The organism is Wolbachia endosymbiont (group A) of Volucella bombylans, assembly GCF_964026965.1.
GTDB classification, from domain to species: domain Bacteria; phylum Pseudomonadota; class Alphaproteobacteria; order Rickettsiales; family Anaplasmataceae; genus Wolbachia; species Wolbachia pipientis.
Genome location: NZ_OZ034717.1, coordinates 864,739 through 1,095,424, shown reverse-complemented (window position 1 = coordinate 1,095,424; position 230,686 = coordinate 864,739). Strand labels below are relative to the sequence as shown.

At 35.2% G+C, this 230,686-nt stretch carries 223 protein-coding genes, 1 tRNA gene, 19 pseudogenes and 1 riboswitch (2 of these 244 running past the window's edge); of the genes and pseudogenes, 144 read left to right on the top strand and 99 right to left on the bottom strand.

Annotated features, from left to right (window positions below; translation table 11 throughout):
- From AAGD51_RS05515 to AAGD51_RS05450, 14 genes are all read left to right on the top strand, one after another.
- Positions 1-775, top strand: the 3' portion of a protein-coding gene (locus AAGD51_RS05515; protein ID WP_174515984.1) for a hypothetical protein. It extends 647 nt beyond the left edge of the window; only the last 775 of its 1,422 coding nucleotides appear in the window; its start codon lies beyond the left edge, outside the window; the stop codon is at positions 773-775.
- 6 nt (positions 776-781) lie between these two features.
- A complete protein-coding gene (locus AAGD51_RS05510) occupies positions 782-1,342 on the top strand; it encodes a hypothetical protein (protein ID WP_155968663.1) in 561 nt (186 codons plus the stop codon).
- On the top strand, positions 1,335-2,522 hold the full coding sequence (locus AAGD51_RS05505; protein ID WP_174515985.1) for a phage tail sheath subtilisin-like domain-containing protein: 1,188 nt from the start codon (positions 1,335-1,337) through the stop codon (positions 2,520-2,522). Before AAGD51_RS05510 ends, AAGD51_RS05505 begins: the two co-directional genes overlap by 8 nt.
- Positions 2,523-2,533: 11 nt before the next feature.
- Positions 2,534-3,031: a phage major tail tube protein gene (locus AAGD51_RS05500; protein ID WP_010082216.1), complete on the top strand. Its 498-nt coding sequence runs from the start codon at positions 2,534-2,536 to the stop codon at positions 3,029-3,031.
- Positions 3,032-3,092: 61 nt separating this feature from the next.
- Entirely contained in the window at positions 3,093-3,293 is a 201-nt protein-coding gene (locus AAGD51_RS05495) for a hypothetical protein (protein ID WP_007303020.1), read from the top strand.
- Entirely contained in the window at positions 3,277-3,558 is a 282-nt protein-coding gene (locus tag AAGD51_RS05490; protein ID WP_010082215.1) for a type II toxin-antitoxin system RelE family toxin, read from the top strand. The genes AAGD51_RS05495 and AAGD51_RS05490 overlap by 17 nt, the downstream gene beginning before the upstream one ends.
- An 83-nt stretch (positions 3,559-3,641) precedes the next feature.
- Positions 3,642-3,899, top strand: a complete 258-nt coding sequence (locus tag AAGD51_RS05485; RefSeq protein WP_010405430.1) for a phage tail assembly protein — start codon at positions 3,642-3,644, stop codon at positions 3,897-3,899.
- A 109-nt stretch (positions 3,900-4,008) separates the two neighbouring features.
- The gene (locus AAGD51_RS05480) at positions 4,009-6,291 is read left to right on the top strand and encodes a phage tail tape measure protein (RefSeq protein WP_341810401.1); all 2,283 of its coding nucleotides are present in this window, start codon (positions 4,009-4,011) and stop codon (positions 6,289-6,291) included.
- Positions 6,291-6,638, top strand: coding sequence for a phage tail protein (locus AAGD51_RS05475; RefSeq protein ID WP_015589018.1), 348 nt, complete (start codon positions 6,291-6,293; stop codon positions 6,636-6,638). The genes AAGD51_RS05480 and AAGD51_RS05475 overlap by 1 nt, the downstream gene beginning before the upstream one ends.
- Positions 6,635-6,844 (top strand): tail protein X, encoded by a 210-nt coding sequence (locus AAGD51_RS05470; protein ID WP_253309012.1) that lies wholly within the window; start codon positions 6,635-6,637, stop codon positions 6,842-6,844. Before AAGD51_RS05475 ends, AAGD51_RS05470 begins: the two co-directional genes overlap by 4 nt.
- Positions 6,845-7,789, top strand: coding sequence for a phage tail protein (locus AAGD51_RS05465; RefSeq protein ID WP_341810400.1), 945 nt, complete (start codon positions 6,845-6,847; stop codon positions 7,787-7,789).
- 52 nt (positions 7,790-7,841) lie between these two features.
- Positions 7,842-8,375, top strand: coding sequence for an ankyrin repeat domain-containing protein (locus AAGD51_RS05460; protein WP_341810399.1), 534 nt, complete (start codon positions 7,842-7,844; stop codon positions 8,373-8,375).
- A gap of 67 nt (positions 8,376-8,442) precedes the next feature.
- Positions 8,443-8,664, top strand: coding sequence for a hypothetical protein (locus AAGD51_RS05455; protein WP_253309009.1), 222 nt, complete (start codon positions 8,443-8,445; stop codon positions 8,662-8,664).
- Between the two features lie 8 nt (positions 8,665-8,672).
- A complete protein-coding gene (locus AAGD51_RS05450; RefSeq protein WP_019236454.1) occupies positions 8,673-9,587 on the top strand; it encodes a patatin-like phospholipase family protein in 915 nt (304 codons plus the stop codon).
- A gap of 95 nt (positions 9,588-9,682) precedes the next feature.
- Here the strand turns inward: AAGD51_RS05450 and AAGD51_RS05445 are convergent, their stop codons facing one another.
- From AAGD51_RS05445 to AAGD51_RS05415, 7 genes and pseudogenes are all read right to left on the bottom strand, one after another.
- Positions 9,683-10,669 carry a helix-turn-helix domain-containing protein gene (locus AAGD51_RS05445; protein ID WP_264339508.1) on the bottom strand — a complete coding sequence of 329 codons (987 nt, stop codon included), beginning with the start codon at positions 10,667-10,669 and terminating at the stop codon, positions 9,683-9,685.
- 46 nt (positions 10,670-10,715) lie between these two features.
- Entirely contained in the window at positions 10,716-11,624 is a 909-nt protein-coding gene (locus AAGD51_RS05440) for a helix-turn-helix domain-containing protein (RefSeq protein ID WP_264339509.1), read from the bottom strand.
- Between the two features lie 86 nt (positions 11,625-11,710).
- Positions 11,711-12,907 carry a hypothetical protein gene (locus tag AAGD51_RS05435; protein WP_341810398.1) on the bottom strand — a complete coding sequence of 399 codons (1,197 nt, stop codon included), beginning with the start codon at positions 12,905-12,907 and terminating at the stop codon, positions 11,711-11,713.
- A 103-nt stretch (positions 12,908-13,010) separates the two neighbouring features.
- A complete protein-coding gene (locus AAGD51_RS05430; protein ID WP_341810397.1) occupies positions 13,011-13,667 on the bottom strand; it encodes a RadC family protein in 657 nt (218 codons plus the stop codon).
- Positions 13,668-13,838: 171 nt separating this feature from the next.
- A pseudogene (locus AAGD51_RS05425) lies at positions 13,839-14,066 on the bottom strand (transcriptional regulator); the annotation flags it as partial.
- 195 nt (positions 14,067-14,261) lie between these two features.
- Complete coding sequence (locus AAGD51_RS05420) at positions 14,262-15,215, bottom strand: IS110 family transposase (protein WP_341810396.1); 954 nt, start codon at positions 15,213-15,215, stop codon at positions 14,262-14,264.
- A 211-nt stretch (positions 15,216-15,426) separates the two neighbouring features.
- Positions 15,427-16,108: pseudogene (locus AAGD51_RS05415) on the bottom strand (helix-turn-helix domain-containing protein); the annotation flags it as partial.
- A gap of 120 nt (positions 16,109-16,228) precedes the next feature.
- Between AAGD51_RS05415 and AAGD51_RS05410 the strand changes: the two are divergent.
- The 4 genes and pseudogenes from AAGD51_RS05410 to AAGD51_RS05395 form a co-directional block, all read left to right on the top strand.
- Positions 16,229-16,474, top strand: a pseudogene (locus AAGD51_RS05410) (PD-(D/E)XK nuclease family transposase); the annotation flags it as partial.
- Between the two features lie 454 nt (positions 16,475-16,928).
- Positions 16,929-17,072, top strand: coding sequence for a hypothetical protein (locus tag AAGD51_RS05405; RefSeq protein WP_173862902.1), 144 nt, complete (start codon positions 16,929-16,931; stop codon positions 17,070-17,072).
- Positions 17,073-17,109: 37 nt separating this feature from the next.
- On the top strand, positions 17,110-18,657 hold the full coding sequence (ltrA, locus tag AAGD51_RS05400; RefSeq protein WP_006280223.1) for a group II intron reverse transcriptase/maturase: 1,548 nt from the start codon (positions 17,110-17,112) through the stop codon (positions 18,655-18,657).
- Positions 18,654-19,451 (top strand): Rpn family recombination-promoting nuclease/putative transposase, encoded by a 798-nt coding sequence (locus AAGD51_RS05395; protein ID WP_341810395.1) that lies wholly within the window; start codon positions 18,654-18,656, stop codon positions 19,449-19,451. Before ltrA ends, AAGD51_RS05395 begins: the two co-directional genes overlap by 4 nt.
- A 114-nt stretch (positions 19,452-19,565) precedes the next feature.
- Here AAGD51_RS05395 and AAGD51_RS05390 read toward each other — a convergent pair whose 3' ends face one another.
- From AAGD51_RS05390 to hemC, 3 genes are all read right to left on the bottom strand, one after another.
- Positions 19,566-19,757, bottom strand: coding sequence for a hypothetical protein (locus AAGD51_RS05390; RefSeq protein ID WP_006279936.1), 192 nt, complete (start codon positions 19,755-19,757; stop codon positions 19,566-19,568).
- A 96-nt stretch (positions 19,758-19,853) separates the two neighbouring features.
- On the bottom strand, positions 19,854-20,741 hold the full coding sequence (gene murB / locus AAGD51_RS05385) for a UDP-N-acetylmuramate dehydrogenase (RefSeq protein WP_236515092.1): 888 nt from the start codon (positions 20,739-20,741) through the stop codon (positions 19,854-19,856).
- Entirely contained in the window at positions 20,732-21,610 is an 879-nt protein-coding gene (gene hemC, locus AAGD51_RS05380) for a hydroxymethylbilane synthase (RefSeq protein WP_265013873.1), read from the bottom strand. Before hemC ends, murB begins: the two co-directional genes overlap by 10 nt.
- Positions 21,611-22,577: 967 nt before the next feature.
- Here hemC and odhB point away from each other — a divergent pair.
- Positions 22,578-23,750, top strand: coding sequence for a 2-oxoglutarate dehydrogenase complex dihydrolipoyllysine-residue succinyltransferase (gene odhB, locus AAGD51_RS05375; RefSeq protein WP_077188159.1), 1,173 nt, complete (start codon positions 22,578-22,580; stop codon positions 23,748-23,750).
- A gap of 38 nt (positions 23,751-23,788) precedes the next feature.
- Here odhB and AAGD51_RS05370 read toward each other — a convergent pair whose 3' ends face one another.
- Positions 23,789-24,253 carry a tetratricopeptide repeat protein gene (locus tag AAGD51_RS05370; protein ID WP_236515094.1) on the bottom strand — a complete coding sequence of 155 codons (465 nt, stop codon included), beginning with the start codon at positions 24,251-24,253 and terminating at the stop codon, positions 23,789-23,791.
- Positions 24,241-26,910, bottom strand: a complete 2,670-nt coding sequence (locus AAGD51_RS05365; RefSeq protein WP_236515095.1) for a tetratricopeptide repeat protein — start codon at positions 26,908-26,910, stop codon at positions 24,241-24,243. The genes AAGD51_RS05370 and AAGD51_RS05365 overlap by 13 nt, the downstream gene beginning before the upstream one ends.
- 219 nt (positions 26,911-27,129) lie before the next feature.
- Here AAGD51_RS05365 and secA point away from each other — a divergent pair, with 219 nt between their 5' ends.
- Together secA and AAGD51_RS05355 are read left to right on the top strand one after the other, a co-directional pair.
- Positions 27,130-29,790, top strand: coding sequence for a preprotein translocase subunit SecA (gene secA / locus AAGD51_RS05360; RefSeq protein ID WP_006280033.1), 2,661 nt, complete (start codon positions 27,130-27,132; stop codon positions 29,788-29,790).
- A 104-nt stretch (positions 29,791-29,894) separates the two neighbouring features.
- Complete coding sequence (locus AAGD51_RS05355) at positions 29,895-31,277, top strand: IS66-like element ISWen3 family transposase (protein ID WP_007548562.1); 1,383 nt, start codon at positions 29,895-29,897, stop codon at positions 31,275-31,277.
- A gap of 38 nt (positions 31,278-31,315) precedes the next feature.
- On the opposite strand, the gene AAGD51_RS05350 is transcribed toward AAGD51_RS05355, so the two are convergent.
- Positions 31,316-31,654, bottom strand: coding sequence for an outer membrane protein assembly factor BamE (locus tag AAGD51_RS05350; protein ID WP_006279908.1), 339 nt, complete (start codon positions 31,652-31,654; stop codon positions 31,316-31,318).
- Positions 31,655-31,785: 131 nt separating this feature from the next.
- Between AAGD51_RS05350 and AAGD51_RS05345 the strand changes: the two genes are divergently transcribed.
- The 3 genes from AAGD51_RS05345 (at position 31,786) to tsaB (ending at position 34,628) form a co-directional block, all read left to right on the top strand.
- The gene (locus AAGD51_RS05345) at positions 31,786-32,775 is read left to right on the top strand and encodes a ribonucleotide-diphosphate reductase subunit beta (protein ID WP_341810394.1); all 990 of its coding nucleotides are present in this window, start codon (positions 31,786-31,788) and stop codon (positions 32,773-32,775) included.
- Between the two features lie 138 nt (positions 32,776-32,913).
- A complete protein-coding gene (locus AAGD51_RS05340; RefSeq protein ID WP_049973631.1) occupies positions 32,914-34,044 on the top strand; it encodes a cation:dicarboxylate symporter family transporter in 1,131 nt (376 codons plus the stop codon).
- Positions 34,044-34,628 carry a tRNA (adenosine(37)-N6)-threonylcarbamoyltransferase complex dimerization subunit type 1 TsaB gene (gene tsaB / locus AAGD51_RS05335; protein ID WP_077188562.1) on the top strand — a complete coding sequence of 195 codons (585 nt, stop codon included), beginning with the start codon at positions 34,044-34,046 and terminating at the stop codon, positions 34,626-34,628. Before AAGD51_RS05340 ends, tsaB begins: the two co-directional genes overlap by 1 nt.
- Here tsaB and AAGD51_RS05330 read toward each other — a convergent pair.
- Positions 34,623-35,144 carry a hypothetical protein gene (locus AAGD51_RS05330; RefSeq protein ID WP_410542057.1) on the bottom strand — a complete coding sequence of 174 codons (522 nt, stop codon included), beginning with the start codon at positions 35,142-35,144 and terminating at the stop codon, positions 34,623-34,625. The genes tsaB and AAGD51_RS05330 overlap by 6 nt on opposite strands.
- Positions 35,145-35,267: 123 nt before the next feature.
- On the opposite strand from AAGD51_RS05330, the gene AAGD51_RS05325 reads away from it, so the two are divergent.
- From AAGD51_RS05325 to AAGD51_RS05295, 8 genes and pseudogenes are all read left to right on the top strand, one after another.
- Positions 35,268-36,650, top strand: a complete 1,383-nt coding sequence (locus AAGD51_RS05325) for an IS66-like element ISWen3 family transposase (protein ID WP_007548562.1) — start codon at positions 35,268-35,270, stop codon at positions 36,648-36,650.
- Between the two features lie 366 nt (positions 36,651-37,016).
- Positions 37,017-37,727, top strand: coding sequence for a class II aldolase/adducin family protein (locus AAGD51_RS05320; protein WP_077188560.1), 711 nt, complete (start codon positions 37,017-37,019; stop codon positions 37,725-37,727).
- Positions 37,728-37,832: 105 nt separating this feature from the next.
- The gene (locus tag AAGD51_RS05315) at positions 37,833-37,967 is read left to right on the top strand and encodes an IS3 family transposase (RefSeq protein ID WP_007548354.1); all 135 of its coding nucleotides are present in this window, start codon (positions 37,833-37,835) and stop codon (positions 37,965-37,967) included.
- Positions 37,964-38,098: a hypothetical protein gene (locus tag AAGD51_RS05310; RefSeq protein ID WP_007548509.1), complete on the top strand. Its 135-nt coding sequence runs from the start codon at positions 37,964-37,966 to the stop codon at positions 38,096-38,098. The genes AAGD51_RS05315 and AAGD51_RS05310 overlap by 4 nt, the downstream gene beginning before the upstream one ends.
- A gap of 462 nt (positions 38,099-38,560) precedes the next feature.
- Positions 38,561-38,731, top strand: a complete 171-nt coding sequence (locus AAGD51_RS07300; RefSeq protein WP_080717647.1) for a DDE-type integrase/transposase/recombinase — start codon at positions 38,561-38,563, stop codon at positions 38,729-38,731.
- Positions 38,732-38,987: 256 nt separating this feature from the next.
- Positions 38,988-40,319, top strand: a complete 1,332-nt coding sequence (gene rmuC / locus AAGD51_RS05305) for a DNA recombination protein RmuC (RefSeq protein ID WP_077188164.1) — start codon at positions 38,988-38,990, stop codon at positions 40,317-40,319.
- Between the two features lie 84 nt (positions 40,320-40,403).
- Positions 40,404-40,598, top strand: a pseudogene (locus tag AAGD51_RS05300) (IS256 family transposase); the annotation flags it as partial.
- A gap of 589 nt (positions 40,599-41,187) precedes the next feature.
- Entirely contained in the window at positions 41,188-41,331 is a 144-nt protein-coding gene (locus AAGD51_RS05295; protein ID WP_153296793.1) for a hypothetical protein, read from the top strand.
- A 27-nt stretch (positions 41,332-41,358) separates the two neighbouring features.
- On the opposite strand, the gene AAGD51_RS05290 is transcribed toward AAGD51_RS05295, so the two are convergent.
- A complete protein-coding gene (locus tag AAGD51_RS05290; protein WP_077188163.1) occupies positions 41,359-42,531 on the bottom strand; it encodes an NADH-quinone oxidoreductase subunit D in 1,173 nt (390 codons plus the stop codon).
- Positions 42,532-42,806: 275 nt separating this feature from the next.
- On the opposite strand from AAGD51_RS05290, the gene AAGD51_RS05285 reads away from it, so the two are divergent.
- The 5 genes from AAGD51_RS05285 to folD all read left to right on the top strand — a co-directional run bounded on the left by AAGD51_RS05285 (position 42,807) and on the right by folD (position 47,067).
- Positions 42,807-43,985, top strand: a complete 1,179-nt coding sequence (locus AAGD51_RS05285) for an aspartate aminotransferase family protein (protein WP_038249924.1) — start codon at positions 42,807-42,809, stop codon at positions 43,983-43,985.
- A gap of 88 nt (positions 43,986-44,073) precedes the next feature.
- Complete coding sequence (locus tag AAGD51_RS05280) at positions 44,074-45,357, top strand: HlyC/CorC family transporter (RefSeq protein WP_236515104.1); 1,284 nt, start codon at positions 44,074-44,076, stop codon at positions 45,355-45,357.
- 13 nt (positions 45,358-45,370) lie between these two features.
- Positions 45,371-45,637: a DUF2312 domain-containing protein gene (locus AAGD51_RS05275; RefSeq protein ID WP_010082293.1), complete on the top strand. Its 267-nt coding sequence runs from the start codon at positions 45,371-45,373 to the stop codon at positions 45,635-45,637.
- Positions 45,630-46,205, top strand: a complete 576-nt coding sequence (locus tag AAGD51_RS05270) for a UbiX family flavin prenyltransferase (protein WP_006280027.1) — start codon at positions 45,630-45,632, stop codon at positions 46,203-46,205. Before AAGD51_RS05275 ends, AAGD51_RS05270 begins: the two co-directional genes overlap by 8 nt.
- Positions 46,189-47,067, top strand: coding sequence for a bifunctional methylenetetrahydrofolate dehydrogenase/methenyltetrahydrofolate cyclohydrolase FolD (gene folD / locus AAGD51_RS05265; protein ID WP_155968464.1), 879 nt, complete (start codon positions 46,189-46,191; stop codon positions 47,065-47,067). The genes AAGD51_RS05270 and folD overlap by 17 nt, the downstream gene beginning before the upstream one ends.
- Positions 47,068-47,590: 523 nt before the next feature.
- Here the strand turns inward: folD and AAGD51_RS05260 are convergent.
- The 4 genes from AAGD51_RS05260 to AAGD51_RS05250 all read right to left on the bottom strand — a co-directional run bounded on the left by AAGD51_RS05260 (position 47,591) and on the right by AAGD51_RS05250 (position 48,650).
- On the bottom strand, positions 47,591-47,755 hold the full coding sequence (locus AAGD51_RS05260; protein WP_010082072.1) for an IS3 family transposase: 165 nt from the start codon (positions 47,753-47,755) through the stop codon (positions 47,591-47,593).
- A complete protein-coding gene (locus AAGD51_RS07295; RefSeq protein WP_406722028.1) occupies positions 47,748-47,864 on the bottom strand; it encodes a hypothetical protein in 117 nt (38 codons plus the stop codon). The genes AAGD51_RS05260 and AAGD51_RS07295 overlap by 8 nt, the downstream gene beginning before the upstream one ends.
- Positions 47,865-47,912: 48 nt before the next feature.
- Positions 47,913-48,209: an IS3 family transposase gene (locus AAGD51_RS05255; protein ID WP_094189604.1), complete on the bottom strand. Its 297-nt coding sequence runs from the start codon at positions 48,207-48,209 to the stop codon at positions 47,913-47,915.
- Between the two features lie 177 nt (positions 48,210-48,386).
- The gene (locus AAGD51_RS05250; RefSeq protein ID WP_341810385.1) at positions 48,387-48,650 is read right to left on the bottom strand and encodes a transposase; all 264 of its coding nucleotides are present in this window, start codon (positions 48,648-48,650) and stop codon (positions 48,387-48,389) included.
- A 104-nt stretch (positions 48,651-48,754) separates the two neighbouring features.
- Between AAGD51_RS05250 and AAGD51_RS05245 the strand changes: the two genes are divergently transcribed.
- The 4 genes from AAGD51_RS05245 to AAGD51_RS05230 all read left to right on the top strand — a co-directional run bounded on the left by AAGD51_RS05245 (position 48,755) and on the right by AAGD51_RS05230 (position 51,035).
- Positions 48,755-48,940: a hypothetical protein gene (locus AAGD51_RS05245; RefSeq protein WP_182319079.1), complete on the top strand. Its 186-nt coding sequence runs from the start codon at positions 48,755-48,757 to the stop codon at positions 48,938-48,940.
- A complete protein-coding gene (locus AAGD51_RS05240; RefSeq protein ID WP_065095098.1) occupies positions 48,921-49,262 on the top strand; it encodes a hypothetical protein in 342 nt (113 codons plus the stop codon). The genes AAGD51_RS05245 and AAGD51_RS05240 overlap by 20 nt, the downstream gene beginning before the upstream one ends.
- 39 nt (positions 49,263-49,301) lie before the next feature.
- The gene (fsa, locus tag AAGD51_RS05235) at positions 49,302-49,943 is read left to right on the top strand and encodes a fructose-6-phosphate aldolase (protein WP_236515101.1); all 642 of its coding nucleotides are present in this window, start codon (positions 49,302-49,304) and stop codon (positions 49,941-49,943) included.
- A gap of 336 nt (positions 49,944-50,279) precedes the next feature.
- A complete protein-coding gene (locus tag AAGD51_RS05230) occupies positions 50,280-51,035 on the top strand; it encodes an ankyrin repeat domain-containing protein (RefSeq protein WP_341810393.1) in 756 nt (251 codons plus the stop codon).
- Here AAGD51_RS05230 and AAGD51_RS05225 read toward each other — a convergent pair.
- Both AAGD51_RS05225 and AAGD51_RS05220 read right to left on the bottom strand, forming a co-directional pair.
- Complete coding sequence (locus AAGD51_RS05225; protein WP_007548562.1) at positions 51,018-52,400, bottom strand: IS66-like element ISWen3 family transposase; 1,383 nt, start codon at positions 52,398-52,400, stop codon at positions 51,018-51,020. The two genes, AAGD51_RS05230 and AAGD51_RS05225, sit on opposite strands and share 18 nt — an antisense overlap.
- Before the next feature lie 253 nt (positions 52,401-52,653).
- Complete coding sequence (locus AAGD51_RS05220; protein ID WP_006279909.1) at positions 52,654-53,274, bottom strand: hypothetical protein; 621 nt, start codon at positions 53,272-53,274, stop codon at positions 52,654-52,656.
- A gap of 171 nt (positions 53,275-53,445) precedes the next feature.
- On the opposite strand from AAGD51_RS05220, the gene AAGD51_RS05215 reads away from it, so the two are divergent.
- Together AAGD51_RS05215 and recO are read left to right on the top strand one after the other, a co-directional pair.
- The gene (locus AAGD51_RS05215; protein ID WP_077188564.1) at positions 53,446-54,477 is read left to right on the top strand and encodes a YhcG family protein; all 1,032 of its coding nucleotides are present in this window, start codon (positions 53,446-53,448) and stop codon (positions 54,475-54,477) included.
- A gap of 207 nt (positions 54,478-54,684) precedes the next feature.
- A complete protein-coding gene (gene recO / locus AAGD51_RS05210; protein WP_065094880.1) occupies positions 54,685-55,407 on the top strand; it encodes a DNA repair protein RecO in 723 nt (240 codons plus the stop codon).
- A 144-nt stretch (positions 55,408-55,551) separates the two neighbouring features.
- On the opposite strand, the gene AAGD51_RS05205 is transcribed toward recO, so the two are convergent.
- The 11 genes and pseudogenes from AAGD51_RS05205 to AAGD51_RS05155 form a co-directional block, all read right to left on the bottom strand.
- A complete protein-coding gene (locus AAGD51_RS05205; protein ID WP_077188565.1) occupies positions 55,552-56,934 on the bottom strand; it encodes a PleD family two-component system response regulator in 1,383 nt (460 codons plus the stop codon).
- Entirely contained in the window at positions 56,906-57,202 is a 297-nt protein-coding gene (locus AAGD51_RS05200) for a hypothetical protein (RefSeq protein WP_038250226.1), read from the bottom strand. Before AAGD51_RS05200 ends, AAGD51_RS05205 begins: the two co-directional genes overlap by 29 nt.
- A 4-nt stretch (positions 57,203-57,206) precedes the next feature.
- The gene (locus tag AAGD51_RS05195; protein ID WP_341810392.1) at positions 57,207-61,958 is read right to left on the bottom strand and encodes an NAD-glutamate dehydrogenase; all 4,752 of its coding nucleotides are present in this window, start codon (positions 61,956-61,958) and stop codon (positions 57,207-57,209) included.
- Between the two features lie 26 nt (positions 61,959-61,984).
- On the bottom strand, positions 61,985-64,660 hold the full coding sequence (locus AAGD51_RS05190; RefSeq protein ID WP_082246123.1) for an ATP-dependent Clp protease ATP-binding subunit: 2,676 nt from the start codon (positions 64,658-64,660) through the stop codon (positions 61,985-61,987).
- A gap of 388 nt (positions 64,661-65,048) precedes the next feature.
- Positions 65,049-65,192 (bottom strand): hypothetical protein, encoded by a 144-nt coding sequence (locus AAGD51_RS05185; RefSeq protein ID WP_173862872.1) that lies wholly within the window; start codon positions 65,190-65,192, stop codon positions 65,049-65,051.
- Positions 65,193-65,629: 437 nt separating this feature from the next.
- Positions 65,630-65,875 (bottom strand): annotated as a pseudogene (locus AAGD51_RS05180) (PD-(D/E)XK nuclease family transposase); the annotation flags it as partial.
- A 62-nt stretch (positions 65,876-65,937) separates the two neighbouring features.
- Positions 65,938-67,767 carry a translational GTPase TypA gene (typA, locus tag AAGD51_RS05175; protein WP_065094924.1) on the bottom strand — a complete coding sequence of 610 codons (1,830 nt, stop codon included), beginning with the start codon at positions 67,765-67,767 and terminating at the stop codon, positions 65,938-65,940.
- A 105-nt stretch (positions 67,768-67,872) separates the two neighbouring features.
- Positions 67,873-68,469 carry an orotate phosphoribosyltransferase gene (pyrE, locus tag AAGD51_RS05170; RefSeq protein ID WP_006279657.1) on the bottom strand — a complete coding sequence of 199 codons (597 nt, stop codon included), beginning with the start codon at positions 68,467-68,469 and terminating at the stop codon, positions 67,873-67,875.
- 3 nt (positions 68,470-68,472) lie between these two features.
- The gene (locus tag AAGD51_RS05165; RefSeq protein ID WP_341810391.1) at positions 68,473-69,657 is read right to left on the bottom strand and encodes a dicarboxylate/amino acid:cation symporter; all 1,185 of its coding nucleotides are present in this window, start codon (positions 69,655-69,657) and stop codon (positions 68,473-68,475) included.
- 198 nt (positions 69,658-69,855) lie between these two features.
- Entirely contained in the window at positions 69,856-71,181 is a 1,326-nt protein-coding gene (locus AAGD51_RS05160; protein ID WP_077188568.1) for a dihydroorotase, read from the bottom strand.
- A 122-nt stretch (positions 71,182-71,303) separates the two neighbouring features.
- Entirely contained in the window at positions 71,304-72,545 is a 1,242-nt protein-coding gene (locus AAGD51_RS05155; protein ID WP_236515001.1) for a hypothetical protein, read from the bottom strand.
- A 168-nt stretch (positions 72,546-72,713) separates the two neighbouring features.
- Here AAGD51_RS05155 and AAGD51_RS05150 point away from each other — a divergent pair, with 168 nt between their 5' ends.
- From AAGD51_RS05150 to secF, 3 genes are all read left to right on the top strand, one after another.
- A complete protein-coding gene (locus tag AAGD51_RS05150) occupies positions 72,714-74,675 on the top strand; it encodes a heme lyase CcmF/NrfE family subunit (RefSeq protein ID WP_006279652.1) in 1,962 nt (653 codons plus the stop codon).
- A gap of 173 nt (positions 74,676-74,848) precedes the next feature.
- Positions 74,849-76,831, top strand: coding sequence for a hypothetical protein (locus AAGD51_RS05145; RefSeq protein WP_341810390.1), 1,983 nt, complete (start codon positions 74,849-74,851; stop codon positions 76,829-76,831).
- Positions 76,832-77,031: 200 nt separating this feature from the next.
- Positions 77,032-77,907 (top strand): protein translocase subunit SecF, encoded by an 876-nt coding sequence (gene secF / locus AAGD51_RS05140; protein WP_006279649.1) that lies wholly within the window; start codon positions 77,032-77,034, stop codon positions 77,905-77,907.
- 6 nt (positions 77,908-77,913) lie between these two features.
- On the opposite strand, the gene AAGD51_RS05135 is transcribed toward secF, so the two are convergent.
- Positions 77,914-78,429 carry a TIGR02281 family clan AA aspartic protease gene (locus tag AAGD51_RS05135; RefSeq protein ID WP_006279648.1) on the bottom strand — a complete coding sequence of 172 codons (516 nt, stop codon included), beginning with the start codon at positions 78,427-78,429 and terminating at the stop codon, positions 77,914-77,916.
- 134 nt (positions 78,430-78,563) lie between these two features.
- Here AAGD51_RS05135 and yidC point away from each other — a divergent pair, with 134 nt between their 5' ends.
- Genes yidC through nusB form a run of 3 tightly spaced genes read left to right on the top strand, consistent with a single transcriptional unit; the run spans position 78,564 to position 81,152 of the window.
- Entirely contained in the window at positions 78,564-80,264 is a 1,701-nt protein-coding gene (yidC, locus tag AAGD51_RS05130) for a membrane protein insertase YidC (RefSeq protein WP_253303451.1), read from the top strand.
- On the top strand, positions 80,242-80,670 hold the full coding sequence (locus tag AAGD51_RS05125) for a 6,7-dimethyl-8-ribityllumazine synthase (RefSeq protein ID WP_006279647.1): 429 nt from the start codon (positions 80,242-80,244) through the stop codon (positions 80,668-80,670). The genes yidC and AAGD51_RS05125 overlap by 23 nt, the downstream gene beginning before the upstream one ends.
- Positions 80,670-81,152, top strand: coding sequence for a transcription antitermination factor NusB (nusB, locus tag AAGD51_RS05120; RefSeq protein WP_007549265.1), 483 nt, complete (start codon positions 80,670-80,672; stop codon positions 81,150-81,152). Before AAGD51_RS05125 ends, nusB begins: the two co-directional genes overlap by 1 nt.
- 339 nt (positions 81,153-81,491) lie before the next feature.
- On the opposite strand, the gene AAGD51_RS05115 is transcribed toward nusB, so the two are convergent.
- The 6 genes from AAGD51_RS05115 to yihA all read right to left on the bottom strand — a co-directional run bounded on the left by AAGD51_RS05115 (position 81,492) and on the right by yihA (position 86,007).
- Positions 81,492-81,614, bottom strand: coding sequence for a hypothetical protein (locus AAGD51_RS05115; RefSeq protein WP_255324039.1), 123 nt, complete (start codon positions 81,612-81,614; stop codon positions 81,492-81,494).
- Positions 81,615-81,619: 5 nt separating this feature from the next.
- On the bottom strand, positions 81,620-82,948 hold the full coding sequence (locus AAGD51_RS05110) for an IS4-like element ISWosp9 family transposase (protein WP_041573564.1): 1,329 nt from the start codon (positions 82,946-82,948) through the stop codon (positions 81,620-81,622).
- 33 nt (positions 82,949-82,981) lie between these two features.
- A complete protein-coding gene (locus AAGD51_RS05105; RefSeq protein WP_236514537.1) occupies positions 82,982-83,557 on the bottom strand; it encodes a hypothetical protein in 576 nt (191 codons plus the stop codon).
- A 78-nt stretch (positions 83,558-83,635) separates the two neighbouring features.
- Positions 83,636-84,097 carry a dUTP diphosphatase gene (dut, locus tag AAGD51_RS05100; RefSeq protein ID WP_006279458.1) on the bottom strand — a complete coding sequence of 154 codons (462 nt, stop codon included), beginning with the start codon at positions 84,095-84,097 and terminating at the stop codon, positions 83,636-83,638.
- Between the two features lie 400 nt (positions 84,098-84,497).
- Positions 84,498-85,409: an acetylglutamate kinase gene (argB, locus tag AAGD51_RS05090; protein ID WP_006279509.1), complete on the bottom strand. Its 912-nt coding sequence runs from the start codon at positions 85,407-85,409 to the stop codon at positions 84,498-84,500.
- Between the two features lie 4 nt (positions 85,410-85,413).
- Complete coding sequence (gene yihA / locus AAGD51_RS05085) at positions 85,414-86,007, bottom strand: ribosome biogenesis GTP-binding protein YihA/YsxC (RefSeq protein ID WP_015588868.1); 594 nt, start codon at positions 86,005-86,007, stop codon at positions 85,414-85,416.
- A 98-nt stretch (positions 86,008-86,105) separates the two neighbouring features.
- Here yihA and prfA point away from each other — a divergent pair, with 98 nt between their 5' ends.
- Entirely contained in the window at positions 86,106-87,185 is a 1,080-nt protein-coding gene (gene prfA / locus AAGD51_RS05080; protein ID WP_007548640.1) for a peptide chain release factor 1, read from the top strand.
- 27 nt (positions 87,186-87,212) lie between these two features.
- On the opposite strand, the pseudogene AAGD51_RS07290 reads toward prfA, so the two are convergent.
- The 3 genes and pseudogenes from AAGD51_RS07290 to AAGD51_RS05065 form a co-directional block, all read right to left on the bottom strand.
- Positions 87,213-87,485: pseudogene (locus AAGD51_RS07290) on the bottom strand (MFS transporter); the annotation flags it as partial.
- A gap of 9 nt (positions 87,486-87,494) precedes the next feature.
- A protein-coding gene (locus AAGD51_RS05070; RefSeq protein ID WP_236514338.1) for an IS630 family transposase occupies positions 87,495-88,506 on the bottom strand; the annotation gives its coding sequence in 2 pieces (ribosomal slippage) (positions 87,495-88,043 and positions 88,045-88,506; 1,011 coding nt in all).
- Between the two features lie 109 nt (positions 88,507-88,615).
- A pseudogene (locus tag AAGD51_RS05065) lies at positions 88,616-89,448 on the bottom strand (IS5 family transposase).
- A gap of 212 nt (positions 89,449-89,660) precedes the next feature.
- Here AAGD51_RS05065 and mtaB point away from each other — a divergent pair.
- Both mtaB and AAGD51_RS05055 read left to right on the top strand, forming a co-directional pair.
- Entirely contained in the window at positions 89,661-90,887 is a 1,227-nt protein-coding gene (mtaB, locus tag AAGD51_RS05060; protein WP_077188084.1) for a tRNA (N(6)-L-threonylcarbamoyladenosine(37)-C(2))-methylthiotransferase MtaB, read from the top strand.
- A 66-nt stretch (positions 90,888-90,953) separates the two neighbouring features.
- Positions 90,954-91,892 carry a P44/Msp2 family outer membrane protein gene (locus tag AAGD51_RS05055; RefSeq protein WP_049973647.1) on the top strand — a complete coding sequence of 313 codons (939 nt, stop codon included), beginning with the start codon at positions 90,954-90,956 and terminating at the stop codon, positions 91,890-91,892.
- A 7-nt stretch (positions 91,893-91,899) separates the two neighbouring features.
- Here the strand turns inward: AAGD51_RS05055 and AAGD51_RS05050 are convergent, their stop codons facing one another.
- The 3 genes from AAGD51_RS05050 to AAGD51_RS05040 form a co-directional block, all read right to left on the bottom strand.
- A complete protein-coding gene (locus AAGD51_RS05050) occupies positions 91,900-93,387 on the bottom strand; it encodes a type II secretion system protein GspD (RefSeq protein ID WP_077188083.1) in 1,488 nt (495 codons plus the stop codon).
- A gap of 134 nt (positions 93,388-93,521) precedes the next feature.
- Positions 93,522-94,886, bottom strand: a complete 1,365-nt coding sequence (locus tag AAGD51_RS05045; protein ID WP_006280021.1) for an ankyrin repeat domain-containing protein — start codon at positions 94,884-94,886, stop codon at positions 93,522-93,524.
- A 766-nt stretch (positions 94,887-95,652) separates the two neighbouring features.
- Complete coding sequence (locus tag AAGD51_RS05040) at positions 95,653-96,327, bottom strand: septal ring lytic transglycosylase RlpA family protein (RefSeq protein WP_006280020.1); 675 nt, start codon at positions 96,325-96,327, stop codon at positions 95,653-95,655.
- Between the two features lie 26 nt (positions 96,328-96,353).
- Between AAGD51_RS05040 and murC the strand changes: the two genes are divergently transcribed.
- The 5 genes and pseudogenes from murC (at position 96,354) to fumC (ending at position 102,378) form a co-directional block, all read left to right on the top strand.
- A complete protein-coding gene (gene murC, locus AAGD51_RS05035) occupies positions 96,354-97,868 on the top strand; it encodes a UDP-N-acetylmuramate--L-alanine ligase (RefSeq protein ID WP_236514979.1) in 1,515 nt (504 codons plus the stop codon).
- A gap of 193 nt (positions 97,869-98,061) precedes the next feature.
- Positions 98,062-98,178, top strand: a pseudogene (locus AAGD51_RS07285) (WPE palindromic element domain-containing protein); the annotation flags it as partial.
- A 128-nt stretch (positions 98,179-98,306) separates the two neighbouring features.
- Positions 98,307-99,581 (top strand): phosphopyruvate hydratase, encoded by a 1,275-nt coding sequence (gene eno / locus AAGD51_RS05025; protein ID WP_006280017.1) that lies wholly within the window; start codon positions 98,307-98,309, stop codon positions 99,579-99,581.
- Positions 99,569-100,591, top strand: coding sequence for an Obg family GTPase CgtA (gene cgtA, locus AAGD51_RS05020; protein ID WP_006280016.1), 1,023 nt, complete (start codon positions 99,569-99,571; stop codon positions 100,589-100,591). Before eno ends, cgtA begins: the two co-directional genes overlap by 13 nt.
- Before the next feature lie 392 nt (positions 100,592-100,983).
- Positions 100,984-102,378 carry a class II fumarate hydratase gene (gene fumC / locus AAGD51_RS05015; RefSeq protein WP_077188081.1) on the top strand — a complete coding sequence of 465 codons (1,395 nt, stop codon included), beginning with the start codon at positions 100,984-100,986 and terminating at the stop codon, positions 102,376-102,378.
- A 194-nt stretch (positions 102,379-102,572) separates the two neighbouring features.
- Here the strand turns inward: fumC and grxD are convergent, their stop codons facing one another.
- Both grxD and AAGD51_RS05005 read right to left on the bottom strand, forming a co-directional pair.
- On the bottom strand, positions 102,573-102,896 hold the full coding sequence (grxD, locus tag AAGD51_RS05010) for a Grx4 family monothiol glutaredoxin (RefSeq protein ID WP_006280013.1): 324 nt from the start codon (positions 102,894-102,896) through the stop codon (positions 102,573-102,575).
- Between the two features lie 15 nt (positions 102,897-102,911).
- The gene (locus AAGD51_RS05005) at positions 102,912-103,130 is read right to left on the bottom strand and encodes a BolA/IbaG family iron-sulfur metabolism protein (protein WP_006280012.1); all 219 of its coding nucleotides are present in this window, start codon (positions 103,128-103,130) and stop codon (positions 102,912-102,914) included.
- Between the two features lie 129 nt (positions 103,131-103,259).
- On the opposite strand from AAGD51_RS05005, the gene AAGD51_RS05000 reads away from it, so the two are divergent.
- Positions 103,260-104,141 (top strand): P44/Msp2 family outer membrane protein, encoded by an 882-nt coding sequence (locus tag AAGD51_RS05000; protein WP_236514976.1) that lies wholly within the window; start codon positions 103,260-103,262, stop codon positions 104,139-104,141.
- Here the strand turns inward: AAGD51_RS05000 and AAGD51_RS04995 are convergent.
- Together AAGD51_RS04995 and AAGD51_RS04990 are read right to left on the bottom strand one after the other, a co-directional pair.
- Entirely contained in the window at positions 104,138-105,520 is a 1,383-nt protein-coding gene (locus AAGD51_RS04995; RefSeq protein ID WP_341810389.1) for an IS66-like element ISWen3 family transposase, read from the bottom strand. The genes AAGD51_RS05000 and AAGD51_RS04995 overlap by 4 nt on opposite strands.
- A gap of 152 nt (positions 105,521-105,672) precedes the next feature.
- Complete coding sequence (locus AAGD51_RS04990) at positions 105,673-106,995, bottom strand: malic enzyme-like NAD(P)-binding protein (RefSeq protein WP_077188090.1); 1,323 nt, start codon at positions 106,993-106,995, stop codon at positions 105,673-105,675.
- Positions 106,996-107,129: 134 nt separating this feature from the next.
- Here AAGD51_RS04990 and pgsA point away from each other — a divergent pair, with 134 nt between their 5' ends.
- From pgsA to AAGD51_RS04950, 8 genes are all read left to right on the top strand, one after another.
- A complete protein-coding gene (gene pgsA, locus AAGD51_RS04985) occupies positions 107,130-107,672 on the top strand; it encodes a CDP-diacylglycerol--glycerol-3-phosphate 3-phosphatidyltransferase (protein ID WP_077188089.1) in 543 nt (180 codons plus the stop codon).
- A 111-nt stretch (positions 107,673-107,783) separates the two neighbouring features.
- Positions 107,784-108,725, top strand: a complete 942-nt coding sequence (locus tag AAGD51_RS04980) for a hypothetical protein (protein ID WP_236514974.1) — start codon at positions 107,784-107,786, stop codon at positions 108,723-108,725.
- A gap of 60 nt (positions 108,726-108,785) precedes the next feature.
- Positions 108,786-109,493 (top strand): outer membrane protein assembly factor BamD, encoded by a 708-nt coding sequence (locus AAGD51_RS04975; RefSeq protein ID WP_236514973.1) that lies wholly within the window; start codon positions 108,786-108,788, stop codon positions 109,491-109,493.
- A 59-nt stretch (positions 109,494-109,552) separates the two neighbouring features.
- Positions 109,553-110,287: a YebC/PmpR family DNA-binding transcriptional regulator gene (locus AAGD51_RS04970; protein WP_006280005.1), complete on the top strand. Its 735-nt coding sequence runs from the start codon at positions 109,553-109,555 to the stop codon at positions 110,285-110,287.
- A gap of 3 nt (positions 110,288-110,290) precedes the next feature.
- Positions 110,291-111,187, top strand: a complete 897-nt coding sequence (locus AAGD51_RS04965; RefSeq protein ID WP_006280004.1) for a M23 family metallopeptidase — start codon at positions 110,291-110,293, stop codon at positions 111,185-111,187.
- Between the two features lie 7 nt (positions 111,188-111,194).
- Entirely contained in the window at positions 111,195-112,040 is an 846-nt protein-coding gene (locus tag AAGD51_RS04960; protein ID WP_077188091.1) for an SPFH domain-containing protein, read from the top strand.
- 76 nt (positions 112,041-112,116) lie between these two features.
- Positions 112,117-112,219, top strand: a riboswitch (TPP riboswitch).
- Positions 112,208-112,483 (top strand): SemiSWEET family sugar transporter, encoded by a 276-nt coding sequence (locus AAGD51_RS04955; protein WP_006280002.1) that lies wholly within the window; start codon positions 112,208-112,210, stop codon positions 112,481-112,483. Its footprint overlaps the riboswitch before it by 12 nt.
- Positions 112,464-113,156 carry a thiamine diphosphokinase gene (locus tag AAGD51_RS04950; RefSeq protein ID WP_006280001.1) on the top strand — a complete coding sequence of 231 codons (693 nt, stop codon included), beginning with the start codon at positions 112,464-112,466 and terminating at the stop codon, positions 113,154-113,156. Before AAGD51_RS04955 ends, AAGD51_RS04950 begins: the two co-directional genes overlap by 20 nt.
- Positions 113,157-113,192: 36 nt before the next feature.
- On the opposite strand, the gene AAGD51_RS04945 is transcribed toward AAGD51_RS04950, so the two are convergent.
- A protein-coding gene (locus AAGD51_RS04945; protein ID WP_236514338.1) for an IS630 family transposase occupies positions 113,193-114,204 on the bottom strand; the annotation gives its coding sequence in 2 pieces (ribosomal slippage) (positions 113,193-113,741 and positions 113,743-114,204; 1,011 coding nt in all).
- Between the two features lie 144 nt (positions 114,205-114,348).
- On the opposite strand from AAGD51_RS04945, the gene AAGD51_RS04940 reads away from it, so the two are divergent.
- The 6 genes from AAGD51_RS04940 (at position 114,349) to AAGD51_RS04915 (ending at position 121,693) form a co-directional block, all read left to right on the top strand.
- Positions 114,349-115,181 (top strand): IS5-like element ISWpi1 family transposase gene (locus AAGD51_RS04940; protein ID WP_236514306.1). Its coding sequence is split into 2 segments (ribosomal slippage): positions 114,349-114,718 and positions 114,718-115,181, totalling 834 coding nucleotides; the frame shifts between segments, so codons are not numbered across the junction.
- Between the two features lie 917 nt (positions 115,182-116,098).
- On the top strand, positions 116,099-117,502 hold the full coding sequence (locus AAGD51_RS04935) for a malonyl-CoA decarboxylase (protein WP_236514865.1): 1,404 nt from the start codon (positions 116,099-116,101) through the stop codon (positions 117,500-117,502).
- Between the two features lie 75 nt (positions 117,503-117,577).
- Positions 117,578-119,374, top strand: coding sequence for a translation elongation factor 4 (gene lepA, locus AAGD51_RS04930; RefSeq protein ID WP_236514878.1), 1,797 nt, complete (start codon positions 117,578-117,580; stop codon positions 119,372-119,374).
- 683 nt (positions 119,375-120,057) lie between these two features.
- Positions 120,058-120,606 (top strand): transposase, encoded by a 549-nt coding sequence (locus AAGD51_RS04925; protein WP_341810376.1) that lies wholly within the window; start codon positions 120,058-120,060, stop codon positions 120,604-120,606.
- Complete coding sequence (locus AAGD51_RS04920; protein ID WP_049973602.1) at positions 120,600-121,007, top strand: transposase; 408 nt, start codon at positions 120,600-120,602, stop codon at positions 121,005-121,007. Before AAGD51_RS04925 ends, AAGD51_RS04920 begins: the two co-directional genes overlap by 7 nt.
- A gap of 311 nt (positions 121,008-121,318) precedes the next feature.
- Entirely contained in the window at positions 121,319-121,693 is a 375-nt protein-coding gene (locus AAGD51_RS04915; protein WP_006279664.1) for a TrbC/VirB2 family protein, read from the top strand.
- On the opposite strand, the gene AAGD51_RS04910 is transcribed toward AAGD51_RS04915, so the two are convergent.
- Together AAGD51_RS04910 and AAGD51_RS04905 are read right to left on the bottom strand one after the other, a co-directional pair.
- Positions 121,669-122,667 carry a pyruvate dehydrogenase complex E1 component subunit beta gene (locus AAGD51_RS04910; RefSeq protein WP_006279663.1) on the bottom strand — a complete coding sequence of 333 codons (999 nt, stop codon included), beginning with the start codon at positions 122,665-122,667 and terminating at the stop codon, positions 121,669-121,671. The two genes, AAGD51_RS04915 and AAGD51_RS04910, sit on opposite strands and share 25 nt — an antisense overlap.
- Positions 122,668-122,907: 240 nt before the next feature.
- The gene (locus AAGD51_RS04905) at positions 122,908-124,005 is read right to left on the bottom strand and encodes an ATP-binding protein (protein ID WP_341810387.1); all 1,098 of its coding nucleotides are present in this window, start codon (positions 124,003-124,005) and stop codon (positions 122,908-122,910) included.
- Positions 124,006-125,196: 1,191 nt separating this feature from the next.
- Between AAGD51_RS04905 and AAGD51_RS04900 the strand changes: the two genes are divergently transcribed.
- The 3 genes from AAGD51_RS04900 (at position 125,197) to AAGD51_RS04890 (ending at position 127,647) form a co-directional block, all read left to right on the top strand.
- A complete protein-coding gene (locus AAGD51_RS04900; RefSeq protein WP_244663081.1) occupies positions 125,197-126,402 on the top strand; it encodes an MFS transporter in 1,206 nt (401 codons plus the stop codon).
- A 295-nt stretch (positions 126,403-126,697) separates the two neighbouring features.
- Positions 126,698-127,246, top strand: coding sequence for a transposase (locus tag AAGD51_RS04895; protein ID WP_236514710.1), 549 nt, complete (start codon positions 126,698-126,700; stop codon positions 127,244-127,246).
- Positions 127,240-127,647 (top strand): transposase, encoded by a 408-nt coding sequence (locus AAGD51_RS04890; RefSeq protein ID WP_049973602.1) that lies wholly within the window; start codon positions 127,240-127,242, stop codon positions 127,645-127,647. Before AAGD51_RS04895 ends, AAGD51_RS04890 begins: the two co-directional genes overlap by 7 nt.
- Before the next feature lie 130 nt (positions 127,648-127,777).
- Here AAGD51_RS04890 and AAGD51_RS04885 read toward each other — a convergent pair whose 3' ends face one another.
- The 4 genes from AAGD51_RS04885 to secG all read right to left on the bottom strand — a co-directional run bounded on the left by AAGD51_RS04885 (position 127,778) and on the right by secG (position 131,601).
- Positions 127,778-128,746, bottom strand: a complete 969-nt coding sequence (locus AAGD51_RS04885; protein ID WP_341810386.1) for an IS110 family transposase — start codon at positions 128,744-128,746, stop codon at positions 127,778-127,780.
- A gap of 494 nt (positions 128,747-129,240) precedes the next feature.
- A complete protein-coding gene (locus tag AAGD51_RS04880) occupies positions 129,241-129,651 on the bottom strand; it encodes a nucleoside deaminase (RefSeq protein WP_077188051.1) in 411 nt (136 codons plus the stop codon).
- A gap of 25 nt (positions 129,652-129,676) precedes the next feature.
- Positions 129,677-131,281, bottom strand: coding sequence for a CTP synthase (locus tag AAGD51_RS04875; protein ID WP_077188050.1), 1,605 nt, complete (start codon positions 131,279-131,281; stop codon positions 129,677-129,679).
- Entirely contained in the window at positions 131,281-131,601 is a 321-nt protein-coding gene (gene secG / locus AAGD51_RS04870; protein ID WP_010962615.1) for a preprotein translocase subunit SecG, read from the bottom strand. Before secG ends, AAGD51_RS04875 begins: the two co-directional genes overlap by 1 nt.
- A gap of 144 nt (positions 131,602-131,745) precedes the next feature.
- On the opposite strand from secG, the gene AAGD51_RS04865 reads away from it, so the two are divergent.
- Positions 131,746-132,578, top strand: a protein-coding gene (locus AAGD51_RS04865; RefSeq protein ID WP_236514306.1) for an IS5-like element ISWpi1 family transposase whose coding sequence is annotated in 2 segments (ribosomal slippage) — positions 131,746-132,115 and positions 132,115-132,578 — 834 coding nt in all. Because the reading frame shifts where the segments join, the coding sequence is not laid out codon by codon here.
- A gap of 109 nt (positions 132,579-132,687) precedes the next feature.
- A protein-coding gene (locus AAGD51_RS04860; protein WP_236514338.1) for an IS630 family transposase occupies positions 132,688-133,699 on the top strand; the annotation gives its coding sequence in 2 pieces (ribosomal slippage) (positions 132,688-133,149 and positions 133,151-133,699; 1,011 coding nt in all).
- A gap of 101 nt (positions 133,700-133,800) precedes the next feature.
- Here AAGD51_RS04860 and AAGD51_RS04855 read toward each other — a convergent pair.
- Positions 133,801-134,529: pseudogene (locus tag AAGD51_RS04855) on the bottom strand (IS5 family transposase).
- 103 nt (positions 134,530-134,632) lie between these two features.
- Positions 134,633-135,910 (bottom strand): adenylosuccinate synthase, encoded by a 1,278-nt coding sequence (locus AAGD51_RS04850; protein ID WP_077188589.1) that lies wholly within the window; start codon positions 135,908-135,910, stop codon positions 134,633-134,635.
- A gap of 180 nt (positions 135,911-136,090) precedes the next feature.
- On the opposite strand from AAGD51_RS04850, the gene AAGD51_RS04845 reads away from it, so the two are divergent.
- Positions 136,091-137,695 (top strand): hypothetical protein, encoded by a 1,605-nt coding sequence (locus AAGD51_RS04845; protein ID WP_006279635.1) that lies wholly within the window; start codon positions 136,091-136,093, stop codon positions 137,693-137,695.
- 51 nt (positions 137,696-137,746) lie between these two features.
- Here the strand turns inward: AAGD51_RS04845 and AAGD51_RS04840 are convergent, their stop codons facing one another.
- Positions 137,747-138,163, bottom strand: coding sequence for a GNAT family N-acetyltransferase (locus AAGD51_RS04840; protein WP_006279634.1), 417 nt, complete (start codon positions 138,161-138,163; stop codon positions 137,747-137,749).
- Between the two features lie 8 nt (positions 138,164-138,171).
- Positions 138,172-138,882: a heme ABC transporter permease CcmC gene (gene ccmC, locus AAGD51_RS04835; RefSeq protein ID WP_006279633.1), complete on the bottom strand. Its 711-nt coding sequence runs from the start codon at positions 138,880-138,882 to the stop codon at positions 138,172-138,174.
- A gap of 150 nt (positions 138,883-139,032) precedes the next feature.
- Here ccmC and AAGD51_RS04830 point away from each other — a divergent pair, with 150 nt between their 5' ends.
- The 7 genes from AAGD51_RS04830 (at position 139,033) to AAGD51_RS04805 (ending at position 141,544) form a co-directional block, all read left to right on the top strand.
- Positions 139,033-139,863: a pyruvate, water dikinase regulatory protein gene (locus AAGD51_RS04830; RefSeq protein ID WP_236514863.1), complete on the top strand. Its 831-nt coding sequence runs from the start codon at positions 139,033-139,035 to the stop codon at positions 139,861-139,863.
- A 49-nt stretch (positions 139,864-139,912) separates the two neighbouring features.
- Entirely contained in the window at positions 139,913-140,041 is a 129-nt protein-coding gene (ykgO, locus tag AAGD51_RS04825) for a type B 50S ribosomal protein L36 (protein WP_006279631.1), read from the top strand.
- 49 nt (positions 140,042-140,090) lie between these two features.
- A complete protein-coding gene (locus AAGD51_RS04820) occupies positions 140,091-140,405 on the top strand; it encodes an FtsB family cell division protein (protein WP_006279630.1) in 315 nt (104 codons plus the stop codon).
- A gap of 79 nt (positions 140,406-140,484) precedes the next feature.
- Positions 140,485-140,748 carry a transposase gene (locus tag AAGD51_RS04815; protein WP_341810385.1) on the top strand — a complete coding sequence of 88 codons (264 nt, stop codon included), beginning with the start codon at positions 140,485-140,487 and terminating at the stop codon, positions 140,746-140,748.
- 51 nt (positions 140,749-140,799) lie between these two features.
- Positions 140,800-141,222 carry an IS3 family transposase gene (locus AAGD51_RS07280; protein WP_182282499.1) on the top strand — a complete coding sequence of 141 codons (423 nt, stop codon included), beginning with the start codon at positions 140,800-140,802 and terminating at the stop codon, positions 141,220-141,222.
- A 3-nt stretch (positions 141,223-141,225) separates the two neighbouring features.
- Positions 141,226-141,387, top strand: a complete 162-nt coding sequence (locus AAGD51_RS07275; protein WP_010082071.1) for a DDE-type integrase/transposase/recombinase — start codon at positions 141,226-141,228, stop codon at positions 141,385-141,387.
- Positions 141,380-141,544, top strand: coding sequence for an IS3 family transposase (locus tag AAGD51_RS04805; protein WP_010082072.1), 165 nt, complete (start codon positions 141,380-141,382; stop codon positions 141,542-141,544). The genes AAGD51_RS07275 and AAGD51_RS04805 overlap by 8 nt, the downstream gene beginning before the upstream one ends.
- 100 nt (positions 141,545-141,644) lie before the next feature.
- On the opposite strand, the gene AAGD51_RS04800 is transcribed toward AAGD51_RS04805, so the two are convergent.
- The 4 genes and pseudogenes from AAGD51_RS04800 to AAGD51_RS07270 all read right to left on the bottom strand — a co-directional run.
- Positions 141,645-142,727 carry an efflux RND transporter periplasmic adaptor subunit gene (locus AAGD51_RS04800; protein WP_236514883.1) on the bottom strand — a complete coding sequence of 361 codons (1,083 nt, stop codon included), beginning with the start codon at positions 142,725-142,727 and terminating at the stop codon, positions 141,645-141,647.
- 209 nt (positions 142,728-142,936) lie between these two features.
- Positions 142,937-144,019 carry a Fic family protein gene (locus AAGD51_RS04795; protein ID WP_077188585.1) on the bottom strand — a complete coding sequence of 361 codons (1,083 nt, stop codon included), beginning with the start codon at positions 144,017-144,019 and terminating at the stop codon, positions 142,937-142,939.
- 237 nt (positions 144,020-144,256) lie between these two features.
- Entirely contained in the window at positions 144,257-146,005 is a 1,749-nt protein-coding gene (gene dnaG / locus AAGD51_RS04790; protein ID WP_236514882.1) for a DNA primase, read from the bottom strand.
- A 618-nt stretch (positions 146,006-146,623) separates the two neighbouring features.
- Positions 146,624-146,710: pseudogene (locus AAGD51_RS07270) on the bottom strand (WPE palindromic element domain-containing protein); the annotation flags it as partial.
- Between the two features lie 195 nt (positions 146,711-146,905).
- On the opposite strand from AAGD51_RS07270, the gene ubiG reads away from it, so the two are divergent.
- Positions 146,906-148,081: a bifunctional 2-polyprenyl-6-hydroxyphenol methylase/3-demethylubiquinol 3-O-methyltransferase UbiG gene (gene ubiG / locus AAGD51_RS04785; protein ID WP_077188583.1), complete on the top strand. Its 1,176-nt coding sequence runs from the start codon at positions 146,906-146,908 to the stop codon at positions 148,079-148,081.
- 167 nt (positions 148,082-148,248) lie between these two features.
- Here the strand turns inward: ubiG and AAGD51_RS04780 are convergent.
- A pseudogene (locus tag AAGD51_RS04780) lies at positions 148,249-148,368 on the bottom strand (type IV secretion system protein VirB2); the annotation flags it as partial.
- Between the two features lie 9 nt (positions 148,369-148,377).
- Positions 148,378-149,389, bottom strand: a protein-coding gene (locus AAGD51_RS04775; protein ID WP_236514338.1) for an IS630 family transposase whose coding sequence is annotated in 2 segments (ribosomal slippage) — positions 148,378-148,926 and positions 148,928-149,389 — 1,011 coding nt in all. Because the reading frame shifts where the segments join, the coding sequence is not laid out codon by codon here.
- 144 nt (positions 149,390-149,533) lie between these two features.
- On the opposite strand from AAGD51_RS04775, the gene AAGD51_RS04770 reads away from it, so the two are divergent.
- A protein-coding gene (locus tag AAGD51_RS04770; protein WP_236514306.1) for an IS5-like element ISWpi1 family transposase occupies positions 149,534-150,366 on the top strand; the annotation gives its coding sequence in 2 pieces (ribosomal slippage) (positions 149,534-149,903 and positions 149,903-150,366; 834 coding nt in all).
- A gap of 24 nt (positions 150,367-150,390) precedes the next feature.
- On the opposite strand, the pseudogene AAGD51_RS04765 reads toward AAGD51_RS04770, so the two are convergent.
- Positions 150,391-150,529 (bottom strand): annotated as a pseudogene (locus AAGD51_RS04765) (IS4 family transposase); the annotation flags it as partial.
- A gap of 296 nt (positions 150,530-150,825) precedes the next feature.
- A complete protein-coding gene (locus tag AAGD51_RS04760; RefSeq protein WP_064124828.1) occupies positions 150,826-151,218 on the bottom strand; it encodes a TraR/DksA family transcriptional regulator in 393 nt (130 codons plus the stop codon).
- A 106-nt stretch (positions 151,219-151,324) separates the two neighbouring features.
- Between AAGD51_RS04760 and AAGD51_RS04755 the strand changes: the two genes are divergently transcribed.
- Complete coding sequence (locus AAGD51_RS04755; RefSeq protein WP_077188200.1) at positions 151,325-151,972, top strand: heme exporter protein CcmB; 648 nt, start codon at positions 151,325-151,327, stop codon at positions 151,970-151,972.
- A gap of 476 nt (positions 151,973-152,448) precedes the next feature.
- Here the strand turns inward: AAGD51_RS04755 and trmB are convergent, their stop codons facing one another.
- Positions 152,449-153,114: a tRNA (guanosine(46)-N7)-methyltransferase TrmB gene (gene trmB, locus AAGD51_RS04750; RefSeq protein WP_012673367.1), complete on the bottom strand. Its 666-nt coding sequence runs from the start codon at positions 153,112-153,114 to the stop codon at positions 152,449-152,451.
- A 139-nt stretch (positions 153,115-153,253) separates the two neighbouring features.
- Here trmB and AAGD51_RS04745 point away from each other — a divergent pair, with 139 nt between their 5' ends.
- The 3 genes from AAGD51_RS04745 (at position 153,254) to AAGD51_RS04735 (ending at position 155,613) form a co-directional block, all read left to right on the top strand.
- The gene (locus AAGD51_RS04745; RefSeq protein ID WP_012673366.1) at positions 153,254-154,906 is read left to right on the top strand and encodes a 30S ribosomal protein S1; all 1,653 of its coding nucleotides are present in this window, start codon (positions 153,254-153,256) and stop codon (positions 154,904-154,906) included.
- A gap of 29 nt (positions 154,907-154,935) precedes the next feature.
- Positions 154,936-155,214 carry an HU family DNA-binding protein gene (locus AAGD51_RS04740; protein WP_236514998.1) on the top strand — a complete coding sequence of 93 codons (279 nt, stop codon included), beginning with the start codon at positions 154,936-154,938 and terminating at the stop codon, positions 155,212-155,214.
- Positions 155,215-155,286: 72 nt separating this feature from the next.
- Entirely contained in the window at positions 155,287-155,613 is a 327-nt protein-coding gene (locus AAGD51_RS04735; protein WP_010082086.1) for a cell division protein ZapA, read from the top strand.
- Here AAGD51_RS04735 and AAGD51_RS04730 read toward each other — a convergent pair.
- Complete coding sequence (locus AAGD51_RS04730; protein ID WP_006279484.1) at positions 155,588-155,866, bottom strand: succinate dehydrogenase assembly factor 2; 279 nt, start codon at positions 155,864-155,866, stop codon at positions 155,588-155,590. The two genes, AAGD51_RS04735 and AAGD51_RS04730, sit on opposite strands and share 26 nt — an antisense overlap.
- A gap of 99 nt (positions 155,867-155,965) precedes the next feature.
- Between AAGD51_RS04730 and rseP the strand changes: the two genes are divergently transcribed.
- From rseP to ffh, 7 genes are all read left to right on the top strand, one after another.
- Positions 155,966-157,084, top strand: a complete 1,119-nt coding sequence (gene rseP / locus AAGD51_RS04725; protein ID WP_341810384.1) for an RIP metalloprotease RseP — start codon at positions 155,966-155,968, stop codon at positions 157,082-157,084.
- Positions 157,085-157,092: 8 nt separating this feature from the next.
- Positions 157,093-159,429 carry an outer membrane protein assembly factor BamA gene (gene bamA, locus AAGD51_RS04720; protein WP_077188198.1) on the top strand — a complete coding sequence of 779 codons (2,337 nt, stop codon included), beginning with the start codon at positions 157,093-157,095 and terminating at the stop codon, positions 159,427-159,429.
- Complete coding sequence (locus AAGD51_RS04715) at positions 159,430-159,981, top strand: OmpH family outer membrane protein (protein WP_077188197.1); 552 nt, start codon at positions 159,430-159,432, stop codon at positions 159,979-159,981. It abuts the gene before it with no gap.
- 4 nt (positions 159,982-159,985) lie between these two features.
- Positions 159,986-160,417 carry a 3-hydroxyacyl-ACP dehydratase FabZ gene (gene fabZ, locus AAGD51_RS04710; RefSeq protein ID WP_006279640.1) on the top strand — a complete coding sequence of 144 codons (432 nt, stop codon included), beginning with the start codon at positions 159,986-159,988 and terminating at the stop codon, positions 160,415-160,417.
- 45 nt (positions 160,418-160,462) lie between these two features.
- A complete protein-coding gene (locus AAGD51_RS04705; protein ID WP_341810383.1) occupies positions 160,463-163,387 on the top strand; it encodes an FAD-dependent oxidoreductase in 2,925 nt (974 codons plus the stop codon).
- 303 nt (positions 163,388-163,690) lie between these two features.
- A complete protein-coding gene (locus AAGD51_RS04700) occupies positions 163,691-165,250 on the top strand; it encodes a proton-conducting transporter membrane subunit (protein WP_236514983.1) in 1,560 nt (519 codons plus the stop codon).
- Positions 165,235-166,578 carry a signal recognition particle protein gene (gene ffh, locus AAGD51_RS04695; protein ID WP_095742798.1) on the top strand — a complete coding sequence of 448 codons (1,344 nt, stop codon included), beginning with the start codon at positions 165,235-165,237 and terminating at the stop codon, positions 166,576-166,578. Before AAGD51_RS04700 ends, ffh begins: the two co-directional genes overlap by 16 nt.
- Before the next feature lie 200 nt (positions 166,579-166,778).
- Here ffh and AAGD51_RS04690 read toward each other — a convergent pair whose 3' ends face one another.
- The gene (locus tag AAGD51_RS04690; RefSeq protein WP_255703202.1) at positions 166,779-166,901 is read right to left on the bottom strand and encodes a hypothetical protein; all 123 of its coding nucleotides are present in this window, start codon (positions 166,899-166,901) and stop codon (positions 166,779-166,781) included.
- 933 nt (positions 166,902-167,834) lie between these two features.
- On the opposite strand from AAGD51_RS04690, the gene surE reads away from it, so the two are divergent.
- Positions 167,835-168,587 (top strand): 5'/3'-nucleotidase SurE, encoded by a 753-nt coding sequence (surE, locus tag AAGD51_RS04685; protein WP_077190543.1) that lies wholly within the window; start codon positions 167,835-167,837, stop codon positions 168,585-168,587.
- A gap of 24 nt (positions 168,588-168,611) precedes the next feature.
- Here the strand turns inward: surE and hisS are convergent, their stop codons facing one another.
- Together hisS and AAGD51_RS04675 are read right to left on the bottom strand one after the other, a co-directional pair.
- Positions 168,612-169,835 carry a histidine--tRNA ligase gene (gene hisS, locus AAGD51_RS04680; protein ID WP_077188193.1) on the bottom strand — a complete coding sequence of 408 codons (1,224 nt, stop codon included), beginning with the start codon at positions 169,833-169,835 and terminating at the stop codon, positions 168,612-168,614.
- Positions 169,832-170,404 (bottom strand): NifU family protein, encoded by a 573-nt coding sequence (locus AAGD51_RS04675; protein WP_049973585.1) that lies wholly within the window; start codon positions 170,402-170,404, stop codon positions 169,832-169,834. Before AAGD51_RS04675 ends, hisS begins: the two co-directional genes overlap by 4 nt.
- Before the next feature lie 169 nt (positions 170,405-170,573).
- Between AAGD51_RS04675 and AAGD51_RS04670 the strand changes: the two genes are divergently transcribed.
- The 3 genes from AAGD51_RS04670 (at position 170,574) to AAGD51_RS04660 (ending at position 173,270) form a co-directional block, all read left to right on the top strand.
- Positions 170,574-170,825 carry a J domain-containing protein gene (locus tag AAGD51_RS04670; protein ID WP_236514981.1) on the top strand — a complete coding sequence of 84 codons (252 nt, stop codon included), beginning with the start codon at positions 170,574-170,576 and terminating at the stop codon, positions 170,823-170,825.
- Positions 170,826-170,910: 85 nt separating this feature from the next.
- Positions 170,911-172,143 (top strand): cytochrome b, encoded by a 1,233-nt coding sequence (locus AAGD51_RS04665; RefSeq protein WP_264337924.1) that lies wholly within the window; start codon positions 170,911-170,913, stop codon positions 172,141-172,143.
- Between the two features lie 368 nt (positions 172,144-172,511).
- Positions 172,512-173,270: a cytochrome c1 gene (locus AAGD51_RS04660; RefSeq protein WP_077188190.1), complete on the top strand. Its 759-nt coding sequence runs from the start codon at positions 172,512-172,514 to the stop codon at positions 173,268-173,270.
- A 250-nt stretch (positions 173,271-173,520) separates the two neighbouring features.
- Here the strand turns inward: AAGD51_RS04660 and AAGD51_RS04655 are convergent.
- From AAGD51_RS04655 to AAGD51_RS04645, 3 genes and pseudogenes are all read right to left on the bottom strand, one after another.
- Positions 173,521-173,682 (bottom strand): annotated as a pseudogene (locus AAGD51_RS04655) (transposase); the annotation flags it as partial.
- 338 nt (positions 173,683-174,020) lie between these two features.
- A pseudogene (locus tag AAGD51_RS04650) lies at positions 174,021-174,513 on the bottom strand (transposase); the annotation flags it as partial.
- Positions 174,514-174,522: 9 nt separating this feature from the next.
- Positions 174,523-175,534, bottom strand: a protein-coding gene (locus AAGD51_RS04645) for an IS630 family transposase (protein WP_236514338.1) whose coding sequence is annotated in 2 segments (ribosomal slippage) — positions 174,523-175,071 and positions 175,073-175,534 — 1,011 coding nt in all. Because the reading frame shifts where the segments join, the coding sequence is not laid out codon by codon here.
- A gap of 144 nt (positions 175,535-175,678) precedes the next feature.
- Here AAGD51_RS04645 and AAGD51_RS04640 point away from each other — a divergent pair.
- Positions 175,679-176,500 (top strand): annotated as a pseudogene (locus AAGD51_RS04640) (IS5 family transposase).
- Positions 176,501-176,520: 20 nt separating this feature from the next.
- Positions 176,521-177,045: pseudogene (gene terL / locus AAGD51_RS04635) on the top strand (phage terminase large subunit); the annotation flags it as partial.
- 373 nt (positions 177,046-177,418) lie between these two features.
- On the opposite strand, the gene AAGD51_RS04630 reads toward terL, so the two are convergent.
- Entirely contained in the window at positions 177,419-178,468 is a 1,050-nt protein-coding gene (locus tag AAGD51_RS04630; RefSeq protein WP_007549412.1) for a class I SAM-dependent methyltransferase, read from the bottom strand.
- A gap of 101 nt (positions 178,469-178,569) precedes the next feature.
- On the opposite strand from AAGD51_RS04630, the gene AAGD51_RS04625 reads away from it, so the two are divergent.
- Both AAGD51_RS04625 and AAGD51_RS04620 read left to right on the top strand, forming a co-directional pair.
- Positions 178,570-178,941 carry a hypothetical protein gene (locus tag AAGD51_RS04625; RefSeq protein ID WP_077188297.1) on the top strand — a complete coding sequence of 124 codons (372 nt, stop codon included), beginning with the start codon at positions 178,570-178,572 and terminating at the stop codon, positions 178,939-178,941.
- On the top strand, positions 178,942-179,226 hold the full coding sequence (locus AAGD51_RS04620; RefSeq protein ID WP_010962783.1) for a DUF2610 domain-containing protein: 285 nt from the start codon (positions 178,942-178,944) through the stop codon (positions 179,224-179,226).
- Positions 179,227-179,232: 6 nt separating this feature from the next.
- Here the strand turns inward: AAGD51_RS04620 and dapD are convergent, their stop codons facing one another.
- A complete protein-coding gene (gene dapD, locus AAGD51_RS04615) occupies positions 179,233-180,063 on the bottom strand; it encodes a 2,3,4,5-tetrahydropyridine-2,6-dicarboxylate N-succinyltransferase (protein ID WP_077188288.1) in 831 nt (276 codons plus the stop codon).
- A 75-nt stretch (positions 180,064-180,138) separates the two neighbouring features.
- Here dapD and AAGD51_RS04610 point away from each other — a divergent pair, with 75 nt between their 5' ends.
- Entirely contained in the window at positions 180,139-180,567 is a 429-nt protein-coding gene (locus AAGD51_RS04610; protein WP_236515113.1) for a zinc-ribbon domain-containing protein, read from the top strand.
- 102 nt (positions 180,568-180,669) lie between these two features.
- Positions 180,670-181,350, top strand: a complete 681-nt coding sequence (rpe, locus tag AAGD51_RS04605; protein ID WP_077188290.1) for a ribulose-phosphate 3-epimerase — start codon at positions 180,670-180,672, stop codon at positions 181,348-181,350.
- Positions 181,351-181,493: 143 nt separating this feature from the next.
- On the opposite strand, the pseudogene tnpC reads toward rpe, so the two are convergent.
- The 3 genes and pseudogenes from tnpC to AAGD51_RS04590 form a co-directional block, all read right to left on the bottom strand.
- Positions 181,494-182,865, bottom strand: a pseudogene (tnpC, locus tag AAGD51_RS04600) (IS66 family transposase).
- A gap of 112 nt (positions 182,866-182,977) precedes the next feature.
- Positions 182,978-184,060, bottom strand: a complete 1,083-nt coding sequence (gene ribD, locus AAGD51_RS04595) for a bifunctional diaminohydroxyphosphoribosylaminopyrimidine deaminase/5-amino-6-(5-phosphoribosylamino)uracil reductase RibD (RefSeq protein WP_015589162.1) — start codon at positions 184,058-184,060, stop codon at positions 182,978-182,980.
- Positions 184,060-185,259: a deoxyguanosinetriphosphate triphosphohydrolase gene (locus AAGD51_RS04590; protein WP_065106726.1), complete on the bottom strand. Its 1,200-nt coding sequence runs from the start codon at positions 185,257-185,259 to the stop codon at positions 184,060-184,062. Before AAGD51_RS04590 ends, ribD begins: the two co-directional genes overlap by 1 nt.
- 47 nt (positions 185,260-185,306) lie before the next feature.
- Here AAGD51_RS04590 and AAGD51_RS04585 point away from each other — a divergent pair, with 47 nt between their 5' ends.
- Both AAGD51_RS04585 and AAGD51_RS04580 read left to right on the top strand, forming a co-directional pair.
- Positions 185,307-185,762, top strand: coding sequence for a HesB/IscA family protein (locus AAGD51_RS04585; protein WP_265040754.1), 456 nt, complete (start codon positions 185,307-185,309; stop codon positions 185,760-185,762).
- A gap of 194 nt (positions 185,763-185,956) precedes the next feature.
- Positions 185,957-186,631: an ABC transporter ATP-binding protein gene (locus AAGD51_RS04580; protein WP_077188294.1), complete on the top strand. Its 675-nt coding sequence runs from the start codon at positions 185,957-185,959 to the stop codon at positions 186,629-186,631.
- A gap of 238 nt (positions 186,632-186,869) precedes the next feature.
- On the opposite strand, the gene AAGD51_RS04570 is transcribed toward AAGD51_RS04580, so the two are convergent.
- Positions 186,870-187,568, bottom strand: a complete 699-nt coding sequence (locus AAGD51_RS04570) for an alpha/beta hydrolase (RefSeq protein ID WP_236515110.1) — start codon at positions 187,566-187,568, stop codon at positions 186,870-186,872.
- Positions 187,569-187,723: 155 nt separating this feature from the next.
- Here AAGD51_RS04570 and AAGD51_RS04565 point away from each other — a divergent pair, with 155 nt between their 5' ends.
- The 7 genes from AAGD51_RS04565 to gpmI all read left to right on the top strand — a co-directional run bounded on the left by AAGD51_RS04565 (position 187,724) and on the right by gpmI (position 194,388).
- Complete coding sequence (locus AAGD51_RS04565; protein WP_077188296.1) at positions 187,724-188,860, top strand: cysteine desulfurase family protein; 1,137 nt, start codon at positions 187,724-187,726, stop codon at positions 188,858-188,860.
- 935 nt (positions 188,861-189,795) lie between these two features.
- On the top strand, positions 189,796-190,533 hold the full coding sequence (locus AAGD51_RS04560; protein ID WP_012673220.1) for a hypothetical protein: 738 nt from the start codon (positions 189,796-189,798) through the stop codon (positions 190,531-190,533).
- A 191-nt stretch (positions 190,534-190,724) separates the two neighbouring features.
- Positions 190,725-191,273 (top strand): transposase, encoded by a 549-nt coding sequence (locus tag AAGD51_RS04555; RefSeq protein WP_341810376.1) that lies wholly within the window; start codon positions 190,725-190,727, stop codon positions 191,271-191,273.
- Positions 191,267-191,674, top strand: a complete 408-nt coding sequence (locus AAGD51_RS04550; protein WP_049973602.1) for a transposase — start codon at positions 191,267-191,269, stop codon at positions 191,672-191,674. Before AAGD51_RS04555 ends, AAGD51_RS04550 begins: the two co-directional genes overlap by 7 nt.
- Positions 191,671-191,892, top strand: a complete 222-nt coding sequence (locus AAGD51_RS04545) for a hypothetical protein (protein ID WP_236514706.1) — start codon at positions 191,671-191,673, stop codon at positions 191,890-191,892. Before AAGD51_RS04550 ends, AAGD51_RS04545 begins: the two co-directional genes overlap by 4 nt.
- Before the next feature lie 870 nt (positions 191,893-192,762).
- Positions 192,763-192,834: transfer RNA gene (locus AAGD51_RS04540), tRNA-Asn, on the top strand.
- Between the two features lie 33 nt (positions 192,835-192,867).
- Positions 192,868-194,388 (top strand): 2,3-bisphosphoglycerate-independent phosphoglycerate mutase, encoded by a 1,521-nt coding sequence (gpmI, locus tag AAGD51_RS04535; protein ID WP_236514705.1) that lies wholly within the window; start codon positions 192,868-192,870, stop codon positions 194,386-194,388.
- A gap of 39 nt (positions 194,389-194,427) precedes the next feature.
- On the opposite strand, the gene fabD is transcribed toward gpmI, so the two are convergent.
- Positions 194,428-195,408, bottom strand: coding sequence for an ACP S-malonyltransferase (fabD, locus tag AAGD51_RS04530; protein WP_236514704.1), 981 nt, complete (start codon positions 195,406-195,408; stop codon positions 194,428-194,430).
- A gap of 128 nt (positions 195,409-195,536) precedes the next feature.
- On the opposite strand from fabD, the gene rpmE reads away from it, so the two are divergent.
- From rpmE to AAGD51_RS04515, 3 genes are all read left to right on the top strand, one after another.
- Positions 195,537-195,740, top strand: a complete 204-nt coding sequence (gene rpmE, locus AAGD51_RS04525) for a 50S ribosomal protein L31 (protein WP_007548602.1) — start codon at positions 195,537-195,539, stop codon at positions 195,738-195,740.
- Between the two features lie 38 nt (positions 195,741-195,778).
- The gene (locus tag AAGD51_RS04520) at positions 195,779-196,573 is read left to right on the top strand and encodes an NAD kinase (protein WP_077188301.1); all 795 of its coding nucleotides are present in this window, start codon (positions 195,779-195,781) and stop codon (positions 196,571-196,573) included.
- An 83-nt stretch (positions 196,574-196,656) separates the two neighbouring features.
- Entirely contained in the window at positions 196,657-198,120 is a 1,464-nt protein-coding gene (locus AAGD51_RS04515; protein ID WP_186809127.1) for a hypothetical protein, read from the top strand.
- Positions 198,121-198,360: 240 nt separating this feature from the next.
- Here AAGD51_RS04515 and AAGD51_RS07265 read toward each other — a convergent pair whose 3' ends face one another.
- The 6 genes and pseudogenes from AAGD51_RS07265 to AAGD51_RS04495 all read right to left on the bottom strand — a co-directional run bounded on the left by AAGD51_RS07265 (position 198,361) and on the right by AAGD51_RS04495 (position 200,696).
- Positions 198,361-198,525, bottom strand: coding sequence for an IS3 family transposase (locus AAGD51_RS07265; RefSeq protein ID WP_081600772.1), 165 nt, complete (start codon positions 198,523-198,525; stop codon positions 198,361-198,363).
- Positions 198,526-198,763: 238 nt separating this feature from the next.
- Positions 198,764-198,979, bottom strand: coding sequence for an IS3 family transposase (locus tag AAGD51_RS07260; protein WP_245836010.1), 216 nt, complete (start codon positions 198,977-198,979; stop codon positions 198,764-198,766).
- A gap of 147 nt (positions 198,980-199,126) precedes the next feature.
- Positions 199,127-199,411 (bottom strand): transposase, encoded by a 285-nt coding sequence (locus tag AAGD51_RS04510; protein WP_038198869.1) that lies wholly within the window; start codon positions 199,409-199,411, stop codon positions 199,127-199,129.
- 72 nt (positions 199,412-199,483) lie between these two features.
- Positions 199,484-200,136 (bottom strand): annotated as a pseudogene (locus AAGD51_RS04505) (IS630 family transposase); the annotation flags it as partial.
- A gap of 33 nt (positions 200,137-200,169) precedes the next feature.
- Positions 200,170-200,535: a transposase gene (locus tag AAGD51_RS04500; protein WP_155969141.1), complete on the bottom strand. Its 366-nt coding sequence runs from the start codon at positions 200,533-200,535 to the stop codon at positions 200,170-200,172.
- Positions 200,520-200,696 (bottom strand): hypothetical protein, encoded by a 177-nt coding sequence (locus tag AAGD51_RS04495; protein ID WP_236514703.1) that lies wholly within the window; start codon positions 200,694-200,696, stop codon positions 200,520-200,522. Before AAGD51_RS04495 ends, AAGD51_RS04500 begins: the two co-directional genes overlap by 16 nt.
- A gap of 287 nt (positions 200,697-200,983) precedes the next feature.
- On the opposite strand from AAGD51_RS04495, the gene AAGD51_RS04490 reads away from it, so the two are divergent.
- From AAGD51_RS04490 to dnaN, 4 genes are all read left to right on the top strand, one after another.
- The gene (locus AAGD51_RS04490; protein WP_236514701.1) at positions 200,984-201,667 is read left to right on the top strand and encodes a P44/Msp2 family outer membrane protein; all 684 of its coding nucleotides are present in this window, start codon (positions 200,984-200,986) and stop codon (positions 201,665-201,667) included.
- A gap of 318 nt (positions 201,668-201,985) precedes the next feature.
- Positions 201,986-202,879: an RNA polymerase factor sigma-32 gene (locus AAGD51_RS04485; RefSeq protein ID WP_010963019.1), complete on the top strand. Its 894-nt coding sequence runs from the start codon at positions 201,986-201,988 to the stop codon at positions 202,877-202,879.
- Entirely contained in the window at positions 202,872-203,369 is a 498-nt protein-coding gene (locus AAGD51_RS04480; RefSeq protein WP_006279310.1) for an invasion associated locus B family protein, read from the top strand. The genes AAGD51_RS04485 and AAGD51_RS04480 overlap by 8 nt, the downstream gene beginning before the upstream one ends.
- A 123-nt stretch (positions 203,370-203,492) precedes the next feature.
- Positions 203,493-204,650, top strand: coding sequence for a DNA polymerase III subunit beta (dnaN, locus tag AAGD51_RS04475; RefSeq protein WP_236514700.1), 1,158 nt, complete (start codon positions 203,493-203,495; stop codon positions 204,648-204,650).
- 79 nt (positions 204,651-204,729) lie between these two features.
- On the opposite strand, the gene truA is transcribed toward dnaN, so the two are convergent.
- On the bottom strand, positions 204,730-205,467 hold the full coding sequence (truA, locus tag AAGD51_RS04470) for a tRNA pseudouridine(38-40) synthase TruA (protein WP_010963021.1): 738 nt from the start codon (positions 205,465-205,467) through the stop codon (positions 204,730-204,732).
- Positions 205,468-205,538: 71 nt separating this feature from the next.
- Positions 205,539-205,661 (bottom strand): annotated as a pseudogene (locus AAGD51_RS04465) (IS630 transposase-related protein); the annotation flags it as partial.
- Between the two features lie 119 nt (positions 205,662-205,780).
- Between AAGD51_RS04465 and AAGD51_RS04460 the strand changes: the two are divergent.
- Both AAGD51_RS04460 and AAGD51_RS04455 read left to right on the top strand, forming a co-directional pair.
- Positions 205,781-206,613, top strand: a protein-coding gene (locus AAGD51_RS04460; RefSeq protein ID WP_236514306.1) for an IS5-like element ISWpi1 family transposase whose coding sequence is annotated in 2 segments (ribosomal slippage) — positions 205,781-206,150 and positions 206,150-206,613 — 834 coding nt in all. Because the reading frame shifts where the segments join, the coding sequence is not laid out codon by codon here.
- Between the two features lie 109 nt (positions 206,614-206,722).
- Positions 206,723-207,734 (top strand): IS630 family transposase gene (locus tag AAGD51_RS04455; RefSeq protein ID WP_236514338.1). Its coding sequence is split into 2 segments (ribosomal slippage): positions 206,723-207,184 and positions 207,186-207,734, totalling 1,011 coding nucleotides; the frame shifts between segments, so codons are not numbered across the junction.
- Between the two features lie 67 nt (positions 207,735-207,801).
- Here the strand turns inward: AAGD51_RS04455 and AAGD51_RS04450 are convergent.
- Positions 207,802-208,065, bottom strand: a complete 264-nt coding sequence (locus AAGD51_RS04450) for a transposase (protein ID WP_236515149.1) — start codon at positions 208,063-208,065, stop codon at positions 207,802-207,804.
- Positions 208,066-208,219: 154 nt separating this feature from the next.
- Here AAGD51_RS04450 and AAGD51_RS04445 point away from each other — a divergent pair, with 154 nt between their 5' ends.
- From AAGD51_RS04445 to AAGD51_RS04435, 3 genes are read left to right on the top strand one after another with little or no spacing between them, the layout of a single operon-like run.
- A complete protein-coding gene (locus AAGD51_RS04445) occupies positions 208,220-208,543 on the top strand; it encodes an HNH endonuclease (RefSeq protein ID WP_065095496.1) in 324 nt (107 codons plus the stop codon).
- Positions 208,540-208,938 carry a hypothetical protein gene (locus tag AAGD51_RS04440; RefSeq protein WP_077188486.1) on the top strand — a complete coding sequence of 133 codons (399 nt, stop codon included), beginning with the start codon at positions 208,540-208,542 and terminating at the stop codon, positions 208,936-208,938. Before AAGD51_RS04445 ends, AAGD51_RS04440 begins: the two co-directional genes overlap by 4 nt.
- A gap of 7 nt (positions 208,939-208,945) precedes the next feature.
- On the top strand, positions 208,946-209,950 hold the full coding sequence (locus tag AAGD51_RS04435; protein ID WP_236515147.1) for an Mrp/NBP35 family ATP-binding protein: 1,005 nt from the start codon (positions 208,946-208,948) through the stop codon (positions 209,948-209,950).
- Positions 209,951-210,346: 396 nt separating this feature from the next.
- Here the strand turns inward: AAGD51_RS04435 and AAGD51_RS04430 are convergent, their stop codons facing one another.
- Positions 210,347-210,496, bottom strand: a complete 150-nt coding sequence (locus tag AAGD51_RS04430; protein ID WP_236515145.1) for a hypothetical protein — start codon at positions 210,494-210,496, stop codon at positions 210,347-210,349.
- A 180-nt stretch (positions 210,497-210,676) separates the two neighbouring features.
- Here AAGD51_RS04430 and ubiH point away from each other — a divergent pair, with 180 nt between their 5' ends.
- The 3 genes from ubiH to AAGD51_RS04415 all read left to right on the top strand — a co-directional run bounded on the left by ubiH (position 210,677) and on the right by AAGD51_RS04415 (position 214,716).
- Positions 210,677-211,825 (top strand): 2-octaprenyl-6-methoxyphenyl hydroxylase, encoded by a 1,149-nt coding sequence (gene ubiH, locus AAGD51_RS04425; RefSeq protein WP_077188488.1) that lies wholly within the window; start codon positions 210,677-210,679, stop codon positions 211,823-211,825.
- A gap of 442 nt (positions 211,826-212,267) precedes the next feature.
- Entirely contained in the window at positions 212,268-213,230 is a 963-nt protein-coding gene (locus AAGD51_RS04420; RefSeq protein ID WP_236515143.1) for an IS481-like element ISWpi4 family transposase, read from the top strand.
- 103 nt (positions 213,231-213,333) lie between these two features.
- On the top strand, positions 213,334-214,716 hold the full coding sequence (locus tag AAGD51_RS04415) for an IS66-like element ISWen3 family transposase (protein WP_007548562.1): 1,383 nt from the start codon (positions 213,334-213,336) through the stop codon (positions 214,714-214,716).
- Here the strand turns inward: AAGD51_RS04415 and pth are convergent.
- Together pth and AAGD51_RS04405 are read right to left on the bottom strand one after the other, a co-directional pair.
- A complete protein-coding gene (gene pth / locus AAGD51_RS04410) occupies positions 214,699-215,271 on the bottom strand; it encodes an aminoacyl-tRNA hydrolase (protein WP_341810382.1) in 573 nt (190 codons plus the stop codon). The genes AAGD51_RS04415 and pth overlap by 18 nt on opposite strands.
- Complete coding sequence (locus AAGD51_RS04405; RefSeq protein WP_006279687.1) at positions 215,271-215,882, bottom strand: 50S ribosomal protein L25/general stress protein Ctc; 612 nt, start codon at positions 215,880-215,882, stop codon at positions 215,271-215,273. The genes pth and AAGD51_RS04405 overlap by 1 nt, the downstream gene beginning before the upstream one ends.
- Positions 215,883-216,027: 145 nt before the next feature.
- On the opposite strand from AAGD51_RS04405, the gene AAGD51_RS04400 reads away from it, so the two are divergent.
- Together AAGD51_RS04400 and AAGD51_RS04395 are read left to right on the top strand one after the other, a co-directional pair.
- The gene (locus AAGD51_RS04400; RefSeq protein WP_006279686.1) at positions 216,028-216,327 is read left to right on the top strand and encodes an NADH dehydrogenase ubiquinone Fe-S protein 4; all 300 of its coding nucleotides are present in this window, start codon (positions 216,028-216,030) and stop codon (positions 216,325-216,327) included.
- 119 nt (positions 216,328-216,446) lie between these two features.
- Positions 216,447-217,829, top strand: a complete 1,383-nt coding sequence (locus AAGD51_RS04395) for an IS66-like element ISWen3 family transposase (RefSeq protein ID WP_007548562.1) — start codon at positions 216,447-216,449, stop codon at positions 217,827-217,829.
- A 39-nt stretch (positions 217,830-217,868) separates the two neighbouring features.
- Here AAGD51_RS04395 and AAGD51_RS04390 read toward each other — a convergent pair whose 3' ends face one another.
- Positions 217,869-218,174 (bottom strand): hypothetical protein, encoded by a 306-nt coding sequence (locus AAGD51_RS04390; RefSeq protein ID WP_006279685.1) that lies wholly within the window; start codon positions 218,172-218,174, stop codon positions 217,869-217,871.
- Positions 218,171-219,115: a 16S rRNA (cytosine(1402)-N(4))-methyltransferase RsmH gene (rsmH, locus tag AAGD51_RS04385; protein ID WP_006279684.1), complete on the bottom strand. Its 945-nt coding sequence runs from the start codon at positions 219,113-219,115 to the stop codon at positions 218,171-218,173. Before rsmH ends, AAGD51_RS04390 begins: the two co-directional genes overlap by 4 nt.
- A 220-nt stretch (positions 219,116-219,335) precedes the next feature.
- Here rsmH and AAGD51_RS04380 point away from each other — a divergent pair, with 220 nt between their 5' ends.
- Complete coding sequence (locus AAGD51_RS04380) at positions 219,336-220,583, top strand: MFS transporter (protein ID WP_236515141.1); 1,248 nt, start codon at positions 219,336-219,338, stop codon at positions 220,581-220,583.
- A gap of 27 nt (positions 220,584-220,610) precedes the next feature.
- Here the strand turns inward: AAGD51_RS04380 and map are convergent, their stop codons facing one another.
- The gene (gene map / locus AAGD51_RS04375; protein WP_006279681.1) at positions 220,611-221,393 is read right to left on the bottom strand and encodes a type I methionyl aminopeptidase; all 783 of its coding nucleotides are present in this window, start codon (positions 221,391-221,393) and stop codon (positions 220,611-220,613) included.
- 132 nt (positions 221,394-221,525) lie between these two features.
- The gene (gene ftsA, locus AAGD51_RS04370; protein ID WP_006279680.1) at positions 221,526-222,764 is read right to left on the bottom strand and encodes a cell division protein FtsA; all 1,239 of its coding nucleotides are present in this window, start codon (positions 222,762-222,764) and stop codon (positions 221,526-221,528) included.
- 138 nt (positions 222,765-222,902) lie between these two features.
- On the opposite strand from ftsA, the gene def reads away from it, so the two are divergent.
- The 9 genes from def to AAGD51_RS04325 form a co-directional block, all read left to right on the top strand.
- Positions 222,903-223,442, top strand: coding sequence for a peptide deformylase (def, locus tag AAGD51_RS04365; RefSeq protein WP_236515139.1), 540 nt, complete (start codon positions 222,903-222,905; stop codon positions 223,440-223,442).
- On the top strand, positions 223,432-224,253 hold the full coding sequence (locus AAGD51_RS04360) for a uracil-DNA glycosylase family protein (protein WP_236515138.1): 822 nt from the start codon (positions 223,432-223,434) through the stop codon (positions 224,251-224,253). Before def ends, AAGD51_RS04360 begins: the two co-directional genes overlap by 11 nt.
- Positions 224,254-224,937: 684 nt before the next feature.
- Positions 224,938-225,129 carry a hypothetical protein gene (locus AAGD51_RS04355; RefSeq protein WP_236515137.1) on the top strand — a complete coding sequence of 64 codons (192 nt, stop codon included), beginning with the start codon at positions 224,938-224,940 and terminating at the stop codon, positions 225,127-225,129.
- Positions 225,130-225,195: 66 nt separating this feature from the next.
- Positions 225,196-225,408: a hypothetical protein gene (locus tag AAGD51_RS04350; protein ID WP_006279675.1), complete on the top strand. Its 213-nt coding sequence runs from the start codon at positions 225,196-225,198 to the stop codon at positions 225,406-225,408.
- A gap of 5 nt (positions 225,409-225,413) precedes the next feature.
- Complete coding sequence (gene nuoG / locus AAGD51_RS04345; RefSeq protein WP_236515136.1) at positions 225,414-227,462, top strand: NADH-quinone oxidoreductase subunit NuoG; 2,049 nt, start codon at positions 225,414-225,416, stop codon at positions 227,460-227,462.
- Entirely contained in the window at positions 227,446-228,471 is a 1,026-nt protein-coding gene (gene nuoH / locus AAGD51_RS04340; protein ID WP_236515135.1) for an NADH-quinone oxidoreductase subunit NuoH, read from the top strand. Before nuoG ends, nuoH begins: the two co-directional genes overlap by 17 nt.
- Positions 228,464-229,459, top strand: a complete 996-nt coding sequence (hemB, locus tag AAGD51_RS04335; RefSeq protein ID WP_151807767.1) for a porphobilinogen synthase — start codon at positions 228,464-228,466, stop codon at positions 229,457-229,459. Before nuoH ends, hemB begins: the two co-directional genes overlap by 8 nt.
- A 146-nt stretch (positions 229,460-229,605) precedes the next feature.
- On the top strand, positions 229,606-230,364 hold the full coding sequence (locus tag AAGD51_RS04330) for a hypothetical protein (protein WP_006279670.1): 759 nt from the start codon (positions 229,606-229,608) through the stop codon (positions 230,362-230,364).
- Positions 230,365-230,408: 44 nt separating this feature from the next.
- Positions 230,409-230,686, top strand: partial view of a glycine--tRNA ligase subunit alpha gene (locus tag AAGD51_RS04325; RefSeq protein ID WP_077188493.1) — the start only. The gene runs 562 nt beyond the window's last position; only the first 278 of its 840 coding nucleotides appear in the window; the start codon lies at positions 230,409-230,411; its stop codon lies beyond the right edge, outside the window.

The window sequence follows — 230,686 nt, the reverse complement described above, 5'->3', positions numbered from 1 at the left end:
GCGCAACATGGTTGAACCAGGGTCATTACCTTTCTTATTTGGTGTACTTGGCAGAAAAAATAATTATTTTGGCCACGGAACTTTTACGACAGAGCTTGGAAAGTGGAGTAGTGATATAACAAAAACTGACTATATGTTACAACTACTAGCAGGTAGCCATACGTACAATACAGATTACGTTAGTTTTTATCGGCCAAGACAACTAAGTTTTATAGAGGGAAGTAAAGGAACATTTATTTACGGAGAGTTATGCACAAAAAGTTTTTCGGGTAGTTATGATGAGATATACTATTACCCGTATGCTGCACTTGGAGTAGTATTTGTAAAAAATACAACCAATGTGAACATAAATAAGACAATGGAATTTGTTGGATCATCGTATTCGAGTACGGAGTATGGGGGAGCAGGATTATTTGTGGGAACACCAGATAATACCAATTCTAATAAATCAAGTATTTCAAAAATAGTATGGAAAAATGTTTACCAATACACGAGTTCTGATAGCAAGTTAGCCGGATCTGGTAATGTGGAGATTCCAGCAGGAAAAACAGTTGCAATATTACTTTACACATCATCTTATCTGTATTCCAGAACACAAGTTAGTCAAGGTATGCTTGCATCAAATTATGTACACAACTATGGTCAATTTATTCAGTGGGGGATTTATAACATACGTAGCAATTTTCTCACCACAGGGCTTGAGGTAGATGTGGAAAGGACGCTCAGGGGTTGGCAATGTCCAGGATTATCTAACACGTATGAGATTTGGAGGTAACAAACAATGTCTATCTACATTAGATTTGAAAATGATAAACAAGTAGAAACAACAACACTTGAAAGCAAGCCAACTGAAAATGATTGGTATGAAGCACCAGAAGATTTTGATTGGCAAAAAAGCTATTGTTTAACAGAAGGAGGAAAAATTGCTCAGCGTACTAAAGAAGATATACAAAAGGAGTTACTGGATAATGCGAAGCTTTGTGCATTTGATAGTATGCGTTTCTATTATGATAATCATACTCACCAATATGCAGGTCATTCTCACCAAAAAGCTAAATCTTATGAGATTCAAGCGGAAGCCGCAAAAAGCATTCTAGCAGCACCAGAATCTATAGATGAAAAGGATAAAGAAATTATAGAACCTTTAGCAAAAGTCCGTGGTATTACGGTTATTGAAATGGCAAGAATAATTGAGGAAAAAGTGAAAAAAGCAGTAAAAGCAATAATTAAATGTGAAGAGCTTGAAGATTTAGCCAAAAGAAAGATTGAAGAAGCCAAAAGTGAAAATGAGCTACAGACTTTGCTAGATGATTTCAGGAAAAAAATACAAAGAAATGGCTGAAGAATTTTTACATGGCGTAAATGTTATTGAGGTAACCTCAGGAGCAAAGACAGTACGTACAGCTAAATCATCAGTGATAGGTGTAATTGGTACTGCACCTGAAGCTGATGAGCAAAAATTTCCGCTAAATAAACCAGTGTTAGTTGCAGGAAGCTTAAAGGAAGCAGCAAAGCTCGGAAAGAGTGGCAGTTTACCTTCTGCAATAAATGGAATATTTTCCCAGATTGGTGCAACAGTAGTAGTTATTCGAGTTAAAGAAAGTGAAAACAGCGATCCAAAGCTCAAAGAAAGTGAAACTATTCAAAGTATAATCGGTGGAGTTGATAAAGAGACTGGAGAATATCAAGGGATAGAGGCATTCCTCAGTAGTGAAAGTATAGTTCATGTTGCTCCAAGAATATTAATTGCACCTCAGTTTACTCATCAGTTACCTGAAATAGATGGAGTAAATCCAGTAGTGAGTGCTTTAATTTCCATAGCAGAAAAATTAAGAGCAATTATTGTTGCAGACGGACCAAATACTAATGATGAAGAAGCAATAAAATGGAGAAAAAGTGTAGGCAGCTCAAGAGTTTACGTAGTTGACCCATGGATTAAGTTATTTATTGAAGGAAAAGAAAAAATCTTGCCATCGAGTCCATTTGTAGCTGGTTTAATAGCTAAAATAGACAGCGAACAAGGCTTCTGGCATTCACCTTCAAATAAAGAGATAAATGGTATTGTTGGCACAAGCAGGCCTATTGATTTTAGCTTAGGTTATGCAAATTGCAGAGCAAACCACTTAAATGAAAATGAAGTAACAACGATAATTCATCAAAACGGCTATAGGCTTTGGGGAAATAGAACATGTTCAAATGACTCAAAATGGGCTTTTCTGTCAGTGAGAAGGACTGCAGATTTAATCAATGATAGTCTACTTCGAGCTCATTTATGGGCAGTTGATCGCAATATCACCAAAACTTATATAGATGATGTGATTGAGGGGGTGAATTCTTATTTGGCCAATTTAAAAGTACAAGGAGCGATTATTAGCGGAAAATGTTATGCAACTCCAGAGCTCAATACACCAACAAATATTGCAAGCGGGAAAGTATATTTTGATTTCGAATTTACACTACCATATCCGGCTGAGCAAATAACATTCAAATCTCATCTCGTAAATAATAGTGTAATAAGTTAGGAGAAAGCAAAGTGTTACCGAAAATACTGAGAAATTTTAACGTATTTGTAGATGGTCGTGGTTATGCAGGAAAAATAGATGAAATAACCTTGCCGAAGCTTACCATAAAAACCGAAGAGTACAGAGCTGGTGGTATGGATATTCCAATAAATATTGACATGGGCATGGAAAAGCTTGAAGCAGACTTTACTTTTGCTGAGTATGATTCAGAACTATTTAGACTTTTTGGCTTGATAGATGGAAACTCAGTATCTTTAACGCTCCGTGGAGGAATGCAAGGTAATGATATTGAAGCAGTAATAATCAATTTAAGAGGCATTTTTAAAGAGTTTGACTTTGGCAACTGGAAACCTGCTGAGAAAGCAACGCTGAAGTGTACTGTAGCTGCCCATTATTATAAACTTACTATAGGTGGTAATGAATTAATAGAGATCGATGCTGAAAATATGATTAGAAAGATAAATGGCGTTGATCAAATGGCCTTGCTACAAACGATTCTAGGGATCTAATATGGTTGACAAAATTACATAAAAATGTTAAAATATAAGAAGTTGTAGGTATATAGTTAATATGGATTCTAAAGCTCATACAAATTCCATAGAGCAGCTAACTGGTTTACTTGTTAGTGTAGCACAATCTCAAGACAAGTCCGTTTTAAAGTTATTAACTGAATTAATGGAAGAAGAAATTGAAGATATGGAATTATCTAAGATTGCTGACGAACGCTATAAAGAAAAGAGGGTTAAACATCAAGATGCCTTCTGGGATTAAGCCTTACAATATAGACTATTCAGAATCTGTTATAAAGAAAGACATTCCGGCTCTTCCAGCAAAAGTAAAGTTAATGATTAAGAAGGCAATAATGGAGCGTCTAACAGTTGATCCAATTGGACTTGGAAAGCCATTAAAGCATAACTTAAGTGGACAACGTAGTCTACGGGTGAGTACCTATCGTATACTTTATTATATAGATGTACCAGAACATACAGTAGTTATTACTTCAATTGAACACAGAAAAGATTCTTATCAAAGCTAATCCTATTTATAGCACCATACAAAGAAATTAGTTATGTAAAAGCCGATATAGACTTTTATTTAATTAACTTTTTAAGGAGGAACATGCAAGCTATAACACTTAATAACCCAATAACAGTTGATGGAATTTCTGTCTCAGAACTTACTGTTAGACGTCCAAAAGTTAGAGACTATCTTGCAATTGAACGCTTAAATGGTAGTGACCTTAGTAAAGAAGTAACTTTGACTGCCAATTTGACATCAGTTGCAAAAGAAGCAATTGAAGAGTTAGATATTGCTGATTATGTGAAAATTCAAGAGGTATTAAAGGATTTTTTTTCACCGATTATCCAAAAAACTTGAGATTAGAAATACTAGTGCTTGGCTCTATCATAGGTGGTGGAGTTAAGCACATTCTTGATATGGAGATTAGTGAGTTTATTTTATGGAGCAAATTAGCTAGGGAGTTCAAATGTCAGTATTATCGATAAAAATAGGTGCGGTACTTGATGGCAGTTTCAGTACTGTAATAAAAGGAAGTAGTAGTCAACTCTCTAATCTTGGTGAGAATATAAGAAAGCTTGATTCATCTTTAAAATCAGTATCAAAGTTTAAGCAGTTGGGTAGTGATGTTTTGACTAGCAGGAGGTCGTGGAAGGGCTTTGAAGATCAAGTAAAATCTTTAGCTAAACAAATGAAAGCGGTGGAGAAACCAAGCAAAACTTTAAAAGCAGAGTTTGACAAGGCCAAAACCTCCGCAACAAAAGCAAAAGAAGCATACTTAAAAAAGAGAGATGCTTTGCATTCATTTAATGAAGAAGTAAGAAAAAGTGGAAGAAATATTAAGTCATTAGTAAGTGATCAATATAAACTTGGTTCTTCTATTGAAGTGCTAAAAGGTAAGTATGGTAAGCTTGGGTCTGCAATACGTAGTCACCAAAGTTTTTTAGCAAGCAAAGCACATTTTAAGTCACAAATTATAGAGACTATTGGGCTAGGGCTAACGCTTGCAGCTCCAGTTAAAGTTGCGATTGACTTTGAAAGTGCTATGGCTGATGTTACAAAAGTGGTAGATTTTAAAAAAGGAACGGATGAAGCAACTAAATTTGCAAAGAAGTTAAAAGAGATGTCACGTACTATACCATTATCAGCCGCAGAACTGGCACAAATAGCTGCAAGTGGTGGTCAACTTGGTATCAAGAAAGAAGATCTTTTTATGTTTACAGAAACAGTGGCAAAAATGTCTACAGCATTTGATATGTCTGCAGAGCAAGCAGGTGATTCTATAGCTAAACTCTCTAACGTTTATGGAATTGATGTTAGTAAAATGGAACATGTTGGTAATGTGATCAACCACTTATCAGATAACACTGCTGCTAAAGCAAGAGATATGGTTGAAGCTCTAGCAATAGTTGGTGGTACTGCAAAGCAGTTTGGTTTGGATATCGAGAAAACAAGTAGTTTAGCAAATGCTTTCATTAGCTTAGGTAAAACACCTGAAAAAGCTGCAACTGCTATAAATGCTCTACTTAGTAAACTTCAGACTGCTGAAGAACAAGGAGGGGATTTTAAAGCAGCACTAGAGCAAATGGGCATAACTGCAGAAGAAATAGTACAAAGAATAAGCGAAAACGGCGAAGAAGCATTACTCTACTTTTTTCAAACTCTAAAGAAAATGGATAACCAGGAACGTTCTACAATCCTTATGAAACTTTTCGGTCAGGAATATCAAGATGATATTGCATTATTAGCTGGAAGTTTTAACAAATATGAAGATGCTATAAGGTTACTAGCTGACACAGAAGAGTACAAGAGCTCGTTGCAGAAAGAATTTCAAAACCGTGTAGACACCACAGCCAGTAAATTACGACTTCTTCGAAACGCAATAGCTGAAGTTGGTATGAACCTGGGTTCAGTGATGCTGCCTACTTTAAAATCTATAGCTGAATTTTTACAAGAAAAAACTAGAAGCATAGCGTTATTTGCAGAAAAATATCCAACTTTAACCAAAGCAATCATGGGAACTATAGCAGCTTTAATAAGTTTAAAAATCTTAGTAGTGGGCTTAGGTTATGGATTTACTTTTTTAGCGAGTACAGTTCTTGGTTTAAGAGCAAAAATACTTGCAACATTTTCATTTTTATTAGCTACAGTTTTTCCTGCAGTTATAACAGGGCTAAGAGCAATAACACTCGCTGTAATGAGTAACCCTATAGGACTTTTAATTACTGGACTTGTCACTGGCGCAGCACTTGTTATAACTAACTGGCAAAAGGTAAAAGACTTTTTCTCTAGCTTTTGGAAATCACTTATTAAACCTATAGGAGAAGCTTTTTCATGGATAGGGGAAAGTGTATTTGGAAAAGTACTGGGGCATAGCACATTGAAAGAGTTTGAAAAAAGAAAAACTGAAGTAAAAGCAGTGCACACTCCCCTAAAAAGTAATATTCTCAACAGTGGAAATCCTTTGTTAGGTAACAGTATAATTAAAGAATTTTCCAAGAGAAATAAGAATATCTTTAGAGTCAAAAGCCTTATTGAGGAGAAAAAGTTTACAGAGAGCGATAAGATATTTGCAAGGAGTAAGTTTGAAAATAAAGAACAAAATAAAACTCAGAACATCACTAATAATTACACTATCAGCATTAAAGCAGAACCTAACCAAGATGTTCGTAGTCTTGCAGATGAAGTAATAAAAAGGATAAGAGAAAAGTCACGTGATGTTTTATTTGATACGGTAGAGACATTTTATTGATGCTATCTCTTGGTCCGTATAAGTTTGCTCCCACAAGTTTAAAGTATAGCAGAGAAAATCGTTGGAGCACGATTGAGTGTATTGAAAATATGCCACTATTACAAAATATCGGTCAAGGTGTAGAAAATATAGATTTAGAAGGAATGATTTATCTGCATAATCTCAACGGGCTAAATCAATTAAAGAGTGTGAAAGAAGCTGAAAAACCACATATTTTAGTAGATAGTTTAGGTAATATTTTAGGACAATTCGTAATTACTAGGTTAGAAGAAAAGCAGATGTATTTTTTACCTAATGGACTACCAAGAAAAGTTGAATTTAGTTTGAGTTTAAAAAGCTATAGATGACTGTATACTATGTGAGTAAAGAAAATGAGATGTTAGATCTGATTTGCTGGAAACATTACGGATTTACTGATGGAGTAGTGGAATTAGTACTAGCAGAGAACTTAGGTTTGGCAGAATACAGAAGCTTTTTGCCTGCAGGATTAAAGATAAAGCTTCCTACTATTAAGAAAATAGTACAAAAGTCAAAATTAAAGGTCTGGGAATAAATGCAGCCAGATTTTATAATAGATAAATGTGAATCAATTAAAGATAGAGTTATATCATTGCACCTTACAGATGAATCAGGAATAATAGATGATGTAGTTGAAGTGTGTGTTGATTACAGGGATGAAGACATAGATATTCCGAATGAATTGAACATAGCACTAGGTTATAAGGAATTTGGAATCTTTCCAATGGGTATATATACAGTCAACGAAGTGACTATACAGGGTCCACCTAAAACTCTACTAATAAAAGCTCATGCAACAAATTTAAGAATATCTTTGAAGGCAAAAGTATCAAAAGAATGGCATCAAATTACCATAGAAAACTTAGTGAAAGAAATAGCTCAAAAACATGGATATGGACATAAAGTTGCTGAGGAATTTAAGAATGTATTGATACCCCATATTAATCAGGCAGATGAAAGTGATATAAGTCTGTTAACAAAGATCGCAACAGAGCGTGAAGCAATGGCAAAATTAGCTGGTGGGTATATATTGTTTATTTCAAAGAATATGGCAAAATCAGCCACAGGAAAAGCTTTAGGAACAACGACTATTAGACCTCAAGATACAATTAACTGGAAAGTGCATTTTACCGTACGTGATAAGTATAATTCAGTAGTGGCAAAGTGGCATAGCTATGAAAAGGGTGAAACTATTAAAGAAACAGTTGGTAGCGGCGAGCCAAGTTATATTATTCTAGAAATGTACTCAAATGCAGAATCAGCACTAAGTGCAGCAAATGCTAAGTTAAAACAACTAAAGCGAAATAATGCAGTATTGGATATCACTATACCTGGTAATCCAGAGTTATTTGCAGAAGCTAAACTTAATCTTATAGCTTTTAATCAAGCGGTAGATGGTGAATGGATAGTTAACAGAGCGGAGCATACTTTAAATAGCTCGGGTTACCTTACTATGTTGTCAGCATCTTTGAGTAAGTAATGTTAATAAAAAATGAGTAAATGATCTATTTAATATTAAAAAGATGTTGAATATGGATAAATTGGGTCAAGATACAAAAAACAAGCTGCATTTTTGGTGGCTTATAACAGTAATAGTATGTATTATTGCTACCTATTCCTACATGAAGGCAAGAGCTGCAGATAATTATAAAACGATATTACGCATTGCTTCTCAAAATTGTAACTTAGAGACTGTAAAATTCTTAGTAGAAAATCTATTAGATATTAATGTGCAGATCCCTAAATTAACAGCACTACATTATGCTGCAGAAGAGGGATGTGCAGAGGTTGTAAAATTCCTAGTAGAAAAAGGAGTTGATATAAATGCTACAAAATATGAAAGATGGACACCTTTACATGCAGCTACATATGAAAGCAAATTGGAGATAATTAGATTTTTATTAGACAAAGGTGCAGACCCTACCATTAGAGACACAGATGGAAAAAATCCAAGAGATGTAGCTGTATTAAGGTCAAGGCACAATAAAGATAAACCTTACAGGGAAATCATAAAGCTACTTGCTAAAGCAGAAGATCAATACGAATCAACAAAAAGTAATCACTAAAGCTGTAAGTTTTCTATAATCTGCATATAAATTTCCAAAACTATCCATAACAAGTTCATATTTTCACATGAAAAAGCAAAAAATCCCAATAGCGGTAATAATAACAATAGTTCTACAGACTATAGGATTCATATGGTGGTTGGCAAAACTTGACTTACGTGTACACATCCATGATAAATTTATAGAAAAAAACCAAGGACTAATCGAAATAGTCTATCGACTTGAAGAGAGAGTGAAAAACCTCACTGAAGAAGTCAACGAACTTGAAGCTATTCACAAACATAAATAAATTTTACAGTGACAAAGTACATTTTATCTGTAGATGGAGGTGGCATTAGAGGGATAATACCTGCCATTATTCTAGCAGAAATTGAATCTAGGACAAAAAAGCCAATTTCCCAGATTTTTGATTTAATGGCAGGAACCTCAACCGGTGGGATTATTGTTGCTGGACTTTGTAAAAGCAATAAACTTCAATACTCTGCCAATGATTTGGTTGAACTTTACCAAGAGTATGGAGCATATATCTTTCAATCATCATTTTGGAGAAAATCAATTGCTTCTTGGCTGAGTGGTTCTCAGTACTCATATAGAAATATGGAATTTATTCTCAACAAATACTTTGGTGAAAGTACTATGGCCGATGTTGCGAGTAATCTACTACTCACCAGTTATGACATTCACAATAGTTGTGAATTTTTCTTCAAAAGTTGGAAAGAAAAAAACATTAAGTTGAAAGATGCACTCAGAGCTACAACAGCTGCTCCAACGTACTTCACACCAAAACGTCTGAAAATTAGCCAAACAGAGAGAGTATTGATAGATGGTGGAGTGTTTGCAAATAATCCAGCGGCTTGTGCATATGCAAGTGGTAAGAGGTTATTTCCAAATGATGAGATTATACTGCTATCAATAGGCACTGGTGGAACAGATAGAAGTATAAAGTATGCTAACTCAAGGAAATTTGGCAAAATAGGGTGGATCAAGCCACTACTGAATGTGATGTTTGCCTCTGGATTGGATTGCGTTGATTATCAACTAGAACAAGTAATAGACGATAAATATATAAGAATACAATCGCAATTGAAAGTAGCATCGACTGAGATGGACAATATTACACTCAAAAATATCAAATCTCTTCAGCAAGAGGCAAATGCAATGATAGAGGACAACCAGAAATTAATAGATAAACTTTGCGATTTCATATCTTAATTTATACCAAGCAAAATTCAACTGAGCCAAAAAAGTTGGTTAGCAAATTCTGCTGGTTAAATCATTAACTAACTTTACTTATATCTTAAACACATTCAATTTTCACACTCACCCAACTCATCAGCAGTTAGGCCACTTGCTCGCACAATAATATCAATAGCAACACCTTCCTTAACTAGATCTTTTGCAATCTTGATTTTCTCTGCTTTTTTAACCTTTTCTTTACCAGTTTGCATTCCTTCAGATAAAGATCTGGCTACCGTATCCAGTAATTCTTGATCCTCAATTTTTTCGCATTTACCTATAAACCCAAAAACTGGCTCATTTTCATATTCTGTTAGTCCAAGAGCTTTAATGTTAACTGATAATGTCTTTGCTATCTTATATAATATTTCAATTGGAATGTCTGTATATCCTCGTTCATAGTCGTGTATTTCTTTAGGTGTTGAACCTATTTTATTTGCCAAGTCCTCCTGAGTGTATTCCCGTATTAATCTCTGCTCTTTTATCCTTTTCCCCACTTTGTAGAGTATAGAATCAGTACAAATTTCTTTCTCTATATCATCATATTCATAAGTAGATAAGCGAGTCACTTGGGAAATAATATCAACTGAAACTCCTTCTTTCACTAGATTCTTTGCTACTTCTATTTTCGCTTCTTCTTGGCTAATTTTCTCGCTAATATATACAAACCTTACTAATGGATACAGCTTCTTGCGTAATTCCTGATCCTTAATTTCTCTATGTATTTTTGTTAGATAGACTATTTCTTTATCCTCATCTTCATACCAACTGTTTTCTCTTAGTACTGTTGGTCCTGGAAGTAGATCTATAACATTGACTGACAATGCTCCTGCTATTATATACGATTCTTTGATTGTAATAGCCTTGCACCCTAGTTCAAAGTTATGTATTTCCTTATGTGTTAAACCAATTTTTCTTGCTAATTTTGCCTGAGTATACCCTTGTACTATCCTACAACCTTCTATTTTTTTCCCTAGCTCGTAGCTTACTGAGCCAATATGCTCTGAATTATCATAGATAAATCCTCTAAAAGCTGTTTTTCCTACAGAAGCAAACATATATTCTATCACAAAAAAATCCACTATTGGCTAAGTTTTTATGAAATCACAAAAATTTCTCAATCATATAATTTGATAAGCCTGTCGTTTGCAAGATAATATCAACAGAAATTCCCTCTTTCACTAAATTCCTTGCAACTTCAATCTTCTTTTCCTCTCTGACCTTTTCTCTACAAACATGTATACCTTCAAATAAAGACTTGATTAGCATATCGCGTAATTCCCGACTCTCAATCTTTTTGTATTCTTCTATCAACTTTGATAGCTTTTCTTCCGCTTCACTATCCTCATCTGATTCGGGAAGTAGATCTATGATACTGATTGATAATACCTTTGCTATTTCATCTAACATTTCAAGTGAGACAGCAGCTCTCCCTTGTTCATACTCGTATATTCCTTGATTTGTTATGCCAACTTTATTCGCTAAATCTTTTTGTGTATATCCTCGTATCAATCTCCACTCTTTTATCCTTTGCCCTACTTTGTATGGAATGGGAATTTTGTTCTCCTCATACTCACCAATAGATAAGTTAGTTGTTCGAGAGATAACATGAGCAGAAACTCCTACTTTCATCAAACCCCTTGCTACTTCTATTTTTACCGCTTTTCTGCTTCTTTCCTCGCTCAAACGAATAAATTTGGTTAATAAATAAAATACCTTGCTTAATTCTTTATCTTTATAACCCTTTACTAAATTTAATATTTCTTCATCTTCAAAATATCTTTTTTCATTTGGTAGCGTCTCTCCACAAACTAGACCTTTAACATTTACTGATAATGCTTCTGCTATAGCATATAATTTCTTAATTGGAATTTTACGACTCCCTTTTTCATATTGCAGTATTGCCCAGTACTTTACACCAACCTTCTCCGCTAAATCCTTCTGAGTATACCCTCGCTCTAACCTCCAACTTTTCACTTTTTGCCCTACCTCACAGTCTAGACTTTTTTCCATACAAAGAACCATACATATAATATTTTCTACTATAGCTCAAAGGCTCCAGATATAATGGTAGACTCTGGAACCTTAAAATAAATGAATTAAAGCCCCCTAAAAGTTTCTTTACTATTTTCACGTACTTTATCTACCCATGAAGACAATTTTTCACTTGGGCTATCAACCTCCTTCATAAGCTGCTTGCTATTCCATATGCCACATCTCATAAAACTTCCCTTTTCTACTGCTTCTTTAAGTTTTACTCCAGCAAAAAGACAATTTTTTCCTATTTCTTCGCCTCTTTCTTGTAATTTAGACCACATTTCCTTATTTTCTACTCTGACTTGTACTTGATCATATTTTTTTACATCGTGGTACAATATAATATCTAGCTTACCAATGCTTGTAGGAAATTCTAATATAATAGAGCTTCCATCTGACATATCGATATAGTTTCTTATACCTCCCTTCTCACTTTTAACCTCAACTGCATCATTGCCAATTTTTAAAATATTACTTCCTAGCTCTCTTTTTGCTTCCAGTATTTTGGCTACCTCTACCTTGCTATCCCCAGAAAATTCTATATACGATGTTGTATTATCTATTTCAACATCTATTAATTCTCCTTCTTGCACAGCACTTTCGCCAGCTTTCTCTAGTTCTTCTAGTCTCTCATCTATATGTGGCTGAACTTCTGGTTGTAGCTCATTATAGATTTCACCTATCAATTTATTCTCCAATAAAGTATCATGAAACTCTGCACCGTTTAGCATTAATTTACGTATTAGCTTTTTACGATCAGCCTTATCAAATTTATGAAAATGTGTGCCCAGTATCACATATTCCGCGAAGCTCCACTCTCCATCATTACATGCATTTAGCCTTGCTCCAGCAGCTAGTGCTTCGTCTACAACCTTGTGCAGTTCATTTGGACTTTTTGCTCTTACCACAGCACTCTTAAACCAGCTCAACTTTTCTGCACTTGGCTTTATTTTTTTCAAAGCTGAAGCAAATGGATTTTTATCTTCTTGATCACTTACAGGTTTTGTGCCATAAACATAGTCAAATCCTTTCCCATAGTTGATTTTGTTTTCGCGAACTTCTCTACCAGGGAAAGGTGCTATTTCTTCAGGCTTTTTAGCCTTATTAATTTTGCTTACAAAGGTGGATTGCTCCTTAGTACGACCAATTCCTACAATAGCATTTAACACCTCACCTTTTGATAATCTATCAAGATCAATGTTTAACTCGTAAGTACCTCCTTCTTGATCATCAAAAGGTACAATTATTTTCTTACCCATATTATCCTCACTATTAAAAATACTTTTTAAGTATATAAACCTTAGTTTATATATTCTATTACTCATTATAAATTATAGTGAGTAGATTTGCAAATACTTTCTACTATAACAATCCGTTTTCTCTAAAGCTAAAATAACCACCACTTGTGATGATAATGTGATCAAATAATCTAACGCTTACAGTACTACACGCTGCTGCTAAGCCCTTTGTTACTGCTTGATCTTCTTCTGACGGCTCTAAGCTTCCTCCAGGATGGTTATGTGACATTATTATTAATGTTGCATTTTTTATTAATGCTTTTTTTATAATCTCCTTTATGTATACCGGTGCTTTTTCCATTTCACCAATATAGGATTCTTCTCCGATTAATTGGCGCCTTTTATTCAAGTACAGTATTTTTACACATTCCCTTTCTGAGTATCCTATACTTACGTTCAAATATTCTACTAGCCCTTGTAAGTCCATTATTGGCTCACTCTTGAGCTTTTCTCTCAGTACCCTTTCTAGCGTTTCCTTAACACACATAATCATTGCTACTGCAGAATCAGTTACTCCTTCTATCACTTTCAGGTCATCCATTTCTCTACCTAAAATCCTTCCTACTCCCGTATAAGTGTTCACCAGATTTTTAGCAATTTCTTGAGCTTGTGACCTTTCATGTACTGCACTTAGAAATGTTTCCATTATTTCACGATCAAGTAGTGCTTTGCCTTTGCTTTCTAATATTCTGAATTCTATTTCTTCTTTACTTTTATTCATATAATTTACCCTTCACTAACAACAAACTTTTTTTAGATATTTACTGCTGTCTTTTTATCAGCATTGGCATAAAGCCATAGCTTTCGAGTGAAGTCAAATCAATTTTTCAATCTTTTTTGCTTATTTTTTCATTAAGAAGTGAATATATTAATATATGATGATTTTTTTATTTTAAACTTGTTGAATTTCGTCTAAAGAGATTCCTACAGTTTGCAAAATAATGTTGATTGGAATTACTCCTTTCACTAAATCTTTTGCAATTTTCATCTTTTCTGCTCTTTTCACTTTCTCTTCGCAAATTTGTATGCTTTCAAACAGAGATTTTATTAGCGCATAGCGTAATTCTTGACTCCCAATTTTTTTGTATTCTTTTATTAAATCAGGTAGCTCATCTTCTACTATCTCATCAACTATGTTTTTTAAAAAATTTTTTATTGTGTAATTTTGCAACTTGATCCAATCATGTAGGTAATAAAAATCCATTCGTCATAGGAATAGAATTTTATGTCAAACAGCTATTGCCTGCTTAAGCCAATGAATATGTGAATAAGTACTTTAAGTTTGTGTGGACGTACTTATTCACAATATTCATTGTCAGTTGCTACTGTGTGAAGTAATTGCTGCTTTAAGTCTTGCATTAGCAATTACTATAATTTTACGCATAAGAGCTGTTATAGCCACCATCTTCTTCTTACCACTTTCAACAAGCTTAGAATAAAAGGCACCAAGTACAGATTTTGACTTTGTAACAGCTATGGCTGATATGAAGAGCTTTGAACGAACATTACTTCTACCGCCCATAATCCTTCGGTAACCAACAGCTTTACCACTTTCCTTAGGATGAGGTGCTACTCCGGCAAGACTTGCTACTTCTTTTCTACTTAAGTAGCCAAGCTCTGGCATTAAACACAAAAAATCTTGTGATAACTTTTTGCCTATTCCAGGAACTGTTTTAAGGATTTTTTGACGTTGTTGTAGCTCATGGCTTTCATCAATAATTTTTTGTATAGTGTCATTGAGTTCGTTTATTTGATTATTGAAAAATTCAATGGTCTTCTGGCAACTTTCCTTTATATGGTCATTTTCAGGAGCTTCCAGTCTACACTTTTCCTGAGTTCTCATTTGCGTAATGTCATCACGACGTTGACACAGTGCAGCTAGAGTTGATTGTTCTTTTGAAGTAGGTACAAATAGAGAGAGAGTTTTATGGCGTTCACATCCGTATTGAGCAAGAGCCATCGCATCTGATTTATCAGACTTTGCTAAAGTTCCGTGAGACAAGATAAAACTTTTTACTTTTCGAGTATTTGCTTGATGTACTGCAATATTATTGCCAACAAGAAAATGTGATAAACCAAGCTCATATTTGCCCGTATTTTCTAAAGTTACCAAAGAATTAGGTAAGATATCTGAAAACTTTTTAAACAACAGTTGCCAACCATCAGCATTATTGTCGAACTTGATAATGTTATTTTGGTTGTAAACTGCAGCAACATTTTTAAATTTTCCGATGTCAATGCCAATAAAATTTTGATAAGATGTAACCATAATAAACCTCGATAGTTTTAGTTAATTTAAGATTGTAAACGGGCGTATATATATTTCCCAAACAACTATTCAAACGTATCGAGAGATAGGGCTAGTGTACCTTGATACAAACGGTTGTAATACCAATTGGTTTTCGGTCGCACACGCCCGTGATAACTCTATTCCTATAGTGAGTAGAGTTATCTTCCCTCTTACTTCATTTATATCATGTTTTTAACTTACAATCTTCCTCTATGAGCAGATCTGTAATGCTAATTGATAATGTTTCTGCTATTGCATATAATTTTTCCAGTGGAATGGCCACACGTCCTTGCTCATAGTTGCTTATTTCGTCACGTGTTGTATCCATTTTCTCAGCCAAATCCTTTTGAGTATACTCTCTTCCATTCTTTTATCTTCTTTCCTATTTGGCAGTAAATAGAACCTCCTTTTTCTTCAACACATTCATCAGCAGAGAGACCAATTGTTTTTGCAACAATATCAACAGAAACTCCTCCTTTAACCAGACCCTTTGCAATTTTTATTTTCTCTGCTTTTTTACTACTTTTCTCACTAATTTGAACAAACTTGGTTAGTAAACAAAATATCTTACGTAACTCTTGATCATTAATCTTTTTATATTCTCTTACTAGATTTAGTATTTCTTCTCCCTCATCTTCAAGACAGATTTTTTCATTTGATACAGGAATTAGGTCTACAATACCAATCGACAATATCTCTGCTATAGCATACAACTTTTCAATCGAAATTTTACGTGTTCCTTTTTCATATTGTAGTACTACTTGATACGTTACACTGACTTTCTTCGCTAAATCTTTTTGAGTATATCCTCGCTTTAACCTCCAGTTCCTTACTTTTTGTGCTATCTGATACCTTATTGAGATGTTTGCCATAAATATTATACATGTTAATACTACCAAACAAAGATATACAAAAACTTCTATGTTTGCATTTTAGTTGAATATTTCTTCACAATTGTGTATAATTATTAATGCTTTTTATCTTACTTTCTCATGGCTCTTTCTAAATTTCTTGATGCTCGCAATGATTATGCCTTTAAAAGAATATTTGGCACCGAGAAGAATAAAGATATCCTCATTCATTTCTTGAACGATATTTTAGGCTTTACTGGCTTAGCTGCTATTCACGATGTTGAATTCTTAGCTACCATTTTGGACCATGAGATTGCCGCTAAAAAGCAAAGTATTGTCGATGTTCTTTGTAAAGACTCTCAAGGTTCAAGATATATTATAGAAATGGTGCGACCTGAAAGCCTTCGGTCATATTGTTTAAAAGGAGAGGAATTCATTCAGAAAGAAACTGAAAGGATTCTAAAGCTTATTGAACCAGATGTTTTGCCATCTGAGTCTACGCATCAGTGCGAATTGGGTAACCAGTTGGTGCCGAGCGACGCGGACAATGAACCTCCTCTTGATAAAGAAGATGCTCAATCGTGAGAGAAAGCATAAACTACAAGCATCATGTGGTTGGAGGGCTAGGCTTAGTGGTATGGTGAACGTAAGTGAAGCTTCATAAGTATCGTAACGATTAAAGAGCTAAAGATGCTGATAAGCTCCGACCAAAAGGTAATGTGGATGAGTTACATTTTTCATTTCTGGATGTACGCAAATAATAATTCCACCGGTATAGAGAAGCCACCTAACCCACTATTGTATGACAAAAGGAACAGGATAAGCCTGTATTTTCGCCTATATGGCAGGCAACCCGCAAGGAATGCTGATGGATGTGCAGGTAAAGGATAATGGAGAAAGCGAATGCCATTTTGTAACGAAATGGATAGAATTTGTAACATTAATTCGCGTGAAAACGAGCAGACTTCCATTTGGTCCCTCATGACAAGAAACTTTGTTAACCACTTAAGGTAGGAAAGCAGATGATTACAAGTACAACTGTAAGTGCACCTACCAATAACTCCGAAGCATGGAACCAGTTACCCTGGAAGAAATGCCAAAAAGTTGTTATGAGGCTACAGAGGCGTATTGTTAAGGCTGTCCAACAAGGCAGATGGGGTAAGGTGAAAACTTTACAACACCTTCTCACACGCTCTTTTAGCGGCAAAGCTTTGGCGGTTAAGAGAGTAACTGAAAACCAAGGAAAAAACACAGCAGGTGTAGATCGTCAAATATGGTCGACTTGCAACACAAAATTTCAAGGAATAAAGCTATTAAAACAAAGAGGATACAAACCTTCTCCGCTAAAACGGATATACATCAGTAAGTCTAATGGCAAAAGAAGACCTCTTGGAATCCCTACGATAAAAGATAGAGCCATGCAAGCATTATACTTGTTTGCTTTGGAACCGATAGCTGAAACGATCAGTGATCGTCACTCTTATGGTTTTAGACCAAAAAGATCCTGCGCAGACGCTACTGTGGCTTGTCACTTGTTACTGGCAAGCCGTAACCAACTACAATGGATACTCGAAGGTGATATTAAAGGGTGTTTTGATAACATTAACCATGAATGGCTCATGAAGCATATTCCTATGGAGAAGAAAATTCTTCATAGCTGGTTAAAAGCTGGCTTCCTAGAATCAAAAACTCTGTATTCCACAACTGCAGGTACCCCACAAGGTAGTATCATCTCTCCAATACTAGCAAATCTAGCCCTAAATGGACTTGAAAAATCATTGGAAAGTCAATTTGGTAAACTTGGCAGTAAAAGAAGAAGCAAAATCAGAAGTGGAGTAAATGTAATCAGGTACGCAGATGACTTTATCATTTCAGGAATCACACGTGAAGTACTGGAAAATGAAGTAAAACCTCTAGTATCGTCCTTTCTTCAGGAGAGAGGTCTTATCCTTTCCGAAGAGAAAACAAAAATTACATCTATTACAACAGGGTTTGACTTTCTTGGTTGTAATGTACGCAGGTATAATAAGAAGTTAATTATAAAACCTTCAAAAGAAAGTATTAAGAAACTTCTTAATAAAGCACGTACATTGATAAAGGCAAACATAGCGAACACTCAGGCCGTACTAATCAAGTTGCTCAATTCCCTATTAAGGGGATGGGGAAATTACTACAGCCATGTGTGTGCGAAAAGAGCTTTTAACAAAATAGACCATGAAATTATGTGTGCTCTATGGAAATGGGCAAAGAAAAGACATCCTCGTAAAGGATTACGTTGGATAAAGAATCGTTACTTCAAGGTAATGAAACAACGCCAATGGGTCTTTGCTGCACCCATATGCAAGAACAAACCGAAAGAGATAAGGTATTTAAGACTGCTTAGGTTGATTGATATACCTATCAGACGACATGTTAAAATCAGGGCGGATGCAAATCCACTTGACTTAAAATGGAAAAAGTATTTTGATGAAAGAGTGAAACAAACAAAAATGTTAGCAAGCTCTTTCTCAAGAGAAGGTTCTCTACTGTTGGTGTCACCATTAAGAATGATGTTTTCTGAGGAATCATGAAGGACAAGCCGGTTCGAGAAAAGAAGGACTTAGATAAGGGGCTCAAGCGTAGTGTGGGGAAACCTGCATGCTGCGTTTCTAAGGGAGGGAGTAGTAGCAATACTACTTCCTTACCTAACCATCTTACTCGCGATAAAGGCTTCGAAAAACGAGCTCAATTATATGCTGCTAAGGCTTACTCAAGGCAAGCTGATAAATCTGGTAAGTACATTGATTTAAAGAAGGTTTTCTTTATTGCTATCTCTAATTGTAATTTATTTCCTGATAAGCTTGATTATATATCCAGCCACACTATAAGAGATGAGAAAACCAATGAGCATGACTTAAAAGATTTTCAATTTGTATTTATTGAACTACCTAAATTTCCTAAGAATAAGGAAGAACAGCTAGAAAGCATAGTGGATCGTTGGTTATTTTTCTTCAAATATGCAGATGAAACTACGGAAGAAGACTTAAGGAAAATAGCAGAAAAAGCACCGATAATAAAGTTAGCCTACGATGAATTAGACAGGTTTAGCTGGAATGAAAAAGATTTAGTAGCTTATGAAGAAAGAATAATGGATCTACGCAAAGAAGAAGCCATTCTTGAATACAGACTTGATCTTGCTACTGAAAAAGGAATCCAAATTGGCGAAGAAAGAGGCATCAAAATCGGTAAAGAGGAAGGCAAAATTGAAGGGAAAATTGAAGTCGCAAAAGCAATGCTGGCTAATAATGTTGATGTTAACACTATTGTCAAATTTACTGGCCTTTCTATTAGTGAGATTGAAGAATTAAGTGTGAACAATTACTAATTAAGAACTTTAATTATCAATCATAAGTCACTGAATTTCGTTAGTAAATTTGTTGCCATTATCCATATTGCACAATTGTATATAAGATATAGTATAACAATAGTGTCCGTTCAGCTAATACCAATTCCCACTGCACAACAAACGGATAGGCAACAATGGAAAAAAAGCCATACTATTGCCTTTCTTTCTCACTCCACAATTAAATAACTCTGCAATATCGCTTATTTGATTCACTAATAATGAGAATTGGTATAACTTTGCTATTTTTCTCTCTAGATTCTTGCAAAGTTCTACAAGATTAACCACATTACCTCACGTTTTCTCTATGATTATTTTTTTAGATTACTTGTCTACCTTATTTGCCGTTCTCCTGAACGAATATACATAAGCTATAAAAACTATCTAATAGCTACCCAAAACCCTTATTTCCCACTCAAGTTCAACATTAAATTTATCCTTTACTGCATCTTTTACTTTGTTGCCAAGGTTTTCCAAGTCAGATGCAGTTGCATTATCGTAATTGAGCAAGAAGTTACAATGTTTCTTAGAGATTCTAGCTCCACCAATATTTAACCCTAGGCAGCCAGATTTATCAATTAACTCCCATGCTCGGTAGTTTTTTGGATTTTTGAATATGCACCCAGCAGTTTTTCCTCTTATTGGCTGGCTTTTATTTTTCCTCTCAATAACTTCCTTTAACCTTTGCAGTATAAGCTCATACTCTGAGTTTACTCCTTTAAACTCAGCTTCAACAAAAATCCAATTTCCTTTTAGGCTATGTCCACGGTAAAAATACCCCATTTCTTCGCTGGAGAACTCATATAGGTTTCCATCCTCTAGATTCACTGCTTTTATGGATTGTACAACGCTTGCGATGTCACTACCATACGCACCTGCATTCATTTCTATTCCGCCACCAACTGTTCCTGGAATTCCAACTAGAAACTCAAGTCCACTAATTTGTTGCTCTCCTGCAAAGTAAGCAAGGTTCCTGAGCAGCGCAGCACCACCTGCAACAATGGAGTTGTTACCTTTACTTTTTATATATGAAAATTCCTTACCCAATTTTACTATTATTCCTCGAATGCCACTATCCCGCACTATTATGTTGGATGTTGCACCGATAACGTTGATTGGCAACTCAGTGTTTTTAATCAAGCATGTTAAATCTTCAATATCACGTGGTTTAAATAATATATCAGCTCGTCCACCGACATTTAACCACGTTGCTTTAGACATTAAGATGTCATAACGATAGACTCCACGTACTTTAGGTAAGCTTATAAGCATTTTGATTTCAACTCTAACCCTGCATCCATACCCATTTTCTCCGCATCTTCTATAAATGAAGTGCGCTCAGTGAAGTATATATTTTTTTCATCTGCCAACATACAACGAAGATGTAGCATATTTTCGCTCACATATTCAGCCAAAGCTGCAAGTGGTGTAAAACATGAACCATTCACTGTCTTCATAAAACTGCGCTCTGATTTCACTCTTATAAAAGACATATTATTATTAATTTTCTCTAAAAGATCGATAATTTTTACATCATTCCTTCTACATTGAATACAAATCGCTCCCTGTCCCACTGCACTTAACATAACTTTTGGTGGCAATACCTCTGTAATTAAGTGATGTTTTTCTAATCTTATGAGCCCTGCTTCAGCTAAAATTATTCCATCAAAACTTTGATTTTGCAATCTAGTTGTTACATTTCCACGTAACGGTACTATATTTAAATCTGGTCTAAAATTTAGTAACTGAACTTTTCTTCTTATTGCAGAAGTGGCAATAATAGCCTGTTGTGGCAAAGACTCAAGGCTATTGTGTTTATGAGAAATAAACGCATCGCATGGACTTAGCCTTTCTAAAACACAAGGAATTGTTAAGCCCCCTGAGAAAAACGCAGGCACATCCTTTAACGAATGAACTGCCATATCTATATTATTTTCGAGCAATTCAGCCTCAATTTCTTTAATGAATAATCCTTTACCTCCTATTTCAGCAAGATTTGCGTTTGCATACTTATCTCCAGAAGTTTTTATCTTAACAATTTCAATAGATAAGTTAGGAAAAGAGTCCAGCAACTTTTGTTTTGCTTCCAAAGCCTGGGCAACTGCAAGCTTGCTTCCTCTGGTACCTATTTTGACTAGCATATGTACGACTGTTTGAATACCAAACCTTAACCTAATTAATTATTTAAACACTTTGGTAACGTGTATCGCATGAACTTCGGTTACCCTCTCTCTGATGTCATCCGAGTAGCTGACTACTTGGATCCAGTTTATATGAGCCTTTGCATTTATTGTACTTTAACTTAAAACCAAAAGCAACTTTGCCTTTACAAAATAATAACCTTTTATATGCATAAATAAGCTTACTGGATTCTAGTGTCAAGCTACTTGCATGACAAGGTATAAACCTTATCGTCATACCACCGCGAACCGTCATACCGTCACGGTATCTCTAGATCCCGCTAACACGTAGCGGGATGACGGTTGTCGTTTAGCTATAAATATTAAAAAATTTACCAAGCGAAAAAAAAGGCAAAAGAAGCCCCGTGGTGGTTGGCTATTTACTATGTACTAAAATATCGGCGTTTTTTTTATTCTAAAACGCTTGATTAAGAGCGATTTAGCTGCTTTTAACTTGCAACTAACCTACACCGCAAGTGTTTAAGAAATTTACTAAGCAGGAAAAAAGGCAAAGAAACCCCGTAGTAGCTAGCATTCAAATTCTCCCTTGTCAATTTGACGTTTTTTGCTGTCTTAAACGCTTTGTAAGCGCGTTTCGGCTTATATAGGTAAAAACCTAAAAATTTTTAAAGACATGCGATGCACGCAGTGCGAAAAATTAAACATGAGACGCCAAATACCCTAAGTTTTTTGTCATTAACCTGCACAGATTGCGAAGATAAATAAATAGCTTCAGTACCATGATAGGGGGGCTGACAAAGCTTGTCAAGGAATTTTTATGGCCTAGCGTCACGTGCTGGAATGACATTTGGGAATATGTTATCCGTTTGTCACTTCTAAATGATAAGAGCCTCAATGAATTTATTAGTTTATTACATGTCTCTTTTCATGTATAAATCTATAGAAAGTTTTATACGGAAGTTGTTTTATGAGCAAAATTATAGAAATCAGAGCACCAAAAACTCTTGGTGGTGAATCAGTTACAGAAGGTATAGTAAAAATAAAGAAGGGTATTGGAGAAGCAGTAAAAGTAGATGACTTGATCTTTGAAATTGAAACTGACAAAACAGCACTCGAATTAACTGCAGAAGCTTCAGGGCAAATAACTGAATTTCTTATAAAAGAAGATGATGTAATAAGTCCTGATCAATTGTTAGCAAAGCTTTCCATGGGAGAAGTAAAAGAGGAAGCGAGAAAAGAAGATAAAAGCGAAAGTGCTGCTAAAAAAGATGCTCCATCAGCTCGTAAAATTATGGAAGAAAATGCAATCAGTGCAGAAAGCGTCAAAGGAACTGGCATGGGAGGCAGAATAACAAAAGCAGATGTGATAGGCCATATGAACAAAGCTGAACAACCTGCAATAAAACAATATGAATTGCCAAAAAGTGTAGTAAATGGAGAGCAAAGAGAGGAACGAGTAAAAATGAGCAAAATAAGGCAAGTAATTGCCGCTCGTTTGAAAGCATCGCAAAATACTGCTGCAATACTGACCACGTTCAATGAAATTGACATGAAAAATGTCATGGATCTAAGAGCAAAATATAAGGACGCCTTTGAAAAAAAATATGGAATAAAACTTGGTTTTATGTCGTTTTTTATAAAGGCAACGGTGCAAGCATTGAAAGAAATTGCTGAAATTAACGCTGAAATCTCAGGCGATGAAATCATATATAAACATTACTATGACGTAGGTGTTGCTGTTGGCACCGATAAAGGTCTTGTTGTACCAGTTATTCGGGGTGCCGATCAGATGTCATTTGCAGAAATTGAGTTGACTTTGGTTGCTCTTGGCAAAAAAGCTCGCGAAGGTAAATTACAAGTATCAGAAATGGAAGGTGCAACATTCACTATCTCAAACGGCGGAGTATACGGTTCGCTTCTTTCTACTCCGATAATAAACCCTCCGCAATCTGGAATACTTGGAATGCATTCAATACAAAACAGGCCAGTTGCTGTTGGTAATGCAGTAGAAATCAGACCTATGATGTACATTGCTCTCTCTTACGATCACAGAATAGTTGACGGCAAAGGAGCAGTAACTTTCCTCGTTAAAATAAAAAATTATATAGAAGATCCAAATAGATTAGTTTTGGAAGTGTAGCTCAAATGAATTGTTGTTAATCCAGTATTGCTAAAAACCTAAATGTCATCTAGTTCTGCCAGCAGTTTAGCAACTTCCGGATGATCAGGGCCATAATGTTTCTCAAAAATAGGCAAGGCCTGTTCAAGCAATTTCTCTTGTTTCTTGTGATCGCCCAAAGCGCCATAGGCAATACCAAGATTTGCCAGTAGTTTGGCAACTTGAACATGACCAGAGCCATAATGTTTCTCAAAAATAGGTAAAGCTCGTTCAAGCAACTCCTTTTTTTTCTTGTGATCACCTAAATCTCCATAAGCATTACCTAGATTTATCAGTGTTTTAACAACTCCAGAATGACCAAAGCTATAATGTTTCTCTTGAATTATTAAAGCTCGTGCAAGCAGCGTTTTTGCTTTCTTGGGATCGCCTAAAACTATGTAAACGCCACCTAAGTTTGTCAGTAGTTTAGCAACTATAAAATGATCAGGGCCATAATGTTTCTCTTGAATTATTAAAGCCCGCACAAGCAACTCCTTTTTTTTTCATGATTACCTGACGCACCATAGGCAATACCAAGATTTGCAAGTGGTATAGCAACTTCAGGATGATCAGGACTGTAGTGTTTCTTAAGGACGGGTAAAGCCCGTTCAAGCAACTCTTTTGCTTTTTGAGGAGTACCTAAAGCCCTATAAGAGTTACCAAGGTTTGCCAGTGTCCTAGCAACTTCGAAATGGTCAGGGCCATAATGTTTCTCTTTAATTGTTAAAGTCCGTTCAAGAAGCTCCTTTTGTTTATCATGATTGCCTAAAGTCCCGTAGGAACTACTTAGGTTTGTCAGTATGGCAGCAACTTCGAAATGGTCAGGGCCATAATGTTTCTCAGAAATAGGTAAAGCCCGTTCAAGCAACGTCTTTTTTTTCTTGTGATCACCTAAATCCCCGCAAGCGATACCGAGGTTTGTCAGTGCCGTGGCGACTATAAAATGATCAGATCCATAATGTTTTCTAAAGATAGGTAAAACCCGTTCAAGCGACTCCTTTTGTCTTCTAGGATTACCCAAGTAATAATATCCATCACTCATTCGTATTAACAAATCCACAAGATAATCCTTCTCTATTGTTTGCTTTTCTAAAGGATTTTTTCCTAGCCAATCATCTATATGTGATAAGAACGTTTCTAAATGTGGTAACAACTGTCGTTTCTTAGCATAATCTTCTAATTTGTCACTGTCGTCAGGGAAGCTTTCTTTTAATAATTGAAAAACGGTTTTTATATCTTTTTTAATTTTTCCACTTTCCTTTGACTTTAGCCTAATTACATCTTGTACTAAACAGTGAATAGAAACACTACTACTCTGCTCATTGGACACTAGCATCGAATATCTCAATAATATACCTAATACTTCTTCAAAAGGTTTTTCTTCAGAATTGTTCTCTACAATCTCAGGAAATATTCTTAACAAATCTTTAGGAATATCATTGTCTAAATATGCACAAGCTACTAACAACTTGCTTGCTAGTTTAGACTCATTACGAATTGCGTCCATTGTAATATCCCAAGTAATAAACACAGGCTCATGGTTAGAATCCTTAGGTAGTGTTTTATGAGATAATAAATAAAGCTTCCTTTCTGCATAAATTTCTAAGTAACGTGAGATAGTCATTTTGTTTTCTTTGATGTAAGCGCAAGCCTGAGCTAATGCCAAAGGTAATCTACCTAACTTTTCTGCCAATATACCTATATTTGGCCTATCGCTTTCTGAAACCTGGCCTAGAATTTTCTTAACATATAATTCTGATTCTGGAGGAGTAAAAACGTCTACACCTATACTCCCTTGTGGCCATTCAGTATTACGAGACGTAACTATTATTTTGCCGCCTTTTGTAGGTCTGAGCTTAGAAATGACTTCATAATTTGATACATTATCATAAATCAACAACCAGCCTTCACGTTTAGAATCTTCTAGCCAGTTTTTCACATAATAAGCTCGCTGTGCAATAGAAATGTTGTCTTCATCGTGAATAATATTTAATTTTCTTCCTAAATTAACATATTCACTGAGTAGTTGATCTTCATCTTTTGCATTAAACCAACATATTGCCTTGTATTCTTTCCCATGTTTTTGAATAAAATCTAGCACTGACTGTGTTTTACCTACTCCACCTAACCCGTACAAAGCAGTTAATATAACTGGCTCATTTTTTGTCTTTAGATGATTTACTATTTCTTCATTGAGATATTCTCGTTCAATGAAATTTCCACTAGCTATTTTAGGTGGAATGTTCCACCGTTCAAATAGATCTTCTCTAGGTTTGAGACTATAAAGATGTTCTATAGCTTCCCTAAAATAATCGTCTTTTCTTGTTAGATAAGAAACTTTGCTACCCTTTTGTGCCCACCATTTCTCTACCTTGTCAAATACACGGACAAAAACCGTATCAATATCTTCTTCCCCTGATATTTTGTATATATTCCCTATTTCTTTCTTAATAATATCATCTAATTTTGAATGATTAGGTTGATCAACTACAAACCTTATTCTAAGTAAAAAATCTTCTATTTCATCGTCACTACCACAACTGAAGTATTTTTTCAGTTCAGTATGATTTTTTATTTTGTAGCACGTTCCTTTTTGACCTTCATAAATATTTAAAGTGTTATCATTTGTTAACTTTGACTCTTCCAGATACTTCTCTAATGTTTCTACGCTTCCTTGCTTCTCTGTACCTTTTTTTAGGTTCACATTGACATTAGTATGAATGACAAGCGTAATATCACTGTTCTTACACTCAGGGTTTTGCTTAATCTCAGGATGAGATTCAAAATATTTGTTTAACCCGAAATCTTCTTTCTGTTGCTTTCTATCATTTCCATCAATAAACAAATCTTCAAAAGTAATATTCTTCGAAGAGCGATGTGTATTGCAGTGCTTAGCTTGAACCAAGATAATTCTCGATTTGTTCTTCTGATCTTTATACTCAAAAAAAATATCATCAAAGGCTCCAAAACCTTCTATGTTTGATGCTAACCAAAAGTCAATTTTACTACTTAACCCATGAAGTAGATACAGCATTAATAATTTTACTTCATACTTGCGACCATGATCACCTGTTGATGTGCCATCTCTCTTCTTAAATGTACGATTACTAAGTACTTCAGACTGTTTGTTTTCTACATTCATACCCTACTAAACCTACGAATAACTTCTTTCTATAAAAAATTAAAGTCACCAAGTGCCTAAGATAATGCAACAGATTCTTTAACATTGTAATAACAGTGCCGAACAGGGTCAATTTTGTTTGCTGTCTTAAGCATAAAGATTCCCCGAATCTAATATGTCATTGCTGTAGGCTGCATTTAGTAATATAATCTCATATTAAATAAGACTTTACTTAAGTTTATGCTAGATTCTCCGCTAATTTTGACAGCCATTCTTATATTTTTTATTTTTACGTTGTCATTCTTTTTTATAAGAAAGATATTTGGATCAACAAACAAGAAGATAATAAAATCCTTTAGGAAAATTGTTCAGCAAATAAATGCATTAGAAACAGAAATGCAGAGCTTATCTGATGAGGAGCTTGCTGGTAAAACTGAAGAATTCAATCGAGAATTGAAAAATGGGAAAACGTTAAATGATCTTCTCGTACCTGCATTTGCAGTTGTGCGTGAAGCCTCTCGAAGGTTTCTTAACATGAGGCACTTTGATGTTCAACTGATTGGTGGAATGGTGCTCCACAATGGCATGATATCAGAAATGAAAACAGGAGAGGGAAAGACACTCGTTGCAACTTTAGCAGCATATCTAAATTCCTTAGAAGGGAAAGGCGTACATGTCGTAACTGTTAACGACTATCTTGCAAAACGAGACACAGAGTGGATGAGCAAATTATATAATTCTCTTGGGGTTTCTGTTGCGTTTATTACGAATAACTTGACAGACGAAGAGAGGAAAGAGGCTTACAGTGCAGATATCGTGTATTCCACAAATAACGAGCTTGCCTTTGATTACCTGCGAGACAATATGAAATTTTCTCAAGAAGACATGGTTCAGAGAGGCTTTCACTACGGAATAGTTGATGAAGTGGACTCAATACTCATTGATGAAGCTCGCACTCCGCTTATTATTTCTGGCCCGGTTGAGGAAAACAATCAGATATATAAGCATATCAATAAAATAGTAACCAAATTAGTTGACTCCGATTATGAAGTAGATGAAAAAGGTAGAACGGTATTCTTGACTGAAGATGGTATTTCACGAGTGGAGGAACTACTAAGGTCATACAATCTCATTCCTGAAAATTCCTCGCTCTATGATACTGACAGCATGATAATGACTCATTATATAGACCAAGCATTACGTGCATATAAGCTGTTTACTGCTGATAAAGATTATATAGTAAAGGATGGCAAGGTAGTGATTATTGATGAATTTACTGGGCGTATGATGGAGGGCAGGAGATATTCCGATGGTCTTCATCAGGCACTTGAAGCGAAGGAGAATCTTGAAATTCAGCATGAAAACCAAACTTTAGCATCGGTCACATTTCAGAATTACTTTCGTATGTACAATAAACTTTCCGGAATGACGGGAACAGCAGCAACAGAGGCAGAAGAGTTTCGTGATATATACAGATTAAATGTAGTAAAAATTCCAACCAATGTACCTGTAAAAAGAGTTGATATTGATGATGAAATTTACGGTACAGAAAAGGAAAAATTTAATGCTGTGTTGAAGTTTATAGAAGAATGCTACAAACGCCTTCAACCGGTCCTTGTTGGCACGGTGAGCATCGAAAACTCTGAGAAGCTTTCTGCGCTTTTGCAAAGCCATTCTCTTAAGCATTCAGTATTAAATGCTCGTTATCATGAACAAGAGGCGTACATAATAGCGCAAGCTGGAGTGCCAGGTAGTATCACTATAGCAACTAACATGGCAGGACGTGGAACTGATATTCAGCTTGGTGGAAATGCTGAAATGATTGCAAAGGTGGAGCTAAAGAAGATAAAAAATGCTGATGAAAGAGAAAAAAAATACCAAGAAATAGTTGAAAGAGTAAAAAAAGATAAGGAAATTGCTATAAAAGCTGGTGGTTTATGTGTGGTTGGAACCGAAAGACATGAAAGCAGGAGAATAGATGATCAATTACGCGGCCGTTCTGGTCGTCAGGGGGATCCTGGACTTTCTAAGTTCTTTTTATCGCTCGAAGATGACCTAATGAGAATATTTGGCTCTGATAGAATGAGAAGTTTTTTACAAAAAGTAGGGCTAAAGAATAACGAAGCTATTCATCATCCATGGATCAATAAGGCACTCGAGAAAGCACAAAAGAAAGTTGAAGCTAGAAACTATGACGTGCGGAAATCTCTACTTAAGTTTGATGACGTAATCAACAACCAACGTAAAGTTATTTTTAAGCAGAGAAACAATATCTTAGGCAACGAAATTAATGATTTACTTGAAGTATATAGCGAAGTAAATGAGAGCGTAATAGAAGGTATAGTCCAAAGTGGCTATTATGAGGATTATATTGAAGATATAGTCAAAGAATTCCATACAAGGTATGGAATAACGCTTGATAAAGAAGATTTAGCAAAGTTTTTAAACAAACAAGAAGCTTTGGATTATATAAATGATAAGATACAAGAATTTTTTACTGAGAAAGAAAAATATTTCAACAGTCAGCACACTACAGATTTGTGGAATACGATCGTGAAGCAAATGATGATAATGACACTTGATCATTTATGGAGGGAACACCTTTCAGTTCTAGAGAGCCTAAGACAAAGCATAAGCCTACGTGCCATGGGGCAGAAAGATCCACTGAATGAATTTAAACGCGAAGCTTTCTTGATGTTTGAGTCAATGCTTGAAAAATGGAAGGAACTCACCATTCACCGCCTAGCGCACTTTAAGTTGGCAGATAACCAAGAGATAGGCAATAGGTTACATTCTGCTAGAAATAGCAGACTTCCCAAAGTCTCAAGAAACGACAAGTGCCCTTGTAATTCTGGAAAGAAGTACAAACACTGCCACGGCGCGGTTACTGTGGTGAATTAATAATTATGGTTGTACAGTTTGTTTATGTATCCGTTCAGCGGAGTGGCAGAATAAGGTAGACAAGGTGATCTAAAAAGATAATCATAGAGCAAAAGTGAAATAATATGGTAAACCTTTTAGAACTTTGCAAAAATTTACAGCAAAAAATAGAAAGGTTAGAAGCAAAAATAGAAAGATTGGAAAAAGAGAATGAAAGTTTAAAAGCAGAAAATAAGGCTTTAAAGATAGAAAATGCTGAGTTAAGAGAAAGACTCGGTTTAAGCTCAAAAAATTCATCAATACCAAGTTCCAAAGAGTTGTATAAAATAAAAAAGAATAAGCCGAAAAGCGAAAGGAATATTGGCGGTCAGGTTGGTCATAAAGGAAGTTTTCGCGCCAACATGGATGCAGATAAAGTAGTAAAGATAGAGTTGCCTAATACTTGCGAATGCGGAGGAGAAATTGCAATATGTGAAAAACCATATATTCATCAGAAAGTTGATCTTCCAGAAATCAAGCCTTATGTAGTGGAATATCAGTTAGAACATGGCCGTTGTCGGAGATGCGGAAAGAGAAGAAGTAGCAAGTTACCGGAAGGTGTTACGCCAGATACATTTGGTCCAAGGGTTAAGTCAATAATTGCAGCGTTCAGCGGATTCTACAAAAATTCAAAACGCGAAATAGCGAGTGTCGTAAATGATATCTTCAATTTGAACATAAGCGTCGGTAGCATATCAAATAGTGAACATAGAGTTGCTTCAAAATGCAAAAAAATGTATGAGCAGATCGAACAAGAGATAAGTAGGAGTAAAGTTCTACATATTGATGAAACGAGCCATTATAACAAAGGTAAACTCGCTTGGTGTTGGATGTTTGCAAGCAATACGGCAAGTTTTGTAAAATTTACAGAGTCAAGAGGAATGAAAGTTTTACAAAATAGTAAATTCTGCAATCGCAATAGCTTGGTAATAACTGACAGGTATGCAGCATACAATTATTTTGCCGATAAAAACAGGCAAATCTGTTGGGCACATTTATCAAGAGATTTTGAAAGATTAGCACATAGTTGGAATATTGAAGTTAAAGTTCTGGGTTGTTACTTGAGAAACGTGGCCACTGAATTATTTGCACTAAAAAAAGCTTTACTAAAAAGTGAGATAGATGTTTTGAGGTTTGTCAGACGTGCCAGAAAATTAAGAAAACGTACAAAGTATTACTTGAAGGAGATATCTCGTTTACCTGAAGCAATTGGAGCCTCTCGAGTTGCAAAAAATGTTCTGAGATCTGAAAGAATGATGTGGAAATTTTTAGATGACCCAGAAAATATTCCGCTGACAAATAACCACGCTGAACGGCAAATTCGGCATTATGTCGTTTATCGCAAAAACTCATATTTTACACAATCAAAGCGGGGAAATACATTCCTTGAGCGGATAATTTCATTATACTTAACTTGGAAACAAAGGGGTCTCAATCCTTTCCAAAATCTCCTATCTATTGTTTCTTAAACCACTCTCCTGAACGGATACCCATAGTTAGCAAACTTTCAATCAGAAACAGCCAAAGATCTCTCTAAGATGTCAGTTTCTTTTGTATCTTCAACTTTACCGTCCTGGTCGAATGAAATTTGCAGAGACTTACTACTATACTTCCTTTTTCCTAAAAAGTTGGCTTGTTTAATTTTATATGAGACATAGTACCAAACATTGTCATCGAACTTTGATACTAATGTTGGTGATCCTAAAGTGTGAACCACTTTTTCTTTATCGTCACCTACTTTTATCTTGCTCCACAATTCAACACTAATGCCAGGAGCTCCGTGATTGTGAATAGTGTGAGTGCAGCTCACTGTAAATAATAAAATAAAAGATATTAATACTCGCATTTCTGTTGATAAATTACTTGAAGCTATAATACACTAATAAATTATCTGCCGTCAAATTTCAAAAAAGTTAAATTGACTGATTCTCAATATCACTTAATATAATATTTACTTTAGAAAATAATAGGTGTCTTATGTCATTGTTAGAAGCAGATCCAATATACAAACCTTTTAATTACCCTTGGGCGTATGATGCGTGGCTGCAGCAACAAAGAATCCATTGGATACCTGAGGAAGTTCCACTTGCTGATGACGTAAAGGATTGGAAAACTAAACTTTCAAGTGTAGAAAAAAATCTACTAACCCAGATCTTTAGATTTTTTACTCAGGCAGACATTGAAGTAAATAACTGCTACATGAGGCATTATTCAAATATATTTAAGCCAACGGAAATATGCATGATGCTTGCAAGCTTTTCCAATATGGAAACTATACACATTGCAGCTTATTCTTATCTTTTAGACACAATTGGCATGCCAGAAAGCGAGTATCAAGCATTCTTAAAGTATGATGCTATGAGAAAGAAGTATGAATACATGTTAGAATTCGAGGAAAGCAAAAAACACGATAAAAAACATGTAGCTAAAACTCTAGCGGTGTTTGGTGCATTTACCGAGGGGTTGCAGTTATTCGCATCATTTGCAATTTTGCTCAATTTTCAACGCTTTGGAAAAATGAAAGGCATGGGACAAATAATTGCCTGGTCAGCCCGTGATGAAACTTTGCACACCAATTCAATTATCATGTTGTTTAATACATTTATTAAAGAAAATAATGAAATTTGGGACGACGAGTTTAAAGAGGAATTATATTCTGCATGTCGCACCATTGTTGAACTTGAGGATGAATTCATAAAGCTTGCTTTTGATTTCGGAGACGTTGAAGGACTATCCGCAGAAGAAGTGCGCAATTACATACGCTACGTAGCAAACAGACGGTTAATGCAATTAGGTCTTGAGTCCATATATGATGTTAATGATAATCCTATTCCGTGGCTTGATGAAATACTAAATGGCGTGGAACATACGAATTTCTTTGAAAATATAGTAACAGAGTATAGCCGTGCAGCAACTCAAGGCACATGGGAGGAGGCTTTTACTGAAAACGACACGAATAATAAGTGAGTGCTAATTTCACTCTTCTTTGTCATTCCAGTGTCAGCTACTTTCATTACACCATTTGCTGTGCAGTTTAGACAGTTTTGCTTTACTTAACAACTAACTTACCATATATATGTCCATAGGACATTGGTATATAAGAACGTGCTACAACTATTAATCTTACTCACGGTCATCACTTCAGTTGCATTCTTTGGTCATTTAGTTCCAATGGAAGCAAAAACCTTCTTGTACTCAACGAGCCTGAGTATAAAAGAGGTTTTGCTATTTATAATGCCTTTTATTATTTTTGCGTTAATCTTTAGCAGTGTTAACAATCTTAAGCAGTCAGCTATAAAGTTCATATTGTTACTTATTATAATGATCTTCTTGTCAAATCTGGCTTCAAGTTTAATAGCTTATTCTGTTGGGCATTTCATCATACAAAACACTCATTCAATACAAGATATAACGTATGAAGAAACAATTGTTCCCTTATGGTCGTTTAGGCTGCCTGCATTGCTTTCTAATTTTTATGCCCTTGCCTGTGGATTTGTGTCCAGCATAGTAGTGTCCACACTGCTACCCAAGAAAAGCAAAGAGCTTTCGAACAAAATGTTAGATTTAACTCTCTTTATTTTGAAGACGTTTTTGACGCCGATTATTCCAATATTTGTACTTGGGCTTGCTTTAAAAATGCAGCATGATCAAGTTTTATCTATAATATTTAAGGATTACTCAATAATTTTCATTATTATAGCATCTGCAACCTACCTTTATGTTTTCCTCTTATATGGAGCAGCAAATTCATTCAAGATCACAAGCTGGATAGCTAGTATAGGCAATATGATACCGGCATTTATTACTGCGATGAGCACAATGTCTAGTAATGCAACTATGCCTCTTAGTCTTGAAGGAAGCAAAAAAAATGTAAAGCAACCTGACATAGCATCGTCTGTTGTGCCAATAACTGCTAGCTTTCATTTAGTAGGTGATTGCTTTTTTATCATAATATTATCAATGATAATTGCCTCCGGTTATTCATTGTGCACAACAGACTATGTAACTTTCCTTCTCTATTTTTTGTTATTTAAGTTTGCTATCGTTGCAGTGCCGGCAGGAGGAATTATGGTAATGCTACCTATTCTTGAGAAATACCTCAAATTTTCTCCAGAAATGCTTTCGTTAATCACAGCATTGTATATAGTGTTTGATCCAATAATCACTTCAGCAAATGTTATGGGTAATGGTGCCTTTACTATGATATTTTCAAAACTCTATGATAAGCTTAAGTAATGTCTATTTTAGCGATTGATACTGTAGGTATTGGTAGTTCAATAGCAATAGTTGATTATGATGGTAACTGTTTTGTAGAGCACAATTCCACCAGCAATAGTCATGCAGAATCATTTTTTCAAATACTAAGTACTTTATTTGATAAGCACAACTATAATTATGATAAAATAGATCATTTGGCGGTAGTAGTTGGACCAGGAAGTTTCACTGGAATTAGAGTTGGTATATCAGCTGCACAAGGTATAAATCTTGCTACAAATAAGCCGTTATACGGGGTTAGTGCGCTGGAAGTTCAAGCCTACGCAATATCTTTGCTTTGTGCAAATAGCAAAAAAAATATCAGAGCTATAATCAAAAATGCTCAAGGGTTTTATACACAGTTATTTGATTTCAATTTATTGCCGCTGTCTGGTCCAACTGCAGCATGTGACCCTGGTCACGCTACAAGCAGTACACATATGGATTGCAATTTAAATGCTAGCCATGCAGGGCTATTAGTTCATTATAGACTAAAGAACAAGCAAAAATTAAATGAAGTTGAAGCTCTATATTTAAATGAGCCTCAGTATATGAAATTGCTATAGACTATTTTTTTGCATACACGCAATTTGGCTAAGCTTGTGCATCTGGTTTACTATCTCTTGAGCTACTTCTTTTATACTCATATTTGAATTTTCTATCTCTATAGCACTCGGTGGTGTAAATAAATTGTTAATCCTACATTGCTCTATCATGCTATTTAGATTAATCACCTTCCTATTTTTTCTTTGCCTTTTTAATGCAATACGCTTTTGTAATGTCGGTAGATCACACCTAAGTACCACAGGAAGGATTTCTGTGTTCATTTTTTTACTAAGCCTTACTATTGAATCATACATCCTCATGTTCTGGTCATTATTTTCCATCAACTCATCAATAAATATGTAATTTTTTGAGTGAATCGGATAATTTTCTATTACCTGAAGCATAATTTGCATAATGCCATATATTCTATCTTGAACTTCTTTAGGTATTTGATCACGTTCAAAGACACCATCGTATATAGAGCAAGCTTGAACATTGTTATAGAACTTACTATTTACAATTAATGCGTTTATCATATTAGATAATTCTATTGCTGTGGAAAGTTTACCACTTCCCGAAAGGTATCCGTTCAGCGGAGTGGCAGAATAAGGTAGACAAGGTGATCTAAAAAGATAATCATAGAGCAAAAGTGAAATAATATGGTAAACCTTTTAGAACTTTGCAAAAATTTACAGCAAAAAATAGAAAGGTTAGAAGCAAAAATAGAAAGATTGGAAAAAGAGAATGAAAGTTTAAAAGCAGAAAATAAGGCTTTAAAGATAGAAAATGCTGAGTTAAGAGAAAGACTCGGTTTAAGCTCAAAAAATTCATCAATACCAAGTTCCAAAGAGTTGTATAAAATAAAAAAGAATAAGCCGAAAAGCGAAAGGAATATTGGCGGTCAGGTTGGTCATAAAGGAAGTTTTCGCGCCAACATGGATGCAGATAAAGTAGTAAAGATAGAGTTGCCTAATACTTGCGAATGCGGAGGAGAAATTGCAATATGTGAAAAACCATATATTCATCAGAAAGTTGATCTTCCAGAAATCAAGCCTTATGTAGTGGAATATCAGTTAGAACATGGCCGTTGTCGGAGATGCGGAAAGAGAAGAAGTAGCAAGTTACCGGAAGGTGTTACGCCAGATACATTTGGTCCAAGGGTTAAGTCAATAATTGCAGCGTTCAGCGGATTCTACAAAAATTCAAAACGCGAAATAGCGAGTGTCGTAAATGATATCTTCAATTTGAACATAAGCGTCGGTAGCATATCAAATAGTGAACATAGAGTTGCTTCAAAATGCAAAAAAATGTATGAGCAGATCGAACAAGAGATAAGTAGGAGTAAAGTTCTACATATTGATGAAACGAGCCATTATAACAAAGGTAAACTCGCTTGGTGTTGGATGTTTGCAAGCAATACGGCAAGTTTTGTAAAATTTACAGAGTCAAGAGGAATGAAAGTTTTACAAAATAGTAAATTCTGCAATCGCAATAGCTTGGTAATAACTGACAGGTATGCAGCATACAATTATTTTGCCGATAAAAACAGGCAAATCTGTTGGGCACATTTATCAAGAGATTTTGAAAGATTAGCACATAGTTGGAATATTGAAGTTAAAGTTCTGGGTTGTTACTTGAGAAACGTGGCCACTGAATTATTTGCACTAAAAAAAGCTTTACTAAAAAGTGAGATAGATGTTTTGAGGTTTGTCAGACGTGCCAGAAAATTAAGAAAACGTACAAAGTATTACTTGAAGGAGATATCTCGTTTACCTGAAGCAATTGGAGCCTCTCGAGTTGCAAAAAATGTTCTGAGATCTGAAAGAATGATGTGGAAATTTTTAGATGACCCAGAAAATATTCCGCTGACAAATAACCACGCTGAACGGCAAATTCGGCATTATGTCGTTTATCGCAAAAACTCATATTTTACACAATCAAAGCGGGGAAATACATTCCTTGAGCGGATAATTTCATTATACTTAACTTGGAAACAAAGGGGTCTCAATCCTTTCCAAAATCTCCTATCTATTGTTTCTTAAACCACTCTCCTGAACGGATACCCCGAAAGACCAGAGAGATATATGAAAAATCCTGCTGGCTGTTTCTTTGTGTTAATATTTACCATATTATTTTCAATCTTGAAACTTACATTTATAATAACATAAAAATGAAGCTTTAAAACATATGAAATATTATATAGAAAATTATTTTTGTAGTTAAGATATTATGTAATTTAAAAACATAAATTCTGTATATAAACTCTATAATAACGATAACTATTTTTAAGCAAGCTACAACACAAAAGTGTTTGGTATTCAGAAAGCAAGACAGAGTGGCATAGACTTATTAGTTTACTACAAGTCTCTTTTCGCGTATAAACCTTCAGAAGATTCTAACAGAGGATTGTGTTGTTAACAAAGAGCAGAGTAAAAAGGGATCTAGTCTATGCCTATCAGATTTTGTCCTACCTTAAGTTCGATGATCATACATATACTCACCTTTCAGTGCGTTCTGAAGATCAAAAGTCGTTTTATATTTATCCGTTTGGTATGCGTTTTGATGAAGTAGATGAACGTTCGTTAATGAAAGTATCATTTGATGGAGATGTAATTGAAGGCAAAGAATATCAATATAATAGAACTGGCTATATAATTCATGGTTTTATTTATCAAGCAAGGAAAGATATTCAAGCAATTTTTCACTTGCATACACCTTCTATTGTAGCGGTTTCTTCTCTCAAAGATGGGCTGCTTCCTATAAGTCAATGGGCACTGCACTTTTACAATAAAATCTCTTACCATAATTATAATTCCCTAGCACTTAGCGATACAGAAGGAAAGAGGTTAATAGCTGATCTGAAAGAAAATTTTGTCATGTTAATGCGTAATCATGGATCTATAACGTGTGGTCGGACTATACAAGAAGCAATGTTTTACACGTATCATTTAGAACAAGCGTGCAAAACTCAATGTTTAACGTTAGCAATGAATAAGGAGTTATCAATTCCAAGTGAAGAAATTTGCTCAAAAGCTGTAAAGGATCTCCTATCTTTTGAAAGCAATCTTGGTGAGAGGGATTGGCACGCATGGGTTAGACTAATTAAAAGTAAGTTGTAAGAGACTTTCGCACTACTATCTGTCATCCAAGTAGTGACCTTACCCAGAAAAAGTAGAGAGAAAGTTAAGACGTTTTTGGAGTAAAATAAAACGTTTTTTCAAAATATGACAAATAGAAGAGAATATACAGCAGAATTCAAATTAGAAGCTGTTAAGCTGGTTAAAGAAACAGGTCAAGCAAGTACAAAAATAGCAAAAGATCTAGGTATAGATGGCAGTATGTTAAGTAAGAAAATATGATGGAAAAATGTCTGGAGCATACGCATTTCCAGGCAAAGGCTCCTTATGACAAAGAAAGATTTGATCTAAAAAAAGAGCTAATAAGAGAAAGAGACATCTTAAAAAAAGCCCTGGGCAAAGAAAAAGAGTAAAGTATTCTTTTATATAGAAATTGCTATAAAACACAGGAACTATGTAGGGTTTTGTACTGGTGGTATGGGTTGCTAAGGAAAAAAGCAGTAAAGAATTAGCAAAAGAAGGGCTTCTAGCAGATATTCAAAAAATACATCAAGCATTCTAAATGCAGATATGGAGCCCCTAAAATTCACGCTGAATTAAAAGCTTTAGGCAAAAATTAAAACAGTACAAAGTGTTATGCAAGAAAATGGCATTAAAACCAAGCTTAGACGAAGGTTCAAAAATAAAAAACAGCAAATAAGCAACCGAGTTGTGGCTCCGAACACATTGGATCAAAATTTTACTACTGATCAGCCAAATAAAGTTTGGGATTACCTACATAAAAACTAAAGAAGGTTGTTGGCGGCAATAATTGACCTATATTCACGCATGGTGGTTAATGAGTAACATGATAATTAGTTATAGATTCTTTATTGATGGCCGTTGATAAACGCAAACCCGATAAAAATCTGCTGTTACATAGCGATCAAGGGTCACAGTATACCTCTCAAAATTACCAATTTCTATTGAATACAAAAAACATCATTTCCAGCATGAGCCATAAGGGCTGTTGTTACGATAACTCTGTTGCAGAAAAGTTCACTTAAAAGGGAGCTGCTTATTGATACTTCTCGCTCAACAAACCAGAACTGCCATATTTGAATACATAGAAATCTTTTATAACAAATAACGTAGACATTCTACTATTAACTATTGCATTCCTGCACAATTTATTCTCATGATAAAAGCGTCTTAACTTTCTCTCTGCTTTTTCTGGGTAAGGTCACCTCTTTAGGTGCTCCTTTTTTCTTTCTTATACACACAAAAATCATATAGAATTGTAAATACAGCTTTTTTATTCTGATGCTTTTCAATTCTATAGCTCTGGTTGTCTCTCTATTACTATTTTTCTACATTATCGTAAAAAAACTGAGCGAAAAGAAAGCAAACCTTGAGGGTAATTTATGTAAATTAGAGCAAGAACTTCAAGAAACAAAGCAAACTTTGCTTACGAAGAATGAAGAAATAGTTGATTTAAGGGTCAAAAGAGCAGAACTTGAAGTAACTCTGCAAAAAGAACGTGAGGAAAAGAAAAAGGAAATAGAATTACTAACAAAAGCAGAGGAGAGATTAACAAACACTTTTAAAGCGCTCTCTCTTGATGCTTTGCAAACAAATAACAATAATTTTCTGAACTTAGCAAAGGAAGTAATCGATAGTAAATTAAAAGAAACGGAAAGCGATTTCAAAAAAAGACAAGCAACGATCAACGAAGTTGTAACTCCAATAAAAGAAAAATTAGAAAAATTCGATAATGAAATACGTGAGCTAGAAAAGGAGAGGGTAGGGGCCTATGAAGGTTTAAAGGAGCAAATTGGAGCGCTGATGAACCAAACTTCCAACCTTGCTAATGCCCTGAGGAAACCTCACATTAGGGGCAAATGGGGTGAAATGCAACTCAAAAGAGTGGTAGAAATGGCAGGAATGATTGAGTATTGCGATTTTTTTACTCAGCCGTCAGTGATTGATAAAAACGAGGATAATTTATTGCGTCCTGATTTAATAATCAAAATGCCATCTGGAAAGCAAATAATAATAGATGCTAAAGTGCCGCTTGATTCTTACATGGATGCTATATCACAAAATGATTTGCAAATACAAAAGGAGAAATTAAAGAACCATTCCCTGGCAATAAAAAAACACATAAATGACTTGGGTAAAAAAGAGTATTGGAATCAATTTGAAAATACGCCAGAACTTGTGGTGCTTTTCTTAACAGGGGAGGGGGTTTTTAGCGCAGCACTGGAATATGAGCCTGCTTTGATAGAGATTGGAGTGGAAAAAAAAGTGATCATTGCAACACCGATCACTCTAATTGCGTTGCTGAGAGCAATAGCGTATGGATGGAAGCAAGAGATGATAGCTGAAAACGCAAAGAAAATCAGTGAACTAGGTCATATTTTATATGAGCGCATTTGCACAATGGGTGAAAACTTTGATAATTTGCGCAGGAGCTTAAAAAGTGCTGTTGATCATTATAATAAAACTGCTGGCTCTCTTGAAGCAAGGGTGTTTCCTGCTGCTCGAGAATTCAATAAGCTTGGTATACATGCAAAAAATAAAAGTTTAAGTGCTGCAAAGGAATTAGAGTCTTTACCACGCAGTTTACATACTGAGGAGCTGAAAGTAGATTAGGCATCTTAACAGGGAATGTTCAAAAAAGTGTGTCAAACCAAAAAAAAAGTAATAAATTGATATAAAAAAAATGGAGGTTTGACAATGAGTCAGAAAGTAGTAAACAGAACTACCGGTTTGGTAGATTACAAAGAACTGGAAGCAAATATACTGTCATCAATAAGGGAAGGCAGACCATTAACAGGAAGGGATGGAGCATTTACACCATTTATAAAAAAGCTGCTGGAGGCAAGTTTGGAAGGTGAAATAGAAAATCACTTATTAGCTGAAAGTGAAGAGAGGGTTTGGTTGGAAGAAGTGGAGTAGCGAATGGATATACAAAACGCTGGGTCTATATTCAGACTACAGAATAAGGTATTACAAACCGAAAGCATCACCAGCACAATATGTTATAAACTTTGGTAAAGAATCTGCTAGGAAAGCGTAGTGCGGATGCTGCGTTTGACGAGGCGGGAGCTGGAAACGTTAACATGGGAATTTGGATTGAGGCCTATTGTGAAAACAATGGATCAGCCACCAAACCCTAAAGTAGGCGCGCCAGTTCTTGACCCTACATATTTTTTTGAAGGTTAAATCCAGCTTAGGGTCGAGAAACTTAGATAAAGCCATAGCCAAAGTGCTTAAAAATATTAATAATTATACACACAATTATTCAACCATATTTTTGAAGATAGCTATGCCGCCGCGGTATCTCTTAGCCGCTAACAAGTAGCGGGATGACGATTGTTGGTAAATCTAAGTCAGTTTAGCTATAGGCAGCAATTTTCTGTATTTATTTTAAATTGAAGAAAGCTCAAATGAAAGATCGTGTTTTGCTAAAAATCACAGAATGCAGTCTAACAGTGAACGGTTACGCTTTTGATCAAAAATGTTGTATAGTACACAATCAATTTTTCTGGATCCAAGTAGTCAAGGCACTGCCTTTGTGTTTGAGGCAAAATCGGCTATAACACTTAACATACTGCCTTTGCAAACAAATGTTCGTACAGTTATGTGTCAGCTACTTGCATGACGCCATTGCCTGAACGGGTACCAATGATTACCTATCAATCTCACCAAAAACTATATCGAGTGAGCCAATAATTGCTGCAACGTCAGCAAGCATGTGTCCTTTTGCCATAAAGTCTAAGGCTTGTAAATGCGCAAAGCCAGGTGCTCTTATTCGGCACCTATAAGGTCTATTGGTACCATCTGAAACTATATACACTCCAAACTCACCTTTTGGTGCCTCAACAACTGCGTAAGCCTCACCTTCTGGTACGTGATATCCTTCTGAATAGAGCTTAAAATGGTGAATCAGAGCTTCCATAGATTTTTTCATCTCTGCTCTTGACGGTGGAGAAATTTTTCTATCTTCAGTTTTTATTTGCCCTTCAGGCATTTTCTCTATGCACTGCTTCACCAAACTGATAGATTGCCTAATCTCTGCCATTCTAACTAGATAACGGTCATAACAGTCGCCATTTTGGCCGATCGGTATATCAAAATCTAGTTGATCATATATCTCATATGGCTGGCTTTTTCGCAAATCCCAAGCAAGCCCAGCAGCGCGCAACATTGGGCCACTAAAGCCCCAATCAAGTGCCTGTTTAATTGATATTGCACTAATTCCTACAGTGCGTTGCTTCCATATCCTATTTTCTGTTAAAAGTTCATCAACATCGTCTATATATTTTGGAAATTGCTCTATAAACTTTGCAATATCCTCAATCAAATCTTCTGGAACATCTGCTGCAATTCCACCTGGCCTGATGTAAGCTGCGTGAAACCTTGCACCTGAAGCTCTTTCGTAAAATTCCAGTATTTTTTCTCTTTCTTCAAAGAGCCATAAAAGAGGGGTCATTGCTCCAACATCAAGTGCTTGAGAAGAAACGTTCAGTAAATGATTTAGTATTCTCGTCAGTTCACAAAACAAGACACGTAAATACTTTGCCCTAATTGGCACTTCACATTGCAACAATTTCTCCACACAAAGTGAATATGCATGCTCTTGTGACATTGGTGATACGTAATCAAGGCGATCAAAATAAGGCAAAGCTTGAAGATACGTTTTATGTTCTATTAATTTTTCAGTACCGCGGTGCAAAAGCCCAATATGGGGATCTGCCCTCTCGATCACTTCACCATCCATCTCTAAAACAAGACGCAACACTCCATGTGCAGCTGGGTGCTGAGGTCCAAAATTTAACATCATTGTCTTTAGATCGGGCATGTCCAGTAGTTTAAGATATTAAAATTGTATAGGCTAAAGTGCGCTCAAAGTCAATAAACTTCTTGCATAGGCTACAACTATCATTCAATAGAAACAAAAACTTTTACAATGGCTAATAAGTGTTGGTAAAACCAAGTCACTTTAGCTATAGAATGACAAAAAAGGTTTGCATTAGCCAAATTTTTAGTTGAAGTAGCATAAGAGGTTAAAGGAAAAGCTTTGTGTTAATGGATTCATTTCAGGTATAGTATAGATAATACCACAATACTTATAAAATGGATCATGTTGTTAATGCGTATAATAGACTTGACACTCCTATAGTCAGGGGAGAAGGGGCATATCTTTTTGATAAAGATGGTAAAAAATATTTAGATTTTGCTGCAGGTATTTCTACAACTTCTTTAGGGCATTGTCATCCATACATTACAGATAAGCTGAAAGAGCAATCGAGCTCATTATGGCACTGCTCTAACATTTTCACTATTCCCGAGCAAGAAAGGCTTGCCGAGCGTTTAACAACCCTTACTTTTGCAGATAAAGTTTTTTTCTGCTCAAGTGGGCTTGAAGCAACAGAAGCTGCAATTAAGTTTATTCGTCGTTACTTTTATTCAAAAGGGCAAGCAAAACGTAATCGTATTATTACAATTGAAGGAGGCTTTCATGGCCGCAGTATTGCTGCAATTTCTGCTGGAGGCAATGAAAAATCACGCGAAGGTTTTGCTCCGCTCCTTTCTGGTTTTGATAAAGTGCCAAGAAATGACATTAAAGCATTAGAAGAAAAAATCAACAATGAAATAGCTGCTGTATTTTTAGAGCCCATACAAAGCGAAGGTGGAGTATATCCACTAGACGTAGAATATCTTCAAAAAGTAAGGGAAATAACAAAAGCTCAAGGAATAATTTTGTGCTTTGATGAAGTGCAGTGCGGATATGGACGCATCGGTTCTTTATTTCATTATCAAAATGTCGGCATTGAACCTGATATGCTAACCTGTGCAAAAGCTATGGGTAACGGTTTTCCTTTAGCTGCATGTTTAGTGAAAGATTATATAGCAGAAGCAATCACTCCAGGAACTCATGGATCAACCTATGGTGGCAATCCACTTGCCATGACTGTTGGTAATGCAGTGCTCGATATAATGCTAAAAGAAGGCTTTTTTGATCATGTTAAAAAAATTAGTAAAGATTTAAAAGAAAAGCTGTTGCTTTTAGCTAAAGAATTTCCTGAGATGATTTTAGAAGTTCGTGGAGAAGGGTTACTAATGGGAATAGAACTAGCAACTCCTGTAGCTGATAAAATTATTAGTCGATCTCTTGATAAAGGTTTAATAATAACTAGGGTTTTAAACAACAAAGTAGTAAGGGTAACCCCACCACTTATCATTGAGGATGAGCATGTGAACGCAGCGTGTAATATGCTTTATGATTTGTTTTTTAAGATTAAAGGTATATAAAATTCGGCAATATAAATTCAGGCTTGCAAATGCCTCTCATAACATGTAAAATTAATTTTATTTTTTATCACAATAACATCGTACTTTAATGGATTGGTTATTGGTCTTAGTATCATCAGCAATTTTTGTTTTGTTAGTTTTATCGTTTTTGTTCTCAGGAGCAGAAATAGGCTTAACCTCAATTAGCCGTTCTCAAGTTAATAAGCTAAAGCTAGACGGTAACAAAAAAGCCAGGGTAATAGATCGCTTATTAAATAGGAAAGAATTGACAATAGGAACGGTATTGCTCGGCAATACAATTATTAATATTACTTGCTCTGCTTTATTTACAGCAATATTTATCAATCTTTTTGGAAATGAGGGCATTCTCCTATCAACAATTATAATGACATTTTGTATTTTATTGTTCTGCGAAGTTCTACCAAAAACTTATGCTATTCAAAATCCTGAAAAATTTGCATCATTTTCTGCTTATTTTGTATTGTTTTTTGTAAAGATTTTTTCTCCATTGACACTAGGTATTCAATTTATTGTTAACCTCATCCTAAAATTATGTGGGCTGCATAAAGATAAGGAAGTGATATCTGCAGCGGATGCAATGCGTAATATGATTACTCTTCACCGCAGTGAAGGAACTATGTTGCAACAGGATTTAGATATGCTAAGCAGCATACTTGATTTGGCTGAGACAGAGATATCACAAATTATGACCCATAGAAGAAACCTATTTTCTCTTGATATAGATCGGAATAAAGAAGAGTTAATAAGAGAGATTTTAACCAGCAGTCACAGTAGAGTACCTTTATGGCAGAAGGAACCAGATAACATTGTAGGTGTAATTCACGTGAAAGCTCTAATAAATGCTTTGCGTGAAAAGAATAATAAAGCGGAAGAAGTTGACATTACCCAAGTTATGTCAAGGCCTTGGTTCATACCAGAAAGTACACCGCTCAGCGTGCAACTTCACAACTTCCGTAAGAACAGGAAACACCTTGCATTTGTTATTGATGAGTATGGAGCACTGCAGGGAATTGTAACTCTTGAGGATATACTGGAAGAAATAGTTGGAGAAATTTCGGATGAACATGATTTGATTACGGAGAATTTTATAAAGAAAATATCTGATAATATGTATCACATAGAAGGAAAATCTACTATTAGGGACATTAACAGGCAGTTATACTGGAATCTCCCTGATGAAGAAGCTACAACTCTAGCAGGTATGATTGTAAATGAAATAGAGCGCATTCCTGACGAAGGCGAGGAGTTTTCCATGTATGGGTTTCGCTTTAAGATTTTAAAAAAAGATAAAAATATTATTACTGTTGTTGAAGTGCAAGTAAAAACTGGTAATACTAGTAGCAGCAATTAATTAGTGGAGTTTCATGGAAGATACAGTAAAAATAACGGCTGAAGAGTTAAAGGGTTACATAGAGAGAATCGAAAAACTTGAACAAGAAAAGAGGGATGTGCAAGATCACATTCGTGATGTATATGCAAAAGCCGCAGATGAAGGTTGGGATATAAAAGTGATGAAACAAATTATTAGGCTGAGGAAGATGGATGATGATGACAGAGAGGAACAAGAAATATTGCTTGATACCTATAAACGTGCATTGGGAATGAGCTACGAAGAAGAGTTAAGTGAATAGCAGAATTGTAATTGGAATAAGTGGAGCATCTGGTTCTATTTACGGTGTGCGTATTTTAGAAGCGTTGAAAGACGTCGATTATGAAACTCATTTAGTGATAAGTCGTGCTGGGAAAATAACTTTAGCTCACGAGATTAAAGAAAAACTTGAAGATATTACATCACTTGCAGATTTTTACTATTCTGAAGAAAAGATTGGAGAAAAAATAGCAAGCGGCTCATTTAAAACCTCAGGGATGATTGTAGCACCATGCTCTATGAAGACAATGTCTGAAATCGCATCAGGTGTTACTTCCAATCTATTGACAAGGGCTGCAGATGTAACGCTAAAAGAAAGAAGAAAGTTAGTTCTTATGGTGCGAGAGTCACCACTGCATCTTGGGCATTTACAAAATATGTTAAAATTAACGGAGATGGGAGCAATTATTGCTCCACCAGTGCCTGCTTTTTATATTAAACCGAAATCGTTGGATGATATTATTAATCATTCTGTTGGCAAAGTATTGGATTTATTTGATATCAAATTACCCGACTTTAAGGAGTGGCAAGGAAGTGACAATTATTATTGATGGTAAAAAAATAGCAAACGACCTATGTGAGAGGCTATCACAAAAAATTGATATTTTAAAGAGAGAGTATAACATTTTTCCTTGCCTGAAAGTAATTCTCGTGGGCAGCAATCCAGCAAGTCAGGTTTATGTTCGCAACAAACAGAAAAAAGCAGAATCAATAGGCATAAGTTCTGAGACCATTGTTTTGCCTGATAATATTTCAGAAGATGAATTAATTGAAAAAATCAATGAATTAAATGAAGATCCATCTGTGCATGGCATTTTAGTGCAATTGCCTTTACCAAATCATATTAGTGCAAGCAGAGTAATTAACACAGTAAGTGTTGAAAAAGATGTAGATGGCTTTCATGATGAAAACGTTGGCAAATTAGTTAAAGGTGAAAAAAACTGCCTTATACCTTGCACTCCTAAAGGTTCTTTGCATTTAATTAAGTCAATTGAAGAGAACCTTTCCGGTAAAAACGCAGTGGTAATTGGTAGGTCAAATATCGTGGGCAAGCCAATGTTTTACCTGCTATTGCAAGAAAACTGCACTGTCACCATCTTGCATTCACAAAGCAAGGATTTAGCTGAATATTGCTCTAAAGCGGATATAGTAGTTGCAGCAGTCGGAAAGCCAAATTTTGTTCAAGCAGACTGGATAAAGAAAGGTGCAATAGTGATCGATGTTGGCATAAATAGCGTTAACGTAGGAAAGCTTGTAGGTGATGTTGACTTTGAAGGAATAAAAGGGAAAGCCAAAGCTATGACCCCAGTACCCGGGGGCGTTGGCCCAATGACCATTGCATTTCTAATGATGAACACTGTTATTGCTGCTTGCTTGCAAAAGGGAGTTGATGCTTCTGATTTCATTAGTTGAGGTATGAAGAGGAAAGCTATATGAAGATAGAATGTACCATATCACAATTAATAAAAAATTGAGATTTTTGAAATTCCTCAGTAGTCAAATTTATTAAATATTTAGGATCATCATCTATTCTTTTTTCTCTACAAGTATAGCTAAAGTGGCTTAGGTTTACCTACAATTTGAAAAACAACAAATTCGTCATTCCGCTACTCGTTAGCGGAATCTATGCTGAGATACCGTGGCGGTATGACGTAGGGAAACCTTTCTTGGGTTAGCTATAGTTAGTGGAATTGCAAAGTTTCTAGGCATAAAAAGCTTTGAACCTAATATATGAGCCAAACTTGATTTTCCAACCGTAGATACACCTGTAATAAAAATAATAGTCTTCATTTTGTGAATTTACTTGCTATATGAACTATCGGAGAAATTTTTTTATAGTTTATAGTATCTGACCTTACCCAGAAAAAGTGGAGAGAAAGTGTGGAATGTTTTTTACAAAAAGAATGATGCATCAAATTGTTCTGGAATGCAATAGTTAATAGTGACGTTGTTTGTTATAAAAAATTTCTATGTATTCAAATATTGCAGTTCTAGTTTGTTGAGCAGAGTGTTGTGAAGTATCAATAAGTATTTCTCTTTTCAATGAGCTAAAGAAGCTTTCTGCAACAGAATTGTCGTAACAACAGCCTTTATTACTCATCTATATTCTTTACAGCTAAGAGATATTGATACCCTTGCGCAGTATATTGTGAACCTTGGTCACTGTGCAGCAGTAGATTTTTAACAGGTTTACGCCTATTAATGGCCATTAATAAAGAGTTCATAACCAATTGTTTATTTATTGCACTACTCATTAACTACCATACGTGAGAATTATTGCTGCCAAATATAGCCATCCCTCCTTGGTTTTGATGTAAGTAATCCCATACTTTATTTGGTTGATCAACAATAAAGTTTTGATCTAGTATATTGGGAGCTACAGCTCTATTATCTGTTTGTTGTTTTTTAATTTTAAACTTTCTTCTCAGTATAGCCCTGATGTCATTTTTCTGCATAATACTTTGCACCGTTTTCAAATTGCAACTTTTACCCAAAGCCTTCAATTCAGCATGAATTTTAGGAGCTCCATATCTACATTTAGAAACTTGATATATTTTTTGAATAGCTTCGAGTAGCTCTTTATTTGCTGATTCTCTACTGCTTATTTTTCTTGTGGTCCACTTATAGTAGCCACTAGCAGAAAATCCTACATAATTCCTGTACTTTATAGCAGTTACTATGCTCTTTTATAAAAAAATATTTTACTCTTTTTGACTGGCCAGGGCTTTTTTTTAAATGTCTCTTTCCCTTGTTACTCTTGCTAACTCTCTTTGTAAATCAAACCTCTCTTTGTCGTAAGGAGCCATGTTACCTCTACCTGGAAATGCATCTGCTGCCGACTTTTTTTCGTTGTGTTTCTTTATCCATTTTCCTAATAAACCACCCTTTATTCCTAAATCCTTTGCTGTTTTTGTAATTGTTTGACCTACCTTTCTTTGTTCATTTGCCAGCTTAACAGCTTCCAATTTGAATTCTGCCGTATATTCTCTTACCATTTCTAATCCTCCAAAATTTTATTTTACCCAAAAAAACTCTTTTCTTTCTCTCCACTTTTTCTGGGTAAGGTCAATATACCAGTGCCGAAAATAGTTGACAAAGATTGTGTATACTTATTACAATTATTTGGGTACCAGAAGTTTTTACGGCAACAAAGTATGCACTAACTATAAGTAAGGAAGACTTTAAGCAGGCAATAAAAAAAATGAAGGAACGTTTAAAAGAGATTAAAGGAGAGAAGAAAAAGGTAAAAGGGAATACGGCAGAAAATGAATCTTATTACAAATAGCATAAAGGGCTTTTATTCTAGTGTTAAATCGGACCTAGATTGGCAAGCCAAACGTAGTCTTATTAGGACATTAGTAAAAGAAGTCAACATTGATCTTGATAAAGTAGATGTAGTATTTAAGATCAAAGAACTTGAAAACCCCGCCCAGAATGGACAAAATCAAAAGATGGTACATTGTCTAAGGGGTCTGGGCACTGGGATGACATCTTTTTTCTTGGTACAAATTACTCTTATGTCTCAATATTTGTACAGTTGTGTTATCGGCCGTTTGATGTTTACAACGCAGGAAGTTCATACGGTTGTAAGTCAAGCGGTAGGATGACAAGATTTTGCAAGGGTATTTTTTTTATAGGAGATTAATATGGAAATTTTTCTTGATAGCGTTGATTTAAATGAAATTAAAGAACTAAAGGAGTTCATTGACGGCATAACAACTAATCCTTCTTTAATAGCAAAGTCCGGGCGTAAAGATAAATACGAGGATTTAGTGCGTGAAATATGCTCTATTATAAAAGGGCCTGTTAGTGTTGAAGTTGTTGCAGATAGCCATGAAGAGATGATCACAGAAGGTCTGAATTTAGCAAAAATTGCTGATAATGTTGTGATCAAATTACCTCTTACACATGAAGGATTAATTTCTTGTAAAAAGTTATGGACAGAGCATAAAATACCTGTTAACATCACATTATGTTTTTCTCCTGGACAAGCACTGCTTGCCGCTAAGGTCGGTGCTTGTTTTATTTCCCCCTTTATTGGTCGCCTTGATGATATAAGCTATGATGGCTTATCGCTAATAGAAGATATATGTACTATATATTCTAATTACGGTTTTGATACTAAAGTTCTTGTTGCATCAGTGAGAAGCCCAGCGCATGTAATAGAAGCTGCAAGGCTTGGTGCTGATTCAATTACTGTGCCAGCAAAAGTACTTAGACAATTAATTAATCACCCACTTACTGACCAAGGACTAGCAATATTTGAAAAAGACTGGGGTGTAAAATAATAAACGGTTACAAATGAACATAAAAATTGGCGTATCCGTTCAGGCAATGGCGTCAACTTAAGAGCCTTCATTAGCAAACTCTCCTAAAGACATGATGGCGTTTGCTACCTTATTGCGGCTGCCCTGGTCGAATTTTAACTTTATAGCTAACCCAAGAAAGGTTTCCCTACATCATACCGCCGAGGCGCTAACGAGTAGCGGAATGACGAATTTGTTGTTTTTCAAATTGTAGGTAAACCTCAAGCTATAGAAAAAAAGAAGAACCAGTTTCTTAGTTTTTCATTGACATAATCCACTCCATATGCCATAATGAAATTTTATATCTTGGAGAAGGAAATGACATTAAGGTTAACACTACAAGAAGTCAACAGTAGTCCAGATCTGAGTAAGGAAAATTTAATTGATAGAATTAAAGATAAGCTGCAGCAGGAAAATCAACTTACATATGATGAGTGGAAAAAAAACGAATTTGATATAAATTACACGTTTATAGTGCTCAAGTGCAATTTATTACTTATAGCAGCTGAAAATGGCTATGAAAAAGTAGTAAGATACTTAACAAAAAACGGAGCTAATGTTAATGTACAAGATGAATGGGAAAAAACCTCCTTACATTATTCTGCTCAGCATGGGCATGCACAAGTAGTAGAAGTTTTGCTAGAAGAAGGAGCAGACGTTAATGCACAAGATAAAGACGGAAGAACTCCTTTATATTATGCTGTTTATTACACTCATGGTGAACATCCAAGACTAAATTATCAACATCCAAAAGTAGCGAAACTTCTGCTAAATTATGGTGCAGATCCATCATTTATTCATAGACCTGAAGCTATAACAGCAGGAATTACTGTAGGTATATTAGCTGCCATTGTTGCTCCATTAGCACTCATTTATGCTACTGCATTACCTGCACTAGCAATAGTTGGAATTACTGTGGCATCTGCACTGATCGTTGGTGGAATTTCCTATGGGGTTGCATATAAGTCATCAGAGCATTCATTAAACAGTAAGCTAAGTGAGGTTAGCTGCAGTAATGTTGATGGAAATAAACAAGTATCCGTTCAGGAGAGTGGTTTAAGAAACAATAGATAGGAGATTTTGGAAAGGATTGAGACCCCTTTGTTTCCAAGTTAAGTATAATGAAATTATCCGCTCAAGGAATGTATTTCCCCGCTTTGATTGTGTAAAATATGAGTTTTTGCGATAAACGACATAATGCCGAATTTGCCGTTCAGCGTGGTTATTTGTCAGCGGAATATTTTCTGGGTCATCTAAAAATTTCCACATCATTCTTTCAGATCTCAGAACATTTTTTGCAACTCGAGAGGCTCCAATTGCTTCAGGTAAACGAGATATCTCCTTCAAGTAATACTTTGTACGTTTTCTTAATTTTCTGGCACGTCTGACAAACCTCAAAACATCTATCTCACTTTTTAGTAAAGCTTTTTTTAGTGCAAATAATTCAGTGGCCACGTTTCTCAAGTAACAACCCAGAACTTTAACTTCAATATTCCAACTATGTGCTAATCTTTCAAAATCTCTTGATAAATGTGCCCAACAGATTTGCCTGTTTTTATCGGCAAAATAATTGTATGCTGCATACCTGTCAGTTATTACCAAGCTATTGCGATTGCAGAATTTACTATTTTGTAAAACTTTCATTCCTCTTGACTCTGTAAATTTTACAAAACTTGCCGTATTGCTTGCAAACATCCAACACCAAGCGAGTTTACCTTTGTTATAATGGCTCGTTTCATCAATATGTAGAACTTTACTCCTACTTATCTCTTGTTCGATCTGCTCATACATTTTTTTGCATTTTGAAGCAACTCTATGTTCACTATTTGATATGCTACCGACGCTTATGTTCAAATTGAAGATATCATTTACGACACTCGCTATTTCGCGTTTTGAATTTTTGTAGAATCCGCTGAACGCTGCAATTATTGACTTAACCCTTGGACCAAATGTATCTGGCGTAACACCTTCCGGTAACTTGCTACTTCTTCTCTTTCCGCATCTCCGACAACGGCCATGTTCTAACTGATATTCCACTACATAAGGCTTGATTTCTGGAAGATCAACTTTCTGATGAATATATGGTTTTTCACATATTGCAATTTCTCCTCCGCATTCGCAAGTATTAGGCAACTCTATCTTTACTACTTTATCTGCATCCATGTTGGCGCGAAAACTTCCTTTATGACCAACCTGACCGCCAATATTCCTTTCGCTTTTCGGCTTATTCTTTTTTATTTTATACAACTCTTTGGAACTTGGTATTGATGAATTTTTTGAGCTTAAACCGAGTCTTTCTCTTAACTCAGCATTTTCTATCTTTAAAGCCTTATTTTCTGCTTTTAAACTTTCATTCTCTTTTTCCAATCTTTCTATTTTTGCTTCTAACCTTTCTATTTTTTGCTGTAAATTTTTGCAAAGTTCTAAAAGGTTTACCATATTATTTCACTTTTGCTCTATGATTATCTTTTTAGATCACCTTGTCTACCTTATTCTGCCACTCCGCTGAACGGATACAACTATGGAGTTTTTCTCACTCTTCTTTGCATCCAAGAACCGTATAACGTCATCCCAGTGTCAAGCACTGGGATGACACCATTTGTTGTAAACTCACTTTTACTCTATGGTTATACTACCTTGCTGCTATCCTGAACGGATACAGTGGGCTTATTAAATTATAGAATTACTTTAGCTATAGAATAAAGTCTAGTGTTACTTCACGCCAAATGTGGTGGTGCTGAGTAGGCAAGCCGGTTAATGGGCTACATTTATATACTGCACGCATTGCGTTATCTGCTATCGACCTGAAAAGTGGATTATTTCGATAGGAATCACTGTCTGCTACATCCGCCATAATTATCTCGCCTTGACTGGATAACAATAAGTTAATTTTTATATTAAAATTTTCTTTGTAAGCTATGCTTTCAGGAATGCTCCAGCATTTTGTGAGCTTGTCTCTTATAGAGTTAATAATTTCTGTTACAACTAATTCATCCTTTTTGCTCTCAACGCTTTTTTCGTTTCCTATTTCATTTTTTGCCCCTCTAACATCCCTTCTTAGTTTTTTCTCTACACTTTTTTTTCTTTTTGGAATTGGAATGAATTCTTTACCCTCGTTAATAATGACTTCTTCTTGCATTTCGATAATTTGCCTCGGTTGTGCTACAACAGTGTGCTCAACCAATTCTTTTTTCCTTTGTGGTATAGGAACAACTGACGTATCATTCGTTTGGGCTTTTGTTGAAGGTAACGAAAAAAGCAGAAAACAACATAAAGACAAAAAAAGAATATAATTAGAATAGAAAAAACGCATATGTTAAGCAGCTTGTTTTACTGGTTTAAAGCTAATATTGCACATAAAGTCAATATATTTTAGTTGATGGACAACTTTGAAGTCAATAAGGAATCCCTTCAAAGTTGCAGGCAAGCGAAAGATTGTCTTCTCGACAGACAAAGAATTGTATAATGGATTAAAAGGGACCGTATGACAAAAATTATAGGAAAAGAATATACAGAACTTTTAGAGCAGTTGAAAGATCGTATTGCAACAAACCGTTATAAGGCAGCACTTGCAGTAAATAGTAAGCTTATTTTGCTTTACCACCATATTGGTACAGAGATCCTAAAACGCCAAAAAGAACATACCTGGGGAGCTAAGGTAATTGATCAATTAAGTAAGGATTTGAGAAGTACATTTCCAGAAATGAAAGGCTTTAGCACGAGAAATCTGAAGTATATGCGTAAGTTTGCCGAAGAATATCCTGATGTTGAATTTGTGCAGGAGCCTCTTGCACAATTAACTTGGTATCACAATATCACTCTTTTGGAAAAAATAGAAAGTCATGAAATAAGATTATTTTATGTAAAAAAAGCTATTGAACATGGCTGGTCACGTAACATTATGGTGATGCAGATAGAACTTGGACTACATAAACGTCAAGGAAAAGCAATAACTAATTTTAAAGAAAAATTACCATCTCCACAATCCGATCTAGCACATTACACATTAAAAGATCCGTATATTTTTGATTTTTTAAGTATAGGTAAGGATGCTCATGAAAGAGAAGTAGAAAAAGGACTCGTAGGGCATATGGAAAAATTTCTGTTAGAACTCGGTGAAGGATTTGCATTTGTTGGTAGACAATTTCATTTAGATGTTGGTAATAAAGACTTTTATATTGATTTATTATTCTATCATTTAAAGTTACGTTGCTTCGTAGTGATTGAACTAAAAGATAAGGATTTTAAGCCGGAATATGCTGGTAAAATGAATTTTTATCTTTCTGCAGTTGATGATTTACTGAAGCACTCGACAGATCAACCTTCTATAGGGTTAATCTTATGTAAATCTAAAGACGATGTACTTGCTAAATATACACTCAAAGACATAAATAAACCAATAGGATTAGCGGAATATCGAATAACTGAAAATCTACCAGAGAACATAAAAACAGCTTTACCGACGATAGAAGAATTAGAAGCTGAATTATCCAAAATTTCAGATAAGGAAAAGTAATGGTTACTAAAATCATTCAAACAATTATTTAGCAAACCAAAAACCAAAAGCTCAGCATGGAGGCTCAGGAAGAAGGGTGGCAGCCAATACCTTACTCTCTCATAGCCTTGAAACTTTGGAAGCAGACAGTAACGGAGTAAGTGATTTTTATGGATTACAAGCTCTAGGTGTACTATCCTATAATATCATACGGTCAATATACTCTAAATGAGATGGAAAGATGAAGGCATCATTATAGCTGCTAAAAAATACGGCGATAAAAACTTAATTCTCTCTCTGTTTACAAAAAATCATGGAAAGCGCAGGGGATTAACTAAGCTAACAAACAATAGCAATTATAAGTTTCAGATAAGTAATCTATTACATGCAGAATGGAGTGCTAAGTTACCTGAAAATCTAGGTTTTTTTAAGTGCGAATTAATCGAATCTCCATTCCATCATTTCTTTCAAGATAGGTTAAAAAGCATTACTATTGTTTCTTTCTCCTCTATTTTAGAAAAAGTGCTTCCAGAAAGTGAACCCTGTGCCATGCTGTATGACAATTTTCGATATTTCATCGATGTAATTAAACACAACAATCAGTCTTGGCAAAGCCATTATCTTAACTTAGAGCTTCTGCTTCTTACGCAATTGGGATTCAAGTTAGACTTATCCAAATGCGCTGTAACAGGTGTTAAGGAAAATCTGCAATTTATTTCTCCAAAAACTGGTAGAGCAGTGTCAAAAAAAGTAGGAGATTATTATGCAGATAAACTCCTACCTTTTCCACAAATGTTGCATGATGTATACAATAATACCCTACAAAACAGCTACTCATTCCAAGAATTTCAGTTAGGACTGAAAGTCACAGGATATTTTTTAAATAAGTATCTATTTTTGCAGTTAAACGTGAAATTTCCAGAGCTGAGAAACCTCATGTTGTCGCTTTAATCTTAGTTATCATTTTTTTGAAATCATTTCAGAAATCTATAGCTAACCCAAGCAACACGTCATACCGCGATTCATTCGCGGTATCTCAGCATAGATTCCGCTCACGAGTAGTGGAATGACGGTTGTCGGTAAACTTAAGCCACTTTAGCTATAGCCAGTAACCACTCTATTTCTACCACTGTTTTTTGCTTTATATAAATATCTGTCAGCACGTACTATAAATTTTTTAATATCATCAAAGTCAGATCCTTGCATTTCTGCAATTCCAATGCTCACAGTTACATTATGGGTTGTATTTTTATCCGCAAGTACAAAAGGTTCTTTAGCAATAATTTTTCGTATTCTCTCCGCAATAGTATACGCATCTGATACATTGGTATCTGGCATTACAACAACAAACTCCTCACCACCAAACCTAGCTAGTAAATCTGTCACTCTGATATTTTCAGAAATTCTTTTCTGTATTTGCTTTAAAAGTTCATCTCCAGCACTATGCCCAAAACTGTCATTCACTATCTTAAAATAGTCTATATCAAGTATCATAAGAGACAACCTTCTATCCTTTTCCACAGAGTCCTTAACAATGTTTCTTAAGTGTGCATCAAAATATCTTCTATTATAACAGTTAGTTAATGGGTCCTTTATAGACATTTCCGCATTATTAAATAAATTCATTCTCAAGGCATCTTGATATCTTTTGCGTTTTACTTGCGAATTAACCCTTGCTATTAGCTCACCCTCATCCAAAGGTACTGTTAAATAATCATTAGCACCTACATCAAGTGCTTTTACTAAATTGTTTTTATCATAATCCTCAGAAAGAATCAGAATTGGTGTATAACGTGTTTCCACCTTACTACGAAACTCAGAACACAAACGCAAGCCGTCAGTTTTTGAAAATTGCATATCAGAAATGATCAGGTCGTAACCATTCTCAATACCAACCTTCAATGCTTCCATTGGATCACTCAGTATTTTAATTGACCTAAAGCGTTGCTTTAATATATTATATATCTGCTCTGCTTGATGAACATCCTCATCTATAACAAGTATGTTAGCATCAAAAATCTGATTGGAATAATCCATAATACTGTTTCCTGCGACTCCACCAATCTCAGCGTTAGTTTCTCCTCTCAAACGCAATTCATCAATAATCATCTTTAAGCGTGTGAGAGACTTAATTCGTGCAGATAAAGCAGTTTCGTTTATTGGTTTAGTCAGAAAATCATCCGCGCCAGCATTAATACCTTGCACTCTATCATGAGTATCATGCAGCGCAGTTACCATAATTATTGGAATATGGGTTGTCAAGGGATCACTCTTTAGCTCCTTACAAACTTGAAAGCCATTCATCTTTGGCATCATGATATCAAGTAATATAATATCGGGCTGCTGCTTTGCTACTAAATCTATAGCTTCTTCACCATCATGAGCTACGATAACCGTATAGTACTCTGCTTTTAGTCGAGCTTCTAAAAGCTTGACATTAGATAGTACATCATCTACTACCAGAATCTTTGCTGTCATTATCTTTAGATGTATTATCTATATCATAAGTAGGATAAAGCTTACCATTTTTACCAATTATGTAATTTACTTTCTCAGCATTACATTCTTTATATAAGTCTTCAACTCCTGCGTCTTTCAATAACCTCCTAGCTTTTGATTTTATAATCATAAGATACTTATACACATTCCTAATAAGATCAATAAATACAGGCACCTTATTTTTATCAAGAACAATTATGCTCACTAAAGCTACAACTAAAATTTCTGAAAGACCTATATTGAACATTTTCCTATGAAGCAAGTACTTTAATCCTTCTGATTATAAATATTAATTTGCTTAAATCAAGTTTAGAAGCAACCATCTCATCTAAAAAACTATTATAACGTTCTATGTAGTCCTTATCATTACAAGCCCAGGTTTGAACCTTATCTTCAGGGTTATCAGTAGCTTTTATGACTTTAACAGCTAGCTTGTGATGGTAATTGCTTAAATCGTCCAATAAATCATTAACTAAGCTGCGATCCCAATAAGAAGAGCGGCTTTTCATCTTGATGGCAATTGTTCTAATCAGATCGAATCTTAACAGCGACTTTAACTCAAAGTATATTTTACCAGCATCAAGAATGGACAAAGATGTCTGTTCAGCAACAGATATAATGTCCAGTGCATAAGCAAGAACGCATAGATCAGCAACTTTTTTTGCTAGATCTTTATTTATATTAAGTTCTACTAAAGAAGTTGATCCATGGCTATAGATCTTTAATAGGTGTTCATCTAAAACATCAGTTAAGTTCTGGCCTAAAGTTTCAATTGCATCTTTAAATTTTGTAACATCATCCAATTCTACAAAGCTAAGCTTGCCAAGATTTTTCACTAGCCAAAATGATACTCTGCCAATAAATTTCTGCACGTTCCTCACTATTTGTAAGTATGAGTTAACATCAATTTTTCCATCCAATTCATCAATTTTCTGCCACAGGCTGTTTAAATCATACAGGTGGTTAACAACAATATATATGTGAACCGCTTCTTGTATCTTAATTCCAGTGTTCTCAGCCAAATTATTGATGAATATACAGCCCATTCTATTCACTACATCATTTGCAATGCAAGTAGAGATAATTTCTCTACGAAGTTGGTGTTTTAATATGAAATCCTTAAACTTTGTTACCATCTTTTTAGGAAAATAACCTAGCAAGTAGTCATGAGATATAAGATCTTTTTCAGACAGATCGGAATGTATAATTTCATTTTTTATTGCTGTTCTAGCATAAGACATTAGAACAGAGAGCTGAGGAGAACTGAAACCTTCTGCACCAGTTAACATCCTTGCTATCTCTTCTTCAGTTGGAAGAAATTCTACGCTTCGGTTTAACAGCCCAGATTTTTCTAAACTGAGCAGTAACCTGTGGTGCTGCTCCAATCTCTCTTTAGCTTGCAAACACTCAAGAAGTAATGCTTTTGTTTCAATTTTGTTGTGGTTCTCAAGCACTTTGGATGCAACTTCATCCACCATACTTGCCAGTATTTCATTCCTTTTTTCTAAAGAAATACCCCCTGCTTTCATAGCTGAAACAAATGCAATCTTAATGTTAACTTCAAGGTCCGAACATATCACTCCGGCTGAATTATCAACAAAATCTGCATTGATATATCCATCTTTTTCAGCATATTCTATTCTTCCAAGCTGTGTACAACCAAGATTTCCACCCTCTATAAACATAGAAGCTCTAATATCCTTACCATTTACTCTCAGCTCATCGTTTGCTTTGTCACCGACCATGCTATGATTTTCACTCTTTGCCTTAACAAACGTGCCAATTCCTCCATTCCATATGAAGTCCACTTTTGCTTTCAACAGATATCTAATCAAATCACTTGGAGGTAGCATATCTTCTGTTATATCAAAGCATTCTTTTATTTCTTGAGAAATGTTTACTTGCTTGCTGCTACGCTCAAATACTCCTCCACCCTTAGAAATCAAATCTTTATTATAATCCATCCAAGTTGAAAATGGTAACTCAAAGAGACGTTTACGCTCTGTGAAACTCTTTTCTGCATCAGGGTTTGGGTCAACAAAAACATGCATATGGTTAAATGCGCCGATTAAATGTATATTTTTTGAAAGCAGCATACCGTTTCCAAATAGATCGCCAGCCATATCTCCAATTCCAATAACAGTTGTATCCTGGTAAATATCCTTATTCATTTTCCAAAAATGCCTCTGTGCTGCAATCCATGCACCTCTGGCTGTAATACCCATTTTTTTGTGATCATAACCTGCTGATCCACCAGATGCAAATGCATCGCCAAGCCAAAAATTGTATTCAGAGGCTATCTGGTTGGCATAATCAGAAAATGAAGCAGTGCCTTTATCTGCTGCAACTACCAAGTATGGATCGTCTTCATCATACCTAATCACATTCTCTGGTGGAATTATTTCACCATCAACCACGTTATCAGTAATATCAAGCATTCCTCTAATAAAACTCTTATAGCACTCAACACTTTTCTCTCTTAAAATATTCTTATCTTTATAAGCTTGCTTTATTACAAATCCACCCTTTGCACCAACAGGGACAATAACCGCATTTTTTGTCATCTGAGCTTTCATGAGCCCCAAAACTTCAGTGCGAAAATCTTCCGTCCTATCCGACCACCTTAAGCCACCACGGGCTAATTTCCCTCCTCTTAGATGTATTCCCTCAAAAAGGTTTGAATAAATATACAATTCGCGATACGGACGAGGATCAGGCAAACCATTTATTTTACTTGAGTCAAATTTTGTAGATAAATATGGTTTATCGTCTTGATAATAACTGGTCCTTAAAATAGCCATTATCAAGTTAAATATCGAGCGTAAAACGTAATCATGTGAAACATTGCTGATCTCTTTTAGAAGTTCCTCAATTTTTTCTCTGACAATGTCCGTAGTTTCTGCTCTATCAATGTCTATGTTAGGATCAAATCTTGCATGAAATAGTTGTATCAAATACTTTACTACTTTTGGATACTCTGAGACTACCTTTTGGATATATTCTGGGTTGTAGTTAAATGACGTCTGCTTTAGGTAAGCACTTAACGCTCTAACCAGAAGCACTTCTTTCCACTTGAGCCCAGCAATAATGATCAAACTATTGAAATAGTCATTTTTAATTTCCTTGCTAAACACTTTCGCAAGTGTTATTTCAAATTGCTCTTTTAGAGTAATGTTGTCTATTAATTCATCGACTCTTGACAACACAAAATGGTGTATCCATATTCCGCCGTTAATTTCTATGTAATAGCCATTATGAGATAGAATCTTAGCTCCCAAATTCTTAGTAATTCTTAATATCTTCGATAATTCAAGACCTCCATTGCTCGAAGTGTAAACCTTTAATTGATAATTAAGATTGTCACGAGTAAGTCTTAAATCGACCTCGCTAACTCTTTTTTTCCTCACTATCTCCAATTTTTTCATATCGTAATATGCGTCATGAGGTTCGAAACTCTCTTGATAGCTTATTGGAAATGCCTTGCAATAACGGATGAATATATCCTCAACAGTACTAAAAGTATTATATAAATTGTCTATAAAACGATCTTCCCATTTTTCCGTAATGTTCCTTAATTTGTTTTCGATACGCAAAACTTCATCATCAGGAACACTAGCGTTTTTAGCCTTTAGCACTACATGCAATTTCATCAAATCATATTCATTGATAATGTGATTGTTATAAATATCTGAACTTCCTGCACTTGTCTCATCCTTCAATATGTCACGTATCTTGAACATTAGCCTAGCGCTAGCATAACGCATCGGTATCAGCACTATGCAACTAATAAAATCCCCGACTCTTCTTAAAAATAATCTGACCCTTGGCCTAATCGCAAGAGACATGATCGAAATGCAAATTTTAAATAATTCGTCTCCATTTGATTGGAATAATTCATCACAAGAGAACACTTGCAAAATAGAAATCAAAGCTTTATTGTTGTGGCCCCCGGTTACAAATCCTGCATTTTTTTCTATAACTTTAACTTTATCTTTTATTATTGGAATAGTTCGAATATCTTGGACCTCCGCTACAGAAGTAAATAGCCCGAAAAAACGCCGTTCCTTTACTACATTACCCTGGTCATCAAATTCTTTTACTCCTATACAATTCATGTATGTACGCCGATGGACTATTGAGATTAGATCTGATCTCAATATGTATAGGGAATCAAGGTTTGCAGAAGGAATCAACGTACTTTGACCTACTCTCATCAGGCCAAGGTCCTTTTTGCCATCACAGACGAGTTTTTCATCTTTACCAGCAATATATTCTTGATAACCTAGAAATACAAAATTATTATTCTTTAACCAAACTAGAAAATCTTTTTGCTCTTGATTTCGGTCTGGTGTCATTCCAGTGCGTGACACTGGAATCCACGTGTCCTTTTCCTGGATCCCAGTATCAAGTACTGGGATGACAGAAAGACTTGCCTCATCAAGTTTCTTAAGCATTAAGTGCCAATCTTTCACAACACAATTAACTGCTTTCAGCGTTTTTTGTAGAGATTCTTTTAATGTATCAACAAAACTGTCACTTATACCTTTGATAATTACATATATAACTGACTCTTTTATTCCATTACTTTCTTCCAAAGGGTAAATCTCATCTATTAGGCCATCTTTTCTTTTAATGTTAATTATGCTGTTGCTGTAATAGCATATGGTTAAATCGTGCGACTTAATAGTTGCAATAACGGAGTCAACCAAAAATGGCATATCATCGTTTGTTATCTTAATCGTGGTAAAATCGCCTTCTATTCCTGGTATATCATCTATATTACTTACTACTAACTTACTTTCATCTTTCTCTTTTTGAGAAACAAAATTGTAAGCATCGTTTACAATATATAGCAAAAACTTATCATTGGCTTTTAGGTCGCTTTTATAAACAAAACTATAAAAATACTTAATAAATTTTTTAATTTTTTCTTTATCTTGCTGATTTTCTTGATCAGCTAACTTAAATAAAGACTCAGTGTCAACATTATGATCTATACACATTTTTTTAACAAAAATACACAGTGAACTTAAACCTTTTTAACTAAGATTTCATTATCAAGAGCGTACACTATTAGTTCATCATTTTCTACTACTTCCCCTGATAAAACTAATTTAGCTAAATTATTTTGAATACACTCTTGTATCACCCTTTTTAGGGGCCTTGCTCCATATTCAGGGTCATAGCCAGTTTGTGCTATTAGTTCTTTAGCTTCCTGCGACAAACTTATACTCAGTTTACGCTTAGCAAGTGTTTTTTGTAAATAAGAAAATTGAACATCTATAATTTTATAGATGTCATTTCTGGTTAAACTGTGAAATATAATAATTTCATCCAGTCTGTTTAAAAATTCTGGACGAAATGTTGATTTAACTATTTGCATCACTTCGCTTTTTACAGAGTTAGCAACTCCTCCTTCCGATGTCATTCCAGCGCGTGACGCTGGAATCCACTTTTTTTCCTGGATCCCAGTGTCAGCTACTTGGATGACAGAGGGCTTTTCAAGAGGGCTATTTTCTTTTGCTCCTTTAAGCATTATCTCAGCACCAAGGTTAGAAGTTAAAATCAGTATGGTATTGCGAAAATCAATTAATTTGCCATGACTATCAGTGAGTCTACCCTCATCCAAGATCTGTAGCAATAGGTTAAATATATCAGGATTTGCCTTTTCTATCTCATCAAATAAGATTACCTGATATGGTCTTCTCCTCACTGCTTCAGTTAATCTGCCACCTTGTTCATAGCCAACATACCCTGGAGGCGCGCCAATTAACTTTGAAACAGAATGTTTTTCCATATATTCTGACATATCAAAACGCAAAAGCGCTGATTGATCGTCAAACAGAAATTCAGCAAGGGCTTTTGCCAATTCTGTTTTTCCAACTCCGGTTGGACCCAAGAATAAGAATGAACCAAAAGGTCGATTAGTATCTTGCACACCAGAGCGAGAGCGCCTAACTGCATTACTTATCGCTTCTATTGCATCTTTCTGCCCTATTACTCTTCTTCCTATTTCATTCTCCATGTTGAGAAGTTTTTCCTTTTCGCTGTGCATCATGTTATCAACTGGAATTCCTGTCCACTTTGAAACAATGTTTGCAATATCATCTCCAGTCACTTCTTTCTTTAAGAAACTATCAGTAACCTTTTCCTGATTTTTTAATTCATTCTCAAGCTGAGGAATCACACCATACATCAGCTCTCCTGCTCTTCCCAAATTCCCACTACGCTGAACTAATTCCAACTCTTTTCTAGCGTTATCTAATTTTTCGGCTGTTTCTTGTATTCTAGCTATTTTATTCTTTTCCATCTGCCATTTGCTGTTCAAGTCAGCAAATTTACTGTTTAGATTTTCGATCTCTTCATTTATCTTTTTTAAACGCTGTTTAGAATTTTCATCACTTTCTTTTTTTAAAGCCTCTGCTTCAATCTTTAGCTGTATAACCTTTCTCTCAAGTTCATCAATAACTTCAGGCTTGCTATCCATTTCAATTCTCACCCTGCTTGCTGCTTCATCAATCAAATCAATTGCTTTATCAGGTAAAAACCTATCTGTTATATATCTATTGGACAACGTTGCAGCAGCAATTATTGCACCATCTGTAATTCTTATACCATGATGCACCTCATATCTTTCCTTCAAACCCCTGAGTATTGAAATGGTATCAGTTTCAGTTGGTTGAGAGATAAACACAGGCTGAAAACGCCTTGCAAGTGCAGGATCTTTTTCTATATGCTGACGATATTCATCTAAAGTTGTGGCTCCTATACAGCGAATTTCTCCACGCGCAAGAGCAGGCTTCAGCAGATTCGAGGCATCCATTGCACCACTTGTTGCTCCTGCTCCAACTAAAGTGTGCAATTCATCGATGAATAATATAATTTTTCCCTCCGCTCTCGAAATCTCATTAATCACTGCTTTTAACCTTTCCTCAAACTCTCCTCTAAACTTAGTGCCAGCAATTAGTGCTCCAAGATCCAAAGCTAAGACCTTTGCATCATGCAAACCAAGTGGCACATCGTTTGCAACAATTCTATTTGCAAGCCCCTCAACTATTGCAGTTTTTCCAACACCAGGTTCACCGATCAGCACTGGATTATTTTTTGTCCGCCTCAGTGATACCTGCATAGTTCTTCTGATCTCTTCATCACGACCAATTACAGGATCAAGCTTTCCTTGCATAGCAAGCTCTGTAACATCTTTTGTATATTTCTTTGCCGCGTTTAATTTTTCCTCACTGTTTGGCGAGTCCGCACTGCTGCCCTTTCTCATTTCTGCAATAACTGAGTTCAGTTTTTGTAGAGTCACACCATTCTCTGCCAGAATTTTGCCTACAGTATCATCTTTTTGTGCAGTGAGGCCCTGTAGTAAACGCTCAACAGCAACAAATGAATCTTTATTTCTTCTTGCAATACCAATTGAATCTTCAAAAACTTTTGCTATTTCTCTTGAAAGTTGAAGGCCACCACTTCCTGGACCTTCAATTACTGGCAACTTTTTTATTGCGCTATCCACAGCATCAGAAATACTTTGCACACTTCCACCACAAGCGTTTATCAAATCCTGAACTAAACCTGATTCATCTTCAAGCATCACTTTTAGTAAATGCTCAGGCATAAAAATCTGATGCCCAGCTCCCAACGCTTTCATTTGAGCACTTTGAATTAGACTTTTTGCTTTTTCGGTAAATTTATTTAAGTCCATAACACCAGTTAAATTCGTATTTGCTGATGTATATAACAACTGATTTCATAAATTTAAACCTAAAGTTGTTTATTGTTAGGTATAAAATTTAAAACTTTCTTAAAAAAGGAACTATCATAGTAACCATACAAATATCTTGTATCTCAAGACCTTTGGTTTTTGTTGCTGAAAATGGTTGTATTATTTAAGTTATTAACAATATACAATACTAAGTTAATGTAATTTATTTGGAGATGACAGGAAAATTTATTGTAACTTTATATTCTAAATAGAATAAAGTTCTTTTGTTAGTATTGTCCTTTTTGTAAAAAATATTCCTAATTTCTTCATCATTTCTGTGGGTAAGGTCATCTGCTTCTCTACCTCAAGTGGTTAACAAAGTTTCTTGTCACGAGGGACCAAATGGAAATCTGCTCGTTTTCACGCGAATTAATGTTACAAATTCTATACATTTCGTTACAAAATGGCATTCGCTTTCTCCATTATCCTTTACCTGCATTTTCATCAGCGTTCCTTGCGGTTTGCTTGCCATATAGGCGGAAATACAGGCTTACCCTGTTCCTTCTGTCATACAACAGTGGGTTAGGTGACTTCTCTATACCGGTGATTTGCGTACATCCAGAAATGAAAAATTTCACATTACCTTTTGGTCGGAGCTTATCAGCATCTTTAGCTCTTTAATCGTTACGATACTTATGAAGCTTCACTTACGTTCACCATACCACTAAGCCTAGCTCTCCAACCACATGATGCTTGTAGTTTATGCTCCTTTCACGATTGAGCATCTTCTTTTTCAAGAGGAGGTTCATTGTCCGCATCGCTTGGCACCAACCGGTTACCCGATTCGCATTGATGCGTAGACTCAGATGGCAAAACATCTGGTTTAATAAGTTTTAGAACTCTTTTAGTTTCTTTCTGAAGGAATTCCTCTCCTTTTAAACAATATGACCGAAGACTTTCAGGTCGCACCATTTCAATAATTAGCTGGGTTCCAGCAGAATCAGTACAGAAAACATCAACAATACTTTGTTTTTTAGAGGCAATCTCAGCATCCATGATAGTGCTGAGAAATTCTATTTCTTCTATTTCATCTTTGCCAGCGAAGCCCAATATATCATTGAGAAAGTGAATGAGAATATCTTTATTTTTCTCAGTGCCAAATATTCTCTTGAACGCGAAATTGTTTTTTGGATCGAGAAATTTCGAAAAGGCCATAATTAAATACAATTAGGAGACGAATAATTATACACTATTTTTCGCAAATGTTCAACCTCTGATTACTCCTTATTCTTTGCCCTTCCTGCACGCTTACGTTCATTTGGATCAAGGAATTTCTTGCGTAAACGTATAGATTTTGGAGTTACTTCCACCAATTCATCATCATCTATATACGCTATCATATCCTCCAGTGTCATTATCTTTGGTGGAGTGAGCTTTATAGCTTCATCACTACCTGAAGCTCTTACGTTTGTTAATTGCTTACCCTTTAACACATTTATCTCCAAATCATTGTCACGGCTATGCTGGCCGACAACCATGCCACAATATACCTTATCCTGTGGCTTAATAAACATAATTCCCCTGTCTTGCAAATTGAAAATTGCATATGCCACAGCCTCACCCTTATCTGTAGAAATTAAAACTCCATTGCGCCTTCCAGAAATTGGACCTCTATGTGGAGCATAACTGTGAAATAAACGGTTAATTATGCCTGTGCCACGAGAATCAGTTAAAAACTCTCCTTGATAACCGATTAATCCTCTTGATGGCACTAAAAACGTTAATCTTGTCCTGCCATTACCAGAAGGTCTCATGTCAGTTACTTCACCTTTACGGAAGCTGAGTTTTTCCATGATGATTCCACTATATTCATCATCTACATCAATTACTACTTCCTCTATAGGTTCAAGTTTTTTGCCATCTTCTTCCTTAAATAGCACTCGAGGGCGTGATACCGAAAGCTCAAAACCTTCTCTCCTCATATTTTCAATTAACACCCCAAGCTGTAGCTCACCACGTCCACCTACTTCAAACGCTTCACCGCTTGGTGCTAAAGTCACAGTAATTGCAACATTTGTTTCTGCCTCCGCGTATAAGCGATCCTTTATAGCAGTTGAGGTAAGCTTTGTACCTTCTTGCCCAGCAAAAGGTGAATCATTAACACTCAGAGTAATCGCCATTGTCGGCGGATCAACTGGAGTTGAGCTTACTGCAGTTGTAACCTCTGGTGCTGCTATAGTGTCTGAAACTGAAGCTTCCTCAAGCCCTGCAATTGCAATTATGTCTCCTGCCACAGCTTGTTCTACTGGAATGCGTTTCAAGCCAGAAAATGAGAGCAACTTAGTTAATCTTCCTCGTTCAATTACTTTGCCATCGAGGTCAAGCACCTTAAGATCTGAATTGACTTTTGCAATGCCCTGATAAACCTTTCCTGTCAATATTCTGCCAAGAAACTTATCAGACTCAAGTAGAGTGACCAACATAGCAAAAGGTGCATTTTGATTATAAACAGAAGGTTTTATATAATCTATAACCGTTGAAAATAATGGGCTTAAATCTTTTCTTTCATCAGAAAGCTCCTTAGCACACCAGCCATTTCTACCTGAAGCATACAACACTGGAAAATCTAGCTGCTCGTTGGTTGCATCAAGGTTAAAAAATAACTCATATATTTCATTTAATACTTCATCAATTCTGCTGTCTGGTCGATCGACCTTATTGATTATCACAATTGGCTTCAAATTTGCTTTTAGTGCTTTTGAGAGCACAAATTTTGTTTGTGGCATGGGACCTTCTGCAGCATCAACCAGCAGCAACACGCCGTCTGCCATGCACAATACCCTTTCTACTTCTCCACCAAAGTCTGCGTGCCCTGGCGTATCAATAATATTGATTTTTTCATCACCCCACATTATTGATGTGCATTTTGCAAGTATTGTAATCCCGCGCTCACGTTCTTGGTCGCCACTATCCATCACTCGTTCTTGAACTTCTTGATTCTCGCGGAATGTGCCACTTTGTTTTAACATGTTATCAAGTAAAGTAGTTTTACCGTGGTCAACGTGTGCGATTATTGCTATATTTCGGATCGATTTAAATTCGTTCATTTTCTATCATTTCAAAATTAATTTAGTAATAAGTATACATAAAATACACTTGGAGTAAATAACTAAAGCTGTGTATAAATGCTGTGTTTCCAAGATATTATAGGATTACTTTGTTAAATATTCCCTACTCCCAGGTTTTGTTATGGGTAGTTGTTTTAATTCACTTGGAAGTTCTTCCTCGCTGTAGTTTTTGATGTTCAGTTCAATCAAAGATATGACAGGAAAAGGCAGTTTCGTTTCACTATTTCTCTTTATCAAAGAAGCTTCAGCAACAACTTTACCTCCTTCCCCTTCTGCACATTCCACTGCTTCAAGTGAAGATTTACCTGTGGTTATTACATCTTCAATGAGCAATATTTTCTCACCCTTTTTGATCTTAAATCCACGGCGTAATTCAAACTTACCATTAACGCGCTCGCAAAACATTGTCTTTATTCCAAGCTGCCTGCCAATCTCATAACCCACAATTATTCCACCAATTGCAGGAGATAATATTAAATCTATGGAGCTATTTAATTCTTTTTTTATTTTATCTGCTAATAATGCGCAAACTTTCATGGCTCTGCTTGGATTTTCAAAAATCTTCGCACACTGTATGTATGTGTCACTATGCAGCCCGGATGATAAAACAAAATGCCCATGCAAAATTGCTTCTGCTTCTTTAAATTCTTTTATTATTAGGTTATTTTCGTCTAATATCATTTTTTAAGTTTCACTATTACATTCTTTATTAATTATCTGAGTGATACAAACATCAGACCACACATTTATTGCAGTTTCAAACATATCGATGATTGTATAAATAGGCAAAATCAGTCCCATAATATGCAGAGGAACATTCATCGACATGAGATAACTGGTTGCCATAAAATAGCACCCCATCGGCACTCCAGCGTTACCAATTGCAGCCCCTGTAGCTAAAAAAATCCATATCAACATTTCGCTTAAGGAAAATACGTATCCGTTCATTTCTGCAACAAACATTACAGTGATTAGTATAAATGCAGCACATGCATTCATGTTAATTGTTGTGCATATTGGTAAAATAAAAGACGATAATTTCTTTGGCACCTTTAGCTTGTTCTGCACACATTCTATAGTTGTTGGCAATGTTGCACTGGATGATTTAGAAAAAAACGCAAGTGTGAGTGCTGGCATAACCCCTTTCAGCGTTTGAATTGGTGATATGCCTTTATACCACATAAATAGCGGTAAAATCAGAAATGCCTGCACAAAATTTGCAGACATTATGCAAACAAAATACCATAAAAGATTGTAGAACTCACTACCGCCTTTTAATTCATGCAAAAAACAAGTAATAAAAGACCAAACAGCAAGCGGAATAAATTTTAATAACCCTTGAGCAATTTTAAGTAGCGTATCAAAAAGTGCAGAGAATACTTGATATAATATATCCTGCTTTTCTTTTGAAAGTGAAACAATAGCTCCACCCATCAAAAAAGCGATTAATATGCTACCAATCATATTATTTTCAAGAAAAACTTGCACAAAATTAGAAGGAATGAGTGATTTTAAATATGAAAAATAACTGTGGTTATTGCTGTTAATACTCCCTATTGTATTACTTATGAAATTTTTTCTTGCTGGATCTATTAACAAATAAAACGATAATGCAACAAACGCAGCTATAATAGTTGTAAGCAGAGTATAAAATAGTGTTTTCTTAACTAAGACTTTGATTTCAATTGAGTCTTTGAGCCCGGAAATTGTGGAAACTATGGATAAAAAAACCAGAGGTAAGCTTATTAATTTGAGCAAGCTGATAAAGATATCACTAAATAGCTTTGCTATTTCAAATATGATTTCATTGTTTAGGTAGTAAGCAACTATTGCAAGCAGTATAGAAAAAAGTATTGCAAACTTGTACATTGAAAATAAAACTTCAAAGTAACATTATACAATAATTTTGCTGTTTTGGAATCAGATTGATAGACAAAATAACTTTACAGATTAGGGAAAGATAAGAGGATGTGTTTATTCGGAGACAGTGTAAGATTTCTTAATTTAAATTTAGGTGCACTTAGCCCATTCTGGTGATAACAAATTGGAATAGATAAGATATGATAACTAACTCTTCTGCGAGTATATAGTTTTGCCGGACACAACAGTACGTACTACGTGTCCTTTTACTTTGCGACCATCGAAAGGAGAATTCTTTGATTTACTAGCAAAGTTGTCAGTTTTAATTTCCCATTCATGATTGAGGTCAACTAAAATTAAGTCTGCAGCAAGGTTTTTTTGTATACGACCACGTGGTATGTGTATTATATCTGCAGGCTTATATGTCAATTTTGCAAGCACATCAAGTAGACCCATTTGCCCACTGTGATAGAGTTCAAGTGAAAGGGGCAGCATTGTTTCAAGACCAACAATACCAAATGCAGCATTTTCAAGTGGTAGATCTTTAGAACTACGATCATGCGGAGCGTGATCAGTTGCAATGCAATCAATCACACCTGTCTTTAAACCTTCAACCATAGCTAAACGATCTTCTTCAGTGCGAAGCGGCGGATTCATTTTTGCAATTGCCCCATGTTGTTTTACTATATCTTCAGTCAAAGTGAAGTGATGAGGGGTTACTTCGCACGTAACATTTAATCCCAAATCTTTTGCACGTTTAATAGCATCAAGTGAATCTTTTGAAGAGACATGTAGAATATGGTAGTGCACATTTTCCATATCCTTCATTAGCAGTATATCACGATTTACCATAACCGATTCTGACGCACTCAAGATCCCCTTTACTCCCAATTCTTCAGAAATTTTACCTTCGTTGATTGCGCCACCAGCAGATAAATTTAAATCTTCTGCATGTTGAGCAATAGGGACATTCAGCATACTTGAATAAAGCAGTGCCTGTCTCATAATCATTGGGTTCATAACTGGCATGCCATCATCAGTGAACCCAACCGCACCTGCTTCCTTTAAAAGTGCCATTTCAGTCAACTTTTCTTCCGAAGTGGTGATTTTAGCGTAAAATTCAACGTTTACATGTGAAGTTTCAAGTGCTCTATATTTCAAATATTTAGCCAAAATAACGCTATCAATTGCTGGAACAGTGTTTGGCTGACAAACTACAGTTGTAACTCCCCCCGCAGCTGCAGATTTGCTGCCTGTATATATAGTTTCTTTATGTTCCTGGCCTGGTTCACGAAAATGTACGTGAATGTCAATAAGGCCTGGCATTAGAACAAGCCCTTTACAGTCTATTGTTTCATCAACTCCACTTGTTGAAAATAATGATTCACCAAAGTCAACAATTTTATCCCCTTCAGTCAATAATGAACCTTTTATATCAAGTTTAGTTTCCGGGTCGATAATACGAGCATTAGTATACGCAATTTTATAGCCTTCCTTTTGCCCTGTTTGCAACAAATCCCAAGTTTGAGTCATTATATTTGAGTATCGATTATAAAATAAATCTAAAGTTTTTTTAATAAAACACAACCAAATTAAAACACAGACTAAGAGCTGTCTTGAATTAAAGTGCTTTCATTATCCTAAAGATTTGGTTCTTATAACCTAGTTAGCTCAGTTTTAACGTTAATGTGTGAAGCTCTGAGTTCTGTTGAAGGATTTTCCAGCTGAATATCTAGCTCATTCTGTATGTTCGATAAACAAATTAAAGCTGAATCAAAAATTTCATCACACTGCTTTGCTTCATGTATATCATCAATTATTTCCTCGAATTCTTCCACATCATCCATTTCTTGCGGCGCACTTTTTAATATCGCTTTTATTTGGTTTAAGTTTTGACGAATTTTCTCCTGATATCCAACAATTCTCTCTTGATATATATCAATCATTTTTTGACATGCGTTGCCTCTAAATGGATGTTCTTTTTTCTCTTTTATGTAAGAATTTTGAAAGTCTTTACAGTTAAGGATTGCTTCTCTATGTTTTTTTACGTCATTAATTGCGCTGATTATCGACTTATCTATTTTCTTTAAATTTTCTTCCCGTTCTTCTCTTTTAATTATACTTTTGGATTCATTTTTTATCTGGTTCATTTTGTCATACAGGTTTCTGCATCCTTTGTAAGATGCCATTGGTTGTAACATTCCTTCTTTTACACCTTTATTGTAAAAATTCTTCAACTCATCACTTGATAGTATTGTTATAGCATCTTCCCTTTTACCTTGTGATTTAGGATACTTTTTATTCAATAAACTAACATGATTTAACAAGAAATCTCTAACTAGCCCTTCTTTTTTTACTTCGGATAATCTTTCTAGTGTTTCTATATATTTCAGAGTTTCCGCAAAGAGCTGTCCACCAGAGGGAGCAAATCCTTGAAGTGATTTACTCTGTGCTTTACAAAAATCGGTTTGTAAAAAATCTTCAGCTTGTTTTTTTATTACTGAAAGTTCATTAAAGGCTTTTTCTGGATTGATTTTTCTCAAAATACTAATAGCTTTTCTAATCGCTTTTTCTCTCTTTTTATTATCTTGCTTTTCATTTAATATGAGATGTTCAGTTTTGGTAAAAGCATTACCTTGATCACTCTTTGCAATGTTACAAACGATGTTTTTTACAACTTCTTCGGTTGCTGCATAATCTATTTCTTTTGCAAAGCAGTCAACAAATGATTGCCAAACTTTTTTATTAACAAGTTTACTTGTCTTATTTTCAAAATCTTCTATATCTTTGAATCCTAAAATAGTATAGAGATTTTTTTCGATTATTGGTTCGGCATGTTGTTTTGCCACTTTACCTTTTATATTGAATGGAAATTTACTAATCTTAGTTGTACCCACAATGTTACCTCAATATTAACGCTATCTATAAAAGTATAAAGATTTAATATTTAATTTTTAATTAATACTAGCACAGCTAACTACGGGAGCATTATGCTAGCATCAATTAACACTTTAACTTCTTACTTGTCATCAGTAATATTGTTTATATAAAAACTATAATTTTTTATGCCTGAACTTGGGAATATATTGCTATTGCTAGCCTGCTTATTGTCTTTGACATATTTGTTTTTACCGCTTAGTTCTTGTCGGTTTATTACCACTGCCATATTTTTTTGTGTATCAGCGTCAATGGCTATTTTGATCTACTGCCACATTACAAATGATTTTTCACTTGAAAACGTATACTACCACTCACACACAACAAAACCTTTGATCTACAAGATTTGTGGTGTTTGGGGAAATAAAGAAGGGTCCATGTTGCTTTGGGCATTAGTGCTTACCTTTTACCTATTTCTGATGGATATTTTTACTGATAACGACAGTAAATTGAAGAAAGTATCCTTGATCACCCAAGGCTTGATTTGCTTTTGTTTTTTACTGTTCACTTTACTTGAATCCAGCCCCTTCACTAAAATGCCAAGCGTTGAAAAAGATGGTCTTGGTTTTAATCCGATATTGCAAGATATAGGCCTTGCTATTCATCCACCGATATTATATTTGGGGTACCTTGGGTTTAGCGTTCCTTTTTCGCTCTCTATAGCTGGATTAATTGCAAAAGTTGAAGGAAATGTTTGGGCTAAAATTGTCAGGCCTTGGGTACTTATTTCTTGGTCGCTGCTCACTTTGGGCATCAGCTTGGGTAGCTGGTGGGCATATCGCGAACTTGGGTGGGGTGGATTTTGGTTTTGGGATCCAGTGGAAAACGTTTCTTTGATGCCGTGGCTAATTGCAGTAGCGCTGACACATTTGTTGCTCGTGGTACGGAATTTCAATGTTTTAAAGAACTTTGCTATTTTACTTACGCTTACAACTTTTATATTGAGTGTGACTGGAACATTTCTAGTCCGCTCAGGAATACTCACCTCAGTGCACACGTTTGCAGATGATCCAAGGTATGGACTGTATATATTAGCTCTACTTGGTGTAATTACAGTCAGTAGCTTAGTAATATTTGTAGTATTTACGAGAAAAAATCACACGTCTGCGATGTCATTCCAATGCTTGACACTGGAATCTGAAAAGAAACCTGCTACTCAAGTGACAGAGGGTAGAAGATTCTTTTCACGCCTTACGATGATGCTGATGAACAATTTATTATTCATCACTGCCTTTTTCATTGTGTTCGTTGGCACTTTATACCCTACAGTGCTCGAATATTTAACCGGTGAATTAATTTCAGTTGGAGCACCATATTACAATTCTTTATTTAATCCTATTGCACTGGCTATTCTAGCCCTCACGATAATTGGGCAATACTGCAGTTGGCAGGGAAATAGTCTATTGCCAATATTCCGTGAATATAGATTTTCATTTTGTAGTGCTGCAGCTATTTTGCCGTTTATTTTTCACATGGAGCTAATAATTGTGCTATCAATTACTATCTCCATAGCATTATTAATCTTTGTTTTAGAAGCATACAGTAAAAGAATTTGTTTATTTAAGGTAGCATTTGGTGAATCAATTTTATTAGCAAGAAAAGTTTCTAAATCCTACTATGCAATGATGGCAGCTCATGCTGGAGTGGCAATTCTAGTGCTTGGTATAGCATATTCGGTTGGTTGGCAGGAGAAAAAAGAAAATTACTTAAAAATAGGGGATAGCATAACAGTCAATAAATTTAAAGTTACTTTACGAAATATTGAGCTAATAAAAGAAAAAAATTTCCATGCAGTGAGAGGTACAATGTATATCAGGAATTTGCTGAATAATAAGATATTAGGTGAGATGACCCCTGAATATAGATTTTACCTTGCGGAAGGTCAAAAAAATGTTGAAAGCAGTATCTACCACAATTTGCTTTCTGATATTTATGTTGTAATTGGAGAGATTGATAAGAGTAAGAGCAAAATTGCAGCTAAAGTGCACTATAAACCTGGAATGTCTATAATCTGGCTTGGATCCTTTCTCATCGCTTTTGGTTCGCTCTTTGCTGCTTTTCCTTTTAGTAAACGGGCGAAGGTTGTCTAGCTGTCGTGGATTTATTAACAACGCTCCTAGGTCCAGAGTGCAATATATGAGAAATTACCGGGCTATAGATACTGATTTGCAAAGGTTAGAACCAAAGAAAGTTATATTTTTTTATTGACAGACCTATATATTACGATATTCACTAAGGGATTAGTGAGTAATGGTTATACAATATGAATGGTGGGGTATCAGGCAAGGAAAAAGTTATACGCACTGCTTTCGATTTTAAGGAGCCTTACAGCGATTGGCGTCAAATTTTTAAACGTCCTAATCAACAGTATAACCCTTCCAACTATGATTCGTCGAGCGAAATAAATGAACACGATATAGAAACTCAAAAGATTAAAGAAGGTGATGGCCATGATTCAGGTATTAGTTCCGATGATGAGGATGACCGGACAACTTATACAGCAGTACAATTAACTAATGATTCTCTTGATAGCCAAAGATATACAGGAATATATATTCCAACAACAACTGATGGTTGGGTAGGTGAAAATAATCATCAGACTGGTTTATCAGGTAATTTGCCAGACGGAAGTAATAATCCACAAATTTTTGAAAGTACTGATTCAGTAGAGCATAATTCTACCTGCAATGATCATGTAATTTGTGATTCAGGTCACAATTCTGACGATGAGGATCAGTTTAAACTGTTGTACGAAAAGGAGAAAATAGAAGCACAAAATAATCAAAAATATACAGAAAATGTATGTAATCCAACAAATGGTGGTTTGTTAGGTGAAAGTGATAATCAACAGATTTCTGAAGATACAGAAATAACTTCTGATTGTAATCCAGATGATTCAGATCCAAAAGGGAATGAGGGCTATGGTTCAGATGGTTCTTGTGAAAGTAAAGAAAATTTGACAAAGGGCGCTGGTGGTAGTAATCAGACTTTTGAAGGTGAACAGAAAAGCTCAGAATTTCCGAAAGTTGACAATTGGTTAGATAGTGATGGGAACTCAGAAGATAGTTCGGACTCAAAAAAGGGTTCGTACTATAGCTCAGGTAATTTTGATTCAATGGAGTTAACAGATGATTTGGATTCAGAAGATGATAATCCTTTTCTAAAAGACTCACTTTTTATGAAACTAAAAATGTCGTTAACTCAAAGTAAACAGGATCTGATTGATAAATGCTGTGGGGAGGTGAGAGGTATAACAGAACAAAATGAACAAAAAGATATAAAAAATACTCCAGAAAGTATTAAGTGCATAGTAGCTAAATACTTAGAAAAAGAAGTAATGTTAAATTTAAAATGTAGTTGTTGTAACAAAACTGTAACAAATACAGTATTTGAAGAAATAAAAGATCTTACTAGTGGTAGTCATATAAGTAACAGAAGTAACACTTTTGTATTTGATAACTTTCCCTATCAAAGTAAAGATAAAAACTGTAACAAAGAAAGTGAAGATCAAAACTGTAACAAAAAAAATGAAGTGTCCGAAGAGGACATTATCAAAAGCATTGTTAGTAATTTATTGTTAGAAGGTGGGAAGGTAAAACGCCATAATTTTTTCGATGGGAATGAGTTTGAGCAGATAGTTACTTGTAATGGATTTGATGATGGTCTTTCTGAGAAATGTAAGGAAATTGAAAGCAAGCTAAAAGGTTTAGCATATGAAAGTATTGTAAACAAAAGCAAGCAGACTCAAAATGTATTAGGAGTAGACAAGGATAATAGATATTTTTGTATAGAGTACTCGCAAGATAGTATTGTTGAAGTTGCAGAAATCCTAAACAATGAAAAAGCCAAAGACTTAAATTTCAGAGTTGGCATACTCAAAATTGGAGAAAGTATAGTAAGAGTTGAAAATGTAGAAGAAATAGGGGGAAAAAGAAATTACATGGATGTCTCAAAAGGTGGTATTGAAATGTCTTTTACTACTGAGGTAGGAGAGATAAGTATTTATCTAAGTCCTAGTGAGAAAGGCAGCAATAAAATAAAAGTGGAGATTGATGGGGAAAACAGAGCAAGGCTTAATGAGTTAAAAAATAGGGGAAAAAGTTTAGGGGAAAACTGTCTTTTAGGAGGAAAAAGTGTTGAGGAAGCTATAGAGCATGAAAGTTTTGAAAGATATGGCAGTGTACCTAACACTGCTATGAAGGAACCTAGCTTAGGTTGCGTTGCTAACATAGCAAGGGGGGGATAAGCTTGCAGAGATAAAATGATGGGCCAAATTGGCGGTATTTTGCTCTTGTAATGTACTTCAAAATTGCAAAGTTTGCACTAGATAGAACTTAATTGACAGACAAGAATCAACTGACAGAAAAATTTACATAGTCAAACAATCACAGAATAAACTAGTGAATTTTTTGAAAAGTATATAAAATTCAAGTTTAAGTAAATAGCATGGCACTTAGACTCATTCCAGATAACCTCAATATAAAATTTAGTAAATATAGGGATTTGACTGCATTAATTAGCATTATTCTTATCATCTTTTCAATATTCACTGTTGTGCTGCGTGGAGTGAACTTAGGCATAGACTTTGCAGGCGGAATTTTGATAGAGATAAAATCTTCAGATGAGAATCACTCTATTCTCGATGCATTAAAAGAAAATGGTTTTACAGTGCAGAGTTCAAAAGCGGGTGATAATTTAGTCATGCGTTTTAAAGATGAAGGAGATGAAGATAAAATCAAAAAGATAAAAAGCATACTAGAAGAAAAGCTGGGGAGCTCAATAAGCTATCGTAAAATAGACTATGTTGGCCCACAAATAAGCTCAACACAAATATTTGAAGGAATGTTATCCATGTTGATCGCAATTGTTGGAATATTTTTTTACGTTTGGTTTAGATTTAATTGGCAATGTGGATTCAGTGGAATAACAGCACTGATTCATGACGTGATTTTAACTGTTGGTTTTATTAGCCTAACTGGCATTGAGTTTAATATTTCATCAGTTGCAGCTCTTCTCACTGTCATTGGTTATTCAATCAATAACTCAGTAATTATATACGATCGGATTCGAGAGTATTGCAAGAGTGGTAAAAGTGGGCGGATGAGTGAGATAGTAGATGCAAGTATCAACGCTACATTATTTCGCACTATATTAACCTCGGGTACAACCCTTCTTGCTGCTCTTCCTTTGGCATTAATCTGCACAGATGCAGTGAAAGACTTCAGCTTGATCATTTTTTTTGGTATTTTGATTGGCACTTGTTCTGCAATATTTATTTCTGCTCCTATATTAACCTACAGAGCTTTGATAAGTAGATTGTAGAAGTGTTTAGTCGCGGTATAATATCAACTTATTATCTCTTATAGTGAAATGAAAATACCTTAAAAAGCTCATTCCAAGTAGTGAATGAGACATAGAATGAGTGTTAACGCTTGCCTGTACATCATTAATCAAAAAATTTCCTATTTTAACTTGAGGTATTTGAACCACTCCAGCTTTTATTTGACCTTTCGCAGTTTCATATATTTTAAAATCCTGAACATTTTGTAAGTTAATACCAACATGTAATGCGTCTTTTTGTGATAGAACAATATCGGTTGCTCCAGTATCAAGCAAAAACGTTATATTGCGATCATTGACTTGAGCCTGAATATAAAAGTGTCCATCATATGACTTCGTAAATTCAATACTTCCACTATTCTGACCGCTATTTTGAATTCTTCCTTTATATGGTAAAAAAGTACTGAGAAATCTGTCGCTTAGTTTGTCCCTTTGTGAATCAATAAGCATTGCAGTAGTGGCTATTATTAGCAACCAAATAACTAGATTTTTCACCGCGTTCATATTGTTAAAATTTGAAGCTATTAAAATAAATTTTAAAGATCAGCGTTAAAAGTTATTATTAAAAATAAGTAAATTTCATTGTTTTAGTACAATATTTAGTATACACTTTAAGAAGATATGTTTGATTTAATTTCATGTCAGAAGCAAAAAGTTTAATTTTGGCAGCTATCCTTTCCATGTTAATCATGGTGTCTTGGCGTATTATTTATGATAATTTTTTTAGTACAAACCAAAACCAGCCATTGATTGAACATATCGAATCTTTTAACGACCTTGCTCCTATAATATACCAAAATCGTTCTGAAATTATTAATTCTACTCGAGAACAGAGGGTTAGTTTAACCAATAACATGATTAAAGGATCAATTTCTCTGAAAGGTGCAAGGTTTGATGACTTAATTTTAACTAATTACCACTTAGAACCGAGTTCTTCTTCTCCACAAGTGGTGTTACTGTCACCTGCAGAATCAAAAGATGTATATTTTGCAGAATTTGGGTGGCTCGATCCGAGTAACAAGATTAAAGTTCCAGATTCTAAAGCAGTCTGGCGAGCAGATAAACTTAATCAAAAAGAGGTCAATTTATCTTGGGACAATGAGAATGGCATTTTATTTAGAATGAAAATTAACCTCGACGATAATTACATGTTTAAAGTTGAGCAAGTTGTTGAAAATAATACAAAGGATAATGTAGTTTTGGTTCCTTATGGTAAAATTAACCGTAAACGTGACAATATCAACGAATCTTATTGGATATCCCATGAAGGAGTACTGGGTGCATTTGATAATAAACTAGAGGAGTGGACATATAAGGATATTTCCAAAAAACATTTAATAAAAGCAAGCACGAGTGAAAAAAATTGGTTTGGTTTTGCTGATAAATACTGGCTCACAGCCATCATACCTGAAAAATCTGATAAAATAAATGTAAGCATTAAACATACTAACGCTAATGATATTGATAAATTTCAAGTAGATTTTGTTAAGTCTTATAAGAGTATACTTCCTGGTGCAAGCACTTCTAATGTGAATTATTTTTTTGCTGGAGCAAAAAAGTTGAATTTACTGGATTCTTATAAGGATACTCTCAATATACCTTTGTTTGATAAAGCTGTAGATTTTGGTGTTCTTTACTTTATAACTAAACCAGTGTTTTTACTGCTTGAATACTTTAACTTCGTTTTAAAGAATTTTGGCTTAGCAATATTATTGCTGACTTTAGTAATCAAACTTTTGATGCTTCCCTTATCTAATAGATCATATGTTTCAATGTTCAAGGTGAAAAGCTTGCAGCCTGAGCTAACTCGTGTAAAAGAGTTGTATAAAAATGACAGCTTAAAGCAGCATAAAGAGACAATTGCATTGTTTAAGAGAAACAACGTAAATCCAATGTCGAGCATTTTTCCCATGCTAATACAAATACCGGTATTTTTTGCTCTATATAAAGTATTATTTGTTACTATAGAGATGAGGCATGCTCCTTTTTTTTTATGGATTAAGGATCTTTCAGCTCCTGACCCAACGAACATCTTTACATTATTTGGGTTGTTTAATTATAACTTTCCTATTTCTATAGGCATTTTACCTATAATTTTCGGTGCCACCATGATAATTCAGCAGAAGCTAAGTGAGAAAGATCAAACCAGTAAAGATGATATTCAAGTAAATGTTATGAAGTTTTTACCTTACATTTCTGTCTTTATTTTTTCTTCTTTTCCTGCCGGCCTGGTAATATATTGGATATTTAGTAATATTATAACTCTAATTCAACAGTCATTAATAAAGTTGTTTTTAACAAAAAAAGTGGTAGTAAATGTCGAGAATACTAATAGTTAATTCGATTTATTATACTGAAATAGCGAACCTTTTGCTTGAAGGTGCAATTGATAAATTAAAAGGCAGTAATGCCAGTTACGATGTAGTTGAGGTTCCTGGTACATTTGAGATACCAGCTACAATTCTTTTTGCAGTCAAGAGTGGGCATACTAATTATGATGGTTATTTAGCTCTTGGGTGCGTAATTCGCGGTGAAACCGATCATTATCAATATGTTTGTAAAGGAGTAATTGAAGGCTTAAATGAGGTTGTTATGCATTATGCAATACCCCTTGGTATGGGTGTAATTACCGCTGACAGCAAAGATAAAGCACTAGTTAGAGCTGATAAAAACAAAAAGAACGTTGGTGGCCATGCAGCCTCAACTGTTTTGCGTATGATAGATTTACACAATAAATTAAAATAATGGAGGAAAAACCAGTAGATAAAAAGTGGCGCATAAAAAGAAGCACGGCAAGATTTCTTGCTGTACAAATTGCTTATTCAAATATTTTCGTAGGTTACAACAAAAGCACTTTTAAACTGGAAAATTGTGAGCTTAAGGACTACATAAATAAGTTGAAAGATATATTTGAATGTGAAGAATTTGAACATCAGTTCTTAGAAAACTTGTTATATAAGGTTATAAAAAGCAGTGAAGAATATGATAAAATAATAGAGTCTTATTTACACCCAAGTTGGTCCCTTTCACGGTTAAATCTTATAAGCTTATCTATTTTGCGTGTTGCAATATGTGAGTTAGCTAATTGTGATACGCCAGTTCCAGTTGTCATTAATGAATATACTAACATTGCATCTGATTTACTTGATAAACCAAGCGAAATTGGTTTTATTAATGGGTTATTGGATAAGGCAAAAGATGCAGTTAAATTAAATAAAAATCCTTAGCAATTATAGCCAGCAAGCACAAGGTGTCATCCGAGTAGCTGCTGTATGAACATTGTCTACCAGATCCCAGTGTCAGCTACTTGGATGACAAGAAAGGGAGCACTGGAATGACATTATCTGTTGTGCAATTTACCTTCAAAAATGAATGTTTGTACAGTTATGTGTCAAGCACTGGGATGACAAGAAAGGGAACACTGGAATTTTTGTTTCAGCATTAGCCATGCATCTAAACAGATACGTTGCCTTGAGAATCGCAACATCCATGCAGTTATGCGCGTAACACTAAAAATCAAAAAAAACAAAGAGGCAGACTTAATCTACCTCTTTTATTTCACTTGGCTATACTGTCTGTTGTTGAGAAGCAACTTGTTCAACAATAAGCGAGCCTAAATAAGTGTTAACCTCTTTAGCACCCTCTTTTTCTAAACCTAATGTTTTATTCCATTCTGTTTTATCTACCATACGCGTCAAGTTAAGGAATGTAGAGAGCTTAAAGTAGATACCCTGGTCTTCCTATATCTGTCTTTCAAAGAAAACTTTGACCAGATTATAGTAAGCTTTTTTAGAAAAATTTTTAAATTATTGACAATATTGTTTAATATCAAAAAGAGCTCTCTAACCCGCCTTTTCAATTCAATAAATGCCTTTGTTAAACTGAGCTCCGTGTTCTTTTTTAGTTTTACACAGCCAATCATTCCGTGAAATACGAGAATAGCACATAATTTTGCGTATAGCTCGCACAATACTCTAAATGGATTTGTCTTTCCTTTTAGTTTATCAAGATTGATATGACTTTTATATAGTTTAAATAGTAATTCGATTTGCCATCTTACTCTATAAACCGTCAATATTTGTTCAGCATTAATTTTACTCTCTGGAACATTAGTTATAAATATTGACCAATCTAATAACTTTTGATTCTTTTGAGAAGATGTATATCCATGTGACTTTGCTAATTTATTAGCCTTTCTTCTTCTAGCCATAGACTGTTCTTCAGTTAGCTTTTGACATATAATTCTTACCTTAATTTTTACTTCCTTTCCTAATAATACTTCTTTTTCTGAAGATAATTGACCTTCTAAATACTCCAATAGCTCTATTTTTTGATTTGTTTCTATATCATATATATTGGTATCAGACTTATAACGACTAACAAAATATGCACCTGCTTCATCAATCTGTTTAAAAGAACTAGGCACAAAGTAGCCCAAGTCAAATATTAGCAAATCATTGGCTGATAAACCGTTCAGATAATCCCTATAACCTTGATCCGACCTTATTCCTTCCATAAAATTTAACTTATCTAGCGCTTGATTCAGGTAATCAAAGACTAACTGTAGCTTTATTCCTGATTTGGTATTATTCTCACAATCTCTATAGCTACTGCCATATCCTTTGTACATATCTTCCATGCTACTGGGCAGGCTAATGTAGCTGCTATCCAATAATTTAACGCTTCCAAATTGCTGTAAAATTTTGCAATCAATCTGTAGACTTTTTTTAAATAAACACAAAGCTTCGTTATACATTTTTTTCATGAACTCAACTGCTTCTTCACTAAACCTAAAATCTAAACCCTGTTTTGTAATTTCTATCGAGTCTTCATTTAGCAATTGGCACATTGTTTCTATGCTGCAATCATCAACTCCTATGTTACCAAAAACCATAGCTTTTATGAATGATGAGCCATTAAGTTTTCTCTTTCTTTTTATAAAACCTACTGCAATTGATATTTCGTCTGCTTTTTCATTAAAGAATTCATTGAGGTCTTTTGATAAGCAAGCTATTCTGTCCATTGTAAGTTCTCTCATTCATATATCCAAGAGAATTTATACCTTATTATTTTCCTTCACTCTATCAACTTTACTTACACTTTTCCTTAACTTGACGCGTATGGTTTTATCTACTGTCTCGAACTTACCTTCTTTGTTTTTCACTTCTAGTGAATCTATCTCGAAGAGTGAAGTATTGCCTAGCTTATTGGTAAACTGATTAATATCAACAATAATACGGTAGTTCTTGCCTTCTAAGCTGAAGTCTATATAATATTTATCCTTTTCTACCTTACCTTCTTCATCTTTAACTTGGTTATTCCTTGCAATTTCCCTAAATGCGTCTTCTGTTACTAGCAACCCATCCTTAATAACCTTCAGAGCTTTCAACTCAGATATTTCGTTATTTTTGCTGATAGCATATATTGCTAAATAAGTCAGCGCAGCAGCAACAAATGCTAAAACGCCCATTCCAAGTGGTGTAGCTGCAAAAGCTGCTAGCTTGCAAGTTGAAGGCCTCCAAAGCGGTGTTGAAAGTATTGCTAATCCACCTATAACGTATATAGCAGTAAATGCAACAAATACAGTGTTTGCTTTGTGGAGCTGGCCACAATGATTTTTGAAAGTTAGCATAAACGACTTCATTTAATAAAATATTAATATGCTTAAATTGTGTATAAAAGAACTGTCATAGTCAAGCTTTTTCGTAAGCTACCTGCCGCTTGAGCCAAAGCCCCCTGCATTGCGACCGGTTTCTTCTGCGCAGAATTCTTCTCTGTCATCCCAAATTACCTGAGATACAGGAGAAATAAGGATTTGTGCGATTCTATCTCCTCTTTTTATTTCGTATGGCTGATTACTTAGATTAATTAGACAAATTTTAACTTCACCTCGATAATCAGAGTCTATAGTGCCCGGAGAATTTAAGACAGTGATTCCATGTTTTGCAGCAAGACCAGAACGTGGGCGGATTTGCCCCTCAAAACCGTTTGGTATTGCAATCACAATTCCAGTTGGAACAAGTAATCTTTCAAGTGGATTTAAAACAGCAGAATCATTCAATGCAGCATAAAGATCCATGCCAGCACTCTGCGTAGTTGCATAACATGGAAGAGACAAGTCTTCTCCGTGTGATAATCTTTTTATTTCTACTTTAATTTTACTTCTTTGCACTCCAATTTACCATCTATGAAGACTCAATTATAGCATGTAAATTGTATCTGCAAAAGTGATAAATGTTACATCGTAAATGATGTCATTCCAGCGCGTGACGCTAGGCCATAAAATTCCTTGACAAGTTCAGTGCTCCTTTTTTTGTCATCCCAGTGCCCCTATGATGTCATTCCAGTCTGGAATCTAGTCCTTATTATGCAGCCACTTGGTTGAAATTAAGTCTTCTGGATCCCAGTGTCTGGGCACTGGGATGACACCCTGACAACCGTCATCCCGCTACTTGTTAGCGGGATCTAGAGATACCGCGAATGAATCGCGGTATGACGTGGATTGCTGTCATTCCAGTGTCAGCTACTTGAATGACACCCTCTTGGTATTCGTGTGGTTGTAAGCAGTATAGCTATAAATCACTCACAATCAATATGCTTGAATTACTCTCAGTAAATAAATCAAGCATAATGTTAGGTATTCTACCATCAACTATGTGAACAACTCCAGCACATTCCTCCGCCATTTTAACGTATGCCATAAGCCTTTCAATAAATTTTTCCCCTTTAATTTTCCCACAATCAATCGATGCATTTAAATTTTTAACAGATATCTTCCTGCCACCAATTTTATCTATTTCTTCATCTGTGTCACTCAAGATTATCATTTTAGATGCAGAAACTGCAATTGCAATTGCGCTTGCAGTGCTATCGGCATCAATATGATACGTTTCCCCATCTTTTCCATGACCAATTGGTGCAATAACTGGTATAAAATCTGATTCTTCAATAAAAAATAATATATCAGGATTGATTTCAGTGGGTCTACCGATGAACCCCATGTCTAATATCTTTTCGATATTATTTGATCTATCTTCTCTAAGCGTAGCGGTTATTTTTTCGGCTTTAATTAAGTGACCATCTTTTCCACATAATCCAATAGCTGAACCACCAGCAGAATTTATATACTGAACAATTTTTTTATTAACTGAACCACACAGTGCCATTTCAATGATTTTCATAGTGTCTTTGTCTGTAAGTCTGATACCATTCACAAACTTACTGTTCATATCCAGCATTTTTAACACTGAGTTAATTTCATATTCTCCGTCATGAATTATTACCGGATTTATACCAAGCTGCTTCAACAAGACAACATTATGCACAAAAGTATTAAATAGTGTTTCATCTAAGATTATTGTACCACCGCATTTAATGACAAAAGTCTCGCCTACAAAGCTAGGTATGTTAGATAGCACTTCAAGTAATATTTCTGCTTTTTGTTCAAATGATACCTCACCCTTTAAAAATTCACTACTCTTCATTTTTTTATCTTGTAAACTTGAAAAACTCATCTCTTACCTTGGTTATTTTATGCTTAACACGGATGCTCATTTGATGAATTGACACATTCTCATTATTAATCCATTTTTGAATATCTTCTATAACAGCACCTAAGCTTTTTTGACTTACTTTATCTATTTTTGTTAGCACAATGTTAAAGTTAATGTTATTATATATTAACCAATAAATGAAGTCTTTGTCTATTTCTTTTAATCCTACCTTGCTATCTATCAACACAAACACTCTTCTTAGATTTCTTCTTTGAATTAGATAATACTCAATTAAGTTTAAATATTGTATAATTTCCTCCTTACCTGCATGAGAATAACCATACCCTGGCAGGTCAACAAGCCTGAACTTATCATTGTACATAGAGTAAAAATTTATTTGTCTAGTGCATCCAGGTTTAGAGGAAACTCTGGCAGCTTTTTTGCTGTTTATCAGTAAGTTAATCAGACTGGATTTTCCTACATTTGATCTACCAGCAAACGCAATCTCTGGAGCCGATTCATCTGGTAATGTTTTTATGTCCGAAGCTCCAAATATGAAATTGCAGTTTGATGTTATCTGTTTTGCCATTATATTCAACTAGAAGGTAGTAGGTATATTATAGTGTTATTGCTTGATATAAGAAATTTTTTATTTCAGTATATATTACTTAGCTAGATCTGTGCTATATGGATATGGAAAATAATTTACAAGACTTAAAGAAAAAATTTAATGATATAGAGAGGAATTTGGAAAATCCTACCAATTTAAGTCAAAAAGAATTCATTACCCTTTCAAAGGAATACTCTGAGCTCAGGCCAATAATCAAGATAATTGATGAATATAACACGCTGAAAGAGGAAATTTCAGACTTAGAAGAAATAATGAAAGATGAAAACAGCGAAGGTGATATAAAAGAGTTAGCAAAAGAAGAATTTTTCGAAAAGCACAAGGTATTATTACCAAAAATAAAAGCAAAATTAAAGTTAGCATTATTGCCCAAAGATGAAGATGACTCAAGAAATGCAATATTAGAAATTAGAGCAGGTACAGGCGGAGAAGAAGCAGCATTATTTGCAGCAATGTTATTTCGTATGTATCAAAAATATGCAGAAAGAAGAAATTGGAAGTTCGAGCCAATAAGCATTTCTAATACAGGTATAGGTGGCTATAAGGAAGCTTCTGCACTCATTAATGGAACAGAAGTTTTTGCAAGGTTGAAATTTGAATCAGGGGTGCACAGAGTACAGAGAGTGCCAGAAACTGAATCCTCAGGAAGGTTGCATACCTCTGCCGCTACTGTTGCGATATTACCTGAAGTAGAAGAAGTTGACTTTAAAATAGAAGAAAAAGACTTACGAATAGATGTTTATAGATCCAGTGGTCCTGGAGGGCAATCAGTGAATACAACTGACAGCGCAGTAAGGGTCACCCACTTGCCAACAGGGATAGTTGTGATACAGCAAGATGAAAAATCGCAGCACAAAAATAAAGCTAAAGCGCTCAAAGTATTGAGGGCAAGGCTATACGAAATTGAAAGACAAAAAAAAGAAATGGAAAGGTCAACAATGAGGAAAAGCCAAATTGGCTCTGGTGATCGTTCCGAGCGCATAAGAACATATAACTTTCCACAATCAAGAATAACAGATCATAGAATTAATCTAACTTCACATCGGTTAGAGCAGATTATAAAAGAAGGTGAACTAGATGAATTTATTGAGGCATTAATTTCACGCAATGAAGCAGAAAGATTGGCCGGGGAAAGTTAGCAGCCTACAATGGAATATCTTTATTAATTACATAGGATCTTTTAAACGCAATAGATAGACAGTAAAAACAAGTTCTAGTACTATCGCGGATAAAACAAGAACAGCTACACTAATTGTTTGACCATTGTAAATGTAGCTTGTTAAGCCGATAAAAATAGCCATGATAAAAGCTCTAATGAACGAGACTGCAGAAGAAGCTGTGCCTTTAATTTCAGGGAAAACATTTATTGATGCATTAAAAATCACTGGCTGGAAAATTGCACAACCGATAGAAAAAATAATCATAGACAGTGTTACTAATACCAATTCTCATTGTTGTCCAGTCAAATAGGAAACATTGCAGAGTTGTTTAATTGTGGAGCTGGCAAGAGAAGTAATAAATTTGCACAAAGCACCCTCAAGTAGAGCAATTGTATCGTATATTTTATTGCGCAAAATGTTCTGTTTTATATATAACCAAAGCCTCTCAACAGGATTTAGCTCAGGTGAGTATGGAGGTAGGTATATAATGTCGATATTTTTAGGTACCTTTAAATTTTTTGACCTATGCCAACTAGCACAGTCCATAACGAGAAAAGCCTCTCGTGTTTCTAGATATTGCGAAATTTGCTCAAGAAATATGTTCATGCAATCAGTGTTGACATTTGGTGCAAATAAGCTAGAACTCTCTCGATTTCTAGGATTAACTGCACTATAGAGATAGAAATTTTGCCTACCTAATTTTGTTTTAACCTGTGTTCTAATCCCCTTTTTAAACCACCCATGTCCAACTTTTGAATGTGTGCCAAACCATGATTCATCAAAGAAAAATAGCTCTTTTTCTGGATACTTGCTAATAGCTCCATTGAGATTTTTTTTTGAATTCCTCTTGTTTGCTTTTATCTTGTCCATTATGAACTGGTCTTGGTGTAATATATGAGAATTTCATCTTTTGCATATGGCGGTGTACTGTAGATTTGCTGATATTTAATCCGAACTTTTCCTGGATTCTTATTCTCATTTCTTTAATGGTGATATTAGGATTTTCTTCTATCCACTCTTCAATTTGCTGTAGTTGAGCCTGATTTAATTTAGTTTTTCTACGACGTTGTGAAGGAGCAAACAGTTTTTCTTCTCTGCCAATTTTCAAGAGTTTTACCCACGAAGTTAGTGCGCTTCTTGAAATGCAATATATTTTTGCTACAGCCGTTATACTGTACTTTTTTGCTGCAATTACAGCATTTAGTTTTTTTGAAACATATGCATTATTCCTTACTTTCTTCAGCATTTCTTTTGCTGATTCTACTACTTTTTCATCCAATAATTTTGATCTTAATGCCATTTAAACCTCGCTATTTTACTTACTTCAGTATGGCTTTTCTTCCATCATTGTCCATCTGTTTGCCCTGTAATGGGAATTGGTATCAGAGGTTGTCCGGAAACTAGTAAATTCAAGCATATTCCCTCTTTAACATAACCCTACTCATAGCTAGGTATATGAAATTCTCAGTGGATGTTGTGAGTAAATCATACTCCTTCGATAGCCTTCTATTCCTATTAACCCAAGCAAAAGTCCTTTCTACAACCCATCTTCTTGGCTGTACTTTAAACCCTTGTTCTCTTGTTGGTAGTAGCTCAGGTGGCGTATCTTTGTGCACCCAAAATCTACATGGAGGCCTTGTAACAATTTCAATATCTATGTCATATTCTTCCTTTATGTGATTCTTTAAATTTCTTCCTTGGTATCCCATGTCAGCCCACATTTTTTTAACTTTAGTATATTTTGTTCTCATATTGTTTAATGCTATTTTAATACCATCTCTATCATTTTCGTTAGCAGCGCCTACGTAACAACCTAGTATAAAACCCTGAGTGTCTGTAATTATATGCCTTTTTCTACCCTTTACTTTTTTACTTCCATCATAGCCTTTGATCCCCCCTTTTCTGTAGTCTTTACAGATTGACTATCTACTATACAGGCACTCGGCTGCTCATTCCTTCCTATTTTTCTTCTACTATATTTTGTAATTTCATAATTCATTTTCTCAAAAATTCCCTGCTTCTTCCATTGCCTGAACTGCTCATACACAGTCTTCCATAGCGGAAAATCATTTGGTAAATACCGCCATTGACACCCTGTACGCAATACATAGAAAATTGCTTCTAATATTTCTCTTTTGCTATACTTTGGCGGCCTTCCTCCTTTCTTGTATGATACTCTGAAGTGTTTTTCTATTCTTGCCCATTCCCTTTCGCTTAGATCTGTTGGATACTTTTTTCTCATCTTTACCCCGTACTAAAATTTCAGATATTATAGCCTTTTACTTGTTTCCGGACAACCTCTAAGCAAAGGAGTGATACTGTGTCTGAGTGAAAATCGTTGAGATCCCAGTGTCTGCTGCTTGCATAGCATTTATTTACAAAAAAATAGTCATGCAAGAGACTTTGCTTGGATATTTGATATAATTTAGGTCTATTAAAGCAAAAAATACTAACATGAATGAAGTGATAACATTTGGTTGTCGTCTAAATTTTTACGAGAGCGAGTTAATCAAAGAAGCATTAAAAAAAGCAAAGAGAGAAAATGTTGTTGTGGTGCATAGCTGTGCAGTGACAAACGAAGCAGAACGTCAGGTAAAGCAAAAGATACGTAAGATTTACAAAAATGATCCAAATAAAGAAATTATCGTAGTTGGTTGTGCTGTTCAGTTGGATCCAGAAGTTTACAGTAGCATTCCTGGTGTAAGTAAAGTGCTCGGTAATCAAGATAAGCTAAAAGCTGAAAATTACTTACTAAATGACGATAAAATCTTGGTCAGTGATAACCAAGTAGAACCTGTTCTAATTAATGGATTTGAAGATAAGTCAAGGGCATTTATTGAAATTCAAAATGGTTGTAATCATAGCTGCACATTTTGTTCAATTACTGAGGCAAGAGGGAATAATCGATCTGTGCCAATAAACAGTATTATAGAGCAAATCAGGATCTTTGTAGAAAATGGATATCAAGAAGTAGTGTTTACAGGGGTTGATATTACTGACTTTGGTACAGATTTGTTGGGTAAGCCATCACTTGGTTCAATGATTAGGAGAGTTTTAAAGGATATACCAGAGTTGAAGAGGCTAAGACTTTCCTCTATCGATGTTGCTGAAGTTGACGACGAATTAATGGATTTAATAGCTAATGAGTCAAGACTTATGCCTCATTTACATTTGAGTTTACAATCTGGTAATAATTTAATACTAAAGAGAATGAAGCGTCGTCACAACAGAGAACAAGTGATAGAATTTTGTCATAAAATGAAGAGCTTGAGGCCTAATATAGCATTTGGCGCTGATATTATTGCTGGATTTCCAACAGAAACTGATGAAATGTTTCAGGATACAGTTGATTTACTGAAAAAAACAAATATAGTTTACCTACATGCTTTTCCATATTCAGAGCGGAAAAATACACCTGCTGCACGAATGCCACAAGTACCAGAGAATGTGCGTAAAGAACGAGTAAAAAATTTAAGAGAAGTAAATAAAGAAATTATGAGCAGTTTTTGTCAATCCTTGATCAACACTAAGCAAAGTGTTCTGGTTGAGCAAAATAATGTCGGTAGAGCAGAAAATTTTGCATTAATAAAGCTTGAATCAAGAGCGCAAGCTAAAAGTATTGTGAAAGTTAATGTTACAGGCGTAGAGAATAATTATTTAATTGGAAATACTCTTTCTTAATTTTTGTACATTAAAGAAATATATGATATGATGGTTATACTATAAATGATAATTATGGGTTCATTTGTGATAACTAAAAGATCTATTACTTTATTTTTGATTTTAATTTCATGTGTCTATTTTTTTATTACTTATATCGGTAATTATGTACACGTTGAACAAGTTATTGGAACACAACTCTTAAAACTAGAAACGGACAATAATGAAGATGTAATGCATTCTAAAGAGGTTACTGAAAAAGAAGTACTAACAGAGGATTTAAAATATCAAGAACCTGAAAATAGTCCTATTGAACAACCTTCTATTCTCCAAGTAGCTGATCAGAAAAATATGTGGTCACGTATTGCAGATCAAGCTGAGCCTACAAAAGAAAAATCAAAAAAACTTGATTTTTATGTTAGCGCTAACGGTGGTAAGGTATACCATGATAATTCAGAAACATTTGTAAAGGGTATAAAGGCAATAGGGGAGAGAGTCCTAACTTTAGTTGAAAGTCATTATGGTTTTATAATAAAAAATATAGTGGCAGATGAAATTAAAAGTATACAGCAATTTGATGGTAAAATTGATTTCCAGTGGTTTAGCAGCATGTCTTTAGGTTACTATGCTGGAGAAAATGGTAAAATTGATTTTGAAGCCGCGTATTCTATAGCCAATATTGAAGATAGTAATTCTCCTCCGGTATTTGATAAATCAGCAAGTATATTTGCGTTTTTGTTAAACTTCTATTATAATCCCAGCGTTCAGGATACACAATTTGCTCCGTACATCGGTCTTGGTATAGGACCAACAGTTTTTAGATTAAAAAGGATTAATGGGTCACCCCAAAATTCAATGCCACTGAATGTTCCTTGGTTTGCTTATCAAATAAAACTTGGTGTTGATTATTCAATAATCCCAGAAATCAAAACCTTTCTCGGCTATCGTTACTTTAGCGTTCCGATACCTGTTGCAGATGACATATCTACTCACAATATTGAAGTTGGTTTGATATTTAATTTTTAGTGATAATTTAATATATATATAAATTCTTATCTTTTCTATCTAACAAACCAAATGTTGGTACGATTGTTGCTTTTAAAAAAATGACAGTTTCTACTGTTCTAATATTATTCGCTAGCCTTTTTGATTTCTGATGCAATAAGCTTTGCTTATCTTCTCTATGTTCTATAAGCCCGCCGATTACCATAATTTCACCGCTCTTAATTTTTAACATAGAGTTCATTTCTCTGATTTCAACAATTGGAATGTCGCTATTTAATTTCATTTTACTCTGCTGTGCGACGTACTCTATATCTGGATCTTTAGTGTAGCCGTTAATTCTTGATAAAGTTGGATGTATATCCATGAATATTTCACTAGTATCAATGTTAATGCTTGGGTGGATTATTAGCACAACACCTATTGGGACGCTATTCATCTTGGTAATTAAGGTCTGATTAGAGTTTCTAGTATCTTTTTGTATATCGGAGGTAAAATAAATATGGTTTTTAGTAAATGAAATCATCGCTTGCTGATTATTTATAGCATGTACTCTGGGGCTTGAAATTACAGTTGAAGTGCCAAATTTGTCTAAATTTTTTACTAAATCTCCTAGATCATTTGCACCAAAGTTCATTGCTAGGTTAATAATGGAGTTATCTTGATTTATTATAGACTTAGTTCCATCTTGTAAGTCATTTAAGTTCATACCAGAAAGGTATTTGTCATCTAGCACAACTTCAACTATTTTTGCCTCTATCATTACTTGAGAAGACGCTAACTTCTTAACCTTATTAATATATTCTTCAACAGCTTTGTGGACATCTTTTCTAGCATTCAAAATAATAACACCAGCTTCTCTGTTGGATGAAAGGAATTCGCCATCATCCACCCCGTTAACATCCATTATTGCATTCAAGCCTTTTTCTAATGAATTCCATAAGTCACTACTGTATTGAGACTTCATAACATTGTTATAGTCCCTATCAACGTTACTTCCATCACTGTTAGTAATATTGTTATTAATAACGAAACTGCTTTGAGCAGAATGTTGAATATTGATGAAGTCTACGTAATAATTTTGTGCGTATGGCAAGTCCTGCTCAATTCTAATTACACCATTACTTGTTGAGTAACGCAGTTTGGCGCTATTTGCTATACTCTGAATTACTTCGTTTATATCCTTATCTTTTAGCTTTAAAATAATATTACCTGATATTTTTGGGTCCATATCCAAGTTAACGTCAGAAAGTTTTCCTATCTCAATCAGCAAATCCTTTACTGATACTTCTTCACTAACATTAATAGAAATAAGCTGATTACTGATTGTGAGATCGGGAAACTCTATTGGTAAAGGCATAATTTCTGGTATTGCCGGTTCATTAATCTCCAAAGAGGTGTTATATTGTTGCAACGGATAATCGTGCTTATAATTGTCTATGTTAATAGGATATTGCTTGGTAGGTAGATGTGTGCAAGAAATAATGAAGAGGAGTATTAAGCATTTAAAAATAGCCATTAGAACAGCATACAAAATCTATACTAATAGATTTCTATAAAAATATTAAAAATGTATTTAATCTCATTTTCATCGAGCAGATAATTGTCGTGTATTAGCTTTGGCTATTTATTTTTTGTATACTCTTCTTGTACTTAAATGTAGACCAGCATAGCCCTAATTTTTTTATATATTTTACTTCTTTCTCTGTATTTAATAATAGGCTTGAAAATAAATGGTAAGCCTATAATTGTTAAGCTTAGAGCTAGGGTTGAAAGTATACAACAGGCTTTGTGTTTACTATGTAGCTCTTTCAGGTAAAGCATCAAAAATCTACAAAATTTTTTGTAATTTTCTTCGATGTTTTTTTTGCTATGAGCCTTGCTAATGAACATATCTATTGCGGTATGACCGTTATTGCACTTAATGTTAAGGTCTGCACCTTTTTCTGTTAACAACTGAGCTATATCAAAATAATCCTTTTGAACAGCAAGATGTAGAGGTGCAAAACCTTGTTGCTCACAAATGTTCATATTGGCTCTAACTTCCAATAACATTTTCACAATTTGTGTATGGCCTTTTTTAACTGCGAGTAGCAAGGGAGTTCTGTTACATTTAGTAACAGCATTAATGTTTACCTTAAGCCTCAATAAGAGCTTAACTGTTTTAGTGTTACCATTATGGCTAGCTTTATGCAGCCTGGCGTTGCCATTAAAATCTTGATCATTTGCATCTATTCCTTTTGATACAAGAAATGTTACCATTTTTCTATTATTATGCTCAATAGCGCAATCTAATGCATCAAAACCATGGTTATTTTTTGTGCAAAAAAACTCTTTAAGTTTAATTTTATCGTTACTTGCTTGCTGTTTTTTTGCAATAAGCTTTACTATTTGCATTTTGTTGTTATACGCTGCTAGGAAAAGCGTAGTGTTATTTTCTGCATCTTTGGCTTCTATATTTGCACCTTTCTTTATCAGATATTCTATAATTTCTGCTCTGCTGTCATAATGTGCGGTGCATTGATAAATGGTTAAAAACAAAGGAGTACGAAAATTGTTATCTTCACATTCGAGATTTGCTCCGCTATCAATTAAAATTTGAACACTTTTTTTAGAACCGTATAGTGAAGCTATATGAAGAGGAGTATAGCCCTCTTTGACATCTTTTTCATTAATTTTTGCGCCTTTTATTATCAAAAAATCTATTAATTCCGTGTCATCTTGTAGTGCAGCAAGGTGCAGTGGAGTGAATCCATTTTTATCCTTGGAATTAATTGTCAGTTGGTTAACAAAAAGTTTAGCAACTTTCTTGTGTCCATGCATAATGGCGTAATGCAGAGGGTTTCTATTTTCGTTGTCTACGACATTGAAATCAGCTTCGTGCTCTAGTAATGACTTTACTCCAACTAAATCGCCTTCTTTTGTGAACTTATGCAAGAGAGTGATTCCACTTGCATCTTTTGAGTTAATATCAAATCCATTTTCTACTAATTGGTTTATATCTTCCTCACGCGCCATATCACTTAAATCTCTAATTAAACTCTTTTCGCGTTAATAATACTCCTACTTGATTAAGTTTAAATGAATCTGTGAGAAATGGCTAGTGCATTCTTGCATAACAAACTTTTGGCAGCGCATTGGATGAAACGAAAAACTTACTTGACAAACTCCGCCAGCCCTCTTATCATGAAACTGAAGCTATTTATTTATCTTCGCAATCTCTGCAGTGGATTAATGACAAAAAACTTAATGTATTTGGCGTAAATCATGCTTAATTTTTTGCACTATGTGCACCTCATGTCTTTATAAAACTTTTAGGTTTCTACCTATACAAGCCGAAACGCGCTTATAAAGTGTTTAAGACAGTAAAAGACGTCAAATAGACAAGGGAGAATTTGAATACTAGCTACCCTAGGGTTTCTTTGCCTTTTTTTTTATTTGGTAAATTTCTTAACATTTGCAGCTAAACGACAACTGTCATCCCTGTAAAGGTCAAGTATCCCGCTACTTGTTAGCGGGATCTAGAGATACCGTGACGGTATGACGTAGGATTGCTGTCATTTCGCTACTTGTTAGCGGCTGAGATACCGCGAATAAATCGCGGTATGACGGTTAGCGGTGGCGTGACGATAAGCTCGTCATTCCGCTACGTGTTAGCGGCTAAGAGATATCGCGGTGGTATAGCTATAAATTGTTGATATCTTTTTTATATCACATTTTTAACTTACAATAGTTAGCCAGCGTTCCTTACATTAACCAAATCTTTCAAATTCTGCACTCACCACTACCTATAACTCACTTTCACGCAATATTGATCGTTCTTAAAAAGCAATCTAACATTTTTTATTCCTTGATTGCGAAGCTTTGATGCAGCTGACTTAGCAGCCTGAGCACTTTTAAAAAATGCAACATATCCCTTACTTTCTGCATTGTCTTGTTTTGGGTGACGTTTCTGTATTTCTTTTTCATACTGCTTTCTATAATGAGGAGTATTTTGTATCAATTGTTCTGACATCTTTCTTAGGTATTGAACTTTTACTTTTGCAAGCCCAGATTTATGAAATCCTAAGACTTGAGCTGCTTTTTCTGATAAGTCTATTATTCTGCCTTCAATAAAAGGCCCTCTATCGTTAACCCTTGTAACAAGCTTTCTTCCATTTTCTAAATTAGTGACAAGAACAAAGCAGGGTAAGGGCAAAGTCTTATGCGCTGCAGAGATCAAGTGACGGTTAAACGCTTCACCATTTGCTGTAAGTGTGCCATGATCTTCTATTCCATACCACGATGCTATCCCTATCTCTTCATAGTGTTTACAGTTTTTTGGATAATAAGTTATACCATTTATTGTGTAGCTGCTGCCAATTTTATAATGACCTGCAGTGCAGTTAAACCTGTTGCTAACACTGCAGCTACTTATCAAAACAAATATTAGGCATAGAAAGGTTAGGTTTTTTATCATTGTATTCGGTAAGAGGGTTCGATACTATGAGGATTTTAAATTATACTATAATAAATTTAGTAATGAGTAAACATCTACTGCTAAATATTAACAAAACTCAAAAAGGAATAATACATATTATTGGTATAGGTGGAATCGGAATGAGCGCTATTGCTGAAATTCTTCACAATTCCAATTACAAAGTTCAAGGCAGTGATGCACAATCAAACGACAATATAAATAAGTTACAAAAGCTAGGTATAGAGGTTTATATTGGTCACAATGCTAATAATATAAGCCAAGCTCAAATAGTTGTACATTCTTCTGCAATAGAATCTGATAATGTGGAGTTAATTGCGGCAAAAAATAACAATAAAACCGTTTTGCATAGATCAGACATACTTGCTGAAATTATGAAAGGTAAATATGTGATAGCGGTTTCAGGTTCAAGCGGAAAGACAACAACAACGGCTATGATTGCTTCCATTTTTGATCATTCTAATATTGATGCAACTGTAATTGTAGGAGGAATACTAAATTCGTATCAGAGTAATTCAAAACTTGGAAAGAGTGACACTTTTCTGATCGAGGCTGATGAGTCTGATGGAACTATGCTAAAAATCCCTGCAAAGATTGCTGTCATAACAAGTATCAACAATGACCACATAGATTATTACGGCACATTTGATAATATCAAAAATGCATTTTCCCAATTCGTGAATAATGCAGGTTCTGCAGTTTTACCTGATTCTGTAGACATCGATTATGATGCGAGTAATTCTATAACGTTTGGGTTTGAGAATGGTAGCATAAGAGCCAGCAACATTAAACAGCATGCTAACAGCATAGAATTTGACGTGTTGAACAACTGGATTCCAGCATCAGCTACTTGCATGACAAAAAAGCAGGTGTCATCCCATCACCCTCTGTCATCCCAGTGCGTGACACTGGGATCCAGCCCTTTAAAAAACATAGTACTATCAAACGCAATAGGTATTCACAAAGTAAGCAACGCCTTGGCTGCAATATCAGTTGCGATAAAACTCGGGATTAGCGATGCAGATATTAAAAAAGGCCTTTTGGAATTTCAAGGAGTAGCAAGAAGATTCTCTTTGATTGCCAATATTAAAGGTGTTAAGTTAATTGAGGATTATGCCCATCATCCAAATGAAATATATGCAACTTTAACGGCTGCGCGTTCGATTACTAAAGGAAAAGTAATAGGAATTATCGAACCACTTCGTTTTGCTCGCATTCGTAATTTTTTTGATGAATTCATACGAATTTTCATGATGTTTGATTATGTCATCCTTACTCCTGTTCATCCTCCAGAAGATAAGCCCATTCCTGGTTGTGGAATTGATGATATACAAAAAGCTTTAATCAGTAATGGATTTAATAACACAAAAATTATGAATGATGCTTTGCTCATTTCACATTTTATTAGTGATTCGACAAGTCCAGGTGATATAGTATTATTTATTGGTGCTGGTAGTAATATAGCTAAATTGGCAAAGGAAGCTGCAAAGCTCATAGCAGAAACTATACAAACATCTAGTTAAACGATAGAATAAATGCAAGTACTGGTGTCATGCAAACTGGAATCTAGTCAATTATATATATGGAAAATGAATTTAATTGAGAAAAAGAATCCGGACTGGGAGGATTTATATGATAAAATTGTGTAATAAGGCTGGATCCCAGTGTCGAAGCACACAACTGTACGAACGTTGTGATATGGGGGTAACTTCCACTAAGAATGATGTCATCCCAGTGCCCAGACACTGGGATCCAGAAAACTTAATCGTAAATGAGCACACCAGGTGGCTGTATAGTAAAAGCTGGATTCCAGTGTCAGCTACTTGCATGACACCATCCGCTACTCAAATTACCTGTATATTGCAATGTTCATACACTGAAATGTTACAGCGCTGGGATAACATCTTCCGAGACAGAACGTTCCGTGCACACAATTGTGAATCTAGTAAAGGGTTAATGTAATGAATAAGATAATCAACAATGTATTTGCAAGAGAAATTTTAGATAGCAGGGGTTACCCTACTGTTGAGGTGGAAATTGAACTCTGTGATGGAGTAATAGGTAGAGCATCTGTACCTTCTGGAGCTTCAACTGGTAAATTAGAAGCCTTGGAACTCAGGGACCAAGATGAGAAAAGGTATTGTGGTAAGGGAGTGCTGAAAGCTGTTCAAGCTGTAAATGGGATAATAGCAGATGAAATCTTTGGAATGAATGCAGCGGACCAAAATGCAATTGATAAAGCATTAATTGAACTGGATGGAACAAAAAATAAATCTAAACTTGGAGCAAATGCAACTTTGGGTGTGTCTCTTGCGGTTGCAAAAGCAGCAGCAAACAGCTTCAATATGCCGCTCTACAGATATTTGGGAGGAGAGCAGATGAGTGTTATGCCGGTTCCACTCATTAACATAATTAATGGTGGAGTACATGCAGACAATAAGCTCGATTTCCAAGAATTCATGATTCTTCCGGTCGGGGCTGAGACTTTCAGTGAAGCAATCAGAATGTCTGCGGAGGTGTTCCACAACTTACGTAGCATTCTTAAGAAAAAAGGTTATAGCACAAACGTAGGAGATGAAGGTGGTTTTGCACCAAATATTGAAAGTACTGAAGAAGCACTTGACTTGATCATATACGCTATAGAATCAGCAGGTTATTCAGCGCAAAGTGATTTTGCACTAGGCCTTGATGTTGCTTCATCTACTTTTTATGAAGATGGAATTTACAAATTTGAACACAGAGATCTTACTTCAGAAGAGTTGACTGAATATTATTGTAATCTTGTGGAAAGATATCCAATAATTTCTATAGAAGATGCAATGAGTGAAGACGACTATGAAGGTTGGAAATTACTTACTGCAAAATTGGGGAGTAAAATTCAATTGGTTGGGGATGATTTGTTTGTTACAAATTGTGAACTGATATGCAAAGGAATAGAGGAAAAAATGGCAAATGCTGTACTGATCAAGCCAAATCAAATAGGGACGTTAACAGAAACTTTTGCTGCTATTGAAATGGCAAAATCAAATGGCTATAAAGCTGTTATTTCTCATCGCTCAGGTGAAACAGAAGACACAACAATATCCCACATAGCAGTTGCATCAAATTGCGGGCAAATAAAAACCGGGTCGCTATCGCGTTCTGATAGACTCGCGAAGTATAACGAGCTAATCAGAATAGAAAGCGCATTAGGAAAGGATGCTAAATATTATCGTGGGTTAGCATGGGTTTTATAGACGAAGTAAAATTGTGTTTAAAAGCTGGTGACGGTGGTGATGGCTGTGCAAGTTTTCGTCGAGAAAAGTTCGTTGAATTTGGTGGTCCAAATGGTGGTAATGGAGGAAAGGGTGGAAACATAGTTTTCATCAGCGACGCTAATCTCAACACTTTGCTTCATTTTCGTTATAGAAGACACATTAAAGCAGATAGTGGAAAAAATGGTGCAGGCAGGGATAGATCTGGCACAGCAGGGAAAGACGTTATACTTAAAGTTCCAGTCGGTGCACAAATAATTGATGAAGAAAGTGAAGAGATAATAGTAGACCTTGACAAGCCTGGTATGGAATTTCAAGTAGCACAGGGTGGAAAAGGTGGACTTGGAAATACTAATTTTAAATCTTCTACTAATAAGGCACCAAGACATTTTACTTACGGTCAGCCTGGCGAAGAAAAACATGTATTATTAAAACTAAAAGTTTTATCAGATGTTGGAATTATTGGCATGCCAAACGCAGGTAAATCAAAATTTTTGACTCGCTGCTCAAATTCCGATACAAAAGTAGGCGATTATCCATTTACCACCGTAAGACCTCATTTAGGCATGGTAAAAGTGGATGATAGCGAAGTTGTAATAGCAGATATTCCTGGAATAATTACTGATGCTCACCTTGGAGTTGGGCTCGGGCATAAATTTTTAAAGCACATAGAAAGGTGTCAAATTTTACTTCATTTAATCGATGTAACTCACGATGACGTTGTTTCGGCTTATAGTTGTATCCATAATGAATTGGAACTTTACAATAGTGATCTTGTTGAAAAAGAAGAGATTGTAGTATTAAACAAATGCGACTTATTGAGGGAAGCAGAAATTCTGGAAAAGAAGAATCACCTAGCTAATTATCTCAATAAAGAAGTGCTGTGCTTATCAATTAATGGTGATTTACAGCCTATTTTAAGATTATTAAGTGAAAAATTGAAAAAGAGTAATTCTAAGGAAATCGATGTATATGATCCTTTTAAAGCGTAAATTTTCTATTTATGGATGTACAAGAATGGTAGCGTGCAACCAGAACTAAGCGTACAGCTGTGCAAACATCGTGATTTGAGTCCACCAGAAGGGTGTCATCCCAGTGCCCAGACACTGGGATCCAGGAATTTTATTAAGTTGGTAAGCATAAAAGTAGCCGTTTTATGTTAAAATACAACGTTTTGATGATTATGAAAAGGCTGGATTCCAGACTGGAATGACACCATCATAAAGTGAATCAGTGTCAGCTACTTGCATCTACCATGCAAGTTACCTGAAAATTGCAATGTTCGTACACTTGACTACTTGGATCTAGTATGATTTAATTAACCAAGAAGTAGGCATGAAAAAATTATGTAGTGAACCAGTTTGCATAACACCAGGAGGAAAATATGGATAGAAAGACGAGAATAGAATCAGACAGCTTAGGGGAAGTAAAAGTACCAAGTGAACATTACTGGGGAGCGCAGACTCAGCGTTCTTTAGAAAATTTTAAGATTGGCACAGAAAAAATGCCAGAGCCTCTGATTAAAGCATTAGCAATAGTAAAACTTGCAGCAGCGCGTGTTAATATGAAACATGGTGTTATAGATGATAGGGTAGGGGACGCAATTTGCACAGCCGCGAGGGAAGTAATAGATGGCAAATTTAATAATGAATTTCCGCTTGTTGTTTGGCAAACCGGATCCGGAACGCAGACTAATATGAATATGAATGAAGTGATCAGCAATCGTGCAATAGAGATTTTAGGTGGTAATTTGGGTAGTAAATCTCCAATACATCCAAATGATCATGTGAATTATGGTCAGTCGTCAAATGACACCTTTCCAACAGCAATGCATATAGCAGCAGCAGACCAGATAAACCGCTTGCTTATTCCAAATCTTGAAAAATTGCATAAGGTGCTGGATAATAAGGTTCAGGAATTTAAAGATATAATAAAAGTAGGACGTACTCATCTGCAAGATGCAACGCCCCTAACACTAGGACAGGAGTTCTCTGGCTATGCAGTCCAGATTAAAAAGGGGATAGAGAGAGTAAAATCAACTTTAAGTGATATATATGAGCTTGCACAAGGTGGCACTGCAGTTGGCACGGGACTCAATACTAAAAAGGGTTTTGCTGAAGATTTTTCAAGCCAAGTTGCAGAAATTACTAACCTTCCATTTACTTCAGCAGGCAATAAATTTGAAGCGCTAGCAGCAAATGATGCTTTAGTTGAGCTCAGTGGAACACTCAATACAGTAGCAGTCAGTTTAATGAAAATTGCAAATGATATAAGGTTGCTTGGTTCTGGTCCAAGATGCGGAATTGGGGAAATAATGTTACCGGAAAATGAGCCTGGTTCTTCAATTATGCCAGGTAAAGTGAATCCAACTCAGTGTGAAGCGGTGACTATGGTATGCACTCAAGTTATGGGAAATCATGTTGCTGTAACCATTAGTGGTTCAAACGGTCATTTTGAATTGAATGTGTTTAAGCCAGTGATAATTTACAATGTTTTGCAGTCTATAAGACTTTTAGCTGACGCAAGTTTAAATTTTACAGAAAAATGTGTAGTTGGTATTAAAGCAAATGAAGAGAGGATAAAAGATTTACTGAATCAGTCGTTGATGTTGGTCACTATATTAAATACGCATATAGGGTACGACAATGCAGCAAAAATAGCGAAGCTTGCTTATAAAGAAAATATCACTCTAAAAGAAGCAGCAGCAAAACTTCAACTGCTCACTGAGGAAGAGTTTGAAAGGATAGTGAAACCAGAAGAAATGGTAAATTATTTGTAACCGCTCACACTTAATTCTTCAATCTCACTAATAGAAAGGCCAGTAAACTTGACAATAGTGTTAACATCAACATTATTATCTTGCTTTGTCTACCTTATTTTGCCGCTCCCCTGAACGGATACGGCTTAAGACATAAGATCCTTTTTCATAGCTATACTACGTTATCCAGCGTCTGGGCACTGGTTTCTTGGTACTTATTCCGCAATAATTTTTTTTTCCTTCAATAAACTTTGCAGTTCGCCTTTTTCGTACATCTCGCGAGTGATGTCGCAACCACCAATAAACTCTTCCTTTATATATAATTGTGGAATTGTTGGCCAATCAGAAAACTTTTTTATAGATTCACGTATTTCATCATTCTCCAACACGTTAATATACTTAAACTTCACGTTCAATTTTTTTAGGATTGACACGACGAGTCCAGAGAATCCGCATTGAGGAAAATCAGAAGTGCCTTTCATATACAATACCACATCATTTTCTGTTATATCTTTTTTTATTTGTTCAAAATTGCTCATAAATTCACCTTATTTTTAAGTATTAGTTTCCAGTTGCAAGGCGTGTATAGACTGACCTTCCAGAGCTTTATATACCATTTTATGCTGTTCTATTTTTGTCTTTCCAAGAAAACACTTGGAGTTTATTTTTAAATGATAATGGTCATCATCTCCAGCAAGATCATGAATCTTTATATCAGCGTCGGGGAACGATTGTTTGATGATTCTCTCTAATTCGTGAATTGCAATAGTCATTGATTTGCTTTAAATTACAATACTTTCATTATAAATCTAAAACGATTGAGCGCAATAAAAAGTTGCTATCATAAAAAATAGAAGCATACTATAATAATGGAATGACAAGTTATGCAGGGAGGCTTTGTGGTGGGCGAAAGATTTAAATTCACATATCTATTGGTTTTGCTAACTTTTTCATTTAGGTGCTTATCTTACGATGATAAAATAAATAACTTAGAGAATGTTTACATCAAAGCTAACTATTTTGGAGCATTCTTCAATGCAATAGGTTCTCTAGAAGGAAAAGAAGATGCAGGTGACAATATAACAGAGGGGGTTTTTAGTTTTAATAAGAAGGAGCGAATTGAAGCTGGATACAGTCCTAAATATGTTCCAGGGTTTGCCGGTAGTGCTGCAATAGGGTATTTATTCAAAAATATGAGAGTTGAGTTTGAAGGCTTATATTCTCAGACTAACTTATATGATGAAGATTATTCAGATAAGAAAAAAGCAAGATATATTGAACTTCTTCGTCACAATGATGCGTCTACTGGAGCGGAATGCAATTCACCTTGGAGAAGTGGAAAGGTTGATATTCACATTCAAGAAAATTGTAGTGTTGAAGCAGAGTTCAGAGCTGCATTTAAGATGAAAAATGAAGGTTTTAATAACTTAGCTGGAATGGTCAATGTATATCGTGATTTTAATATAGCAAAAATGCCATTCACCCCATATGTTGGTATTGGTGCAGGTGTAACTAGGGTTAAATTTCTAGGAAAAACCAGATATGCCTTGGCTTACCAAGCAAAACTTGGTATCAATCACCAACTTACAGCACAAACTCAAGCATTTGCTGGTTTACGCTATTTTGGTATCCTTGATAACCAATTTAAAGATATTGTACCAGGAATAAAGATACTAGCTGGTGAAGGATATATTCCTGCCGGTGGAGGAAGTAAAGTTGATGAAACTGCACGTGTTGAATCAACAACTGCAACCATTACGTATCCGTTCAGGAGAGTGGTTTAAGAAACAATAGATAGGAGATTTTGGAAAGGATTGAGACTCCTTTGTTTCCAAGTTAAGTATAATGAAATTATCCGCTCAAGGAATGTATTTCCCCGCTTTGATTGTGTAAAATATGAGTTTTTGCGATAAACGACATAATGCCGAATTTGCCGTTCAGCGTGGTTATTTGTCAGCGGAATATTTTCTGGGTCATCTAAAAATTTCCACATCATTCTTTCAGATCTCAGAACATTTTTTGCAACTCGAGAGGCTCCAATTGCTTCAGGTAAACGAGATATCTCCTTCAAGTAATACTTTGTACGTTTTCTTAATTTTCTGGCACGTCTGACAAACCTCAAAACATCTATCTCACTTTTTAGTAAAGCTTTTTTTAGTGCAAATAATTCAGTGGCCACGTTTCTCAAGTAACAACCCAGAACTTTAACTTCAATATTCCAACTATGTGCTAATCTTTCAAAATCTCTTGATAAATGTGCCCAACAGATTTGCCTGTTTTTATCGGCAAAATAATTGTATGCTGCATACCTGTCAGTTATTACCAAGCTATTGCGATTGCAGAATTTACTATTTTGTAAAACTTTCATTCCTCTTGACTCTGTAAATTTTACAAAACTTGCCGTATTGCTTGCAAACATCCAACACCAAGCGAGTTTACCTTTGTTATAATGGCTCGTTTCATCAATATGTAGAACTTTACTCCTACTTATCTCTTGTTCGATCTGCTCATACATTTTTTTGCATTTTGAAGCAACTCTATGTTCACTATTTGATATGCTACCGACGCTTATGTTCAAATTGAAGATATCATTTACGACACTCGCTATTTCGCGTTTTGAATTTTTGTAGAATCCGCTGAACGCTGCAATTATTGACTTAACCCTTGGACCAAATGTATCTGGCGTAACACCTTCCGGTAACTTGCTACTTCTTCTCTTTCCGCATCTCCGACAACGGCCATGTTCTAACTGATATTCCACTACATAAGGCTTGATTTCTGGAAGATCAACTTTCTGATGAATATATGGTTTTTCACATATTGCAATTTCTCCTCCGCATTCGCAAGTATTAGGCAACTCTATCTTTACTACTTTATCTGCATCCATGTTGGCGCGAAAACTTCCTTTATGACCAACCTGACCGCCAATATTCCTTTCGCTTTTCGGCTTATTCTTTTTTATTTTATACAACTCTTTGGAACTTGGTATTGATGAATTTTTTGAGCTTAAACCGAGTCTTTCTCTTAACTCAGCATTTTCTATCTTTAAAGCCTTATTTTCTGCTTTTAAACTTTCATTCTCTTTTTCCAATCTTTCTATTTTTGCTTCTAACCTTTCTATTTTTTGCTGTAAATTTTTGCAAAGTTCTAAAAGGTTTACCATATTATTTCACTTTTGCTCTATGATTATCTTTTTAGATCACCTTGTCTACCTTATTCTGCCACTCCGCTGAACGGATACACCATTACCAATAGGTTTGGCATATATGGCTTAGAGTTTGGGTTGGTTTATCACTTTTAACTTTATCCAATAAATTACATATGTGAAGATAGTAAATTCAGCGTGCTGAGAACATTAGAAAGACGAGATTTTAATTGATTTTCATATTTACTCCAATCTTGTATTGCCTTTCTTGCAACACCTGAATCAACTGCGGCTTTTGCAACAGCAGGAGCTACTATAGAAATTAATCTTGGGTCAAATGGAGTAGGTATTATATATTCACGTCCATAGCCCATTTTACGACCGCCATAGACTGCAGATATCTCACCTGGTACTGGCTCACGGGCAAGCTTTGCTATTGCATCTGCAGCTGCAATTTTCATTTCATCATTTATTGTTGTTGCATGTACATCAAGTGCCCCTCTAAATATATAAGGAAAACCCATTACGTTGTTGACTTGGTTGTTGTAATCTGACCTACCAGTTGCAATTATTGCATCTGGCCTCACAGATTTTGCAAACTCAGGCCTTACTTCTGGATCGGGATTGGCAAGAGCAAAAATAATCGGGTCTTTGCCCATACTCTTTAACATCTCTTCATTTAACACATCTTTTGCAGATAGTCCGATGAATACATCAGCGCCTTTTATTGTATCAAGTAGAGAACGTTCGGAAGTATCAATTGCATACTTTTCCTTCCACTCATTCATATCCTCGTTTCTACCTTTGTATATTACTCCTTGCTTATCACACAGCACTATATTTTTAGCGCCCATGGACTTTAGTATTTCTAAACATGCAATACCGGCTGCTCCAGCACCATTCATAATGATCTTAACGTCCTCTAATTTCTTTTCAACAATATCAAGAGCATTTTCTATGCCAGCTGCAACAACCACCGCAGTTCCATGCTGGTCATCATGGAACACTGGAATATCCATCAGTTCATTCAGGCGTTTCTCTATTATAAAACAATCGGGAGATCTTATATCTTCTAAATTTATCCCCCCCCAACTTGGCCCAAGATACCTTACTGCATTGATGAAATCTTCTATATTTTCTGTACCAACTTCTATATCAACTGCATCAATATCAGCAAAACGCTTAAATAAAACAGCTTTGCCTTCCATGACAGGTTTTGCAGCAAGAGGACCGATATTACCAAGTCCAAGCACTGCAGTGCCATTTGAAATGACAGCAACACAGTTGCTTTTTGCTGTATAATCATAAACAACCTCAGGATTTTTAGCTATTTCAAGGCACGGAGCTGCAACACCAGGGGAATAAGCAAGTGACAAATCATACTGGGTAGATAAAGGTTTTGTTGGCATGATTGAAATTTTACCAGGGTTACCACCTCTGCTGTGATACTTAAGCGCTTCTTGTTTTGTGGTACTATCTAAATCATCGTTCATCATTACATCCTTATATTTTAAGCTTGTATTTTTTAAGTATATGGAGTTTTTATAAATGTTCAATTGTAAACTATTAACTTGTGAACTCTGTTGTACTTCTGTATAAGTTTACCTATTACGTAAGATGATATTACATGCTTAAAAAAAACGTGCCTAATTTGCTTACAATTTCTCGTGCACTTGCAATACCAGCAATAATATTAAGTTTTTATATAGAAAATAAATATGCAGGCCTGATAACAATATCAATCTTTGTGTTTGCGTGCATTACGGATTTTTTTGATGGTTACCTGGCGCGTGCGTGGAAAGTCCAATCAAAGTTTGGCAAGCTATTTGATCCAATTGCTGACAAATTAATAGTGGTTTCAACGATAATTATGCTAGTTTATAAGCATAAGATAAATGATTTTACAATAGTACCATCGATTATCATCATCTGTCGGGAGATATTAGTCTCGGGTTTACGGGAGTTTCTGATAGCTACAAATGTTAGTCTACCTGTAAGCAAAGCTGGAAAAATTAAAACATTTTTGCAGATGGTTGCTGTAGTAGCGCTAATAATGAACGATTATTATATGATTCAATATACAGGTGCGATTTGTTTATGGGTTGCAGCTATTATAACTATGTGGTCAGGCTATAATTATATCCTAGCCGGCATCAAACAGATTGGTTAAATCTCCTAGGAAATAGTTAATAGACAAGAGTAGTTAATATCTTAGTGATATTGACTCAGAAAGCAAAAAGGTGTATAATTGTATTAACTTACAACTAATTAGGTTAATATTATGAAAATACCTAGTGGCAAATTTTCTTCTACTAAAAAGGTTCCAGGAAAGAATAAGAAAAAAAGAGATTTTGAACCATTAGAAGAGTTTTTTTGGGATTTTTGGCCAACAGTTGATAAAGAAGTCAAAAGAGAAAGGCTAGAACAAGAACTATTAGCACTAAAAAAAAGAGAGCTATATAGAAAATGTGCATCATTGGCAACAATGGTCCCATTTACATTGCTGATGGCGATTGAACTGGAAAAAACATATAGCGATCAGGTATTACTTGGCGTGATAAGTGGCGCGCTAAGCCACACTATATTACCTTTTACAGTCTTATCTCTTATTTGTACGCTATATTTAATTTACAATAATAGGAAGATAGCACAAAAAGAACGAGAGTTGGAGATTATTGAAAATGGAGAGGAAGTAAAGGAAAAAGAGCACAATATTTCTGATATAGGTCAGTGTTTGATCTATATTGAGGCTATAACAACTGCACTGGTTATTGTAGGTATGATAATGGGTGAAACATCTTCACTTGAAGCAGCAGAGGATGCAATTTTATTTCTTGCCAATGCAATTGCTTTTCTTGCAACTCTTGTTTCTTATATTGATAAGCATGAAAAAAATAAGAAAAAGGAAACAGAAAAGTCTGATCTTGATGAGAAATCTAGCAAGAAAACTAGCAATATATCTGTAGCCGGATTGGCGCTTGCTGGTTCTTCTGTATTTTTAATAAGAAGGATAATGTTAATAGCATTAGCATCGTCCTTAAATCCTGCTGTTGGACCTACTTTAGGCTTGATAGGTATTGCAATTTTTATGGCTGTACAGGTCTTAACTATACATTCCTACAGTAAGACGCTGAAAGATCCAAAAGTGGAAGGACGAGGTGAATCAAGAAATGCAGGTAGTTCTGACCGTAGTTATAAAGAAGAAGGGCCGTCTATTGCCTAAGAAATTTATTTATTTAAGTAATATTTAGGTCTATACTTTATTTTGATCGAAAAAAATCTTATGTATAAGACTTTAATCACGTGCTTTATTTTCCTAATTTGCTCCTTTACACAATCGTATGCGGATGATCTTGAAAAAACTGAAACTGAACTATATGAAGAAGCAGTTGAACTTTTTGACCAGAAAAAATATAAACAAGCTATTAGGGCATTTCATAAGATAGAGGATTTGTATCCTTTTTCTTATTGGGCAATGAAAGCAAAATTATTATCTGGGGTCTCTCACTATAATATGGGTAACTATAGCAGTGCTGCAAGTGATATGGCTGATTATATATATGTTTATTCAAATGGTGAAGATTTACCATATGTATACTACTTAAGAGTATTATCTTATTACATGCAAATTAATAAAGTGCAACTTGGACAGCAAACTGCATATAAAACTTTAGAGCTGGCTACAGAATACATTAATCTCTTTCCAGGCAGCGAATATGTAGGCGAGATAAAGGAAAAAGCAAAGCTAATCACAGAACATATATCAACAAAAGAGTATTCTATCGGTAAATTTTACTTGAAGCGTGGTGAATATTTAGCAGCAATTAAGCGTTTCCAGAATATAGCAAGCTATAAAGATTCTAAATATTTTTCTAAGTCTATTAACTATTTAATAGCAGCCCATTCAGCTCTTGGCCTTGACTTAGAAGTTGAGCAGTATGAAAGTATGTTATTAGCAGAAAACCTGCAAGATGCCAAGCCAGAGGCTTGAAAATTTGCTTTAGCTTTTTCTATGCTTTGATATATAATTAGGTTTTTAACTATTTGAATATGGCTGGTCATTCACAATTTTCAAATATAAAACATCGGAAAGGCGCTCAGGATGCAAAGCGCTCTCAAAAATTTACGAAGCTGATCAGAGAAATAGCAGTTGCTGCAAAGCAAGGGCTACCCGAACTCAACCCGCGCCTTCGCTCTGCTATATTTGCTGCACGCAAGGAAAATCTACCAAAAGATAAAATAGAAACAGCAATAAAAAATGCAACTGGTAACGTTGCTGGAGAAAATTACGAGGAAATACAATATGAAGGTCATGGGCCTTCTGGCACTGCACTCATTGTCCATGCCTTGACTAATAACCGCAACCGTACTGCTTCTGAGGTACGTTATATATTTTCTCGCAAGGGTGGAAACTTGGGAGAAACAGGAAGTGTTAGTTACCTTTTTGATCATGTAGGTTTAATTGTCTATAAAGCAGAGGGTGTGAATTTTGATGATTTATTCAGTCATGGAATCGAATTAGAAGTATTGAATGTTGAGGAAAATGACAAAGAAGGATTACACGTTATAACTTGTGAAATAAAAGATTTTGGTAAAGTACGCGATGCCTTTTATGCAAAATTCGGAGAACCAGAACTTGCTCGTCTTTCACGGCAGCCAAAAGATCTGATTGAAATTAGCGATAAAGAGTTAATTGATAAATTATCTGCATTGGTTGAAGAACTAGAAGATAACGACGATGTACAGTATGTGGAAGGTAATTTTACTTTTGTTGATGCTGTTTAAATGATGAAGCTGTTTATATTTATACTGTTTTATATTTTACCAATATTTAATATACACGCCCTTAAGACTCCAGATAACAGTAAAGAGACTTTTTTAATATCCAGTACCATAAAATCTTCCTTTTTTGCCACGGGAATTGAGCAAGGGTTGGCGCCAAATACAGTGGTGAAATTGATCAACATATATAAAGATTTCGGTGTTGATTTTAAAAAAGACATTGTGCCGAAGAGTAAATTGGAAGTTCTTTTTGAGAGATTGCCTAATAATCAGAAGACTGAAGAAAAAATTTTATATGCTTCACTGACAATAAACAAGAAAGCTATTAGTTTATATCATTATAAATCGCAAGACGGCAAAGAAAGGTATTTTAATAAAGAAGGAATAAGCTTAAAAAATGGCGAAATTTTTGCAAATCCTTTAAATGGAGATTATCGCATATCCTCAAAATTTGGCAATAGAAAGCATCCTGTTCGCGGTAAAATTGCTTTTCACAAAGGAGTGGATTATGCAGCTAAACTTGGCACTCCCATATACGCTGCTGCAGAGGGTGTGATAGAATATATAGGAAAGAATGGTGGCTATGGAAATTACATCAAAATAAAACACAAAAATGAATATTCAACCTGTTACGCGCATATAAGTAGATTTAGTGGCGATATAAAGTTAGGCTCTAAAGTAAAGCAGGGGCAGATCATCGCTTATGTTGGTAGCACTGGTGTTGCAACAGGACCTCATTTACATTACGAAGTTATATATAACGGCAAACACATCGATCCGCTTACGATAGCGCATAAAACTGAAGTAAAATTGCCTGATCATGAATTAAGAGAGTTTAAACTATTTGTAAATAAGATAAATAAAACGATCAACAGAGAGGGTTCAAGTGAAAAAGAAGTTTAAAGACAATATGGATAAGAATACGATAAACGATAGAAATTTAAGTCAACTCCGGTTTTTTCCTGTACTAATAGCGCTAGGATTAATTTTATCGCTGCTTTTTTTGGCATATGACAGCACAATTGCACTTGGAGTTGCTGCCGTTTCAATTTTGACTTTTCTTCAAGGATTTTTTATTAATGACCCTAATGAAGCAAGAGTGATAGAATTTTTTGGTCATTATATTGGAACTTATTTTAAGTCTGGAATATGTGTAACGCTTCCCTTTTCAAGCAAATATATAGTTTCCCTAAAATTTCAGAATATTAACACAGAAAAAATAAAAGTTAATGATGCAAATGGAAGTCCAATAGAGATTTCTGCAGTAATTGTTTGGAGAGTGAGCAGTCCTGCAAAGGCGTATTATAATGTTAACAACTATCACGAATTTGTTTTTGTACAAAGTGACTCGGTAATTAGAGAATTGGCGAGCAATTATCCGTATGATAGCGAAAGCGATGAGGAATCTTTACGTAAAAATTCTGATAAAATTTCAGATGAATTGCGGTCAATGTTACAACAAAGATTAGATATTGCAGGAATTGAGATTACAGAAGCAAGAATATCGCATTTGGCGTATTCGTCCGAGATTGCACAAGCAATGTTAAGGCGTCAACAAGCACATGCTATCACTTCGGCAAGAAGGCATATAGTGCAAAATGCAATAGGAATTGTCGAGGAAGTAATAGCTCATTTTGAAAAAAACAAAAGCTTACAATTAGATGGCAAGCAAAAGGTTCAATTGATAAATAATTTGTTGGTTGCCCTAATCTCTGAGCAAGATGCACAACCGACGATTAGTTTAGATAATAATTAGCATAGAAGCCGATTGGGTTTCATAAATGCAAGTCACTATTAATTTCTTGATTAATAGACTAAATGATGTTATAAATTACACGCATTAGGGGTGCTCTAGAAAAGCTGAGAGTACATAAAGTACAACCCTTTGAACCTGATATTGTTAAAGCAAGCGTAGGAAAATGTATGTATATAAATATTGAAGAATGCTTCGGCTTCATTGCGTTAATTGCATCTCTAATTGGATTATCACCTCAAGTATATAAAGCATATATCACTAAAGTTACTCGTGATGTATCGATGTTAATGTTAGTAAACTATCTTATTTGTTCATTGTCTTGGATTGGCTATGGTCTTTACCAGAGCTCAATTTTTGTGGTGCTTAGCAATATTGCTGGATTAGTGATTAGCATAATATCAATTATTCAAAAATGTTACTACGATGCAAAACCTGCACCATGATCATGTGCTGCACTGCAGTACACAACAACAATATCGTTCTATTGTAGTGCTAAATGGAAAAATACCGAGCTCATCGTTTTTTAAACGAGATATACCTATTATTGCTGTAGATGGAGGAGCAAACAAGCTTCTATCAATTGGCGTAAAACCTGATCTTGTAGTAGGAGATTTGGATAGCGTAAATCTGGATTTACGTGCTAATTTGAATACGATATATCTACCTGATCAAGATTATTGCGACTTTTCTAAAGCAATGGCTCACTTAAAAACAGTAAAGTTATTGCCATCAATAGTAACGGGTATTACTGGAGGAGCAATTGATCACATACTACAGAATATTAACATTTTTCTAAGTACGGGCAGTATCTTTTACACACCTTCACCTCCCATGGTAGGTTACACTTTACGAAAAGGTATTACCCATTTTTTTTCTTTGCCAAAAAATACTAAAATATCTTTACTTGGTATACCGAGAGCTCAAATATCAACCAAAGGATTAAAATGGGAACTGCATCTTAGCAACCTTGCCTTTCCAGGAAAGAATTCTTGCTTTAATCGAAGCCTGAGCAATGAGGCATATATAGAAGTACACAGTGGTATATGTTTGGTGATGGTTTATTTAGAAGCAGTAGATGATGCTGCAAGACATCATGTGCGTCAAGTTAAGAAGTAAATAGACTTCTTGCATAACCCAAACTAATACCAATTCTCATTGTTGTCCAGTCAAATAGGAAACATTGCAGAGTTGTTTAATTGTGGAGCTGGCAAGAGAAGTAATAAATTTGCACAAAGCACCCTCAAGTAGAGCAATTGTATCGTATATTTTATTGCGCAAAATGTTCTGTTTTATATATAACCAAAGCCTCTCAACAGGATTTAGCTCAGGTGAGTATGGAGGTAGGTATATAATGTCGATATTTTTAGGTACCTTTAAATTTTTTGACCTATGCCAACTAGCACAGTCCATAACGAGAAAAGCCTCTCGTGTTTCTAGATATTGCGAAATTTGCTCAAGAAATATGTTCATGCAATCAGTGTTGACATTTGGTGCAAATAAGCTAGAACTCTCTCGATTTCTAGGATTAACTGCACTATAGAGATAGAAATTTTGCCTACCTAATTTTGTTTTAACCTGTGTTCTAATCCCCTTTTTAAACCACCCATGTCCAACTTTTGAATGTGTGCCAAACCATGATTCATCAAAGAAAAATAGCTCTTTTTCTGGATACTTGCTAATAGCTCCATTGAGATTTTTTTTTGAATTCCTCTTGTTTGCTTTTATCTTGTCCATTATGAACTGGTCTTGGTGTAATATATGAGAATTTCATCTTTTGCATATGGCGGTGTACTGTAGATTTGCTGATATTTAATCCGAACTTTTCCTGGATTCTTATTCTCATTTCTTTAATGGTGATATTAGGATTTTCTTCTATCCACTCTTCAATTTGCTGTAGTTGAGCCTGATTTAATTTAGTTTTTCTACGACGTTGTGAAGGAGCAAACAGTTTTTCTTCTCTGCCAATTTTCAAGAGTTTTACCCACGAAGTTAGTGCGCTTCTTGAAATGCAATATATTTTTGCTACAGCCGTTATACTGTACTTTTTTGCTGCAATTACAGCATTTAGTTTTTTTGAAACATATGCATTATTCCTTACTTTCTTCAGCATTTCTTTTGCTGATTCTACTACTTTTTCATCCAATAATTTTGATCTTAATGCCATTTAAACCTCGCTATTTTACTTACTTCAGTATGGCTTTTCTTCCATCATTGTCCATCTGTTTGCCCTGTAATGGGAATTGGTATCAGAGGTTGTCCGGAAACAAGTAAAAGGCTATAATATCTGAAATTTTAGTACGGGGTAAAGATGAGAAAAAAGTATCCAACAGATCTAAGCGAAAGGGAATGGGCAAGAATAGAAAAACACTTCAGAGTATCATACAAGAAAGGAGGAAGGCCGCCAAAGTATAGCAAAAGAGAAATATTAGAAGCAATTTTCTATGTATTGCGTACAGGGTGTCAATGGCGGTATTTACCAAATGATTTTCCGCTATGGAAGACTGTGTATGAGCAGTTCAGGCAATGGAAGAAGCAGGGAATTTTTGAGAAAATGAATTATGAAATTACAAAATATAGTAGAAGAAAAATAGGAAGGAATGAGCAGCCGAGTGCCTGTATAGTAGATAGTCAATCTGTAAAGACTACAGAAAAGGGGGGATCAAAGGCTATGATGGAAGTAAAAAAGTAAAGGGTAGAAAAAGGCATATAATTACAGACACTCAGGGTTTTATACTAGGTTGTTACGTAGGCGCTGCTAACGAAAATGATAGAGATGGTATTAAAATAGCATTAAACAATATGAGAACAAAATATACTAAAGTTAAAAAAATGTGGGCTGACATGGGATACCAAGGAAGAAATTTAAAGAATCACATAAAGGAAGAATATGACATAGATATTGAAATTGTTACAAGGCCTCCATGTAGATTTTGGGTGCACAAAGATACGCCACCTGAGCTACTACCAACAAGAGAACAAGGGTTTAAAGTACAGCCAAGAAGATGGGTTGTAGAAAGGACTTTTGCTTGGGTTAATAGGAATAGAAGGCTATCGAAGGAGTATGATTTACTCACAACATCCACTGAGAATTTCATATACCTAGCTATGAGTAGGGTTATGTTAAAGAGGGAATATGCTTGAATTTACTAGTTTCCGGACAACCTCTAAGTAGAAAAAAGGTATCATCCAAGTAGCTGACACTGGTTCCTTTATGACGTGTCATTCCAGTGTTAAACACTGGAATGACAGCAGTCCTACGTCATACCGCCGCGAACCGTCATACCGCGATTCATTCGCGGTATCTCGGCAATAGATCCCGCTAACACGTAGCGGGATGACGGTTGTCGTTTAGCCATAAATGTTTAAGAAATTTACCAAATAAAAAAAAAGGCAAAAGAAGCCCTAGTCATTGTCTATTTTCAGTATTGGCGTTTTTTAAGTCTTAAACACTGCAATTTAGCTGCTTTTAAAAGCAACTAACCTTAGTTTAAATGTTTAAGGAATTTACTAGGCAGAAAAAAAAGGCAAAGAAAACCCGTGGTAGCTAGTTATTACACTCTCTATTTTAAAATTTGACGTTGGGTGATGTCTTGAACGCTTTATAAGCGCGTTTCAGCTTATGTAGGTAAAAACCTAGAAATTTGATAAAGACATAAGGTGCACATAGTGCAAAAAATTAAACAATAGTACGCCAAATACAAGTTTTCTTGTCATTTTAATCTGCTGCAGAGATTGCGAAGTTAAATAAAATAGCTTCACTTCCATGATAAGAGGGCTGGCGGAGTTTGTCAAGCAAGTTTTTTTGTTTCTACTGAATGACAGTTGTGGCTTGGGAGGTAGTGCAAGAAGTCTATTGTATTACTGAATTATTAATAATCTAGTAATAGTGCCTGCTATGTAGCTAAAATTTTCCTTTAACTTAAGCTATATGTAGCTAAAATAACTTGGGTTTACCGACGATTTGACAAACGATAAATTCGTCATCCCGCTGCTTGTTAGCGGGATACCGCGGCGGTATGACCCTGACTTGCATTAGCCATGTATAATAAAGGGAATCTATGACAAAAGAATCATTGGTAAAAACTGATATAGTGAAAGTTGAAGACAAAAAAGCGGTAAGAAGCTTTTTTAAAATACTAGGTGGAGTGGCAGATGCTGTAAGATCGTGGATTGGTAACATCAGTCCTGATTTAAGCAACAGTCGCGATATCGATAGTTTAGTCTTGAAGATGAACGAGTGCTTAAATCCAAAGGGAGGGGAGGTTTCAGCACGTAAAAACGCTGTATCTCTTGGTAACTTGTACTTAAGCTTATCAGAGAAAGGTAAAATAAAATTTCTACAAACCCTGGCAGAAAAATTTAATCCGAATAAAGCGGAAATAGATGAGAAAATTAGAGAGTATAAGAAAAACCAAGATCCCGAGTTAAACTATAAATTTGAACAGGATTTAATAAAAATTCTTGAATCACCACGTTCTAAAATATTGAAGCAATTTATTTCTTTACCAGAAGGCCTTAAGTTTATTGTTGATATGCGTTCTGATGTGCTTAAGCTAAAGAACCAATATAGAAGCTTGAATCCACTAGAGAGGGAATTAAAAAATATACTCTATACTTGGGTTGATGTTGATCTACTCGATCTTCGTCAAATCACTTGGGATTCACCTGCATCATTGCTAGAAAAACTTATAAAATATGAAGCTGTGCATAAAATTTCCTCTTGGGGCGACCTAAAAAACAGACTAGATTCTGATCGTCTCTGTTTTGCTTTTTTTCATTACAAGATACCAAACGAACCTCTAATTTTTGTAGAGGTTGCATTGGTGGATAAGATTGCAGATAGCATTCAACACCTTTTAGATGAGTCAGTACCTTCAAATGATCCGAGTAATGCAAGCACTGCTATATTCTATTCAATATCAAACACTCAAGCAGGGTTATCTGGAATCAGCCTTGGTAATTTTTTGATCAAAAGGGTTGTAGAAAAGCTATCACAGGAGTTTAAAAGTATAAAAACATATGCAACTCTTTCTCCAATACCTGGCTTTACGAAATGGCTAAAAAACAATCTAAACCAAGATGTCACTTTATTGGGCAAACTAAATATAAAACAATCTAGTGCAGAAATTTTAGAAAGTGCAGAGCAATTAAAAACTAATGTTGAATGTACAAATGAAACTAAACAATGCATGCTTAAACTATGTGCATATTATTTACTAAAAGTTAAGAACAATAGTGGCGATGCTTATGACCCGGTGGCGCATTTTCATTTAAGCAATGGTGCATCGATAAAACAATTAAACTGGATGGCGGATACTTCTGAAAAGGGTATTAGTCAGTCAGCCGGGATGATGGTAAATTATCTATATGAGTTGCCTAAAATAGATAATAATCATGAAAACTATATGGTTAATAAAGTGATTTCCTGCTCGAAAAAAGTGTCGTCTATGTTGAAGGAGTAAATAGTCTCTTAATAAAGGATTGCCCTCACAACACTTAAAATGTAAAATGGTTCTACTTAAGTAAAATAGCCATAAATGAACAACATAAGAAATTTTGCAATAATAGCGCATATAGACCACGGTAAGTCAACGCTTGCTGACCGTTTAATAGAGGAATGTAACGGCCTTGAAGCAAGAGAAATGACCAATCAAATACTCGATTCAATGGATATAGAACGCGAACGTGGGATTACAATTAAGGCACAGACGGTAAAACTCAATTATACGGCAAACGACGGTAATCAATATTGCCTAAATCTCATGGACACCCCAGGTCACGTTGACTTTTCTTACGAGGTAAGTCGAAGCTTAGCAGCGTGCGAAGGTTCACTTTTAGTGGTGGATAGTAGCCAGGGCGTTGAAGCACAAACCCTTGCAAATGTATATAAAGCTATTGACAACAATCATGAAATAATAGTTGTGCTCAATAAAGTTGATCTTCCTGCTGCAGATCCAGAAGGGGTAAAACTCCAGGTTGAGGAAATAATCGGTATTGACGCAAGTGAGTCAGTTTTAATATCAGCAAAAACTGGACTTGGAATAAAAGATGTACTTGAAGCAATAGTGGCAAAACTTCCAGCTCCTCAAGGTGATGTAAATGCTCCACTGCAAGCAATTTTAGTTGATAGTTGGTATGACACTTACTTAGGAGTGGTAATTTTAGTGCGAGTTAAAAATGGAGTGCTAAAAAAAGGCATGAGAATTGTTATGATGTCTAATAATGCTACATACCAGATAGATAATATCGGTATTTTCACCCCTAAAAAAGTGATGACGGGTGAACTTTCAGCGGGTGAAGTTGGTTTTATAACTGCTTCAATGAAGGAAGTAGCAGACTGCAAGGTAGGGGACACTATCACTGAGGAAAAGAGACCTTGTAGTGAAGCACTTCCTGGATTTAAAGAAGTGCATCCTGTGGTATTTTGTAGCATTTTCCCTCACAAAACGGATGATTTTAAATATCTAAGGGAAGCTCTAGAGAAGTTACATTTAAATGATGCAAGTTTTACCTTCGAAGCTGAAACTTCAAATGCACTAGGCTATGGATTTCGTTGTGGTTTTTTGGGAATGTTGCATCTTGAAGTTATTCAAGAAAGGCTCGAGAGAGAATTTGATTTAGACCTAACAGCAACTGCGCCAAGTGTTATATATAGGGTTACAACACGAAGTGGTGAAATTTTGAATATTCATAACCCAAGTGATATGCCAGATCCAACGAAAATTGAAATTGTGGAAGAACCATGGATTACCGCAACCATAATGGTTCCTGATCAATACTTGGGAGAGATTCTATCTCTATGTGAAGAAAGGAGGGGAGAACAGGAGGATTTATCTTACATTGGTAACACAACAACAGCATTGTTAAGATATAAATTACCACTGTCTGAAGTTGTTTTTGACTTTTATGATCGATTAAAATCAATTTCCAAAGGATATGCAAGCTTAGATTGGGAAATTTCCAGCTATCTGGTAAGCCAAATAGATAAATTAAGCTTTTTAATTAATGGAGAGCCCGTAGATGCACTGGCTTGTATCGTTCACAAAAGTAGGGCAGAAAAAAGGGGGCGTGAAATATGTGCACGCTTGAAGGATTTAATACCACGTCAGCAATACAAAATCGCGATTCAAGCGGCAGTGGGCGGAAAAATTATTGCCAGAGAAACGATTAACCCATACAGAAAAGATGTAACAGCTAAACTCTATGGTGGAGATGTAACGCGAAGAATGAAACTACTTGAAAAGCAAAAGAAGGGTAAAAAAAGGTTACATTCTATAGGGAACGTAAATATTCCACAGAATGCTTTTATTCAAGCCTTGAAGATAAGTGATTGATCTTAAAAGACTTCTTGTATAGTTTTTGGCACAACCGTTAGAAACGAAAAAACTTACTTGACAAACTCCGCCAGCCCCCTTATCATGAAACTGAAGCTATTTATTTATCTTCTCTGTACAGATTAAATGACAAAAAAACTCACGTATCTGGCGTCTCATGTTTAATTTTTTGCACTATGTGCACCTTATGTCTTTATCAAACTTCTACCTACATAAGCTGAAACGCGCTTATAAAGCGTTTAAAACATAAAAAAACGCCAACTTAAAAAATGGATAGTGAATAACTAGCTACCCTAGGGTTTCTTTTGCCTTTTTTTCTGTTTAGTAAATTTCTTAATGTTTCTAATTTAGATTAGTTGCGGTTTAAAAGCAACTGAATCGCGGTTATTAAGCATTTAGAATAAAAAAACGCCATACTTGAAAGTATAATGTAAGTAATTAGCCAACCACGGGGCTTCTTTTGCCTTTTTTTTCCATTTGGTAAATTTCTTAATGTTTATGGCTAAACGACAACCGTCATCCCGCTACTTGTTAGCGGCTGAGATACCGCGGCGGTATGACGTAGGACTGCTGTCATTCCAGTGCTTGACACTGGGATGGCTTTGTTGCATAGCAACTGAAAAATCTGGTGGCTACTGACAAAATTCATTATAAAATAGCCATTTAACCTTGAAAGAAAAAATATGCCACAAAAAATGAGGGTCAGTAACCATAGCGAATATAACAAATTTCTAGAAAAAAGAGGAAATATTTTTCATTATATCAACGAAGCCATAGAAAAGTGGTACGAGAATGGTCCAAAAATACCAGGTGGCAACAATATTTATAGCGATAAAGTTGTAATTTTGGTGCACATAATAACTTGTTTATTTAGAATAGGCCTGAGGCAAACAGTTGAGTTTATAGCAGGATACCTTGAGCAAATTGGGAAAAATTTGCAAGTTATCAGCTATTCACAATCATCAAGAAGGTTTAAGAAACTCAATATTAAGATCAATGATTGCAGAATTGATAAAAATAATATGGAAGATATCGAAATTGCTATAGACAGTACAGGAATTAGTATATACAACAACACTCCTGGTCATAGCAAAGAAAATAGCGAAGATAGAAAGTATCGCAGCTATGAACAGACAAGAAAATTGCATGTAATGTTGAATACAAACAGCAAAAAAGCCATAGCTGTAAAATACAGTAACGGTCTGATCACTATGGAGCTTGTGATTTGCTAAAAGAAGTCGATTTTCAGTATGTCATAAAAGTACTATATGCAGATAGGGCATATGACAGAGAAAAGCTCTATAAGCTGTGTAATCAATATGGTATAAAAACGAAAATTCCTCCGAAAAACAACGCAGCAGAGCATCCAAAATTGGATTATATGCTTGATAGAAATGCCGCTATTCAGTTAATGAAATTACATGGTGAGAATGGTATAAAAAGATGGAAAGAAGAAGTAAATTACGGAAAAAGATCGTATATTGAAGGATTTTTCTCAAGGTTGAAGCGAATATTTGGGTTTAGTTTTAGGAGCAAATCTGAAATTAATCGTGAGAAGGAACTGCTACTCAAGTGTTATTTGCTTAACAAATTTACTGAAATAGGCATGGCTAAGTTTGAGATAGCTTCATGAATTTATTGTACGTTACCTACTATCCGAAGAGCGATGCAACAAAGCCCACTGGGATCCAGTTGAGCTATTTCAACAAAAATACTGCATTTGAGATGAACGTTCCAGACTTATTTACAAATATAACAATTAAAGTCTGGATTCCAGCGTCAAGCACTGGAATAATATCGTTTACTATGTCTATATTACAATATTTGTGCAGTTGTGTATCAACTACTTTTGTGGCACTGTTTGTTATTCAATCTTTATGCTAGTTTTACTAAAAATTATAGTATTTTAGGTATAATTGCAATATCTAAATTTAAGGTATAGAGATGAACCCTAGGAAAGTTTTTAATATTCTTTTTATAGTATTATTTATTTCTTTTTCTCATGTTGGGAGTGCTGCCGCTGACACTAATACTGATACAACTGCTCAAGTAATATGTAACATTATTGGCTACGTTTGGGGAATAGGCGGACCGCTTATGACCGTAGTGATAATAGGTGCAGCTTTGCTTGCGATATTTGGTAGAATGCCATGGCCAGCTCTTTTTGCACTCGGTATATTTTGTGCTGTATTTTTCGGTGCTAAAACTATCGTCATAAAAGTAATGGGTGGTATAGGCGGCACTGGAAATACTTCTTTGATGGACCAATGTGGAACAGGAGACACAAAAAAGAACTATTTTTTTCTAAAACAGACCTGATGTACGGCTTTAACTATATCTTCCACTTGTGGTAATGCTTTTTTTTCTAGATTTGCAGCGTAAGGTAAGGGGATGTCCTTGCCAGTTACGCGTACAACTGGAGCATCAAGGTAGTCAAATCCTTGTTCCATAACAACGGCTGACAGCTCTGCTCCTATTCCTGCAAATGGCCATCCTTCTTCTACACTAACTAACCTATTAGTCTTCTGAATAGAGTTAATAACAGTTTGAGTGTCAAGTGGTCTTAAGGTTCTGAGGTCAATAACTTCAGCTTCTATACCTTCACTCGAAAGTAAATCTGCTGCATTTAAGGCATCCATTAATTTTAATGAAAAAGCAGTGATAGTTACATCCTTTCCTTCCCGTATAACAGCAGCTTTGCCTATTTCAAGTAGATAATCTTTGTTTGATAGCTCAGAGTCAGAAACTTCATGCTCATGTCCATAAGCTATTTCGTTTTCTAGAAATATTACCGGATTAGGGTCACGAATTGCAGCTTTAAGCAGACCTCTGCAATCGGAGGCAAAATAGGGTGCTATTACTTTTAACCCCGGTATATGCGAATACCAAGCTGCAAAGCATTGAGAATGTTGTGCAGCAACTCTTGCTGCAGCGCCATTTGGTCCACGAAATACTATAGGGCATCCAAGTTGTCCGCCTGACATATAATTTGTTTTTGCTGCGGAATTCACAATTTGGTCAATAGCTTGCATAGAAAAATTAAAAGTCATAAACTCGACTATTGGCTTTAATCCAGCAAATGCCGCTCCAACAGCAAGGCCAGCAAATCCATGTTCGGTAATAGGCGTATCAACTACTCTGTTTTCTCCAAACTCTTTCAGTAATCCTTTCGTTACTTTATAAGCACCATCATACTCTGCAACTTCTTCACCCATGATAAGCACATCAGAGTCGTTTTGCATTTCTTCTCTAATTGCTGTGCATAAAGCTTCTCTTACACTTAAGGTTGCCATTTATAAACTTTTATAGACTTTAACTAAAGTAACTATATCAGAATTACTGGGGGTAAGTAAAGTGTACAAATTAAGTTTTACAAACATCATGACCAACTCATTCCAAAAAAAAATCTTCTCACGCTTGCTGTTTTTTGTTGCTGGAAATGGCTGGATTATTTAAGCTTTTAGTAATGTATGTTGTTAAATTAATAGCAATTTATTTGGAAATAACAGAAAAATTTATGATAGTTTTATACTCTAAATAGAATAAGATACTTCTGTCTGTGTCTCCACGTTTGAAACTAACCTTATTCTATCTCTTTCTTGTTCTGGACTTAACCTGTGAAGCGCGTAACTGAAATCTTCCTCACTCACTATAAGCCGTCTTTGCGCACCAGCGCTAATTTTTGCTTCATTCACTAATTGCTCTAATTCAGCCCCAGAATAGCCTTCAGTCTTGTCTGCAATGTCTTGGAGGTTTAGCTTTTCATCAGTTTTTGTACCTCGCATATAAAGTTCCAATATCCTTTGTCTCACCTCTATGTTTGGATTAGGGACATAAACCTTCTGACCTAAACGTCCAGGTCTAATAAGTGCTGGATCTATACCACCGATAAGGTTAGTTGCACCAATTACTATTATATCTTTTCTGCTCTTAAATCCATCTATTTCAGTTAACAACTGTGTTAAACTCTCTCGACAATGGTAAGCTGAGTTATTAGCGGTACTTCTTTTTTGAGCAACTGCATCTATTTCATCTATAAAGACTATACAAGGAGAATATTTTTTTGCTATTTTAAAAAGCTCGCGTACAGCATGTGCACCATGACCAATATATACTCCAATAAGTTCAGGACCTGAGATGCTTATGAAATTCATATTTGATTCACCTGCAATTGCACGAGCGATAAGTGTTTTACCATTTCCAGGAGGGCCATGTAATATGTAACCTCTTAGTGAATTAATACTTTTATTTCCAAACAGCTTGCGCATTTCTTCTGTCATTTGGTCACAGCAAATCATCTGCAACCGTTGTTTTAAGGAGTCATCAATTATAGCATCAGCAAATGTTATTCTTTTATCATCTGAATCAGCTAATTCTATCGATATAGGCAGCTCTACTTCCTTTAGTTTGCTGGATATTTGATCATATATAAACCAAGCAATAAAAAAGAAAACGACAAGTAACACAAAAGGCATAGCTTCACTAACATAATGTGCAGCTAACTCATACCCTTTACTGAGCAACGTTGTATGCATATAGGCAAACAAAAAAGCGATAGAGATAATAGTTGCCACGCATAGTAAACAGATTGAAATTCTTTTTAGTAATTCTGAAATTTCAATTTTTTTCATCTTAATACCTTATACCAATTTTAAACTAAGAATAATTTTATCTAGCCTACCTATTTTAGCTTGATTAGAGCGTTCCGAAAAATTATCAAGTACGTACTTTAACTTATTAAATACTAAAAACAATATATCCCCATATTGTCACATACATCTTTAAAGTTTACCAAATTCATTTTCAAAAAACAAGATTTTATTATTAACCCGAATTCTGGATTAGATTTTAGGTAAATTATTGAAAGTCTTGAATTTTACTAAATTAGTAACTAGTCTTAAAATGCTTACTGCTTTATCGTAAATGCTAAAACAATAAGCTATTGATATTCTTGTTTTTTTTAATCTCCAATCCAGAATTCGGGTTAAAAACGCTAACTTGTATCTTCAAGAAGTAAGACATAATAGCTCTAAAATGTCTTGCAAGGAAAGGTAAAGCTGAACGCTAACTTATGCCAGAAAAATACCGTCTTGTTTGCCTTTTTGAGTAGTATCATCTTATTTTTCCTGTAAATTTTGTTTATAACGCCTAAGATTTACGATATTTTAATCCCGGTAGAATATCTTATAAAATCAGATTATATGTTATACCTATGGAAATAGATAACTTTCAGCAATATTACAACCAAGAAGAAATGAAGACAGTAACATTAGCTCAAATTTATAAAGACTTGGTAATAAAGATATCCGATATAGCCACAAGCAAAATGTAAGCTACTATTAATGGTATTATGGAAATAGCACCAACGATACCACCTACTATACCTACTACCAGAGGTGACGGAGTAGTAAGGCTTAATATAATAAGTGGGAGAGATATAATTGATAGTATTATAGAAATTACACCTACTGTTTTCAGAAGAGATAGAAATCCTTTTGAATCTAAGTGTTCTTTTTCCCTTAAATAATATAAAGAAAATGCTTATACACATTATAGCACAAAGTATTATTGCTGCTATTTTTATTATAGCTGCTGCTATAAGTGCTGCTAAATAAGCTATATTCATTATAACTTTACCACTAAACTTAATAACACTGCAATTATCACACACCATAATAAAAAAGTCAACTCCATATGTTTAGGTTGTAAAATCCCAAAAAGCAGCCAGAATAGAATAAGCAAACATTTACGAATTGAATTTAGTGCAAACAAGGGTGTTGATATCAACCATACTCTGCAGAATCGCAATATGGTATGACTACATGCTTTTTATTGATTTGATTAACATAATCAGCAGAGAGTTTTGTTTTGCAAAAGATGTCTACAGTAACATACTGCAATTATTTGGAATTGTAGGGCTAGGTGCAATTGTAAGGCCACTTGGTGCATTCATATTTGGTCACGTTGGTGACAGGTATGGAAGGAGGATAGCATTAATAATTACTATCTTGCTAATATCGATACCATCAAGTCTCATTGCATTTATTCCAAGTCACAATCAAGTAGGTATAATTTCTACTATATTGCTTCTTGCAATCCATATAACACAAGGAATTGCACTTGGTGGTGAACAAGGAAGTTCTGTTTATCTTATAGAGCATTTATCCAGTAGGAAAGAGAACTTAGGGATGTATTTTGGAATGATGGGTTTTGGTCGCTCCATTGGCGTCTTGCTTTCTGCGGTGATAGTGATTATCTGCAAAAAAACTACTGATTTTTGTACCTGGGGTTGGAGATTGCCATTTATTTTCTCAGCTATTTTAGGATTAATTAGCGCGTATAGCATATACACATTGGGAGAAACTCCAGCATATGAAAAAAATCGAAAACAAAGAAATTTACCTGATTTGCCAATAATAGAGCTTATAAAACGCCACAAGAGAGCTCTTATACTTGCTATTTTAATATCTGTACCTGTTAATGTTGCTGTTGGATTTACCATATTTCTTCGAACTCTCGCAAAGGAAATAGCATCAGTGGATGTTTATGTAACAACATATATCAACGAAATTGTATTGATTATAACCAGTGTATTAATGCCGATATCTTCAATAGCGTTTGGAATGTTGGCTGATAAAGTTGGAAAAGAGCGCACTGCAATCTTATTTATAGCAATTACAATGGCACTGTGTTGTCCTGCGTTATCTATTGCATATTACTATAAAAATTATCTTGTGATTGCGTTGAGCGTAATGGTTCTCTCTATAATAGAAAGGGGTATAGTTCCCATAGGAATAGTTGCATCTGAACTCTTTCCTACCAATGTTAGATTTAGTGGTGTGAGCTTATCACGCAATATCTCTTATGCGTTACATGGAGGATTTACTCCTATGGTTTGTATTTGGTTGACTGTAACATTTCCTCAAACAAACCTTGCTGCTGGGCTTTATATAGTCTTCTGCTTGTTGATCAGTGTGGTAGCAATATTGCAAATAAAACCGCAAGATAAGAAATTTGATTGGTCTTAGTTTTCTCCTATGTGATTTGATAGACCGGGAAAGGGTTTCATCTAAGTAGCTGACACCCTGACAACCGTCATCCCGCTGCTTGTTAGCGGGATCTAGAGATACCGTGACGGTATGACGTAGGACTGCTGTCATTCCAGTCTGAAATCCAGAGAAAAGGATGATGTCATCCCAGTGTCCCTGTAATGTCATTCCAGTGCTTGACACTGGAATGGCTTTGTTGCATAGCAACTGAAAAATCTGGTGGCTACTGACAAAATTCATTATAAAATAGCCATTTAACCTTGAAAGAAAAAATATGCCACAAAAAATGAGGGTCAGTAACCATAGCGAATATAACAAATTTCTAGAAAAAAGAGGAAATATTTTTCATTATATCAACGAAGCCATAGAAAAGTGGTACGAGAATGGTCCAAAAATACCAGGTGGCAACAATATTTATAGCGATAAAGTTGTAATTTTGGTGCACATAATAACTTGTTTATTTAGAATAGGCCTGAGGCAAACAGTTGGGTTTATAGCAGGATACCTTGAGCAAATTGGGAAAAATTTGCAAGTTATCAGCTATTCACAATCATCAAGAAGGTTTAAGAAACTCAATATTAAGATCAATGATTGCAGAATTGATAAAAATAATATGGAAGATATCGAAATTGCTATAGACAGTACAGGAATTAGTATATACAACAACACTCCTGGTCATAGCAAAGAAAATAGCGAAGATAGAAAGTATCGCAGCTATGAACAGACAAGAAAATTGCATGTAATGTTGAATACAAACAGCAAAAAAGCCATAGCTGTAAAATACAGTAACGGTCTGATCACTATGGAGCTTGTGATTTGCTAAAAGAAGTCGATTTTCAGTATGTCATAAAAGTACTATATGCAGATAGGGCATATGACAGAGAAAAGCTCTATAAGCTGTGTAATCAATATGGTATAAAAACGAAAATTCCTCCGAAAAACAACGCAGCAGAGCATCCAAAATTGGATTATATGCTTGATAGAAATGCCGCTATTCAGTTAATGAAATTACATGGTGAGAATGGTATAAAAAGATGGAAAGAAGAAGTAAATTACGGAAAAAGATCGTATATTGAAGGATTTTTCTCAAGGTTGAAGCGAATATTTGGGTTTAGTTTTAGGAGCAAATCTGAAATTAATCGTGAGAAGGAACTGCTACTCAAGTGTTATTTGCTTAACAAATTTACTGAAATAGGCATGGCTAAGTTTGAGATAGCTTCATGAATTTATTGTACGTTACCTACTATCCGAAGAGCGATGCAACAAAGCCCACTGGAATCCAGCCTTTATTATGCAGCCACTTGGTTAAAATTAAGTTTCTGGATCCCAGATACTGTCTCTGCTGTCAAACAAATTATCCAACAAAATTACAATTAAATGGTTGATTCTTTTTAAGAATACCAAAAAAGACATGCATTAATTTTCGCATTAACGCAAGAACTATGACTTTTGGACATTTGCCTTTACTTGCTAGACGCTGACAAAACTTTTGAAAATGATTATTATGGTTTTTGACTACTATAGCTGGCATATAAAGAGCTTTTCGAATACGCTCAGATCCTATTTTGCATATGCAACTTCTCTTACTTACTGACGATCCCGATTGATAATGTCCTGGATTTAGACCAGCAAAAGCTGTAAATTGTTTAGCATTGTCAAAGTTATCAACTGATGGCATTTCTGCGACAACAGCAACAGCAGTAAGATATCCTATACCTTTTATAGTCTTAAGGTTTTCCACCATATTTTTTAGATGTGGATAGTTATTTATATGCTCATTAATTTCTTTTTCGAGAACAATAATTTGCTCCTCTATTGCCAAAATTACTTTAGATATAGCTTCTTTGCAACTGGAATGCATATTTTTGTTTTCCAAGCGATTTGTCTGTTGCACCTTATCATCTTTTAGCGATTGCATGCAACGGTAAAGCTCCCTCAAATGCCTCATTTCAGGTGCAATGGGCTTCCAAAGAGCAGGTTTGTTGGCGATACAAAATCTAGCTATCATAGCTGCATCTGATTTATCTGTCTTATTTCTGAGCAGCTCACTTTTGCCAAAAGCTTTGATTTGGGCTGGGTTTACTATACTGACATTATGTCCTAAATCGTGCATAAAAGTAGCCAAATCTTCTCCATACCAACTAGTTGCTTCAAGACATAAATGAGTAAGATTTGCTCCATGGCCATTGCACCAAACTACAAGTTTTGCAAAACCATCTTGATTATTTTGAAAGACTTTGTGTCGTTTTTTACTGTCCACTAACAAACAAACATCAAATTTCTTTTTTGAAATATCCACACCCAAAATAGCATTTACTTGCATAAAATTGCCTCCAAGACTATAAATAAACTGAGAGTTTAGACTAACCTTGTAATACGGGATATAATTCCAAAAGATACTGTTCAGTCTTTAACTCTATGGGAGGGAAGCAAAATCTGGCTTAATGGCATTAGTGTCGCATCAGCTTCACCCTCCCTGTGAGGTATTTTAGCTCTAATGCCTCACATCATAAAGATACAAGTGTCTAGGCACTGGGATGACAAAGGAGGGCAGTGTCAGCTACTCGGATGACACCCTGCTGGTGGACAATGTTTGTATAGTTGTGCGTCACGCGCTGGAATGACGAATTACTTAACCGCCATACCGTCACGGTATCTCCTAGCATAGATCCCGCTAACACGTAGCGGGATGACGATTTTGTATCGGAAAACAAGTAGCGGAATAATGACAACCACGTCATACCGCTGCGGTATCTAGCCGCTAACACGTAGCGGGATGACGATTTTGTATCGGAAAACAAGTAGCATGACGATTTATCAAATGTTCCTTAGTTTCTCAAAAAAATCCTTTAACAAAAAAGAGCATTCTGTTTCTAATATTCCACCATAAACTTCAGGTATATGGCTGCAAAATTGAAATATCTTAGCACCATTTTCAATTCCTCCACCTTTTGGATTATAAGCTCCAAAGTACAATCGTTTAATTCTGGCAAAGGAAATAGCTTGAGCACACATCGGACATGGTTCTAATGTTACGTACATATCAGCATCACAAAGCGTGGAAGTTGAAAATGCTTGTCTGATCGCTAACATCTCTGCATGTGCAGTTGGATCGTTAGATATATTGTGTGCAGAAGAAATGATATTGTCTCCACTCACTATTACAGCACCTATGGGCACCTCATCATTTTTTTGAGCGAGTTTGGCTTGCTCTATGGCAAGCTCCATATATTGATACTTAAACACTAGGCACTTATTTCTTATCAATTGCTGCTTTAACGAACGACACGAAAAGAGAATGAGGAGAAAACGGCTTTGATTGAAATTCTGGATGAAACTGCACACCAATAAACCACGGATGACTCTCTAACTCCACTGCCTCTATGCACGTTCCATCTTCTGATATGCCACTGCATAGCAGCCCATTTTTTTCCAAATCATCTTTATAATCTGAATTGATTATGTATCTATGCCTGTGTCTTTCTGAAATAGTAGTGTTACTATATGCATCCATCATTTTAGAGTTTGCATTTATATTACATTTGTATGCCCCAAGTCTCATGGTTCCACCAAGATCGTCATCTTGATCGCCAGCTAACTTAACGATTGGATGTTTACAGTTACGAAATTCTTCAGAGTGTGCATCTTCAAGCTTAACAACATTACGAGCAAATTCAATAATTGCAAGCTGCATACCAAGGCAAATTCCGAAAAATGGGATATTATTTGTACGGGCATAATTTATTGCTAATATTTTACCCTCTACTCCGTCATCACCAAACCCCCCTGGAACAAGGATTGCATGAGAATTCTGTAATTTCTCTCCTATAAGTTTTTCATTTATAGGTTTTTCTTCCTTCTCTCTTGAGTTAACCCAATTTATCTTTACTTTGACTTTATTACTAATCGCACCATGATTTAATGCTTCAATCAGTGATTTGTATGCATCAGGGAATTCGGTGTATTTTCCCACTATAGATACAGTAACTTCCTGTGTTGGGTGCCTTATGGAATGCACTATTTGATCCCATTCAGTCAAGCTTGGTTTTGGCTTACTTAAATGAAAGTGCTCCAAAATTTGCGTATCAAGCCCACATTGGCTATACAACACCGGTAACTCATATATATGACTCACATCAGGGGCAGGTATTACATTGGATAAAGAAACATTGCAAAGCTTAGCTATTTTCTCTCTTTGATTATCGAAAATTTCTTTCTCACTGCGGCATAATATAATATCTGGTTGTAACCCCGCGGAATTTAACTCTCGAACTGAATGCTGCGTTGGTTTTGTCTTTAATTCTTGCGCTGCGGTAAGATATGGTATTAAAGTTAAGTGAATCAGGATAACTCTTTGTTTTCCTAATGTGTAGTTAACTTGGCGTATAGCCTCCAAAAATGGTTGGCTTTCAATGTCACCTACAGTTCCGCCTATTTCACATATTACAAAATCTAAACCTTCCGTACCATTAAAAATGAACGATTTGATCAAATCTGTCACATGAGGAATGACTTGCACAGTTTTGCCCAGATAATCACCACGCCTCTCTTTCTTCAATAACTCATGATATATCTTACCAGTTGTTATATTGTCATCTTTTGTTGCTTTAATTCCAGTAAAACGCTCATAATGCCCAAGATCCAAATCAGTTTCAGCACCATCTTCGGTAACAAATACCTCTCCGTGCTGAGTTGGGTTCATTGTCCCAGGATCAATGTTGAGATACGGGTCAAGTTTTCTGATACGGATCTTAAAACCGTGAGCTTGAAGAAGCGCACCAACGCTTGAAGCAACTAAGCCTTTACCAAGCGACGATACAACTCCACCTGTAACAAAGATAAATTTAGCTTCCTTCATTAATTTTCAAATGGAACAGAAGTAGGTTCACTTTCTTGCTTTTTTTCTAATATAATTTTCTCTGCAATCGATTTTTTATGTACGTCTTTTGAATATAATCCTGACAATAGCAATGTGTTTATAATAAACAATCCAGCAACAATAGCCGTTATTCTGCTGAGCGGGTTTTCAGAAGATTTCACCGGAATCATCGAATTGACCCCCTGTTGTGTATTACTAAAACCACTTAATGAACTACTCCCAGGTGGCTGCAAGAGCACTAAAATTACTAACACAACAACCAATATTATTTGAAATATACTTAATACCGCTACTGACATTATAGATAGGGCTGAAAATAAAAATCTTAGCAGTACAAAGCACGTAAGTCAAGAACATCTGTCACCCAAATAACTTGAAATCTAAGAGGTTGTCCGGAAACAAGTAAAAGGCTATAATATCTGAAATTTTAGTACGGGGTAAAGATGAGAAAAAAGTATCCAACAGATCTAAGCGAAAGGGAATGGGCAAGAATAGAAAAACACTTCAGAGTATCATACAAGAAAGGAGGAAGGCCGCCAAAGTATAGCAAAAGAGAAATATTAGAAGCAATTTTCTATGTATTGCGTACAGGGTGTCAATGGCGGTATTTACCAAATGATTTTCCGCTATGGAAGACTGTGTATGAGCAGTTCAGGCAATGGAAGAAGCAGGGAATTTTTGAGAAAATGAATTATGAAATTACAAAATATAGTAGAAGAAAAATAGGAAGGAATGAGCAGCCGAGTGCCTGTATAGTAGATAGTCAATCTGTAAAGACTACAGAAAAGGGGGGATCAAAGGCTATGATGGAAGTAAAAAAGTAAAGGGTAGAAAAAGGCATATAATTACAGACACTCAGGGTTTTATACTAGGTTGTTACGTAGGCGCTGCTAACGAAAATGATAGAGATGGTATTAAAATAGCATTAAACAATATGAGAACAAAATATACTAAAGTTAAAAAAATGTGGGCTGACATGGGATACCAAGGAAGAAATTTAAAGAATCACATAAAGGAAGAATATGACATAGATATTGAAATTGTTACAAGGCCTCCATGTAGATTTTGGGTGCACAAAGATACGCCACCTGAGCTACTACCAACAAGAGAACAAGGGTTTAAAGTACAGCCAAGAAGATGGGTTGTAGAAAGGACTTTTGCTTGGGTTAATAGGAATAGAAGGCTATCGAAGGAGTATGATTTACTCACAACATCCACTGAGAATTTCATATACCTAGCTATGAGTAGGGTTATGTTAAAGAGGGAATATGCTTGAATTTACTAGTTTCCGGACAACCTCTGATACCAATTCCCATTACAGGGCAAACAGATGGACAATGATGGAAGAAAAGCCATACTGAAGTAAGTAAAATAGCGAGGTTTAAATGGCATTAAGATCAAAATTATTGGATGAAAAAGTAGTAGAATCAGCAAAAGAAATGCTGAAGAAAGTAAGGAATAATGCATATGTTTCAAAAAAACTAAATGCTGTAATTGCAGCAAAAAAGTACAGTATAACGGCTGTAGCAAAAATATATTGCATTTCAAGAAGCGCACTAACTTCGTGGGTAAAACTCTTGAAAATTGGCAGAGAAGAAAAACTGTTTGCTCCTTCACAACGTCGTAGAAAAACTAAATTAAATCAGGCTCAACTACAGCAAATTGAAGAGTGGATAGAAGAAAATCCTAATATCACCATTAAAGAAATGAGAATAAGAATCCAGGAAAAGTTCGGATTAAATATCAGCAAATCTACAGTACACCGCCATATGCAAAAGATGAAATTCTCATATATTACACCAAGACCAGTTCATAATGGACAAGATAAAAGCAAACAAGAGGAATTCAAAAAAAAATCTCAATGGAGCTATTAGCAAGTATCCAGAAAAAGAGCTATTTTTCTTTGATGAATCATGGTTTGGCACACATTCAAAAGTTGGACATGGGTGGTTTAAAAAGGGGATTAGAACACAGGTTAAAACAAAATTAGGTAGGCAAAATTTCTATCTCTATAGTGCAGTTAATCCTAGAAATCGAGAGAGTTCTAGCTTATTTGCACCAAATGTCAACACTGATTGCATGAACATATTTCTTGAGCAAATTTCGCAATATCTAGAAACACGAGAGGCTTTTCTCGTTATGGACTGTGCTAGTTGGCATAGGTCAAAAAATTTAAAGGTACCTAAAAATATCGACATTATATACCTACCTCCATACTCACCTGAGCTAAATCCTGTTGAGAGGCTTTGGTTATATATAAAACAGAACATTTTGCGCAATAAAATATACGATACAATTGCTCTACTTGAGGGTGCTTTGTGCAAATTTATTACTTCTCTTGCCAGCTCCACAATTAAACAACTCTGCAATGTTTCCTATTTGACTGGACAACAATGAGAATTGGTATTACTACATGTTTATACTGCTGTCTTGCATAATAGACTATTCGAAGTTACACAAGTATTTTTTTTATTAGATAAGAGTTAGTAAGAGCCTGTTCATAATTTTTTCAGAAGTAAGGCAGTGAAAGCCAGAACGACCATTTGTAGGCTAGTATTGAGTTTTCGCTCACAATTTTTCCACAATCTTCTACATTTTTCTAACCAAGCAAAAGATCGCTCCACAACCCATCTTTTGGGCAATACAACAAAGGAACGTAATTCATTTCTTTTGATCACTTCAACGGTTGCACCAATAATCGTTTTTATTTGAGTTACAAAATTCTCTCCAGTATAGCCTGCATCAACCAGTACATTTTTAACTCCCGAGAGGTTTTCTTTTGCATTTTCGACCATTCTCACAGCACTGCTACGGTCAGTTATCTCTGCTGTTGTTGTATAAATTGCATGCTTGCGTATCTACTGCAATACGGCCCTGAAATCTTCTTGCCTGCATCATAGCTTCAGCAGTATCTGCATTTTTTATACTCTGTGCATCAATTATACAGAAGCTTTTCCGACCATTGTTTTGTCGCAATTATTTTTTTTTAATACCAGCTCCAGAACACTTTCTTTATTTGCATCTGGTTTTTCACTCCACTTCTTAAAATAGTCGTAACAATTGCGCCATTTTGGGAACTCTTTTGATACCATTCTCCACTGGCAACCACTTTTTAACACGTATAACACTCCACAAAATACATCATGTAAATCAAGTGTTCTTGGTTTTGTCTTCTTTCTGCAAGATTCCAGATCTGCTACAATAATCTCAAACTTTTCTCGACTTATGTCACTTGGTTATAAACTTCGCATATCCTACTTTATATACTTTATCCTCTCACTTTATCTCTTTTTTGAGATTACGTACAGGCTCTAAGATACAAAGACGTTTTCAGAAATCTTTAAGCTTAATAACATCCTCTCTCTTTGGACTAGTTGAAATTAGATGAATTGGTACACCTATTAATTTTTCTAACCTGTCTATATATTTTATTAAATTGATAGGCAATGCTTTAATTGACCTTTTACCTTGAGTGTTTTCTTTCCAGCCAGGAAACTCTTCATATATTGGCTCTAATTCCCCTTGTATTGAATGCGATGCGGGTAAATAATCATACATTTTTCCGCTATACTTGTAACCAGTGCATATTTTAATTGTATCAAAAGAATTAAGCACATCTAATTTGGTTAATACAATGCTTGAAACTCCAGAGAGTTGTACGGCCTGGCGCACTAAAACTGCATCGAACCATCCGCAACGCCTTCTTCTATTGCTCACTGTTCCAAGTTCCTTACCTATAGTAAACAAGCTATCTCCTACTTCATTTTTCTGCTCAGTAGGAAATGGGCCATTGCCCACTCTTGTTGTATAAGCTTTTACCACACCAATAATGTAAGCATTGGAGGATAACCCTGAGCCTGTTATTGCTTGCGATGCTACAGTATTACTTGAAGTAACAAAAGGGTAAGTTCCGTGGTCGATATCTAAAAATGCGCCTTGGGCACCTTCAAATATTATTTTCTTACCTTCTTTCATCAAGTCATTTAATATCTTCCACACAGGTTTTTTATATGAAAGAATTTTTTCTGAAATCTCTTGAATTTCCTTTAATATTTCTTCTTTTTTAACCACCTGGTAGTTAAGGCCTTTCCTGATAGCATTGTGGTAATTCAAAAGAGTATCCACTCTTTTATTGAGCTCATCTGCGTTTTCTAAGTCACAAAGGCGTATAGCTCTCCTTCCAACTTTATCTTCATAACATGGCCCTATCCCTTTGTTTGTTGTACCAATTTTGTGATTTCCATTTAAATCTTCAAATAGCTTTTCCTTGTCCTTATGTATGCTAAGTATTAATGGACAGCTCTCGGATACCATCAAGTTGTTATAGTTTACGTCTACTCCTTTAACTTTCAATGACTCTATTTCTGAGATTAGAGCGTGTGGATCAAGAGCAACGCCATTTCCTATGATAGATATTTTGCCTGGCCTCAAAACAGCAGAGGGCAGTAAATTTAATTTATAAACCTCATCATCTACTACTATAGTGTGCCCTGCATTATTTCCTCCCTGAAATCTCACAACTACATCTGCATTCTCAGAAAGATAATCTACTATTTTACCCTTGCCTTCGTCACCCCATTGCAGACCAACAATTACAATGTTATTCATCATTATTTTCTAGATTAATACATAAATATTAATGCAGTACGCTACAAATGGAAAGAGAAATCTACGCCTTTCCTACACCTCTTAAATAAAGAAATATACTGTCGATTTTCTTAATATATTACCAAATTATTCATCATTATATGATATAACTTACAGCATATTTGCAGTAAGGTGTTATTTATGAAAGAGACAAAAGGAAAAAATAATAAGAGTCCAGTAGTTAGATTAAAGGCCACAGCTAAAGAGTTCAATTTTAGTAAATTAAGAGCAGATCAAGATAATAAATTAGCGAATTCCGGTGAAACAATGTTCTTAGATTTTCAAAGGATGAATTTTATTATTAACGGAAAAGAAATAGATAAAAATCTTATTATTGCATTTAAGGAAGGAGCTAAGCACCGCAGAAGCGAACTTTTTAATAGTGATGATATATATAATGACGAAATATTTAACAAAAAAGGAACAAGAGAAATAGATACGGATCGTGGCAAAGCTTTTGTTGCTTCAGTACTCGAAGATATTGAGAAAGAGCTTGTAAGTGACGCATTGGGTGAGCTGTGGAAAAATCACTGCGAAGATCCCAAAACTACTGATCATCAAAAAACTGATTCATATAAGAAAGAATTTGAAGAATTTTACAATGCTGGCCAAAGGTATATCCATCTATTACCAACAGAGAAAGATGAAAACAAGGATTACCGTTCCTTTGCAAAAGAAGTTTTCAAAAAAATGTTCAGATACGCTGGGGCAGAAGTTCCAAGTGATGCTATTTTAGAAGAGCTAGTTACCAATTGTAATCAAGCAGGGTATGAGGCTGCTCCATTTATACAAACCCAACTTGCACTTGGACAGTCGTTCATAGTAGAAAATCCTAAAAAAGTAATAAACATTGATTGTGCTAACCAAAATAATGTGAGAATTAGATCTGATATGAGGCTACCAATACTCTCTGTTAAAAATCAAGTTATGCATGGCGATAAGATATGTAATCTGTCTAGTTCATTGGAATTTACAATTGAATCTCACAATGGTGAAGACTTTGTAACATACAGAGATGGTAAATTGTCACTTACTATTCCTAAAGAGTTAAAAAATTATAAAGATAATGGCAAGAGCTTGTTTGACATTATTAAAGAATATTTTCAGAAATTCTGTGCAAAATTAGGATTTAAACCTGAGACAAAAATACAAATAGAGCATGGCTTCGGTGCTCAAAGTAACTATTTAGATGGTACAATATCAACCACAGGATCAGATGCAAATGAAGAATTTATCAATCTTTTAAGCGAAAATCTCAGAGAGAGGTTATTGGGGTCAGGAGTTGCTCTAGAAGATGAAGATGTTGATGATATTGTTGAAGTCAGAGTATCTACCGTTATAGATCTATTGAGTGATTATGCTAAATTGGAAGATAATAAAGAACACAGAGAGTTATTAATAAGTAAAGTAGCAGATAATTTAGGACTTTCCACTCAAGATAAAACAGCACCAGAAGTATTGATGGAATTAGGCTCTTTACCTTCTTTGATAAAAGGTCAGGTTAATCATAATCAAGTGCAGTCTGTTGTAAATACTTTTATTAAGTTAATTATTGAAGGGAAAAGCGAAGTATACAAAAAAGGAGGTGCGATTAATGCAATTGATGCAATTCATAAGGAGATAGATAAGGCAATTGTTGAGCAAGAAAAAAAAGCAACCAACAAACAAGATATAGAAAATGATAAATGGACAGATAGAATCAAAAAACAGAATTATTCTGCGGAATCACATGAACATTTACCTTAAAGATATTAGTAGGCTCTTTAAATATTTTAGAGTTCATGGTTACAACGGTTGCTATTTTACAGTGCATCTCACAACACTTTCTTCAAAAATATACATGTTAACATACCCTGGACGTACAAGATCACACTTATACCCAAGCTTTTCATAAAATACTTTCGCTTTTTGAAAATTCATGGTTGCAACGGTTGCTATTTTACAGTGCATCTCACGACCATAATCATGAACTTCTTCCATTAGCTGCTTTCCCATACCTTTTCTTCTATAATCAGAATGTACCCAAAGCAAGTCAGTGTAAATTGAACCATAGATAACAAAACCGCTACAACCTGCAATAATTTGTTCAGTATCATCGCGAATAAAAAAAGCAAATGGGTTACACGTACCTTTATCAACGGTTTCTTCATTAATCTTTTTGAGTAGGAATTCAATGTCTTTGCTACTTGGTGATGTGGTGTGTTCTATTTTCATCTCTCGGCCTAATACCGCATACTGATTTCTCTCTTTATCTTATATAAATTAATTAAGTAAAGTGAATACAGTATCCACACTACTAAAAAAAATGTGGCACAAAACATAAACATTGCAACCAGTGGCAACAGCAGGGAACTTTCTATTGCTATTCCACCTTTTCTCAAAATGCTTGCTGGCTGATGGAGAGTGGACCATAAATTCACGGAAAATTTTACTATAGGAATATTTATAGCACTAAAGATGGCAAATACTGCTGCTGATTTTTCTGCCCTCGCTTCATTATCAAAAGCGCTCCACAATGAAAGGTAGCCAACATATAGGAAAAGTAAAATCAGCATTGAAGTAAGCCTTGCATCCCATACCCACCAAGTGCCCCAGGTTCCTTTTCCCCAGATGCTGCCTGTGATTAAGCATATTGCCGAAAAGATTGTCCCTGCAGGAGCAGCAGCATGTGCCAAGACACTAGCAATGCTATTGTTCCATACCAATGAAATGAAACTGAGTGATGCAATTAATCCATATATTCCAAGAGCAAGCCATGCAGAAGGCACATGAATGTACATGATTCGTACAATTTCTCCTTGTTTATAATCTTCTGGAGAGAAGAATAACGCCAAAGACATTCCAATTAAAAAACATGCGAAACAAATAACCCCAAGCCAAGGTAGAGCTTTCTTAGAAAAATAAGAGAAATTTGTAGGCTTTAATAAAAACATTCGTTTTGAGAATAATTGTGTTAAGAATTTACCAATTAGTTTGAGTTTTATCAACAGGATAGTTTTTCTATATTTACGTAGGTCAACAAATTAGCATAATTTCAGTAGCAGATTGCTAGCCATTATTTTTAGTATAACACTATATAAAACATGACCATTAAAAAGCTTAATCTACACTTAGTATCAGATTCAAGTGGTGAAACTGTTATATCAGTTGCAAAATCAGCTCTGAAACACTTTCGTTCTATAGAAACGATCGAATATGTTTGGTCTTTTGTGAAAAAAGAGGAGCAGATTGACAAAATTCTGGAGGAAATTAATAGGAAAAGTGATGAGCATAATTTTGTTATATGCACTATTACTGATGATGAGCTAAGAAAATATTTAAAAGATAACTGTATAAAGTTGAAAATTCCCTATAGAGCAATATTATCACATATTATTAGAGAAATTTCGTCCTATCTTAAAATTGAAAAAGACGAAAAGCTTGACTTGCATACTGAGATAAATAACGAATATTTTCAGCGCATTGAGGCAATAAACTACACTATTAATCATGATGATGGACAAAATATTCAAGATATTGATAAAGCAGATATAATTTTGGTTGGAGTTTCACGTACATCAAAATCTCCCACCAGTACGTATTTAGCTTACCGAGGCTATAAAGTTGCAAATATTCCTTTTGTTAGTGGAGTACCCTTTTATGTTGACTTGGCAAAATTAAAAAATAAACTAACGATAGGGGTAACAATAGACGTAAGTAGGCTAATAGAAATACGCAAAAATAGACTTACTTCAATTAACAACGAAGATAATAATATATATGCTAACCCTGAGAAAGTAGAAAAGGAAATTAAAGAAGCAGAGGAGCTCTTTAAACAGAATAACTGGCCAATTATCGATGTCACGCAAAAGTCGATCGAAGAAGTATCAGCAACAATTATACAATATTTTAATAAAATGTTATCAATTGACTAACTCTTGATAAGTGATTATAATGTAAAGTAATTTAATTCTTACTATAGATATGAAAGTCAAAGGGTCGCTAAAATCTCATCGTAACAGAGATAAAAATTGTAAAGTTGTGAAAAGGGGTGGTAAGATTTACATTATAAATAAGGTAAAGCCAAGGTGTAAAGCGCGTCAAGGTTCTTAGCTTTTTGTTCACCTTTTCATGTTATATATTTTTTATATGTGAAAGTACGGTGCTTATATCTAAAAAGAAGCAAAAATTACTGTGTTTAAGCGTAACCTTACTCATTTCTTCTCTTACATTATATTTCAGCATTAGCACAATTACAGGTAAACGTGGCTTATTGACGTTAATCGATTTAAAAAAAGAAATCGAGTACAATGAACTTTTGCTAAAGGATGTCTCTTCTGAAAAGGAAAAGTTGGACAACAAAGTATTTGGCTTATATGAAAAAAGCTTAGATTTAGATCTGCTTGATGAGCAAGCAAAAAATGCTTTAGGTTATGTGAACCCTAATGAACTTATGGTTGTTCTTGACGTGGAATAGCAGTAGTGACCTTACCCAGAAAAAGTGGAGAGAAAGAAAAGAGTTTTTTTGGGTAAAATAAAATTTTGGAGGATTAGAAATGGTAAGAGAATATACGGCAGAATTCAAATTGGAAGCTGTTAAGCTGGCAAATGAACAAAGAAAGGTAGGTCAAACAATTACAAAAACAGCAAAGGATTTAGGAATAAAGGGTGGTTTATTAGGAAAATGGATAAAGAAACACAACGAAAAAAAGTCGGCAGCAGATGCATTTCCAGGTAGAGGTAACATGGCTCCTTACGACAAAGAGAGGTTTGATTTACAAAGAGAGTTAGCAAGAGTAACAAGGGAAAGAGACATTTAAAAAAAAGCCCTGGCCAGTCAAAAAGAGTAAAATATTTTTTTATAAAAGAGCATAGTAACTGCTATAAAGTACAGGAATTATGTAGGATTTTCTGCTAGTGGCTACTATAAGTGGACCACAAGAAAAATAAGCAGTAGAGAATCAGCAAATAAAGAGCTACTCGAAGCTATTCAAAAAATATATCAAGTTTCTAAATGTAGATATGGAGCTCCTAAAATTCATGCTGAATTGAAGGCTTTGGGTAAAAGTTGCAATTTGAAAACGGTGCAAAGTATTATGCAGAAAAATGACATCAGGGCTATACTGAGAAGAAAGTTTAAAATTAAAAAACAACAAACAGATAATAGAGCTGTAGCTCCCAATATACTAGATCAAAACTTTATTGTTGATCAACCAAATAAAGTATGGGATTACTTACATCAAAACCAAGGAGGGATGGCTATATTTGGCAGCAATAATTCTCACGTATGGTAGTTAATGAGTAGTGCAATAAATAAACAATTGGTTATGAACTCTTTATTAATGGCCATTAATAGGCGTAAACCTGTTAAAAATCTACTGCTGCACAGTGACCAAGGTTCACAATATACTGCGCAAGGGTATCAATATCTCTTAGCTGTAAAGAATATAGATGAGTAATAAAGGCTGTTGTTACGACAATTCTGTTGCAGAAAGCTTCTTTAGCTCATTGAAAAGAGAAATACTTATTGATACTTCACAACACTCTGCTCAACAAACTAGAACTGCAATATTTGAATACATAGAAATTTTTTATAACAAACAACGTCACTATTAACTATTGCATTCCAGAACAATTTGATGCATCATTCTTTTTGTAAAAAACATTCCACACTTTCTCTCCACTTTTTCTGGGTAAGGTCAAAGGATCTTGTGTCTTAAACCTTATCACCAGGCTTAACAAATAGGTGGCCCAATACTATTAACTTTATGGGTTTACCTTCGTTATTTGCTACTATCCAAACCCCATCGCTCTCATGATCAACAATTTCTATTGGTGCAAATACTACATAATTATTATCATCAACAATCTTTATTCCAAGAGCACCTTCGTCACTTAAGCTCAGGGCTGAAGAAGGAACTTTATATGCAAATCTTTCGCCTGAAGGTAGCCTTACGTTGGCAGTTAGTCCCTGCAAGGATATCATTTTATTATTAGTTACCTTTACTTCTACCCTATAAGACCCAGTTTTAGGCTCAGCAATTTTACTAATAAAACTTACTTCACCTGCCAATTCTTTTCCGTCCAGCAAATTAATTTGAGCTGTGCTGCCTAGCTCTATTTTATTTACTTCATTTTCCGAAACGTATAACACTACAAGAATTTGATCGAAATTAACCACGTCAGCTATTTTTTGCCCAGCATTAACAAAATCCCCTTCGTTTGCATTGATTTTATCAATATAACCATCTATAGGAGATGTGACTGCAGTATTTTCTAAATCCAATTCTAGCCTTTTTAGGTCAGCTTTTGCACTTTGTAACGCAGTAAAAGCTGCTTCTACTTGTATTTGTGCCCCATAGCCTTTTTTATTCAGTTTGTGAGAGGAATCATACTCAATTTCACGCTGCTTTAATAAAGCTTTGGCTTTCTGAGCTTGCTCAATCCTGTCATAATCTTCTATCTTTAACACTACATCATCTCTTTTTACCTTTTCACCATCAGGTAAATAAATAGCAATAATCTTACCACTTATTTTTGAGACAAGGCTAGCTCTATGTAAGGGATTTACTGTACCAGAAAAATTTAAATATATAGTGCGGTTTTGCGGCGCACATTCTTGAGTTTTTACTGAAAAGTTACTAGTTGCATTATCACTATGAACCGCCTGATCTTTTTTTAAAAATGCACTGCTGATAAAAAACAGTAGAATAAAAGCAATACTGGAAATGATGATTACTTTATTTCTCATCTTTAAACAATAGAATTTGTTAACTAATTTTGTTAGAAACAACTGCATAAATTTTCGAATCAGAAATGTAAGTATAATACATGCACCATTGTCACTCCATAAATAATTTTATATGAGAACAAACACAAGATTTTCCTACAATAAGTAAGTTTTCTATTGCAAAAATGCAATTTTGAATCGAATAAAAATGTAAAATTGCAAATAAAGTTGTGCATAAAACTGGATTTAAAAAAATCTCGAAAAACATACTAAAACTTTTAAATAATAACTTTATATCTAGTGGCTTTGCCTTCTCCAAGACGCTGTAAGTATTTCATCCCTAGCAGTTTCTTTGTAATTGCCTCTACTGTTCTTGGAGGAAATCCTAGAGCTTCTATAGCATCTTTTCTACTAAATTCTTTATCTGCAAGGCTAAGTGCCCACTCCCAGAAGAATAATTGTTTTCTTGATAATAAATATTCAGTATTCTCCCTCTCAAGAATATAATGCGCCTCATTTGCTTGCGTTTTGAGCACATTAAGAAAAAATATTAACCATGGGGAAATATCTTCTTTGCCACTTTTCCAGCTACTTTGTGTTTTATTAAGCGCTAAATAGTAATCAAGTTTGTTAGTTTCAATTATCTTTTCATGTGATACAATAGATACAAAATCATAACCCTGCTGCAACAGCATTAAATTAGTCATCAATCTACTAGTTCTGCCATTCCCATCTTGAAAAGGGTGTATTGCCAGATACTCAAAAACAAAGTTAGCAATAATAATAAGAGGATGCTTAAATTTATTATTTAAGGACCAGTGATACCAATCAATAAGCTCTTGTACTTCCTTTCTAACAAGGTAAGGTGGTGTGGGATCAAAAATTATACCAACAACTTTTCCATTCTGATCTTTTGCCTCAACTCTATTAGAACTTGCTTTGTATTTTCCTCTATGATACAAATCTTTTTCACTATAAAGTAGCATCTGGTTGTTAATGTGCAATATTGATGACTCACTAATTGGAATATCCGTATAATCATGAAATATTAGTTTAAGCATTTCTAAGTAGCCAGCAATTTCTTGCTCATCTCTATTTTTAAATTTTTTGACACGTAGGTTTTTATATAGATCCTCAACTTCTTTATCGGTTAGACGATTTCCTTCAATACGGTTAGAAGCGCCAGAAGATGTAACAATAACTGAATGAGTTAATCTTTCAATTGTTTGTGGTAGTAGTTTTTTCGTTACCTGCCAGCTATTTTTAACACTATCAACTGCAGTAATTAACTCGTACACTTGCTCAATTACAGGCCCTTCTAGGTTGAGACGTGTACTAAAACGAAAATTCTTCCAGTTCATATTCTTCTCACATGCATATTATGTGAGATAATGTGAGATAATGTGATAAAAGTCAATAGTAAGCTTTATATGCATAGCAGAGCTAACTACAAAAATTATACATTTTTAAGTGATCCTAACCATATCAAAAACTACAGGGCAAAGCTGTTAGAGGAAGGCTTAATTAGTTAAAAATTTCAATCTTATGTAAAATATTGTCTTATTTTGTAATTTTCTTGTTGACTAACGAGACGATATCTACTTTTCAATAAACTCCATTTGCATTTCTTGTATACTGCTTTCTATTTGCTTTATTTGTTCTATCAACCTTTCCTCTAAGTCAAGATTACCGCTCAGCCTCGCTTCGGTTCTTTCTTTTCGTAATGCATTTAACTCTTTTAGTAACACTATATTATTCCACACAATTTCTGCAGATTTTCTCTCGTTCAGTTGGCTATTTAGTACACTAGTTTTTTCAAATACATACTTTATAACGTTAAACTGTTTCAATTCTTGTAACAAAGCCTCTTTATCGAGTTTGCTTTTGTTACTTATTACATCAATTACACGCTGTTGTAATCTTTTCATCTCATTAGTAAATTCAAAATGAGAAAATTGCTCAAAAAATATAGGACGGTTCAAGATTTCAGGAAATTCTACGGCTATACGCAAAATTACGGCCTGATTTTGCTCTGCTTCAATTAGCTCTGGAGATTTGTTATGAAGATACTCACCTTTTGTTGCTCCAGTTTTACTATTAAAAATCTGTTTTTTGAAGCTACTTCTTAGTTCACTAGCCTTATTGTAAAAATAATCTCTGTAATACCTTCTAATACTGCTGTTGCTAATAGTATTTACATATTCCATGAACTTGTGCTCAAGAATTGAATATTTTTCCGGAGCAAGTTTTTCATAATTTTGCAAATTGCTATCGATTATGTGATGCCATAAATATTCAGAATGCAGTTTTGTTGAATGGTCAAGAGCAGTCAATACGTCTTCTTTCTTGTATTCCAGTTCGTTACATATATCGTATGGATCTTTATTACTCGGCAAAGTCACAAACTTTAACGTGTATCCAGGCTCTAATATTAGCAGAGCAAGTTCTGCAACTCGAGTAGCAGCATGACGTCCAGCACTATCGCCATCCATACAGATGGAGATTTCTTTAGCAAATTTCCATAGATTTTTTATCTGTTCTGCAGAAATTGCAGTACCAAGCGGAGCAACTGTATTGCTAATTTCCGCTTGATGTAGTGCTATCACGTCCATATATCCTTCAACAACAAATATGTGCTGTTTTTTACGTATTTCGCTTAAAGCAAAGTTTAATCCGTATAAATTCTCCCTCTTCTTGAAGAGCTGACTCTCTGGACTGTTTAAATATTTCGGCTGTTGCTCAGAACTTAGCGCACGTCCGCCAAAACCAATAACTCTCCCTGCAATGCTCTGTATAGGAAATATCAGCCGGTCATAAAAATAATCATGAAAATTTTTGTTTACTAATCCAATATCAATTAAAATTTTGTCTTCAATACCTGAAGAGTTTAAATACTCTTTCAAACCAGAGCTTGGTGCATAACCTATCTTAAATTTATCTATGATTTTAGGTGAAATCTTACGCTGCTTTAAATAATCTACAACACTTTGATTTTTTTGTGCAAACCAATTTGCAGCTAAATCAAGCGCTAAAAATAGTTTATTGTTCTCTTTTGTAATACTAAGATTTTTGGGCAGTTCAACACCTGTAACCGATGCTAATTTTTCCAATGCTTCTTTAAAGCTTAATCCTTCAGTTTGTGAAATAAATTCAAATGCATCACCACTAGCTAAGCAACCAAAACAGTAATATAACCCCTTAGTATTGCTCACCGAAAAAGATGGGGTTTTTTCGTTATGAAATGGACAGAGCCCAACAAAACTATCTCCTCTTTTTATTAATCTGACTTTTTTACCTACTATGTCGGATAATAATAATTTTGATTTTATAATATCTATGTGATCCATCTTATTGAATTAGTAGTAGGATAAAAATTATATAGAATTTATACACATCTGACTCGAAATTTATTTCTATAACTAAAGCAATTTAGATTTACCGACAATGTAGCTATACAAATTCAAGAGCAATCCTGTCATCCAGGTAGCCCACAGAAACAAAAAACTTCCTTGACAAACCTCGCCAGCGCCCTTATCATGAAACTGAAGCTATTTATTTATCTTCTCTGTACAGATTAAATGACAAAAAAACTCAACGTATCTGGCGTCTCATGTTTAATTTTTTGCACTATGTGCACCTTATGTCTTTATCAAATTTCCGGGTTTTGACCTACACAAGCTGAAATACGCTTATAAAGCATTTAAAACATTAAAAAACGCCAACTTAAAAAATGGATAGTGAATAACTAGCTACCCTAGGGTTTCTTTTGCCTTTTTTTCTGTTTAGTAAATTTCTTAACGTTTATAATTTAGATTAGTTGCGGCTTAAAAGCAGCTAAATCGCGGTTATTAAGTGTTTAGAATAAAAAAACGCCATACTTGAAAGTATAATGTAAGTAATTAGCCAACCACGGGGCTTCTTTTGCCTTTTTTTTCGTTTGGTAAATTTCTTAATATTTATACAGAAGGTGTCATTCCAGTGCTTGACACTGGAATCCAGTTCTTATTATACAGCTATCTGGTGTACTTATTTAAAATTAAGTTTTCTGGATCTCAGTGCCAAAGCACTGGGATGACACCCTTCCTGGCGGAGATTATTCTCAAATCACAATGTTCGTACAGTTGTGGAATGAATTGCGGTATGACGTAGGAAAACCTTAGCTATAGCTTTAGAACTCCCAAAAGGTCAGAAGCATTGAATGACTTGACAGAAAGTTCAAACCCATATAAAATGTCCTTATTTCTTATATGTTAGGTATAGTATCAATTGCCTCAGATCATGCTGGTTATGAATTAAAATCAGAAATAAAACCTTACCTGGAAGCCCTAGGTTACAGAGTAGTAGATCAAGGCTGCACTGTTAAGCAAAAGTGTGTAGATTACCCAAACTATGCTGTTAAAGTTGTAGAAGATATAACAAGCAAAAAAGCAAATTATGGGATATTAATTTGTGGTACAGGTTTGGGCATGAGTACTGTGGCAAATCGTTTTGAAGGAATCTACGCTGCTTTATGTAACAGTGTTGAGATCGCAAAATTAGCTCGCGAGCATGGCAACGCAAATGTACTGTGTCTTGGTGCAGGGTTTACTGCGAGTGGATTAGCAAAAGACATAGTCAAACAATTCCTCGAAACAGAATTTTCAAAAGAAAGCAGACATAAAAAACGCCTTGATAAACTCAGCAATATAACCTCTAAGAAAAAAAAAACAAAAACTTATAACGAAGATGAAATATCAAAATTCGCTAAAATGGCAGGCCAGTGGTGGGATGAGAACGGCAAATTCAAACCATTGCACATGATGAATCCTGTTAGAGTATCTTACATTATTGAGAAAATAAAAGAGTTAAAAAAATGCAATTTGAAAGAATTATCATTGCTTGATGTTGGATGCGGTGGTGGCATTTTGTCAGAGTCAATGGCACGCGTTGGCATTAACGTTGTGGGAATAGATGTATGTGAAGAAAACATAAAAGTAGCGCATTCACATGCAAAAAAAGTAGGGTTAAATATAGAATATATACACACCAGCATTGAAGAGCTAAGCAATGACAAGAAGTACGACGTGGTTCTGCTGATGGAAGTAGTTGAACATGTGGATAATTTAGAGCTTTTCATGAAAAAAGCGATAGAACTGCTAAAACCGGAGGGGTTAATCTTTATATCCACAATAAATAGAACTATTAAATCCTTTTGTCTTGCAATAATTGGTGCAGAGTACATATTAAATTGGCTGCCAAAAGGTACACATAACTGGAATAAATTTCTCAAGCCGTCAGAAATTGCAAATCACTTAAGAGAAAATAATGTAACGCTGCAAAACATGGCTGGCATGGAGTACAACGTAATAAAGCGTGAGTGGAATCTAACTAAAGGCGTGGATGTTAATTATATACTCTGCGGTTTGTTAGATTTAACTCTATAAAAGCACCATTTTCACTTCCAATACTTTGAAGGATCTTGGCCAGCTTTTATACAGTAGCCTTTATTAGTTAGCGCCCAACCGGAACGACAAGCATAACCTGTACCTACACGTTCATATCCAGGAGCAGCAACACACTTTCCATTCTCCAAGGTTTGACCTTTAAAAAGACAACAAACTTCTTTTTCTGTTACCTTTGTTACAATTTGAGGAGCACCAAAAAACACAGCAACAAACATACCCAGTGCGAAAAGTGCAGGCCAAGGCATTCTGCCAAATATTGCAAGTAATACCAATTCTCATTGTTGTCCAGTCAAATAGGAAACATTGCAGAGTTGTTTAATTGTGGAGCTGGCAAGAGAAGTAATAAATTTGCACAAAGCACCCTCAAGTAGAGCAATTGTATCGTATATTTTATTGCGCAAAATGTTCTGTTTTATATATAACCAAAGCCTCTCAACAGGATTTAGCTCAGGTGAGTATGGAGGTAGGTATATAATGTCGATATTTTTAGGTACCTTTAAATTTTTTGACCTATGCCAACTAGCACAGTCCATAACGAGAAAAGCCTCTCGTGTTTCTAGATATTGCGAAATTTGCTCAAGAAATATGTTCATGCAATCAGTGTTGACATTTGGTGCAAATAAGCTAGAACTCTCTCGATTTCTAGGATTAACTGCACTATAGAGATAGAAATTTTGCCTACCTAATTTTGTTTTAACCTGTGTTCTAATCCCCTTTTTAAACCACCCATGTCCAACTTTTGAATGTGTGCCAAACCATGATTCATCAAAGAAAAATAGCTCTTTTTCTGGATACTTGCTAATAGCTCCATTGAGATTTTTTTTTGAATTCCTCTTGTTTGCTTTTATCTTGTCCATTATGAACTGGTCTTGGTGTAATATATGAGAATTTCATCTTTTGCATATGGCGGTGTACTGTAGATTTGCTGATATTTAATCCGAACTTTTCCTGGATTCTTATTCTCATTTCTTTAATGGTGATATTAGGATTTTCTTCTATCCACTCTTCAATTTGCTGTAGTTGAGCCTGATTTAATTTAGTTTTTCTACGACGTTGTGAAGGAGCAAACAGTTTTTCTTCTCTGCCAATTTTCAAGAGTTTTACCCACGAAGTTAGTGCGCTTCTTGAAATGCAATATATTTTTGCTACAGCCGTTATACTGTACTTTTTTGCTGCAATTACAGCATTTAGTTTTTTTGAAACATATGCATTATTCCTTACTTTCTTCAGCATTTCTTTTGCTGATTCTACTACTTTTTCATCCAATAATTTTGATCTTAATGCCATTTAAACCTCGCTATTTTACTTACTTCAGTATGGCTTTTCTTCCATCATTGTCCATCTGTTTGCCCTGTAATGGGAATTGGTATCAGAGGTTGTCCGGAAACAAGTAAAAGGCTATAATATCTGAAATTTTAGTACGGGGTAAAGATGAGAAAAAAGTATCCAACAGATCTAAGCGAAAGGGAATGGGCAAGAATAGAAAAACACTTCAGAGTATCATACAAGAAAGGAGGAAGGCCGCCAAAGTATAGCAAAAGAGAAATATTAGAAGCAATTTTCTATGTATTGCGTACAGGGTGTCAATGGCGGTATTTACCAAATGATTTTCCGCTATGGAAGACTGTGTATGAGCAGTTCAGGCAATGGAAGAAGCAGGGAATTTTTGAGAAAATGAATTATGAAATTACAAAATATAGTAGAAGAAAAATAGGAAGGAATGAGCAGCCGAGTGCCTGTATAGTAGATAGTCAATCTGTAAAGACTACAGAAAAGGGGGGATCAAAGGCTATGATGGAAGTAAAAAAGTAAAGGGTAGAAAAAGGCATATAATTACAGACACTCAGGGTTTTATACTAGGTTGTTACGTAGGCGCTGCTAACGAAAATGATAGAGATGGTATTAAAATAGCATTAAACAATATGAGAACAAAATATACTAAAGTTAAAAAAATGTGGGCTGACATGGGATACCAAGGAAGAAATTTAAAGAATCACATAAAGGAAGAATATGACATAGATATTGAAATTGTTACAAGGCCTCCATGTAGATTTTGGGTGCACAAAGATACGCCACCTGAGCTACTACCAACAAGAGAACAAGGGTTTAAAGTACAGCCAAGAAGATGGGTTGTAGAAAGGACTTTTGCTTGGGTTAATAGGAATAGAAGGCTATCGAAGGAGTATGATTTACTCACAACATCCACTGAGAATTTCATATACCTAGCTATGAGTAGGGTTATGTTAAAGAGGGAATATGCTTGAATTTACTAGTTTCCGGACAACCTCTAACTTTAAAATCATAGAAAATACTGTCGAAAAAGGAAGTTTTCTTGTTCGTGTAAAACTCAACACAATGGATTTTCTGAAAAGTTTTCGAGTATATTATATTTTTAATTTGTAGAATAAGGTTTTTTCCTTTTTGCATATTTCACCTAAAAAGGACACATTTTAGACTTCTTTGTTGAAATAAAACAGAAACAAAAGTGCTGTCCCTTGCACTCTTTGGATAATTTAATGATAAAAAATTTGGAGAGAAATTTTATACACAATCTCTGACATTTTTCCTTAAGTTGACGCCATTGCCTGAACGGATACAACTTAATTTTTAATCTGCAGGAGTCAAGTTGAGAATGTCCAATTTTCCACTTTCTTTATAGCATAACATACTTCAGCGCCTCTTGCTCCTCTTGAAGTCCAATGGGCTCACCACTTATGTGTAAATTAATCGTTAATGTTGTACACGTTCTTTTCTTTTTCTACTCTCTCTTGCTCTTCAATACAATATATAGCAAGCGGATTAGCTTTAAGTCTTTCGACTCCTATTTCTTCTCCTGTTCCATCGCAGTAACCATAAGTGCCTAATTTTATTTTTTCTAACGCCTCCTTAATTTTTTCTTTTCTATCTTTTCGACGCTTGATTAATTCCTCGTTTCCACTATCTCCATCAGAATAGTATGTATCAATACTATTCTCTTCTAGTTCTTGTTTCTCCAGCTCAGCGAGTATTGACTGTAACTTTAAGCTGAAGTATTCCAGTTGTTTTACGCTCATATATTCTTCATCTTCTGAAGGAGTGTAATCTTCTGGTGACTTTATTTTTGGTAACTTTTCCATAATTGCATTATCAAAAAAATAATAAAACCTATATAATTTATGAACAAAAAATTATACTACCTCAAAGTAAACACTATAATTTATAATAAACATTTAAAAGCCTAGTATGATCGACTCAGTAAAAAAATTAGTAATAGATGATAAGAACTTTACCTATATAGTATGTATTTTTATCATAATGTTAAGTTTATCTTCATTTACACTTAAAAACAACAATAAACAAGAAGTTATGTTAACATTAACATGGATATGTGCTACATTTGTTTTGCAGATTTCTACAAATAATTTGTTTACATCTGATTATCATGATGGAATATTAGAGCAAATCTTTGTACAGCCACTCTCTTCTAGGCTTATAGTTGCTTATAAAATTTTCGCTCACTGGCTATTATTTGGATTACCAATTTCAGTGATTTCTTCCATATTCAGCTTTGCAGTTCTATGCAATAGTATTGAACACTCAATAGCAGTTGGAGTGTCTTTATTATTTAATACGCTGATAATCATTAATATTTCAGCTACTGGAAATGCATTGATGATTGGTCGAAACAACTTAGCATCAGGAGTATCGCAAATTCTTGTTTTGCCAATGATAATGCCAACCTTTGTGTATTTTAAAATGCTAACTCAATTTGAAAATTTGTCCTTGAATATTTATACACTACTAATCACCATCTTAATTTTTGTTATTTTGATTGTTAACAGCACCATAACTACTCACATGGCACTAAAATTTGCTGTGGAACAGGATTGAAAAATCTTACTGTTATTCAGTAGACTTCTTGCATAACCTAGAAAAAAGGCAAATAGTTATTATAGATTTAGGTTTATCGACAATTTGAAAAACCCTCATTCCAGCATCCTTCCCTGTCATCCAAGTAGCCCTTCGTTGTCATCCCAGTGTCAAAAACTGGGATAACAGCTAACCTGACAACCGTCATCCCGCTACTTGTTAGCGGCTAAGAGATACCGTGACGGTATGACGGTTCGCGGTGGCATGACGATAAGCCTCATCATCCCGCTACGTGTTAGCGCCGCGGCGGTATGACGATTCGCAGCGGCATGACGAGAAAGGGGCTACTTGGATGATACCTTTTTTCTACTTAGTTTGGGTTATGCAAGAAGTCTATTCCTTCATAAGGAGAAGTAGTTAAAGGAATTTACTCTATTTCTCCCTCTTTTTTTATTATTTTTAATCTATAGTTAACGTAAAAGAGATATGCAAAAACTCTATTGATCCATAGTCTGCAAATTATTAATAACACTTACTTTAAAGAACCTCACTTTACGCTGATCTTTGAGCGCTCTTCTGTGGTATTTTGTAAGAGTATAACTTGTGAAATCGTCTTCCCTATAGATTAAAGAGTTACACTGCTTTATATGTGATGCTATCCACTCTGCATAGTCCTGATGATCGGTTGCAATGAATATTTCCCCTGTTATAAGTATTTTTTTTGCTAATAAATTTAAAAATTCCGTATTAATTAATCGTCTTTTATTGTGACTTCTTTTTGGCCATGGATCTGGAAAGAGAATAAAGAATCTTTCAACACTGTTATCAGGAAAATTTGCAATCAATTCTCTTGCATCTTCTGTCCACATTAAAATATTTTTTATGTTCTGTATTTCTATGTTTGTCAGCAAGCGAGAAACCCCCTTTAAGTAGGGCTCACATCCTATAAATAATAGATCAGGTTCATTGAGCACCTGGTAAAGCATATTTTCACCGTTGCCAAAGCCTATTTCTACCCATATTCTTTTTTGTGAATTTACAATTTTCTCTATAGATTCCTTGCTGTTTTGAATAGAATATTTTTCCAATATTTCATCAACATCAGGTTTTAGCCTGGACCTTCTGGAGAACGATCTAATCCACTTGCTATTCTTAAATAGCATATTCTTGATACATATATAATTTTCTCACTATATTTTATATAGCTTAAACAATTCTCGAAATGAGTTAATGAAAAATTACTTGTCAATAATTGTTAATATTATATAATATATGAGTTCTAATAAAGTTTAAGTTAAAGGTATGAATAATAATAATCCAGTCGTAAATCTACCGGTTACTATCAGAAAGCTATCATCAAACAAATTTATAGAAGAGATATGTCAAGGCCAATTTGAGGATCAAGATAATACCTTGTTTGAAGATTCTTTTGTTAACAAAATTAAAGAAGGAGATGTGGTAGAAGGTGTAATTACAAGAATAAACCCTAACGACGTTGTGGTTGATATTGGTTTAAAATCTGACGGGAGAATTCTGATCAAGGAACTCGGTTGTAATGATGAGGTCATTATTGGCTCGAAAATCAGAGTTTATGTGGAAAGAATTGAAGATTATCATGGTAATGTTGTTCTTAGTCGTGAAAAAGCCATTAGGGACGAAAAATGGAATAAGTTGGAAGAAGATACAGTTACAAGGGCTGAAGTAAGCGGAGTTATTAAACGCTCAATTAAATGTGGCTTTATTGTTGATCTTGGTGACGGAATAAGCGCTTTTTTACCGCTGAGTCATGTGGATTTGAAGCAAGTAAAAGATGCGAAGCACCTTATTGAAACTGAACAAAAGTTCATCGTGCTTAAAATGGATAAGAAGCAGGGCAATATTGTAGTATCAAGAAAGCTGGTGTTAGAAAAATTGCACGCTGGTGAAAAAATTAAATTTTTAGAATCTTTAAATGAAGGCGATATAATAGAAGGGAAAATAAAAAGTATCACTCATTACGGTGTATTTGTCGGTATTCATGAATCAGATGTAGTGGGAGTTATAGATGGATTGTTACATATTACAGATATCTCTTGGAGTAGGGTAAGTCATCCGTCTGCAGTTTTTACTTGTGGTCAGACTATAAAAGTTAAAATTATAAAAATAGACAAGGAAAATGCTAAAATTTCCTTGGGTGTGAAGCAGCTAGAAGATAGCCCTTGGCAAGATGCAGAGTCAAAATATCCAGTTGATAGTGTGCATAAGGGTTATGTAACAAGCATAGAAGATTATGGATTATTTGTTGAGCTTAGACCTGGAATTGAAGGTTTAGTGCACTCGTCAGAAATAACTTGGGTTAAGAGTAATTTACCAGTTAGTAGTCTCGTAACAAGGGGACAAGAAGTATATGTAAAAATTCTCAGTATTGACATTGCTAAGAGTAGGATGAGTTTAAGCATGAAAAGGTGTGTAGACAACCCTTGGCAAGTATTTATCAATAAATATCCTCCTGGTTCTATTGTTTCTGGTGAAGTGAAGAATAATACCGGCTCATATGTATCTGTTGCTTTCGGTGATTCTGAAATAGATGAGAACGTAGAAGGGACAATATATGTGAAAGATTTTAGTTGGTCTAAAAATGGTTCAGATGAGATAAAGAAGTATAATGTAGGTGATAAAATAGAAGCAAAAGTAATAAGGGCTAACGTGAATCGGGCAAGAATTTATCTTGGAATAAAACAAATAGAGTATGATCCTCTTGAAGAACTGATAAAGAAAGTTAAGGTAGGTGATAAAATACAGGTTATTGTAGGTAAGAGAGAAGATAATGGACTAGTCGTTGAAGTTGAGAACGATGTAACCCTTCTAATAGATCAAGAGCATTTACCAGAGAATAAAAAATTCTCTATATCAGAAAAAATAGAAGTTGAAGTATTGGGTGTTGAAGAATATAACATAGCATTATCTGCTAAGTGATAAGGTTTACTTATTTTGGCTTCATATAAATGGCAACAAAGTCTGATATAATAGCGAGGGTAGCAAAAAGGCATCCTTTTTTAGATAAGATTGTTATAGCAGCTATAGTTGATAGATTTTTTGGGATACTTTCAAGCACATTGAAACATCATAATAGAGTTGAAATTAGGGGGTTTGGTTCTTTTTCAGTTAGAAGTTATAACTTGAAAGAAACAAACCATTTAATGTTACAGAAGTTTACAAAGAATCAATACTTTAAAACATATTTTCGTAGCAGTAAAAAATTATCTGATTTGATAAATGAATAAAAATTTATACCATAAATAAGATGAAAGTAGGGGTTTGAGTTTATACTGTACGATAGAAATTTTTAGCACCATATGCAAGTAGTAGAAATAGTTATACGTAATAACACATATAAAATATCTTGCGAAAGTGGGAAGGGGAATCATTTATTACGCCTTGCTAATAGTTTTGACAAGTTAGTTAGTTCTGTATCTCAAAAAACTGGAGGTAAGGGTTCGGATGCATTAAATTTCTTACTTGCAGCACTAATTCTTGAGGATAAAATTTTAGAATTAACAAAGCGATTAGATGAAGTAAATCAAGAGCGCGAAAAGTATAGAAACGAGAAAAGAATAGAATATACTGAGGTACTAGATAAGGTAAATAAGATTATCACTAATCTTGAGTGCATAAAGGATTAGCTTCAATAAAGCAAGCAATTAAATTGACTATCTGACTATTCAAGCCAGGAGGGAGGTTTGTCTTACGAGTTATGTAACAATATAATTCGTAATCATCAAGATCAACTATTTTTTCGTATTCGATTAGTTCGCTTAAGGAAAATTTATCAAGATATTTCAATGCGAAATGCCCTAAAAGTATATCGGTTTCTTTGCAACCCCTATGCCAGCTTCTATATATTAATTTTCTTCTGAGTAGTGAGGTATCTGTCATTACAATTAAACTTTTTTTAATTTAAAAGTTAAACTAAATACTTGTCAAGCGAGGCGCATTTTAATATACTTAACATTTTGTTAAGATCTAAATATACAGGTGGAATTAATTTCTAATCTTATCCATCAATTTAGCGATGGAATATATTATTTTTTATCATTTTCTTTAATAATTTCTGTCATAGTATTCGTGCATGAATATGGGCATTATGTTGTTGCCAAAGCATGCAAAGTTAAAGTTGAATCTTTTTCCATAGGTTTTGGTCCTGAAATTTTTGGTTTTAACGATAAGTCTGGAACTAGATGGAAATTAAGCGCTGTTCCATTGGGTGGTTATGTTAAAATGCTAGGAGATACTAATGCAGCGAGTGTCCCAGCTGATCAACAAGAATTAACGGAAGAAGAAAAATTGTATTCATTTCATACAAAACCGCGTCATAAAAAAGCAGCAGTAGTTTTTGCAGGGCCTTTTGCAAACATGGTATTTGCTGTTATAGCTTTTACAATATTTTTTAGCATAGCAGGTTATTATCGCACTCCACCGGTGATTGAAAATGTAATCGAAGGTAGTGCAGCTAAGCAAGCTGGTTTGTTGCCAGGTGACACTATTACACAAATCAATGAGCATAAAATAAAATACTTTGAAGATATTTCACGTGTGATAATGTCGAATCCTAAAACAAGAATGGAGATTGAGTATAGCAGAAATAATGAGAAGCACAGGACCAGTTTAACTCCATTAATAATCAAGGACAAAGACGTTTTTGGCAACACAATAGAAAGAGAAACTATAGGGATTATTTCAGTCAATACATTAAAGCAGTCGTCTTTTCTTGGGGCTGTGAGCTTATCAATAAGTGAAACTTACCACACTATGTGCTTAACGATCAAAGCTCTCTTTCACATTATTGTTGGTAAAAGGAGTATCAATGAAATAGGTGGACCAATAAAAATCGCAAAATATTCAGGACAATCAGCTAAAAAGGGATTTATTATGGTTCTATATTTTATGGCAATCATTTCAGCTAATTTAGCTGCAATTAACTTGCTGCCAATACCACTGCTAGATGGTGGGCATTTATTTCATTATATCATAGAAGCGGTTATACGTAGGGATTTAAGCTTGAAATGTCAAAAATATGCAGCTATTTTTGGTGCTTTAGTGTTGTTTTTGCTTATGGCAACTGGAATGTCAAATGATATTAGGGATCTTTTTTGAAATAAAATATGAAAAAGCTATTTTATATACTGGTAGTGGTTTTTATTTCTTTTCCTGCCCTGCTTGTTGCTTTAGGAACTGCGGAAAAAGTGCAGGTGAAAGATGTCAAATGTATTGGTAATGAGAGGGTAAGCAACCAGACAATAGGGTTCTATATAAAACTAAAATCTGGTGATTATATAAACGACGATGATATAGACTCAATTATAAAAGATCTATATAAAACAAAGTTATTTGCTAGTGTTAATGCTTACATAGATGATAAAAAAAATTTAGTAATAAAAATTCAAGAAAATCCACTAATTAACAAGATAATATTAAAGGGTAATAAGTTATTTAATAGCAAAGAGTTACTAAATAATGTGATTCAGTCAAAATCGCTAACTATTTTCACTGAAACAAAATTGCAAAACGATTTAATGAATTTAATCACTACTTATAGAAATAACGGTAAGGTTGGCGTTAAAATTGAATATGAGTTGGAGAAGCTCGATAGTAATAGGGTCAATCTAATTTTCAAAATAAAAGAAGGCAAAACCTCTAAAATTAAGGATATAAGATTTATAGGCAATAAAAACTTTTCTGAAAATGAGCTAGAGCAAGTTATTAAAAGACATAGTAATGACATATTTAGTAAGTTATTTAGAGCCATTTTTAAAGGCGAAAATCATTATTCACCGCAATATCTATTGATTAACACAGAATTGCTCGATCGTTTTTATTCGTCTAAGGGATATATTCAAAATAATATTCAACCAATTGTTGAGGTTGATAATAACAATCAAACAGAGTTAACTTTTTTGATTGACGAAGGACAGCAGTATTTGTTTGGAAATAATGAGGTTAATATTGAAACTGAAATTCAGGATTTGAGCCTAAAAGAAGAAATATTGGATTTTATAACAGAGGAAAACGATAAGATATTTAATAGAGTTAAAATTAATAATACAGTAGAAAAAATAAACAAATATTTAAATGAAAAAGGATACATATTTGCAAAAGTTAATCCAGAGTATGCACAACGTGACAACGTTGTAGATGTAACCTACAGAGTGCTGCCGGGTAAAAAGATTTATATAAATCAAATTACAATTGATGGTAACGATCGCACTTTAGATAAAGTGATCAGAAGTAAGCTAAGTGTAGCAGAAGGTGATGCATACAATATATCTGAGATTCAAAAGTCACGTAAAAAACTAATGAGTAGTGATTTTTTTGAAACAGTGAAAGTAAATAGTTACGCAGTTAATGACAATACAGTAAATCTTGACTTAAATGTTAAAGAAAAAAACACTACTTCGTTGTATTTGGGAGGCGGTGTGTCTCTTCCTGGTGGAGCATTGATTAAAATTGACCTCAAAGACCGTAATTTATTTGGTACTGGAAAAGAGCTCTCTTTTGCTCTTGAAAAAAGTCAATACGTATTTTCTACTGATTTAGAGTTTGTTGAAAATAATTTTAACGATTCTGATACGTCACTAGGCATGGGTGTATTTTATGAAAAACAAGATAAACCAAACACTACTTTTGATAGTTGCGATATGGGATTTTTTACAAAGTTATCATATAAAGTCACAGAGAACTTAACTAATTCCCTTCGCTATTCTTATAAGTATAATCATATACACATGGATAATAAGGGTGGACAAGACACCGATATCTCTGAAATAATACTGGACCGAAAAGGTAAACATCAGATTTCATCAGTGGGATACACGTTGGCATATAATAAACTGGATAATCTATATGCTCCAAAAGAAGGGTATTTACTGCGCTTAAGTCAGGATATTTCAGGATTGGGAGGAAACGTGAATTTCCTAAAATCTGAATTCTTATCTTTTTATACGCACCCTATATTAAGCAAAATTGACGATGATATAACGCTACGCTTTAAGATGGCGGCAGGTCATATTTTTTCTTATACTGATGAAAATCTAAACATTGGCCAGCACTTTTTTAAAGGGGGTAATGAGATTAGAGGGTTTGACCTTTCCGGTATTGGACCAAGAGCAGAAGACAAAAATAAAAGCTCATTAGGAGGCAAAACTTATTTTAATCTAACACAGCAAGTGGATTTTCCTCTACCAAAACTATATGACTATGCTGGTATCAAAGGCTCACTATTTGTTGACTATGCGACACTTTTTGGCTTAGATGATAAAAATAAGAAGTATGAAGGGAAATACTATGATAGCAAGCTTGTGAGAGTGTCACCAGGTTTTGGCTTTTCAATGCTTTCTCCTTTTGGTAGACTTAGATTGGATTTCGGGTTTCCTTTAGTAAAGGAATCTTATGATATAATACCATCACCAAATGTTAAATTTTCTATTGAAGCGGGGATTTGAATGAAATATATACAGTTATTTATATCAGTTATTGCCTTAATTATTTCCTTATTTGTGGGGTATAAGTTTGTAGGATATCAACCTCAGAACACAAAAGCTGCAATTATCGATAGTGACAAAGTCATCAATGAATCTCTTGCTCTGCAAAATATACAACAACAAATAAAGGAGCAGAATTCTAGATTACAACAAGAATTTGAAAGTGAGTTAGAAAAACTTAAGCCATCAAAAGAAGAATTTGAACTTTTGTCAGAAGAAGCAAAAAAAGAAAAGACAGAACAGTTTAATAAGCACACTGTAAATACTAGAGATAATTACGCTAAAAAAATGTTACATTTAGAAGAAAGCTATAGAGACGCAGTAGAGAGTGTTTTTAACAAGATAAAAGAAGTCGCTAAAAAAACGGCAGAAAAAAACAACATAGATTTGGTACTATTTATTTCAAAAAAGAACCAAGTTTTATACTCCATGGATGAAGTTGATTTATCAGATGTGGTATTAAACAATATAAACAAGAAAATACCTGAATTTGCTTTGAAAGGCATTGAGTAGGCTTATGCAATTTAATATCAGTGATATTATAAAAATATTACCACATTCTTATCCGTTTCTCTTAGTAGATAGAGTTATAGAGTGTGATCCTGGTAAAAGTATAAAAGCAATCAAAAATGTGACTTTCAATGAGCCATTTTTTATTGGCCACTTCCCTGGTCATCCAATAATGCCAGGAGTCTTGATAATTGAATCTCTAGCTCAGGCATCTGCTATATGTGTTCTAGGTAAAGAAACAATAGAAAATAAAGTTGTTTACTTGAGATCCATTGAAAATGCAAAATTCAGAAAGCCAGTTACTCCAGGGGACACATTGATTCTTCAAGCTAACATTCAAAGTGTGTGTTTAGGTGTACACAAATTTAGGTGTATTGCATCTGTTAGCGAAGAAAAAGTTGCAGAAGCAACAATCTCAGCAGTACTGCAAAATAAATAAAATCTTCATCTGTAAGAAACAGCATGTACACTTTATAGTATAGCAATGAAGCTGAATTTCAAAATCTCATTTTCGAATCTATATACTCGCAATGGATTAACAAAATTAGATGAGACATTTTTGAATTATATTAAATCATGTGATGAGAGCTTGTTTTGTTCATTAATTGAAGCAAGAGAAAAAGCAGCTTCTTCTTCGATGTCATCCCAGTGTCACCTCCCATCATCCCAGTGTCACCCCCCGTCATCCCAGTGTCACCCCCCGTCATCCCAGTGTCACCCCCCGTCATCCCAGTGCTTGACACTGGGATCTAGAAAACAAGAAGGACGGTCAGCTACTTGGATGACAGATAGTCAGTTAATAGTAGACCTCTCATATTTACTTGATGAATTTATTGCAAAACTTTTCAATGTTGAAAAAGAAATAGAGGAGCTAAAGAAAAAGCACAACGACTTTGCTGTAATATATAAGTGCAAAAGATTATTTGTCCAACGCTATGCATTGAAGAAATACACTAATGTGGCGAATATAGATATTACTAACAAACTAAGTCATTTTCTCACTTTGCCAACAACAGAAAAAAATTTTGCTGAGCAGGTGATGCATTGGTTTGAAGATAAAGAAAATCACAAAGAAGAAATAGAACTTGCAGCACAATATGCAGTGTGGAGAGTAAAAAATAAACAGAGTATATTATTCAGTATTCATAAAAAAATCGACCACGAAAACCTCATACCATTTTCTAAAAAAGAAGTGGACAAAGTTGAAGTGCTGTATTCAAATGAAGTAAAAAGACGATACGGTTTTGATCTAACAAGCAAAAAGGTGAGTTTGAATAAAGCACTAGATAATGCTCACTACTGCATATTTTGTCATAAGCAAAGTAAGGACAGCTGCTCAAAGGGGCTAATTAATAACGACAATACTTTTAAACAATCTCCACTAAAAGTTGAACTGCACGGCTGCCCACTAGAGCAGAAAATATCAGAAATGAATCTGGTGAAAAGCGAAGGGTACAGCATAGCAAGTCTTGCAATTGTGATGATAGATAACCCATTATGCGCAGCCACTGGACACAGAATATGCAATGACTGCATGAATTCGTGCATATATCAAAAACAAGAACCCGTAAATGTGCCAGCAATTGAAACAAGGATTCTGGATGATGTGCTCAGTTTACCGTACGGATTTGAAATATATTCTCTGCTCAGCCGTTGGAATCCTTTAAATTTTCAGCGTTCATTGCCAAGAGAAAACACCGGAAAAAACATTCTAATTGTAGGCCTTGGTCCTGCTGGTTTTAATTTAGCTCATCATTTGTTGAACGATGGGCATAACGTTATCACCATTGATGGACTAAAAATTGAGCCTTTGATCGATAATTTCCAGCTAATTAAAGATTTTGAACACGAAAAATTGAGTGAACGCACGGCAGGAGGGTTTGGTGGGGTGGCAGAATATGGTATTACTTCTCGGTGGGATAAGAATTACTTAAAGATTATTAGATTACTGCTGGAAAGACGTGAGCATTTCGCACTTTATGGAGGCATTCGTTTTGGTGGCACGATTAATGTTGATGACGCGTTCAACTCGGGTTTTGATCACATTGCCCTAGCACTTGGCTCTGGCAAGCCACGAATGATCAAAATAAAGAATATACTAGCTCGTGGAGTGCGTATGGCATCTGACTTTCTTATGTCGTTACAACTGACTGGCGCTCTTAAATTTGATTCTATAGCAAATCTGCAAGTTCGTATGCCGATAGTTGTAATAGGGGCTGGGCTTACTGCGATTGACACTGCCACTGAAGCTTTAGCGTATTATCCAATTCAAGTAGAAAAATTTCTTCTTCGTTATGAGATATTAGTTGATAAGTATGGAAAGGACTGTGTTGAAAAAGATTGGACAGAAGAAGAGCGCGAAATTGCGAATGAGTTTATATCACACGCACAATTGATCCGAGAAAAGCAAAAGTTAGCAAAAAAAGAGAATAGAGAAATAAAAATATTAGAGTTGATGCAGAGTCTCGGGGGAGTGAAAGTTATATATAGAAAAGAGCTAAAAGATTCACCAAGTTATCGATTAAATAGCGAAGAGGTGCAAAATGGGCTGTCAGAAGGGATTTACTTTATTGAAAACTTAGAGCCAGTTGAAGTTGTGACGGATAAATATAACCATGCTGAATCAATAAAACTGATAGACACAAAATCCGGCGAAATCAAACGTATAAAAGCACGTTCTATTTTTATAGCAGCAGGTACTGAGCCAAATACAGTTATTGCAACAGAAGATAAAAAGCATTTTAAATTAAGTAATGGGTATTTTACTCATTTGAATTCATCAGGAAAAGAAATAGACCCAATATTTTCTCCTAAAATGCAAAATAAAGATAGAATATTAGTGTATAAGCAAGGCAATAAAACAATCAGCTTTTTTGGTGATCTTCACCCTTCGTATAGTGGCAGCGTCGTGAAAGCTATGGCAAGTGCTAAGAACGGCTACCCTATTATTTCTCAGCTTTTGAGTGGAGTTAATAGCTTCGTTTCTGTCATTCCAGTGTGTGATGTTGTGGGCCAGAAAAAAAATGCGTGGTCAAGTGTTGAAGACCTGGCTAATAAAGAATTATTTAATAGAATCAAAGAGCAATTCACTGCAAAGGTTATAAAAGTTCAATATTTAACAGACAAAGTTGTGGAAATAGTGATCAAAGCACCACTTGCGGCAAAGAATTTTAAGCCTGGGCAATTCTTTAGATTGCAAAATTTTGAAACCAATGGCAGAAAAGCCAATAATACAAACCTTGCTATGGAAGGTATAGCCGTAACCGGCACTGAAGTAGACAAAAAAAAAGGAATTATTTCCACTATTGTGCTGGAAATCGGCGGCTCCACTAATTTATGCAGACACTTAAGAGAAGGCGAGCAAATAATTCTTATGGGCCCAACTGGCAGACCTACTGAGGTTTACTAAGTCTCAATATTAAAGTGATGCCAAATTTTATTTCAAAAAGTAAATAATTTACTAACGCTCGTGCACAAATTAAAAATAAATTATGCACGAGTGTAGCGTTATGAATTAGGAGTGCTATATTAAAGCTTACCTCACTATTAAAGCTATCGGTCAGATTAGATTAAAAACCTAATCTGACCGGTTTCTCTATAACCCTCTAAACTCTGATATAATTATATGATAATTAGTTTAATTAGTGGTTAATATGCAAATTGATTTTATTCATATATTGAGATAGCATAAACCATATTGGTTTTAATTATTGTGCAACTTTATAAATCGTCACTGTTACTTCTACTGACTGTATTAATAGTTATAGTCCTAAAATTACCTGAAAATTTGAGCATTGCAGTAAATTGGTCTCTCCCAATTCTAGATTTTGATTTATCTTTTCGTACCATACTAATATCTTTTTTATCAGTTGCATTTTTAGCTGTTCTACCAGCACAAAATTTGACTTTTTCAGAGATGCTATCTTTTGCTGCTTACACTATTAGTTCACTTTATGCAGTTTTATCTGAACATATGATATTGGTTATAATATTCTGTGAATTAATGACCATCAGTGCATTTTTTATTATCGCAGCTAGCTGTAGAGATAGTGGACCTGCAATAAGGTACGCTTGTGTACACTTTTTCGTTGGAGTTATATTAATAGCAGGATTGGCACTTCAAAGCACTAACCTGATAATTTTGGGTTTATTGATAAACTGCGCTTGTTTTCCTTTTTCGTTTTGGGTTGTTGATGCATATCCTGCTGCATCGCTACATGGCACCACATATCTCTCTTTATTTACCACTAAAGTCTCTTTTTTAGTGATGCTTTTACACACTTATAACCTATGGCAAGATTGTACTGAAATATTAGCGCTTGTAGGCACCATCACTGCAATTTACAGCATTATATTTGCTTCTCTTGAGCAAAATATTCGCAGATTTTTATGCTATAACGTTGTAGGACAAATGGGCTTGCTGATTATTGCAGGAAGTTTGCTCAGTCCTTCGGAAAAAGCAATACCAATTTTGATACTGCATATAATCTTCTCTCTTGTTTATCAATCATTATTGTTTGTGGTCAGTAATTCGATTATTTCACAAACAAAAACAATTAGTTTTAATGGAGTGGGTAAACTGATGTCAGTGGAAGGCATGTGTGCTATAATCGCAATACTTACAATGGCTGCATTTCCTGGAACCGTTGGATTTATCAGTAAATCATATATCACAGCTGAAATTGAAATGAACACTGTTGCCTTAAAAGGGTATAAAAATTTATATAAGCTTCTAAATTTGCTGCTTCATTTAAGCGTGGGGCTAAAGTTTCTTTATTACTTATTTATTGCAAAAAGTAAGTCAAAACCTTTAGCAGAGAGAGGAGGCAAAATGACTATGATTATTTTAGCATTTATATGCGTAATCGCTGGCAATCCTTACTTACCTATTTACAATAAGCCTTCAATTTTTAATCTTGCGTACAACACAAAAAATATTTGGTCGCAATTTAATTTATTACTATGTACCACTTTATTGTTTATTCCTTTACGCAAGTTATTTTACCCGAGAGTAAATTTTAAAATGGATGTTGATTGGATTTTTAGAGCTTTCATACCCTATATTATCTTGCTGTTCAATCAGTTAGTCTCTAAAACTAGAGAAATGTTTGCCAGCGTAGTGCAAAACTTGACTAATCCACTTACTGGTTTATACTTTAATAATATTACTAAACTTAAAGAAGTGCTGGGTTATAACTCAGTGAGTTTTGTTTCAGCTTCTTCTCTCTTTTTAATGAGTATTCTACTAATGCTATTATGTTTAAATCGTTAACTGAAAGTTTAAATTCTGTATTTAGTAAACTGAGAGGAAAGTCAATCATTTCTGAAGATGATTTTAATCTTGCCATGCGTGAAATACGCATAGCCTTAATTGAAGCTGACGTTTCACTTGAAGTTGCAAAAAAATTCATCAACGACATTAAAGATAAAGTGATTGGGGAAAAAGTCATAAAAAGTGTTTCTCCAGCACAAATGATAATTAAAATTGTACAGGATAATTTAGTTGCAGTTCTCGGATCAGAGAAAAGTGACTTAAATCTAGCAGTTAAACCCCCTGCTGTGATTATGATGGTGGGCTTACAAGGTGCAGGTAAAACAACTACCTCAGGAAAGCTTGCTTTAAAACTAAAAAAGCAAAAGAAAAAAGTGATGCTTGCCTCTTTAGACATTTATAGGCCTGCTGCCCAGAAACAACTTGAAGTGCTAGGTAAACAAATAGATGTGCAAACTTTACCTGTAGTAATAGATGAGAAGCCCATTACAATTACAAAAAGGGCAATAGCAATAGCAAAGAACGATAATTATGATGTATTAATACTAGACACTGCAGGCAGGCTTCATATTGACAATAATATGATGAATGAGTTGAAAGCCGTAAAGGAAATAGCTTCACCTGCAGAAGTTATTTTAGTAGCCGACGCAATGATAGGCCAGGATGCGGTCAACATTGCCAAATCATTCAATGAGGTAATAGGTGTAACCGGCATTATTCTCACCCGTGTTGATGGTGATGCACGTGGTGGTGCTGCTCTTTCTATGAAAATGATCGCCGATTGTCCAATTAAATTTATTGCTTGTGGTGAAAAATTAAGTGACCTCGATGATTTTTATCCCGATAGAATTGCAAAAAGGATACTTAGCATGGGTGATGTTGTATCATTGGTTGAAAAAGCTGCTGAGATTGTTGGTCAGGAAGAAATTGATAAGTTACAAAAGAAAGTGAAAAAAGGTAAATTCGACCTAAACGACCTAGTGGGAATGTTAAAAACTCTGAGTAAAATGGATGGCATTAGCAACATAATGAAATTCATTCCTAGTTCATTTACAAAAAAGCTAAGTAGCAGTGTGCCAGATGACAATAAAGTGAAAAAATATATAGCCATCATAAACTCAATGACTGAAAAAGAAAGGCAAAATCCAGATATTTTAAATGGCAAAAGAAGACTTAGAATTTCTAAGGGGTCCGGAACAACTGTAACTGACATTAATCTTCTAATTAAGCAGTATAATCAAATGAGCTCTATGGTAAATAAGTTCAGTAAAGTTGACCATAGTAAACTCAAAGAATCTGATTTGATGGATATGCTAAGCAGAAAGTAAGTGACCTTACCTTTAGCTATATCAAAAGCCGGCTTAGGTCTCGCAAAAAAATTTACAGCTTCTTGCTAGCCAAGAAATTTATTATTAATTTTAAGAAATACTATAGCTGACCCAAGCAACACGTCATACCGCGATTCATTTCATAACTGTACGAACATTGTAGTGTGGGCCACCAGTGGGGTGTCATCCGAGTAGCTTGACTACTTGGATCCAGAAAAAAGAATGGTGTCATGAAAGTAGCCTCCTTCTCCTGTCATCCCAGCGCCCAGAGGTGTCATCCGAGTAGCTTGACTACTTGGATCCAGAAAAAAGAATGGTGTCATGAAAGTAGCTGACACTGGTCTCCATCCAAAAGGGTGTCATCCGAGTAGCTTGACTACTTGGATCCAGGAAACTTAATTGCAAGTAATGCATTGGGTTTGGTGAGTATGGGTTTTGCGTTATAGAATGAAGCACTTTTTGTGAATTTGTAAAGAAAACTGGATCCAAGTAGTCAGGGCACTGGGATGACATCATCCTTTTTTTTGGATTCCAGACTGGAATGACAGCAGTCCTACGTCATACCGCGATTCATTCGCGGTATCTCTAGATCCCGCTAACAAGCAGCGGGATGACGGTTGTCGTTTAGCTACAAATATTAAGAAATTTACCAAACGAAAAAAAAGGCAAAAGAAGCCCCGTGGTGGTTGGCTATTTACTATGTACTAAAATATCGGCGTTTTTTTTATTCTAAAACGCTTGATTAAGAGCGATTTAGCTGCTTTTAACTTGCAACTAACCTACACCGCAAGTGTTTAAGAAATTTACTAAGCAGGAAAAAAGGCAAAGAAACCCCGTAGTAGCTAGCATTCAAATTCTCCCTTGTCAATTTGACGTTTTTTGCTGTCTTAAACGCTTTGTAAGCGCGTTTCGGCTTATATAGGTAAAAACCTAAAAATTTTTAAAGACATGCGATGCACGTAGTGCGAAAAATTAAACATGAGACGCCAAATACCCTAAGTTTTTTGTCATTAACTTGCACAGATTGCGAAGATAAATAAATAGCTTCAGTTTCATGATAAGGGGGCTGGCGGAGTTTGTCAAGTAGGTTTTTTCGTTTCTATTGTAATGACAGTTATGGCCTGTGCAAGAAATCTATTGATTTACAGCAGGTTCTTTGTTACAGTTCGTAGTTATGCAAAGAAACTTAAAGCCTCATGAGTTTATTTACAGCCAGTGATTTACATAATTTGGAGCTGTATAGCTGAGTATTGTATATGATAATATTGATAACAAACGATGATGGCTTTGGAAGTGAAGGAATAAAATTACTCAAAGAGGTTGCACGGAATTTTGCGTCAGAAATATGGATAGTGGCACCAGATACTGATAGAAGCGGAGCTGCAAGATCTCTTGATTATCCAGTGAAACAATCTATTGGAATAAAACAACATAGTGAAAGGGAATTTAGTGTGTCTGGTACTCCTGCAGACTGTGTCATTATTGCGCTAAATAAAGTTATGAATAAAAAACCAGACTTAATATTGTCCGGAGTAAATATTGGATCAAATGTCGGGGACGATATTTGTTATTCAGGAACAATTGGTGCTGTAATGGAAGGTGCTGCAAGGTCTATACCTTCTATTGCACTGAGCCAAGTTTATCATGATAAAATAGACTGGCACAATACAAAGGTTTTTGCACCAAAGGTTATTGCCAAGCTCGTTAAGGTTGGTTGGCCTAAAAACATAGTGATGAGTGTAAATTTTCCTGCTACAGAAAAAGTAAAAGGAGTAGAATTTGCTGAACAAGGTGAATATAACATTGATGGGGATTTAATTTTTACTGAAAATTCGAATGGCTCTTTTAGCTTAAATTGGTCTCGAGAGCACTCAGGCAGTGGTAGTGTAAATAAAATAAAAGAAGGATTTATTACTATCACACCAGTAAAATTAGATTTTACAGATTATGATACATTGAATGCTATGAAAAATTCTTGTGCAGACGAATTTTCTTCTATAGCTGACTGAGAAAAACATTTGCATTGCTCCTAATTAGATGTTTTCTATTGTGTTATCGCGAGCAATTATTTTTTCTTCACCTGTATCCATGTTTTTAATCTTTAAAGTTTTACTACTCAATTCTTCATCGCCAAAAATTAAAGCAACTTTAGCATTTGCTTGATTTGCTTTTTTCATTCGGGTTTTAAGCGCTCCGCTATATTCATAGATCACATACAAATCATTTCTGCGCAATTCATTTGCAAGTGTTAGGGCATATTCTTCAGCCTCTCTACCGATTGGAATTAGGTAAATAGGTCGCTCTTCTTTCGGAGAATAATTGATTAACTCCATTATGCGTTCAATACCTCCTGCAAATCCTATTGCTGAAGTGTGTTTTCCACCCACTGAAGATACTAAATTATCGTATCTTCCACCGGCAAAAACTGCCCCTTGTGCGCCTAAATCCTCTGTAACAAACTCAAACACTGTGTGGCAATAATAATCCAAACCTCGAACTAGTTTATTGTTTACGGTATAAGGTATATCAAGAATTGTTAATCCATTTAGTATTTGTTCAAAGAAATCTGAGGACCCTTTCGTATAATAATTGCTGATTTTAGGCGCATCAGAAATTATTGATTTATCTTTCTCATCCTTGGAATCCAGTATTCTGAGTGGGTTTTTGATCAACCTATTTTTGCTATCTTCTGATAGATCATTTTGATACTTTGTAAAGTATAAGATCAAAGCTTCTCTATACTTAGTTATTGTTTCACCATCACCTAAAGAGTTGATTTCCAGCTTTACATTTTTATTGATGCCAAATTCAGTTAGTAAGTGCTGAACGAGTGATATCAATTCAATATCAGCTTTTGGATCTTCTATGCCAAAAACCTCAAAATTTATCTGATGAAATTGCCTTTGTCTTCCCTTTTGCGGCCTTTCATAGCGAAATGCAGGTCCTGTTGAGAATAATTTTATCGGTGTTTGCAGTTTTTTTTCAATGAGTAGCCTAACAATCGCTGCAGTGAACTCAGGACGTAAAGTTATGCTCTTTCCCCCTTTATCATTGAAGCTATACATCTCTTTAGTGATGATATCTGAGCTATCACCTAAGGTTTTTGTAAAAACCTCCGTGTATTCAAATATTGGAGTTTGGGCGGGCAAAAAGCCGTATAGACTTGAGATTCTATTTGCTGTTTGCTGAATGTATTTAAACTTGTACCATTCATCAAACAGGAGATCTTTTGTTCCTCTAACCGTTTGATTAGTCATAGTGTGGTCTCTATACCCGCAACCTCTGGTATGTGGTAGCTCAGCATATTCTGCACTCCTTGCTTGAGGGTAATTGCAGCACTTGGGCATCCAGAGCAGGCTCCTTGCAGCTCAACATAAACTATTCCATCTTTATAGCCACGGAATTTGATATCACCACCGTCTTGAGCAACTGCAGGTTTGATATAACTTTCCATCAATTCTTTTATTCTATTTACAATTTCTATATCATTTTCATCGAAAAATTCCTCATCTGATATATTATTATCATTCACTCCTTCTTTATCTAGCGCTTTTCCACCTGAAGTAAAGTGATCCATGATTGTAGTTAAAATTTCTACTTTTAGTGTATCCCAATTAATTCCACCCAATTTTGTTACTGAAATAAAATCATGACCAAAAAACACTCTTACCACATGTTCTATTTGAAAAAGATTTGCTGCTAACTTGGAGTTTTTTATTTCATCTGCATTTGAAAAATCAGCCGTTTCTCCTTCGTTTAGAATTGCAAATCCAGGAAGGAATTTTAGCGTATTTGGGTTTGGTGTTTCTTCAATCTGGATGAACATGTTATTTACCATGACAATTATAATTGTTACTATTTAATCATAAAATGATAAAAAAATATACATGTCATTCATCTTTTTTCTTTTTTTAGTATTCATAGTAATTACATTTGTCTTGCCTAGCGTTGTTGTATTTTTTCTTTTCCTGACAAAAAAAAATAACATAAGTTTCATGATGAACTCTATATTGAGTAAGTTTTTGAACGAATTTAATAGCAGTAGAAGTTATACTGAAAATTACACTGGTGACAACATATCCAAAGATGAAGCATTAAAGATACTGGGGCTGAATCCTGAGGCAAGTCAAAATGAAATCAATAAAGCATATCAAAATTTAATGAAGTTAGTTCATCCAGATAAGGGAGGCTCGGAATATTTTGCACAAAAGTTAAACGCGGCACGTGATAGGTTGCTGAAGAGGTAATTAATATTGCTTTAAAGTTTTTATTTGTGCATAAAGGATAAGCTGCTACAATAAAACGAGTTAAAGGTAGAGAAAGCTTTAAGTTATGCAAGATGATACTAAAAAAAAAACAACGATAGAAGAAGAAAAAGGCATATTAGGGTGGATAGAATATAGACTGCCTATATTTTCTTTTCTAAAACACACCGCTTCTTATCAAGTACCAAAAAACTTAAATTATGCTTGGAACTTTGGCTCTTTGGCTGGTATAGCGCTAATTTTACAAATAATAACAGGTATATTTCTTGCTATGCACTACACTCCGCATGTTGATTATGCGTTTAATAGTGTAGAGCGCATAATGCGGGATGTGAATTACGGGTGGTTAATACGCTACACTCACGCTGTTGGAGCATCGCTCTTCTTTATGGTAGTCTATGTTCATATAATGCGTGGATTATATTACGGATCTTATAAAAGACCGAGAGAGATGGTGTGGTTTATTGGAATATTTATATTTTTTGCAATGATGGCAACTGCCTTTATGGGATATGTATTGCCTTGGGGACAAATGAGTTTCTGGGGTGCAACAGTTATAACCAACTTATTTTCTGCTATACCTTTAATTGGCAATAAAATAGTTATATGGTTATGGGGTGGTTTTTCAGTGGATAACCCAACACTTAACCGTTTTTTCGCTCTGCATTATCTTCTGCCTTTTGTTATTATTGCTTTAGCTATGCTTCATGTGATAGCTCTGCATAGGTTTGGCTCTGGTAACCCAAGTGGAGTGGAGGTAAAATCAGATAAGGATACCATCCCTCTCTATCCTTATTATATAGTCAAGGATTGCATAACTTTTGGTCTGTTTTTTGTAGTTTTGTTCGCATTTGTTTTCTATGCTCCCAATTATCTTGGGCATCCAGACAATTATATAGAAGCTGACTCTATGGTAACTCCGGTACACATAGTGCCAGAGTGGTATTTTTTACCTTTTTATGCAATGCTACGTTCAATTCCAGATAAACTTACTGGTGTGCTTACCATGTTTGCGTCTATTTTAGTGTGGTTTTTGTTACCTTGGCTTGATAAATCAAAAGTTAAAAGTGGTGCTTATCGCCCGGTGTTTAAGAAATTTTTTTGGGTTTTTGCAATAAATTTTGTACTTCTTGCCTGGCTTGGAGGACAAGAGGTAAAAGAGCCTTACATCACTATGAGTAGGCTATCTACTCTTTATTACTTTGCATACTTTGTGATAGTTTTACCACTGCTTAGTAAGTATGAAAAGCCAAAAGAACCACCAAAAACCTTAAGTGATTCTGTGCCGGAGATGAGGTGATGTCAATTCAAAGCAGATCTCTTACAAAATTCTCTGTCATCCCAGAACTCTCTTCTGTCATCCCAGAGCCCTCTTTTGTCATCCCAGTGCTTGACACTGGGATCCAGAAAAAAAATAAATGGATTCCAGCATCATGTACACAATTGTATGAACGTTGTATACAACACACAGTGTCATTCCACTATCTTCCGTTGTCATCCCAGTGCTTGACACTAGGATCCAGGTATAAAAATACTTACAAATCATGCAATGGACAACAGATTCTAGGAGTGCACGATAACCATAATGTCAGTGATGAAATAAGCTGGATTCCAGTGTCAGCTACTTGCATGACATCAATTCGAAATTTACTAAAACAGTGGTTATGCATGGGATCTAATGTATTTGCAATCTTCTGCATGTTATTTCTATCTAGTCTTATATCTGCAGAAGAATTTAAATCATCACCAAATAAGAAAATAGACTGGAAATTTGATGGAATTGTCGGATCTTTCGATAGAGAGTCAATTCAGCGTGGCTATAAAGTGTATAAAGAAGTCTGTGCTGCTTGTCATTCAATGAATAGGGTAGCATTTCGTAATTTGCAAGATGTTGGTTTTTCTGAAGAAGATGTAAAACAGATTGCAGCTTCTTATCAAGTTAAAGATGGCCCAAATGATTTGGGTGAAATGTTCGATAGACCTGGAATACCTTCGGATTATTTTATTGCACCTTTTGATACAAAAGAAGCAGCTGCAGCAAGCAACAATGGTGCAGTCCCACCAGACTTATCATTAATTATTAAAGCAAGGCATGATGGTGCAAATTATGTCTATTCATTGTTAACAGGCTATCAAAACGGCGAACACGATGAAAATGATTTATATTTTAATTCGTATTTTCCAACAGGCAGATTAGCTATGGCGCCACCACTTTCTGAAGGAATGGTGGAATATGATGGTGCAAGGCAAGCCACAGTTGAAAATATGGCGTATGATGTGATAAATTTTTTACAATGGGCAGCAGAGCCAGAATTAGAGCGCCGGCATAAACTTGGATTAAAAGTAGTGGCGTATTTTATAATTTTAACAGTGTTTTTTGTATTAACTAACAACAAAGTTTGGAGCAAGCTCTATAAAAAGAAGTGATAGTCAATTTTGCCTCAAGCACAATGGTTGTCATCCAAGTAGCTAACACTGGTTCCTTTATGACAGTGTCATCCGAGTAGCTGACACTGGGATAGCTTTGTCGCATCGTACCTTATACGGTAATAATTTACGATAAATTCATGTAGCCATTTCGAATTTAGCCATACCAATGTCAGTAAATTTATTAAGCAAATAGCACTTAATGAGCAGTTCTTTTTCACGATTTAGAGGTTGTCCACAAACCAGTAAATCAAGCATATTCCCTACTTAACATAACTTTACTCATAGCCAGATATATGAAACTTTCAGTAGATGTTGTAAGTAAATCGTACTCCTTTGATAGCCTTCTATTTCTATTGATCCAAGCAAAAGTCCTCTCTACCACCCACCTTCTCGGCTGTACTGAAAATCCAGGATCCCGTTGGGCTTTGTTGCATCGCTAGCTATGATGGATTAAAGATAAAAAAGATAGCGAATATCAGTAGCTTATTATTCTGGTATTTATAACAAGAACGGTCAGTGAATACCTAAATTTGAGTAAAAGAAATTTCACTACCACTCACTAATCTGGCTAAAATTCAAGAATTTCAATGCTTTAGCTATTTTCAATAGAATTAAATTTATTAATATAAATAACAAATTACTATTCTTAAATTTGATCAGATTGATTGCAAAAAAACAAGATTTTCAATAGGTTGCTTATAATCCTAACTATAGTTAGCCTTTCATAAGTAGCGATGCAACAAAGCCATCCCGTTGTGGCAATAGTTCTAGTGGTGTATCTTTATGCACCCAAAACCTACATGGAGGCCTTTTGACAATTTCAATATCTATCCCATATTCTCTCTTTACGTAATCCTTTAAATCTTTTCCTTGGTATCCCATATCAGCCCACATTTTCTTAATATTGCTGTATTTTTCCTTCATATTGTCCAATGCCATCTTCACCCCATCTCTGTCATTTTCGCTTGCAGCTCCTACATAGCAACCAAGCACAAATCCTTGAGTATCTGTGATTATATGTCTTTTTCTCCCCTTTACCTTTTTCGCACCATCATAACCTTTGCCCCCCCTTTTTCCGTGGTTTTTACCGATTGACTGTCCACTATGCATGCGCTCGGCTTCCCATTTTTGACCTACTATATTTAGTGATATCATAGTTCATTTTCTCAAAAATTCCCTGCTTTTTCCATCTTCTAAACTGTTCATGCACAGCCTTCCACGGCGGAAAATCGTGTGGTAATACCAATTCTCATTGTTGTCCAGTCAAATAGGAAACATTGCAGAGTTGTTTAATTGTGGAGCTGGCAAGAGAAGTAATAAATTTGCACAAAGCACCCTCAAGTAGAGCAATTGTATCGTATATTTTATTGCGCAAAATGTTCTGTTTTATATATAACCAAAGCCTCTCAACAGGATTTAGCTCAGGTGAGTATGGAGGTAGGTATATAATGTCGATATTTTTAGGTACCTTTAAATTTTTTGACCTATGCCAACTAGCACAGTCCATAACGAGAAAAGCCTCTCGTGTTTCTAGATATTGCGAAATTTGCTCAAGAAATATGTTCATGCAATCAGTGTTGACATTTGGTGCAAATAAGCTAGAACTCTCTCGATTTCTAGGATTAACTGCACTATAGAGATAGAAATTTTGCCTACCTAATTTTGTTTTAACCTGTGTTCTAATCCCCTTTTTAAACCACCCATGTCCAACTTTTGAATGTGTGCCAAACCATGATTCATCAAAGAAAAATAGCTCTTTTTCTGGATACTTGCTAATAGCTCCATTGAGATTTTTTTTTGAATTCCTCTTGTTTGCTTTTATCTTGTCCATTATGAACTGGTCTTGGTGTAATATATGAGAATTTCATCTTTTGCATATGGCGGTGTACTGTAGATTTGCTGATATTTAATCCGAACTTTTCCTGGATTCTTATTCTCATTTCTTTAATGGTGATATTAGGATTTTCTTCTATCCACTCTTCAATTTGCTGTAGTTGAGCCTGATTTAATTTAGTTTTTCTACGACGTTGTGAAGGAGCAAACAGTTTTTCTTCTCTGCCAATTTTCAAGAGTTTTACCCACGAAGTTAGTGCGCTTCTTGAAATGCAATATATTTTTGCTACAGCCGTTATACTGTACTTTTTTGCTGCAATTACAGCATTTAGTTTTTTTGAAACATATGCATTATTCCTTACTTTCTTCAGCATTTCTTTTGCTGATTCTACTACTTTTTCATCCAATAATTTTGATCTTAATGCCATTTAAACCTCGCTATTTTACTTACTTCAGTATGGCTTTTCTTCCATCATTGTCCATCTGTTTGCCCTGTAATGGGAATTGGTATCAGAGGTTGTCCGGAAACAAGTAAAAGGCTATAATATCTGAAATTTTAGTACGGGGTAAAGATGAGAAAAAAGTATCCAACAGATCTAAGCGAAAGGGAATGGGCAAGAATAGAAAAACACTTCAGAGTATCATACAAGAAAGGAGGAAGGCCGCCAAAGTATAGCAAAAGAGAAATATTAGAAGCAATTTTCTATGTATTGCGTACAGGGTGTCAATGGCGGTATTTACCAAATGATTTTCCGCTATGGAAGACTGTGTATGAGCAGTTCAGGCAATGGAAGAAGCAGGGAATTTTTGAGAAAATGAACTATGATATCACTAAATATAGTAGGTCAAAAATGGGAAGCCGAGCGCATGCATAGTGGACAGTCAATCGGTAAAAACCACGGAAAAAGGGGGGCAAAGGTTATGATGGTGCGAAAAAGGTAAAGGGGAGAAAAAGACATATAATCACAGATACTCAAGGATTTGTGCTTGGTTGCTATGTAGGAGCTGCAAGCGAAAATGACAGAGATGGGGTGAAGATGGCATTGGACAATATGAAGGAAAAATACAGCAATATTAAGAAAATGTGGGCTGATATGGGATACCAAGGAAAAGATTTAAAGGATTACGTAAAGAGAGAATATGGGATAGATATTGAAATTGTCAAAAGGCCTCCATGTAGGTTTTGGGTGCATAAAGATACACCACCTGAGCTACTACCAACAAGAGAACAAGGGTTTAAAGTACAGCCAAGAAGATGGGTTGTAGAAAGGACTTTTGCTTGGGTTAATAGGAATAGAAGGCTATCGAAGGAGTATGATTTACTCACAACATCCACTGAGAATTTCATATACCTAGCTATGAGTAGGGTTATGTTAAAGAGGGAATATGCTTGAATTTACTAGTTTCCGGACAACCTCTGAAACGCTATAAAAAATTTCCTGATAATCTCTCGCATATAACACAAAGTTGGGATACTGCGGTTTCAACAAGTAACATGAGCAACTTTAGTGTCTGCACCACCTGGGCAAAAATAGATAATAAATTCTATTTACTCGACGTATATCGCGCAAAGCTTGAGTATCCAAAGCTTAAAGAACAGGTTTTGTCACTAGCTGCAAGATGGACGCCACACGCAATTTTAATCGAAGCAAAAACAAGTGGTCAACAATTGGTGCAAGAGCTAAAGACAAACAGTGATTTACCGATTATTGAAATAGTGCCACATGATGACAAGCTCACTCGATTTCATCAAATTGTTCCGATTATAGAGTCTGGCAAGGTTTTTCTGCCACATCAAGCAGTATGGCTGAACGATTTTGAGTATGAGATTTTAATGTTTCCTGAAACTCGACACGATGATCAAGTAGATAGTACCGTGCAATATCTCCAGTGGGTGAGAAACAGTACCTCCAGGGTTGCAGCTATACGAGCATTGTGATTTGAGTCTACCAGTACTGGGATGACAGCTAGGAGACAACCGTCATCCCGCTGCTTGTTAGCGGATGAGATACCGCGAATGAATCGCGGTATGACGGTTCGTGGTGGTATGACAGTTCGTGGCGGTATGACGGTTCGCGGCAGCATGACGATAAGCTCGTCATCCCGCTACGTGTTAGCGGGATCTATGCTAAAAGATACCACGGCGGTATGACGTAGAACTGCTGCTTGTTAGCTGATGAGATACCGCGAATGAATCGCGGTATGACGGTTCGCGGCGGCATGACAATAAGCTCGTCATTCCGCTACTCGTTAGCGGAATCTATGCTGAGATATCGCGGCGGTATGACGTAGGGAAACCTTTCTTGGGTTAGCTATATCAATAGCATTGCTTTAAAAAGAGTGCCCATATTTTCAGTCAACCTTAAGAATTCACTAAAGATCCTATTCTTTTGTTCATCACTTGCGCTTTTCATTAAAGCCTGGGTTCTTTCTTTTATGCCAAAAAGATATAAAAATTCCCTTTGAGTTAAAATCTCACAATCTACATGCTTTAATGAATCTCTTAACGCTTGAAAGTTCACAAGTGCGGTAATATCACTATTACCAACATTCTCAAGAAAATTAGCATACTTATGTTGTTTTATCGATTGCAAAGTGCTCTTATATGCGGGGTATACATAACCGTAATCTACAATCAAAGCAGCTCCTTTATTATTATATATCTTCTTCTCAAGTTTTTTTAATATTTCAACCCCAACTGAACATATTTCCACCACTGCACCATTAAAAAATTTTCCATTTGTCATCTGAGTAGCTGACACTGGAATCCATGATTCTTTTTTTCTGGATTCCAGTGTCACGCACTGGCATGACACCAAGAGACTGCCATCATCTTGTTTTGTCACCATATTTTCATACCACCCCTCATCATGATATACAAACTGATCTATCGGAAGAGCGTCAAAGAACTCATTTGCTAAAAAAATGGTTGGTTGTTCTGGTAGGTTGTCAATATTTTTGTGCCAATTAACATCTAAGCTTTTTAATTTTTCCTTTTGTATCTTCCGTAAAGTAGGGCTTATTTCAACTAAGTGGATCAACATCGAATTAAAAAAGCTGCTGTATTTTTTAGTGACTCTTATTATATCGTGAATGAGTGTTCCTTTGCCTGGCCCAAGTTCAACTAGAGAAAATTTTGATGGCTTTCCTAATTTTTCCCATGTATGCATTATCCAAACTGCAATTACTTCACCAAATAATTGGCTGATCTCAGGTGCGGTAGTAAAATCACCATCCTTACCAAGCGGTAATTTACTTGTATAATAGCCGTATTTTTCATGGTACAAAACGGCATTCATGAAATCACTGATGGATATTGATCCTTGACTTTTGTCAATTAATTCGTGTATATAAGTGAGCATGTTATTAATAAATGTTTAACTATAGCGTGCCATAATATAAAATAGTAGAGTATTTATATATATAGTATACACTTAAGTTTGTGAGTAATAGTGCTTCAGTTATGGACGACAAAAACACCGATTATGTTGCCCTTATAGCTCAAGATGATAGTATTGAATACAAATTTGAAGAAGCTGTCAATTTTATAGAAAACAAGGTTATAAATGCTGATGGGCTAACTTTAGCGGAAGTGTTTCAAGTGCTAGTTCAAATGCTAGATGGTGATCTAGCATTGGTAAAAAAAGTACTAGCATATGCTAATATTATGGCAAAGCATGGAATGAAGGTAGCAAAAGAGTCGCAATTAAGCAGAGCTGATGTTCGCCGAGCTTTGGAAGGTAGAGAAAGTGTTGTCAATAGACAAGATTTTATAAAGAAACCACCTCTTCCACCTGCTATAAAATCGACCAAAAAGAAAAGTAGAGGTCTTTAGATGGCTGAATCTATAAAAAAATTTACTGTACAATGTGACTTCAAAGGACAAAGTTCACCTTTTGCAATATACATAGGAAATCCAAAAAGTGATGCTCATCCAATTCATCATCAAGATTCCTGGCTTGTAAAAGAACGTGGAGGGAATATTCCTAATAAAGTAAAAGAAAGTCTACAAAAATTATATAAACTATCTCAAGAAAATGGAGTCTCTTTCTCAGAGTTATGCGCGTATGCCATTACTGTGGTTAGTAATAATGATAAAAAAAGTGACGACAAGGAGTAAGATAGTTTAATCCCTCAATATTTCATTTATAGAGATTTTCGATCTCGTCTTTTCATCCACTTTTTTTACTATGACTGCACAATAGGTTGAAATATTATTTTTAGATGGAATAGACCCTGGTACCACTACAGAATAAGGTGGCACTTCGCCGTAAAATACCTTGCTAGTTTCTCTATCAATAATCTTTGTTGATGCCCCAATAAACACGCCTATGCCAAGGACTGATCCTTCTCTCACTACCACACCCTCGGCCACTTCGCTACGTGCTCCAATAAAGCAATTATCTTCTATAATGACAGGTGAAGCTTGAATAGGCTCAAGAACTCCACCTATTCCCACTCCACCGGAAATATGACAGTTTTTTCCTATTTGCGCACAGCTACCAATCGTTGACCAGGTATCTATCATTGTTCCTGAATCAACATATGCACCAACGTTGATAAAACTTGGCATTAGAACAACATTTGTACCTATATAAGCAGATCGGCGAACAAAACACCCAGGAACTGCTCTAATTTTTAACCGGCGAAATTTCTCCTCATTCCATTCACTAAACTTGTTACCGATCTTATCAAACCAGCAATTAGTATTATCTATTATTTTATTTTCTTCGGTGAGAAAATGTAATAATATTGCCTGCTTTATCCACTTATGTACTACCCATTCTCCACTTGATAGCTTTTCTGCTACTCTAATTTTGCCACTATCAAGGAGCTCAATTACCTCTTTAATTGCTATTCTTGCTGTTTTCTTTAGATTACAGTCATTAAATTTTTCTCTATTTTTCCAAATATTTTCTATCTCACTCTGTGTTTTTTTTAGTTGCAAACCTTCCATTTGTTATATATATATTGATATTAAATTTGTAGCTCTGTATCATTTGAGCTTGTTACTACTTTATATGTAAGTGCTATGAAAATACAATGTAATAGTTGTACTAAAACTTACTTAGTATCCCCCGAGCAAATTGGTGCATCTGGAAGAAAGGTAAAGTGTACGCACTGCAATCACATATGGCATGAATATCTAGAAGAAGTGTCAAACAAACAGCACTCTGCTAATATACAGGAAAAAAAAGTTAGTGGAAGGAATTTTTTACAAAATCTAGCATTTACCACTCTAGCTTTTGCAACAGCTACAGGGTTATGCATTGTAATTGCTAATGGCATCTTTCCTAGAGAGATGAACAAAGCATACAAAACGATCAGTTTATACAAGGATTCAATAAGCTATAAATTAGGGTACAAAAAAGAACAAACAGAAAGTCCAAATGTAAAAAAACTTGCTGTAAATAAGTTTTATCAAGACTACCTTTTTTTATCTAATTTAAGATCTAGTTAAATAGGCATACCGATATCGGTATCCAGCTTCTCTAGCTACTTAGATGGTGTTTAGGGTGACAGAGTTTAAAAATAAGTTATTTTTTAGTAAAAAAGGCAGCTCATGAGTATTAAAATTGCACCTTCTATACTTTCAGCAGACTTTGCAAAATTAGGAGAAGAAGTAAGAAAAATTAGCGATTTAGGTGTAGATTACATACACATAGACGTTATGGATGGGAATTTCGTTCCAAATATTACAATTGGTTCTAGCGTTGTCTCTGCAATACGTAAATACAGCAATCTTCCTTTTGATGTGCATTTAATGGTCAAATCTCCTGGTAACCACATTGAAAGCTTTATAAATGCTGGTGCTGATATTATTACTGTACATGCAGAAGCAGAGATACACCTTGAGAGGTTGATAAGAAAGATAAAGTCATACAAAAATGTAAACGACGCAAAAAAACCGATTCAAGCTGGAGTCTCAATTGTTCCTTCAACTTCCCCAAGTGTGCTTGAATATATAATACATGAGCTAGATATTGTGCTGATTATGACAGTCAACCCTGGCTTTGGAGGGCAGGAATTTATTCATTCACAGTTGAACAAGATATCTACTATAAAAAAAATGATACAAGAGCGTAACCTTAAAACACAAATTTCAGTAGATGGTGGAATTAACTCTTTTAACGCAGCTGATATAATAAAAGCAGGTGCAGATATTTTAGTTGCGGGATCGGCGATATTCAAGGCTGAAGATATTAAGAAGGCCGTAAATGATCTTAAAAATCCATCGTTGTGACCCTATATAGCTAAAGTGGCTTAGGTTTACCTACAATTTGAAAAACAACAAATTCGTCATTCCGCTACTCGTTAGCGGAATCTATGCTGAGATACCGTGGCGGTATGACGTAGAAAAACCTTTCTTGGGTTGTATCCGTTCAGCTAAGCGGTGTGAGAGATGATAGATAAGAGGTTTTGGAAAGGATTGAGACCCCTTTGTTTCCATGTCAAGTATAATGAAATTATCCGTTCAAGGAATGCATTTCCCCGCTTCGATTGGGTAAAATATGAATTTTTGCGATAAACGACATAATGCCGTATCTGCTGTTCAGCATGGTTGTTTGTCAGCGGAATGTTTTCTGGGTCATCTAAAAAATTCCACATTATTCTTTCAGATTTCAAAATATTTTTTGCAACTCGAGAAGCTCCAATTGCTTCAGGTAAACGGCTTCAAGTAATACCTTGTACGTTTTCGCAATTTTCTGGCACGTCTGGTAAATCTAAAAACATCTATCTCATTTTTTAGCAAGGCCTTTTTTAGTGCAAATAATTCAGTGGCTACGTTTCTTAAGTAACAGCCCAGAACTTTAACTTCAACTATGTGCTAATCTTTCAAAATCTCTTGATAAATGTGCCCAACAGATTTGCCTGTTCTTATCGGCAAAGTAGTTGTATGCTGCGTACCTGTCGTAAGCTATTGCGATTGCAGAACTTACTATTTTGTAAAACCTTCATTCCTCTTGACTCTGTCAATTTTATAAAACTTGCTGTATTACTGGCAAACATCCAGCACCAACCAAGTTTACCTTTGTTATAATGGCTCGTTTCATCGATATGCAGAACTTCACTTTTACTTACTTCTTGCTCGATTTGCTCATATGCTTCTTGGCATTTTTCTGCAACTCTAGCCTCGCTATTTGACACGCTACCAACACTGATGTCCAGGTTGAAAATATTTTTTATAATATTTGCTACTTCTCTTTTCGAGTTCTTGTAAAATCCGCTCAGCGCCGCGATTGTTGACTTAACTTTTGGACCAAATGTATCCGCAGTAACACCTTCTAGTAGCCTGCTACTTTTTCTTTTTCCACACTTGCAACAGCGGCCATTCTGTAATTGGTATTCCACAACATAAGGCTTAATTTCTGGCAAATCAACTTTTTGATGAATGTATGGCTCTTTCGATATCGCAATTTCTCCTCCGCACTCGCAAGAACTCTATTTTCACCACTTCATCTGCTTCCATTTTAGGGCGATACTTTCCTTCATGCCCAATCTGTGCCCCTATTTTCCTGTCACTTTTTTTCTTTTTCTTCTTTAGCTTGTATAACTCTTTTGAGCTCGGTATCGATGAATTTTGTGAATTCAGACCTAGTCTTTCTTTCAATTCAGCATTTTCGATTCTTAGCGCCTTATTCTCAGATCTAAAATTTTCGTTTTCTATCTCTAACCTCTTTATCTCTGCTTTTAGTTGCTCTATCTCTATTTTAAAGCTTTCACAGAGCTTGAGAAGACTAGCTAGTAGATCAGACATATTTACCACACATACTACTTGTGATATTATGTTTTTAGCACTCCTTGTCTACTTTTTATTTTACCGCTCCGCTGAACGGATACCTTTTTTTTACTGTTTGAGTATGTAAGGATTATGACGACCTATCCCAAACCTCAACTATATCCTCACTAAACTCTATTATCTTTGTTTTTTTAAACTGATAACAGTTGTTAATGAATTGAATCCCTAAATCTCCTACAAAAGGAGTGGCATCATTGCCTAAAATTTTACCACTGCGGCATATTATCAACCTGTCGATTAAATTACACTTTAATAGTTCTGTGATTAACACTCCTCCACCTTCAACTAATAATCTTGTTATACCAATTTCTGAAACAAGTTTTAATGCCATGTCCTTTAGGCAAACCTTACCTGCGTTGCTTGAATTAACTACTAAGTAGTTAATGTTTTTTATTTTTTTCTCTACTTCTTTATTTGTGATGACCCAAGTTATTACTTTGTCTGCAGTCTTTGCAATGTTATGCTCTTCCTTTAATCTCCCTTGGCTATCTATAATTAGCCTTATTGGCGATCTACTTCCAAGTCCTGGTAATCTGCAAGTTAAGAGTGGATCATCATTAATAAGAGTATTGCTGCCAATCATAATTGCATCATATTTTGCTCTAAGCTCATGCACCCAATTTCTCGTATTTTCACTTGTTATCCATTTGCTATCGCCTGTAAATGTTGCGATTTTTCCGTCAAGAGTTGTTGCGACTTTGCAAGCTATAAATGGTCTATGTAATTCTTTAGTGGTGAAAAAACCGACATTCAGTTCTTTTGCCTCTTTTTGCATAATACCTTGCTCAACTTCAATTCCTGCTTCTTTCAGAGCTTTCATGCCTCTGCCTGAAACTCTACTATCTGGGTCAATAGTTGCAATTACTACTCTTTTTATGCTAGCTTTTATGATTTTTGCAGTGCAAGGCCCCGTGACTCCGTGATGACAACATGGCTCAAGAGTGATATATATAGTTGCGCCATGAGTTGAATCTTTAGCGTTTTGCAAAGCGACTACCTCCGCATGCGGACGCCCACCAATCCCTGTATATCCCTCACTAACAATTGTACCATCTTTTACAATAACACACCCGACAGCAGGATTTGGTGCAACATTTCCAAGATTTTTTTCTGCAAGCCTTAATGCAATTGACATGAAATGATCATCAGTCATTAGAAAGAAGTCATTTCGTATGAGGTATCAAAAATTCTTCTGTGCTCGTGTATAGCAAATCTATCTGTCATACCTGAGATATAGTCACATATTATTACTGAACGCTGAGATTCACAAGCGAGTTTGCTCCACTCTGTGGGAAGTAATCCTGGGTTTTCATAAAAACATTGAAAGAGTTCCTGTATTATGCGTTTTGCTTTGTTCATCGTTCTACTCAGTTTATAGCTTCTGTATATTTTCTCCATGTTGAATCTTTTCATTTCTTTTGTAGCATTCGCAACTTCTGGTGAAAATGTGACTAGCATTTTATTTAGACTTCTTACGTCTTCTACGCTTTTTATTTTGTGATCTTCAATATTTCTTTCAGTCTGAGAAACAACATCACTTATCATAGTTCCTATAGTTCCACTCAGTGATTCATGTATGAGTTTGCTCTGAGGCAATTCTGAATATCTGCTCCTTATGTCTTTAAACATTTTTTCAATTAAAGGAACATTCAGCAAATCTTCGATGGTTACTAAATTCGCCCTGAGTGCATCATCAAGATCGTGAACACTGTAAGCAATATCATCGGCAATTGAAGCAACTTGAGCTTCAATGCTTGAAAATTCTTCAAGTTTTAGATCATATTTTTTGTTGTATTCTAATAACAGCTGATTACTTGTAGAAGACTCCGCGTTTTGACCAAGCAAGGGACCGTTATGTTTTGCAACTCCTTCAATCACCTCCCAACTTAGATTCATACCATCAAAATCAGCATGTTTTTGTTCAAGATAAGTTAAAATCCTTATAGCTTGAACATTATGATCAAACTCATACTTCTCGTTATCAAGATTCAAATCTTGAACTGATTTCTTTAGAGCATCTTCACCTGCATGACCAAATGGAGGATGACCAAGATCATGTGCGAGCGCTATGCATTCAGTGATATCCTCATTTAAGCCAAGTCTACGCGCAATGGACCTTGCAATTTGTGCAACTTCAAGGCTATGAGTAAGCCGAGTGCGATAGTAGTCGTGCTCATAATTGATAAAAACTTGTGTTTTGTACTCCAACTTTCTAAACGCATTAGAGTGAATGATACGGTCCCTATCACGCTGAAAGCAGCTGCGATTCTCATCTTCTGGCTCTTTGAAGTATCTCCCTTTTGTTTTGCTTGGAAAACATGCATAATTTAATAGAAAATTATTGTTTGACATGTAAAATTTCTACTATAATAAGTTATCAATAATAAACGGTGGTTACTATGTCAACAAATTACAACATCAACTTAACTGATAATGCACTAAAAAAAATCCACTCTCTTGCAGAGCAGGAAGGGGATAAGAGTTCCATTTTACGGGTTGCAGTTTCAGGTGGTGGATGTTCTGGCTTCAAATACAATTTTCTTATGGATCAAATGAATAAAAATCTATCTTTGGATGATGAAGACGATGATTACGATGATGAGTTTGATGACGAAGATGAAGATGATGAAGAAAGCGAAGACTATAGAAGCCACTCCAGTTTTAGCGAAAAAGGTAAAGATATAGTAATTAATGATGAAAATGGCAATCCTGTATTAATGGTTGATAATTGTTCAGCAAAATTTTTAAATAACTCAGTTATAGATTATACTGAGGATCTCAGTGGTTCTGGTTTTCAAATAAAGAATGCCTTTGCTAAATCCCAGTGTGGTTGTGGCAACAGCTTCTCAGTTTAGTCAAAAATTTGATGTCATCCCAGTGTCAAGCACTGGGATGACACTCTTCTCTGGTGGAGGGTGCTCTCAAGTCACAACGTTCATATAGTTGTATACTTGACACTGAGGTTTATTCTTCTATTTCTTTTTTACTGGTCATGCACTATCATTTGCTATGCAAGCACAACATTTGTATGGTTATAGGTCTTTTAAACATGGGTGGTAATGTAGCACTAGAACTAACTTCTGTAGATAAAAGCTTCAAGGACAATTCTGTTGTTGTAAAGGATATCAACTTAAGTGTTACAAGAGGGCAAGTAGTAGCGCTGATTGGCAATTCAGGTGCAGGGAAAACAACTATATTGCAAATCGCAGGCTTATTGGATAAGCCAACTTCAGGTATAGTTACGATAGATGGAATAAATTGCACACAAGCCAGTAATAAGCATAAAACTCATGTAAGAAGAAATTTTCTTAGTTTTGTTTATCAATTTCACTATTTGTTACAAGAGTTATCGGTGTTGGAAAATATTATGCTTCCTCAACTCATTGCAGGAAAAAGCAAAGCTGAAGCAAAAAAAAATTCGCAAGCAATGTTGGAAAAATTTGGTCTGGAAAACAAAGCAAGTAGCATGGTATCTGAAGTTTCGGGTGGGGAAAGGCAGAGAGTTGCAATTGCAAGAAGCATTGTAAATTCTCCAAAGCTTTTACTTGCAGATGAGCCAACAGGAAACTTAGATCCAACAAATTCTTTTAACGTGTTTTTACTGCTACATTCATACGTAAAGGAAAATAACAGCTCTATGCTTATAGTAACACACAATCATCTCCTTGCAGAAAAGGCAGACTGCATTTTCCAATTGAGAGATCGATCATTAGTGAAGTTGTGAATAGGAAAAATAGCACAATTTCTATGCCTTATACTTATCTAACCAATGATCATTAACAGAGTACAACTCGCATGAAATGCTTTCATTGCTTTTTATACACGGACTTTTTAACTTACGCTGTTTACTTAGGGAACACCCCGATAACATAAACACAGCTAAAACAAAAAATAATAGCTTTTTAAACATAACAAAACCTTTTCATTTATATTACTACACTCATTTCTCTTGTTTGTAAAGATTAGGCATATTCTTTTACCCTTACCTCTTTTTTGACCTTTTGAAAAGAAATAGTTGCACTATTCAAGCGCAGTTTTATATAATTGTCCACGATTTGAGTCACTTCCTCTTCTTTATCCTTTAGAAAGTGATTAGTATCATCTATTATATGGTATTTCATGTGATCACTTCTTACTGAATTTATCAACCTTTTTGCTAATTCTGTTACATCGCTTTCTTCTGAGATTGTATCATTACTGCTTTGTATTATAAGCCCAGAAACTGGACAGGGAGAAAGAAAAGAAAAATCGTACTTAGTTACCGGAAGAGAAAGAGCAATAAAACCCACTATCTCAGGGCGGCGCATTGTTAGCTGCGTAGCCACCCATGCTCCAAAAGAAAAACCAGCGATCCAAATTGGAACATTGCTAGGATTATGTTCCTGAAGCCAATCAATGGCTACCGCAGCGTCAGTTAATTCTCCTATACCCTTATCAAAAGTTCCGGTAGATTTTCCCACACCACGAAAGTTAATTTTCAATGCAGAAAAATTGTTATCGATAAAAGACGTATATGTACTATGTACAATTTTACTATCCATATTACCACCATATTGAGGATGATGATGTAAAACCAGCACAACCGGCGCGTTGGCATCTTTGCTTTGGTGGTATTCACCTTCTATCTTTCTTGTTGCATTATTTAAAAAAACTTCAACCATGATAACTCCTAATAAGAACCTGCTTGACAGGTATTGATGACGTGAGTTATTAATTATGTATTAATTTCGCTGTTTTTGCAATAAATTTTTTATCGTGTTAAAGCTAACGTACATAGTTATGGCTATAGTTGATGGTAAACTTATTTAAGTGACAGATGAATCCATTCTCTTTAGAAAATAGTGGTTGCGTATATGCTGATTACAATGCAACTGCTCCAATTAGTGAAAATGTAAAAAAAAGTATATTTGAGGTCTTGTCAAAACAAACGCTCAATCCATCATCACTACATAAGAGAGGACAAGAAGCGAGGAAGATTCTTCAGGATGCAAGAGATAACGTACGTGGTGCTATTGGCGTTTCAAGTGATAAAGAAATAGTTTTTACGTCTGGTGCAACTGAAGCGAATAACCTTGTTATGAGAGGAATAGCAGGCTACCTGCATATAATTTCAGCTATAGAGCATCCTTCAATTCTTAATTCTGCATGTAATCCATATATAATACCTGTTAATCAGGAGGGCATTGTTGACTTTTTAGAGCTAGAAAAAATTCTAAGCGAACTTAAAGGAAACAAAGCAATAGTTTCAGTTATGATGGCAAATAACGAAACCGGAGTTATTCAACCTATTGAGGAAATAGCTAAAATAGTACACAAGTTTGGAGCAATTTGCCACACTGACACTGCTCAAAGTGTTGGGAAAATTAAAGTTAATATGGAAGATTTAGGAGTGGATTTACTCACTTTATCCGCCCATAAATTTGGCGGTGTAGCAGGCAGTGGAGTTTTAATATTCAATAAAGAACTTGCGATAGAACCTATTATAATAGGTGGTGGACAAGAGAAGGGATTTCGTGGTGGTACGGAAAATATTGTTGCGATTGCAGGCCTTTCTGCTGCACTGCAAAATATTCCAGACCTTCTATCAAAAATGGATGAAGTAAAGGAGCTACGTGATCAATTAGAGTGTGAATTATTAAATCTTGCCAGTGACATAAGAATCTTCGGTAAAAACTCTAAGAGGCTGCCAAACACAAGTTTTATTTATATGCCAGGAGTAAAGAGTGATGTGCAGCTTATGCATTTTGACTTGAATCATATTGCAGTTAGTAATGGCTCCGCATGTTCTTCTGGAAAAGTTGAGCCTTCCCATGTTTTGCTTGCAATGGGGGCAACAAAAGAGCAAGCAGAGTGTTCAATTAGAATCAGTATAGGTCCAGAAACTAAACCACAAGACATAAAAAAAATAGTGGATTGTTGGTATAATATCTACAAGCAGAACTCCTTGGTATAGATAATACGTGATATCATGCAGGGAGCTATAAATTAGATGTAAAAAATTCCTTTACAAGTTTCGCCAGCCCCCTTATCATAACAGTGAAGCTATTTATTTATCTTCGCAATCTGTGCAGGTTAATGACAAAAAACTTAGGGTATTTGGCGTCTCATGTTTAATTTTTCGCACTACGTGCATCGCATGTCTTTAAAAATTTTTAGGTTTTTACCTATATAAGCCGAAACGCGCTTACAAAGCGTTTAAGACAGCAAAAAACGTCAAATTGACAAGGGAGAATTTGAATACTAGCTATCCTAGGGTTTCTTTGCCTTTTTTCCTGCTTGGTAAATTTCTTAAACACTTGCGGTGTAGGTTAGTTGCAAGTTAAAAGCAGCTAAATCGCTCTTAATCAAGCGTTTTAGAATAAAAAAAACGCCGATATTTTAGTACATAGTAAATAGCCAACCACCACGGGGCTTCTTTTGCCTTTTTTTTCGTTTGGTAAATTTCTTAATATTTGTAGCTAAACGACAACCGTCATCCCGCTGCTTGTTAGCGGGATCTAGAGATACCGCGAATGAATCGCGGTATGACGTAGGACTGCTGTCATTCCAGTCTGGAATCCAAAAAAAAGGATGATGTCATCCCAGTGCCCTGACTACTTGGATCCAGGAATTTTATTAAGTTGGTGAGCATAAAAATAGCTGTTTTACGTTAAAATACAATGTTTTGATGATTATGGAAAGGCTGGATTCCAGTGCCAAGCACTGGAATGACATCCTCCCTTATGGAAATTGCTCTCAAATCACAATGTTCGTACAGCTATGGAATGAATCGCGGTATGACGGTTATCAGTAAACATGAATTACTTTAGCTATGCAATCAGGCTTCCTAAAAACACTTTGTAGCCAATCAATTCTTGAGTATAAAAAAAATTCCTTTAATAATAAGGTATGCTAATCAGGAATTTAATAAAACAAGCAACTCAAGTAGGAAGCAGTGAAAATGCAATACGGTATGTCGAATATCTCTATCAATTTGAGAAGTTTAGAAACACATTAAACCTCACTTTATCACTAATAAAGCAAAATAGGCTCTCATTTGAAATATACCAAGAGGGATTAGTGGATATGGAAGAGGGAGTGTGTAAGACAATCAGGTCTTCCAGTGTAAATAGATATGTTATTGTACTGAGGAAGTCAAACCCATACATTATAGTGCATGAACTTTCACACATGGTTGAAAATGAACTGAACTTAAATTTGGAGCAGGAATTCCTCCATAAAGTTTACCAGGATATTGAGCAGAACCTAAAGCAAGCAAATATTCTTGTGCAGAAAATTATCGGCCAAGTTATATTTAAGGAGATACAGGCTTATCAAACTGCAAAATCACGTGCATCTGAATTATTTGCACGCTATTTTGAGCTATTTGCTTGGGCGCAGGAGGTTTACCCTAAAGATAAAGAATACTTAATCCGCACTCAAGACTTAAACAAAGTGTTCCTTGCTACTGGCCAATGGAAAAAGAGCTACCTTGATTCACAAATGATGGAGAGAATAGATAAGGAAATCAAGGAATACAGCAATAAAACTGCCACTAAAGACGTAACCAAAGTGCAAAGCAGTTGGACTAATAAATTTTCTCCTGGGGGCAAAAAAATTAGCTCTATATTTGGAGATGATGATTAGCTTATAGTGCAGGCCAGACGTCATACCGCCGAGAATCGTCATACCGCGATTCATTCCACAACTGTACGAACGTTGTAGTTTGGGAGCAATTCCTACCAGTGGGGTGGGCTTTGTTGCATAGCAACTGAAAAATCTGGTGGCTACTGACAAAATTCATTATAAAATAGCCATTTAACCTTGAAAGAAAAAATATGCCACAAAAAATGAGGGTCAGTAACCATAGTGAATATAACAAATTTCTAGAAAAAAGAGGAAATATTTTTCATTATATCAACGAAGCCATAGAAAAGTGGTACGAGAATGGTCCAAAAATACCAGGTGGCAACAATATTTATAGCGATAAAGTTGTAATTTTGGTGCACATAATAACTTGTTTATTTAGAATAGGCCTGAGGCAAACAGTTGAGTTTATAGCAGGATACCTTGAGCAAATTGGGAAAAATTTGCAAGTTATCAGCTATTCACAATCATCAAGAAGGTTTAAGAAACTCAATATTAAGATCAATGATTGCAGAATTGATAAAAATAATATGGAAGATATCGAAATTGCTATAGACAGTACAGGAATTAGTATATACAACAACACTCCTGGTCATAGCAAAGAAAATAGCGAAGATAGAAAGTATCGCAGCTATGAACAGACAAGAAAATTGCATGTAATGTTGAATACAAACAGCAAAAAAGCCATAGCTGTAAAATACAGTAACGGTCTGATCACTATGGAGCTTGTGATTTGCTAAAAGAAGTCGATTTTCAGTATGTCATAAAAGTACTATATGCAGATAGGGCATATGACAGAGAAAAGCTCTATAAGCTGTGTAATCAATATGGTATAAAAACGAAAATTCCTCCGAAAAACAACGCAGCAGAGCATCCAAAATTGGATTATATGCTTGATAGAAATGCCGCTATTCAGTTAATGAAATTACATGGTGAGAATGGTATAAAAAGATGGAAAGAAGAAGTAAATTACGGAAAAAGATCGTATATTGAAGGATTTTTCTCAAGGTTGAAGCGAATATTTGGGTTTAGTTTTAGGAGCAAATCTGAAATTAATCGTGAGAAGGAACTGCTACTCAAGTGTTATTTGCTTAACAAATTTACTGAAATAGGCATGGCTAAGTTTGAGATAGCTTCATGAATTTATTGTACGTTACCTACTATCCGAAGAGCGATGCAACAAAGCCCACTGGGATCCAGGTTGCTCACAAGCAAACTAGCATAGAAAGTGGTTACAACATTTCCGATGAGATTGCAGAAAGGCTGGATCCCAGTGGGCTTTGTTGCATCGCTAGCTATGATGGATTAAAGATAAAAAAGATAGGGAATATCAGTAGCTTATTATTCTGGTATTTATAACAAGAACGGTCAGTGAATACCTAAATTTGAGTAAAAGAAATTTCACTACCACTCACTAATCTGGCTAAAATTCAAGAATTTCAATGCTTTAGCTATTTTCAATAGAATTAAATTTATTAATATAAATAACAAATTACTATTCTTAAATTTGATCAGATTGATTGCAAAAAAACAAGATTTTCAATAGGTTGCTTATAATCCTAACTATAGTTAGCCTTTCATAAGTAGCGATGCAACAAAGCCATCCCAGTGTCAAGCACTGGGATGACACCCTCCTAGTAGAAACGCTTTTGTAATTGCAACATTCGTGCAATCTTTAGCCATAAACATTAAGAAATTTACCAAATAAAAAAAAAGGCAAAAGAAGCCCCGTGGTGGTTGGCTATTTACTATGTACTAAAATATCGGCGTTTTTTTTATTCTAAAACGCTTGATTAAGAGCGATTTAGCTGCTTTTAACTTGCAACTAACCTACACCGCAAGTGTTTAAGAAATTTACTAAGCAGGAAAAAAGGCAAAGAAACCCCGTAGTAGCTAGCATTCAAATTCTCCCTTGTCAATTTGACGTTTTTTGCTGTCTTAAACGCTTTGTAAGCGCGTTTCGGCTTATATAGGTAAAAACCTAAAAATTTTTAAAGACATGCGATGCACGTAGTGCGAAAAATTAAACATGAGACGCCAAATACCCTAAGTTTTTTGTCATTAACCTGCACAGATTGCGAAGATAAATAAATAGCTTCAGTTTCATGATAAGAGGGCTGGCGGAGTTTGTCAAGTAAGTTTTTTCGTTTCTGTGACCAGTTGGACTTAAAGTCTACACAAAAAACGTTTACAACCAACGTTCAACATGGTAAATTAAAAACGGTTTATTCCTCGGTAGCTCAGTGGTAGAGCAGTTGGCTGTTAACCAATTGGTCGCTGGTTCGAATCCGGCCCGGGGAGCGTTTCTCTGTGAAATTCTAGTGTTGATTTTATATGAACATTAAATCAGTGGTTTTATGTATACTAGATGGCTGGGGAAATGGAATAGAGAATAATAAATACAACGCTATCAGCAACGCAAATCCACCCTGTTGGCAATATATTAGCTCTAATTATCCAAAATGCAGTTTATCCGCCTGTGGAGCTGATGTGGGGTTACCTGGTGGTCAAATAGGTAATTCAGAAGTTGGCCATATGAATATTGGCAGTGGTAGAGTAGTAATGCAAAGCCTTCAGCGCATTAATCAAGAGATTGGAACAATAGAAAACAATGCAAATCTACAAAGTTTTATTAGTAATCTAAAAAGTAAGAACGGAGTATGCCATATAATGGGATTAGTGTCAGATGGCGGTGTTCATTCGCATCAAAAGCATATTTCAACTTTAGCAAATAAAATATCACAGCATGGAATAAAAGTGGTGATACATGCATTTTTAGATGGCAGAGACACATTGCCAAATTCAGGAAAAAAATGCATTCAAGAATTTACAAAGAGTATAAAGGGAAATGACACAAGAATTGCTACTGTTTCTGGGCGTTACTATGCTATGGACCGTGACAACAGGTGGAAGAGAACAATCGAAGCTTATGAGGCTATCGCATTTGCAAAGGCACCTTGTCATGATAATGCAGTATCGTTGATTGAGAATAACTATCAAAATAACATAACTGATGAGTTTATCAGGCCCGCAGTAATAGGTGATTATCAAGGTATAAAACCAGAAGATGGAGTGCTGTTGGCTAACTTTCGTGCTGATCGAATGATACAATTAGCAAGTATTTTGCTTGGCAAAACAGATTACGCTAAGGTAGCAAAATTCTCTTCAATTTTAAGTATGATGAAGTATAAAGAAGATCTCAAAATTCCTTATATTTTTCCTCCTACTTCTTTCGCTGATACTCTAGGACAAACAATAGAAGACAATAAATTACGACAATTACGTATCGCCGAAACCGAGAAATACGCTCATGTGACTTTCTTTTTCAATTGTGGAAAAGAAGAACCTTTCTCTGGTGAAGAAAGAATACTCATTCCCTCACCAAAAGTTCAAACTTACGATTTGCAGCCCGAAATGTCAGCCTTCGAGCTCACAGAAAAGCTTGTAGAAAAAATTCACTCCCAAGAATTCGCACTGATAGTTGTAAATTACGCTAATCCTGATATGGTAGGGCATACAGGTAATATAAAAGCAGCCGAGAAAGCTGTGCTAGCTGTAGATGATTGTCTTGCGAAAGTGCTGAATGCTGTTAAAAAGTCAAGCAACACCGCATTAATTGTTACTGCAGACCATGGTAACGTGGAATGTATGTTCGATGAAGAAAATAATACACCTCATACAGCACACACTCTAAATAAAGTGCCATTTATTGTGTCTTGCGATAATCTAAAACTAAGAGACGGAAGGTTATCTGACATTGCCCCTACTATTTTACAGCTACTTGGAATTAAAAAACCAAACGAAATGACAGGCAGTTCGTTGATTTCTTGCATTACCCTCTGTCATTCCAGCTAGGCAGCGTTATGCACCGGAATGACATCAAATAGATGTGTTTTAACTTAATCCAACTTTTAAATTTTTCGCTGTTAGTAATAATGATTCATTAAAGAAGCTGTCAATATCACCAATACTATCTATATTTTTTGTACTGATAGATTGGTCAATTCTTTTGACCAAATTAGATAAAACTTTATTAGGGCCAATTTCAACAAATTTGTTAATGCCACGGCTTGACATATACAAAACCATTTCTCTCCATTTCACTCTGCTTACAACTTGCTTGGCGAGTAAAGTTTTTATAACTTTGGGATCACTCTCCTCTTTAGCTGTAACATTTGATATCAAAGGAACTATAGGACGGGTTATTTTAATACCCTTCAAAAACTCCAAAACTTTTTCATCAGCAGGTTTCATAAGAGATGAATGAAAAGGCCCACTAACCTGTAATTTAATTAGTTTCCTCACACTCGAGTTTTTGAATAAATCGGGTAACATTTCAAGAGCTTCTCTAGTGCCACTTATAACCACTTGTCCGCCACCGTTATCGTTTGCAATTTCACAAATTCCGTCAATTTGAACTGATTTCAATATATCTTCCACTTCATTTATCTCTGCTCCAAGCAACGCAACCATTCCGCCTTTACATTTCAGTGAAGCTTCATGCATTGCTTCGCTGCGAACTTTCAGCAGCTTGATTGCAGACTCAAGCGTTAACGCTCCTGCAGCACACAGCGCTGTATATTCGCCAACTGAATGCCCACAAACATATTTAACATTGTGATCAGTGAAAAGAGATTTGCCAAACACATGCTCCATAACACGTAGCATTGCAATTGATACTGCCATTATAGCTGGCTGAGCGTTTTCTGTAATGGTTAATTCTTCAATAGGACCGTTGAAGATTAAATGAGACAGCTTTCTATCCAATATGCTATCTACTTCATTAAATACTTGTCTTGCAACAGAAAACTCACTATATAAGCTCTTTCCCATTCCTACAAACTGAGAGCCCTGACCGGGGAAAGCAAAAATCATGATAGTTATTATTTATTCCTTATTAAATATACTACTTTATTTATTTTTTGTCAATATTTTAGAATAATGATTGACTTAGTGAATTAAGTTCACTAGAATATTAACTGACTAAAAGTTTATAAACAACAATGAATTATCATAAAATTATTATAGTTATGACAGACGGTCAAGAGTTTGAAACTCGTTCCACTTATGGAAAGGAGGGAGATAGGGTAAAACTTGATAGAGATCCTCTTACTCACCCTGCATGGACTGGAAGTTTGACAAGCGGGTTAGCAAGTAAAACTAGCAAATTAGCTAAGTTTAACGATAAATATGGAAGCATTTTCTAATTTTCCTCCTCTTTAAGTTTTAGAGAGTTTACTGAAGCATGCATAAATACAAAAATATAGGCTATGTTGTTTCTCCATCACCAAAATCGCAGGAAGTATCTAAACTATTAAAGAAACTTAATTTTATCAATATAACAGAAGAAAATAAGTCCGAAATTGATCTACTGATAGTTGTTGGCGGTGATGGCTTTATGCTGCGTACCTTGCATAATTACGTTATAGAAAATAAAAACATGCATGTGTATGGGGTAAATACCGGCAATGTTGGGTTTTTGATGAATAAATGCTTTAGCCGCAGTGAAGATTTAATTGATCATATAGAACATGCAACTTCAACTCAGTTAACTTTGCTAAAAATGGAAGCAACAGACACAAGTGGCAAGAGGTATCACTACATAGCGGTAAACGAGGTATATGTTTTTAGAAAAGCAAACCAAATAGTAGAAATGAATATCACTATTAATGATAAGCTAAAAGTAGAAAAATTTAGAGGGGACGGAGTAATATTATCTACTCCCACAGGTAGCACTGCATATAACTTCTCTGCCGGTGGCCCAATCTTGCCGCTAAATTCAAATTTACTTGCATTAACCTCTATCAATAGCTATTACCCAAGGCATTGGAATGGAGCGTTAATATCAAACGATACAATCGTACAAATTGACATTAACGACACAAAAAACCGTCCAGCACTTGTAGTATCAGATTACAAAGAATTTCATGATATATCACAGATAAAAATACAAAAAGACCATGAGAACACAATCACTTTGCTTTTTGACAAAGATTACCCTCTGAATGAAAGAATCTTTGATAGACAATTTCTATACTAATAATTATCCGTAAATTGGTATTTACTATATCTTAATAACTATAGCGTAATCAATGCAGCATAGTAATTAACTTTGGAGTGAATATGCATGGGTCAGTCGAAAAATCAACAGTAAAATTAACTTCTTACGAACAAACAGGTGACAATAGCAAGATAACACTAAAAGATCCACCATCGCCTGAAGAAGCAGGAAATGCTATCTCAAGTGTACTGAATGTAGTACCACGTGTGCAGGGAATGTCACATGAAGAATCAGATGATGAGGAAGTGGATCCTACTTATGCATCTGTAAATCGACAAAAAGATGGTGATGGAGCACCACCGATTTTGCCAAAAGCTCCAGGTTTACAAGACAAAGAAGACAAAAATTTGTTTGGTCTTAGTACTGAAGTACTACCTCCTTCCCTAGAAGAAACAAAAGGTGAGACTCATGATTGGGTATCACAAACAGCAAGTTTAGGTTTAGGAGGATTATCTGGTAATGGATCAGAAGAACATATTTATGCAGCTATAGACCCAAATGCAAAATCTTCGAAAAAGAGTTTAGACAGTGGAATAGGTGGTCAAAACTCAAAAGATGATTTAGGTGCGTCTTCAAATACTTTACCATCGTATAAAAGCAAAGATGACTCTGAAGAGTCTTTGTCACTAAATTCTGATATAGGTAGCACAACAAATAAAAAAACAAACAGATTCTTGCCAAGAGCAAAGTATGCCATGCAGCAGAAGGGTTTTATAATTTTTGGTGCAAGTGCTATTATACTCAGTATATCTGCAGCTTTATTATATTTACAAGATAAAGCAAAATTTATTGCATTTTTTACAAACAGCCCAAAATATATCACTATACCAGTTATCGCACTTGCTGCATTGCTTACAATTGGTCCAATATTTTTTGCAACAAGGCAATTTATAGATACTGAAGAACATTCCATTCAAAAAAAAGATGCGGATAAAATTTTAGCTGAGGTGTTGGAGCACCAGCCAAAAGATAAAGCTATAAAATCTGTAAGACTGGAATATAGCAATGGCACTCATTCAAATTTTGTACTTAATGCTTGGGAAGCTAAACAAGGCTTCACTAACATTGACGAAAAAGTAATTACTAGAACTAATAAAATAAAATCAGTAATTAACGACAGACCAATATTTACTGCATTATTTACTGGTGTAGTTGCTGCAAATATAGCGTTTCCTCTAGGGCTACTTGCAACACATGGTGTTAATGGTGTACAAAAATTTTACCAAAACCCTTTGACTAATAACATAGGATTATCATTACTTATAGGTTCTGGTATACTTGCATTACTCATTGTGGGTTTTGGCATACATTATTATAGAAAAACAAATTGCACTAATCTTATATATTCGCAGGAAAAGATTGACCCTGAAAGCGTTAACAAGAAATTCATTGAAGAAATAAAACACGAAAGAACAAATGTTCTTGGGGAAAACCACGGTAAAGACGCTAAACGCAGCAGCTTAACGCTTGAGCAAGTTGTGGTTCAATCTCATAATTGTAAGGATGTTGTTTATAGTGTCGGTTAATAAAATGCATGATATAGCTAGTGCAGCCCTACGTCATACCGCTGCAGACCGTCATACCGCGATTCATTCGCGGTATCTCTAGATCCCGCTAACACGTAGCGGGATGACGATTGTCAGGGTAGCACCTCCCTCCCCTGTCATCCAAGTAGCTGACTGACCTTACCCAGAAAAAGTGGAGAGAAAGTTTGGAATGTTTTTCACAAAGAGAATGATGAATCAAAATGCTCAGGAATGCAATAGTTAATAGTGACGTTGTTTGTTATAAAAAATTTCTATATATTCAAATATAGCAGTTTTGATATGCTGTTTAGAGTGCCGAGAGGTGTCTATTGGTAACTCCCTTTTTAGAGAACTGAAGAAGCTTTCCACAACAGAATTGTCGTAACAACAACCTTTATGACTCATCTATGTTTTTTATGGATAAGAGATATTGATAACCTTGCAAAGTATATTGTGAACCTTGATCACTATGTAATAGTAGATTTTTGGCAGGTTTACGCTTGTTAACGGCCATTAATAAAGAGTCCATAACCTATTGTTTATTTATTGAACTGCTCATTAACTACCATGCGTGAATATAGATCGATTATTGTTGCCAAATATAGCCATCCTTCTTTGGTTTTTATATAAGTAATCCCATACTTTATTTGGTTGATCGACAATAAAGTTTTGGTCTAATATATTGGGAGCTACTGTCCGTTTGTTGTTTCTTAATTTTAAATTTTCTTCTCAATATAGCCTGAATACCATTTTTCTGCATAATACTTTGCACTGTTTTTAAGTTGCAACTTTTACCCAAAGCCTTTAATTCAGCATGAATTTTAGGAGCTCCATATCTACATTTAGAAGCTTGATATATTTTTTGAATATCTGCTAATAACTCTTTATTTGCTGATTCTCTACTGCTTATTTTCCTTGTAGTCCACTTATAGTAGCCACTAGCAGAAAACCCTACATAATTCCTGCACTTTATAGTGTTTACTATGCTCTTTTATGAAAAAATATTTTACTCTTTTTGACTGGCCAGGGCTTTTTTTAAAATGTCTCTTTCTCTTGTTACTTTTGCTAACTCTTTCTGTAAATCAAATCTCTCTTTGTCATAAGGTGCTACATCTGGAAATGCATTTGCCGCTGACTTTTTTTCGTTATATTTCTTCATCCATTTTCCTAATACACTATCCCTTATTCCTAGATCTCTTGCTACTTTTGCAACTGGTTGACCTACCTTTCTTTGTTCATTTGCCAGCTTAACAGCTTCCAATTTGAATTCTGCCGTATATTCTCTTGCCATTTCTAATCCTCCAAAATTTTATTTTACTCGAAAAAACTCCTTTCTTTCTCTCCACTTTTTCTGGGTAAGGTCAGTCTGTCCAGGTTCCAAGATCGGTGTCAAAAATTGCTCAAACCATCCATTAAAAACATCCATATTACAGTGGCCTTCAAAGGTTAACGGAACAACTATCTTTCTTCCACTTAAGGCTGCAACCATACTGATTCGTTGAGTTTTCTTTCCAGATTTTAAGGCATAAAACCGCTGTCCTTTCTGGCAATATCCGTAGGGGTAGTCTTCGGTGTTATCAATGCCAGACTCATCTATATACACTAAGTTTTTAGGTTCTTTTGTCGCTATAATTTTCAAAAATTCAGCACGTTTTTCTTCGTTTCTTTCCTTGTATCCATATGTCTTTTTTTGCGCGTAAATCCAATTTTTTTAAGGGCTCGATAGATCGTTTGGATACTAACGTTGTTCCAAAGTTTAGCCATTTCCGATAGAGTCTTTCCTCCGTGTTCTCTGGCAAATTTGGCAAAGGTATCCCAGTCGGTAATTTTGTGATTGTAACCCCCATTTCCAAGTTTTTTTGATTGAAAGTCTCCTGTTTCTTTTCTTCTTTGCTGCCACTCCCATAAAGTAGTTCGTCCAATCTTAAATCTTGCTGCCACTGTTTCTCTGCTTTCTCCTTCGTCTAGCGCTTCCATTGCTTTTTTTCTTAAATCATAACTATATGCTGCTGGCATTCAACCTCCTTATCATCATCTACCCTTATCCTATCACATCCGGACTTTTATGGAAAGAGCTATATTTTTATCAATTCTGCAATCATTTATCTTAATATTAAGTTTCTTAAACCTTCTTGATGCTTGTGAATAGCTGATAACTGCCAAATCTCTTCCTATTTGTTGCAAATACCCTTTTATAAACCCGACTGTTTGTCTTAAACCAATTCTAAAGAAACTGACGATTATATGCACCAAAATCACAACTTTATCACTATAAATATAGTTGCCGCCCTGCATTTTTGGACAATTCTCGTACCAATTTTCTATGGCGTCATTGATATAACAAAAAATGCTTCCTCTTTCTTGGAGAAATTTGTTATATTCATGGCAGTTACTGACTCTCATTTTTTGTGGCATATTTTTTCTTCAACAGTTAAATGGCTATTTATAATGAATTTTGTCAGTAACTGCCAGTTCTTTTCACTTGAGCGATGCAACAAAGCCATCCCAGTGTCACGCACTGGGATGACAAGAAGAGGGTACTTGAATAAGAGGCATTGCCCTCCTGGTAGACTCAAATTGCAATGTTCGTGTAGTTATGGATTCATTCGCGGTATCTCATCCGCTAACAAGCAGCGGAATGACGAGGTCTTTCGATAGTAAATCTTACCTATGTTAGCTATACCAAAAAATCAAGAGTAAAAAAGTCGTGTAACTCTATTTATTCATTAATAAAATCTTTGTCTTCTCCTAAAAATTAGTTAAAATGTAGGATATTTTGTGTTATTAAGTTAGCACTTGACTTAACTTTAGTTGTTACTTAGACTGCTAAAGTGGAATTTTAATTTTTTTTACGAGGACAATTATGCATTATAAAAAGTTTTTTTCAGCAGCCGCTTTAGCAACGTTGCTAAGTTTATCAAACTCTGCTTTTTCAGATCCTGTTGGTCCAATAAGTGATGAAGAAACTAGCTACTACGTTCGTTTGCAATACAACGGTGAAATTTTACCTCTTTTCACAAAAGTTGATGGTATGACCTATAAGAAAGACAATAGTGATTACAGTCCATTAAAAGCGTCTTTTATAGCTGGTGGTGGTGCGTTTGGTTACAAAATGGACGACATCAGGGTTGATGTTGAAGGAGTTTATTCATACCTAAACAAAAATGATGTTACAGATGCAAAATTTACGCCAGATACTATTGCAGACAGTTTAACAGCAATTTCAGGACTAGTTAACGTTTATTACGATATAGCAATTGAAGATATGCCTATCACTCCATATATTGGTGTTGGCGTTGGTGCAGCGTATATTAGCACACCTTTGGCAACTGCTGTGAGTAGTCAAAATGATAAATTTGCTTTTGCTGGTCAAGCAAGAGCTGGTGTTAGTTACGATGTAACTCCAGAAGTCAAACTTTACGCTGGAGCTCGCTATTTCGGTTCTTATGGTGCTAACTTTGATAAAACTGACAAAGACGGCAAAGGGGAACTCAAAGTTCTTTACAGCACTGTTGGTGCAGAAGCTGGAGTAGCGTTTAATTTCTAGTCTATCTCAATCTTGTTATCCCAGTGGGTTTTTTCTTGTCATCCAAGTAGCATGACACTGGGATCTAGAAAAAAGAAATGTGGATTCCAGTGTCAAGGCACTGGAATAACACTATTTGCTATGTGTTTAAGCTATAACGTTTACCATTGTACTGGTAGAATATCATCTAAAGTTACATGATGTTATCCAATTAGCTAACACTGCGGCCTACTGTCTCCAAGAAATTAGATGGAAAATTTGTACTTTTTTCAAATCAAAGCTTGAATTTTTGCTGGAAAATCAATATATTATATGCATGAAGTTTTAATTTAAGTTGTTATGTTGACCTCAATGGCAAACTTATGTGTCGATAGCAGAACCAATCTCATGCAATATATTGCTAGGGTGCAAAAATTTCCTATGCTGTCTCAAGAGGAAGAGGTACGATTAGCAAAAAATTGGAACCAATATAAGGATGTTTCTTCTGCTCATAAATTGATTACCAGCCATTTGAATTTGGTAGTGAAAATTGCAATGAAATTCAAAAATTATGGACTATTGTTGATGGACCTGGTCATGGAAGGAAATATGGGTTTAATGCATGCAGTGAAAAAGTTTAATCCTGATTTAGGGTTTCGTTTTTCAACTTATGCGGTGTGGTGGATTGAAGCTTCAATAAAAGACTTTATATTGAAATCTTGGTCGTTTGTGAAAATAGGCACAACGCAAGCACAAAGAAGATTGTTTTTTAGTTTACGTAAAATAAAAAAAAGAATTTTACAGTATACAAACAGGGAAACCTTAAATAATGAAGAAATAAAAGCAATATCTAATGAGCTTTCTGTATCCGAAGGAGACGTTCTGCAGATGAATTACCGTATGGCTTGTAAGGATCAGTCGCTAAACGATTGCATAAAAATAGGTGATGACTCTAAAAGGGAGCTACAAGATATGATCCCATGTAACTTGGTTAGTCAAGAAGTAACCTATCAGAATCATGAAGAAAAAGAATTAAAAGAAACAATTTTAAACAATGCACTAGCGAGCCTCAACGAAAGGGCAAGAGACATTTTTATCAGTAGATATTTGTCTGAAAACATTCAAACTCTGGATGAACTTAGTAAAAAATATTGTGTTTCAAGAGAAAGAATAAGGCAGTTGGCTGAGCAGGCGATGGCTAAGGTAAAACAATATATACAATCTGAAAGTTTGAAATTTGGTTTGCATGCGTAGTTTTTTTATATTTCTAATATTTTTTTCGATAGGCGCTTTTGCATCGGTTAGTGATGTACAATTGAAGGAAAAATATAAAGATTGGCTCGTGTATACTGCATTGGAAGATGGAGAGAAAGTATGTTATATTGTATCCTATCCTAAAAAAAAAAGCGAATATTATACAACCAATCGCAAGCCGTATGTAATGGTTAGTTATGTTGATAAAAAAGCAGATGAGGTAAGCGTTACCTCTGGTTTTCAGTATGATAAGGAGCCTGTAGCTCTCAATATCGACAAAAAAATTAAATATACACTGCCCATAATACAGGGAAGTTTTGCGTGGGCAGAGCATACAAAAATAGATCAAGATCTCATTCTAAAAATGAAGCAGGGATTATCAATGGTAGTTAATGGAAAAACAAAAACAGTGACCATTGATGATACTTATTCCCTACTTGGTTTTCAAAAAGCGTATCAAAAAATGCATGATTTATGCCATACAAAGTAAATTATTGTAACAGAATAGGTAATTTTCCAGTTGTAGTATAAAACAGACTGCCCTTTCGATAAATAGCACTTTACTTTATATGGGATGTGGATATCATTTAAAATATATTTTTGAGAGTTAGCAATGTCAGAGGTTGCAGGTGTAGATACAGAAATCAAAAAGCAAAATTCTGTGTGCGAGCAGATGCGTTTTAGCGTGAGCCGCACAAGTCTTTTAAATACATTATCCAGAGTAAGTGGAGTGGTTGAAAGGCGTAATGCAATAGATGTTTTGGCGTGTATAAATATCAAAGCACAACACGGCAGCATAAAATTAATGGCAACTGATCTTGACATTTCAATGTTTGCCTCACTTGCTGCAACCGTATTAACAGAAGGAGAAGTAAAAATTTCAGCGCATACTTTACATGACATAGTGAAGAAGTTACCCGCTGATTTGGATGTCAATTTTGAAGTAAACAACCAAGGAAAATTATTGATGTCTTGCGGAAATGCAAACTTTTCTTTACCGAATGTAGTTTCAAGCAGCTTTCCTGCTCTTGAAGAAGACAATTATAAACATGATTGTACTCTACTAAATACAGACCTGATAGACTTATTAACTAAAACAAAATTTGCTGTATCACTAGATGATACAAGGTATAATTTAAATGGAATATATCTACATACAGATGAGCAATTTCTGTACTGCGTTGCAACTGATGGCCATCGTTTATCATGTATAAAGAGGCCAAAGCCTGGGAACATCAATGGCGAATTTGGTGTGATCATTCCACGTAAAACTGTTATGGAGCTGTTAAAAATATTGGACGATTGTAATGAAATTAAAGTAAAACTCTCAGACAGAAAAATCAAGTTTACATGCGGTGAATATATTCTAATATCAAAATTAATAGATGGAACTTTTCCAAATTATAAAGCAGTTATTCCAGCATCTCAAGATAAGCATATGATTATTGAAAGTAAAAAACTTTCAGACGTTATAGATCGAGTTTCCGTTGTTGTATCTGATAAAGTAAAATCTATTAAATTCTCACTACAAGAAAAGCTGCTAACTCTGCATTCAAACTCCCAAGAGTGCAGTGATGCAACTGAATCCATAGAAGTGGACTACAATGAAGCCCCTATAGAAATAGGGTTCAACTCGCGTTATTTACTTGATGTTCTATCCTGCATAAAAAATAAATGTAAGTTTAGCTTAGCCGATGGTAATAGTGCTACAATTATCACTGATGAAGACGATTCAAGTGCATTATATGTAGTAATGCCAATGAGAACTTAAACCCGTCATCTCGCTGCTTGTTAGCGGAATCTGGAGATACCGTGGCGGTATGGCACTTATTTCACTAGCTTTTATTAAATTAGTAATCTATCTTTACCAAATATAAGCCAAAAGGTGGTGCAGTAACTCCAGCGGCACTTCTTTTGCATTGGTTTAATATATTTAGCATTTCTTGCGGATTGGTTCTATTTTTTCCAAATTCAACTAAAGTACCCACAATAATCCTCACTTGGTTATGTAAAAAGGAAATAGCAGATATTTTGATGTGTATATGATTCCCATTTTGTATTATATCGATATCATCAATTGTTCTTATCGGATTTGCGGCTTGACAATCTTTTGAACGGAAACTTGAAAGGTCATGTTTTCCAAGTAGATGTTTAGCAGCTTCACGCATAATATTTACATCAAGTGGGCTAAACACTTGCCATACATAACCCGTCTCCAGAGCGGCAGGAGCATAGCGATTAACTATTCTATATTCGTAATATCTTTTTTTTGCTGAAAACCGTGCGTGAAACGCATCATCTACAACTTCTGCATTAAGCACGACTATAGGAATTGATTTTAAATGATAGTTTATTGCATTCCTTATTCTATAAAGCTCAAATTCCTTTTCCATATCAAAATGAGCAACTTGTCCTAAAGCATGAACTCCTGCATCAGTCCTGCCACCACAGTACAAAGTAACTTTCTCACCACTAAAATTAAATATAGCATTTTCTATCTTCTCCTGGATTGAGTTAGCAGAGTGTTGCTGTTTTTGCCAACCAGAGAAATTACTACCATTATATTCTACCGTTATTTTGTATCGCACTGCATTACATCAAGCTCTATCTAAAATAGTCATTTTCTATCTTAACATAATTTATGGTCAAGCCTACAGTGCTGCCACTTCCATAAAGTAGTTCGTCCAATCTTAAATCTTGCTGCCACTGCTTCTCTGCTTTCTCCTTCGTCTAGCGCTTCCATTGCTTTTTTTCTTAAATCATAACTATATGCTGCTGGCATTCAACCTCCTTATCATTATCTATCCTTATCACATCCGGACTTCTATGAAAAGAGCTATAAGAGGTTGTCCGGAAACAAGTAAAAGGCTATAATATCTGAAATTTTAGTACGGGGTAAAGATGAGAAAAAAGTATCCAACAGATCTAAGCGAAAGGGAATGGGCAAGAATAGAAAAACACTTCAGAGTATCATACAAGAAAGGAGGAAGGCCGCCAAAGTATAGCAAAAGAGAAATATTAGAAGCAATTTTCTATGTATTGCGTACAGGGTGTCAATGGCGGTATTTACCAAATGATTTTCCGCTATGGAAGACTGTGTATGAGCAGTTCAGGCAATGGAAGAAGCAGGGAATTTTTGAGAAAATGAATTATGAAATTACAAAATATAGTAGAAGAAAAATAGGAAGGAATGAGCAGCCGAGTGCCTGTATAGTAGATAGTCAATCTGTAAAGACTACAGAAAAGGGGGGATCAAAGGCTATGATGGAAGTAAAAAAGTAAAGGGTAGAAAAAGGCATATAATTACAGACACTCAGGGTTTTATACTAGGTTGTTACGTAGGCGCTGCTAACGAAAATGATAGAGATGGTATTAAAATAGCATTAAACAATATGAGAACAAAATATACTAAAGTTAAAAAAATGTGGGCTGACATGGGATACCAAGGAAGAAATTTAAAGAATCACATAAAGGAAGAATATGACATAGATATTGAAATTGTTACAAGGCCTCCATGTAGATTTTGGGTGCACAAAGATACGCCACCTGAGCTACTACCAACAAGAGAACAAGGGTTTAAAGTACAGCCAAGAAGATGGGTTGTAGAAAGGACTTTTGCTTGGGTTAATAGGAATAGAAGGCTATCGAAGGAGTATGATTTACTCACAACATCCACTGAGAATTTCATATACCTAGCTATGAGTAGGGTTATGTTAAAGAGGGAATATGCTTGAATTTACTAGTTTCCGGACAACCTCTGATACCAATTCCCATTACAGGGCAAACAGATGGACAATGATGGAAGAAAAGCCATACTGAAGTAAGTAAAATAGCGAGGTTTAAATGGCATTAAGATCAAAATTATTGGATGAAAAAGTAGTAGAATCAGCAAAAGAAATGCTGAAGAAAGTAAGGAATAATGCATATGTTTCAAAAAAACTAAATGCTGTAATTGCAGCAAAAAAGTACAGTATAACGGCTGTAGCAAAAATATATTGCATTTCAAGAAGCGCACTAACTTCGTGGGTAAAACTCTTGAAAATTGGCAGAGAAGAAAAACTGTTTGCTCCTTCACAACGTCGTAGAAAAACTAAATTAAATCAGGCTCAACTACAGCAAATTGAAGAGTGGATAGAAGAAAATCCTAATATCACCATTAAAGAAATGAGAATAAGAATCCAGGAAAAGTTCGGATTAAATATCAGCAAATCTACAGTACACCGCCATATGCAAAAGATGAAATTCTCATATATTACACCAAGACCAGTTCATAATGGACAAGATAAAAGCAAACAAGAGGAATTCAAAAAAAAATCTCAATGGAGCTATTAGCAAGTATCCAGAAAAAGAGCTATTTTTCTTTGATGAATCATGGTTTGGCACACATTCAAAAGTTGGACATGGGTGGTTTAAAAAGGGGATTAGAACACAGGTTAAAACAAAATTAGGTAGGCAAAATTTCTATCTCTATAGTGCAGTTAATCCTAGAAATCGAGAGAGTTCTAGCTTATTTGCACCAAATGTCAACACTGATTGCATGAACATATTTCTTGAGCAAATTTCGCAATATCTAGAAACACGAGAGGCTTTTCTCGTTATGGACTGTGCTAGTTGGCATAGGTCAAAAAATTTAAAGGTACCTAAAAATATCGACATTATATACCTACCTCCATACTCACCTGAGCTAAATCCTGTTGAGAGGCTTTGGTTATATATAAAACAGAACATTTTGCGCAATAAAATATACGATACAATTGCTCTACTTGAGGGTGCTTTGTGCAAATTTATTACTTCTCTTGCCAGCTCCACAATTAAACAACTCTGCAATGTTTCCTATTTGACTGGACAACAATGAGAATTGGTATTACTATGCTCTTTTATAAAAAAATATTTTACTCTTTTTGACTGGCCAGGGCTTTTTTTTAAATGTCTCTTTCCCTTGTTACTTTTGCTAACTCTTTCTGTAAATCAAATCTCTCTTTGTCGTAAGGAGCCATGTTACCTCTACCTGGAAATGCATCTGCTGCCGACTTTTTTTCGTTGTGTTTCTTTATCCATTTTCCTAATAAACCACCCTTTATTCCTAAATCCTTTGCTGTTTTTGTAATTGTTTGACCTACCTTTCTTTGTTCATTTGCCAGCTTAACAGCTTCCAATTTGAATTCTGCCGTATATTCTCTTGCCATTTCTAATCCTCCAAAATTTTATTTTACCCAAAAAAACTCTTTTCTTTCTCTCCACTTTTTCTGGGTAAGGTCAGTCTTTAGGCACCCAAACAAAGGGAAATGCTGGATAAAAAGAAAATACTTTAAAAAGTATAATAACGATAACTGGCGTTTTATGACAAGTAACAAGATACATCTTATTATACACAGCGATCATGATATTAAACGACATATCAAAGTGCAAAAAACCAGATCTCCATATGATGGTGATTGGGTATATTGGGGTAAACGTCTGAGAAAAATACCAGATAAGCCATTAAGAGTAATAAAACTATTGAAGTTACAACAAAGTAAATGTGATAATTGTAGACTATGGTTTAAAAGTGATGATACAATAGAAATACATCACAAAGACCGGAATAGACGAAACAACATGATCAAAAACTTATCTTTGTTACATGGACATTGTCACGATGAATTACACAGGAGGTGTGCATGAAAAGCACCAAATTGGAGAGAAGCCGTATGAGGCGCAAAGTCTCACGTACGGTTTTGAAGTCGAGTGAGGAGGGGCGACCTTCTTCACTTAGACAACAATATGCAGATGAAACTACGGAAGAAGACTTAAGGAAAATAGCAGAAAAAGCACCAATAATAAAGTTAGCCTACGATGAATTAGACAGGTTTAGCTGGAATGAAAAAGATTTAGTAGCATATGAAGAAAGAATAATGGATCTGCGGAAAGAAGAAGGCATCCTCGCTAAAAAACTTGATGAGGGAAAGATTGAAGTAGCAAAAAACCTACTTAAGGCTGACATCTCTATTGATATTATCTCTCAGACAACCGGCCTTCCTCAAGCTGAGATTAAACGACTTCAGGAAGAAATCACCTAAAAGGCTAATGATCAACGAAAAAATTGTAAGAGAGAACTTAAAAAAAGTCATAGAGCAAAAAAGCGGTAAAGATGTGACCGCTCTTGGCATAATATCCTCAATTATTATTAAAGGTCAAGATGTTGGTTTTGTGCTTGAAGTTGCCGGTAACACGCAAGCAAATGAAGAATTAAGAAAAAATTGTGAGCAAGCTGTTAAAGCTATACCGGGGGTGACAAAAGTGACCGTGGTTGCTACTGGTCAAAAACAAACTGGGCAACAAAAAGCTAAATTACATATCGAAGGAGTGAAAAATATAATCGTTGTAGCCTCTGGTAAAGGCGGTGTGGGCAAGTCCACAGTTGCGCTAAATCTTGCTCTCTCATTAGCAAAGTTGAAACATAAAGTTGCGCTGGTTGATGCAGATATATATGGTCCTTCAATTCCTAAAATGCTTGGCGCTGAAAAATTAAAGCCAGAAATACAGGATAGTAAAGCAATGCCTATAGAAAAGTATGGACTGCATACTATTTCAATTGGCTATTTTATCGATAAAGATCGTGCAGCAATATGGCGCGGACCTATGATTACAAAAGCACTTTATAGTCTGCTAATGGGAACAAAATGGTCCGATATAGAGTATTTGATAATTGATACACCACCTGGAACTGGCGATGTGCATTTAAGTCTTATGGAAAATTTTAACTTAACTGGGGCGATAATAGTTTCAACTCCACAGGAGCTCTCTTTAATCGATGCTCGCAAAATTTATGATATGTTTACAAAGCTCAGCGTACCGGTTATTGGCATTGTAGAAAATATGAGTTATTTCATTCAAAGCGGCTCAAAAATATACATATTTGGAAAAGACGGTGCAAAAAAAATGTCTGAGGAGCTGGGCATCAAACTTCTAGGCAGAGTTCCTCTAGATCCACAAATATGCCATGCTTCTGATTGCGGAAATCCTTTAATGCTAAGTGAGGATTTGGCAGAGATTTATGAAGACATTGCTCAAAGTATAGTTAAACAATAGAATAAGCGTGAGAAACATGCGAATCAAAGTCCTCTTTTGTTAGTTACAAAATAGACTGCTTGCATAACCATTATTTACATGAAAAATTAGCAGCTTTTGTCATTCCAGCGCGTGACGCTGGAATCCAGAAAAAAAGAAGAATGGATCCCAGTGGGCTTTGTTGCATCGCTACTTATGAAAGGCTAACTATAATTAGGATTATAAGCAACTTATTGAAAATCTTGTTTTTTTGCAATCAATCTGATCAAATTTAAGAATAGTAATTTGTTATTTATATTAATAAATTTAATTCTATTGAAAATAGCTAAAGCATTGAAATTCTTGAATTTTAGCCGGATTAGTGAGTGGTAGTGAAATTTCTTTTACTCAAATTTAGGTATTCATTGACCGTTCTTGTTATAAATACCAGAATAATAAGCTACTGATATTCTCCACCTTTTTTATCTTTAATCCATCATAGCTAGCGATGCAATAAAGCCATCCCAGTGTCAAGCACTGGGATGACACCTTTATGTTTGAGGCAAAACCGGCCATAGCATTTAACACACTGCCTTCGCAAAATGTTCGTACAGTTGTTCGTTACGTGCTGGAATGACAAGGTGGAGTGTCTTTAGATGTCATCCAAGTAGCTGACACTGGGATCTAAAAAATTTAATTTATATATAAAGTTTGTTTAAACTATTTTCAAAACAGATAAAATATAATTTTACAATTAGCGTAAATAAAATGAATTATGATGTAATCATTTCAGGTGGTGGGTTACTTGGTCTTATTACTGCCATTGGCCTCAGTTGTGACTCTGTGTCTGTAGCTGTGATTGAAAAAAATAGTCTACCACGTGTAGTAGATGATAATCGAGCATTTGCTATTTCTCAAGGCTCGAAAAAAATATTGGAAAAGTTAGGGATTTGGCAGTTTGTGGAAAGTGAAGCTGAGCCAATACTTGATATATGCATATTAGATGCGGTTACTGTGCATTACAATCATAAAATGGTTAGCGAAGAGCCAATGGGTTATGTTATCAACAATGCTACTATATGGAATGCAATCAACAATAATTTTCTAAATAAACTGAATATATACTCTCCACATTCCTATAAAACAATTGCTTGTGATTCAGGATATGTGGAAGTGATTCTTGATAATAACCAGGAATTAATATCATCGCTACTTATCTGCGCTGAAGGCAAAAACTCTAAATTACCAGAGTTATTTTCTATACCGACAGTGAAATTTGACTATAAACAAAGTAGCATAGTATTTAATGTAAAGCATGAACTGCATCACCAAAACTTAGCTGTAGAGCGTTTTTTTCCTGGCGGTCCATTTGCAATTCTACCGATAAAGGATGGCTATACTTCTTCGATAGTTTGGACAGAAAAATCTGGAATTTCAAAAATGCTAATGGATCTGTCTGAAGAAGAATTTATTATAGAGCTTAAAAAAAGATTTGGTTCTTATTTAGGAAAGATAAAACTAGAGGGTGAAAGAAAACTTTATCCTTTAAGTTTTGTTTTCGCAAAAAAGTTATATAAGGGTAGAGTTTTGCTTATCGGAGATGCAGCACATTCAATTCATCCAGTTGCAGGTCAAGGGCTTAATCTTGGAATTAGAGATGTAGAAAGTATTATAAAGCACGTAGTTGCCGCAAAAGCATCTGGTATTGATGTTGGCAGTAGTTATTTATTAAAGAAAATTTCACGTAACAGATACTTTGATAATTTTACAATGGCGCTTGCAACTGATGGATTAAATAGGATGTTTTCCAACAGAATATTCTGCGCTAAAGCACTAAGAAATCTTGGCTTGATTGCAGTTGAAAATTCAAATTTCCTCAAAAAACGCTTCATTCGGCATGCTATGGGATTTATATAAATCACTATTTTATAGTTAATGCAAGTCAGGTTTCCCACGTCATACCGCCGCGGTATCTTGGCCGCTAACACGTAGCGGGATGACGAATGTATCTGTTTAGCAGTTGTGTTAAAAGTCAATAGAAAAATTGATGTAGCTGTGGATAAGTACTTTTATCTGTATAAACGTGCTTATCCACAGCTATACTGGCTCTTAGATAGAAACAGACAGAGAGTTATATTCCTCAGTAAAAACCCTGTCATCTCTGACTAAAGAGTTAGCAAGAATAAGCAATTTCCTCATGGCAGCAGTGGAAGCAATTTTATATGGCTTTTTATATTGACTATATAATCTAGTAAAGAAAGGTTTGATATAGGAATTAGGGGGGGAGGGGGGGATGTATGGTCCCAGAGTGTGATGGTATGATAAAATATGAGAAAACAATACCATCAAAGGAGGAATTATGGGACAAATATTACATGGGTGCGCCAAAACAACAGAGACAATTCGTAGAGCAATACAAAATAGTAAAGAGAGCATAGCAAAACTCTCCAGGTACTATAACCTTAATCCAAAAACTATCATTAAATGGAGAAAACGGTCTTTTGCCAAAGACGCTGATATGGGTCCGAAGCATGCAAGATCAACTGTTTTAACTTTAGAAGAGGAGGCTGTAATTGTTGCATTTCGTAAGCATACTCTATTGCCATTAGATGATTGTCTCTACGCTTTGCAAACCTCAATCCCACACTTGACTCGCTCTAGTCTACATCGTTGCTTACAGAGGCACAGCATTAGCAGACTACCAGATGTTGATGGCGAAGTTAAACCAAAAAAGAAATTCAAACAATATCCTATAGGCTATTTCCATATTGATATTGCAGAAGTCAGAACAGAAGAAGGAAAGTTATATTTGTTTGTTGCAATAGATAGAACATCCAAATTTACGTATGTTGAGTTGCATAAAAGTGCTACAAAACCTATAGCTGCTGAGTTTCTACGTAATTTGATTAAAATTTTACCATATAAAATCCACACTATTTTGACAGATAACAGTGTACAATTTACCAACCAAAAACGCCATAAATACGCTTTTCAACATATATTTGATAGAGCTTGTGAAGAAAATGACATTGAACACCGTCTAACAAAAGTTAGCCATCCTTGGACAAATGGGCAAGTTGAGCGTATGAACAAAACTTTAAAGAATGCCACTGTTAAGAAGTATTACTATCAGTCTCACCAGCAACTCAAAGAGCATCTTTATGACTTTGTTATGGCCTACAATTATGCTAAAAGACTCAAAACTCTTAAGGGTCTTACACCTTTTGAGTTTATATCTTTACAGTGGACAAAATCTCCTGAATTGTTCATACTAAATCCACACCATCACACTCTGGGACCATACATTTCCTGTGTTTCGTAATATTATACAATCAAATTGATAAAAGGTATCCGTTCAGCGGAGTGGCAGAATAAGGTAGACAAGGTGATCTAAAAAGATAATCATAGAGCAAAAGTGAAATAATATGGTAAACCTTTTAGAACTTTGCAAAAATTTACAGCAAAAAATAGAAAGGTTAGAAGCAAAAATAGAAAGATTGGAAAAAGAGAATGAAAGTTTAAAAGCAGAAAATAAGGCTTTAAAGATAGAAAATGCTGAGTTAAGAGAAAGACTCGGTTTAAGCTCAAAAAATTCATCAATACCAAGTTCCAAAGAGTTGTATAAAATAAAAAAGAATAAGCCGAAAAGCGAAAGGAATATTGGCGGTCAGGTTGGTCATAAAGGAAGTTTTCGCGCCAACATGGATGCAGATAAAGTAGTAAAGATAGAGTTGCCTAATACTTGCGAATGCGGAGGAGAAATTGCAATATGTGAAAAACCATATATTCATCAGAAAGTTGATCTTCCAGAAATCAAGCCTTATGTAGTGGAATATCAGTTAGAACATGGCCGTTGTCGGAGATGCGGAAAGAGAAGAAGTAGCAAGTTACCGGAAGGTGTTACGCCAGATACATTTGGTCCAAGGGTTAAGTCAATAATTGCAGCGTTCAGCGGATTCTACAAAAATTCAAAACGCGAAATAGCGAGTGTCGTAAATGATATCTTCAATTTGAACATAAGCGTCGGTAGCATATCAAATAGTGAACATAGAGTTGCTTCAAAATGCAAAAAAATGTATGAGCAGATCGAACAAGAGATAAGTAGGAGTAAAGTTCTACATATTGATGAAACGAGCCATTATAACAAAGGTAAACTCGCTTGGTGTTGGATGTTTGCAAGCAATACGGCAAGTTTTGTAAAATTTACAGAGTCAAGAGGAATGAAAGTTTTACAAAATAGTAAATTCTGCAATCGCAATAGCTTGGTAATAACTGACAGGTATGCAGCATACAATTATTTTGCCGATAAAAACAGGCAAATCTGTTGGGCACATTTATCAAGAGATTTTGAAAGATTAGCACATAGTTGGAATATTGAAGTTAAAGTTCTGGGTTGTTACTTGAGAAACGTGGCCACTGAATTATTTGCACTAAAAAAAGCTTTACTAAAAAGTGAGATAGATGTTTTGAGGTTTGTCAGACGTGCCAGAAAATTAAGAAAACGTACAAAGTATTACTTGAAGGAGATATCTCGTTTACCTGAAGCAATTGGAGCCTCTCGAGTTGCAAAAAATGTTCTGAGATCTGAAAGAATGATGTGGAAATTTTTAGATGACCCAGAAAATATTCCGCTGACAAATAACCACGCTGAACGGCAAATTCGGCATTATGTCGTTTATCGCAAAAACTCATATTTTACACAATCAAAGCGGGGAAATACATTCCTTGAGCGGATAATTTCATTATACTTAACTTGGAAACAAAGGGGTCTCAATCCTTTCCAAAATCTCCTATCTATTGTTTCTTAAACCACTCTCCTGAACGGATACGATAAAAGCTGTATTATCTCCTTGCAGCATTAAGTGTATATTTTTTGCTATTTTTTCCACTAAGGGAGTAACATTATCAAAATTTGAAAATTTTGATAACACATAATCTGCTAAGCTTCTTTGATCTTCAGGTCTACCCACTCCAAATCTCAAGCGCCAATAATCGTTGCCAATAAAACTATCTATGGATTTAAGTCCATTATGTCCAGCAGAGCTACCACCTTTCTTTATTTTTATTCTTCCAAGTTCCAAATCAGCGTCATCGTGTATGACAACGATATTATCTAGCGATAATTTGTAAAAGTTTCGTATTTTTGCAACAGGGATGCCTGAATTATTCATAAATGAATAAGGCTTTATTAACATGATTTTATTATCATTAATTATGCCAGAGGTTATCAGATAATCGGCTTTTTTAGAGAACAACTGAAAACCCCAATATTTGCAGATTGCATCAACGGTGATGAAGCCGATATTATGATGAGTTAACTCATATTGACTACCAGGGTTACCAAGCCCAACTATCAGGTGCACTATTCCTCTGTTTCTGCTTGAGGTTCTTCAACGTCACTATCGGCAGCAGAAATTGTAACAATGGTAAAATTTTCTTCTTCATGGGCTACAAACTTAACACCTTCTGGTAATTTTACATCATTAATATGTATAGACTGGCCAATCATTTTACCGGATAAATCAACTTCAATAACCTGAGGTATTTTATCAGGAGAGCATTTAACAGCAATAGAACGACACAAAACATTAAGCACTCCACCTAACTTGATCCCTGGGGCTTTACTTTCATTCACAAATGATAGAGGTATGTCTATTTTAATTTCACTGCCTTTATCAACAAATTGAAAATCAACATGTTGCACAGTATCCTTTACTACATGCAATTGGATATCGCGAACAAGAGCATATTCCTTTTTGCCCGAAATATTCAGCTCTATCAAATGTGCAGAAAGAGAACCTGATTTATATTGCTTCGTGAATTCCTTTGCAGACAATGTCAAATTTACATTATCATGGCCCTTTCCATATATTATTCCAGGGATGTTTCCTTTCTTCCTTAGAGAATGCACCGCTTTTGTTTTTGTCACGTTACGTAACTCTGCATTAATTGTTACTATTTCCTGTTGCGTCATCGATTACTCCTATTCAGCTAATCCTTTTAATATAATTTAATAATAATATAACATAAAAATATTTATTTCAAACTTCATTCTTTCATACTAATTGTTTGTGAAAGGATTTATTTAGATATATATTTAAACTTATTTAACAAGAACTATGGGCATTGACGATAAAGTAGTTTTTAGGATTTATAAACCAACAAGAACTGCAACACAATCTGGTTTAGGTAATACAAATTTCTGGCACCTAAAAATTGAATCTGGCTCCTACTACATTGAACCTTTGATGGGGTGGGTTGGCTCAAAAGATCCCAAAAAACAGATTGTATTAAAGTTTGATTCTCTTGAAAAAGCAGTATTCTACGCAAAAAAATGCAACGTTAAATACATAATTGAAATGCCAAAAAATGTTAAGAGGCTGCCAAAATCTTACGCAAGCAATTTCATACTAAAGTAAGGTTTATTGTGGTGTGCTTATCTGTAAAAGATAAAGCTTAGGTATCCGTTCAGCGGAGTGGCAGAATAAGGTAGACAAGGTGATCTAAAAAGATAATCATAGAGCAAAAGTGAAATAATATGGTAAACCTTTTAGAACTTTGCAAAAATTTACAGCAAAAAATAGAAAGGTTAGAAGCAAAAATAGAAAGATTGGAAAAAGAGAATGAAAGTTTAAAAGCAGAAAATAAGGCTTTAAAGATAGAAAATGCTGAGTTAAGAGAAAGACTCGGTTTAAGCTCAAAAAATTCATCAATACCAAGTTCCAAAGAGTTGTATAAAATAAAAAAGAATAAGCCGAAAAGCGAAAGGAATATTGGCGGTCAGGTTGGTCATAAAGGAAGTTTTCGCGCCAACATGGATGCAGATAAAGTAGTAAAGATAGAGTTGCCTAATACTTGCGAATGCGGAGGAGAAATTGCAATATGTGAAAAACCATATATTCATCAGAAAGTTGATCTTCCAGAAATCAAGCCTTATGTAGTGGAATATCAGTTAGAACATGGCCGTTGTCGGAGATGCGGAAAGAGAAGAAGTAGCAAGTTACCGGAAGGTGTTACGCCAGATACATTTGGTCCAAGGGTTAAGTCAATAATTGCAGCGTTCAGCGGATTCTACAAAAATTCAAAACGCGAAATAGCGAGTGTCGTAAATGATATCTTCAATTTGAACATAAGCGTCGGTAGCATATCAAATAGTGAACATAGAGTTGCTTCAAAATGCAAAAAAATGTATGAGCAGATCGAACAAGAGATAAGTAGGAGTAAAGTTCTACATATTGATGAAACGAGCCATTATAACAAAGGTAAACTCGCTTGGTGTTGGATGTTTGCAAGCAATACGGCAAGTTTTGTAAAATTTACAGAGTCAAGAGGAATGAAAGTTTTACAAAATAGTAAATTCTGCAATCGCAATAGCTTGGTAATAACTGACAGGTATGCAGCATACAATTATTTTGCCGATAAAAACAGGCAAATCTGTTGGGCACATTTATCAAGAGATTTTGAAAGATTAGCACATAGTTGGAATATTGAAGTTAAAGTTCTGGGTTGTTACTTGAGAAACGTGGCCACTGAATTATTTGCACTAAAAAAAGCTTTACTAAAAAGTGAGATAGATGTTTTGAGGTTTGTCAGACGTGCCAGAAAATTAAGAAAACGTACAAAGTATTACTTGAAGGAGATATCTCGTTTACCTGAAGCAATTGGAGCCTCTCGAGTTGCAAAAAATGTTCTGAGATCTGAAAGAATGATGTGGAAATTTTTAGATGACCCAGAAAATATTCCGCTGACAAATAACCACGCTGAACGGCAAATTCGGCATTATGTCGTTTATCGCAAAAACTCATATTTTACACAATCAAAGCGGGGAAATACATTCCTTGAGCGGATAATTTCATTATACTTAACTTGGAAACAAAGGGGTCTCAATCCTTTCCAAAATCTCCTATCTATTGTTTCTTAAACCACTCTCCTGAACGGATACAAGCTTAGTATAACCAATTTAACTCTGGGTTTTAAGTTGTGCTAACACACTGCGGCCATTTAAAGAGTCAAGATTTTTAACCTGGCTAGCCAGTATTAAAGAGTTATTTTTCAGGTATTTCTTTACAAGGCTTGCAAGTCTTTTTGGATTATTCAAATAGCTCCATTCTGCTTGTAAAACTTTTATATCACTTTGCACTAAATTAATTTCACTTTTTATTTTTATTAGCTCTCTATTTAACGACTGAACATGTAATTTTACCTTAAATAATCCTACAATGCTAAGAAAAAACACAGCTATTGAGATGATGCAGAAAGTTCTCACGACAACCTCTGTATAGCTCTTAGTTTTGCTGAGCGTGAACGCGGATTTGCACTTACTTCTTCTATACTTGCTTCGATCACTTTTTTATTTAGCAGAGAGAATGTCTTGCAATCAGTAGCACATAAATCTTTAAAAAAAGTTTTGACTATACGATCTTCTAAGGAATGAAAGGTGACGACAATTAATTTGCCATTCTCACTTAAAATCTCAGATGCAGCTTTAATACCCTTTTCAAGTTCTCCCAGCTCATCGTTTACCCATATTCTGATTGCCTGAAATGTTCTGGTTGCAGGATCAATTTTGCTTTTTCCACGAAATACCACGGAACGTACAATATCCGCAAGCTCAAATGTAGTTTTGATAGTTTTCTTCTTCCGTGCATTTATTATTGCTCTTGCAATTTTGCGAGAATGACGTTCGCCTCCGTAGTTATATATAGTATTTGCGATTTCTTCTTCGCGTAAAGCGTTAACAAACGTTGAAGCGTTTATATAAGAAGAGTTATCCATGCTCATATCGAGTGGACCATCATGTAAAAATGAGAACCCTCTATCTCCGTTATCAAGCTGCATAGATGAAACTCCGATGTCAAAGACCACTCCATCCACCCCGTTTGATGTCATTCCAGCGCGTGACCAGTTATTTTTTCCAGTATCAAGTACTGGGATGACAGGAGATGGCTCAACGCTGCTTAGTATACTTTTAATATTACTAAACTTCTCAATGAATAGTTTTATTCTATCTGGATATCTAACGCTTAAATCATCATAAAACTTAGTTACCGTTTCATCTCTATCAATTGCATATACTTTGCAATCAGCTGACTCCAATATTGCTTTGCTATACCCTCCAGCTCCAAATGTGGCGTCCACGTATATGCCACCATCCTGCGGTGATAGTAGTGATAGCATCTCTTTTAACAAAACTGGAGTGTGTGTCATAGTGCTCCATCAAGAGACTCTGTGCATACAAATAAAAATAGCTTCCCACTAAAACATATGGAAATATATAGGCAATAATATAAAAATACTTGAATATAGTCAATGATATAAAAATATTAAGATTTAATAAGATACCATTATTAGTATAATGTTCAAATTTTTCTATTATATAAAAAAAAGTAATGTATATTACTAAATACTAAACAAACTATAGAAGATTATGCAGCAAATAACAAAAGCAATATTCTCGAGTTTGATTTGTAACACTTTATTGTGGTATGACCACATGCTTTTTGGCCACTTAATAAACATAATAGGTGGTGTGTTTTTTCCATCAGATGATCAACTAACCAGCGTATTGAAAGCTTTTGGAGTGTTTGCAGTGGGTTTCTTAATGAGACCAATCGGCGCTGCTATATTTGGTCACATTGGTGATAAGCATGGCAGAAGAGTTGCCTTATTGCTCTCGATTATATTAATGACTTTATCAACCGTATTAATTGCTTTTGTTCCAGGTTATCAAAGCATTGGAATACTAGCGTCAATGCTGGTAGTGTGTTTAAGATTATTGCAGGGTATATCTCTTGGAGGAGAAGCAGGAAATGCACCATTTTTAATAGAACATGCTCCTAAAAACAAAAAAGGATTTTTTGGCAGCATTGAAGTATTAAGCGCAATTTTTGGTTCAGTATTAAGCCTGATAGCGGTACTCATATGCAAAAAAGTATCTGATTTTGAATCTTGGGGGTGGAGATTACCTTTCATTTTCAGTTTAGCAATGGGATTAATTAGCATATATATGAGATATATACTTGATGAAAGCCCAGAGTATAAAAGACAAAAAAATCCGTCTAAATTGCCACTAAAAGAGTTATTAAACAATTACAAAAAGCCTGTTCTAATATCAATAGGTATTGACTTGGTTGAAAATGCGTCTCTCTATATATATTTGGTATTTTTCAATGTGCTTACGAATAAAATATTAACAGTAAATACTCATTTTAATCATATAGTGGAAATACTGAGTCAAATTGCGCTCGGAGGATTGACAATATTGTTTGCAATACTTTCTGATAAGGTAGGAAGAGAAAAAGTTATGAAATTTGCATTTATAGCTTTTGTAATAGTGAGTTATCCAGTTTTTTCAATGTTATGTAGTGGCAATTACTTGCTGGCACACATTCTTTTTATAATTCCAATAGCTGCATCGCTTGGTCCTGTCAGTGCACTTATGTGCGAATTATTTCCAACAAAGGTTCGGTACAGTGGATTTGGTTTATCAAGAAATATAGCTGCTGGATTTTTTGGCGGCCTTGCACCATTTATATGCACAACAATTATCAAGGTTACAGGACAAGAGACTTCAGCTAGTTTTTACATGATTTTCTGTGCATTAATTGGGCTAGTTGCTATATCGCAAATTAAGGGTGAGCTTTCTTCAAAATTACCCAAAGTAAACCAAGTATAGTTGCAGTATAGCAGAATTTAAAAAAATCTAATTATAAGGCGGGAAGTGCCAATTTTTAGGTGATAATGTGAATATTTCAGCACCATCTTTTGTTACTCCGAGCGTATGTTCAAATTGAGCAGAAAGTGAAAGATCGCGTGTTGTCACTGTCCAATCATCGAGTTTACTGAGCAGAGTCTCATGTTTTCCAGCATTAATCATTGGCTCTATTGTAAAGAACATACCTTCCTTCAAGACGAGATTTTCATCTTGATCATAGAAATGCACTACATTTGGTGGAGCATGAAAGACTTTTCCTATACCATGTCCGCAGTAGCTGCGTACGATAGAATATCCAAAATCTCTAATATATTTCTCTATAGCAAGCCCTATTTCATTTAACTTATTGCCGGGCTTAACTTGTTTGATTGCTTCCATCAATGCATGATAAGTAGCGTCACACAAGCGTTTTGCTTTTATTGATGGCTTGCCAACCCAAAACATGCGACTTGTATCACCATGCCAGCCATTTAAAATCACCGTGACATCAATATTTAAAATATCTCCATCTTTAAGTGGTTTATTATCGGGAACACCATGGCACACAACTGCATTTTTTGAAGTGCAAATCGATTTTGGATACCCCCTATAGTTTAGTGGTGCTGGAATTGCACCTGCATTAATTATAAAATCATGACATAGATCATTTAACTCATTAGTTGTCACCCCTACCTTTACGTACGGTGCAATGAAATCAAGAGTTTCAGCAGCAAGCCTGCCAGCCTTGCGCATAAATTCAAAATCTTCTTGTGAGTGTATAGTTATGTTCATATTTTCCATGTCTTATTGTAATTGGTACGCTTACTCGCAAGTACATAAACATAATAATTTTACATATTATAAAAATAAGTCCTATGGATCCTAGTGTCAAGTCATTTGTATGAAAGGTGGTAAAACAGAAATCTAGACTGTAACTTTTGATTTAACCCAATTATACAATTTACTCATTTTACCATCCTGACCTAAAATACCAGAATTATTTTTATAAAAAGTGTCAACTATTAGCTTTATAGAGCCTATAGCAGCAGAAAATACAGGATTTTTATCATATTCGCCATCAAGACCGCTACAAGACTCAGGGCACCCAATTCGAACTTGCTTATTGAATATATAGCCTGCAATTTCCTTCATGCTTGTGAGTTGACTAGTTCCACCTGTGATCACTACTTTATTAATTGGATCTTTCTGCTCTTGAAATTGCTCTCTTACCATTTCAAGTATTTCTTCAACTCTTGGTCTTATGATGTTAATAAGCTCAGATTTGAATACTTGAGTAGGTTCATCATTTTCGTTGTTTTGCATTGTAATGTACTCATTCTCATCTATTGAAGTTACGATAGTGCTGCCATACAGTATTTTTATATACTCTGCACGTTCTATGCTTGTGCATAGCCCGTAAGCAATATCTCGAGTGATATGAACACCACCAATTGGAACGCTGCTTGCATACACAAGTTTCCCTCTTTTGAAAATTCCAATTGCAGTGCACCCACCGCCTATATCAACAATAGCAGTCCCGAGCTCTTTTTCATCTCCACTCAGACAGGCAAGACCTGCAGAATATGCAGAAGCAATACAACCTGCCATATTTAATCCACCATTATTGGTAATACAGTTTTCAATATTGGTAAGCGCTGGACGCGAAGCAGTGACAACATTAACATCAGCAGATAGTCTTTTTCCGTACAATCCACCAACTTCTTTTATGTCAGTCATGTCATCTAAGTGATATTTTAGTGGTATATTGTGAATGATAACATTGTCTTCAATATATTTCTCAAATGTTTGAAAAACTACACGTCTTATATCACGCTCAGAAATCTCATGGTTAGCTGCAATAATTTCATTATGTACATTGAAAGATGAGATGCCACATCCAGCAATGTTCACATATATCTGATCTATGGTTTCTTCTGATACTTGTTCAGCTAAACCTATAGTTGATGAGATGGAGTAATTTGCGTGTTTTACATTAGTTATTGATCCACCGTTTACACCTTCTGCAATCTTATAACCCGTTCCTGTTACTTTATAGCTGAAGTTGCTATTTATCTTAACGATTAGACAAATAATCTTTGTTGTACCTATGTCTAAAACAGCAAAAACGTTTCTCTTTGGTTTTGCTATTACTGCAGAGTACATTAGTTAACCTTATTACGCAATTTCATTTAAATTGTAGCTTTCTTTAATAATTTATATTTCTATTATAGATATAGCAACATTTTAATATACACTAAATTCTGGACAAAAGGAAAAGCAAAACATAGAATTATAATTTTTATGTCCATATTACCAATTGTAATTGCCCCTGATGAAAGACTAATCACACGTGCCAGTGAAGTAACAGATATAAACGATAAAATTAAAGAATTAGTAAACGACATGTTCGAAACTATGTATGGTGCAGAAGGTCTTGGCCTTGCTGCAGTGCAAGTTGGAGTGTTAAAGAGAATTTTTGTTGTGGATGTTCAGCTAGAAACAATTGAAAATGAGCCAGCAGGATATGAATCAATTGGCAAATTTTGCATGATTAATCCAGAAATTACGGAATTATCTGATGAACAAGTGACTCTCAAGGAAGGGTGCCTTTCAATTCCAGAGCAAAGCTATGAAATTAAGCGTCCAAAGTATTTAACTGTGAAATACAGAGACTTAAATAACGAAGAACAGACGCTAAAAGCTAGTGGTTGGCTTGCAAGGTGTATTCAGCATGAATTAGATCACTTAAACGGCATATTATATATTAGACATTTATCTAAATTAAAGTATGATATGGCCATGAAAAAAGCACAAAAGGTTAAAAAGCATTATGAGCAATAAAGACCTAGAATTATTAAAATTTTACCATGAAGTGGGCGTTGATTGCACACTAATGGAGGGTGAAGAGGAAAAAAAGCTGGAGAGCAAAGAGAGTGTACAACCCTCTGTTATCCAAACTGGGACCAAGAAGAAAGATGCAGATATGCGCTGGGATGACACTAAAGATGGAAAAGACATGTTTCCAAGTGACTGGATAATCGAAGCAAGGAAACTTGCAAGCAAATGTAATAGTGTGGATGAACTAAGAAGTGTAGTGAAGTCATTTGAAGGTTGTGAAATAAAAAAAACTGCAACTAATACTGTCTTTTCCGATGGTAATCCAAACGCAAAAGTTATGCTCGTTGGTGAAGCTCCAGGAGCAAATGAAGACCTTCAAGGCATACCATTTTGTGGTGCAAGTGGAATGTTGCTCGATAAAATGTTAAATGCAATCAATCTTGATCGCACTAAGGTATACATAAGCAATACTGTATTTTGGCGTCCACCTGGCAATAGAAAGCCAACCGACCTAGAGCTTGATATGTGCAGACCATTTGTCGAAAAACACGTTGCACTAGTTTCACCACAAATTTTAATTTTGGTCGGGGGAATCGCATGTTATAGCCTTCTTGACAGCACAAAAACTATATCGAATTTGCGTGGCAGATTTCATACGTACACTAACCAATATTTGTCCAATTCAATCACCACAGCCGCTATATTTCATCCAGCTTACCTACTTCGCCAACCGGCACAAAAACGTTTAGCCTGGGAGGACTTGAAGAAGATTAGGGAGTATCTTGATAACACCAATAACTGCACAAATACCTAATAAAGTGGTAGACCTCTTGCATAGTTTTTTGCAGCATGTTAACAATCGTTAGAAACGAAAAAACTTACTTGACACCCTTCGCCAGCGCCCTTATCATGATAGTGAAGCTATTGTATTTGCTTTCGCCAATCTGCAGATTAAAAGGTAAGGATTACTTAATGTATCGGCGTCTTATGTTCAATTTTTTGCAGTATATAGATACTGTATGTCTTTACAAAACTTCATCTACATCTAGATTTTTATCTAAATAAGCTGAACGCGCTTATAAAGCGTTACAAGACATCAAAAAATGCCAATACTCGACAGAGATAGTAAAAGACTAGCTAACTCGGGGATTCTTTGTCTTTTTTTCTGCTTAGTAAATTTCTTAAACATTTGCAGCGTAAGTTAGTTGCAATTAAAAGCAGCTGAATTTCGCTTGTCAAGCGTTTAAAACATAAAAAACGCCAATATTTTAAAGCGGATAATAACCCCAGGGCTTCTTTTGCCTTTTTTTCCGCTTGGTAAATTTCTTAATGTTTATAGCTAAACGACAATCGTCATCCCGCTGCTTGTTAGCGGGATCTATGCTTTGAGATACCGCGAATAAATCGCGGTATGACGTAGAGCTCGCGTTAGCTATACTTTTATGCTTACCAACTCAGTATCCAATCAAAATCCTGGATTTCAGTGTCAAGCACTGAAATGACACCAAAAGAGCTACTGCTGTTTTGGATGGAAACCAGTGTCAGCTACTTGAATCTGCCACGCAAATTGCCTGCAAATTGCAATGTTCGTACAGCTGTGCGTCATGCGCTGGAATGGCATCAAGGGGTAACTTTTTATTTAAACAATGATTGTAAAATGATTATAATAAGAGATCTATTGAAATTTTAAAGTTATTAAATATTGACGCTATATACTTAAGTGTTAAAATAGAATGAAAAGTTTTTAGGAGTTTATATGGCAGCAGGTGGGAAAGCAAAGACAGCTAGTAAAAATAACCCTACTCAGCGTAAGAAAGCTGAGCAAAAAATGTATAAAGATAAACCGGTAAAACCTGTTAGATATATAGATCGTGATTCGCGCATGAATTATATGTCTGCTCAATATGACAACGGCAATCTGGTTGAAGATGAGGTAAGCGGCAATCCTATAAAGTGGGAAGCTGTATAATAGTTGTGGTTAAAGTTACTATTAATTCTAAGGAATGTGAAGTAGAGCATGGGCTCACTATAATTCAAGCTTGTGAAGTCGTGGGCGTTGAAATTCCACGTTTTTGTTATCATGAGCGTTTAGCAATTGCTGGTAATTGCAGAATGTGTTTGGTTGAAGTGGAGGGTGGACCTCCAAAACCAGTAGCCTCTTGTGCAATGCCAGTTGCAGAAGGGATGGTTATTCACACTGATACCCCTAAGGTTAAAAAAGCACGTGAAGGTGTGCTTGAGTTTTTGCTAATTAACCACCCGCTTGATTGCCCAATTTGCGATCAAGGTGGTGAATGCGATTTGCAAGATATCACGATGGCTTATGGGAAAGGAACCAGCAGACTTGATGAGCATAAGAGGGCTGTGCCAAAAAAACACTTCGGACCACTGATTGAGACTGCGATGAATCGATGCATTCATTGCACTCGGTGTGTTAGATTTTTGTCTGATGTTGCAGGTACAAATGAACTTGGAGGAATCGGAAGGGGAGAAAATGTAGAGATTAGCACTTACATAAAAAGGCATATTAGTTCTGAATTATCTGGAAATATCATAGATCTCTGCCCGGTAGGGGCTTTAACTTCAAAGCCTTACTCCTTTACAGCGCGTCCATGGGAGCTATCACATTGTGAGACTATAGATGTGCTAGATGCTGTGGGCAGCGCAATTAGAGTTGATTATCGTGGCCCGGAGGTTATGAGGATATTACCAAGGCTGAGCGAAGAGGTAAATGAAGAATGGATATCAGATAAAACCCGCTTTGCCTATGATGGACTAAAAGTTCAGCGTCTTGATCGACCTTATATAAAAAAAGATGGTAAATTAGCCCCAGTTGATTGGAATGAAGCATTAACTGTTGCTGCAAAGAAATTAAAGAATACAAAATCAAATAAAATAGCTGCAATTGCAGGTGATTTAGCAGATTGTGAGTCTATGCTTCTACTCAAAGAAGTGATGCAGAAGCTCGGCTCGGGGAATATAGACTGTAGGCAAGATGGTGCAAAGCTTATACCAAGTAATCGTGGATCGTATGTGTTCAATACCACTATTGAAGGTATAGAAAATGCAGATTTATGTCTGCTTATAAATACAAATCCAAGGATAGAAGCACCGATTATTAACGTAAGATTGAGAAAGAGATATTTACAGGGCAACTTTCCTGTTGCAAGTGTTGGTCCTAACATTGAATATTTGTATCATGTTGAGAAATTGGGCGATAATCCTGATATTTTGAGTGAAATAGCAAATGGAAATCATAAGTTCTGTGAGCTGCTGAGTGCTGCTCAGAGCCCTATGCTGATTATCGGTCAAGATGCATTAGTAAGAGACGATTCTGAATCAGTTCTAGTTCTAGCTGGCAAAATTGCAGAAAAATTTAACATGGTCAGAGATGACTGGAATGGCTTTAATATGCTGCATAAAGCTGCAGCAAGAGTTGGTGGGCTAGATACTGGGTTTGTTCCTAAAAAAGGCGAAAGGGATATTAATCAAATATTGGAACATGCAGAAAGTGGTGAAATAGAAGTGGTTTATCTTCTTGGTGCAGATGAAATTGATACATCAAAATTAGAAAATACATTTGTAATTTATCAAGGTCATCACGGTGATAAGGGTGCACATGTGGCAGATGTTATCTTGCCTGGTGCTGCATATACAGAAAAATATGCAACTTATGTAAACACTGAAGGTCGAGTGCAAAGAACAAATTTAGCTGTATTTCCTCCAGGTGAAGCAAAGGAGGATTGGTTAATTATTAAAAATCTCTCGCAATATTTGGATCTTTGCTTACCATATGATAGTTTATTTGACGTGAGAAAAAAATTAGATACTATCGGTCCACAGTTTAGAAATGCTGATCAAGTGGTAAAAAACACATGGGTACCAATCAGCAGCGGTGAAATAAGCTTAAGTAATACACCTTTTACTTTAAAGGAGTGTAATTTTTATATGACGGATTCAATAAGTCGCGCTTCAAAAATAATGGCAGATTGTACTAAAGCTTTTTATGAACACGCTAGTTAATATTTTATTTATTTTAGTACCGCTACTACTTTCAGTTGCATATTTGACATACTTTGAGCGTAAGGTCCTTGCTGCAATTCAACTGAGGCACGGCCCAAGTGTAGTTGGACCTTTTGGGCTATTGCAGCCATTTGCAGATGCTATTAAGCTCCTGATTAAGGAGCCGATAATACCATTTAGAGCGAGCACCATACTGTTCATTATGGCTCCAATGCTTACCTTTATCTTGGCATTAATTGCCTGGGCAGTTATACCGTTTGGTGCTGAAGTAATTGTAAAAAATGGCCAGCAAGTAGTGATTCCTAAGGTTATAGCAAATATTAATGTTGGAGTGCTTTATGTGCTAGCTATATCGTCGCTGGGAGTATACGGCGTAATTATTGCAGGCTGGTCAAGCAATTCTAATTATGCATTTCTTGGCGCTATACGGTCGGCTGCTCAGATGATTTCATATGAAGTTTCAATAGGCTTAATAGTTGCTACAGTCGTTATTACCACTGGAACATTGAATCTTGGAGAAATGGTAGTGGCAAAACATAATATGCCATTTTGGGTTGATTTACTACTAATGCCTATAGGAATAATATTTTTTATTTCTTTGCTTGCAGAAACTAATCGTCACCCATTTGATTTACCAGAAGCTGAAGCAGAGCTTGTCTCTGGATATAACGTTGAATATTCATCCATGCCTTTTGCCCTCTTTTTTCTTGGAGAATATGCAAATATGATTTTAGCAAGTGCTATGATGACAATATTCTTTCTGGGGGGATGGTATCCTCCGTTAGAGCTTGGTTTGCTTTATAAAATTCCAGGTTTGATTTGGTTCGTTTTGAAGATAGTTATACTTTTATTCGTATTTATTTGGATTAGAGCAACAATACCTCGTTATCGATATGATCAGCTAATGCGCCTTGGTTGGAAAGTATTTTTACCAATATCAGTGTTTTGGGTGATACTCATTTCAGGGGTGTTGCTCTTTACTGGGAATTTGCCTGGATCCAATGTTTAATTTCCCAAATACAAGATTAAGACGCAGGCGCTCGAGCAAATGGGTTCGCAATTTAACAAGTGAAAATAGTTTATCAGTAAATGATCTGGTTCTTCCTCTGTTTGTTCATGACAGAGAAGAAACAACTGAACCAATTTCTGGCTTACCAGGCGTAAAGTGTTATTCAATAGATGGATTAGTGTCTATAGTTAAGGAAGCTAAAGATTTAGGGATTAATGCTGTTGCAATTTTTCCTGTAGTTGATAGTAAACTAAAATCTGAAAACGCTGAGGAAGCATATAATTCTGACAACTTAATCTGCAGAGCAATTTGTGCTGTAAAATTAAAGGTACCTGAAATTGGTATTATTGCAGACGTTGCATTGGATCCATACACTATTCACGGCCATGACGGCATTTTAAAAGATAATCAGATGGATGTAGAAAACGATGAAACTATATCAGTGCTGTGTAAGCAAGCGTTTGCTTTAGCGAAAGCAGGATGTGATATAGTTGCTCCTTCTGATATGATGGATGGTAGAATAGGAAGAATCAGAAAATCATTAGATGATAACAACTTTCAAGACGTATTAATATTATCTTATGCAGTGAAATACTGCTCTAGCTTCTATGCTCCATTCAGGCAAGTCGTTGGTTCATGTGGGCTATCACATTCTATAGACAAAAGTGGTTATCAAATGGATTATAAAAATGCGCGCGAAGCAATGTGCGAAATTGAAATGGATATAAATGAAGGTGCAGATTTTATTATGGTTAAACCGGGTATGCCATATTTGGATATTATCAAAACAGCAAGTGATAAGTTTAATTTTCCGATTTTTGCTTACCAAGTAAGCGGTGAGTACGCAATGATAAAAGCTGCTGCAAATAATGGCTGGCTAGATTATGACAAGGTGATTTATGAATCTTTGATTGGTTTCAAACGTGCGGGTGCAAGTGCAATATTCACTTACGCTGCACTTGATATTGCAAAAAATTTAAGTGCATAAGCCCTATAAAATTATTAAATTTTTGGCGCACGTTCTTCTACTGTTGCTGCATATTACTTAAAGTTTTCCAATACATGTTTTAAGTTGTTGATAAGTCCGTTACAATACAGTATTATAAATAATATAAACCAAGTGTTACTTAGAACATGGGGATTTTTTTTAAATTTTTGGGAAAGATGCTAGGTAAGGTTTTTCCTGCCAAAACAGTAAGCTCTCTTTTAGGAATAGGATATTTACCAAGTTGGCAGAACTATTGGTCTTCTTTTTTAATATTATTTATTGTCGATGTTATATTAATTCTTACATATGGAGGCGAATACTTACTATATAAAATGCCAGACTCAGGAATAGTTGTAGCTGCTGTTTTTACAAAATTGGCAATAGTTATGTTAGTAATGCAATTAATTGGAATATTTATTTTTCATGCTCAAGACCCTTCAGCAAACAGTGGTGAAGAAATAGTAATACAAATAGCGTCAGGGCAAGTACTGACTGTAGCACTTTCAATGCCAGCAATAATGTCAATTTATTATGCTGTAAGTAAACTCTATGGGAATATATGTAAGCAGATGTTTCAATGCCCATTTTGGTTTAATGATTTTATGCACTTTTTCTTTTTTCTTATGATACCTTACGTATTTTTTAATGTCGTAGAAGTGATAAAACCATGGCCAATAAGTTCAATACAGCTCAGCTATAATAATGCAATGTCAATTACATTTGAGGGGATTTTTCACACATTTTATGCGGTGATTTTACTGTATTTAACAGCATTTATATTCTGCGATTTAACTATGCGTGATGCAATTGTCCTAAATAAAAGCATAATTCAGTATGTGAGGGAAAGTTCAGCAGTTTTAGGTGATTATTTACATAGTGCTGCAAAAAAAATAAATATTGAATAGTACTTATTTATTTATATATTTAGTATAAAAAGTGTACAATTTGTGTGAACTTACAAAGTATAATAAAAGAGTTACAAGATTTTTGGGCTGGTGAAGGGTGCGTTATACTTCACCCATACACATCTGAAGTTGGTGCTGGTACATTACATCCTGCAACAATTATGTCTGCAATTGATACAAAACCGACAAAAATTGCATATCTACAACCAGTAATTAGGCCATCAGATGGGCGCTATAGTGATAATCCTAATCGCTTGTATCAACATCACCAATATCAAGTTATAATAAAGCCATCTGGTAATAATTTACAAGACGTCTATTT

What these genes read in the sequence shown, in the direction of transcription:
- AAGD51_RS05510 (WP_155968663.1), top strand. Translation starts at nt 782, where the DNA reads ATGTCTATCTACATTAGATTTGAAAATGATAAACAAGTAGAAACAACA.
- AAGD51_RS05505 (WP_174515985.1), top strand. Translation starts at nt 1,335, where the DNA reads ATGGCTGAAGAATTTTTACATGGCGTAAATGTTATTGAGGTAACCTCA.
- AAGD51_RS05495 (WP_007303020.1), top strand. Translation starts at nt 3,093, where the DNA reads ATGGATTCTAAAGCTCATACAAATTCCATAGAGCAGCTAACTGGTTTA.
- AAGD51_RS05490 (WP_010082215.1), top strand. Translation starts at nt 3,277, where the DNA reads ATGCCTTCTGGGATTAAGCCTTACAATATAGACTATTCAGAATCTGTT.
- AAGD51_RS05485 (WP_010405430.1), top strand. Translation starts at nt 3,642, where the DNA reads ATGCAAGCTATAACACTTAATAACCCAATAACAGTTGATGGAATTTCT.
- AAGD51_RS05480 (WP_341810401.1), top strand. Translation starts at nt 4,009, where the DNA reads ATGTCAGTATTATCGATAAAAATAGGTGCGGTACTTGATGGCAGTTTC.
- AAGD51_RS05475 (WP_015589018.1), top strand. Translation starts at nt 6,291, where the DNA reads ATGCTATCTCTTGGTCCGTATAAGTTTGCTCCCACAAGTTTAAAGTAT.
- AAGD51_RS05470 (WP_253309012.1), top strand. Translation starts at nt 6,635, where the DNA reads ATGACTGTATACTATGTGAGTAAAGAAAATGAGATGTTAGATCTGATT.
- AAGD51_RS05465 (WP_341810400.1), top strand. Translation starts at nt 6,845, where the DNA reads ATGCAGCCAGATTTTATAATAGATAAATGTGAATCAATTAAAGATAGA.
- AAGD51_RS05460 (WP_341810399.1), top strand. Translation starts at nt 7,842, where the DNA reads ATGGATAAATTGGGTCAAGATACAAAAAACAAGCTGCATTTTTGGTGG.
- AAGD51_RS05455 (WP_253309009.1), top strand. Translation starts at nt 8,443, where the DNA reads ATGAAAAAGCAAAAAATCCCAATAGCGGTAATAATAACAATAGTTCTA.
- AAGD51_RS05445 (WP_264339508.1), bottom strand. Translation starts at nt 10,669, where the DNA reads ATGTTTGCTTCTGTAGGAAAAACAGCTTTTAGAGGATTTATCTATGAT.
- AAGD51_RS05440 (WP_264339509.1), bottom strand. Translation starts at nt 11,624, where the DNA reads ATGGAAAAAAGTCTAGACTGTGAGGTAGGGCAAAAAGTGAAAAGTTGG.
- AAGD51_RS05435 (WP_341810398.1), bottom strand. Translation starts at nt 12,907, where the DNA reads ATGGGTAAGAAAATAATTGTACCTTTTGATGATCAAGAAGGAGGTACT.
- AAGD51_RS05430 (WP_341810397.1), bottom strand. Translation starts at nt 13,667, where the DNA reads ATGAATAAAAGTAAAGAAGAAATAGAATTCAGAATATTAGAAAGCAAA.
- AAGD51_RS05420 (WP_341810396.1), bottom strand. Translation starts at nt 15,215, where the DNA reads ATGGTTACATCTTATCAAAATTTTATTGGCATTGACATCGGAAAATTT.
- AAGD51_RS05405 (WP_173862902.1), top strand. Translation starts at nt 16,929, where the DNA reads ATGGCAGGCAACCCGCAAGGAATGCTGATGGATGTGCAGGTAAAGGAT.
- ltrA (WP_006280223.1), top strand. Translation starts at nt 17,110, where the DNA reads ATGATTACAAGTACAACTGTAAGTGCACCTACCAATAACTCCGAAGCA.
- AAGD51_RS05395 (WP_341810395.1), top strand. Translation starts at nt 18,654, where the DNA reads ATGAAGGACAAGCCGGTTCGAGAAAAGAAGGACTTAGATAAGGGGCTC.
- murB (WP_236515092.1), bottom strand. Translation starts at nt 20,741, where the DNA reads ATGCTTATAAGCTTACCTAAAGTACGTGGAGTCTATCGTTATGACATC.
- hemC (WP_265013873.1), bottom strand. Translation starts at nt 21,610, where the DNA reads ATGCTAGTCAAAATAGGTACCAGAGGAAGCAAGCTTGCAGTTGCCCAG.
- odhB (WP_077188159.1), top strand. Translation starts at nt 22,578, where the DNA reads ATGAGCAAAATTATAGAAATCAGAGCACCAAAAACTCTTGGTGGTGAA.
- AAGD51_RS05365 (WP_236515095.1), bottom strand. Translation starts at nt 26,910, where the DNA reads ATGAATGTAGAAAACAAACAGTCTGAAGTACTTAGTAATCGTACATTT.
- secA (WP_006280033.1), top strand. Translation starts at nt 27,130, where the DNA reads ATGCTAGATTCTCCGCTAATTTTGACAGCCATTCTTATATTTTTTATT.
- AAGD51_RS05355 (WP_007548562.1), top strand. Translation starts at nt 29,895, where the DNA reads ATGGTAAACCTTTTAGAACTTTGCAAAAATTTACAGCAAAAAATAGAA.
- AAGD51_RS05350 (WP_006279908.1), bottom strand. Translation starts at nt 31,654, where the DNA reads ATGCGAGTATTAATATCTTTTATTTTATTATTTACAGTGAGCTGCACT.
- AAGD51_RS05345 (WP_341810394.1), top strand. Translation starts at nt 31,786, where the DNA reads ATGTCATTGTTAGAAGCAGATCCAATATACAAACCTTTTAATTACCCT.
- tsaB (WP_077188562.1), top strand. Translation starts at nt 34,044, where the DNA reads ATGTCTATTTTAGCGATTGATACTGTAGGTATTGGTAGTTCAATAGCA.
- AAGD51_RS05330 (WP_410542057.1), bottom strand. Translation starts at nt 35,144, where the DNA reads ATGATAAACGCATTAATTGTAAATAGTAAGTTCTATAACAATGTTCAA.
- AAGD51_RS05325 (WP_007548562.1), top strand. Translation starts at nt 35,268, where the DNA reads ATGGTAAACCTTTTAGAACTTTGCAAAAATTTACAGCAAAAAATAGAA.
- AAGD51_RS05315 (WP_007548354.1), top strand. Translation starts at nt 37,833, where the DNA reads ATGACAAATAGAAGAGAATATACAGCAGAATTCAAATTAGAAGCTGTT.
- AAGD51_RS05310 (WP_007548509.1), top strand. Translation starts at nt 37,964, where the DNA reads ATGATGGAAAAATGTCTGGAGCATACGCATTTCCAGGCAAAGGCTCCT.
- AAGD51_RS07300 (WP_080717647.1), top strand. Translation starts at nt 38,561, where the DNA reads ATGGCCGTTGATAAACGCAAACCCGATAAAAATCTGCTGTTACATAGC.
- rmuC (WP_077188164.1), top strand. Translation starts at nt 38,988, where the DNA reads ATGCTTTTCAATTCTATAGCTCTGGTTGTCTCTCTATTACTATTTTTC.
- AAGD51_RS05295 (WP_153296793.1), top strand. Translation starts at nt 41,188, where the DNA reads ATGTTGTATAGTACACAATCAATTTTTCTGGATCCAAGTAGTCAAGGC.
- AAGD51_RS05290 (WP_077188163.1), bottom strand. Translation starts at nt 42,531, where the DNA reads ATGCCCGATCTAAAGACAATGATGTTAAATTTTGGACCTCAGCACCCA.
- AAGD51_RS05285 (WP_038249924.1), top strand. Translation starts at nt 42,807, where the DNA reads ATGGATCATGTTGTTAATGCGTATAATAGACTTGACACTCCTATAGTC.
- AAGD51_RS05280 (WP_236515104.1), top strand. Translation starts at nt 44,074, where the DNA reads ATGGATTGGTTATTGGTCTTAGTATCATCAGCAATTTTTGTTTTGTTA.
- AAGD51_RS05275 (WP_010082293.1), top strand. Translation starts at nt 45,371, where the DNA reads ATGGAAGATACAGTAAAAATAACGGCTGAAGAGTTAAAGGGTTACATA.
- AAGD51_RS05260 (WP_010082072.1), bottom strand. Translation starts at nt 47,755, where the DNA reads ATGAGTAATAAAGGCTGTTGTTACGACAATTCTGTTGCAGAAAGCTTC.
- AAGD51_RS07295 (WP_406722028.1), bottom strand. Translation starts at nt 47,864, where the DNA reads ATGGCCATTAATAGGCGTAAACCTGTTAAAAATCTACTGCTGCACAGT.
- AAGD51_RS05250 (WP_341810385.1), bottom strand. Translation starts at nt 48,650, where the DNA reads ATGGTAAGAGAATATACGGCAGAATTCAAATTGGAAGCTGTTAAGCTG.
- AAGD51_RS05240 (WP_065095098.1), top strand. Translation starts at nt 48,921, where the DNA reads ATGAATCTTATTACAAATAGCATAAAGGGCTTTTATTCTAGTGTTAAA.
- fsa (WP_236515101.1), top strand. Translation starts at nt 49,302, where the DNA reads ATGGAAATTTTTCTTGATAGCGTTGATTTAAATGAAATTAAAGAACTA.
- AAGD51_RS05230 (WP_341810393.1), top strand. Translation starts at nt 50,280, where the DNA reads ATGACATTAAGGTTAACACTACAAGAAGTCAACAGTAGTCCAGATCTG.
- AAGD51_RS05225 (WP_007548562.1), bottom strand. Translation starts at nt 52,400, where the DNA reads ATGGTAAACCTTTTAGAACTTTGCAAAAATTTACAGCAAAAAATAGAA.
- AAGD51_RS05220 (WP_006279909.1), bottom strand. Translation starts at nt 53,274, where the DNA reads ATGCGTTTTTTCTATTCTAATTATATTCTTTTTTTGTCTTTATGTTGT.
- AAGD51_RS05215 (WP_077188564.1), top strand. Translation starts at nt 53,446, where the DNA reads ATGACAAAAATTATAGGAAAAGAATATACAGAACTTTTAGAGCAGTTG.
- recO (WP_065094880.1), top strand. Translation starts at nt 54,685, where the DNA reads ATGAGATGGAAAGATGAAGGCATCATTATAGCTGCTAAAAAATACGGC.
- AAGD51_RS05205 (WP_077188565.1), bottom strand. Translation starts at nt 56,934, where the DNA reads ATGACAGCAAAGATTCTGGTAGTAGATGATGTACTATCTAATGTCAAG.
- AAGD51_RS05200 (WP_038250226.1), bottom strand. Translation starts at nt 57,202, where the DNA reads ATGTTCAATATAGGTCTTTCAGAAATTTTAGTTGTAGCTTTAGTGAGC.
- AAGD51_RS05195 (WP_341810392.1), bottom strand. Translation starts at nt 61,958, where the DNA reads ATGTGTATAGATCATAATGTTGACACTGAGTCTTTATTTAAGTTAGCT.
- AAGD51_RS05190 (WP_082246123.1), bottom strand. Translation starts at nt 64,660, where the DNA reads ATGGACTTAAATAAATTTACCGAAAAAGCAAAAAGTCTAATTCAAAGT.
- AAGD51_RS05185 (WP_173862872.1), bottom strand. Translation starts at nt 65,192, where the DNA reads ATGGCAAGCAAACCGCAAGGAACGCTGATGAAAATGCAGGTAAAGGAT.
- typA (WP_065094924.1), bottom strand. Translation starts at nt 67,767, where the DNA reads ATGAACGAATTTAAATCGATCCGAAATATAGCAATAATCGCACACGTT.
- pyrE (WP_006279657.1), bottom strand. Translation starts at nt 68,469, where the DNA reads ATGATATTAGACGAAAATAACCTAATAATAAAAGAATTTAAAGAAGCA.
- AAGD51_RS05165 (WP_341810391.1), bottom strand. Translation starts at nt 69,657, where the DNA reads ATGTACAAGTTTGCAATACTTTTTTCTATACTGCTTGCAATAGTTGCT.
- AAGD51_RS05160 (WP_077188568.1), bottom strand. Translation starts at nt 71,181, where the DNA reads ATGACTCAAACTTGGGATTTGTTGCAAACAGGGCAAAAGGAAGGCTAT.
- AAGD51_RS05150 (WP_006279652.1), top strand. Translation starts at nt 72,714, where the DNA reads ATGCCTGAACTTGGGAATATATTGCTATTGCTAGCCTGCTTATTGTCT.
- AAGD51_RS05145 (WP_341810390.1), top strand. Translation starts at nt 74,849, where the DNA reads ATGAATGGTGGGGTATCAGGCAAGGAAAAAGTTATACGCACTGCTTTC.
- secF (WP_006279649.1), top strand. Translation starts at nt 77,032, where the DNA reads ATGGCACTTAGACTCATTCCAGATAACCTCAATATAAAATTTAGTAAA.
- AAGD51_RS05135 (WP_006279648.1), bottom strand. Translation starts at nt 78,429, where the DNA reads ATGAACGCGGTGAAAAATCTAGTTATTTGGTTGCTAATAATAGCCACT.
- yidC (WP_253303451.1), top strand. Translation starts at nt 78,564, where the DNA reads ATGTCAGAAGCAAAAAGTTTAATTTTGGCAGCTATCCTTTCCATGTTA.
- AAGD51_RS05125 (WP_006279647.1), top strand. Translation starts at nt 80,242, where the DNA reads ATGTCGAGAATACTAATAGTTAATTCGATTTATTATACTGAAATAGCG.
- nusB (WP_007549265.1), top strand. Translation starts at nt 80,670, where the DNA reads ATGGAGGAAAAACCAGTAGATAAAAAGTGGCGCATAAAAAGAAGCACG.
- AAGD51_RS05115 (WP_255324039.1), bottom strand. Translation starts at nt 81,614, where the DNA reads ATGGTAGATAAAACAGAATGGAATAAAACATTAGGTTTAGAAAAAGAG.
- AAGD51_RS05110 (WP_041573564.1), bottom strand. Translation starts at nt 82,948, where the DNA reads ATGGACAGAATAGCTTGCTTATCAAAAGACCTCAATGAATTCTTTAAT.
- AAGD51_RS05105 (WP_236514537.1), bottom strand. Translation starts at nt 83,557, where the DNA reads ATGCTAACTTTCAAAAATCATTGTGGCCAGCTCCACAAAGCAAACACT.
- argB (WP_006279509.1), bottom strand. Translation starts at nt 85,409, where the DNA reads ATGAAGAGTAGTGAATTTTTAAAGGGTGAGGTATCATTTGAACAAAAA.
- yihA (WP_015588868.1), bottom strand. Translation starts at nt 86,007, where the DNA reads ATGGCAAAACAGATAACATCAAACTGCAATTTCATATTTGGAGCTTCG.
- prfA (WP_007548640.1), top strand. Translation starts at nt 86,106, where the DNA reads ATGGATATGGAAAATAATTTACAAGACTTAAAGAAAAAATTTAATGAT.
- mtaB (WP_077188084.1), top strand. Translation starts at nt 89,661, where the DNA reads ATGAATGAAGTGATAACATTTGGTTGTCGTCTAAATTTTTACGAGAGC.
- AAGD51_RS05050 (WP_077188083.1), bottom strand. Translation starts at nt 93,387, where the DNA reads ATGGCTATTTTTAAATGCTTAATACTCCTCTTCATTATTTCTTGCACA.
- AAGD51_RS05045 (WP_006280021.1), bottom strand. Translation starts at nt 94,886, where the DNA reads ATGGCGCGTGAGGAAGATATAAACCAATTAGTAGAAAATGGATTTGAT.
- AAGD51_RS05040 (WP_006280020.1), bottom strand. Translation starts at nt 96,327, where the DNA reads ATGATAAAAAACCTAACCTTTCTATGCCTAATATTTGTTTTGATAAGT.
- murC (WP_236514979.1), top strand. Translation starts at nt 96,354, where the DNA reads ATGAGGATTTTAAATTATACTATAATAAATTTAGTAATGAGTAAACAT.
- eno (WP_006280017.1), top strand. Translation starts at nt 98,307, where the DNA reads ATGAATAAGATAATCAACAATGTATTTGCAAGAGAAATTTTAGATAGC.
- cgtA (WP_006280016.1), top strand. Translation starts at nt 99,569, where the DNA reads ATGGGTTTTATAGACGAAGTAAAATTGTGTTTAAAAGCTGGTGACGGT.
- fumC (WP_077188081.1), top strand. Translation starts at nt 100,984, where the DNA reads ATGGATAGAAAGACGAGAATAGAATCAGACAGCTTAGGGGAAGTAAAA.
- grxD (WP_006280013.1), bottom strand. Translation starts at nt 102,896, where the DNA reads ATGAGCAATTTTGAACAAATAAAAAAAGATATAACAGAAAATGATGTG.
- AAGD51_RS05005 (WP_006280012.1), bottom strand. Translation starts at nt 103,130, where the DNA reads ATGACTATTGCAATTCACGAATTAGAGAGAATCATCAAACAATCGTTC.
- AAGD51_RS04995 (WP_341810389.1), bottom strand. Translation starts at nt 105,520, where the DNA reads ATGGTAAACCTTTTAGAACTTTGCAAAAATTTACAGCAAAAAATAGAA.
- AAGD51_RS04990 (WP_077188090.1), bottom strand. Translation starts at nt 106,995, where the DNA reads ATGAACGATGATTTAGATAGTACCACAAAACAAGAAGCGCTTAAGTAT.
- pgsA (WP_077188089.1), top strand. Translation starts at nt 107,130, where the DNA reads ATGCTTAAAAAAAACGTGCCTAATTTGCTTACAATTTCTCGTGCACTT.
- AAGD51_RS04980 (WP_236514974.1), top strand. Translation starts at nt 107,784, where the DNA reads ATGAAAATACCTAGTGGCAAATTTTCTTCTACTAAAAAGGTTCCAGGA.
- AAGD51_RS04975 (WP_236514973.1), top strand. Translation starts at nt 108,786, where the DNA reads ATGTATAAGACTTTAATCACGTGCTTTATTTTCCTAATTTGCTCCTTT.
- AAGD51_RS04970 (WP_006280005.1), top strand. Translation starts at nt 109,553, where the DNA reads ATGGCTGGTCATTCACAATTTTCAAATATAAAACATCGGAAAGGCGCT.
- AAGD51_RS04965 (WP_006280004.1), top strand. Translation starts at nt 110,291, where the DNA reads ATGAAGCTGTTTATATTTATACTGTTTTATATTTTACCAATATTTAAT.
- AAGD51_RS04960 (WP_077188091.1), top strand. Translation starts at nt 111,195, where the DNA reads ATGGATAAGAATACGATAAACGATAGAAATTTAAGTCAACTCCGGTTT.
- AAGD51_RS04955 (WP_006280002.1), top strand. Translation starts at nt 112,208, where the DNA reads ATGTATATAAATATTGAAGAATGCTTCGGCTTCATTGCGTTAATTGCA.
- AAGD51_RS04950 (WP_006280001.1), top strand. Translation starts at nt 112,464, where the DNA reads ATGCAAAACCTGCACCATGATCATGTGCTGCACTGCAGTACACAACAA.
- AAGD51_RS04935 (WP_236514865.1), top strand. Translation starts at nt 116,099, where the DNA reads ATGACAAAAGAATCATTGGTAAAAACTGATATAGTGAAAGTTGAAGAC.
- lepA (WP_236514878.1), top strand. Translation starts at nt 117,578, where the DNA reads ATGAACAACATAAGAAATTTTGCAATAATAGCGCATATAGACCACGGT.
- AAGD51_RS04925 (WP_341810376.1), top strand. Translation starts at nt 120,058, where the DNA reads ATGCCACAAAAAATGAGGGTCAGTAACCATAGCGAATATAACAAATTT.
- AAGD51_RS04915 (WP_006279664.1), top strand. Translation starts at nt 121,319, where the DNA reads ATGAACCCTAGGAAAGTTTTTAATATTCTTTTTATAGTATTATTTATT.
- AAGD51_RS04910 (WP_006279663.1), bottom strand. Translation starts at nt 122,667, where the DNA reads ATGGCAACCTTAAGTGTAAGAGAAGCTTTATGCACAGCAATTAGAGAA.
- AAGD51_RS04905 (WP_341810387.1), bottom strand. Translation starts at nt 124,005, where the DNA reads ATGAAAAAAATTGAAATTTCAGAATTACTAAAAAGAATTTCAATCTGT.
- AAGD51_RS04900 (WP_244663081.1), top strand. Translation starts at nt 125,197, where the DNA reads ATGCTTTTTATTGATTTGATTAACATAATCAGCAGAGAGTTTTGTTTT.
- AAGD51_RS04895 (WP_236514710.1), top strand. Translation starts at nt 126,698, where the DNA reads ATGCCACAAAAAATGAGGGTCAGTAACCATAGCGAATATAACAAATTT.
- AAGD51_RS04885 (WP_341810386.1), bottom strand. Translation starts at nt 128,746, where the DNA reads ATGCAAGTAAATGCTATTTTGGGTGTGGATATTTCAAAAAAGAAATTT.
- AAGD51_RS04880 (WP_077188051.1), bottom strand. Translation starts at nt 129,651, where the DNA reads ATGGAGCTTGCCATAGAGCAAGCCAAACTCGCTCAAAAAAATGATGAG.
- AAGD51_RS04875 (WP_077188050.1), bottom strand. Translation starts at nt 131,281, where the DNA reads ATGAAGGAAGCTAAATTTATCTTTGTTACAGGTGGAGTTGTATCGTCG.
- secG (WP_010962615.1), bottom strand. Translation starts at nt 131,601, where the DNA reads ATGTCAGTAGCGGTATTAAGTATATTTCAAATAATATTGGTTGTTGTG.
- AAGD51_RS04850 (WP_077188589.1), bottom strand. Translation starts at nt 135,910, where the DNA reads ATGAATAACATTGTAATTGTTGGTCTGCAATGGGGTGACGAAGGCAAG.
- AAGD51_RS04845 (WP_006279635.1), top strand. Translation starts at nt 136,091, where the DNA reads ATGAAAGAGACAAAAGGAAAAAATAATAAGAGTCCAGTAGTTAGATTA.
- AAGD51_RS04840 (WP_006279634.1), bottom strand. Translation starts at nt 138,163, where the DNA reads ATGAAAATAGAACACACCACATCACCAAGTAGCAAAGACATTGAATTC.
- ccmC (WP_006279633.1), bottom strand. Translation starts at nt 138,882, where the DNA reads ATGTTTTTATTAAAGCCTACAAATTTCTCTTATTTTTCTAAGAAAGCT.
- AAGD51_RS04830 (WP_236514863.1), top strand. Translation starts at nt 139,033, where the DNA reads ATGACCATTAAAAAGCTTAATCTACACTTAGTATCAGATTCAAGTGGT.
- ykgO (WP_006279631.1), top strand. Translation starts at nt 139,913, where the DNA reads ATGAAAGTCAAAGGGTCGCTAAAATCTCATCGTAACAGAGATAAAAAT.
- AAGD51_RS04815 (WP_341810385.1), top strand. Translation starts at nt 140,485, where the DNA reads ATGGTAAGAGAATATACGGCAGAATTCAAATTGGAAGCTGTTAAGCTG.
- AAGD51_RS07275 (WP_010082071.1), top strand. Translation starts at nt 141,226, where the DNA reads ATGAGTAGTGCAATAAATAAACAATTGGTTATGAACTCTTTATTAATG.
- AAGD51_RS04805 (WP_010082072.1), top strand. Translation starts at nt 141,380, where the DNA reads ATGAGTAATAAAGGCTGTTGTTACGACAATTCTGTTGCAGAAAGCTTC.
- AAGD51_RS04800 (WP_236514883.1), bottom strand. Translation starts at nt 142,727, where the DNA reads ATGCAGTTGTTTCTAACAAAATTAGTTAACAAATTCTATTGTTTAAAG.
- AAGD51_RS04795 (WP_077188585.1), bottom strand. Translation starts at nt 144,019, where the DNA reads ATGAACTGGAAGAATTTTCGTTTTAGTACACGTCTCAACCTAGAAGGG.
- dnaG (WP_236514882.1), bottom strand. Translation starts at nt 146,005, where the DNA reads ATGGATCACATAGATATTATAAAATCAAAATTATTATTATCCGACATA.
- ubiG (WP_077188583.1), top strand. Translation starts at nt 146,906, where the DNA reads ATGTTAGGTATAGTATCAATTGCCTCAGATCATGCTGGTTATGAATTA.
- AAGD51_RS04760 (WP_064124828.1), bottom strand. Translation starts at nt 151,218, where the DNA reads ATGGAAAAGTTACCAAAAATAAAGTCACCAGAAGATTACACTCCTTCA.
- AAGD51_RS04755 (WP_077188200.1), top strand. Translation starts at nt 151,325, where the DNA reads ATGATCGACTCAGTAAAAAAATTAGTAATAGATGATAAGAACTTTACC.
- trmB (WP_012673367.1), bottom strand. Translation starts at nt 153,114, where the DNA reads ATGCTATTTAAGAATAGCAAGTGGATTAGATCGTTCTCCAGAAGGTCC.
- AAGD51_RS04745 (WP_012673366.1), top strand. Translation starts at nt 153,254, where the DNA reads ATGAATAATAATAATCCAGTCGTAAATCTACCGGTTACTATCAGAAAG.
- AAGD51_RS04740 (WP_236514998.1), top strand. Translation starts at nt 154,936, where the DNA reads ATGGCAACAAAGTCTGATATAATAGCGAGGGTAGCAAAAAGGCATCCT.
- AAGD51_RS04735 (WP_010082086.1), top strand. Translation starts at nt 155,287, where the DNA reads ATGCAAGTAGTAGAAATAGTTATACGTAATAACACATATAAAATATCT.
- AAGD51_RS04730 (WP_006279484.1), bottom strand. Translation starts at nt 155,866, where the DNA reads ATGACAGATACCTCACTACTCAGAAGAAAATTAATATATAGAAGCTGG.
- bamA (WP_077188198.1), top strand. Translation starts at nt 157,093, where the DNA reads ATGAAAAAGCTATTTTATATACTGGTAGTGGTTTTTATTTCTTTTCCT.
- AAGD51_RS04715 (WP_077188197.1), top strand. Translation starts at nt 159,430, where the DNA reads ATGAAATATATACAGTTATTTATATCAGTTATTGCCTTAATTATTTCC.
- fabZ (WP_006279640.1), top strand. Translation starts at nt 159,986, where the DNA reads ATGCAATTTAATATCAGTGATATTATAAAAATATTACCACATTCTTAT.
- AAGD51_RS04705 (WP_341810383.1), top strand. Translation starts at nt 160,463, where the DNA reads ATGAAGCTGAATTTCAAAATCTCATTTTCGAATCTATATACTCGCAAT.
- ffh (WP_095742798.1), top strand. Translation starts at nt 165,235, where the DNA reads ATGTTTAAATCGTTAACTGAAAGTTTAAATTCTGTATTTAGTAAACTG.
- AAGD51_RS04690 (WP_255703202.1), bottom strand. Translation starts at nt 166,901, where the DNA reads ATGACACCATTCTTTTTTCTGGATCCAAGTAGTCAAGCTACTCGGATG.
- surE (WP_077190543.1), top strand. Translation starts at nt 167,835, where the DNA reads ATGATAATATTGATAACAAACGATGATGGCTTTGGAAGTGAAGGAATA.
- hisS (WP_077188193.1), bottom strand. Translation starts at nt 169,835, where the DNA reads ATGACTAATCAAACGGTTAGAGGAACAAAAGATCTCCTGTTTGATGAA.
- AAGD51_RS04675 (WP_049973585.1), bottom strand. Translation starts at nt 170,404, where the DNA reads ATGTTCATCCAGATTGAAGAAACACCAAACCCAAATACGCTAAAATTC.
- AAGD51_RS04670 (WP_236514981.1), top strand. Translation starts at nt 170,574, where the DNA reads ATGATGAACTCTATATTGAGTAAGTTTTTGAACGAATTTAATAGCAGT.
- AAGD51_RS04665 (WP_264337924.1), top strand. Translation starts at nt 170,911, where the DNA reads ATGCAAGATGATACTAAAAAAAAAACAACGATAGAAGAAGAAAAAGGC.
- AAGD51_RS04660 (WP_077188190.1), top strand. Translation starts at nt 172,512, where the DNA reads ATGGGATCTAATGTATTTGCAATCTTCTGCATGTTATTTCTATCTAGT.
- AAGD51_RS04630 (WP_007549412.1), bottom strand. Translation starts at nt 178,468, where the DNA reads ATGCTCACTTATATACACGAATTAATTGACAAAAGTCAAGGATCAATA.
- AAGD51_RS04625 (WP_077188297.1), top strand. Translation starts at nt 178,570, where the DNA reads ATGGACGACAAAAACACCGATTATGTTGCCCTTATAGCTCAAGATGAT.
- AAGD51_RS04620 (WP_010962783.1), top strand. Translation starts at nt 178,942, where the DNA reads ATGGCTGAATCTATAAAAAAATTTACTGTACAATGTGACTTCAAAGGA.
- dapD (WP_077188288.1), bottom strand. Translation starts at nt 180,063, where the DNA reads ATGGAAGGTTTGCAACTAAAAAAAACACAGAGTGAGATAGAAAATATT.
- AAGD51_RS04610 (WP_236515113.1), top strand. Translation starts at nt 180,139, where the DNA reads ATGAAAATACAATGTAATAGTTGTACTAAAACTTACTTAGTATCCCCC.
- rpe (WP_077188290.1), top strand. Translation starts at nt 180,670, where the DNA reads ATGAGTATTAAAATTGCACCTTCTATACTTTCAGCAGACTTTGCAAAA.
- ribD (WP_015589162.1), bottom strand. Translation starts at nt 184,060, where the DNA reads ATGACTGATGATCATTTCATGTCAATTGCATTAAGGCTTGCAGAAAAA.
- AAGD51_RS04590 (WP_065106726.1), bottom strand. Translation starts at nt 185,259, where the DNA reads ATGTCAAACAATAATTTTCTATTAAATTATGCATGTTTTCCAAGCAAA.
- AAGD51_RS04585 (WP_265040754.1), top strand. Translation starts at nt 185,307, where the DNA reads ATGTCAACAAATTACAACATCAACTTAACTGATAATGCACTAAAAAAA.
- AAGD51_RS04580 (WP_077188294.1), top strand. Translation starts at nt 185,957, where the DNA reads ATGGGTGGTAATGTAGCACTAGAACTAACTTCTGTAGATAAAAGCTTC.
- AAGD51_RS04570 (WP_236515110.1), bottom strand. Translation starts at nt 187,568, where the DNA reads ATGGTTGAAGTTTTTTTAAATAATGCAACAAGAAAGATAGAAGGTGAA.
- AAGD51_RS04565 (WP_077188296.1), top strand. Translation starts at nt 187,724, where the DNA reads ATGAATCCATTCTCTTTAGAAAATAGTGGTTGCGTATATGCTGATTAC.
- AAGD51_RS04560 (WP_012673220.1), top strand. Translation starts at nt 189,796, where the DNA reads ATGCTAATCAGGAATTTAATAAAACAAGCAACTCAAGTAGGAAGCAGT.
- AAGD51_RS04555 (WP_341810376.1), top strand. Translation starts at nt 190,725, where the DNA reads ATGCCACAAAAAATGAGGGTCAGTAACCATAGTGAATATAACAAATTT.
- AAGD51_RS04545 (WP_236514706.1), top strand. Translation starts at nt 191,671, where the DNA reads ATGAATTTATTGTACGTTACCTACTATCCGAAGAGCGATGCAACAAAG.
- gpmI (WP_236514705.1), top strand. Translation starts at nt 192,868, where the DNA reads ATGAACATTAAATCAGTGGTTTTATGTATACTAGATGGCTGGGGAAAT.
- fabD (WP_236514704.1), bottom strand. Translation starts at nt 195,408, where the DNA reads ATGATTTTTGCTTTCCCCGGTCAGGGCTCTCAGTTTGTAGGAATGGGA.
- rpmE (WP_007548602.1), top strand. Translation starts at nt 195,537, where the DNA reads ATGAATTATCATAAAATTATTATAGTTATGACAGACGGTCAAGAGTTT.
- AAGD51_RS04520 (WP_077188301.1), top strand. Translation starts at nt 195,779, where the DNA reads ATGCATAAATACAAAAATATAGGCTATGTTGTTTCTCCATCACCAAAA.
- AAGD51_RS04515 (WP_186809127.1), top strand. Translation starts at nt 196,657, where the DNA reads ATGCATGGGTCAGTCGAAAAATCAACAGTAAAATTAACTTCTTACGAA.
- AAGD51_RS07265 (WP_081600772.1), bottom strand. Translation starts at nt 198,525, where the DNA reads ATGAGTCATAAAGGTTGTTGTTACGACAATTCTGTTGTGGAAAGCTTC.
- AAGD51_RS04510 (WP_038198869.1), bottom strand. Translation starts at nt 199,411, where the DNA reads ATGGCAAGAGAATATACGGCAGAATTCAAATTGGAAGCTGTTAAGCTG.
- AAGD51_RS04500 (WP_155969141.1), bottom strand. Translation starts at nt 200,535, where the DNA reads ATGCCACAAAAAATGAGAGTCAGTAACTGCCATGAATATAACAAATTT.
- AAGD51_RS04490 (WP_236514701.1), top strand. Translation starts at nt 200,984, where the DNA reads ATGCATTATAAAAAGTTTTTTTCAGCAGCCGCTTTAGCAACGTTGCTA.
- AAGD51_RS04485 (WP_010963019.1), top strand. Translation starts at nt 201,986, where the DNA reads ATGTTGACCTCAATGGCAAACTTATGTGTCGATAGCAGAACCAATCTC.
- AAGD51_RS04480 (WP_006279310.1), top strand. Translation starts at nt 202,872, where the DNA reads ATGCGTAGTTTTTTTATATTTCTAATATTTTTTTCGATAGGCGCTTTT.
- dnaN (WP_236514700.1), top strand. Translation starts at nt 203,493, where the DNA reads ATGTCAGAGGTTGCAGGTGTAGATACAGAAATCAAAAAGCAAAATTCT.
- AAGD51_RS04450 (WP_236515149.1), bottom strand. Translation starts at nt 208,065, where the DNA reads ATGGCAAGAGAATATACGGCAGAATTCAAATTGGAAGCTGTTAAGCTG.
- AAGD51_RS04445 (WP_065095496.1), top strand. Translation starts at nt 208,220, where the DNA reads ATGACAAGTAACAAGATACATCTTATTATACACAGCGATCATGATATT.
- AAGD51_RS04440 (WP_077188486.1), top strand. Translation starts at nt 208,540, where the DNA reads ATGAAAAGCACCAAATTGGAGAGAAGCCGTATGAGGCGCAAAGTCTCA.
- AAGD51_RS04435 (WP_236515147.1), top strand. Translation starts at nt 208,946, where the DNA reads ATGATCAACGAAAAAATTGTAAGAGAGAACTTAAAAAAAGTCATAGAG.
- ubiH (WP_077188488.1), top strand. Translation starts at nt 210,677, where the DNA reads ATGAATTATGATGTAATCATTTCAGGTGGTGGGTTACTTGGTCTTATT.
- AAGD51_RS04420 (WP_236515143.1), top strand. Translation starts at nt 212,268, where the DNA reads ATGGGACAAATATTACATGGGTGCGCCAAAACAACAGAGACAATTCGT.
- AAGD51_RS04415 (WP_007548562.1), top strand. Translation starts at nt 213,334, where the DNA reads ATGGTAAACCTTTTAGAACTTTGCAAAAATTTACAGCAAAAAATAGAA.
- AAGD51_RS04405 (WP_006279687.1), bottom strand. Translation starts at nt 215,882, where the DNA reads ATGACGCAACAGGAAATAGTAACAATTAATGCAGAGTTACGTAACGTG.
- AAGD51_RS04400 (WP_006279686.1), top strand. Translation starts at nt 216,028, where the DNA reads ATGGGCATTGACGATAAAGTAGTTTTTAGGATTTATAAACCAACAAGA.
- AAGD51_RS04395 (WP_007548562.1), top strand. Translation starts at nt 216,447, where the DNA reads ATGGTAAACCTTTTAGAACTTTGCAAAAATTTACAGCAAAAAATAGAA.
- rsmH (WP_006279684.1), bottom strand. Translation starts at nt 219,115, where the DNA reads ATGACACACACTCCAGTTTTGTTAAAAGAGATGCTATCACTACTATCA.
- AAGD51_RS04380 (WP_236515141.1), top strand. Translation starts at nt 219,336, where the DNA reads ATGCAGCAAATAACAAAAGCAATATTCTCGAGTTTGATTTGTAACACT.
- map (WP_006279681.1), bottom strand. Translation starts at nt 221,393, where the DNA reads ATGAACATAACTATACACTCACAAGAAGATTTTGAATTTATGCGCAAG.
- ftsA (WP_006279680.1), bottom strand. Translation starts at nt 222,764, where the DNA reads ATGTACTCTGCAGTAATAGCAAAACCAAAGAGAAACGTTTTTGCTGTT.
- def (WP_236515139.1), top strand. Translation starts at nt 222,903, where the DNA reads ATGTCCATATTACCAATTGTAATTGCCCCTGATGAAAGACTAATCACA.
- AAGD51_RS04360 (WP_236515138.1), top strand. Translation starts at nt 223,432, where the DNA reads ATGAGCAATAAAGACCTAGAATTATTAAAATTTTACCATGAAGTGGGC.
- AAGD51_RS04355 (WP_236515137.1), top strand. Translation starts at nt 224,938, where the DNA reads ATGACACCAAAAGAGCTACTGCTGTTTTGGATGGAAACCAGTGTCAGC.
- AAGD51_RS04350 (WP_006279675.1), top strand. Translation starts at nt 225,196, where the DNA reads ATGGCAGCAGGTGGGAAAGCAAAGACAGCTAGTAAAAATAACCCTACT.
- nuoH (WP_236515135.1), top strand. Translation starts at nt 227,446, where the DNA reads ATGAACACGCTAGTTAATATTTTATTTATTTTAGTACCGCTACTACTT.
- hemB (WP_151807767.1), top strand. Translation starts at nt 228,464, where the DNA reads ATGTTTAATTTCCCAAATACAAGATTAAGACGCAGGCGCTCGAGCAAA.
- AAGD51_RS04330 (WP_006279670.1), top strand. Translation starts at nt 229,606, where the DNA reads ATGGGGATTTTTTTTAAATTTTTGGGAAAGATGCTAGGTAAGGTTTTT.